This window comes from Halorussus salinus, from assembly GCF_004765815.2.
In the GTDB taxonomy this organism is placed as follows: domain Archaea; phylum Halobacteriota; class Halobacteria; order Halobacteriales; family Haladaptataceae; genus Halorussus; species Halorussus salinus.
The window spans coordinates 1,204,277-1,427,718 of sequence record NZ_ML974127.1; the positions used below are offsets into that span (position 1 = coordinate 1,204,277).

Sequence of the window (223,442 nt, forward strand, 5' to 3'; positions counted from 1 at the left end):
TCTCTTTCGAAGCATGGTTCATGGACACGGAGAGCGGAAAATTTCTGACGAACAGCGCCGGGAGTTCCTCAAGGCACTGGGTGCCGGTGGAGCGGTCGCGGCCGGAGGAGCGACGCTCGGCGACGTGCGGGACGCGGTCGAGACCGGCGGGGGAACCGAACTCGCGTCCGTCGGCGAGGCGATTCGGAGCGACGTGGCGGGGTCGCTCGACGCCGACCTGCTGGCGGCGGGTCGGGCCGACCTCGCCGGGGCGGCGGCCGACCTGACCGCGGTTCCCGACCGGGGTCTCCCCGGCGCGAACGAGGGGCCGCGCGAGGAGTTCGCCGCAGTCGCCGCGGCGGCCCGACCGACGTACGACCACCTCGGCGAGGTCGGCTTCTTCGAGAGTACGACCGAGCGACTGCCGGAGTTCTCGCCCGAGTACATCGAAGACAGCGTGCGCCGGTTCGTCGTCAGCGACGGACTGGCTGGCACGCTCTCGGACCACAGCTTCTCCGAGCAGGAACTCGTGGACCTGTTGGCGACCGTCGTCGGCCACCGCGAGCGAATCGGCGAGCGCCACTGGGTCGCCACCGACCAACTGCCCCGCGAGCAGATGGAGATGGGCGAACACGTCCCCGCGATGACGAAGGCCGCCGCGGGCGGCGTCCTCCTCTGGTTGGAGGACTTGGACGACCACCTCTGGCGCAACGGCGTCATCCTGACCGACGAGATTCTGGCCGACGCGGCGTGGGACGCCCGCGCGATGGCGGCCGGGTTCGACCTGATGGCCGACGGTGCGCGCCGAATCGCCGAGGAGGACGGGACCGGCGACGACGAACTCGCTGGTCTGCTGTCGTCCGGATTCGCCCTACAGGCCATCGCCCAGAACCTCCTGCCGCGGGACGCCTACTGGGTGACCGAGGAGATGCGCGCCGAGCGAACGAACGACATCGAGGTTCCCAACTGACATGCCCGCCGATATCGACCCCACGACCGAGGAGATCGAACCGGAGGAACGACCCCACTACATCGACACCGGGCCGGAGGCCCGCGGCGAGGACCAACTCGTCCACTTCAACCGTCCGGGCTTCACCACCGAGTTCAGACTCGGCGGCGCGACCGCCGCGTGGCAGGGCCGCGCGCCCTCCCGAATCGAGGGGCAATCGAATCCGACGCTGAACTTGGAAGCCGGGAACACGTACCGAGTCGTCTGGGAGAACGTCGACGGCGCGCCCCACAACTTCGTGATTCAGGACGCCGACGGGAACCGCGTCGTCGGAACCGAGGTGTACTCCTCGCAGGGCGAGATGGTCACGCTGTCGTTTCAGGCCACCGAGGAGATGGACCGGTACATCTGCACCGTCCACCCCAACACGATGGTCGGCGACGTAGAAATCGCGGGCGAGGGTCCCAGCCCCGGCGGCCAGCAGACCGAGCAACTCCAAGAACCGCCGGGACCGGGCGCGACCCAAGAGCCGGTCCCCGAGATGAACGTGACGACCGGAATGTTAGAGGAGGACGACGAGCGCCGCGACTCGTGGCTCACCTACGACAAGGGACTGGGCCAGCGCGGCTACACGCCCGCCGACCAACTCGACGCCGACAACGTCGCCAGCCTCGAACAGAAGTACACCATCCCGACCGACAGCGCGGGCATCGAGACGAACCCCGTCGTCGTCCCGTCGGACCCGCCGGTGATGTACTACACGACCAGCAACCTCGCCGTCGTCGCGGCCAACGCCCGCACCGGCGAGAAGTACTGGCAGTTCAAGTACGCGCTCCCGGAGGACGCCGCGGGCCAGACCGGTCGCAACCGCGGCGTCGCCGTCTGGCAGGACAAGGTGTACTTCGCGACGACCGACTCGTATCTGGTCGCGCTCGACCGGTACACCGGCGAGAAGGAGTGGGAGACGCTGATGCTCACCGACGAGCAACAGCGCGAGATGGACCAGCCGAAACGGATGTCCATTAGCCAAGCGCCCATCGCCTACGACGGGCGGATTCTCGTCGGCATGAGCGGCGACTTCGGGGGCTGGTGTGTCGCCTCGTCGGTCGATGCGGAGTCGGGCGACGTTCGGTGGCAGGTCAACATGGCTCCGAAGGACGCGTGGATAGGGGATAGCTGGCGGTTCGCCAGCAACGCGCCGTGGATGAGTCCCTCCATCGACCCGGAGACGAACAACGTCTTCTACGCGGTGGGCAACCCCTGCCCGATGATGAACGGCATCGTCCGGCCGGGACCGAACAAGCACTCGAACTCCATCGTCGCCATCGACCTCGACTCCGGCGACGTGGAGTGGGCCAGCCAGCAGATTCCCCACGAGCTGTGGGACTACGACAGCCACGCCACTCCGACGGTTTTCGACCTCGAAGTGGACGGCGAGACCCACCGTGCCGTCTCGACCGACCAGAAGGCCGGGTGGACCTACGTCTACGACGCCGAGACCGGGCGGCTCCTCGAACGCACCGCGCCGTGGACCGAGCAGGACCACGAGTGGGCCGACCACTTCCTCGCGCTCCCGCCCCGCGGCGAGGAGAACGCCGGGACCTGCTGGCCGGGCACCATCGGCGCGACCGAGTGGCCGCCGTGCGCCTACGACCCCGACACCGGGCTACGCTACGTCGCGGCGGTGGACGCGGCCCAGCGCGTCTCCTACGACCCCGACTGGGAGTACGAGACGCAGGGCGACATCACGCTCGCGGAGGGCGGGTCGCGACTCGCCTCGGAGGACACCTCCCACTCCGCGTTCGTGCAGGCGGTGGACCCCGCGACCGGCGACCTCGCGTGGCGGACCGAACTCCCGGACGTGAACCCCGAGTGGTCCCACTGGCGCATCTGGCCCGGCGGGACGACCGCGACCGGGGGCGGCGTCCTGTTCGTCCCCTCGTCGGGCGGGCACGTCTACGCGCTCGACACCGAGACCGGCGAGCGCATCTGGAGCGCCGAGACCGACGCCGACCGCATCACCCCCTCGCCGGTGGTTTGGGACGACCCGACCGAGGGCACCCAGTACGTCGCGGTGGCGGCCGACGACGAGATAACGGTCTGGACCTCCGGCGGCTTCGAGGGCTGAGACCTCCGCGAAACCGAACGTCGAGTGCTTCTTTTTCGGGCGGCGGTTGCGAGCGCGGTTCCGACACGAGCGTCGAGTTGACGAAGCTCATTGTCACCGCCACGACCTCGGAATCCCGGCTCGAACCCGACGACCGTTCCGCGCCGGTCGGCGACGACCGTTCCACGCCGATCGCCGACGACTGTTCCGCGCCGGTCGGTTCCGTTGTGCCAGCGTAGTGGCCCGTTCCCGTCGCTACTCCGCCGGACCCGCCCCGCGGCCGAGACGGCCGCCCTCCGGAGGTAAGCCGACTGTAACCCCGTCGGTCCGGTCGTAATCCGCCTGTACTCCGGAACGGTGCCGACCGAGGCTCGGAACCGTCTCGGCCGTTTATCCCCGGCGTCGCTGTACGAAACTACGGGATGAACGACACGACGACACTGATAGCACTGCTGACGGCGCTGCTCCTCGTCGCGGGCGGCGTCGGACTCGGCGCGACCGGTTCGCCGACGGCCGGGACCGCCGATTCTGTCAGACAGGAAACGACGACGAATCAGACCACGATGGACGAGGCGACGACGATGGACGAGGAGACGACGATGCAGGAGACGACACGGACCGCCGCTGGCACGAACGAGACCACCACGGTTCCCGCGGAGGCCCGGAGCGGGGCCACCGACGACGAGACGACCGCCGCTACCGGTGGCGAGACGACCGCCGCCGACAACGAGACGACTACCGCCGGAAACGCGACGCAGACGACGGCGCAGGCTGGCGGGCAACCGGGAGCGACGAACGTGACCGCCCGGAACGTCACGATAGACCGGCTCGTCCTCCGGAACGTGACCCTCCTCGACGCCAGCGTCGGGGACCTGACCGTGGAGAGCGAGTCGGCCGAGAACGTCACGAACCAGACATACAGCGACGTGTCGGTCCAGCGCATCGAGGCCGCGGGCAACGTGACCGACCTGACGCTCACGAACGTCAGCATCAACGACGAGGAGTTGGCGACCGCGCTGGTCGGCGAGTCGGGCCGTCTGCGAATCGAGACGCGAACCGTCATGGGTGAGGCCGTCTTGCAGAACCAGACCGTCGAGGGACTCGAAGTCGGGAGCGCGACGGTCCGCGCGGGCGCGGCCGAGAACGTCTCGGTGAACGCCGACGCCGCGACCGCGAACCAGTCCGAGAGCGGAACCCAGACCGAGGGCCAGCCCGCAATCTCGGCCGAGAGCGCGGTCGTCGGGGGCGCGGACCTCGCGAGCCTGAACGTCTCGGGCGTCTCGACGGGCGAGACCGCCGGAGCGACCGAGACGACCGCTCAAGCGACTCAGACGACCGTGCAGGCGACGGAGACGACCACGCAATCGACTCAGACCACCGCGCAGGCCACTCAGACCACCGCGGAGGGCAACGAGACCACCACGGTTCCCGCGGAGGCCCGGAGCGGAGCCACCGACGACGAGACGACCACGACCGAGAGCGGCGGGGCCTGACGACTCGCGGTCGGCCGCCGTTCCGCCCGAACGATTATCACTCCGACACTCGTGTCTCGTGACGGAAACGATGGGGGAGACACGACGGGAATTTCTTCGAACGACAGGCGTCTCGGCGGTCGGACTGACGGGAGCGGTCGGCGTCACCTCCGGCCAGTTGAGCGGCGTCTCGCTCCTGCTCAACTGGAAGCCAAACGGGCTTCACGTGCCCTACTACGCCGCGAAGGCGCGGGGCTACTACGACGAGCAGGGGGTGAACCTGACCGGAATCGAGTCCGGACAGGGGTCGGACTTCGCGGCCAAGCAGGTCGGACTGGGTAACGCTCCGCTGGCGGTCACCGGCGCGAGCCAGATACTCAACGTCAACTCGCGGGGCCTCGCGCCCCGGTCGGTCGGCGTGATGATGCAACGCAGTCCGGTCGTGGTGTTCACCACCCGCGAGACCTTCGGCGGCGAGTTGACCAGCGCCGACCAACTCGCGGGCAAGACGGTCGGTACCGGCCCCGGCATGGTGCGGATTCTCACGAAACTGCTCCTCGAACAGCGGGGCGTCCTCTCGGAGGTCGAACTCGTGGACACCGGATTCGACACGGTCCAGCAGTTGCTCGGCGGGGAGATAGACGCCGCGGGCGGCGTCTTCGCCGACGCGGTGGTCGCCCGCCGGAAAGCCGAGCAGGTCTCGTCGGTTTCGGTCGCGGAGACGATTCCCTCCTACGGGCACGTCGTCGCCGCGAACGACGAGTTCGCGGCCGAGAATCCCGAGACGGTCCGCGGGTTCCTCAACGCGACCGCTCGGGGCGCGGCGTGGGCGACCGACAATCCTCAGAAAGCGACCGACGAGCTACTCGCGGCCAACCCCGCTCTCTCGGAGACCGCCGAGGTCCAGCGCGCCAAGTGGGTCGAGATGGCCAGCCAGTACGTCCTCTCGGAGTCGGTTCGCCAGCAGGCGTTCGGGTGGAGCGACGGGAAGCCGTGGCAAACGACCTACGAGGCGCTCCGCGGGGCGGAACTCCTCGGGGGCGAGGTGGACCCCGCGTCGGTCTGGACCAACGAGTACCTCGACACCGACTACCGGTACGTCGGGGAGTACGCCGCGCAGGTCACGCCGCCCGAATCGTCTCGGACGGCGACCTCCGGAAGCGAATCGACCGCGACTTCCGGAAACGACCCGACCACGACTTCCGGGAACGAACCGACCACGACCGGTAGCGACTGATGACCGCTTCCGGGTCGCGCGCGTCCGCAGTCGGCGCGCGCGCCGGGCCGCCGCTGGTCGTCGCCCTCCTCGGACTGGTCGCGTGGTGGGCCGCCGCCCGGACCGCCGCAGTGCCGGACGTTATCTTCCCGACGCCGTTCGACGTGGGCGCGGCGCTCGCGGCCCACTGGCCCGCGCTCGTCGGCGCGGCGGGCGTCACGGCCGCCACGGCGGGCCTCGGAATCGTCGGGGGCGCGCTCGTCGGCGTCCTGTTGGCGATGGCGATGACCGCCTCCGAGACGACTCGCGCGGTCGTCCGGCCCTACGTCGTCGCGCTCCGGGTCGTCCCGGTCGTCGCGGTCGCGCCCCTCCTCTTCCGCTGGTTCGGCGACGGGGTTCCGGCGCGGGCGCTCCTCGCGGGGACGCTGGCGGTCTTCCCGGTGACGATAGCGACTCATCAAGGGTTGTCGGCGACGCCCGAGGAGTACCTCTCGCTAGCGCGGTCGGTCGGCGCGTCCCCGACCGCCCGGTTCGTCCGCGTCCGCCTCCCGGCGGCCGCGCCCGACGCGTTCGCAGGCCTGAAAATCGCGGCCGCCGCGGGGGTCGTCGGCGCGGTCGTCGCGGAGTTCCTGACGCTGAAGGCGGGCATCGGCTACCGGGTCTTCCGGGCCTCGACGCGACTCCAGACCGCCCGGATGGTCGCGGCGCTCCTCGTGCTGGCGGCGCTCGGTGTGACGTTCTACCTCCTGCCCGCGCTGGTCGAGCGCAGGGTCGATTGGGGGTGAGGCGGGTCGATTAGGCTGGGAGGTCGGCGAACCGAGGTCGGTCACTCGGTCGTCCGACTGGCCCTCCGTCCGGGCGGTCAGTCGTCCGAACGAACTTCCTTTCGCCCGGTCAGTTTCTCGGGCACGAGGCGATACTGCCGGAACGAGATGTCGTCCGGCGGGTCCTCGAACACGTCTACCTTCGGGATGTCCACGGCCCACATCCCCTGCACCGCGGCCGAGTCGTAGTCCATGTCGGTCACGTCTTCCAGTTTCCCCGCGGCGACGACGCTCCGCCACCCGTCGTCGGTCCGGGCGTGCGTGACGAAGCTGACGGGATTCTCGACCACTTCCGTTTTCGCGCTGTCGTCGGGGAACGCGAGTCTGAAGTAGAAGCTTCCGGCGTCGTAGCCGTAGGAGACCGGCAACGAGAACGGCGGTTCGTCGTTCTCGGTCGAAAACGAGAGCGTCCCCGTACCGCCGTTACCGAGGAAGTCGTCGCGCTCCTCGTCGCTCAGTTGCACCCACCGTAGCCCTTCCATGTGGCAGGCCACGACGCCGCGGTGGAAAACCGCTCTGGTCGAAATACCATCCGGAGTACTATTTTTGCGCTACCACGAGAGGCGACTCTCGGCCGCCGCGACCGCGCCGTAGACCGCCATCCCCTCCGCGAAGAGGACGACGACGGCCGCCAGCACCGCGTCGGTCTGGACGTTCTCCGCGCCGACGAGGACCAGATACCCCAACCCGGCGTCGGTCAGAATCCACTCGGCGACGACCGCGCCGACGACCGCGAGCGCGGCCGACTGCTTCAGGCCCCCGAAGACGGCGGGAAGCGCGGCCGGGACCCGAACGCGGAGGAACGTCTCGACCGGTCCCGCATCGACCGACCGGAGGAGGTCGAGGTACTCGTCGGGCGTCTCCCGGAGACCGGCGGTCGAACTCACGAACGTCGGGAAGAACGAGACGAGCGCGACGAACGTCACCGCGGTCCCCGCGCCGGTGCCTAAATAGACGAGCAGGAGCGGCGCGACCGCGATTTTCGGGAGGACGCGCAACGTGACGAGGTAGGGCGCGAGCGCCCGCCGGAGGAGCGTCGAGTGGACGACGACCCCGGCCGCGAGAAAGCCCCCGAGGACGCCGACCGCACCCCCGGCGAGGACGGTTTCGAGCGTGACACCGGCGTTCCGGAGATAGAGGCCCGGCCGCGCGAGCAGTCGGTCGCCGACCGCGACGGGCGAGGGGAGGAGATACGGCGGCGCGTCCAGCAGGGCGACGACGCCCCACCACGCGAGGAGGCCGACGGCCAGCGCACCGGCGGGGAGCGAGACCTGCGCGGCAGGAACGCGGTCGGCGTAGCTCATGCAGTGAGTGTCACCGGCGTTGGTCCCGCCGGAGTTCGTACCCCTCGTGGAGCGCGGTTCGGACGCGCGCGACCTGCTCCTGAAACGCGGTCGTGCCGTACACCGATTCGTCGCGGGGCCGGGGCAGGTCCACGTCGAAGACGCCCGCTATCTCGCCGGGGGCGTCGCTCATCACGACGCACCTGTCGGCGAGGAAGACCGCCTCGGGGACGCTGTGGGTCACGAACAGGACGGTCTTTCGCTGTTCGCGCCAGACGCGCCGGACCTCGACGCCCATCTCCTCGCGGGTGAGTTCGTCGAGTTCGCCGAACGGTTCGTCCATCAGGAGGACCGAGGCCCCGAGGTGGAGCGCCCGCGCGATGGCGACGCGCTGGCGCATCCCGCCGGAGAGTTCGGCGGGGCGAGCGTCGGCGAACCCCGCGAGACCGACCGTCTCCAGCAGGTCGCGCGCCCGGTCGCGGTCGGGCGACTTCCCGGCCAGTTTCCGGAGGAAGACGACGTTTTCGAGCGCGGACTTCCACGGGAGCAGGGCGTGGCGCTGGAAGACGACTCCGAACTCGCCCGCCGCTCTGGCGCGGTCGGGCGACTCGCCGCCGACGCTGACGGTGCCAGCGGTCGGGGCTTGGAGGCCGCCGACCGCCCGGAGCATGGTCGTCTTCCCGCACCCCGAGGGACCGATGACCGTGACGAACTCGCCCTCCTCGACTCGGAGGTCCACGTCGGCGAGCGCGCGGACCTCCTCGAAATCGACGGTCACGCCGTCGAGTCGGATGGCGGTCTCGGGCGACTCGCCCGACTCGCTCGACTGGTCGGTCTCCCCCGACTCCTCGGTCTCGCCGTGCCGGTGGCTCTCGCGTCCCGATTCCGCCGTCGCTCGCGCGCCGGGTTCGTCTCCCCCCATCGAGTTCGTGGAACGTAACGGTCCGGAGCCATAGGTGGCTTACGCCCGACTGACTCCGAAAAGTCGTCCGCCGGACCCCGAGCGACGACCGCTGCGACCCCGACGACCGCGCCTCGGTCGCGCTCGGCGGGTCAGTCGAGTTCTCGATTCGGCGACGCCAGAATGTCGAGACCGCGACTGTAGTACCATACCGGGTCGCTCTCGGGCGCGTCGAAGCCGTTGGCGCGGAACAGCGTGTTCGTCCCTACGTCGGCGCTCGCCTCCCGGAGCGTCCACGGGTCGTGGCGGATGTCGGCGTAGCGAATCGCGCCGCCGGGGGCCTCGGTGTAGAAGCGATACCGCTCGGTCAGGAAATGCGCGAGGGTGTCGGGGTCGGGACGGAACTCCTCGCCGGTCGGTCCGTAGGTCGCGCGGAACGCGACCGGCCGCGCGCCGGGATGGCGGCGGCGACTCTCGAAGCGGACCTCGCCGTCCGCGACCGACCAGTCGATGTCGGCGCGGTAGTACGGCAGGTGGTGGAGCAGGCGCGCGCCGAGGACGCTCGCCAGTCCCACGCCCGGCAGACCGTCGGCGTCGAGGCTGAAGAAGTAGACGCCGGGCGTCCGGTCGGTGAACGCTTCGTTCCCGTCGGACTTCCGGTCGGCGGCGGTTCGGTTGCTGGCGTCTCGACTTCCCTCGGGCCGGACGTACGTCCGGAGGTTGAGTTCCGGTAGTGTCACGCCGAATCCCGACGGCATTCGCCGCGGGCGCACGTCCACGTTGACGTACGGCACGACCGACAGCCACGCAGTAGCGTCGTAGGTATCCACCGCGAGGGCGTCGGGAAGGTGCGGTTCCACGACCTCGGGCGCGACCGGCCAGTTGGCGAACAGCAGGTGTCGCCAGCCCATGTGCAACTCGAACATGGCGGGGTTATCTCCGCTCGACCGTCGAATTTCGAGACCCCGTTCCCGACCGCGATTCGACGCCGGACCGCGGTTCGACGCCCGCCTCGACTTCGAGGCGACGCTCGACCGCCTCGGCGACGCCGTAGGCGACCCACCCGGTCGCCGCCGCGGCGGTTCCCGCGCCGATGCCCGCGAGGAGTCCCGCCCGCCGGTCGCGGCCGCGCGACCCGAGGAGGTACGCGACGGCGAAGGAACTGCACCAACTCAGGAGGGCGCTCGCTCGTCTGCTCATAGCTGAACGTAGGGGAGCGCGGACAAAAGGGTACTCCTCGGTCAGAGAGCAGTGTGGTCGAGGTCGTGCCGGGGCGATTTCCGGCGTCACATCGGGGGGTTCGACCCCGACGAACCGGGTCGAACGAGCGTCGATAGCGTCCGTAAAGGTGACTATAGGATTAAGAAGACATTATTTTTATTTCCTAGAAGGTCGTGGACCTGTCTCTCAACCGCTTACTCCGAGAAGTCAGCAAGCGCGGGCTCGAACTCCCGGAACCCGTAGTAGGTTATCAGCACCGCGCCGAGACCCGTCACGACGAGGAGGCCCTGCACGACGACCCCCAGTAGCGGAATCCGGCCGAGGAGGTCCGCGGCGACGACGAAGATGGCGACGCCTGCGGCCGCGGCGCGGTCCGGGCGGTCGATGGGGAGCGCCCGGCCGACCAGATAGCCGTAGACGACGTAAGCGTAAGCGACCGAGAGCAGGCCGACCGCGAGACCGAACAGGCTCACCGGGACGAGAATCAGCGTGAATGCCATGAACACGAACAGCGCGAGCGCGGTCGCGCCGGTGAACGCGCCGACGACGCCGCTGACGACCGAATGATGGACCACCGAGTCGGCGACGTTAGCCAACAGCGCCGGGCGACGGCGTGCGAGCAGGCCGCCGACGAGCGCGAGACCGAGCGCCTGCACCGCGAGAAAGCCCAGTTGCGTCGCCAGCGACCGCTCCTGCTGGACGAACTCGACCGTCGAGCGTGACCCGAGGGCGGCACCCTCGGCGACCGCGGCGTCCCCGGCAATCGTCCGGAGTTCGCCCGAGACGGCCGCTCCGTCGGCTATCGAGACGTTCCCCGCAGTTGTACTACGTCGCCCTCGACGGTCCCCGCGACGCGAAGGTCGCCCCCAGCGACGTAGACCACGCCCGAGACCGTCTCGTTCGCCGGGACCGTGACGGTTCCGCCGCCGACGACGAGGACCTCCTCGATTTCCGTGACCTCGCGGTCGCCGTCGAAGACGACTTCCATCTGCTCGACGTTCCGGCCGCTGGCGGTCAACAGGAGGACGACGACCACGAGGAGGGGCAGGACTTCGAGCGGGTCGGCCATCAGCGGTTCACCTCCGTGCCGTCCGCGCCGTCCGCTCGCTCAGGGTGGGCGGCCGCCACCTCGCCGTCCGAGTCCCACGCGGCCGCGACCAGTCGCCGGAGGTACAGCGCCGCGACGAGACCGGCGAACAGCAACAGCGCCAGCGCGTTCACGACGTTGAGGTGCGACAGCAGCGTCACGTCGCTACTCTCAAACGAGAGGGCGACCGCCGTACTCAGGAACGTCGCCAGCCAGCCCGCGAGTCCCACCCCGATTGCGGTGTGGGTCCCGACAGTCTCGGGCGTCGAGAGGTCGGGCCAGAGCGCGAAGTTGAGTGTCGTGTAGAAACTCACCGCCACCGCGTACACTGCCGAGTTTATCGGCGACGACGGCCCGCCAGCGACGCCGGGAAACCACGCCGCCAGTCGCACGTCGGTCGTGTAGAACAGGTGTGTCAGCGAGAACAGGCCGAACACCCACAGAAAGAGCCAGTTGCGGTCGAAGTTCGTGTAGAGGACCCCGGCGACGAGCGCCCCCAAAACGTGGACCACCCCGAGCGCGAGGTGGTCCGAAAAGTCGGGCGACTGCCACGCGCTCTGGACGAACGTCGGCGTCTCGACGATTCGGAGGAAGCCCAGACTGTCCACGAAGAACACGCCGAACATCAGGACGACCGGCCCCCAGAAGGCGAAGCTCCGTGTCGAAACCGGCGCGGTCTGGCCGTCGGACCGGCAGAACCGCCCGACGCCGAACGCTCGCTGTTCGTGCTGGTCGGCGAGCGCCCCGACGAGACGGTTCGCCGCGCCGACGCGCCCCGAAGCCAGTACCCCGAGACCGACCACGGCGGGAGCCATCGCCGCGACCATCACGGCGCTGAACGTCTCGATGCGCCAGTCGAGCGGATAGACGTTCGCCGCGAAGTACGCCGCCGCCGTAATCGCGGCCGCGACGTACCCCCTGTCCTCGACCGGCACGAAGTCGATAGTCATCCCGAACGTCACCGGAATTCCGACGCCGAGTCCGACCGACGCCAACAGAATCCACGCGCCGAACGCGGGTACGTTCCCGACGAACGGCGCGACCAGCGTCAGGAGAAACTGGACGAGGAGGACCCCGAACAACAGGCGGAACTTGACCCACAGGTTCCGGCTCCACCCTCGCCGGTCCATCGTTACCCCGGTCGCGACGGCGACGACGAGCGTCAGGAGCGCGAGGGCGGCCATCCACGTCGAGACCTGCCGCTCGGTCATCCCGACGAGTCGCGTCCCGAGGTCGAGCAACCCCAACTGGACGAACGTCACGTTGTAGTAGTACCCCGCCGCCAGCAGACCGACGAGGAGTACGTAGCCCAGCAGGGTCGCCCACTCGCGCTCGCGGACGAAGCCGAACAGTCGCATCGACTCCTAAGACGACGGTCTCAGCCTTCAATCCTCGCGTCGGGTCGCTCCTCGGTTGAACGACGGAGGCGTCGAATCCGCAGTATTTTCTATAGCGACATACGATTTGTTACTGGTTTTTACTTCCGCTCTGCTACCGAGAAGCCTTTAACATCTACGCGGCTACGACGTACTACAGAATGCCATCTATCCAGTCGACGCTCGGCGACGAGGAGGGGATCGCCGAGGAGTTGGCCGAGAGCCAACGCCAAATCTCCATCGCCGAGTTCTTCGAGAAGAACAAACACATGCTCGGGTTCGACAGCGGTGCCCGAGCGCTCGTGACGGCGGTGAAGGAGGCGGTGGACAACGCCCTCGACGCCACCGAGGAGGCTGGTATCAAGCCCGACATCTACGTCGAAATCGACGACTCGGGTGACTACTACACCCTCGTCGTCGAGGACAACGGGCCGGGCATCACCAAAGAGCAACTCCCCAAGGTGTTCGGGAAGTTACTCTACGGCTCACGGTTCCACGCCCGAGAACAATCGTTGACTCCCGACCAGCGATTGCTGGTACGGCGGAACGGCGAACTCGATTTCGTTCCCATCGGGGTGCTCTGTGACGCCTACCTCCCGCAGGAGGGGGCAGAAACGGCTCCGATTCCGGACGAGATAGAGGCCCCGGCGTTCAACCGTGAAACGCACGAGATGACGTGGGAGCCAGTTACGCACGCCATCCGACACGAGACGGACGAACGAACCTACGAAATTACGACGGAAAAGGGTCGAGCAGTCGAGGTTACTGGAAACCATAGCCTGTTCAGCGTCACGGCAGAAGGTGAGACGAAGGAAGTGAGTGCCGGAGAGTTGGAAGCAGGTGATACGGTTCTGACACCTCGAACCCTCCCCGGCTTCGAAGAGACCGTTTCGGAGGTGAACCTCCTAAACCACTTGACCATCGACCAACTCGAAGACCGGCGAGTGTACGTCTACGGATTCGACGAGGAGACGCTAGCCGAACTCCGGTCGGGAGAAACGATCCGTCGCAAGCCCTCGGAGGACAGCAGTCGAAAGCGGTACTACTACCGGTACGATGGCGTCGAAATCCTTCGAGACAGTTTAGAGCAGAATTACGTCGAGAAAGGGTATCTACCAGCCGAGAAGGTGGTAGAACTCGGCTGGGAAGAGAAAGCCGCCGACTGTGAACTTCGAACGTACCAAGTCGGCGGCGAGGAGACCGGGATGCCAGTCACGGTTCCGCTGTCGAAGTCGTTCGTGGAACTGGTAGCCCACTACATCTCCGAGGGACACACCGACGACCGTCAGATCGGCTTTACTTTCGGGTCCCACGAGTCGAACCTCATCGAGACGACCGAGCGGGCTATCGCAAAGGTCGGCTGTTCGACCACGACGGTTGACCGGAAGCGAAACTCGACGCGAGTGAAAGCCTTCGGCTCACCGCTGGCGATGTTCCTCAAGAACGTCTGTGGCGACACTGCTCGAACCAAGCGAATTCCGGACTTCGTGTTCGAGGCGGATAGCGAGTATCAGCGGCAGTTCATCGCCGCGCTGTATCAGGGAGACGGGTCGGATTCACATCCGAGCAACGAACTTTCCCACACTACGACGAGCGAGACGCTAGCTCGACAACTTTCGGTCCTCTGGAACATGCAGGGGGTGCTGGCGAGTACAGAGACCGTCGAGAACGCCAGCGGGTACGCCGACGACTCGGCGACTACGTATCGAACGAAGGTCTACGGTGAGGATGTCGAAATCAGCGACGTTTTCGAGGCAGAAATCGCGTCTGGAGAACAGCAGTACAAGCGAATCCCGACATCGTTGCTAGAGGACCTTCGAGTTGGGCACGTCGGGAGTAAGACGGTGCCGGACACTATCCCCGGTCTGCTCGTCGGTGTCGGCGTCGGATCGAAAATCAAGCACGCGGAAGTGTACCAGACACTTATCGAGGACGCGATAGCAGGCGAGTACGTCGAGAAACCCCGGTACGTTCACAATTTACAGGAGATGGGGCTTCTCGACGACGACCACCGTCCGACCGAGAAGTTGGCCGACCTCTGGGAGAGCATTCAGAACCTGCACGGACTCACGGACACCGACATGTGTCTGCTCCGAGTCGAGAACGTCGAGGAGACCGAACCACCGGAGTACGTCTACGATATATCGGTTCCCGGTGCGACCGGACGCGACGAGAATTTCGTCGTCGCCAACGATGGAGCGCTCAGCGTCAAGAATAGCCGCGGTCAGCAAGGAATCGGGATTTCGGCGGCTGTCCTCTACTCCCAGTTGACTTCCGGCAAACCGGCCAAGATTACGAGCAAGACCGAGGCCGGGTCCGAGCAGTACTTCGAACTCATCATCGACACCGACGAGAACGAACCGGAAATCAAAGACGAGTCGGACTCGCCGCCCGCGGGCAAGCACGTCAACGACACCCACGGGACACGCATCGAGTTGGAGATGGAGGGCAACATGCGCGCCCGCCAGCAACTCCAGCGCTACATCAAGCACACCGCGGTCGTGAACCCTCACGCCCGCATCGAGTACCGCGAGCCGGGCATGGACGAGCCACAGCAGTTCCAGCGCGCCGACGGCGCGGAACTCCCCGCCGAGACCGAGGAGATTCGCCCGCACCCCCACGGCGTCGAGTTGGGGACCGTCCTGAAGATGCTCGCCAGCACGGATTCGCACAGCGTCTCGGGGTTCGTCCAAGAGGAGTTCACCCGTGTCGGCCGGAAGACCGCCGACTCCATCCTCGACAACTTCCGGGACCGCCACTTCGGCCGCGAGGCCGCGTGGCAACCCCCTCAGGCTCACGAGAAGTCGGACCTCGCACGCGCGGTGGCGAACGCGGTCTCGAACAAGAGCAAGGACGCGACCGCCGCCTTCGGCGACGAAGTGGCCGAAGCAGTCACCGGCCGCAACCGCGTCGCCTACAGCGAACTGGTCGAAATCGTCGCCGAGACCGCGGATTCGGTCGGCGAAGAGTACGACGAGACGTTCGGCGATACGGTACAGGAAAACGCAGTCGAAGCCGCGTGGGAGCGACTCACCGGCGACCGCACGAGCGACCTCTACCAACTCGTGGACAAGGCAACCAGCACGCGCAAGGACGACGAGACGGTCCACGGTCTCGCCGAGCGCCTCGCCAAGCGGTTCGAGAAAGGTCGGGAGCGAGACCGAGCGACCCACGACGAACTGCGCGAGTACGTGGACAAGGCCGCCGACCAGACCGAGGAGTACGACGACGCGACTATCGGCGACACCGCCCGCGAGAACGTCGTGATGGAGGTCTGGAACACGATGGTCACGGTCCCCGACGCGGTGCCGAAGGTCAACGACTTCGTGGACGACCGCGACATGTCCAGCGACCTGCTGGAGGCGATGACCGCGACCGACATCATCTCGCCGCCGACCAACTGCCTGTCGCCCATCACCGACGAACTCGTGGAGGCCGGACTCCGCAAGGAGTTCGACGCGGACTTCTACGCCGCCTCGACCCGCGACGCCGACGTTCACGGCGGCGACCCATTCATCGTGGAGGCCGGAATCGCCTACGGCGGCGAGCTAGACGAGGAGGGCAAGGCCGAGGTCCTGCGGTTCGCCAACCGCGTCCCGCTGGTCTACCAGCGAGGAGCCTGCGCGACGACCGACGTGGTGAAGTCCATCGGCTGGCGCAACTACAACCTCAGCCAACCGGGCGGTTCGGGCATCCCGACCGGCCCGGCGGTCGTCATGGTCCACGTCGCCTCGACCAACGTCCCGTTCACCAGCGAGTCGAAGGACGCAATCGCCAACGTTCCCGCGATAGAAGACGAAATCGAGTTGGCGATTCGAGAGGCCGCCCGCGAACTCAAATCCTATCTCAACAAGCGCAAGTCCCTCCAGAAGCGCAAGAAGAAGCAGAACGTCATCGCCTCCATCCTGCCGGAGATGGCCGAGAAGTTGGCCGACGTGACCGGCCAGAGCGAACCGCAGTACGAGGATGCACTGGCCCGCATCATGAACAACGTCCTCGTGGAGCGCGAAGTCGAAGATGAGAAGATTCGGCTAATCGTAGAGAACAATAGTGGGACGAATGTAAATCCTCGACTGAGAGATCTTATAGAAACTGAGCCCCAGAACCTCTCAGACGGTGCTAGAAAATCTGGAAACGATGAAGAAGGGTGGCTGATTGACTGGTCGCCAACAGTTGAAAGCGGTGGCGAAGCAGTTCTCACCTTCGAAATCGCTGAGAACGTATCGTTTGGTAAAGTAAAAGTTGAGGGGATTGAGAACCCCAAACTGACTAACAATACAGAGCCATGAGCGCAGACAACGAAGCCGAAGCCCAAGAGAAACTCATCGACCTCGCCGCGGAGTTCTACGACCAGTTCGAGCGGGGCGACATCCCCGAGATGTCGGTCCCGACCCGGACCAAGAGCAACATCGTCTTCGACGAGGACGAGAACGTCTGGGTGTACGGCGACCGCGAGAGCACCCGGAGCGCCAACAGCGTCAGGGGCGCTCGTAAACTGCTGAAGGCGATATACACTATCGACTTCCTCTCCGAGCAGTTGCAGGAAGACCGGTCGTCCACCCTCCGTGAACTCTACTACCTCAGCGAGAGCTGGGACGTGAACGAAGCGCAGTTCTCCTCACAGGACGAGTCGAACCAGTTGGTCGAGGACCTCGAAATCGTCTCGGAGGTCACCCGCGAGGACTTCCACATGCGCCCCGAGGAGTCCGGCGCGACCATCATGGGACCGCTCCACCTCCGCGAGCAGACCCGTCGCGGGGAACGCGAGATTCACTGTCAGGAGGACGTTGGCGAGGGCGGCTACCAGATTCCGAACAACCCCGACACCATCGAGTTTCTGGACCACGACGCCGACTTCGTCCTCTGTGTGGAGACCGGTGGCATGCGCGACCGACTGGTCGAGAACGGCTTCGATGAGCAGTACAACACCATCATCGTCCACCTCAAGGGCCAACCGGCCCGCGCCACCCGGCGCATCACCAAGCGCCTCCACGACGAACTCGACCTACCGGTCGGGGTGTTCGCCGACGGCGACCCGTGGTCGTATCGCATCTTCAGTTCGGTGGCGTACGGGTCCATCAAGTCGGCCCACCTCAGCGAGTACCTCGCCACGCCGGAAGCCCAGTACATCGGCATCCAGCCCGAAGACATCGTGGAGTACGACCTGCCGACCGACCCCCTGAGCGACTCGGACATCAACGCCCTCGAATCCGAACTGGAGGACCCGCGCTTCCAGACCGACTACTGGGAGGAGCAGATAGAGATTCAGTTAGACATCGAGAAGAAGTCCGAACAGCAGTCGCTGGCGTCTCACGGGCTGGATTTCGTCACGGAGACTTACCTGCCCGAGCGGCTCGACGCGATGGGCATTCTGTAGTCAGACGAACTCCCGGTTTTTCTCCCGGCGTTCGTTGCTTCTCTCCTCGTCACCGATGCGCTCGCGGACGAACGGGTCGCCGTTCGCACAGGCACGACAGTAGGTGTTTTCGCCCTCGTTGCACGTCTCGACCGGGATTCCGGCGACGTATCGCTTCTCGGCGAAGCTGCGTCGGACCCCGGTTCCGACCGGGCGGGCGCAGGCCGAGCAGGGACGGGTCGGCTCCTCGACGACGCGCTCGTCGGTCGTACGACGGCGGCCGAACGTCGTCGGCGACTCGAACCCCGGCGCGAGTTGCGTACTGAGCGGAATCGACGCGAGCGCCGCGAGGAGACACGCGCCAGCGATGAGCGTCGGGACGAGCGACGACGTGACCAACAACAAGAGCAGTGCGACCAGCGCGAGCGAGAACCCGAGCGTCAGCCCCGCGGCTACGCCGACCGCCGACTTGAGCGTCCATCCCGACGGCCGCTCGCCCGAGCGGTGTTCAGTCCCGTCGGCGTGCAACTCGACGCGCTCGGCACCGGGCGAGTAGCTGTACCACGCGTACAGCAGGTTCCCGGCCGGAGTGGTCGCCAGCAACAGGAGCGCGTGAATCCACGGCGACCCGAGCGTGCGATCTACCATCACCACTCGGTCGCCGTCGTCGCGTTTCACGTCCCAGCCCTCGACCGCGTAGCGTTCGACACGCTGGCGGAGGTCGGGGTTGGAGACGGCCGGGCCGCCCGACGACGAGTGCGTCTCCGAGACGAACTCCTTGGCCGTCTCGGTCGCAAATCGCGCGGCGCGTTCGGTGCCGGACGCTCGGTCGTCCACTCTCCCGCGGTTCCGGTGGTCGTCGCGCACGGCGGTCCCACACTGCGAGCAGAAGGCGTCGCCGGGCGACAGCGACGACCCGCACTGCGAGCAGAAGTTGGGCGTACTGGGAGAACTCACATGCTAACTTGTTGGAGAGCAAGTAAGTAGATTACGTTGGGTTTCCAAGGCGAGAAATCGGAAGCGAACTGTAATCGCCCTCCCGACCCGGCCGAGTCCTCCGAGAGAGACGGTACTACTCGAACCCCGATATAAAATAATCCGGTCATAAAAATATAAAATATCCCTCTTGTTTAGATATAATTGCACATGTCGAGAGATGAATCAAAAATGGATCGTCGTAGTGTTCTCAAGAGCATCGGGACTGGCGCGGCGCTACTGAGCGCAACGGGCATCAGTTCCGCCGCGGAGCGGTCTACCATCGACCTCGATACGAAAGCGGAGCTGGTCGGTCGGTACGAGGCCGATTCCCTGACCGACGAGACCGTCGAGTCTCACCTCCAGTCGGAACTGGACTTCCTCGCCGCGGAGGGCGTCGTCGACGAGGCGACCCTCGACCGCCTCCCCACCAACACCCACATCGAGGAGCGCGAGGGACTCAGAGCCGACGAGGACCGAGAAGGGTTCGCCATCACTGCTGTCGAGGGAGAGGGAGACCCTACGGCTCACGTCGCCGTCAAGTTCACGGACGGCGAGGACGACATCGCCCTGTACTCCCAGCCCGAGCGCGACGAGAGCTACGCCATCGTGCAGGACAGCTCCGGCGAGAAGGCGATATACAAGGCCTCTTCAGGTCGCGTGTTCGACAGCGGCTGCGACGGAAATTGCAAGTGCGGCGAGGAGTGCAACATGTACCACCAGAAGTACGAGATTCACACCCTCTGCTGTTACGACGACCACGGGTACGGATGTACTATCGAGGACAAGGAGTGCATCTGTCAGTGCTTCTAGTCGTAGCGACGCCACGACGGTAGTTGCCGACGCGCTTGCTGACAAATATTGCTAATTTGGCGGAACAGCGGCGGGGGAGCGACCCGCCGACGAACTTCTCGCTGGCCGCCAGTAAACGTATCTCGGAGAACGTCGTAGCGCGCTCGATGGCACTCAGCGCACGCAACCGACTCGCGGGAACCGTGACATCGCTCGACACCGAGGGCCTGATGGCGGAAGTCGTCGTGGAGACCGACGACGGAACCGAGGTCACGTCGATTATCACCAGCAACTCCGCGGACCGACTCGGCTTGGAGGAGGGCGCGAACGTGAACGCGGTCGTCAAAGCGACCGACGTGATGATAGAGCGCGAGTAGCGAGGGCGACGGAGCGGGAGGCCGAACCGTCGGTACTCGCGGCCGGACCGCTCACTCCCGGCCGAACCAACTGTCGAGTACCGCTTCGGCGGCCTCGTCCTGCGACCGGACGTGTTCGCGCTCGGGGTCGCTCCGGTAGTCGAGCGGCCGGAGGTCGCCGACCGCCACGCGCTCGGCGTCGAGTCGCGCGGCCGCGGCGACCTGCTCGTCGTCCAGCGCGAACGGGTGACCGCCTTCCGCGCGGGCCTCGCGGTCCACTAGCGTCTGGGTGTCTTCGAGGACGGCGAGGCCCTCCTCGGTCCAGCAGTCGTGACAGCACCGGAACCGGAGGGTGCCGCTGTAGTCGCCGACCGCGGTGGGCGCGAGGCCGCCGTCCATCGCCGCGCCCCAGACGAGACCGAGCGATTCGACCGTGACGTAGCGGTCGTCGTCGCTCCCGCAGGCGGCGCAGACTGTCGGTTCGTCGGCGTAGGGCCAGTCGTCGGGGACCTCCATGTCCGGAACGTGGAAATGGACCGACAAATACGTACTCCTTCCGGCGTGCGGAACCCCCTCGCTCCGTCACCGGAGGAGGACGGCCAGTCCCGCGAGCGTCCAGCCGACCAACCCGAGGCCGTAGAATAGCAGTTTGCCCCGGAGCGCCACGTCGGCACTCGACCCCGGTAGCAGTTCCATCCCCTCGCTCACGCCGCCGATGTCGGCCTCCTCGGCCGCGCCGACGCCGGAGGCTGGTGCGGCCCCGGCCTCGCCTGCGCCTAACACGACGAGGAGAACCCCGGCTCCGGCGAGCAGGAGCAGGGTGAGACCCGAACTGAACGCGACGTAGGCGACGCCGACCGTCGCCGCCGCGGCGACGAGGGTGTAGCGAACCACGGGCGCGAGGAGAGCGTTCCAGTCCATACCCGAGAGTTGTCAGGCAGGAACAAAAATATGGAGGGTCGAACCGGAACCGCGTCCGAACCTACGCGAGGGCCAGTTCGAGACCGGTCCGCCCGCGGAGCCACCGCTCGACCGCCGCCAGCAGGAGGTAGCCCGCGACGTACAGCGGCGCGAACAGGAAGACGAAGGTGAATCCGGGAGTGTCGCCCTGTCCGCTCCCGATGGGCGGGTACTCGATGAGGACGTGCCAGAACAGCAGGACTCCGGCCATCAGCGCGACCGGACTCCGGACCCGGTAACGGACGCGGAGCGCAATCGGCACGCCGACGGCACCGACCGCTCCGGCGAGCGCACCGCCAATCGTCAGCCAGAGCGGCGTCGAGAGAGCGATTTCCGAGGACGGGCGGAGGCTCCACGCGAGGAGGGCGGCGGCGTAGAGCGCGCTCGCGAGTCCACCGAGGAGGGCGGCGCGTCGCCAGCGTCGGGGCGAGAACATCTTCGAATCGAGCGACGCGGGCGGCGAAAATAGTTCTTCGGGAGACTACTCGTCCAGCACCACGGGCACGCCGCGCGTGGCCACGTCCGCCGCGAACGCGCCCGAGTCGGTCTCTAGCGCCTCGAAGGTGTTGTAGTGAATCGGCAACACGAGGTCGGGGTCCATCCGTTCCGCGAGGTCGGCGGCCTCCTCGCGGTCCATCGTGAACGACCCGCCGATTGGCGGGCAGAACAGCGACACGTCGAGTTCCGCGTGGCCCGGCAGGGCGTCGGAGTCACCGGGCCAGAAGACGGTCACGTCCTCGGCGTTCCGGCCGGGGAGCGTGAGGTGGTAGCCGACGCCGAAGCCCTCGGGGTGGAAGGGTTCGCCGCTCGAATCGGTGTGGGGACCGTCGGGTTCGTTGTAGCCCGCGACCGACCGGACGATGACCTCGCCGAACAGTCGGTCGTCCTCCTCGTCTACCTTCACCACGTCGTAGGGCAGTTCGTCGAAGTCCTCCACGTCGCGGTCGATTTTGGGCGGGTAGACCGCTTCGTAGACGACCAGCGTGGCCTCGTCGCCAGCGACGCGCCGAATCCCGTCCGAATCGTAGTGGTGGTCGTGGGTCACGAGGACCAAATCGCCGTCCTCGGGCCGGTAGTCGCGCGCCTCGGGGTGGCCGACGCTCGGCGAGTCGGGCCGCCACTCGCCGGTCAGGGTGCCGTACCGGCCGGGGTCCACGTAGACGACCGTTCCGTCGGGCGATTCGAGTCGCAGGCCAGCGTAACCGAGCCAGTCCACGGTGAGTCCGTCGTGTCGAATCGTCATGCGCTCGAATTGGAGCGCGCGAGTCAAAACGGTTCGGCCTCGGGACGAGTTCGGCGTCGCTCAATTGGCGCGCCGGAACGCCCGGAGCGTGTCGCGCTTGGTCGCGCGCGACTCGACTTCGCCGAAGCCCAGTTCGGTGAAAATCCGGTTCCAGTTGCGGTAGTACAGCGGGAACTCCTCTCTGACGTAGTTGACCCCGCGCCGGGCTTGCTCCTCGATGTCCTCGGGGACTTCTCCGTCGCCGCGGGACTCCTCGTCGGTGCGAGACTTCCCGTCGCCACGGGACTCCCCCTCGCCGTGAGACCGGCGGTCGTGCGCTTCCGCCGGGTCGCCGTCGCGGTCCTCGTTCTCCACCGTGACGAGCGCGTCGTCGGTGATGCGGGCCAGTTCACCGAAGACCGCCTCGTCGTCGGGATGGATGTGCTGGAGCGTCTCGACCGAGAAGACGGCGTCGAACCGGCGGTCGGGGAACTCCGGGGCGACCTCCTCGATGGCACCGTGATGGAAGGTGCCGGTCTCGGCGAGGTCCGGGTAGGCGTCGGCCATCACGTCGAAGGCCTCGTCGTTGATTTCGACGCCGTGGAGGTCCTCGAAGCCGTGTTCGCGGAGGTGTGCGAGGTGACGGCCCGAACTGCACCCCAGTTCGAGGACCGCCGCGTCCGACCCGACGAACGAGTCCAGTAGGTCCAGAATCATCTCGCTCGTCTCGTTGGGACCGTAGTAGGCGTAGTAGCTCGGCGAGTACTCGCCCGACCGCTCCGCCCACCGTTTTCGGACTTCGTCAGAATTCACTACTGTCGGGACGCGCCGCTGGCGTAAAGTCCCACCGGCTTCCGGACGGCTCGCGGGGCGGCGGAACGCTCGTCGGCGCTCCTCGCGCCAGCGGTCTTTTCCGACTCGCCGCCGAATCTCGGGCAGAATGGTCGTCTCGACGCTGGTTCCGGTCGGCGTCTTTCTGGTCGGGGTCGCGCTAGTGGTCTGGAGCGTCGAGGAGTTCGTCGAACACGTCGCCGAGGCCGCGGTGAATCTGGGCGTCTCGACGTTCCTGCTGACGGTCGTCCTCGCCGGGACCGACCTCGAAAACGCCGTGTTGGGAATCGCGGCCGCCGCGGGCGACCTGCCGGACGTGGCGCTCGGCACCGTCTTCGGCGAAGCCCTCTTCGTCCTCGGTGCGGCGGTCGGACTCGCGGGGCTGGCGGTCCCCTTCGAGGAGTCCACGCCCCGCGAATATCTCGCGCTGACCGCGCTTTCGCCCGCGCTTCTGGCCCTGCTGTCGGCCGACGGGCGACTCTCCCGACTCGACGGCGGGGTCCTGCTGGTCGCGTTCGCGCCGCTCCTCTGGGCGGTGTATCGGTTGGAGTCGTCGCGCTCGACGCGCTTTTTGGAAGCGGAGGACGCCGAGGAGCTAGAAGCGGAGACGACCGGCGAGCGGTCGGGAGGAGGCGACGGGCGCGACGCCGACGCCATCGACGCCGCCGATACCTCCGACGCCGCCGAGGGGGACTGGGACGAAAACGAGGACGGGGACGAGCGCGAACTGGCCGACATCGGTCTCGTCGTGCTGGCCGTCGTCGGGATGACCGCGGGGTCCCAACTGGCCGTGTCGGGTGCCCGCGACCTGCTGGCCGCGTTCGACCTCGTGGGACTGGCGTTCGGCGCGACGGTGATGAGCTTCATCGCCAGTTTGGAGGAGTTGCTCCTCACGGTCGAACCGATTCGGGAGGGTCGGCCCGCGGTCGGCATCGGCAACGTCGTCGGGAGCGTGCTGTTCTTCGTCACCGCGAACGCGGGCGCGATTGCACTCGTTCGGCCGCTGGACCTCACGACGGCCGTGTTCGCGGTCCACTGGCCCTTCTTCCTCGGGGCGCTGGCGCTCGTGGTGGCGTTTCTCGTCCGCGGTTCGGTCGGCCGGGCGGAGGGCGCGCTCTTGCTCGCGGTGTACGCGGGCTACTGGGCCGCGAACTACCTGCGCTGACCATCGGCGCGCCACGCCGACGGCTCCGAGGAGTCACCTCCGCGAGTCGTCAGCCTCGGCGTCCCGCGAGTCGTCGGCCTCGGCGTCGTCCGACCGGACCGTCTCGACCGGAATCCCCCGCTCGCGGAAGGCCGATTCGGCGCGCTCGAACTCCTCGTCGGCGTACGACAGCAGGCCGGAGGGCATCATCACGTACCGCTCTCTCACCCCACCGCCACGCCAGTAGCGGACGACGAACCGCGGCCGGGTCAGCCAGTCGTCGCCCTCGACGGCGGCGACCGACTCCACGTCGTGGAGCGGGATGCGGTCGGCCGACCCGACGCCCCGGCGGCGGTTGACCGCGCGCCCGGCGACCAGCAGAGTCGCGACCGCGAGCGCGCCGACCGCCGCCGCTCGCCAGTCCCCGTCGCGGAGGGTTCGGACGGCGGCGACCGCGAGCGCGCCGTAGAGACCGAGGTAGCCAGCGAGGAGAACCCTGTTGCCCTCCCAGTAGCGTCTGGCCTGCAGGTAGAGGCCCGACTCCACGCGGAGTTCGTCGTCGGTCAGCACGCACCGGCCGCGCTTGGTTCGGAACGTCGTCACGGAAGGCTCCTCGGGCGGATTTGGGCGCGTCGGCGGAAGAATTTACTGCCGCTTTCGAGGAGTCCCTACTGCTGGTCGGCCAGTCGCTCGACGCGCGCCAGCGAGTCGGCACTCTCGGGGTCCTTGTCGTCGCGCACGCCGAGGAACCGCGGGAAGCGCAGGGCGTAGCCCGACGAGTAGGTCGGCGACGCCTGTATCTCCTCGTAGCCCACCTCGAAGACCACTTCGGGGGCGATTTCGACCTCCTGTCCGTCCTGTCTCCGGACGTGGGGTTCCAGCAGTTCGGTCAGGTCCGCGAGTTCGTCGTCGGTGATGCCGGTGGCGACCTTGCCGAGCGTCTCGAACTCCTCGCCCTCCTCGACGCGGGCCGAGACGAGGAACGTCCCCAAGAAACTCGCCCGGCGACCCTCGCCCCACTCCGCGCCCGTGACCACGAGGTCAAGCGTCTCCACGTCCGGTTTTCGCTTGAGCCAGTTCTTCCCGCGGCGACCCGGTGAGTACGTCGAGTCGGGGTTCTTCAGCATGATGCCCTCGTGGCCCGAGTCGAGAGCCTCGGCTTCGATGTCGGCTATCTCGTCGGGGTCGTCGGTGACCCACAACGACGAGACCGCAGACTCCCCGGAACCGGCCTCGCCCTCCGGGTCGAACACCGATTGCAGTCGGTCGTGGCGCTCGGGCAGGGGCGTCCGAAGCAGGTCGTCGCCGTCGGCGTGCAGGCAGTCGAACGCGAACAGGTCGAGTTCGACCTCCTCGCGGGCGCGGGCCACGTCGTGCTTCCGGCGGAAGCGCCGCAGGACCTCCTGAAACGGCAGGGGGTCGCCCTCCTCGGTGGCGACGACCTCGCCGTCGATGATGGCCGGGGCGTCCAGAGTGGCTTCGACGTACTCGGCGATTTCGGGGAGCGGGTCGGTCACGTCCTCCATGTTCCGCGAGAAGATAGCGACCTCGCGGGCGTCGTCTCCGGTGTCCCACGCCAGTCCGTCGGGGTCGTAGTGAATCTGAACGCGCGCGCCGTCGTACTTCCACTCGACGGCGGCCTCGTCCCAGTCGTCCAGCGCGTCGGCGACGCTCCCGGCCTGCGCGAGCATCGCTTGGACGGGGCGGCCGAGTTCGAGGTCCATCGCCGCGAGTCCGGACTCGCCCTCGTCGCGGGCGACGCGGGCGACCTCCCCGTAGTCGTTCGACACTTGGAGCGCGCGCGCTACCTCCTCGACGGGCACCTCGAAGGCGTCGGCGGTCGCGTCCCGGACGGTGCCCTCGCCGACGCCGATGCGCATCTCCGAAAGGACGAGGCGGGCGAGATAGCGCGCTTCGGTCGAACTCGCGCGGTTGAACAGCGCGAACAGCACGTCTATCTTCTTATCCTGACTCCCCGACCCCTCGGCGGCCGCGAGCGCGTCAAGTTCCGCGGCGACCTCCGCGACGGTGAGGTCGTTCGCGGACCCGTTCGCTCCGCCGCCGGACTCACCGCCCGCGCCGCCGGTGAACGCGCCGAGACCCTGCTGGCCCCCGAAGTCGTAGCTCGCGGCGACTTCGCCGATGTCGCCGAGGTCCGCGAGGAGGCCCTCCACGTCGTCGGCCGAGACGTTGGTCCCGGCGGCCCGCGCGATGGCCTCGTAGCAGTAGTTCGGGCCGATGTCGAGCGTCCGCGAGGACCACGCCGGGAAGACCCGGCCTTGCACGAACCGGGCCAGCACGGGGAGGTCGTCGCCAGCGTCGGCGAACAGGTGCGTGACCTGCTCGGTAATCTCTGTGTCGGCACTTCGCTCCTCGATTTCGGCGGCGGTGTCGGCGAACTCCCCGAATTCCATCGTCCGTGCGTAGTTTGCGGGTGGGATTAAGGGGTTCGACTCTCGATTCGTGGTGGTGTTTCGGTCGAGGGATTGTGGTGGGGTTCGGATTCGGAAACGGCAGTCGAGTCGGGAAGTGCGAGGGCGAGAGCGAACGAGAAGTTAGCTGCTTCGGACTCGTGCAACGGAGTCATCGTGACCGTACAGCACTGCGACCGCGAACCGCGCTATCGCCGACGCCGATCATACCGCACGGCACCGCCCCGCGACCGCGAGCCTCACGCCTCCCCAACCTCGGCGGCCGCGGACGCGGCCGCCATCCCTCGCGCGGTTGGCGAGTCGCCGGACGGCGACTCGCCAGCGCGCGCCGACCGCAGGCGGGAGACAATCCTCTGCCATAGTTTCGAAAGGGGAAATAAACTTCTAACGTAGGAATATATTGCCTACAAGTGGGGCTATCTCTCACTCCTCGACGGCCAACTCCTCGTCGTCCAGCGCGTCGTCCATGGCGCGGACGAGCGCCCGGCCCTTCGCGAGGGTCTCCTCGTACTCCGATTCGGGGTCCGAGTCGTGGACGATGCCCGCGCCGACGCGCAGGTAGTACTCGTCTCCAGCCCGGACCAGCGTCCGGATGGTCATGTTCAGCGTCGCGCGCTCGTCGAACCCGACGACGCCGATGGCTCCGGTGTAGGGGCCGCGCCGGGTCGATTCGAGTTCGTCGATTATCTCCATCGTCCGGGGTTTCGGGGCACCCGTGATGGTTCCGCCGGGGAACACCGCGGCGATGGCGTCCGCGACGGATGCGTCGTCGCGGCGCGTTCCGACCACCTTCGAGACGGTGTGCATCACCTCGGAGTAGCGGTCGATGCGCCGGTACTCCGAGACCTCGACCGACCCGAACTCGCAGACCTTCCCGAGGTCGTTGCGCTCCAAATCGACCAGCATCGCGTGTTCGGCGTGTTCCTTCTCGCTGTCGAGGAGTTCCCGCTCCAGTCGTCGGTCCCCCGCGGGTGTCTCCCCGCGGGGTCGCGTCCCGGCGATGGGTTCGGTCACGAGGCGGTCACCCGCGCAGTCTATCAGGAGTTCCGGACTGGCGCTGACCAAATCGACGCCGGGGAACTCCACCAGCGCGGAGTAGGGCGCGGGGTTGACCCGCCGGAGCGCCGCGAACGCCGCGACGGGGTGGACCGCCGCGGGCGCGACGAGTCGTTGAGAGATATTCGCTTGAAACGTGTCGCCGTCCCGGACGTACGCCTTCGTCCGGCGCACCCGCTCGGCGTACTCGTCGGGGCCGACCTCGTTGCGGAACGTCGCCGTCTCGGCGTCCGCGGGCGGAGCCTCGATTTCCCGGTCGCCCTCGCAGGCCGAGCGCGCGAGGGAACGAGCGCGCTCGACGGCCCGGTCGTAGATTCGCGAGCAGTCGTCCCCGCTCCGCTCGTCCCGCGGCGACACCCGCGGACAGCAGGTCACGCGCAACTCGGTCCGCTCGTCGTCGGGTCGGGTCTCGCCTCCGCCCCGCGGTTCGCGCCACGCCGCCACGCGGTCGTAGACGCCCAACTGGAGTCTCGGGAGGTCGCGGTCGTCGGTCGTCGTCTCCGGCAGGTCCTCCAACTCGCGGGCGAGGTCGTACGAGAACCACCCGAACGCGCCGCAGGGGTAGGGCACGTCGCAGTCCCCGCGAACGAGTGCTTCCCCGCCGAGGAGGTCGTCCAACGCCGCGAACCCCTCTGGCGTCCCGTCGGTCGCGTCGGTCCGAACCCACCGCTCGGGGTCGGTGGCGAAGTAGCCCCACCCGTCCTGCCCGCCGGTGGTTTCGAGGTAGACGCCGTCGGCTCCGGTCGCTTCGCTTCCGGCGACGCCGCCCTCGTCGTCGCGCGCTCGCCGGTAGGCGTCGTAAGGGTCGCTCACCGTCGTCCGGACCTCGACCGGGATTCGGGCCGGGGCGTCGAGCGAGGCGGCGAGGCGGCGGAACTCCTCGGGGGAGGTGACCGTTCGAATCGTCACGGGGGAGAGTACCGTGGCGGCGGTTATCTGGCTTCGGGTTCGTGGCGACGCTCGGTCCGACCGGCGGCTCGGCGATTCGTTTCAGGTGAACCATCGACACCATTATGTCGGTCTGGGCCATTGTTTCGCACGCTCCGCATTTCACAAGCGTGGTGGCTGATGGTGCGGAGTACGGGCCCTCAGGGTCCGTTTTGGAGCGACTGTCCTCCGGCGGCGACGCATCTATTCGACGGTCAGCCGGTAGTTTCACTTTCACTACGGAACGTACTCGGTCGAGCGACCGTATTTTCGAGTCAAGCGTCCGCTTTCGCCCGGTTAGTCGCTCTAGACCGAACGGCGGTTTTAATTTCACTTTCACTCCGGTGTAGGCGAACGTCTTTACTACGATGACGACAACGCACGAACGGCGTGAGTTCACGCCTTCGGACCATCAGCCACCACGAATCCCGGCACCCGCCGGACGCGGAGCGACGCGCCGGACAGATTCCGGTCAGTGATTCCGCGGCTCTTTCCGGCGATTGCGGTCAGTCCTCGAAGTCGTCGGAATTGTCGCATCGCAACATCGAGATGCAGTCTCTGACCTCGTTGAGTTCGTCTTGTATCTCGTTCGTGCGCTCAATGTTCTCCTCCAAGAAGTCCATCATCCCTTGGTCGAATCGGTTGCTTCCCCCTTCGAGGAGGTTCTGTAGCTCTTCCAGTTCGTCTTCGTTCGCCCGAGCGTGGTCGAGCGCGGTCTCGACCCGCTCGTCTATCGGGTCGATCTCGTCTTCGACAGTCTGTTCGACGTACGACTTCGTGGCGAGTCCGGCGGAGCGGCGGGCGGCCCAGTAGAGGAATCCCCCGATGGTACTCAGGACGGCGGCGCTCGTGCCGAATAGCTCCACGACGGAACGGAGAGAGTCCATCCTTCGAACCGTAGCAGACGGATAGTACATACTCGTTTTCCGCCGAAACTTACTCGTAGGTCGTCCGCGCCAACACCGCGGGTTCCGCGTCCGACGACTCGCCGCGCTCGAATCGCCGGAGCGAGATTCGACCGCGAACTGCTTGAGCGCGCTCCTCGAAGTCGGGAATCGCGTCGTACAACTCCTCGGCCTCGCCCCGGTCGGCGTAGCGAATCGACGCACCGACCGCGGGTCGTGCGAGGCCCGCCGAATCGACGTACGCCCGGTAGCCCTCCGCCATCACGCCGGACGCGCTCGGACCGGGCAACTCGTCGCGTAGCTCCTCGGCGAGCGTGCGGTTCTCGACTTCGAAGACGAACTCGACCGCAAACGTCGTACGAGGCCGCGCCGTCTCGCGGGTCGGCGACCCCGTAGCGTCTGTGTTCGACATACGTCCGAAAACGCGCCGCGTCTATTATACTGGTTTTCACACGGTGAAAAACGCGCTACTCGTCGCTACATCGTTCGTTTCCGGAAAAAGAATGCGGTGGCGTTACTTCGAACCGGTCGGCGAGGCGGGCGTTCAGACCCGGCCCTTCTCGCCGTCGAGACCGTCCTGCACGATGTCGTCGAGGACGTTCATCCCCTCGGGGGTGACAACCGCGTCGGCGTCCTCGTCCACGTCGAGGGTGCTTCCCTCCTCTTTCATTCGATTCCGATACTTCCGGACCGCCCAGACCGAGCAGTTGGCCTTCTTCGAGATGGCCCGATTGCCGAAGAACGGCGCGCAGGCCATGATGACGACCTTCTGCCAGTCTCGTAGCTGTTTGTTGGGCATGCGTGGTGGCTGATGGATTTGGGGTGTGGCGACGCGCGGTCGAAGTCGGTGGCCTCCTCGTTCGGAGGGACGACCCCGACCGCACCGCCGCCACGGGTCGGTTCGCTAACGGTACGGGACGAGCGTCCGGAACGAGTCCAACGATGCTCGCCCGTCGGCATCACTTTCAACGAGCTGTTGATAGATAAAAGTATTGAACTGAAAACTATTATATTGGACACTGTGTAGGTGAATTAACCGTCTGCCTCGAAGTGAAAGTGAAGATTGACTCGCTCAGCGATAAAGTAGATGTTCGGGACTTCGAGACGGAACGAGCAAAAAAGGAAGACCGAGCTACAGCACGCGACGCATCTGCACGCTGTAGTGGTAGCCGCCGGTCGAACCGTCCTCGTGGGCCTCGACCACGCGGACCTCCTCGCCCGCGCTGGCGTAGGCGTCTACGTCCGCGCTCGCGCCGTCGTTGACGGTCGTATCGACGCCGATGCTGTCTCCTCGGCCCGCGCGCCCGACCGTCGGCATCATGTTGTCGAGCGTCGCGGCGTCGGCGATTCCCGCGTCGATGCTGATGCCCGACGTGTCGCCGCTCCCGTCGGCCGTGACGTGGACGCCCTCGACGTACCAGATTTCGCCGTCGGGGACGGTCACGGAGACGAGGGTGTCGTCGGTGCCGTTCAAACTGTGTCTGTTAGCGATGCTCTCGTCAGATTTGGTGGTGTCGTGAGTTGGCATCTACTTGGAGGAGTCCGCCTGTTCGACGCGCTTCTGGTACCGCTCCTGTACTCGTTGAGCCAGTTCGTGGTCGTCCCCGAGGTCGGGCGTCCGTTCCTTCGCCTCGGGTTCCGACGCGACGCCGGTCCCCTCGACTTCCGCGAGCGCCTTCGCGGCGGCCTCTTCGTTTTCGGGCTCCCACTCGATTTCGTGACCGGAGTTGGATTTTCGTTTGTACATAGTTAGTTAACCACGAAGCCGCCGATATGGACTCCTCGATAGTCATCACCATTCGATTGGACGCGATCACCGCCGACAAGGACCGTTTCAAAAGGCCGTCCATCTGCCACATCTTTCCTATTTATTCCAGCGTTATTTGGAGAGTCTTGTTTTAGTGTGACTTTCCAAACTTCACCACTTGGGACCGTAGTAGACTCGCCACCAGCTAAAACGATACTGATCGGCTCGTTATTAATGTCTGCTTGAACCATGATTTATGCCTCAATGAAGTCGTACGCTAACGCCTGTCTTCGTGCCTCTGCCTCGGTAAACCGCTCGTGATGCGCATCGCTCGCCGCATCTACGTCGGTCCCATGCTGTAACGGATACCCACTGAACGAATCCTTCTCGCTCAGATTCGCCAGTGCCGAGATAGCCGTATTAGCGATTCCGTCGAGAATCACCCGTGCGTCGTTAATCTCGGCGTCCGTAACCCCGGACGCGCTCGCGGGAACCTCCACGATTGCCAACAGCACGCTCTCCGAGGGAATCGAGGGCGCTTTCGGCGTACTGCTCGCGGTCCCGGTCACGCTCCTCGCACCCGAGGAGTCCGCGACCACGAGGTCGTAGCGCGGCTTCTCGGCGTGGGGAGCGTCGAGGCTCACCGTCTGGTCGCTAATCGAGTGGTCGGTGCCGTCGATGACGACCGTGCCGCTCGCCACTTGGACGCTCGCGTCCTGCGTGCCGCCATCGGAGACATCGCAACCGCTCTCGACCTGCGTGCCGCCTTCGAGGGCGTCGCGGACGAGCGCGTTGAAGTCGTTGGCGAACGGGAAGTCGCCGTCCGTGTGTTCTCTCATGTGTTCACCACCGTCTCGCTGAGTCGATACTCCACCTCGAAGTCTGAGGTCTTGCGAATCCCGCTGTGGGTGATGCGGGCCTGCAGGTCGCCGTCGGCGTCGAAGGTGCCGACCTCGGTCAGCTCCGCGCCCACGTCGTCGTAGTTCGCGTCGCTGGTCGAGAGGGTAATCTCGAACACCGTCTCGCCGGTTCCGGCGTCGGCCTCCGCGACCGATTTGCGGGCCGATTCGACCTCGTTTTCGAGCGAACTGTTCGTCTTCGTCGGGTCCGTCGTGCCGGTCCCGACGCCGATTTCCGCGACCTCGGATTGGATGAAGTCGCGGATGGCGTCGCGTCCGGCGTTCGTGATTTTTCCTGTCATGTTCTGTTTGCGTCTCGTCGTCCGTCGCTGTTCACGCGATCTCCTCGCGCGGGCCGCGCTGGTCGCCCCACAGGCCGCCACTGGCCTGCGGAGATTCTGAATAGCGCATTCCGTCGAACCACATTTCCGTCGTTCCGCCGCCGCCCCACGAGTCGCCGTAGCCCGCGAGGTAGATGGTCGATACGTCGATTCCTTCGGCCATCTCGACGGTAGCAGTCCACTCGTAATCGTGTTCCGTGTACGAGAAGGTCGCTGTCGCAGTCGAGGGTGTCTCGTCCCAGTCGAACGAAACGTCGACGTGGACCCACTCTGCGTAGCTGTCACCTGAATCGATCTCTGTCGTCGCACCGTCGAGAACAAACTGCGGGTTGTCGGTCGCAGTCCCGAGTTCCCAGTTTCCGTCCGAGTTCTGGAACCGGACGCCGCCACCGTTCTGATTGAACTTTGGCTCCCAGTAGTAGTAGTCGAAGCCATCAATTCGAGTCCCGGTCGGATTCAACTCCTTCGAGGCGGCCGTCGCGCTGGTGCTACTGAGTTTCCCGGCTTGAGTTCCGTCGTAAGCGTGGCTTGAGTCCTGGGACAGTCTCCAACCGGACCAGTCACCAACTCCGTCTTCGAATGCTTCAAATCGTGTCGAGACTGGCTCCTGCGCGGACAATTGGGGGTCGCCCCAACCGCCCTTCAGGTCGCCGAACAGGAGTTGGTCGTCCGGCACGGCGCGCTTGTAGGCGGTCAGGTTGAGTTCGACGCCGACCTGCTCGGCGAGGTCCACGATTTGGGTGATGGTGGCCTCCTCGTCGGCGGCCCGCGAGTCGATGCGCGAGACCTCTTGGCTGAGGCCGACGAGCGTGTCCAACACGCCGTCGGAGTTCTCCGCGAGCTTGATTTCCGTGCGGTCCTCTCGCCACTGGTAGGTGATCTCGGCGACTCGGAAGTCCCGATTGACGCCCTGCTCCGGCACGACGACGCTGGTCACGTCGCCGGGAGTCACGCCGAACGCGCCCCACGTCTGCAGGGTGCCCGTCAGGACCGCGCTCCGGTCGTTCAGAATCTGGCGGGCCTTCTGCTCGGCGGTCGTCGCGTCGGCGATCTCGGGGTAGGTCTTGGTCTCGCCGACGACGACCGGCGTCTCGCGGCCGAGTTCGTCGGCGAGTTCCTGCTGGCTGGCGCGGTCCTGCACGGACACCGCGCCGGTGTCCTGCTCCTCGCCGTAGTAGAGCGTGACCTTGTTGACCTCTCGCTTGCCGTCCTCCGAGAAGTTCGCCTCGTCGTAGGCTCCCGCGGGGAAGTTCCGAGGAGCTTCGTTGGCGGCCGAGTCGCGCGGTCGGAAGAAGAACACGCCCTCGTCGGTCGCGCCGAAGTCCTCGCCAGCGGACTTCGCGGCGAGTTCCGCGACCACCTCGTCGAGGCGCTCGCCCTTCCAGTCCCGACCGACCGGCTCGTCGTTGACGACTTCGACCTCGGCTCCGTCCGCCCAGTCGAGCGGCGTCAGGTCGGTTATCAGGAGCTTCAGGACGCTCTCGATGCCGTCGCCGTCGAAGGCGCGGAACACCTGTCGCTTCCGGAGCCAAAAGTCGTGCGACAGGATTTCCAGCGTCGTCGCGTCCTGCTCGGTCGTGGTGTTGATGACGAACCCGCCGAACCGCTGGCGGAACTGTTCGCCGTCCCGGCGCACGTCCAACTCGACCGGCGTCGGTTGGGGGTACTCCTCGGCTTTCGCTCCGTCCGGGTCGTCGAGAACCGCCGTCGCCTGCCGCGCGAACCGGTTGTAGGCGTCGGTCACTTCCACGTCGAGGAGCGCGTCGTCCGCGACGCCGTCGTTGACGCGCCGGAGTCGCCACTCGACGCCCATCAGCGGGGCACCCCCACGACGAACTGCACCGAGTACTCGAACCGCGAGAGACCGCCTTGCGACGGCGGTTCGATGGAGGCGATTTGGACGGCGGGGTAGACGCCGCTCTCGATGTCCACCTCCGCGGTCGATTCGGCGGTGTACTCGTCGCTCCCTTCGTAGAGGTAGAACGGACCGCCGACCTGCGTCGCGTAGTGGACCAACCGATTGACCTGCTGGCGGGCCGTCGCGGGCGCAGCGCCGACCATCGACTCCACGTCGGCGCGGTGGGCGTCGGGCAGTCGGTCCGACTCCTCGAAGACGCCCTGAATCGAGAGTTCGTGGCTGTACTGTCGGTTGTCGCGGGCCACGGTCGGCCGGTCGGTCGCGCGCTCGGCCGTGAAGAGGTCGTTGTCGAAGCTCGGCTGGACCTCGAAGTTCGGCGCGAAGTAGGCCACGACCTCGTTCGGGGCGCTCTCGCGTGGCTTTTCGAGCCTGACTTCGGTGTGGTCGGCCATCTACGACCTCCTCCCGAAGCGTTGGGCGAACTCGTCGGCGACGCCTTCGGCGGTCTTCTCGGCGTTGGCGCGGGCGGTGCTTCCGCCGCGCATCTGGACCGCACCGGCCTCGACGGTGACGTTGACGTTCGTCCGCGCACCGCTCGCGGCCGCGGACTGAAGACCGAACGAAGCTCCTCGATGGGGTGAGACGACGCCCGAAAGCTGACTCGCTTCACGCGCCATTCCCCGCGAGAAGTGGTCCACGAGGTCAGACCCCCAGCGCTGGGCCATCCGGTCGTTCTCCACGCGGTCGAACGAGATAGCGCCCTGCACCGTGTTCTTGAGGTCGTTTACCTTCCGGCGGAACTGGCCTATCTTGTCGTCGATGCCGGAGACGAACTCCGAGATGAGGTCTTTACCCCAACGCCACGCGGACTCGGCGAAGGCACCGAGCGTGCCGGTTACCTTCTGTTTCAGTTTGTCCAGCCGCTTCGTGAGTGCCTTCGTCTTCGCCTTCAGTCCGGCGACGAACTTCTTCACGAGGTCCTTCGCCCACGTGAGCGCGGACTCGGTGAGACTCTTTAGCGCCTTTTTCACTTTCGCTGCGAGTCCGGCGACCTTCTTTTTCGTCTCCGTGACGAACGTCCGGACAGCGCCAAGCGCGGAGTTCCAGACCCGTTTCAGCTTTCGAACGCCAGTTCTAACGACGTTCGTAATGGCCGTGAGGGCCTTCGCTATCACGTTCTTGGCGAACGTAAACGCGGTCTGTGCCGCCGTCACGAGGAGGTTCAGGGTTCGCTTCCAGAACGCCAGCGTGAACGTCAAGTAGCCGATGACGAGGGATTTGATGGCACCGAAGACGGCTCTGACGCCGGTCTTGAGCGCCTCCCCCGCGGCCTTCCAGACTCGGGGCAGGAAGCTGGTGAACGTCTCCCAAAACGACTTGACGAAGGCGATGGTTCCTGTGATGAAGTTCTTCAGCCAGTTGAACACCTGCTTGGCGATTGTCCGTATGCCGAACAGATTGTTCTTCCAGACTGCGTACAGGATCGCGACGATGGCGATTACCGCCAGCACCGGACCGAGGAGTCCGCCGAGGACCGCCGCGACGCCGCCGAGCGCACTGGCGACCGTCGTGGCCGCGGTCGTCACCAGCACGAGGCCCGAGACGAGGGCGAACGCGATGCCGACGAAGTCTTTGACCGGTCCCGGCATCGACTGGAAGGTCTTGACTGCGGACTTGATACCGTCGGCGAGCAGTCGGAAGGCCGGAACGAGCGACGAACCGAGCGTCTCGGCGAGTCCGTCGAGCGTCTTGTTGATACGAGTAACCTGCTTTTCGAGCTTCGGCGAGTTCTTGATTATTCGCTTCCAGACGCCGACCAGCTTTTTGCTGACCGACGTCATCGCTTGGCTCTGGGCCTGCGACGGTGCCGTCAATCGGTTCTGAGCCCGCTTGCTCGCTCGACCCGCCCGCCGCGCGTACTTCTGGACCGTGCTGTTCACGCCGCTCATCGCTTATCCCCGTCTTCCTGCGGTTCCGCGCTGTCGCTGGGCCTGTTTCTGCTCTTTCTGTTTCGCTTTCTGCTTGCCCTCCAACACCGCGAGATGAGCCGCATGCTCCCGAGCGGGGAGGAGACGCGGGTCGGCAGGGCACCCGTAGGCGTCCCAGAAGGCCGCGTCTTCGAGGACGCGCCGTTCGAAGACCGTCTCTGGTTCGACACGCTTCCCCTCACCCCATCGCTTGAAACCCGTCGCGCTCCTCGACGGAGAGGGTACTCATGTCCTCGACGAGGTCTACGAGTTCGTCTTGGACACCCGGTGGAAGCGCGTCGAGGTGGTCCTCGCGTTGCGGCTTGAACCCCTCGGGACCCGAGACGATGCCGTACTTCAGCATCGTGCGTCGAATCGCGCCGGTATCGACCTCGACCTGTGCGTCGCGTCGCCCGTTCCGTTCGACGCTGGCGGCCTGCTGTTCGACCTCGTCGCGCTCCTCGCGCGAGAGGCCCCGGAGCGTGAACTCCGCGACGCCCATCTCGGGGACCTCGACGCCGACCGTCCGGCGCTGTTCGAGCTGGCGCTCGAACCCGCTGGCGGCCTCGTCCCACGAGAGAGTCTCGTCGGCGTCCCGCGATTCGTCTGGCGATTTCCCGGACGGTACCTCGTCGGTCTTGTCGGTTGCGTGGTGGCTCATGGTGCGTTATGCGGGGGTTCGGAATTCGATTTCGGTGTCGCGGGGTGCGAGACCAATCTCCGCCTCGACGGTGCCCTCGCCCGCTTTCGGGACGGGGGCGCTCGTGACGGTACAGTCCTTCAGGCGAATGTACATCGCGTCCTGAACCGTGGACGCGCCGGGGTTGCGGAAGAACGGAATTTCCACGTCCACGGGCGCGTCGTCCTCGGCAGCGCGCTGGTAGAGGTCGGTGTCGGTGACGTTGACCGTGATGCTCATGTCGTACTTCTCGGCGGCGGTGGTCTCGGCGACGGCGTGGGCCTCGCGGCCGTCGCCCTGATGCTGGGCCTCCAGACCGTTGTCCCACGAGAGGTCTATGCCCGAGACGGTCGCCAGCGTGTCAACGGTCGAGCCCTGCTGGTCGCTCAGGGTCACGTCACCTTTCATCCAGAAGCGGTAGGGACTCCGGCCACTCGGGACCGAGAGGTCGGTCGCGTTGTCGGCCGCGTCGTCGTACTGTCGTTTCGCCGCCAGCACCGAGAGGGTCGCCGACAGCGCCTCGCCCTGCTCGGCTTCGAGTTGGAGGCTGGCCTTGCTCCCGACGAACCACTCCTTGAGGTCGAGGTCCTCCTGACAGTGTTCGACCGTCATCGTCGGGAGTCGGTCGCTCTCGGTCACGAGGTACCGCTCGTACTCGTCGCCCGAGTCGGCGGTCCCGTCGGGGTCTTTGCTCTGCTGGGTTTTCTCCCCGAGCGCGACCTCGAAGGGCGCGTTGTGGTCGAGGACCGCGAAGGGAATCTCGAACTCGTACTCCTTCGCGTTCGGCGCGTTGACGTGCGGGCCGCGTCGCCCGCCGCCGGTCGCCATCGGCGTCACTTCGTTCGGGTTCGGAACTTCGACGTCGTCCGTGACGAGGCCGAAGTAGCTGTCGGTCGCACTCGCTTTCGAGTACGCCGCGTCTTCGATACCGTAACTCACCTGTCCGTTGTTGGCTTGGGCGTATCGCATGGGTTCTCCGGGGCCGGTCGCCGCGGTCGGCGACTCGGCACCCGACTCACCCTACGTCCCGGTCTATTTATATGAGGTTTCGAGGTACGGAAAATGAAGGGTTCCAAAACCCGTTAATATGCTACCCGAACCGAGTACGGTTGTACCGCGATGTGCCGAAAACCCATTAATACGACCGGGAGCCAACCTGAAAGCGACGGAGCACAGCCGACCGCCGACTCGGGCCAGCAGGCCCCTGCCTCCGGGGCGACACGCCGGACGACCCCCGGAGGTTGCCACGACTCGTCAGCCACCGCCATCGCCGACGCCCTCTTCGAGGTAGTCGAGGAGGACCATCGCATCTGCTCGAACTGCTTCGCGGTGGTGCGGGAGGCCGACGAGGTGTGGAATCGCACGGCGGCCGACCGCGACTGTGTCTCCGAACGGTCCCTGCCGACCGACCGCACGACCGAGGCGGTCGCGCCGGTCGGCCACAGTTCGATACGCCGACCTCGGCGCGTCTGCGAGTGCGGCGCGACCGACCACCGGACCCGGCTCCGGTGCGTCTCGAAGTCCGCGGCGGTCGAACGCGCCGCGAACCTCTCGACCGCGGTCGAGACACTCCGCGAGGAGTACCGTGAGGCCGACAATCCGACGCTCCGGTCGCGCGCCGAGCGGTGGGCCCACGACGCCGACGCGCTCCAGTACGCCGTTGGCGAGTTCAAGTCCCGGCCCGCCTTGCAGGACCACGACGACGCCGCTATCTACCGGCGAGCGCTCGCCGTCGCGCTCCGCCGCGCCGACTCCCGCTGACGCACCCTCCGAGATTTCGCTTCGCCGGAGAGCGCGGCGTCGGGCATCGACTTCCGACCGACCCGCCGACTCGATTTTCGACACACATGCCAACAGGAACCACGACGCGAATCGCGTATCTGCACGAACCGACCGACGACTACATGGGTAGCCCCACCGACACCGACTACAAGACGCCCGGTCTCGACTGCGTGGTCGAGGAGATCGGTCTCGACAACGCGCTCCGCCGGATGCGGACGCCGGGCGACGCCGAGACGACCGCGGCGCTCGCCGGGAACTTCTCCGGCGCGATTACGGTCTCCTTTACGCTCGCCAATCCGTGGTGGAAGAACCACGTCTTCGGTGGGCCGCCGACCGCGAACGGCGAGTCCAGCGCGCCCTACGCCTACGACTGGTCCGTCGCTCCCGGCGAGGTCCAGAGTTCGCGCTGGTACACCGGCATCGACTACAGCGAGGTGACCGCCGAGCGCGTCCTCAAGGGCGTCGTCTTCAGCGACATGCAGGTGAATCTGACGGCGGGCGAGCCGGTCGAAGTGACCCTGACCGGGTTCTACGGCGACGAGGAGACCAACGCGACGCTCACGCCCGGTTCCCAGCCCAGCGAGCAGGCGACCCCGCTCCGGTTCCACGGCGGGTCGCTCTCGATTCCGGACTCCTCGACCGTCAACCGCGTGCAGTCGGCCAGCCTCTCGATGAAGACCGGCGCGCGGCCCCAGACCGACACGAGCCGCCACCCCGTCGCGGCCGTGATGGGCGCGGTCGAGACCACGCTGAACGTCCGGGATGTCGTGACCGATACCGACCAGCTCGAACTCGCGTACGGCGGTAGCTCGGCCCCCGAAACCGCGGTCGATGGTGCGAGTGCCGCGACGCTCGACCTCTCGTCCCCGGACGCGACCGGCTTGACTTACGACCTCTCGGGCGTGACGCCCGACACCTACTCGTGGGAGCAGTGGGGCGACCTCGACGCCGACGCCATCGAGAACACGACCTACGTGGTCAACAGCGTCACCGCGACCGCCGAGTCCGACCAAAGTGAGGCGCGGTAACGTGACCCGAAATCCGGTTCGAATCGACATCGCCGAGGAGATCGACCGACTCGACGAACGGCTCGACGAACTGGCCGCGACCGCCGCCGAGGCGGACGAGGAGTCGGTCGAACACGAGGAGGCCGTGATGGAAGCGACCCGAATCGAGGGGCAGTTCCTCCCCGGTCTCCGGTGGGCCAGCGACGAGTTCGCGGACGCGACGGTCCGCGTCGGCGGTTTGACGACCGGCGAACGCGGCCGCGTCCTCGACCGGGTGCAGGCCGCCCAGCGCCAGCAGGTCGGCTTCGACCCCGGCGACGGCGCGCCCGAGGGACTGGCCACGCCGTTCTGGTGCGCGGCGGGCCTCGAAGACGCGCCGTTCCTCGACGGCCACGACTTCGAGGCGAAGGTCTGGGCGGTCCGGGACCTCCCGCCGCAGTTCACCGCGTGGCTGGAGCATCGCATCGACGACCTGACGACGCTCGACCACGACGCGGGAAACTCGTTCGCCGAGCGGGTCGAGGCAAAGCAGCGCCGGAGCGGGCGCGACTCCAGTACGCCAGAGCAGTCCTGATGTACCGGGGCCACGACCCGCGCGAGGTTCGAGACTATGCGTCTCGGGACCTCGAACTGTTCATGGCCGCGCTCCCGGTGATTCGGGAGAAGGAAGCGACGGGAGGTGTGAGCGATGGGCCTGTTCGATGAGTTCGGTCTCGGGGACGACGAGAAGAAAAAGCAGAAGCGGAGAAAGACCCAGCAAGGACAGAAGAATCAGGCGATTCCCGGCTTCTTCCAGACGATTGAGAACAGTGCTGTAAATCAGGCTAAAACCTACGTTGCCGAACCGACGAAACCCTACAAAGCCGCCAATCAGATAGGACAGAAACTTACTGGCGGGGCCTCGAAAATCGACCTCCCCAAAACGGACTTCGGATACTCGAATGCAGAGAAACAACTGAGTTTACACGACTGGAAAGGCGTCTACAAAAATGCCAAGCCAACGGTGCGGAAACACGCTCTACGCGGGAGAGCAGCGCTAGACCTCGCGGTAAACGAAGGTAGTTCAGTGCTAGCCGAGCGAAACCTGAAACCACCAAAGTTCGAGACGCCGAAAGTGACCGTTCCAGATGTGACGGTACCGGGCGGTAAGAAGACAGCGAGTGGTCTGGCTTCACGACTACTCAAGGGTAGCGATGGGAGTACCCGTCGAGGAATCGGTAAGGCCGCCACGAAGTACGGGAAGGGCGCATTGTCAACGGTCGGAAAGTACGGCGACGACGTTGCGAAAAAGCTCGGAGGACCCGTCGATTTGCTGTTCTGGGGAGCGGAGATGAACAGCATCAACCGGAAGCGAAATCGAGGGAAGCTCTCGAAACGACAAGCCAACGTTCGCCGAGCGAGAGCGACCGGTGGACTCGTCGGCGGCGTTGCCGGAGCCGCGCTCGGTTCTGCTTTGGGACCGGCGGGAAGCGTCGTCGGTGGGGTCGTCGGTGAAGCCGCCGGTCGTTACATCGGTGGTCTGGCCGGAAAGCACCTCTTCGGTTCGGGGAAAAAGCGCTCCTCGCTTCGTCCGTCACCACCCATCAAGAACACCTCGATGTCGAACGCGAGACGGCGGTCGAACCGACCGGCCAACGCCACGTTCTCGCCACCGCCGAGTTCGCGCGGTAACAGCAGTATCAACATCACCGAGGTCGCGCGGAACAGCACGACGCCCCCGGACCCCGACCGCCCACCGCGAACCAACCGCGCGAAGGCCAACAAGCAGAACCGCCAGCGCGAGCGAGTCGTGGAGAAGCGCGTCGAACGGCGTCCCGTGGAGACCCACGACGTAGACCGCAAAATCGAGGAGGCCAAGCAAGACGCGGTCCGCGAGATGGAACGGCGGCTCGGCCCGCGGCCGACGCCGTTCTGAGGTCGGCGCGGTCGGCTATCGACTCGGCGGGACTCCTCGGTCGGGTATCGGCTGAGGGTCCCGAGCGAGCCATCGACCGGCGGTCTGACGGCCGGGTATCGGCCACCAGTCCGCGACGGCCCGGCGGCCGACTATCGGCCGCCGGGCCGGGCGCTCCGGCCAGTGACCGAGGAGGCTATCTCCTCGGTCGCTACGACGGTTGGAAACGATACAGGGTGATATCGGCAATATTTATATTGTCTAAAGAATTCTCTATCGTCTCAAAAGACGCCTAAACGTGTCCGAATCCGGGGCGACATCGCCTCACGTCGGGCACGTCCCACGAACCGGACCTCCTCGACGCGACGCACAGCCAGCGAGACAGCCATTTTTCGTACGCCCTGCCGCGAGGCGGGCGAGTTCGATTTCAGACATGACCGGAAACACAGTCAACGGAGCGAAACTGACGGTACCGAACGTAGACGTAAACGGCGACGGCGAAATGGAGACGGGCGTCTTCGTGATGCGCGACGTGGAGATCGACTTCAGCGTCCGCACGGAGTTCGCCGTCGGCGGACGAGGAGGCGAAGCCAACACCGCCATCTCAGAGTTGGTTGGCGACGGCGAGTCCACTCGGAAGGGCATCCACCTCGATGCGGGGACCGGCGACCACGTCGTGGACATCTCCTTCTCGGGGTGGCGCGGGTCCGACGGCCAGTGGGGCGACACCGGCGACCCGACGGAACTCACGCCGAGCGACGCGACCGGCGAGGAGCCCGTCACCCAGATGCAGATGCTTGACCGGTACCTCTCGGTCGGCGAGGTCGATAGCACCAACCCGGCCGAACTGGAGGTCGGCCAGTACACCTCCGACGGCGTCTGGGACACCCCCGCGCTCGGCGTGGACCACCTCGATGTGGTGGTGAAAGGCCCGGAGAACGCCTACGCGACCGACCGCCCCTCGACGTACGACGGCACCATCACCTGCGTCGAGACGACCGACCTCTCGCGTCCGCTCGACGCGACGCGACGCAACGACTACTGAGCGTTCGATTTACCGATGACGGAAAGAGACCTCTACACCCTCACGATTCCGGCGGACAGCCAGACGAGTACCGGGACGAAAGCGCGGCGAAACACCAGTAAACGGGGACTCCTCGGCGGGGACACGGGTACCGTCGAGTCGCTCTCGACCGCGCCAGACCAACGCACCCTCCGCGGGCAGTTCCGCGGCCGGGACGCCGAACCGATGGCCGCCGAACTCGCGGAACTCTTCGAGGCCAGCGAGTTCGAGGCGGTGGCCTACTCCGCGGCCGAGTCGGCCCCGACGGCTTCGACGCCCGCCGACGGTTACTATACACCCGAAACCCTCGACGTGCGCCGACTCGACCCGCGAGCGGAGGGCGTCGTCGCCTTCGACGGCGCGATGACCCGCGTCGGCACGCGCGACTCCCACCGGCGCGCGGTCGAGACCGCCGTAGCGCAGGTCGAGAACGACTTCGGCAACGAGCAGACCGCACACGTCGGGATACCGAGCGCCGCGACCGACGTGCGCTGGTTCGACCCCGAGACGACCGCGACGGAACCTCCGGACGACGAGTTCGTGGAGACTCGCGCGGGCGAACACGGGAGCGTAGACGTGTACGACCTGCACGCGAGTAGCCTCTCGCTGGACGACCCGACGCTGGTCTACGACCTCCCCTACGTTGAGGAGGGCAAGACCGACCCGACCGTCTGGGACGACCGCGGCGCGAACTCGAAGTTCGACGAGGAGGGACTCCTCCAGTGGCAGCGCGCGTTCGTGACCGACCACGGGTTCGTCGGCAATCCCGTCTTGGACAACGGTCTCGTGCGGGTGCGATTGGACGAGAAGGCCGGTCTGAGCGTAGTCGAGTGGGAAGACGAGGACGCTTTGTGGGCGACGGTCGAGGTCGGTACGAGCGAGTGGTCGCTCTCGACGGCCACCGTGACTCGAATCGGACCTGCTCGAGTTGAGGCGCAGTGTCGATTCACGAAGAGCGGTCACGCCCGGAGTCCGTTCGCTCTCGACGTGCGACTTCCGCGCGGTTTCGAACGGCCGCAGTTGCTAGTCGCTGAGAGCGAGGAGCCGCCGACGCCGAGCGGATTGCAAACCCTGCTGAAGGCAACCGCTAATCAACAGGACTACAGTTCTCAGGTAGAGCAGGGACTGGTCGGTTGTGGAGAGGTGGCAAACTGATGACGTTGACGGTGTTAGAGGATTTCGAGTCGTCGCTGACAGACTGGAGCGGAGACGTGCAGCGGAAGACAAAATACGCACGAAGTGGAGCGTGTTCGGCGAAGAATAACGGCGACGAGGCCACCTTTACGCCATCAGAACTTGGAGTCGGAATTCAACCGAAACGAATCAAGGCGTGGTACTACGAGAAAAGTAGCAACACGGGTGGCGGAATTGCGGTCTACAATTCGAACGGAAACTACGAGGTTCGGGCAGGAACGACGAACCCGCAGTATAGTTCCGACCCGGAAAATATCGCTGGGGAAGGCGCGTACGGTGAGTGGATTGGAGTCGAATTCGACTTCGACTGGACTGCTGGTGAAGTGACCATCCGGTTCTACCGGTCTGGGAGCGCCGATATGTCAAAGACAATGAGTATGGCGGACGGTGGCGTTGATGTCGCAGAACTACGCCTCGACGGATATTACAACAATTCTAAAGACGTGACGAATATTTGGTGGGACGATATCGCGTACGAGGCGAGTTCACCCGCCGCCCCATCAGACTGCACTACATCATTATCAGATAACGATATCACGCTCTCTTGGATCGACAACAGCGTCAACGAATCAGGATTCCGAATCGAACGAAAGCGAGACGGTGGGTCGTTCAGCGAAATCACAACGGTCGGTGCTAACACAACTACATACACCGACAACGATCTCGCAGACGGCGAAACCTATGTTTATCGCGTCCAAGCCACCCACGCGTCGGCAAACCCATCGAATTACTCGAACGAAGCATCGGCGACGACAGCGCTTTCGGCTCCCACAGCAGTCGCCCAAACAGTGAACTCTCCGACTTCGATTACTGTCTCTTTCGAGGACACTACTGATAACGAAATTCACTACCGCATTGAAAAATGTGCCGACGATGGGTCGTGGACGTACGTCACCGACCTTACGCCGGACGACACTAGTCACCAGTTCACCGTTGCCAAGTCTGCCGACACGATTCAGTCGCGGGTACGCGCAGAAAGTGCTGACACGATTTCAGATTGGACAAAGAGCGCAACGATCTCGACGGACGGCTCGGAGCTGTCTGCAACCACAGCCAGCGACTCCCGAATCGACCTATCATGGGATGGAAAGCAGGACGCCGAGGAATACCATCTCTATCGTGCGGAGTCCGTGAGCGGTAGTCTTGACGACTACCAACGCGTTGCAACCGTCACATCAGGAACGACTACGTATTCGGACACTAACTTGGAGAACGGAGAGCAATATTATTATCGGATCACACCGGTCTACGATGGAATCGAGGATGCTCCGAGTGAAGATGCTACGGCGACGACGACGGTTCCCGCGCCATCGGTGGACACGGTCGCTACACCTGCTGCTGACGAAGTCGTACTAGAGTACTCGCTGGCGGATGACTCGACGGACGGGACCGTCGAAATTTTGCGGTCGACTGATGGTACTATCGGGTCGTCTGTCGCGTCCATCTCTGACCTCTCTCAGATCAGTTACACGGACACGAGCGTTCTTGACGGGGAAAAATATCATTACACTATCCGTCGGAAGACCGACCACGCGTTTGCAGACTCTGGTCAGACAGCGGTCATGACTGTCCTCCCCGCCCCGACCAGTCTCGCTGTCAATGCCGTCGACAGCGACCAAGCCGATGTCTCTTGGACCACCAATCACGACTACGGCAACCAGCGCGTCGAACTGAAACCGACCGACGACTCGACGTGGACGAACGACTCCGGCGAACTCTCGAAGTCCACTGAGTCGTACACGACCAGCGACCTTCTCGACGGCGAGGAGTACGACCTGCGCGTCGTCGCGTACACCGAACACGCCGAGACGGAGGACCAGTAATGCCCGTCAGATTCACTACCGAACTCCCCGACGCGAGCATCGACACGCTCGACGACAGCACCGAGGACGAAATCACGGTCGAGTGGACCGACGTAATCGACTACGGCCAATACGAAATCGAGTACAGGCAGTCGAGCGCGTCGGCGTGGCTCGACGGCCCGACCGTGAGCCAGTCCACGACGACCGCGACCGTTACCGGTCTCGAAGATGGCGAGGAGTACGAGTTCCGTCTCCGGACGACGACCGAACACGTCACCGGCTCGTGGGCGACCGCGAACGTCGTCACGGACTTCCCGGCCCCGACGACGCCCACCGCAACCCTCTCCGAGAGCGCGCCGAAGACGACCATCGACCTCTCGTGGGGCGACGTTTCCGACAACGAGGACGGCTTCCGGGTCCTCCGGAGTCGGGAGTTCGACTACGGCTGGGGACCGTTCCAGCAGGTCGCCGACCTCTCCGTGAACGCCACGAGCCATACCGACGACACCTGCTCGCCGAGCAACACGTACCGGTACAAAATCGAGGCGTACACCGAGGACGGCAGTAGCCGGAGCGCCGCGACCGAAAGCGTCACCACCGACGCCAGCGGCGAGCCGCGAACTCGAACCGATGCGAACGGGTGGACCGTCGAGGTCGAACACGAGAGCGGTCGGACGCTCCGACCGAGGCTCCTCGATAATCCGACGTTCCGGCCCGCGCTGAACGACTACCCCCGAATCGAGATTCCGGTGCCCCGCGACGAGAAGTGGCAGTCGGAGGGCTTCGAGGAGGCGACCCTCTCCGTCTGGCAGGATGGCCGTATCCTGCCAATCGACACGCTGGTCGAGGTCCGCGTCGAGGACGACCGTGCGGTCTTGGTCGGCCGGGGCGGGTCGGAACTCGGTCAACGTGTCCAGACGGAGTACGACAACACCGAGGCGCACGTCGCGGCCAGAGAACTGGTCCAGCAGGAGACTGGTTATACGCCGAACGTAGACGACCCGTCGTCGGGCATCACCGAGACGAGGATGCAGTCTGGCGCGACCACTCAGGAGTTCGAGGATAGCATATCACCGGACGCTACCGACCCGTATCACGTCACAGATGGGAGGGTCGAAACGCTCCAAACGTGCTATCTCGGAAATTGGGGCGACTGGGATTGGGAGGTGGGTAGTTACAGGACTGGCTCGGACTGGAACGCGACGAGTGACCGAAAAGACGACGTAGCCGAGGTGTTCGCTCTCGACGCGCACTATGCGTCCGTCGAGTTCTCGTTTACGCCCGAATACGACGTGCCAGCGGGGTCGGTCCAGCCGTTCGTGCGCTGGGGGAATCCTGACGGAATAATCACCGACGGTCACGAGTTGTCGGTCGTGTTCGACGGAACTGACGTTCCCGAGACCGAGCTACTTCACTTCGCGGATGGATTCGGATTGGCAGAGCAATGGAAGTGGTTCGAGTTTCCCGAGCCGCGTTATGGACTGACAGCCGGAGAGACGTACACACTTCGCATCAGTATCGATGTGGGATCGAAAGAAGAACTTGGCAATGACGATCCTCACGTAGATGTCCTCGGTTGCCGTGACGCCCGATTCGAGTACACCGACGACAATAGCGTAGACGAGAACCACGCTCTCTCCGGTCCGGAGACGTATCCCGACGCTCAAGAAGTCGAATTCTCGGCGGTATCGTCGGTCTTCAACGTAACCGGCGGGAGAATCGAGGGGACCTGGACCGACACGTCGAACGGCCAGTCGGTCGCGTTGAGCAACGACGACGGAACCAACTGGACTGCCGGCTCCAACACCACCACTTTCGGGACGAAGTTCGCTGACTCTGGTTCGTCTATCGCGTGGCGAACGACCCTCGGTCGGCACGGGACACAGAGCGGCGTGACTCCGACGACCGGATTCAAACCACAGGCAATCGAGTCGTTCACCCTCTACGCCGACCTCGAAGACACGCCGGTCCTCGACGGACAGACGTACGACGGGGCGCTCGCGGACGTACTGAAACAGATCGCGGACTACGGCAACTTCGTCTGGGAACTGCAACGCGACCAGCAGAAGGGCTGGTCTATCGAGTGGACCCAACCCGGCCAGCGGACCGCCGAGTCCGACGAAGGCATTGCAGACTACTCGGTGTCGAAGTCGGTCGAAAAAGCCTACGAGAAGGTCGTCGTCAAGGGTGCGGCTCAACCGATTCGTGCCGAGGAGTTCACCGCGGACCACGGACAGTGGACCGGCCTCGACCACCGGCAACTCGTCCCGGCGACCGAAATCGTCCGGAATCCGAGCGACGGAACGACCTACGAACTCGGCAACGACTACGAACTTGACCGCTCGAAGGGTCGCGTGAAGACCCTCTCCAGCGGAGGGATGTCCGACGGGACGACCTACGAGATAGACTATCGCTACAAAACCGAAGGTAGCTACACCTCGAAAGACGCCGACAGCGACCCCGACACGCTGGTCAAGACGATAGCGAACGTCACGTCGAACCGCGGGTGCGAACAGGCCGCGCTCTACCTCGTCCAGCGGCTACAGAATCCCGTGTGGAACGCGAGTGTGACGCTCCCGAAGGCGGCGGCCGGGCGCTCGCTCGTGGATGACCTCGCGTTGGAGGACTTGCCGACGAACGGCAACGGGATGGAGATACGCTCGCTCGAACAGACTCCCCGACAGGTGACGTTAGAACTCGGGAGCCGGAAGTCCGTCAGCGACCTCGTGAGCGACCTGAACAGTCGGGTCAACAGCGTCGCCGACCGGGTGTAAGTCGGAGGTCCGAAGGGCGGACTGCGAGCGAGCAGTCCCCGCTCCGGGCGCTACTCCTTCAGATGTAGGTTGTTCACTTGCGCGCCGAAGTTGGCGAACGCCGGGTCCACGATGTCGGGGATGTACCCCCCGAACTTCGCGGTGTTGAGCGGCCAGCGGAACTTCGCGTAGTCGCGCAGGATGTAGGGCATGTCGAGGTAGATCTTCTCGACGGCCCGCGCTGTCGTCCTGTTGCGCTCCTCGGCGTCCATCGTCGTCCGGGCCTGCGCGAGGAGGTCGTCGGAACTCCCGCCGTAGAGTCCGTACGCGGTCGAGTTGTACATGAACGAGTCCGAGTTTCCGTCAGTCGAGTGGTCGTCGGCGTTGTCGCTGTGGAAGAAGGAGTAGGCCGAACTGCCGAACGGACCGGTGCCGCCCCAGCCCATCGGGTACATGTCGAAGTCCTCCTGATAGTAGACTCTGGAGGTCATCGTGTTGAACGACAGGGCCTGAGTCTTCACCGGGATGCCGACCGACTTCAGGTTGTTCACCCACCGCTCGATGGCCTTGGCCTCTTTCGGACCCTGCTTGGGCGGGTCGATGAACATCGTGATGGCGTCGCCGTCCATCGTCTGCGGGATGGTCTGGCCGTCGACGCGAAGCTCTCGGTCCGCGCCGTCGTGGTCGCGCAGGACCTGCGACTGGACCGGGCCGAACGAGTAGTCGTACTTCGATTCGGACTGGCTCGCGCTCACCCCCGAGAGGCTACCGGGGTAGTCCTTGCCGACGTAGGTCCCCGACGACCCGTCCACGACGGTGCCCTCGGTCAGGAACGTCCGGACGCCCTCGACGTTCGGCGTCGGTCCCTCGTTCGCCGACCGGAAGTCGAAGGCGTTGGTCGCGGGATGGGTCAGCATCTGGTCCTCGCCAGCGAACTGGAAGTCCGGTCGGGGCTTGGGATAGCCGTTCGACTGCACGAAGTCGCCCTTCCAGACGTAGCCGTTCATCAGGCGCTGGACCCAGAAGTAGTCGTCGTACATGAACGCGACCGCCTGCCGGAACGCCACGTCGTCGAGCGGTTTGCGCCGCAGGTTGAACGCGTAGTACGAGAATCCGCTGTCGGTCCCGTTGACGAGGCTCATCCCGTCGTTCTGTTTCACCTGCGGAATCTGGGCGGTCTTCATGCTCCCGTAGTGGGTGTCGATGTTCCCTTGCAGGAACGCGTTGGTCATCGCCGTCTCGCTCCCGAACACCTTGTAGTTCACTCGGTCGATGAAGGGGCCGCCAGCCCGGAGTTGGTCGTGGTTCTGCTTCCACTCCAGCGTGCTGAGGGTGTCGTAGTAGTACTCGTTGTCGAAGACGACCTGCATCGAGGTCGCGGGTTCGAACTGGGTGAGTCGTCCCGGACCGAGTCCGACCGGCCCGTTGTCCGGGTTGGCCGCCATCGGGTCGTACTGCTGGTAGTCCTTGCCCTCCCACTTGTGCTGTGGCAACAGCGGAATCTGTAGCTGTTCGGACGCCCAGACGCCGACCGGTTGGCTCAGCTTCAGGTGGAAGTCCCAGTCGTCGCGCGAGGACTCCTCGATGGACTCCATCGGCGACACCGCCGCGGCGTAGTTGCCCGGCTGGTTCTCCATGTAGTAGCGATACGTGAACAGCACGTCCTCGGCGGTGAACTCCTCGCCGTCGTTCCACGTCAGCCCCTCCCGCACGTCGAAGTACACGTCGGGTTGGGCGTTCTGGCCCGAGGTGTTCTCGACGGTCCAGTCGGTGAAGACGTTCGGTCGGACCTCGCTGGTCACGGGGTCCAAGGTGGTGCCCGCCTCGTACACCCTATCGACCGCGACCGACGAGTAGACCGACCCGAGCGTGAGGATGTTCGGCGTATCCGGCTTGGCGCTCATCCCGTAGACCAGCGTCCCGCCGGTCGGCACGTCGCCCCCCGACTGGCCGCCCTCGGACTGGCCCTCCTCGGTGGTCGTCTCCTGTGATTCCTGTCTATCGCCCAATTCCCTCGCCGCGCTCGGTCCCGCCAGCGACACCGCGACGGCTCCCGCCCCACTCGCCTTCAGGAATCTGCGTCGAGTCTCCGTGTGTTTCTCTGCGTCGGTATGCCTTCCCGGCATAAAACAAATGGACAATAATGATAGTTGTAAGGTTACTGGTTAGAACGGCTCTCTCGGGAGTTTGGATGAGTCTCGTTTCGTGACAGAGAAATGGTAGCCGAGGATTCGAGGTGAGTGGTGAGTCGGGGCCTCCTCAATTACGAAATGACTCGGGTGCGAGAGCGCGGTGCTGTGCGAGTGGGATGATTTGTTCGAGACTGAAACTACCTCCGCTGTTCGGTTCACGCCGGGTACGGTTCGGGCGAGTTCGTCAGTCGAGGAGACTCCTCTGTCAGATGCAGAATTGGCGAAAAACGGGGTTGCCAGAGTCGAAGCGCCGAGCGCGAAAAATCGGGAAAGCGCGAATCTACGTGTTGACTTCGGATTCGCCGATGACCGCCGTCTTGTCACTACCAGATGCGTGCCAAATGACCTTCACAGTGTCTCCGTTGGCGAAGGTGCTACTGTTGATAGTGAGGGTGTCACCGGCAGTAATGTCACTGCTTGGGAAGCTACTGTTAACGCTTCCACTGTTATCTACGAGTTTTCCATTACCGTAGACATTCTGTCCACCGACAGAAACGTTCACTTGGTCAGCAGTAACGGCGTCACCGCCGTCGTGAACCACATCTACTGTGATATTACCACCGTTCTCACTGTAATCGAACGTGAACGTCGCGCTCGGACTCGCCTGACTCACACGGTCACCGAGGCCGAGGACGAACGTTCCGATGACGGCCGCCAGAATCACCGTAATCGCCACCATCAGGATGACGCCGATGACCGGCGAAACGGCGTCTTCGTCACTGAATAGGTTTTTGAGATTCATTCTCAGAGCGACACCTCGGACTCGCCGATGACTGCCGTTTTGTCGCTACCAGAGGCAGACCAGATGACTTTTACAGTGTCACCGTCGTCAATCTGGTTGTTATCCTCTTGGATGTTGAGCGTATCGCCAGCGGTGATTTTGTCTGCACTCCAACTGCCAGAGTTAGATAAATCGACGAAATCACCATCGGCGGCGTATCCGTTTGTACCGTTCCATGCGAGATTGCTCGCAATTTGAACGGTGAGTTGGTCGGTGTTGACGCCGTCACCGCCATCGTGAGTAATGTTCACGTAATCACCGTTGGTGGCACCAGTGGTACCGTAATTAAAGCTAAACTGTGCGTTCGGACTCGCTTGACTCACTCGGTCACCGAGACCGAGGACGAACGTTCCGATGACGGCCGCCAGAATCACCGTAATCGCCACCATCAGGATGACGCCGATGACGGGACTGACCGCGCCGTCGTCTTCGAAGAGTGCTTTGAGGTTCATGTTTCGTATGTCTCCGTTTTCCGGCACGTTATCATCCGTGAGAAGTGGCCACATCCTTTATTGTACCGACAACGTATGGGACAGTTGTCGGCGGGGGACCGCCAAAGCCGCCCCGGACCGGCACTTCTCGTCAAATGACACGTGCTTAGTTCCGACGTTCGTAGTCCCCCTATATAAATACTTGCTTACTTGAAAACAGAATTATAGGCACTGATACTTCGTGTAATATTACACTGACAGCTCCCGTATAAGTGCGGCGTTTCGGAAACGCTCAGATTTAAGACTTCTCGCTCGAACGTAACGACCAGATGAGCCAGCAAGTCACTCCGGAGACGCTTCGGTCCGCGCTTCAGTCGCTGGCCGCCCGGCTCGGCAAGACGCCGACCGTGGTGGACATGCACGAGGAGGGCGCGTATCCGCCGGAGCGGTATCAGGAGGTCTTCGGGGGTTGGAACGAGGCGCTGGAGGACGCCGGGTTGGACCCCGACGAGATGGGGAGCAAGCGCATCCCCGACCGGGAACTGCTGGCCGAACTCCAGCGGCTCTACACCGAACTGGGCGAACCCCCGACCCAGCGCGACATGACCGAGCGCGGCGAGTACTCGAACCGAACCTACCAGCTCCGGTTCGGCAGTTGGTCGAACGCGCTCCGGGAGGCGATGCTCGACACCAACGACGGCATCTCCGAGCGGGAACTCCTCGCGGAGATAGAGCGCCTCGCCGACGAACTCGGGCGCGCACCCAAGGCCGCCGAGATGGACGACCGCGGCCAGTACGCCCCCGTGACCTACCACCGACGCTTCGGGTCGTGGCGACGGGCGCTGACCGAGGCGGACTTGGACGGCGTCTCCGACGACCGCACCGGCGACTGAGTTTCTCGTTCTACTGGCCGCTTCCGAACTCCTCGTAGGAGATGGACCCTCGGTTCACGATGGCCTGTTCGGAGGGCACGGCACCGTCCGGCGGGTCGCCCTCCACGTCGCCGGGTTCGCCGCAGACGATTCGCGCTATCATCCCGAGCGTCTTGTGCGGGATGCAGAAGTAGTCGTAGGTGCCCTGCACCTCGAAGGTGTAGCTGAACGTCGCGCCCTGCTCGGCGAGGATGCCGCTGTTCCACGGTTCCGCGTCGTTCGGGATGCGGGTGACCTCCGCGCCGCCGTTCCCTTCGGCGTAGGCCGTCGAGGAGTGCGCGCCCGCTTCGTTGACCCACTCGACGGTGGTCCCCGGTTCCACGAACAGGCCGATGGGGTCGAAGTAGTACTCGCTCCCCTCGGTTATCATCGCGACCTGCGACGTGCCGCCGCCCTGCGCACCGCCCCCGGCAGTGGTCGCGGTCCCGCCCTCACCGCCCGCTCCCTCCTCGGTCGTCCCACCCGTCGTCGTCCCGTCCGCCGTCGTCTCGCCCGCGTCGGTCTCTTGACCGCCCCCGGTCGGCGCGGAACACCCTGCGAGACCCGCGAGTCCACCCACCGAGAGCGCGCTCCCCCACTTGACGAACGCTCGTCGTTTCATAGCGTTGGTACTACGGATTCGACGGGCAAAACGGGTTCGGCCAGCGCGAGGGTCGCGGACGGCTCGGCGGGGAGTTCGACTCTACTATCGAATATCGACGGCGAACCGCCTCACCGAATCTCGACGGCAAACTGCCTCACCGAATCTCGACGGCGAACCGCCTCACCGAATCTCGACGGCAAACTGCCTCACCGAACTTCGATGGTGACCGCGCCGCGCTCGCGGTCCGCGCGCTCGACCAGTCGGTCGATGCGCTCGTCCATCTCGGGGTGGGTCGAGAGGAGCCGCGTCAACTCCTCGCGCTCCTCACTGTGGACGCGAAGCGGCGAGGAGAGTTCGAGTCGCGGTTCCGTCGCGCGTTTTATTTTCTGGAGGGCACGGGCGAGCGCGAGCGGGTCGCCCGTGACCGCGGCCGCGCGGTCGTCGGCCGCGTACTCGCGCCTGCGGGAGTGCGCGAGCATGACGAGCGTGAGCGCGACGAACCCGACCATCACGACCTGTCCGACGCGGTTGCGGAGCGACGAGACCGGCGCGAGCGCGTCGGCGGGCGGTCGCCCCCGGAACCAGTCGAGCGCGCGGCGCAGGCCCGACCCGACGAGGACGACGGGAAGCGCGACGAGGACCGCGACCCAGACCAGCGACTGCCCGGTGCTGTAGGCCAGCGTCTGCACGAGGCTGTCCTTGCTTTCGAGGTGCGCGAGTTCGTGAGCCAGCAGGGCTTCGAGTTCGTCGGCCGACAGCAGGAAGAACACCGACCGGTCGAGGACCACCACGCCGTCCCGAACCCCGCCCAGCGCCATCGCGTTCGGCGCGCCCATCCGGCCGACGACGAGTCGCGGGCGGGAAACGTCCATCTCCTCGGCGAGGAGGTCGAGTCGGCGATGTAGCTCCGGCGCACGCGCTCGCGGGAGGTCGGTCGCCTCGACCCGCGAGAGGAGTCCCGCCGTGCCGAATCGGTAGCTCAGGTAGCCCAACAGGACGGTCAGGCCGGTCGTCCAGAGGACGACTTCCAGCAGGTCGGCGCGGGCGAGCCAGACGAGCGCCAGTAGCCGGTAGCCGAGGTACGCGACGGTCGCGTAGACGACCAGCACGACGAGACCGACGAGTGCCATCAGGACGCGGAGGCCGACGCGACGCATGCGTGGCGCTTCGGCCGGTAGGGGCAAGGAGATGACGGTCTCGGCGGTCCGGCGGGACTGACAGAAGGCAAAGCTATTGTATCGTGGTCGCCCGTATTTCGATATAATGACTACCGAGCAGCGCGAGCGGGGGTTCGACCACGCGTCGGTCGAACCCAAGTGGCAACGCGAGTGGGACGACGCCGACGTGTTCCGAATCCCGGACAGCGCCGAGGACCCCGAGTACGTGCTGGCGATGTTCCCCTACACCTCCGGGAACCTCCACATGGGCCACGTCCGCAACTACACCATCACCGACGCCTACGCCCGCTTCGAGCGCCTCCGCGGCGAGAACGTCCTGCACCCGATGGGGTGGGACTCGTTCGGCCTGCCCGCCGAGAACGCCGCCGAGGAGCGCGACACCAACCCCCGCGACTGGACGCTCGACTGCATCGACTCGATGAAAGAACAGCTCAAAGCGATGGGCTTTGGCTACGACTGGGAGCGCGAGGTCACGACCTGCGACCCCGACTACTACCGGTGGAACCAGTGGCTGTTCAAGCGGTTCCGCGACGAGGAGTTGGTGGAGCGCCAGAGCGCCGAACTGAACTGGTGTCCCTCCTGCGAGACCGTGCTGGCCGACGAACAGGTCGAGGAAGGCCCCGAGGGTGCCGAGATTTGCTGGCGGTGTGACACCCCCATCGAACAGCGCGAGATGGACCAGTGGTTCTTCACCATCACCGACTACGCCGACGAACTGCTGGAGTCGCTGGAGCAACTGGACGACTGGCCCGCCAACGTCCGGGAGATGCAGCGCAACTGGATCGGCCGCCAAGAGGGCGACAGCGTGGCCTTCGAGATTCCGGGCTACGGCGACGTGGACATCTTCACGACGCGACTCGACACCATCCACGGCGCGACGTTCTTCTCGCTGGCCCCCGGCCACCCCGTCGCGCAGGAAATCGCCGAGGAGAACGAGGAAGTCGCCGAGTACATCCACGAGGCCGAACACGCGGACGAGGACGACCTCGACGTGACCTCGGGCGTCTTCACCGGCGAGTACGCGGTCAACCCCGCGACCGGCGACGAGATTCCCGTCTACGTCGCCGACTACGTGCTGACCGACGTGGGCACCGGCGCGCTGTACGCCGTGCCCGGCCACGACGACCGGGACCACGAGTTCGCCGAGGCCCACGACATCCCCATCGAGCAGGTCGTGAAACCGGCCCCGGACGCCGAGACCGACCCCGAGGAGGTTGACGTACAAGAGGAGGCCTACACGCCCGACGGGGTGCTGGTCAACAGCGGCGAGTACGACGGCCTGACCAGCGAGGAGGCCCGCGAGCGGTTCGTCGATGAGTTCGACGGCGACCACCGCACCGAGTACAAACTCCGGGACTGGGGCATCTCGCGCCAGCGGTACTGGGGCACGCCCATCCCGATGATTCGCTGTGACGACTGCGGCCACGTCCCGGTGCCCGACGAGGACCTGCCGGTCGAACTGCCCGAGTTCGTCCACACGACGGGGAACCCGCTGGACGCCGCCGACGAGTGGAAGCGCGTCGAGTGCCCCGACTGCGGCGGCGACGCGGTGCGCGAGACCGACACGATGGACACCTTCGTTGACTCGTCGTGGTACTTCCTGCGGTACGTCTCGCCGGACCTCGAAGACGCACCCTTCGACACCGAGCGCGCGAGCGACTGGATGCCGGTGGACCAGTACGTCGGCGGCATCGAACACGCCGTGATGCACCTGCTGTACGCCCGGTTCTTCACGAAGGTCGTGGACGACATCGACCTGCTGGAGGGCGTCCGCGAGCCGTTCACCGACCTGACGAATCAGGGGATGGTGCTGGGTGCGGACGGAAACAAGATGTCCAAGAGCAAGGGCAACGGCGTCTCGCCCCAGCGCATCATCGACGAGTACGGTGCCGACACCGCCCGCCTGTTCATCATGGAGGCGGCCCAACCGGAGAAGGAGTTCGCGTGGAGCGAGGAGGGCGTCCACTCCGCCCACAACTTCCTTCAGAACGTCTACCGACTGGCCGACGAGTTCGCCCGAGGCGAGGTCACGGCGAGCGCGAGCGACGACTCGGCGAGCGAGAGCGACGCCGCAGTCGCCGACTACGTGTCACGGGAAATCGACGCGACGGTCGCCACCGCGACCGACGAGTTCGAGGAGTTCCGGTTCAACCACGCGCTCCAAGCGGTCCGCGAGCAGATTTCGCTCCTGCGGCGCTACCGGGAGTACACCACGCCCGACGAAGCGACCTTCGAGCGCGGACTGGTGACGGCCGTGAAGCTCCTCGCGCCGGTCGCGCCCCACCTCGCCGAGGAGGTCTGGGAGCGACTGGGCCGGGACGGACTGGTCGCCGAGGCCGACTGGCCCGCCGCCGACGCGCCCGAGAACTACGATGTGGAGCGCCGCCTCGTGGAGAACACCCGCGAGGACGTGCGCGACATCGTGGACACCGTGGGCATCGAGGACCCCGAGACCGTCACGCTCGCGGTCGCCCCCGAGTGGAAGCACCGCGCCCACGAGGTCGCCGCGAACGCCGACGGCAACGTCGTCGGGACGGTCATGGGCGACGAGCAGTTGCGCGAGGTCGGCGAGGAGGCCGCCGACTTCGCCAAGGACCTCGCCGCGCGCTCCGAGGCGCTGGACGAGCAACTGTCGCCCGAGCGCGAGCGCGCCGCCCTCGAACGCGCCGCGTGGCTGTTGGAACGGGAGTTCGGAGCCAGCGTGGTCGTCCAGAGTGCCGACGAAGCCGACGACCGACTGGCGAGCAAGGCCGAACCGGGTCGGCCCGCAATCGACATCGAAGAGTAGTCGAGTCGCGCGTTCTCTTTCGTCTCTTTCTGCGGTGATAGCCGACCGACGACGGGCAGACGCTCGGTTCGACTCCTCGGTCCGGCGCGTGCGGCGCGGGCCTCGTGCCCGCGCCCATTCGCGCGAGGGACGACTGAACGAGTCCCCGAAGGGGACGGAGTGAGGGAGGAGGTTGGGGAGGTGTGAGGCACACGCTCGACGCCACAGTCCACCAGCAGACGCTTGGCTCCGCAGACTATCAGGCGGATAAAGGGGCCGCCCGCTCGCGGGCCGTAGGGCCGTGGTCGCCTCAGCGACCGCTCTCCGAAGTGAACGAAGTGAACGGAGGAGATGTCGCTGAGCGACCGCGAGCGGGCGGGGGCTTTCGGGGTGTTCTTCTGGACGGTCTCGGCGGTGGTTCAGTCGGGGCGAACTGCGGTTCGAGGAGACGAACATCCGCGACTCGAACTCCAACACCACTGAGTACCAAGCTTCTTTACGACTCGCTAAAACTTCGAGTCATGGACCAACCCACCGCGACCCAGCGTTGCGAGCGCGTCCTCGACGCGGTTAGCTCGGCGGTCGTCGCCGACGAGGAGTTCCTCGAAACCGTCCTCACCGGCATCCTCGCCCGCGGGCACGTCCTGCTGGAAGACGTGCCGGGGACGGGCAAGACCCTGACCGCGCGGTCGTTCGCCGACGCGCTCGGCCTCTCCTTTTCGCGCATCCAGTTCACGCCCGACCTGCTTCCGGCCGACATCACAGGGTCGAACGTCTACGACGAGGGGACCGGCGAGTTCGAGTTCTCGCCCGGCCCGGTCTTCGCCAACGTCGTCCTCGCCGACGAGATAAACCGCGCGCCGCCCAAGACTCAGGCCGCGCTACTGGAGGCGATGGGCGAGGGGCAGGTCACGGTGGACGGGACGACTCACGACCTCCCGACGCCGTTCTTCGTGCTGGCCACGCAGAACCCCGTCGAGCAGGAGGGCACCTTCGGCCTGCCGGAGGCCCAGCGGGACCGCTTCATCGTCAAGACGACGATGGGGTATCCGGAGTTCGAGGGCGAGCGCGAGCTGGTGGACCGGCGCGCGGACCGGACCGCCAAGGCTCCGAGCGTCGGGTCGGTCGTGGAGGGCCGGGAGGTCGCGGCCATCCAGCGCGTCCTCGAATCGGTCCGCGTGGACGGGAAGCTTCGGGACTACGTGGTCGCGCTCGGCCGCGCGACCAGAGCGGACGACCGGGTGGCGGTGGGCGTCTCTCCTCGGGGCATCCAGCGACTCTTCGAGGCGGCCCGCGCCAGCGCGGTCGTCTCGGGCCGGGACTACGTGGTCCCCGACGACGTGAAGCGCGTCGCCGAACCGACGTTCGCCCACCGCCTCGTGCTGACAGACGAGGCGAGCGTCCGCGGCACGGACCCGAGCGCGATAGTCGCTGACGTGCTGGACCGCGTGGAGGTCCCGGCCGTGAAGTCGGCACGATAAGGTCCCGTCCGTGAAGTCTGCGCGCTGAGGGTCACGAGGAGGTCCCTTGATTCGCTCCCCGAACGTCATCGGGAGCGTTCCCGGCCCGCGACAATCGCCCGAGGAGCCTTGCCCCCGCGACCGAATCGCCCCGGCATGGTCGAGAAGGCGAGACGCGCGCCGGTCGGAGACGACGAACCGGACGCCGAGAGGGACTTCGGAGCAGACGAGGAGAACGCCGACCGCGAGTGGGAGATTCTGGCCCGCGAGGAGGCCGACTCGCAACCGCGCTACGTCGGCACCGTCCGGGCCGAGGACGCCGAGGCCGCTCACGAGGAGGCCACCCGACTGTTCTGCTGGTACGACCACGAGATCTTGGTCTGCCCCGCGAGCGCGATTCGGCGGTTCTCGGCGGACGCGGTGGCGTCGTCGGAAGGCGAATCCGCGGCGGCGGTGCCGGAGTCGGGGACCGAAGGCCGGACGCACGAGCTATAATTTACTGTCTTTACTGTTGGTTTAGTTGTGTTATCCGTGAGTGTAGATATGTCTCGGGTGCCGGAATCTGACTGACCGACTCTCCGGACCTGTTCGTGCCGTCTCCTCTGGAACCGTTCGTGCCGTCTTCTCTGGAACTGCAACCGAATTGCACCGTGACCGCGACAGCAACGGCGACTGCGACAGCAACGGCGACTGCGACAGCAACGCCGACTGCGACAGCAACGGCGACCGCTATTATCGCCGACTCCTCGGAGTCACCACAACCGCGACTGCACTGCAACCGCGACCGCCCTGCACAGCACCGCGACCGCCCTGCACAGCACCGCGACCGCGCGGCCCCGCGACCGCACCGTAACCGCGCCCCCGTACCTCCCCGCTTGCTCGGGCACGAGGCCCTCGCGGCGCGTCCTGTCGTCGTCGGAGATGCGCGCTCTCGGTCCCGTCGCCCCGGCGTGCGGTCCAAAATTTAAGCCACCACCGGTCCACGGTAGCGTATGACGCATGACTGTTCGTTCCTCTCGGACCTCGACCTCTCCGGCGAGGTCTCCTTCGGCGACTCGGTGCGCGAGAGCCACGCCGCGGACTTCGGCGCGGAGGAGCGCGGCGAGGGCGTCGTCCCCGACGCCGTGGTCTGGCCCGAATCGACCGCCGACGTGGCGGCCGTCCTCCCGGCGGCCGACGAGCGCGGGGTGCCCGTCACGCCCTACGCCGCCGGGACGAGTCTGGAGGGCAACGCCGTGCCCGCCCACCGCGGCGTCAGCCTCGACCTCTCGCGGATGGACGCCGTGCTGGACGTTCGCCCCGACGACTTCCAAATCGACGTGGAACCGGGATTACTGGGCGCGCAGGTGGACGAAGCGGTCGCCGAAGAAGGACTGTTCTTCCCGCCGTTGCCCTCCTCGGGCGACATCTCGACCGTCGGCGGGATGATAGCCAACGACGCCTCGGGGATGAAGACGGTCAAGTACGGCGAGATTTCCGACTGGGTGCTGGCGCTGGAGGTCGTTCTGGCCGACGGCTCCGTGATTACGACCGGGAGCAGGGCCGCGAAGACCTCCAGCGGCTACAACCTCACGGACCTGTTCGTCGGGAGCGAGGGCACCCTCGGCGTCGTCACGCGCGCGACGCTCGAACTCGCTGGCCGACCCGAACAGATTCGGGGCGCTCGCGCGCTGTTCCCGTCGCTGGACGACGCCGCCGAGGCGGTCTTCGACGCCGTGCGCTCGGGCGTGGACGTGGCGACCATCGAACTCGTGGACGCCGATTCGGCGCGGATGGCCAACGCCTACACCGGCACCGACTTGCCCGACGTACCGATGGTCTTCCTCGAATTCCACGCGAACCACGGCGTCGAGCGCGAAATCGAGTTCTGCGAACGACTCTTCGCGGACCACGACTGCCAGCGGTTCGAGACGGCCGCGGACGACGACGCGATGGACGACCTCTGGCGGGCGCGCAAGGACCTCGCGTACGCCATCCAGTTGTGGGACCCCGACCTGACCGCGCTCCACCCCGGCGACGTGACCGTGCCCATCAGCGCGTACCCCGAGATGGTCCGGTTCGTCAAGTCGCTCGCCGACGACCGGGACCTGCTGGTCCCCTGCTTCGGCCACGCGGGCGACGGCAACCTCCACTACTCCGTGCTGGTGGACGAGGAGAACGACGCCGAAGTCGAGCGCGCTCACGACCTCTACGCCGCCACCGTCGAGAAGGCCATCGACCTCGGGGGCACCGCGACGGGCGAACACGGCGTCGGTCTCGGCAAGCGCGAGTTCCTCGAAAGCGAACACGGTCCCGAGAGCGTCGAGGCGATGCGCCGCCTGAAGCGCGCGTTCGACCCCCGAGACACCCTGAATCCGGGGAAGATATTCCCCGAGACGGTAGACGGCGAGCGGGTGCGACTCGGCGAATCCGACTGAGCGCGATTCGTTCGGCGTCGAAGCGAGTACACTTATCACTCGCCTGCCACTCGCTTTTCGTATGACCGCCGACCTCGTTCCGACCCGCGACGTTCGCCGCGAGAACCTGACCGGCACGCTGTTCGCCGGACTGGGCCGCGGCCCGCACCCCGGCGTCCTCGTCGTCCACGGGTCGGGCGGTGGCGGCGGCTACGAACGACGCTACGCCCGCCGACTCGCCCACCACGGCTACACCGCTTTCTGCGTCGAGTACTTCGACGCTCCCGGCCGCCCCGACGCGCTGGACCGCATCCCGCTGTCGTACTTTGGCCGGGCCGTCGAGTGGCTCCTCGGCCAGTCGGAAACCGACGGCCAACGGGTCGGCGCGGTCGGCTTCTCGCGCGGCGGCGAGGCCGCGATGCTGACCGGCGCGCACTTCGAGGGCGTCGGCGCGGTCGTCGCCTACTCCGCCAGCGGCTACGCGTTCCCCGCGCCGACGTGGATGCCCGGCGTCGAGGTCGAAGGTCCGGCGTGGACGCGCGACGGCGACCCGGTGCCCTACCTCCCGGTGGACGAACTCGTCGAGGAGGAACAGGACGGCTTCGAGGACGTGGTGGAGAACGAGGACGTGGACGCCTCAACCTCCGCGGTGGCGAACGCGACCGACGAGCAACGCCGCCGAGCGACGATTCCGGTCGAGCGAATCGACGGCCCGGTCCTGCTCGTCTCGGGCGGCGAGGACGCCATCTGGCCCTCTGCGGACCTCTCGCGGGTCGCCACCGACCGCCTCGACGCCAGCGACCACTCGTGGCGCTACGACCTCCTCGTCCATCCGGACGCGGGACACGCGATTCGGACGCCCTACCGGTCCGGCGGCGGGAGCGCCCCCGAGGAGGCTTCCGCCGCCGGGCCGGACCCCGACGCCGACCACCGACTCGGCGGGACCCGCCGAGCGAACGCCCGCGCCGCGGCCGAGGCGTGGCGGGTCGCCCTCGACTACCTCCGGCGGGGACTCCGGAGCGACGAGGAGTCGTAGGACCGCTTCGTGACTCCCCGCTACCGGTCCCGCTTTCGGACGGCGCGCCACAGGACTGCCGCCAGTAGCACCGCGCCAGCGACCCCCGCCGCGGCGGGACCGACGGCGTGGCGCTCGGTCGCGTCGCGGTACTCGGCCGGGACCTCCTCGGCCCGCTCCATCCGGAGGTACTGGTCGCTCCCGGCTGTCCGAATCAACTCCTCTTGCCACGCCGGGAACGCGTCGGGGACCGCCGCGGGGGCCACCAACCGCGGGCGCTCGGCGCGGTAGGCGGTGCCGCCGTAGACGACGACGCACTCGTCGGCCGCCCGGACGTTCCGGTACCAGTCCACGTCGGTCCCGTAGGGCAGTGGCACGACGACCCGGTCGCCGACCTCGCTCACGAGGACCGGCGTGTCGTACCGTGCGCCGGACCGCCGCCCGACGTGGCGCACGATGCCGTAGGGCGAGAACCGCCGCCCCGCGAACCGCATCGTGAAGGGATTCAGCAGTCGCTTGTTGAAGCCTCGAACGCGGTCTTGGACTTGACGGTAGCGTGAACGCTGTTTACTCGTTGCCCCCATAGCTCGGTTCGAAACGGCGACGAGCGACTTAGTTGTTGGTCGGTCGTCGGTTCGTCGAGTCGGCCGAACGCCAGCCTACGCCGTCACCTCCGGGAAGAACTCGCCGTGGAAGCCGAAGGGAATGTGGTGGGGCACCTCGGCGCGGGCCAGTTCCTCGAAGGACTCGCCGTCGAGGACGACGAGGAGGGACTCCTCGCGCTCGGCGTCGAGGACCGGCGCGAGGAGGACCCCGCGGTCCTCCGGGCGGGCGTCGTCGCTCGCGCTCTCGTCTGTCTCCCCGTCGCCAGCGCCCTCATCGACCGGTTTCGGCACGAAAATCGGCTCTCCGGCGTAGTGGCCGTCGGCCCACCACTCGGTCGCCGCGCCGGTCTCGACGTTCACCTTGACGAGTCCGTTCTGGCCCTCGCGTCGGGTCGCCTGTCCGTAGGCGTAGCGGTACTGCTCGGTCCGGACTGCCGGGGAGGTTCGCGGGAGTTCCGTGCCGGTGTAGAGGTTTCGGCGGGTGACGTTCGCGTTCGAGTCGCCGCCCTCCTCGACGGGGACCCGGAACCTCGCCAACTCGCCGTCGGCCGCATCGAGTTCCGGCCCGGAGTCGGGCGTAGCCTCCTCGTCCGGCTCGGTCTTCGCGTCACCGTCGTTCTCCTCGCCTTCGACCGCGCCCATGAACAGGTTCGAGACGATGCTGGCGTCGTCGTAGGCCACGAGGTCCACGACCAACTCGTCGCCCGACTCGAAGGCGTTGACCGTGTGGAAGAAGAAAAAGGGTTTCACGCGGCGCTCGACCGCGAGGTCCCCCGTCTCGCGCTCGAAGGCGAGGAATCGCGTGCCGCGCTCGGGCTTCCACCGGAACTTGTCGATGAACCCGCCCGTGCCCGGCAGGAGAAAGCGCATCGGGTTCGTGACGAACGGCGGTTCGATTAGCACGGCGTACCGCGGCGTGAGCGCGAAGCTGTGGAGGTACGCGGGCCGCTCGACTTCGAGGGAAGCGATGGGGATTCGCTGGGCGAGCGCGCCCTCGGCGGGCGGGTCGTCCGGAACGCGGTAGAGGTGATACCGGTTCGTCCGCCCGAATTTCGTCGCGTAGCCGACCGTCTCGCCGCGCCGGTCGTCGCGCTGGAAGTGTGCAGTCGTGTGGTGGACGGTCATGTCGTCGCCGTACGCGAGGTCCCCTCTCGCTTCGAGGCTTTCGGGGTCGAACCGGACTCTCCGGGGCGTCTCGGTCAGCGCGACGTACTCGCCGCCGACGCGGGCGACGTTGACGTTCGCGTTGTCGGTCGGGTCGCCGACGAACGACTTCAACTGGTCGAGGTAGCTCCCCGAGGTGGCGAACTGGCTGGTGAGTCGGCCCTCCTCGATGGCCTCCCGGTAGGCGTCGGTCCGGAGGAACCGATTCGAGTAGGTGACGCCGTTCTGGCCCTCCTCGAACCGAAATTTGTGGAGCATCGCCAGTCCGTCGAACCAGTGTTCGACGCGCTCGCCCCCGACCTCGAACTTGCCGGGGCCGTTGCGGACCAGCGACCCCGAGAGCCACGCCGGAATCTCGCCCTCGACGGGGAGCGCGAGGTCGTCGTGTTCGGCGTCGAGCGACCGGAATCCGGGGCTGTAGGCTGGCATTCGTCTCTCACATGGAACTCCTCCGCGAAAACCGTGGTGGTCGATAGCACGGCGCGAGTAAGAGAGACCGACTGTCCGGTCTCGCCGTCTCACGCCTCCCGGTGACGGTCCACGGACTTGACCCACGGCCCGGAGACCAGCAACCCGTCGCCGTCGAGGAGCAGTCCGCTTCCTCGGCGGTACCTCGGATACCACCCGCACTGGTCTTCCCACGTCTTCTCCGCGACGCGGAACCGGTCGCGGCGCTCGCCCGACGCGGCGTCGAAGGCGCGGACGTACCCCCGCTGGTCGAAGACGTAGACCAGCGACCCGTTCGAGGCCGCGTCGGCGATTCCGGGGGCGTCCTCGGCGTCGCCGTCCTGCTCGCCAGCGATACGCCAGCGCTCGTCGCCCGACGAGCGCGAGAAGGCGACGAAAGCTCCTCGGTCGGTCCCGACGAAGAAGGTCTCGGCGTCGCGTTCGGTGGCGCTGACGGTACCGGAAATCGAAGCGGTCCATCGTTCGGCCCCCGAGTCGGGCGCGAGCGCGGCGACGTTCCCGTCGTCGCTGGCGACGTGGACCGCCGACTCGTCGGCGAACGCGTCCTGCCAGATTCGCTCGCCGACCGCAGTCCGCCACCGTCGGCGTCCGTCCTCGACCGCGAGTCCGTAGACGCTCCCGGCCTCGGTCCCCGCGACCACGGTGTCGCCGACGACCTTCGGGCCGGTCCAGACCATCCCGTCCACCTCGGTCGCCCAGTCCTCGTCGCCGGTCTCGGCGTCGAGCGCGACGACGCGGTGGGTGAAGGCGTCGCTGTTCGGGTCCACGTCGGCCTCCTCGGAGTGAGAGATACCGACGAGCAAGCGTCCGTCGGTTTTCGCCGGTTGGCCCCACGCGCCGCCGCCGTAGGACTCGCGTCCGCCAGCGTCGTACTGCCACTCGACGCGGCCGGTGCGCTGGTCGAGCGCGTACACGTAGTCCGCGCCGGTGCCGAAGTAGACGCTCCCGTCGGCCACCAGCGGGACCCCGGCCCCGCCGCCGGTCACGGTGAACACCCAGTTCGGGCCGCCGTCGAACCCTCGGAGCGAGACGACGCGCGCCAGCATGTCACCGCTCGTCGCGCCGTGGTTCTCCGCGGCGTAGACCGCGTACTCGCCGACGACGGGGCGTGACCAACGCTCGCCGTCGAACGTCCAGTACGGTTCCCTGCGGTCGAGACACCGGTTCTCCTCGAACCACCAGTAGCCGCCGACGCCGACCGCCGCGGTGCCGAGTCCGCCGAGGAGTTGGCGGCGACTGAACTCCCTCATTCGGCGAAAAAGATTACTCTGCCGTCATAAGTCTTCTACTCTCGGTCGGAGCGGTCACTCACAGCCGAGCTTTCGGGTAATCGCCCCGTTCTCGGTGACCGTGAACTCCAATCGAATCCGGCCGCCCTGCTCGGTGCAGTCTTCGGCCAGCGACCCGACTCGGCCGTCGGAGAGGTCGGCTTTCCCAGTCGCGTTCCCGGCGCGAACGTAGACGACGTACTCGCCGTGAGTACCGTTCAGCGCGGCGGCGTCGAGCGTCGCGGCGTCGAGTTCGTCACCCGCCGAGCGAGCGTCGAGGAGGAACTCGTCCCAGCGGACGACCGACTCGTTCTCGACGACGAGGAGCGAGACCATCCGGTCGGTCGTGTCGTGGTTCTCGACGCGTATCTCTTCGAGCGCCGGTGGCCGCGAGTCGTCGGTTCCGGGCGCGAGCGCGGCCGAACAGCCAGCGAGGCCGACGAGGAGGGCCAGACAGAGCCACGCGGCGGCGCGTCGGGATGAGGAGGGACCCGTGTGCGGGGACATCGGGCGAGGAATATCACCGGCCGAGTAAGTCGTTTCCGGAGTCGGGATTTTCGGTCGTCGCTTCCGAGACCGAGCCGTCAGCGCCGTCAGTCGTGAACCAACACGTCCAGCACGTCGGGACCGTCTCGCTCCAACGCGGCTTCGAGCGCCGACTCGATTTCGTCCGGTTCCGGGACCAGACGCCCGCGAGCGCCGTGGCTCTTGGCGTTGGCCGGGATGTCCACTGGCGGGTCGAAGTCCATGCCGACGAACTCGTGGTCCTCCTCGTCGCCGCCGAGGAGGTCCAGTGTGTTGTCCTTCAGGATGCGGTAGTTGCGGTTGTCGGGAATCACCACCGTCAGATCGACCTCCTCGCGCGCCGCCGAGTAGAGCGTCTGGGGGTAGTAGAGGTACGAGCCGTCCCCGATAAATCCAATTACGTCGCGGGGGTCGTCGGTCTGTGACTCCGCGATGGCCGCGCCGACCGAGGCCGGAAGGCCGTATCCCAGTCCGCCGCCCTTGTTCGAGACGTACTGCTCGGGTTCGAGGTCCCAGCGGGTCAGCATCGCGTACTTGGCGGTGACGCCCTCGTCCACGATGTAGGCCTCGGGAGCCACGTCTTCCATCGCGTCCACGAGTTCGGCCTTCGAGGCGCGGGGGTCGTCGGCCGTGTCCTCGCCCATCTCGGCCATCCGGCTCTCGACCATGTTCTTGACCATCTCCACGCGGTCGAGGCGCTCCTCGCGGTCGGTCGCGGTGAGTCGCTTGCGCAGGGTCTCGGCGAGGTCCCGGAGAACGCGGCCGGGGTCGCCGACGACCGCGGCGTCCGCTGGCTGGTTCTTGCCGACCTGCCACGCGTCGTCGCTGACGTGGACGCAGGTCGTGTCCTCCGAGACGAGCGGGCGCTCGTGGCGGGTCAGCGTCGTGTTGGTCGAACAGCCGACGAAGACGAGGTTGTCCGCGCCCAGCAGGGTCGCCGCGAGGTCCTCGTCCGGCGGAACGTACGACACCCACTGGTCGTGGTCGGTCGGGAAATCGACCTCGCAGGCCAGAATCTCGCCGTGGACGCGCGCGCCGGTCGCTTCGGCGAACTCGACTGCGGCCGCCACGGCGTCCGCCCCCGAGCGCGCCACGCCGTCGCCGACGATGAGCGCAACGTCCTCGCTCGGGTCCGCGAGCAGGTCGGCGGCGCGCTCGATTTGGGCGGGGTCTCCTCGGCCCGCGTCGGGAATCTCGCCCAGTCGCTCGGGGTCGGCGTCGGTCTCGGCCATCATCACGTCGAGGGGGAGCGCGAGGAAGACCGGACCGGTCGGCGGCGTGAGCGCGACGCGGAACGCCCGGCGGAGCATCGACGGGAGCGCGGATACGTCCCCTACCTCGGCGCTCCACTTGGCGAACTCGTCGGCCATGTCCACGAGGTCGCCCGAGAGGATTGGCTCCTCGTGGCGGAAGTCGGTGCTGTGGTTCCCGGCGGTGACGACCAGCGGCGCGCCCGCCACGCTCGCACCGTAGAGGTTGCCCAGTCCGTGCGCCAGTCCCGGCGCGACGTGGAGGTTCACGACGCCGACCGGCGTCACCGAGTCGTCGTGGTGGGAGTGGTATCGGCGCGTGCTGGCGTACCCCGCGGCCATCCCGACCGCCACGTCTTCGTGGAGTCCGAGAACGTATTCGAGGTCGCTGTCGCCCAGCGCCGACATGACGGGCAGTTCCGTCGTGCCGGGGTTGCCGAAGACGTGCGTGACGCCGTACTGGTCCAGCGCGTCCACGAACAGGTCGGCTCCCGTGTATTCGTCGGTCATATCGGTGCTTCGTGGGTGTGTGTGAAAGAAGTTGGTCTCCGGAGGTGTGCTTCAGATTCGTGTCGGTCTCCTCGACGCGCTACTCGACCGAATTCGGCGCGTGCTGGCGTCTGCGCGAACGGATGTGAGCGCACGGCTCGTCGGACGCGGTTTGTCCGACGGTGCGACCTCCGTGTCGCGCCAATCGCGCGAGGGACGAGTAGCGCAGGCCGAAGGCCGAGCAACGCAGGCGGTTGGGGAGGCGTGAGGGCCGAGTTGTGCGGTTGCGGTCTGATAGGAGTCGGCAGTAGCTAGCTACTGCGTCTTTTCTTCGAGAACACGCTAGCTACTGCCGACTCACAGGAGTCACTGCACAGCACCGCAACCGCGCCCCGAACCTCCCCGCGTGCGTCTGCGCTCGCACAGCACCGCGAGTGCGAGCGCAGACGCGGCGCGTCCTGTTGTTCGTGGAGTCAGTCCATCCTGTTGTTCGTGAAGTCCGGCGCATCCCGTGGTCTGTCCAATCGAGTGCGTTGCGTGATTCGTCCAGTCGAGTGCATCCCGAGGAGACGACCGACCACGCCTCCTGTCAACAAACGTCGCCTTCCACTAGTCTTTTTACCTGTCTGCGCACAGGTTGCATCCAAGACTTCGCCTCGCCCCGCGGAACCAACGCCAGCCGACCGCTCTCATCACATGCCAGACACGCCGCGCTCCCTGTTGCCCGACGACGAACAGTCCCGCGACCGACTCCGCGCCGCGCTCGTGGCCTGTTGCGTTCTCGCGGTTCTCCTCGCGGGCACGCTCGTCCCCGCGGTCTCGGGCGCGGGACTCGGGAGTTCACCGCTCGGGTCGGTCCTCCCGCAACCGGGCGTCAACCCCTACGGAGGCTCCCAAGGGACCGGCGGTGCCGCGAGCGGCAGCGGCGGTCTCGGCGCGCTCAACCCCGGCCAGCGAACCGGGGTGGGCGGGTCGCTCGCGGCCGAGAACGCGTCGAGCGCCTTCCGGTCCCAGAACGCCGAGACTCACTTCCGAGTCCAGAGTTCGGTGCCGTCCTACTGGCGGACCGGCGCGTACGACACCTACACCGGGTCGGGGTGGGAGTCGTCGGGCGAGCGCCGACGCTACGACGGCCCGATTCGCGGCGATGGAATCCGAGGCCGAGAGGTCCGGTATCGCGTGACCCTCCAGCGGTCGGCGACCGCGTTACCGAGCGTCTGGCGCGCGAACTCGCTCCGGACCGGCGAGGCGGGCGACCTCTACGTCACCGACGCGCGGGCCTTCCGGACGGGCAGTCCAGTCTCGCCCGGCACGACCTACACCGGTGTCAGTCACCTGCCCGCCCGCGACCCGACCGTCCTGCGCGCCGCGGGGCGGGACTACCCCGGCGAGGTCGAACGCCGGTACACCGACCTGCCCGGCGACACTGACCGTCGAATCGGCGAGTTCACGGACGAACTGACCGCGGACTCGACTTCGGCCTACGAGGAGGCCCGGCGCATCGAGTCGTGGCTCGAATCGAACAAGGACTACTCGCTGAACGTCTCGGAACCCGCGGGCGAGGACGTGGCCTCGCAGTTCGTCTTCGACATGGAGTCGGGCTACTGCGAGTACTTCGCCACCTCGATGACCGTGATGTTGCGCTCCCAAGACATCCCCGCCCGGTACGTCGTGGGCTACTCGACGGGCCAGTCGGTCGGCGAGAACACCTACGAGGTCCGCGGGATGAACGCCCACGCGTGGGTCGAGGCGTACTTCCCCGACGTTGGGTGGGTCCGGTTCGACCCGACACCGGGGAGCGAGCGCCTCGCGACCGAGCGGCAGGCGTTGGCCAACCAGACCGACGCGAGTCCGAGCGACTACTCGCCGACCGAGACCGGCAGTCCCGGCGAGCGGTTCTCCGCGAACGAGTCGAACGCGACGAACGGCGGGGACACCACCGCGACCACGGGAGCGCCCGGCGAGTCGGGCACCGCGACTTCGAGCGGCGAGACGCCGGACGACGAGACGCCCGACCAGACCCCGCCGGACAGCCGGACCCCCACGGCTTCGACGCCGACCGACGGCGCGGGTGCCACGACCGACGGAACCGCCGAGGGCGAGCGACCCGGTTCGACGACCGACGGGACGACCCGAGGAGACCCGACCACCCGACCCGAGCAGACCACGCAAGCCGAGGAGACGACCCGAACCGACGCCACCGGCCGGTACGCCGTCAGAATCAATCGTACGCCGGTCCCCGGCGCGACGGTGGAAGTGACGGTCACGGACGACGGGGACTCCGCAATCGGCGTCCCGGTCGCGTTCAACGGGAAGCAAGTGGGTCGGACCGACACCGAAGGCACCGTGACCGGCCGCGTCCCCTACGCCGAGAATCTGCGGATAGCCGTCGGAGAGCGGGCCGACGACGACCCGACGCGACTCGCCGGACCGCCCGCGTCGGTCTCCGACGCGGTGCTGTCGCTCGCGGACCCGCCGCCGCGCTCGTTCGCTGACGTGCCGACACGCTCGCTCACGGACCCGCCGCCGCGCTCGTCGTCCTCGCCGTCGCGCGCCGTCGCTCTCGCGGCCGACAACGAGACCAACGGCACCGAGTACGCGCTGGCGACGAACGCCTCGCTCGCGGTGTCGGGCGACGTGGCGACGGGAAGCGAGGTCGTCGTGACCGCGACCGTCGAGGGCGTGCCGGTCCGGAACGCCGAGGTGCGCCTCGGCGACGAGGAGGTCGGCACCACGAACCGGAAGGGCCGACTCCGGGTCGAACTTCCCCAATCGCCGGGCAACGTCACGCTCGCGGTCTCTCGCGGGTCGGTCTCGGGCGAGCGCACGCTCTCGCTCCCGCGACTGGAACTCGCCGCCGAACCCCAGTTCCCGCTCGCGCTCCCCGGCACCCAAATCGAGGTCAGCGCGACGTACGGCGGGGAACCGCTGACGAACGCCACGGTCGCGGTCGCTGGGACCCGGAAATCGACCGGCATCGACGGCGCGGCGACGGCTTCGCTCCCGCTCCAGCGGCAGGCCGAGGTCGTCGTCACCGCCGAGGGCCAGACCCGCCGGGCGACCGTCTCGGGACTGCTGGTCAACCTCGCGGGAGTTCTGGGCGGCGTCGCGCTCGTCGTCGGCGGTCTCGCGTTCGCGGGCTACCGCCGAGGAGTGACGCCGCGAACCCTCGCCGGTGCGCTCGCCCGAGCGATGGGGGCGATTCCCGGCCTCGCGCTCGCGGCGCTGTTCGGCGCGGCCGACCGCCTCGCGTGGGCCATCGAGACTGTCGCCGACGCCCTCCGGGACCTCGCGGCGGGCAGGACGACCGTCTCGGAACTCCTCGGGCGACTGCGGGCGTGGCTCCGCGAGCGCACGGGGAATCTGCGTCTCGGGTCCGTGCGGTCGCTCGGCGGCGGGTCGGCGACCGGGACCGGCGAGTCCGGCCCCGACGACGCCGAGGAGGCCGACTCCTACCGCACTCTCAGGGAGGCGTGGGCGACGTTCCTCCGCGTCGTCTCGGTCCGGCGGCCCGGAGCCTCGACGCCCGGCGAGTTGGCTGACCACGCGGTCCGCGAGGACGGCCTGCCGCCCGGCGCGGTCGCCACCTTGCGCGACGCCTTCCGGGACGTGGAGTACGGCGCGCGCTCGCCGACCGACAGGCTGGCCCGCGTCGAGGAGGCCGCCGACGCCATCGAGCGCGCGGCCCGCGAGGAGGGCGAGCGCGACGGCTCGGGCGCGTCCGGTCCGGACGCGCCCGACGCGGGTCCGGGAGGTGACGACTGATGCGCGCTCGACTCGTCGGCGGTCTCGGCGCGCTGGCGACTCTGCTGGCGGCCGCGGTCCTCGTCGCGCCCGGTCTCACCGACCCGCTGACGGCGGCGCTGTCGGTCGTCGAGTCCCGAGACCCGCGGCGACTCCTGTTGCTCCTCGGACTCGCCGTCGGAACCTACGCGGCGTGGACCGCCCGCGGGACCTCTTCCGAGCGCGCGCCGACCGAGGGTCCGGCCGCCAGATTCGCGGGCGGCGACCGCCCCGAGCGCGCGAGCGCGGCCGACCGCACCCGGACCGGCGAAGCCTTCGACGCGCGGGTCGAGGCGGCCTGTGCGGGCGACGAGCGCGCACTCCGGGCAGTCGAGTCGAATCTCGCGGACGCCGCCGCGAGCGCCTACGCCCGCCGGGCCGACTGCCCGCCCGACGAGGCCGAGTCGGCAGTCGCCACCGGCGCGTGGACAGAGGAGCGGACCGCCGCGGCACTCCTCGGCGACGAGTCGGGTCCGCACTTCTCGCTGGTCGCTCGCCTGCGGGCGTGGCTGGACCCGGCCGCCGAGCGACGGCGGCGCGTCGAGCGCACCGTCGAAGCGGTCGGGCGCGTGTTGGACGACGAGCGAGACGCGGGCGACGGTCTCGCGGGCGGGAGCCTCGCCGCGGACGAACGCGCCGGAACCGAACCCGGCGCGTCCGGCGCGGGAGGTGACGCGTGACCCGAACTCGCGTCCCGCGGTGGCGCGGCGCGCTGGCCGGGACGCTCCTGTTGACGACGCTGGGCCTGCTGTACGCCGAGGCGCGACTGTTCGCGGCCGCCGCGATTCCGCTGGCCTACGTCGCCGTCGGCGCGCTGTCGTCGCTGTCGGGCGCGTCGGAACCCGAGATAGAGCGCGCCCTCGCGCCGAGCAGTCCGCCGCCGGGCGGCGAGGTCGAGGTGACGCTGACGGTGCGCAATTTGGGCGAGTCGGCGCTCGCGGACGTGCGCGTCGTGGACGGCGTGCCCGACGAACTGGTGGTGAGTTCGGGGTCACCGCGGGCGGCGTTCGCGCTCCGGCCCGGCGAAGAGCGGACGCTCTCGTACTCGGTCGTCGCCAAGCGCGGCGAGTACGAGTTCGGCGACCCCGCGGTCCGAGCGCGGACGACCAGCGCGACCGACCGGGTGACGACCGCGGTCGAAGCGTCGGGCGAGACGACCCTCTCGTGTACGCGGTCGGTCGCGGACCCGCCGTTCGGGCGGGCCTCGCCGCGCCGGGTCGGGACCCACACCACCGACTCGGGCGGCGAGGGAATCGAGTTCCACTCGACGCGCGAGTACCGACCGGGCGACCCCATCAGTCGCATCGACTGGCGGCGCTTCGCCAAGTCGGGCGAGTTGACCACGGTCCGGTTCCGCGAGGAGCGCGCGGCCAGAACCGTCGTCGTGGTTGACGCCCGGCCGGTCGCCCGGACGACGCCGAGCGCGGCCTACCCCAACGGCGCGGCGCTGGCGACCTACGCCGGAGAACGACTCTACGACGCGCTGACCGGCGCTGGCGTGGCGACGAGCGTCACCGCGGTCGGTCTCGACGCCGACGACGTGACCGGCGACTTCCCGGCCGACGACCTGCCGTGGGCCGACGCCGACGGGCCGGGGAGCGCGCGCCTCGTCTTCGACGCGGCGGGGCGGGCGGCCGACCGCGACGACTCCGGTCACGTCCCGACCGACGGAACCGACCCGCTCGACCGTCCGGCGGTGACGGCTTCCGGCGGCGACTCGGCTAGCGGGGCGGATGCCGGGCCGAGTCGAGTCGCCGCGACCGCGGATGGAGGCCACCCGACGGGCGGCCAGCCAGCCGAGTCGCCGGGCGACGCGACGACGCGGCGACTCCTCGCGCGCCTGCCCGCCGACGCGCAGGTCGTCCTCGTCTCGCCCGTGGCCGACGACTGGCCGCGGTCGCTCGCCGAATCGCTGTCCGCGCGCGGCCACGACCTCGTGGTGTTGAGTCCCGACGTAGCGGGCGATTCGACCGGCGAATCCGCCCAGTCGGGGAGCGCGACCGGCGACTCGCCCGGCCGGGCGGTCGCCGCGACGCGCCGCGCGATGCGGCTCTGGGACCTCCGGACCGCCGGGGCGACGACGGTCGATTGGGACGTGGACGACCCGCTCGGTATCGCGCTCGAACGCTCGCTGCGGAGGCTCCTCTGACCATGATAGACGAACACGACGACCCGACGGACCTCTCGGAGACGAACTGGACGCCGACGACGGCGAGCAGTGCGGTCGTGCTACTCGGTACCGCGGGCGGTGTCGCGGCCCTGACCGCGACGGTCGGAGTCGTGAAGGGCGCGCTCGCGGCCGCGGCGGGTGCGGTCTGTCTCGCGGCGGCGCTCTGGTTGCTGACGTGGGACGACTGGCGCGTGCCCGCGAGGCTGGCGGCGAGCCTCTTGGTCGTCCCGGCGGGCGCGGCGATAGCGGCGGGCGTCGGCTACGAGACGCTGGTCGCGTTCGCGCGGTCGTTTCCCGCGTCGTCACCGACGCGGGTGGTCGGCGAGAGCCTCCGGATTCTGGGCGTGCTGGCGGTTCTGGTGGGAAGTACGGTCGCCGTACTCGGCGCGGCCGCGTCGGTGCGGAGCGTCGCCACCTCGCGGAGTCTCTCGCAACTCCTCGACGCGGCGAACCGCGTGACGGTCCCGCCGCTGTTGCTGTCGCTCGCGCTCGGCGGCCACGCGGTCCTGACGAACTTCGACGTTGGGTTGGCCGGAATCGTCGGCGATTTCGTGAGCGAGGCGACCGAGTGGCTGCTCGCGCCCTCGGGCGACGGGATTCACCTGTTGTCGTTCGTCCTGCTCGCGGTGGCGGCGACGCTCGCCAGCTATCTCGCGGTCCGCGACCTGCCGACCGAGGAGCTAGCGGGCGAGGCGGCGATAGCCGACGTGCGGGTCGCCGACATCGCGGCGGGGCTTCGGCGCACGCTCGGCCGCCTCGCCGGTGTCGGCTTGCTCGCGCTCCCGGTCGCGTTCCTCGTCGAGGCCGCGGCTTCGGTGTCGGCCGGTCCGGCGGTCCCGCCCGAGTCGGTCCGGTCGGGTCTCCTCGTCGTCACCGGCTCGGCGGGCCTCCGAAGCCTGCTGTGGTGGGTCGCGCTCGTCGCGGGCGCGCTGGCGGCCGTCGCGGCGCTGGTCCGACGCTCGTCGCGGGCGGAGACCGACGAGCTACTGGTCGGCTACGCGCCGTTCCTCGCCGGACTGACCGTCGTCGCGGGGGTCCGGGTCGCCCACCGCCCGCTGTTGGACGCGCTGGTCGGGTTCGTCGCCGGGCGACTCGACGCGCCGCTCGCGGGGCAGTTCCGGGACCTCTCGGGGAGCGTCGTGACCTTCTACGGGAGCGAGACGGTCGTCCTCGGGTTGACCGCGGGACTCCTCTTGCTCGCGGTGGCGGGCGTCTTCGCGCTCTGGGTCGCGTTCGCGGTCGGGTTCGTCACCGACCGGGTGGCCGGTCCGGCGCTCGCGGGCGGCGGCCTGTTCGTCGCCGCGGCGTTCGCCGGGACCGTGAGCGCCCCGACGTGGCTGGTGTTCGGGTCGCTGGTCGCCGCGTTGGTGGTTTGGGACGCCGGGGAGTTCGCGGCGACGCTCGGCTCGGAGGTCGGCCGCCGCGCGCCGACCCGGCGCGTCGAGTTACTCCACGCGCTCGGCGCGCTCGCGGTCGGGACCTGCGGGGCGCTCGCGGCCGGTGCGCTCGCGTGGGGCCTGCCCGCCGGGGGCAGAGGCGAGACGGGCGGCCTGTCGGTCGCGCTGTTGGCCGCCGTCGCTGGCGTGGTCCTGTTGGTGACGGCGCTACGGTGATTTCACCGTGCTAAAAGAGGTTTACAGATTGCTCGAAGAACTGCGGAGTTCGTTCCGCTCGGCGAGACCGTTCAGTCCGAGGTCGCGGACTGGTCGGAAGTAGCTTCCTCCGCGTCGGCGGGCGAATCGGCGGCCGCCGGTTCTTTCGCCGAGGAGTCCCACCGCGTTCCGGCCCGCTCGTGAAGCGTCATCTCGACGGGGTTCTTCGGCCGGGCGGTGATGCTCGGCCGGAGGTCGAGCGCAGGCGAGGAGACCAGTTCCAAGTGGTACTCCTGTAGAATCGTCGCCAGCACGAGGCGGGCCTCCAGCAGGGCGAACCGGTCGCCGATACAGCGCCGCGGCCCCGCCGCGAACGGGAAGTAGGCGAGTCGCGGTAGATTCTGCTCGAAGTCGTCGGTCCATCGCTCCGGTCTGAACGCCATCGGGTCGTCGTACCACCGCGGGTCGCGGTGGACGACGTGCTGGCTCATGCTCACCGTTACGCCCGACGGAATCCGGTAGTCGCCCACGCGGTCGTCTTCGACCGGTTCGCGGACGATGCCCGGTACCGGCGGGTAGAGGCGCATCGACTCCTTGACGACTCGTTCGAGGTAGGGCAGGTCGCCCAAGTCCATCATCGTCGGGCGGTCGCCGCCGAGTTCGCGGTCCAGTTCGGCGACTAACTTGCGCTCGACCTCGCCATTCTGGGCCAGCAGGAAGAACGTGAACGTCAGCGCCAGCGCGGTCGTCTCGTGGCCCGCCAGCAGGAGCGTCATCACCTCGTCGCGGACCTGTTGGTCGGTCATCCCCTCGCCTTCCTCGTCGCGCGCGGCCAACAGCATCGACACCACGTCGTCCTCCGTGGGGTTGCGCTTGCGCTCGGCGATGATTTCGGCGACCACGCTGTCCAGCGTCTCGACGGCCCGCTCGAACTTCCGGCGACTCGGCGTCGGTATCTCCTCGGGCAGGAGGTCGGTCAGCGAGAACTCGGCTCCGGCCATCACCGTCTCCAGCGCCTCGCCGACCGTCTCGGACTCCTCGCGCAGGTCCACGCCGAACAGCGCCCGACCCACGATGTCGAGGGTCAGCGCGGTCATCTCCGAGTGAACGTCCCGAATCTCGCCGTCGCGCCACTTCGCGGTCGCGCGCTCGGTCGCATCGACCATCATCTCGGCGTACGTCGAGATACGGTCGGGGTGAAACGAGGGTTCGATGAGGTGGCGCTGTCGCCGCCAGAACTCGCCCTCGCTGTTGAGGATGCCGTTGCCGGTCACGGGACCGAGCGTCTCCTGAAACGCCTCGCCCTTGACGTAGTTCTGGTTGTTCTGCACGAGGACGCGTTCGATGTGGTCGGGGTCCGCGAGGTGGTACATCCACCCGCCGGGAAGCTTCCACCGCACCACGTCGCCGTACTCTCGGTGCATCCGACGCTCGAAGTCGAACGGGTCGCGGGCGTACTCGGGCAGACTCCCCACCACGGGGAGGCCGTCGGGACCCGGCGGCGTTCGTGCGGGCGCTCGCTTCGTCATGACTCCGGTTAGGCCGTCCAGACCCAAGTAGACCGCGTTAGAAACGTGCTACAACCGCGACGTTGTTTCTCCGAAATACGATAGCTTCGGTTCGGTCCGAACCGACGGCGACCGACTCCGCGAACTCCGACTCGACAGTCACCACAAAACTCATGCCATCGGTCCGACAATCCCCGCCGATGCCCTCCCAACACGATACCCACGGAGACGACGGCTGTCCGAAGTGCGGTCACACCGAGACCGACGTGGGGACCATCTCCACGACTGGCGGCGGTCTCTCGAAGATGTTCGACATCCAGACCAACGAGTTTCAGGTCGTCTCGTGTCTGAACTGCGGCTACTCCGAACTGTATCGGGACACCGGTTCGACGGGAAGCGACATCGTGGACGTGTTCCTCGGCTGAGACGCCGCGACGGTCCGCGCCACCATCCCCGAGTTCACCATGACCGAAATCGCAATCCTGCTGTTCTTTCTGCTCGTGAGCGTCGGCGGCGGCCTCCTGTTGTGGAAGGCGGTGGACGCCGAGAAACACCAGCGCCGGACGATGGACCGCGAGTCGGCCGAGCGCGCGGCGCGTCGAGACACCGAGGAGCGAGCGACCGCCCGCGAGTCCGCCGAACGCGCGGCCGAACGCGACACCGACGAACGCACGACGTGGCGCGACACCGCAGAAGGCCGGGCCGGACGCGACGAGGACGACGACGAGCGCCGCGGATTCTGACGACCCTCACTCCGCGTCACCGTCGTCCGCGCCGCGGCAGACCGCCGCGGACTTTCCTTCGACCGAAATCGGGTCGCCGTCGAGTCGGTACCGGAAGGTGTACGACGCGCTCCCGCCCGAGGCGTGCAGGACCGCGATAGCTCCTCGTCGTTCGTCGCCGCCGCAGTCGGCCGCGTCGATTCCGTCGGGGAACGCGAACGGCGCGTAGGTCGTCTCGAACGGGGCGACTTCGCCGGGCGACACCACGAGGTCGCTTCTGGACGGCGAGAGCGGGCGGTTCGGGCCGACACCGACGACGCCGGGGCCGAGGTCGAACGACGACCGGTCGAACGAATCGCTCTGCACGTCCACCGCCGGGTTCGGCACGTCGCCGGAGATACCGACGAAGCGGACGAGGAGGGGCGCGTCGCCCTGATTCGCGACCGCGAATCGGGCGCGACCGTCGGGGAGCGCGTCCACGCCGTCCACGTAGCCGTGGACTCGCTCCGGTATCCAGCGGGTCGTCCGGCCGTCGGGGGTCTCGGCGCGCACGTGGAGCGACCGGCCGACGTAGGTCTCCATCCGGTCGGGAAACACGACGCGGAAGCGCGCCTCGCCCGGCGGACGGTCCACCGTCGCGTACTCCTCGCCGGTCGCCGAATTGTAGAGGACGGCCCGCTCCACGTCGGCGTCGTCGCGGAACTCCACGACGAGGTGCGGGCCTTCGAATCGGTGGCTCTCGAACACCGCGGATTCGGTCGGCGGGTCGGCAACGAAGGGGAGCGAGTCGGTGCATCCGGCAGTCAGGAGGGCGGTGCCGGTCGCGAGCGCGCGGAGGAGCGGGCGGCGGTTCATGACGGTGGCCAGTCGCGCTCGGGGTAAGTAACCTCGGGGTCACTCCTCGCTGTACTCCTGCCGGAGGACGAACGGCCCGATGGCGAGGGTGTGCTTGGCGACCACGACGATGCGCAGGATGTAGGTCAGGAAGATGAGGAACGGCGCGAGCGTGAGCGTGAACGCCGCACCGACGACCCACGTGACGATTGGGATGCCGAGCGTAGCGCCGCCGAACGTCTTCGCGCCGACGAACGCGAGCATCGTCCCCGCCACCGTGAGCGCCGGGACCGCGGCGTAGAGGATGTACCGCGAGAGGTCGATGAGTTCCCACTGGAAGTAGAGCGTCTTGATGTGTTCGCGCGCCGGGCCGAACATCGTCAGGGCGGTCTCCAACTGCTGGAACGCCTCCTGCTGGTCGTCGTCCAGACTCTCGTCGAACTCGTCGGTCAGGCGCTCGATCTGGTATATCTTCCACGAGTAGTTGTAGTCGAGCGCGGCGTTCAGGACCCCGAACGTTCCGAACTGCGCGCTTTCGAGCTTTTCGAGCGCCTTGTCCGCGTTGTTCCGAAGGCTGTCCAGCAGTTCCCCGACCTGCTGGCGCAACTCGTCGGCGTCGCTGTCGGCGAGTTCCGCCTCCAGCGCGTCGGCCCGGCGCTTGTTCACGTTCAGCAGTTGCCCGAGGAACGCCGCGGGGTCGGCCTCCGGGGCCTCCTCGAACAGTTCGGTCGCGTAGGTCCGGAAGTCCATTGCGTCGCTCATCCGCTGGCGCTGGTCGCCCAGCGGCCCGTTCTCCTGAGAGATGACGAGTTGGCTGATGGTGACGACCAGCGTGGTCCCGGTAACGACGGTGCCGATCATGGTCGAGAACATCGTCTCGACGGTGTCCGCGGACCGAATCGTGGTCTGCAACGACGGGAACGCGACCGTGCTGACGAGGAGGAACGTCGCGAAGATGCCCCCAGCGACCACGCCCGCCGCGGCGAGTCGGTTCCCGTCCAGCAGGAACCACTCCGCGGGGCGGTTCAAGTCGATGCGGTCGGCGAGCGTGTTGGGCGAGCGGATTTCGTCTCCCTCGCCGGACTCACTCATCGTCGTCCTCCGGGGTCGTCTCGCTTCGGTCCGCGGCGTCGGTCGCGTTCTCCTCGGCGTCCGCGGTCGCGGGTCTTCGGAAGACGAGGAGCTTGGTCCCGCCGCCCACGTAGTCGATGGTCTCGTCGAGTTCCCACCCTTCGGCGGCCATCTCGTCGAGGAGTCCGCTCGGGTCCCGGACCTCCTTCTTCGAGGGTTCTCGGGGCGGCTGGACGACGCGATACTCCCAGCGAGTCGTCGTGTCGGCGGTCATCGAGGAATACGACGAGCGTGAGCGGGCTAAGGGTGACGGCCCGGAGTGCAGTCCGCACGACCCGGCCGCGGCCCGGTCTCGGGGGCCACGGACCGCTACGAGCCGAGACCTCGCTCGCCGACTACCCATCGAAGGCCGACGAACGCGACCAGCGAGACGGCCAGATAGGCGACGACCGAGAGGTGCGTGATACGGGTCGGACTCCCGATGGCGAGCTTCGCCACCGCGTTGGCGGGCGACTCCGGCAGGAGGTAGGTCGAACTGAACACGACCAGCACGCCCATCGAGAAGAGGAACTGGGCCTGCTTGCGCTCGCGGAACGCCAGCGCCGCGGTCGCGCCCATCGTGACCACGCCGACCGCGAAGCCGGTCACGAGGAGCAGAATTTCCAGCGGATTCGCTATCTGCGTCCCGCGGAACGACAACAGCGCCAGCCACGCGCCCGCCTGCACCGGCGCGAGGACCCCCATCGCCAGTAGCTTCCCGTCCACGATGTCGGTCGCGGTCAGGGGCGTCACCCGGAGGAGTTCGAGGGTCCCGCGGTCGTACTCCTCGGCGATGGCGTCCACCGCGATGGAGCCGCTGACGAACACCGGCAGAAAAGTCAGCAGGGGCACCAACACGGTGTAGGTGAACCCGAAGTAGGGGCTGGACGAGGCGTCGGGCGGGAGTTCGACCGGTTGGCGCTCCAAGCTGGAACTGAGCCGGTCGCGCTCGTGGCGCTCGAACGCCTCCAGCACGCCCTTGATTTGGGTCACGACGAGCGTGGTCCGGACGTTGCCGTCGGGCGCTATCGCCCGGACCTGCGCCCTGCCGTCGGCGGTCCGCGACACCGCGAGGACGGCGTGAATCTCACCCCTGTCGAACGCGCGCATCGCGGCCGCCTCCTCGCCGTACTCGACCGCGCGCCAGCCGTCGCGCTCCTCGATTATCGGCGCGAGGTCGTCGCCAGCCTCGCCGGTCACGCCGAACTCCACGACGAAGCCGTTCGAGACCGAACCGGGGTCGTACAGCGAGACCAGTCCGACGGCGAGGAACGACGAGAACGCCGCGACGAACAACTGGATGAGGATGGCCAGCACGATGGTCTTCTCGCTCCGGAGCGACGCCAACTCGCGCTTGGCGACCGTGAGGCGCTTACCCAAGGATACTCACCACCGTTAGGTTGTAGACCGCGTGAAGGAGCGTCGCCGCGACCAGCGTCCCGGCGTACCAGTTGCGGTCTCTGGTCGCTCCGGCGGCGGTCATCGTCGCCGTGACGGTGTGGAGCGCCAGCGGCGTGAGGAACAGCGCGACCAGCGCCAGCGGCGAGGTCTCGATGCCCAAGCCCGTCACGGTGCCGAAGGCGGCGCGGCCGAGGTCCAAGTTCGGCAACCCGACCAACTGGGCGACCGCGGTCGCCTTCTCGCCGAGGAAGAAGCCCAGTCCCGAGAGGAACCCCAGAATCGCGGCCGACCGGAACGTCCGCTCGAACCGGGAGTGGGCGAACCCGGCGTAGACGTGGACCGACTTGGCGACCTCCTCGACCAACGCGATGGCGACCAGCAGGACCGGCATCGACAGCGAGAGCGGGAGCGCGAACAGGAGCGCGACCACCAGCAACTCGCCGACGAAGACGAACGGAATCGAGAGCGCGCTGACCTTCGCGATGGAGCGCCGCCCCGAAATCTGTCCGTCGAGCGCGTCGAGGAACTTCAGCGGGACCGGCCGCTGGGTGAACATGTCCTCCTCGCGGTAGACGCCCGCGCCGAGCGCGAACAGCGCGCCAGCAGAGAGGTAGAGCGGTCCCGTCGAGAAGGCGTACTCGCCGAGCGAGAAGGCGGTCCCGCGGAGGGCCTTCACGACGAGCGTCAGCGGCGAAATCGCCGCGACCGGATGAACGTTGGTGAAGATGGCGGGGACGAACGCGTAGGAGGTTAGGAACACCGAGAGCGTGACCGTGACGAAGGTCAACTCCTTGAACGACCGGGCGAACATCCCGCCGACGAACGCCGACGAGAGGAACAGCAAGGCGATGGGGACCACCGCCGAGACCGACTTCGCCGCGGTGGAGGCGACCGACAGCGCGCCGTCGGCCGCAGGGGTCAGGACCGCGATGCCGACCGCCGTGACCGAGGCGATGGCGACCATCCCCGCGAAGTACGGCAGGGTCTTGCCCGCGATGATGTCGCCGCGCGAGACCGGCGAGACCAACAGGAGTTCGCCGCGCTCGTTGACGCGCTCGTCCAGAATCGTGGAGGCGTAGGCCTGAATCACGAAGTTCATCGGCAGGACGAACGCGAACGCCAACACCAGCGACTCGAAGGGGAACGGCGGCGCGATGTCCGCGGGGGTGCCTCCTCGGGCGTTGCCCCCGAACAGCGACCCGCCGCCGCCACCGACCGAGGGCGCGCCGAGGGCACCGTCGTTCGCGTCTCCGCTCTCCCCACCCGCACCCGACCCCGCCGAGGAGGTCCCGGACCCGCCGTCGCCGCTGGAACCGTCACCGCCGCCCGAGCTACCGCCGAGGCGCTTCTCGCCAGCGCGGGTCGTCCGGGTCTCCGGGCCGCCCGACCCGCCGACTTGGAGACCGCTCTGCTCCTCGTAGCGGACCGAGACCGAGACCGGAAACGCGGCGGCCGTGTCCGATTCGTCGGCCATCAGGCGGTCGTTGTACCGCGAGACCGACTTCCGGAACTCCGAGAGGGCGGCGGTACCCTTGTCGGTCGCGTCGGCCCGAATCTGGCCGGAGGCGCAGTTCGGCGTGGACTCGGCGCAGACCAGCACGTCCGACCCCTCGTCCCTCGGCGCGACCGCGACGAAGGTCGGGTCGTTCGTCACCACGTCGTGGTACGGACTGTCCGACGAGACGCCGACGCGGTAGATGCCGTCGTTCAGGGTGACGCCCTCGCTGGCGACCAGCGGGGTGAGCGCGCCCACTGCGAGGAGGACGACGAGACCGACCGCGACCGTCCGGCGGTCGAGTTGCCCGACGTTCTTCGAGACTTCCCAGCGCGCGATGCGGAGGGTCTTGCGCAACTTCACGGTCGGCCCTCCACGTCGGGGGAGTCGTCGGCGAGGTCGAGGAAGATGTCTTCGAGGCTCGGGGTGTGGGTCTCGATGTCGGCGACCTCGCCGCCAGCCTGTTCGGCGAGTTCGCGGGTCTCCTCGACGGCGTCCATGCTCTCGACGGTGCGCCGGAAGCGGCCGTTCTCCGTCACGGCGTCGGGGACCTCGACGGTCGTGTAGACGCGGTACTCGGTCCGGCCGTGTTCCTCGCGGATGGTCTCGACGCTCCCGCGGGCGACGATGCGGCCGTCGTTCATCACCGCCACGCGGTCGCAGATGCTCTCGACGTGAAAGAGGTTGTGCGCGCTGAACACGACCGTCTTGCCCGACTCGGCCAACTCGCGGGTGAACTCGATGATGTAGTTCGTGGTGAGGGGGTCGAGTCCGCTCGCGGGTTCGTCGTATATCAGCACGTCGGGGTCGTTGACCAGCGAGCGCGCGATGGCGACCTTCCGGGTCATCCCCTTCGACATGTCGCCGATTTTGCGGTCGCGGTGGTCGAGTTCGAGGCGGTCCAAGGTGTCGTGGATGCGCGACTCGGCCGCCTCGCTCGGCACGTCGTAGAGGTCCGCGAAGAACCGCAGGTAGGAGACGGCGGTCATGTCCTCGTAGAGGGGCGACTCCTCGGGGAGGAAACCGAGGCGCGTTCGCATCTCGGGGTCTTGGGCGTCGTAGCCAGCCACGGTGGCCGACCCCGAAGTCGGTTCGACCAGTCCGGAGAGCATCTTCAGCGTCGTGGTCTTGCCCGCGCCGTTGGGGCCGATGACGCCGAACACCTCGCCCTCGGGAACCGAGAAGCTACTGCCCTCGACGGCGGTGAATCCGCCGTACTCCTTCCGCAGATTCTCGACTTCTATCATCTGACAGTCGGGTGTGTTCGCCGGGGGAACTTGATTTTGTGGTGTGTGCAGGCGACATTTTCGTTTAAGTGCTTCTGGCGACAAGGGATAGATACGAGGGAAGACGGCCTCGTTCTGCCGAACGCTACTTCGACCAGCCGCAGGTTCGACTTCCGACCGAACTCCGATTCGATTCCGATTCGACCGAACGACTATTCTACGAGACGCCAGTCTTTACGTCGCCTCGGGGCGTCGTCCCGACGATGACGTGGAATCGCCGCGACCTGCTCTCGGCGGCCGCGACCGCCGGAACCGCGGCGTTCGCGGGGTGTTCCGGCGGCGGGCGCGACGGCCGCGAGGAGACCACCACTCCCGACGAGACCGGAACGCCGCAACTCCGAGTGCCCGACCGCACGCTCGTCGGCCGACCCGCCGAGGTCCGACTCGCCGGATTCCCCCCGAAAACCGAGGTCGCGTTCGACGCGAGCGCGACCGACTCGCGGGGCGTCGAATTCGCGGCCTCGTGGTCGCTCCGGACCGACGACGAGGGCGCGGCGTCGCTCGCCGGGCGGGTCTCCTCGAAGCCGACCGGCGCGGCCGGGTCGAGCGACTGGACCGCGATGGGACGTGGGTTCGAGTCGCCCGACGACCCGGCCGTCGAGATGCTCCTCGGGCGAGTCTCGCCGCGGGAGGGCGCGTCGCCGACGCCGAGTCACTTTCTCCTCGGCGAGGAGGGCGCAGTGGACGTGACGCTCACCGCGAGCGTCGGGGGCGAGCGCCGGGCCTCGGCGACCACCACCCGCGTCGCCACCGACGCGGAGGTGTCGCGCCAGCGGGTCGAGGAGTCGGACCTCGTGGCGTGGCTCTACGAACCCCCGGATGCGGGGTCGGGCCGGGAGAGCGACGACGAGTCCCGGAGCGACGACCCGACCCCGGCCGTCGTCACGCTCCACGGCTCGCACGCGCTGGTGCCCCACGCGCTGAGTCGGACGCTGGCGAGTCACGGCTACGCCACGCTCGCGCTCCAGTACGCCGGGGCCGAGGGGTTGCCGGAGTCGGTCGCGGACGTGCCGGTCGAGTACTTCCGGCGCGCGACGCACTGGCTGACCGACCGCGGGGGCGTCGCCGACGAGCGCGTCGGCTACGTCGGTATCTCGCGGGGCGTCGAAGCGGCGTTGCTGGCGGGCGCGCAGTTCGAGGGCCGGACGGCGGTCGTCGGCTTCAGCGGCGGAGGCGTCTTCGGGCCGAGCGTGAACGCCACTGCGACCGCCTACACCGACTGGGCTTCGGCGTGGACCGAGGAGGGCGAACCCCTCGCGGACGCCGCGGCGGTCCGGACCGTCTTCTCCGCGGCGCGCGACGCCGGAGACGAGTGCGAGACGGTCGCCTGCGTCCCCGAGAAAGTGGCGGAGTGGGTCGGCGAGTCGGTGCAGGAGCGCGCCGTGATTCCGGCCGAGGAGGTCGACGGACCGATTCTCCTGCTCGCTGGGACCGACGACGCGACGTGGCCCGCCGGGGCGCTGTCGTCGCTGGCCATCGACCGACTGAACCGGCGCGGCCACGACGCGCCGTACCGACTCCGCGCCTACGATGGCGCGGGCCACGTCTTCGGCCTGCCGTACCGCGACTACACCGGCGAGGCGACGGGACCGCAGTACGGCGGGTCGCCCTCGGCGAACGCGGCCGCGGCGGCGAACTCGTGGCCGGTGGTGCTTCGGTATCTCCGGGCGGGACTGCGGGAGTAGTCGGACTCGCTCCTCCATTTCGGATTTCGTTTAAGTGCTTCTGGCGACAAGGGATAGATACGAGGGAAGACGGCCTCGTTCTACCGAACGCTACTCCGCCAGACGGTAGTCTCTCGTTTCGGTGAGAGTGGACGGAAAATCGCTGTCGCCGTCGCTACGTCGGTCTCCGTTTAAGTTCTTCTAGCGACAACGGGTAGATACGAGGAAGATTCGCTCGCGTTTTTGCGCTTTCTGCGTACTCACGTTCCGTAGCAATCTCTCCGCGAGTCCCGTCCGGTCTCCCCGGAGTCGCTACTCCTCGTGAGCCTCGTCTGCCCGGCGAGCGTCGAGGCTCGGCAGGTTCGGGTCGCGGTGGGGGTTCCGACCGTAGACCGCCTCTCCGAGTTGCTGGTCGTCGAGTTGGTCTTTCAGCGTGCGCCGGAGTCGGTTGAGGCTGGTCACGTCGAGACCGTGTTTCTCCACGAGGTCCGAGAACTGCTGTTCGTCGGTGATGGAGCGGAACTGGTCGTAGAGGTCGCCGAGGCGCTCGGGCGGGAGTTGGCCGATCCACTCGTCGTCGTGGAGTCCGAGGTAGTGTTCGCGCTCGCGGTCCACGACGTGGCGGATGACGACCAGCGCGACCTTCGGAATCGCGCGCTGGCTCCCGAACGCGGTCAAGTCGAGGTCCGACATGATGCCGACCACGCGGTCGCGCTGCCACGGCGTCAGCGAGAGGTCGTTACAGAGCGCGTGGGAGATGCGGAGTTTGTCGAGGCGGTGCATCCGCGCGCTGTGGCCCGCCATCGCCGAGTGGCGCTCCTCGTGCATCCGGCGGACGCTCTCGGAGAGGTCGGCGTCGGGCGATTCGGCGCGCCCGATTTGGGTCGCGCTCGGCGTGACTGGTCCCCACTGGCGGACCGTCTGGTCGCGCTGGAGGTCCGCACGAGCGACCGCCCCGTCTCCGGGACGCTGGCTGAGCGGTCGGTCGGCGTCTCGGTCGTCGTTCGTCCCCGACTGCCACGTCGGCAGCGAGTCCGTCCACCCCTCGGTCATCACTCGGCCGTACTCGGCGGGGATAGTTCAAAGATGCGCCTCTCGGAAGCGTGACAGGACGCATGGCTAGTCGAAATCGACTTCTACAGAACGAGGCCGTCTTCCCTCGTATCTATCCCTTGTCGCCAGAAGCACTTAAAGAGAGCAGAGTGCTGACGCATCGAGTGCGGTCGGTCGCGCACGACCGCGCTCGCCGTCGTCCTACTCGCCGTCGTAGAACTCCGCGCGCAGGTCGTCGTCGTCCAGCGTCCCCGCGGTGTCCGAGAGTTGGGTGCGGAGGTCCGCTAGCTCCTCGGTGAGTTGCGCGTACTCGTCGTTGGCGTCGAGTTCCTCCGGACTCTTCTTCGTCTCCAAGGCGGCCTTCTTGTTCGCCAGCGAGAGGAACCGCTGCATCTGGCTGTCGTAGGTCGAGCGTTTCAGCAGGGTCTCGACCGTTTCGAGGAGTTCGTCGGCCTCCGAGACCGGCTTTTCGAGGTAGGCGTCGAAGCCGAGTTCGAGGATGTCGAAGTCGGGTTCGACCGCCGAGACCAGCGCCACCCGGCAGTTGAGTCCCTGTTCGTGAATCCGAGCCAGTACGTCCTCCCCCGAGAGGTTCGGCATTCGGCGGTCGAGGAGGACCACGTCTACCTCCTCGTCCAGCTTTTCGAGGGCTTCGGACCCGCTGTAGGCCGTGCGGACGTTGTAGTCGTCTTCCAGCCACTGGGCGTAGGCGTCGGTTATCGGCTGCTCGTCGTCGACGATCAGCACTGTAGCGTCGTTGGGCATACTTACGATGTCGCTCGCGCTCTGTGATGAGTCACTCATACTCCCTCGATGTTAAACTGGCGTCTCGCGGCGAGTTCGACGGCTCGCCGACACGATTCGTCGGTCGGTCGTTCGGTCGCCGATAGCGTCGGGTCATCCGTCGGTGGTCTCCTGTTCGAACGGCGATTTGGCGGTTTCGGGTTCGTAGCCGCTCAGGAAGACGAGGTTGCCCCGGCCGACCTGTACGCGGGTGATGAGACCCTTCTCCTCCATCTTCGATAGCTTCCGGCTGACCGTGGACTTCGACCAGTCGGTCTCCTCGGTCACGTCGGCCTGTTTCATCCGGCCGCCGTAGCGCGTCAGCAGTTCGCGGATGCGGTCCTCGTCGGTCAGCATTGCCTCCTCGGGGAACTGCTCGACTTCGGACTCGCGCACCGACTGGTCGTCCGAGGAGTTCGACTCGACGGTCTCGCTCCCGGCCGACGGTGACTCGGCGGCGTCGGCGGGTCCGGTGCCATCGAGGTCGTCCGACCCCGAAAACAGATTCGACACCGAGTTCAGCACCGACGAGAACAGGCCGTCTCCGGCGTCGGGCACCGATACGTCGGTGTCGTGGGACTGGACGTGGTCGCTGGTCGCGCTCCGGTCGCCGTAGGTCTCCGCGACCGACCACTCCCGGCCGTCGTCGCCCACCTCGACTACGGCGTCGAACAGCGTCTTCAGCGTGTTGATGGTCTCCTCGTCGTGGATGTCCGGGTCCATGTGGTAGAACCCGATGGCGTCGGCCGCCTGCACGCGGTGGGTGAGGATGTGGAGGTACCGGAACGCCGTGTCGAAATCGACGTACTCCAAGAGGACCGTCAGCGTCTGGACCGACACGAGCGTCTGATTGCCGTTGCCCTCCCATCGCGTCAACTGTTCGCTCAGGGGCGCGATGATGTCCATCGGTTGGTTCGGGTCCACCCGCGCGACCGACACGTTCGGCGGGGCCTCGGTTCCGTCGGGTCCCTCGTCGGTCTCGACCGTGTTGGCGTGGATGAACGCCAGTTCCGCCGGGAGGTCGCCGACGTTCGTCTGCCAGTCCGAAATCCACGTCTCCGGCGGCGGCGTGTAGGTCACCGCCGCGACGTTCGCCCGCGCCGGGTCCGTCGTCGAGGCCAGCAGTTCGAGACACGCGCGATTCCCCGTGGGCGTCAACGGTGCCAGTAGGAGGACGTTCGAAGACTCGTTCAGTTGCCGCTTGTCCGATGTGTCGATATTCATTCGTTGTGAGTCATGGTTCGTTGTTTCCGACCCCGTCGTGGGAGACACCCCGAAGCATCGTGAGTCGGAGAGGGCTACGCCGCCCTAGATATTAAGGAGTTTGCCATCGAGTGAAATGCCGAACTCGCTCCCACCGCGGTTCTTTGTTTCTATGTGTATAAACATAGCCCGGAGGTAAAATCCCCCGGTATGACGGGTAACGGTGTTTAAACCAGCGCCCCACTACGGAGACGCAGCGCCACCGACTCCGAGAGACTGAAACCGGTGGCTTCCGAAGGGCGAGCCATGCAAGCAGTGCTTCTGGCCGCGGGCGAGGGGACCAGAATCCGACCGCTGTCGGCGTCGCTCCCGAAACCGATGCTCCCGGTCGCCGACCGACCGCTGGTCGCCCACGCCGCGGATGCCGCGGTAGACGCTGGCGCGGACGAACTCGTCGTCGTGGTCGGCTACGAGGCCGAGGAGGTCCGGGGGTACTTCGGCGACGAGTACCGCGGCGTGCCGGTCCGCTACGCGGTCCAAAGCGAACGGGCCGGGACCGCCGACGCGGTCCGGGCCGCGCGCGAACTCCTCGACGGCGCGTTCGCGGTGCTGAACGGCGACAACCTCTACGACCCCGACGCGGTGGCCGACCTCTTCGCGTCGGGTCCCGCCGTCGCCGCGGTCCGCGTCGAGGAGCCTTCGAACTACGGCGTCCTCTCCGCGGAGGAGGGCGTCGTCACCGACATCGTGGAGAAGCCCGCGGACCCGCCGACGAATCTGGCCAACGCGGGAGCCTACGTCTTCCCCGCGGCGGCCCGCGAGTGGCTGGACGTGCCCGAGAGCGAGCGCGGCGAACACGAGATTACCGACGTGGTGGCCCGCGCTATCGAGGAGTACGACGTGGGCTACGCCGCGATGGACCGCTGGCTCGACGTGGGGCGGCCGTGGGAACTGCTGGAAGCCAACGAGTGGAAACTCGGCGAGTTGGACCGCGACGTGCGCGGCGAGGTCCACGACGAGGCCGACCTCCGCGGCCCGGTCGTGGTCGAGGAGGGCGCAACCATCGACGCGGGCGTCGTTATCGAGGGTCCCGCGCTGGTGCGCTCGGGCGCGAGCGTCGGGCCGAACGCCTACGTGAGAGGAGCGACCCTCCTCGGCGAGGAGGCCCACGTCGGCCACAGCGTCGAAATCAAGAACAGCGTCGTCGGCGCGGGCACCCACGTCGCGCACCTGAGCTACGTCGGCGACAGCGTGCTGGGCCGGGACGTGAACTTCGGCGCGGGCACGAACGTCGCCAATCTGCGCCACGACGGCGAGGCGGTCCGCCACACCGTCAAGGGCGAGCGCGTCTTGACCGGCCGCCGGAAGTTCGGCGTCGTGGTCGGCGACGACGCCAAGACGGCCATCGACACGAGCCTGAACGCGGGCGTGACCCTCTCGGAGGGCGCGACGACGACGCCCGGCGAAGTCGTGACGCGAGACAAGTAGAATCGACCTGCGACCGTTCAATTACTCTTTGGCTCGAATTTTACCCTCTTGCCCGGCGCGTGCTGGCGCGAGTTCATCTCGCGCCAAGCCGCGCGAGGGATGAGCAACGCAGGTCGAAGACCGAGTAGCGCAGTCGGTTGGGGAGGCGTGTGGCTGTCGCGGTGCGGTTGCGGTGCGGCAAACTCCTGTGTATCGGCATCAGTGCGGTTCGCGGCTGTGGTCGCGGTACTATTGCGGTTCGCGGTCGTGGATGCTGTGCGGTCGCTCGTCAAAATGTCGAGCGTAATTCGCAACCCGAGGAGTCCGCTTCCGTGCTTCCTCCCGAAAAAGACGTGTCCAAAAACCCCGCTCACCGACTCACTTTGGCCGTGTGCCACGCGTTCGCCGCCAACGCCTCGAACGCCTCTTTCCCCGCCTCCGAAAGCGGATACTCACCGTGGTAGGGGTCGGGGTCCCCCTCCACGCCCGTCACGCTCCGAATCGCGTCGGCCAGCGACTCGTAGTTGTCGCCAACGATGTCCTGCACGAGGACGGGCATCCCGGCGCGCTCGCAGAGTTCGCGCGCGGCCTCGCGGCCGACGTAGACGCACTCCTCGCGGCCGTCCACGAGGACGAGCGCGAAGGGCGTCTCGCCGAACTGCGCTTCGAGGAGCCGTCGGGCTGGCTCGTCGTCCCACGCGATAGCGCCGACGCCGTCCAGTCGCCGGAGCGCAGTGGCCGCCGCCGAGCAGAACGGGCACTCGCCGTCGTAGACGAGAACTGCGTGGTAGTCGGTCATAGCCGTCCGTACGGCCGCTGGCGGTAAAACGGCGGTGGCGAGGCCGACGAGCGACGCCCGGAATGGCGATTCGACGCGCGTTCAGCGCGGTGAAGTCGTGCGTCCGGGCGGCGAACGCTCGTCACCGCTTCGACCGGCCCGGCGGCTTGTCGTGTTCCGCGCGGTGGTCCAGCATCTCGTCGTACTGGCAGGCCCGAATCCGGAGGTCCGACCGGGGCTTGGCGGTACAGGGGAGGATGAGGTCGGCCTCCTCGTCCTCGTCGTAGTACCGGCGAGCGTCCGATTGGTCCACCTCGCCGTCGAGCAGTTTCGCGGCGCAGGTGGTACACCACCCCTGCTGGCAGTCGGCGGGGAGCCAGACGCCCTCGCTCCGCGCGGCCGAGAGGAGGTATTCGGTCTCGGGAACCTCGATTTCGACGGTCTCCCCGGCCTGCTCGATATCGGCCTCCTCGGGGACCTCGATTTCGACGGTGTGGCTACTCACGGTCGGGATTACGGGCCAGCGGGGATGAACGTGACGGCTACGAATCTCCTGACGAGCGGGGTTTCGGGGCGGGAGCAGTCCGGAACCGACTACCGGAATCGTCGTATCGAACGCCTCGAAAGCCCCCGCCCACTCGTGTGACCGCGAGCTGGCGGCCCCTTTCAGTCCACCCGGACGGGTAGTCTCGTCAATCGAGCGTCTACCGTGGCGGTCGGTCAGTCGAGCGTCTGCCGGTGGCTCGCGTCGTGAGCAGTTCGTCGGGAGAAAGCGTCGCCGGGCCGGTCCCGGTGGTCCGCGTCACCGAGCGCGCGCCGGTCGCCCGAGTCGTCGGAATCGGTCGCGAGTCGCTACGCCGAGTCGTTGAACCGCCGGTTGGTCGAGAGCGGCGCGTCGCCGGGTTCCCCGCGGACGAAGTGGCCCGCCGGGTTGATTTCGCCGTCGCGCTCCATGCTGAGGAGTTCCACGAACCACGCCTCGTGTTCGATCTCCTCCTGCAAGATGCGACTCGCCATGTCGTAGGTCCGCGGGTCCTTGCCTTGGGTCATGTCGCAGATTTCGCTCCACGTCCGGATGGCGCATCGCTCGGCCTCCAACAGCACTTCGAGGACGCTCTCGGCGTCGAGTTGCTCGATGTTGTCCGGTGCGTCACCGCCCATCGGCACCGGCAACTCGGCGTGCGGGCACGACGCTCGCTCCATGAACGTCCCGATGTCGTTCGGGAGCGACCCGCCGAGTTCGTAGACGCGCGGCGCGACCAACTCGAAGTGCGCGCGGTCTTCGAGGCGCGCGTCCTCCGCTATCTCCTTGTAATCCTCGTGGCCCGCGAGGTGCATCCGGAGGTTGGTGTAGTAGTAGTACGTCGAGAACTCCGCGCCGATGGCGTCGATGAGCCGTTCGCGAAGCTCCTCGGGTTCGAGGCCGCGCTCGCGTAGCGACTCCATCCCCACTCGCATACTGGTATCGCCCGGTTCGTACTCGCCTGCGCCGTGTCGTCGGTCGTCGTCTGCCATTATGTTCTCCCCCGCAAGCAACGACGGCTTTCGGACCCTTAACAATTCTTCCCAGATTACGAACATCGTTTCGAGTTCCCGGAATCGAAGTAACCGACGAGCCGAGGAGACGACGCCCTCCACTTTCGCTCCGCGGCGAAAGGGGTTAGGGACCCCGACCCTATCGCCGACTCGTGGACGAGACCATCGACTGGCTCCGGGGCCGACCGTACTACGACGGGCAGGTGGAAGCCCACCGGACCCTCCTCGGCAGGGACGGCGACTTCGCGGATATCGACCTCGAAGGCCGACTGGAGAGCGCGCTCGAATCGCGGGGCATCGACCGCCTCTACCGCCACCAAGTCGAGGCCGTCGAGGAGGTCCGCCGAGGCGGGAACGTCGTCGTCGCCACCCCGACCGCGAGCGGCAAGAGCCTCGCGTACACGGTCCCGGCCTTCGAGCGCGCGATGGACCACGGCGGGCGCACCCTCTACGTCGCGCCCCAGAACGCGCTCATCAACGACCAAGACGAGACCCTCTCGGGCCTCGCCCGCGACTTGGGCTTCGGCAGTCGCGTCTCCGTCGAGCAGTACACCGGTCGCCTGAGCAAGTCCGAGAAGCGCGACGTGCGGGACCGCCGACCCACCGTCGTCCTGACGAATCCCGATATGCTCCACTACGCGCTCCTGCCGCACGCACACCGCCTTTGGGACTGGTTCTTCAAGGGACTCGAAACGGTCGTGCTGGACGAAGTTCACGAGTACCGCGGCGTCTTCGGGAGCCACGTCGCGCTCGTCCTGCGCCGACTCCGGCGCATCTGCGACCGGTTCGACGCCGACCCGGAGTTCGTCTGCTGTTCGGCGACCATCGGCAACCCCGTCGAACACGCCGCGGGCGTGACCGGGACCCCCGAATCGTCGTTTCGGCTGATAGACGAGGACGTGAGCGACACCGGGCCGACCCACTGGGTGCTGTGGAACCCGCCGGAGTACGAGACCCCGCAGGCCGGGACCTCGGGCCAGCGCCGGTCGAACCACGCCGAGACCAAGCGCCTGTTCGCCGACCTCGTGTCGAAGGACTACCAGACGCTCACCTTCACTCGCGCTCGGCAGGCCGCCGAGCAGTGGGCGATGGAGAGCGCGAAGGCGCTCCGCGAGCGCGGCCGAGGAGACCTCGCGCCCGACGTGACGGCGTATCAGGCCGCGCTGGGCGACGACCGGCGGAAGGAAATCGAGGAGGGCCTGCAGAGCGGCGAGGTCCGTGGCGTCTGGAGTACCAACGCTTTGGAACTCGGCGTGGACATCGGCGGTCTCGACGCGGTACTGCTCGACGGCTACCCCGGCACGCGGATGGCGGCGTTCCAGCAGGCCGGGCGCGCGGGCCGGGGGACCGACCCGAGTCTCGTCGCGCTCGTCGCTGGCGAGGACCAGTTGGACCAGTACCTGATGGCCAACCCCGACGAGTTCTTCGCAGGGGACCCCGAGCGGGCGGTCGTCAACCCCGCGAACGACCAACTCCTGCCCGACCACGTGCTGTCGGCGGCCCGCGAAACGTGGCTCTCGCCCGAGGACCGCGAGTACTTCGGCGAGGAGTTCCCCGACCTCGTGAACCGCCTCGAACGCGAGGGCCTGCTCGACCAGCGCATCACCGACGACGGCCTGCGCTGGACCTACGACGGCGACGGCAGTCCCCAACACGAGATGAGTCTGCGCTCCATCGACGACCGCGAGGTCAATTTGCTCGACAGGCGAAACGGCGACACCATCGCCAGCCTCCCCTTCGAGGACGCGCTGACCGACGCCCACCCCGGCGCTATCTACCACCATCAGGGCCAGTCCTACGAGGTCGTGGACTTGGATCTGAACAAGGAAGTCGCGGAACTCTCCCCGACGTGGGCCGACTACCACACCAAGGTCCTCCACGAGAAAGAGATCACCGTCGAGGAGGACATCCGCGAGAAGCGCCTCGAAACCCGCGAGGAGGTCCCGGTCCGGTTCGCCGAGGTGACGATGCGCAAGCAGATTACCGGCTTCGAGCGCCGGGACCGCTCGGGCGAGACGCTGGCCCGCGAGTCGCTGGACCTCCCGGAAGTCTCGCTCCGGACCAAGGCGCTGTACTTCACGGTGCCCCGCGAAGTCGAGCGCGCGATGCGCGAGCGGGGCGACTTCGCGGGCGGCATCCACGCCGCCGAACACGGCATGATTTCGCTCTTTCCGCTCGAACTGCTCTGCGACCGCGGCGACATCGGCGGCCTCTCGACACCGATGCACCCACACACCGGGAAGAGTACCATCTTCATCTACGACGGCTACCCCGGCGGCGTCGGACTGGTCCGAGAGGGCTACGAGACTGTCGCGGACCTGATGAGCCAAACCGCCGCGATGATAGGGGCCTGCGACTGCGAGTCGGCGGGCGGGTGTCCCGCCTGCGTCCAGTCGCCCCACTGCGGGAACGCCAACGACCCGCTGGACAAGGAACGGGCACGGTTCCTGTTGGAGAAACTGACCGACGGCGATTCCGATGAGACGGAGTAGTCGGGGACCGACCGTGGTCGTAGCTCGTTGCCCCCAAAATAAAAATATATACGATATAACTAGAAACGTGAGTCCGTGTCTTCGAAACTTAGTATTAGACGTTCGTTGAGTTACGGAGTCGATAAACTCGCCACGCGCGGCGGGGCGACTCTCGTCGCCGCGTACGTACTCTTCCAAGTCGTCACGCAGGTCGTCTTTCAATCGCTGTTCATCGAGGCGTTCGACAGCGTCCTCGACAGCGGCCAACTGTCACAATCGTATCCGCTCGCCCTCGAACTACCGATGACCGTCAGTGCCGTGTTCACTGCCGCGCTCGTCCTCGCCGGTACCGCCCTCGGAATAGTCGCGATGCGCGCGCTGTACGCGGACATCGACGCCGTGCCGACCGCAGACCACACCCGTCGGCTCGCGCGGACCGTCGGCGTCGTACTCGTCGTCGGCATCCTCGTGTTCGTAGCGACGTTCGTCGGCTTCGTCTTCTTGGTCCTCCCCGGACTCTTCCTCGCGGTCAGCTTCGTGTTCGCCGCCCTCGTGGCCGCCGTCGAGGACGCCGGAGTCGGAGCCTCGTTCAAACGGAGCTGGGAACTCGCGTCCGGCAACCGCCTCCGTCTGTTCGCCCTCGGCGTCGTCGTCGCTATCGCTTCCGGAATCGTCGGTGCCGTCGGAGGCCTGTTCGGAGTCGTCGATCCGCTCGTCGGGGCGCTTCTGACCGGAGCCACCACCGGCCTCGCCTCGGTGTTCAACGCCGCGGCACTCGTCGGTGCGTATCGTCAACTCGTGAACGAAGACGGTGTCGCCGCGTCCGCCGCGGCGTAGATTATCGGGCGTGAGAAGCGGACCACAAAATTAAGTCACCCCCTTCACAATTCTCGACCGATATGGACGAGGACCTCGACGCAGTCCGAGAGCGCAAGAAGCGCGCGCTCGCACAGGAGAAGGGCCTCGGTGCGCCAGCCTCGCCGGTCTACGTCGATGGCTCGCAGAACTTCGACCGGACGGTGACCGCTCACGAAGTCGTGTTGGTCCACTACTACGCCGACGGCGGCGCGGGCCAGCGGCTCCACCCCGTCGTGGAGTCGGTCGCGCGCGAGACGTTCGCGGCGGTGGCGAAAGTCAACGTCGTCCACCACCAGAAGTTGGCCTTGGAGCGGGGCGTCGAGGCGACGCCCGCCTTCGAGGTGTACGCCGACGGCGAGTGCCAAGAGCGCGTCCGAGGGCACGTCGAGAAAGACGAACTGGTGGAGTTGGTCGGCGAGCACACGTCGTTTTGAATCCGACCGAATCGGCCTCGGCTTCCTCGATCTACCCGCGACAGCCGCGGCTCCATCGAGTTCTCACTTCCGACCGAAACTCCTTTTAGGCCAGCCTAATTCAGATTAGGTTAGCCTAAACCATGCCCGACTCCCTCGACGCCATCCGCCGCGAAATCGCCGACCTCGCCGCCGAGGAGGGCGATTTCTACGTCGCGTGTGCCGACACGGACGAGCGCCCCGCGCCGCTCTCGGGCCGCCGGTTCCCCACCGAGGAGGCGGCCTCCTCGGCGGCGGCCCTCGCGCGCTCGTATCGCGAACTCCTGCGCGAGTCCGACCCGAACCTCCCCGAGCGTCGCCTCTCGGTGTACGAGCGGGCCGACGACCCCCCGACGGCGGTCTCGACCCGCAAGCGCACCGAGGAGACCCGCGAGAACGGCCTGCCCCGGACCTCGCGGTCGGTGACGCTCTCGGGCGATTGTGAGTCCGAGTGGCTCCGGATGGACAACGCGCCGCTGGTCCACGTCCGGAGCGACGGCGAACCGCTCCCCGACGACGCGGTAGAGCGCCAACTCGAATCGAAGCTATGACCGACCAGTTCCCGACGAGAGGCGTGGAGGCGTCGCTCGACCGCCGGACGCCCGCGGCGATGGAGCGCGCGGCCAGCGAGCGCGACCGCATCGAGGAGAAGGTCGCGGCGTTCGGCGAGTTCCGCGAGCGGGTCGCGGACGTGCCGACCGACGCGAGCGGCCGCGGCAGTCGGAGCGCACAGTCGGGCCGGTCGGCCGGGGGCGCGCTGGCGGTGGGGACGACCGCGAGCAGTTCGACCGACAGCGCGGCGACGGTCCGCGAGGCGTTCGGCGAGACGGTCCTGCCCTACGCCGACGCCGACTCGATGCAGGAGGCGATGGCCGACGAACTGTCGCCGGAACTGACCGCGGCGCTCTCGCCCGCGGCGGGCGGATTCTCGACGGGCCTGAAGCGCCAACTGGTCTCGCGCGCCGACCAGCGCCGCAAGGAGTGTCGCCTGCTTGCCGACGGTATCGAGGGCGAGCGCGAGCGCGTTCGGGAGATTGCGGACGAACTGGACCGAATGCTCGACTGGCTCGCCACCGCCGACGAGACGCCGCTCCTCCAACTGGGTTTCGAGGAGCTACGGGCGCGCCACGACCGACTCGCCGAGTTCCGCGAGACCTGCGACCGACTGGCGGCCGAGCGACAGGCCGCGATTCGAGAGACCCGAAACGACGGTCTGACCGGGATTCGGGAGGCCGAACTGATAGACCACCTCTACGGCGAGTTCGGCGACGACCATCCCGTGTTGGCCGACCTCGCGGAACTCGACGCGCTACTGGCCGACTGCCAGCGCGCGGTCCGGAAGCACCTCAGCGCGCGCGTCTGACTCTTCTATCAGTTTTCCGGCCGATGCCGATTCCGAAACTGCTTACTCGGTCGGTTGAGGGCTGGCCACCGAGTCCCTATGACAGACTCCCTCGAACACCTCCGCCAGCGGATAACCGACTTGACCGAGCCGGACGGCGATTTCGCCGTCGTCTGTCCGCTCTCGGGTAAGTGCCCGGTCCCCGTCCGCGGCGAGTCGTTCCCCGACGCAACCGCCGCCGAGGAGGCCGTGGACCTCGTGGTCGAGTACCGGAAACTCCTCCGGGAAGTGGACCCCTACCTCGAAAATATCCCCATCGTGGCTATCGAGCGAACCGCCGCGCCGCTCGCGCTCGACGCGCGGGAGCGGAGCGAGCGCGCAGGCGACGGCGCGAGCGGAACCGAGCGCGCGAGCGGGGCGTCCGGCCGTCGGCGTCCCGCCGCCCGGTCGGTCTCGCGGTCGGTGACGCTCTCGGGCGACGGCGACGCCGAGTGGCTCCGGATGGACGACGCGCCGGTCGTCCACGTCCGGCGCGACGGCGAACTGCTGGACGACGAGACGGTCTCCCGGCAACTCCGGGCCGCGTTTCGGTGAGAACTCCTCGGCTCTCCTCCGAGGACTACCCCGCCTCGCGTATCTCGCGGCGCAGTTCCGGAATCAGGTCGAACTCCCGGTCGGCGTCTCCGAGGACCAACAGCGCGTGGTACCGCAGGTAGGTCCGAATCGGCACGAAGACCACCGCGAGGACGGCGACCAGAAGCACGACGTACGCCAGCACGACGAGCGCGAGGAGGGCCACCGCGACCGGACTCGCCGCAACCGCGTCGAGGCCGCCGAACAGCGTGACGCCGACGACGCCGACGACCGCGACGGGAGCGACCAGTAGCGCACCGACGATGCCCCCGATTACGGAGGCGACCAGTCCCGCCGCGAGCGCGAGACCGACACGGACGAGCGCGTAGACGCCGAACTGCTTCCACTCGCGGGTCAGCGTCGGCCAGAAGCGCCGCCAGCCAGCGAGGACGCCGACGTTCTTCAGAATCATCACCGGGACGACGAAGTTGGCCGTGAAGGCGTCTATCGCGGCGACCAGAATCCCGAGGAGAACGACCAGCGGAATCGACGCCACGAGGAGACCCACCGAGAGGTCGAGAGCGCCGGTTGCGAGTCCGACGACGCTCGCCACCAGTAGGAGCGCAGGGACGGTGACGAGCAGTCCGAGGACGACCCGGAAGCCGAACAGTCGGAGCGCGCGGCCGAAGTGCTGGCCCGCGTAGTCCCGAATTCGGACGTGTTGGCGGCGCAGACTCTCCACGAAGACGAACTCCATCACGGCCCCGACGAGGACGTAGAGCAGGCCGACGACGAGGCCGACCGCGACCACGCCCAGCAGTATCGGGACGACCTCGCCGAACTCGGCCGGAACGTCGAGTTCGCCCGGTCCGGGAGCCATCCCCGGTCCGTCGGCGGGACTCCCCGTCGAACCCCCGACGCTGGCCGACGGGCCGCCACCGCCGCCGCTCCCGAGGAAGAAGACCACGACGGCGAGTTTGAGCCACTGGCGGGCGTCGAGCGGAGTGAGCAGGGATTTCGTGGCGTCGAGCGCGTCGTCCAGCGCCGCCACAGCGTACCACGACATGCGCCGGACTACGACACCGACCGAGAAAACTGTCGGGGGAAAAACGGGTGTATCTCAGACCGAGGCCGCGTCGCCCAACCCGCCGTCGATGAGTTGGATGAGGACCGCCGCGATACCGGTCTTCGACGACCAGATGGCGGTCTCCTCCTCTAGCTCGGGGTCGTCGCGTCGGTCCCTGACGCTCAGGAGGACCGTCTCGGCGTCCACGACCACGACGCGGCCCACGGGGTCGTCGCCGTGGGGGTGGTCGGCCGGGAGTTGCATCACCGTCACGTCGCTGTCGGCGAACAGTTCGCCGAGCGCGGGGTCGCCGACCAACAGGACCTCGACGCCCGCGTCGGCCCGCTCGCGCAGGAGGTCGGCGAGGTCGTCGGTCAGACCGCGGGCGTCCCGGCCCACGCCGAAGACGACGCGGCGCTCGGCCTCGTCGATGAGTTGCTCGACTCGGCCGTCGATGCTGGTCCGCCCGTGGACCGTCCAGATGTCCTCTCGCTCCTCGTCGCCCTCGCCGCGCTGCCTCCGGGCGGCTTCGAGGTAGTCGAAGGCCCGCTCTTGGGTGCGCTCGAACTCGCCGCGGAGGTGCGACTGCGCGGCGTCGAGGCTGACGGGCCGGTACTGGATGGGCTTGGACTGTTGGACCTCCACGAGACCGCGGTCTTGCAGCGACTCGGCCGCGCCGTAGACCTGCGAGCGGGGCACGTCGGTCGCCCGATGCACGTCGCGGGCGGTCCCCGTGCCGAGTCGCTGGAGCGCGGCGAACACCTTGGCCTCGTAGTTCGAGAGGCCGAGGTCTTCGAGCGCGTCGATGGCGTCGTCTTCGTCCATCAGTCCTCGCTCACCTCCGTCCCCGCGCTCTGGGTGACCGCCGAACTCGGGTCCGCGGCGGTGGCCTCGCCCGGCCCGAGGTAGCGCGTCCACAGCACCAGCAGACTCGGGAGGACGAGGACGCTGGCGAGGAACGCGTAGACGATGGTCAGTCCGGTGATGATGCCGAACTGCTGGAGCGCGGGCAGGATGGCGAACGCGAGGACGCCGAACCCGCCGACCGTGGTCGCCGCGCTACCGAGGAGCGCGCCGCCGGTCCCGGTGACGCTCTCGCGCATGGCGGCCCAGATGGTGTCGCGCCGCCCGAGTTCCATCGTGTAGCGCTCGCTGAGGTGGATGCTGTAGGCCACCCCGAGACCGACCGTGAGGCTCGTAATCATCCCCGTCAGGACGTTGAACGGCATCCCCAGCAGGTACATCGTCCCGAGAATCCACGAGACGCTGAACGCCACCGGGAGCAGGGTGATGGCTCCCAAGGTGGCGCTCCCGTGAGCGATGCGGTAGGCTATCATCAGGAACGCGAACGTCGCGCCCAGCGTGATGAGCAGGCTCTGGATGACCGTATCGAGCAACTGCTTCTGGACGATTTCGAAGACGATGGGTTGGCCCGTCGCGGTCGCGGTCAGGCCGTCGCCGTTCACGTTCGCGGCGATGTCGCGCATCTCGGTCGTGACCGTCGAGGAGGACGCGCCCCCTTTCACGGAGACGACCATGCGCGCGGCCTCGTACTCCCCGTCTTGGCGGACGAGGACGCCCTTCGCCTCTTGGGGCGCGACGGCGAACAGTTCGTCGAAAACCTGCTCAACGTTCTGCTCGGGCACGCCGTCACCGTCGGTGTCGGCGGCCGCGAGCGTCGCGTTGAACGACTCGTTCTGCGCGGCCGCGCGCTCCATCACCGAGAGCGGACTCCGAATCTGTGGCTCGCCGTTCGAGAGGACGACCACGACCTCCTCCTTCCCGGCCGCGGTGTCTTTCGCCCGCTGTAGCTTTTCGAGCGCGTCCGGCGTCGCCACGTCGCCCTCTACGAGAATTTGGGCCTGCGAATCCTGTCGCAGGAAATTGTCGTTGACGTATTCGAGGTTCGCCTTCGCGGTGTAGGTGCCGGGCGCGAACGGTTCGGGCAGGTCCTTCATCCAGTCGGCCGGGTCCTCCGCGAGGAAGTCCGTCTGCGAGAAGCTGGTATCGACCTGCGTCGCGCCGTACGCGCCGCCAGCCGAGAGGACCAGCGTCAGCGCGATGACGACGAAGGGAGCCTTCCGGGCGGCGACCGACCCGACCGAGAGCAGCGAGCCGAGCGCGCCGCCGCCGGTCCCGAACGCCCGCTTCTTGCGGTCGAAGCCGCGGGCTTCGAGGAGACCGTCGATTTCGACTTTCAGCGCGGGAATCAGGCCGCCGAAGACGACCAGCGCCGCGAGGATGCCGACCGAACTCACGATACCGAAGTCCTGAATCGGCGGCAGGGGGCTGACGAGGTTCGACATGAAGCCGATGACCGTCGTCGCGGTCACCCAGACGAGCGCCACGCCGACGCTCGCGAGCGCGACCGACATGCCCTCCCGGACGCTCTCGCCGTCGTGTTCCTCGCGCTCCTCGCGGTGGCGCATGAACACGTGGATGGCGTAGTCGATGGAGAGGCCGATGAGCAGGACCGGCACCGCGATGAAGATCTGGTTGAACGTGATGTCGAACCAGCCCATGAAGCCGAACGTCCAGACGAGGACCGCGACGATGCCGAACACGCCCAACAGGATGTCCAGCAGGTCACGGTAGGCGATTATCAGCGTCAGGACGACGAACAGCAGGGCCATCGGGCCGACGATGGCGATGCTGTCTGCCATCGACTGGTTGGTCTCCTCGCTGATGATGCCCGACCCGAACACCAACACCTCGCGGTCGAGGTCCTGTTTTGCGATCTGCTGCATCGCGGTCTGGGACTCGACGATGGTGTCGGAGGCCATGCTCTGGACCGACTGCCCGCCCTGTTGCTGGAACACGACGAGCATCGTCGCGTCGGCCTCGGTGCTACCGGGCTCGTAGGAAGTCGGCATGAACGCGAACGCCTGACTCGACGGGCCGGAACCGCCCTCGCTCAGGACGGTGCCGACCGCCGACTCCACCTCGGAGTCGTTCATCGACTCCAACTGGGCGACCTGCTCGGAGAGGGTCGGTGCGGACGCGTTTTGCAACTGCTGGCGCTGTTCCTGCAACTGCTGGCCCTCCTCGGCGAGTTGCTGGCCGCGCTCGCGCAGGTCGGCCCCGCGCTGTTGGAGCTGTCGGAACTCGTCGGCCAACACGCCCTGCGTGCCCAGTTGGTACACTTGCCCGAACTGCGACCGAATCTCGCCCGCGCGCTGGCGGTAGGTGGACTGGTTGATGTCGCCCTGCTGGAACGAAGCGTTGAGTCGGTCGAGTCGCTGCTGGAGGCCCCGAACCTGCTCGAAGGCCCGTACGTACGTCGCCGACTGGTTCGCGCTCAGGTTCCCGGTCGCGGCGGTCCGGACCTGCCGGAGTCGCGTCTCCAACTGCTCGGACCGCTGGCTGTACGTGGAGTCGTTGAGTTGGCCCTGCTGGTACGACGCGTTGAGGCGGTCGTAGCGGGCCTGCAACTCGCGAGTCCGGTTCAGCGTCGTACTCAGTCGCGCGGCGGTCCGGTTGAGTTGCCGACTCCGCTCTCGAAGCTCGGTCCGCGACTCGTTGAGCGCCTGCGTGCGCTCTCGGAGTTTCGCGCCCTGCTTGCGGAGTTCCGTCGCCTGCTCCTGTCGGATGGCGACCGTGGCGACGATGTTGGCGACGCCGGTCGTCGGCGTCCCGTTCACCAGCGTCCGGTTGACGGTGGCGTTGCTCCGCAACGCCTGCTGGAGTCGCAGGCTCTCGATGAGCGCCCCTTTCGAGAGGACGTTGCCCTCCTCGTCGCGGACGATGAGTTGGACCGTCGTCTGATTCTCGTCGCCCGACGAGAAGTTGGAGTTGATGTAGTCCAACTTCTCTGCGGCCGTGCTGTCGCTCTGGAACTGGTCGAGCGACGACGACTGGTCCACCATTGGCGCGCCCGCCCCGACCAGCACGGTCAGCACGAGGAGGACGGCGATAATCGGACGGCTGTACTCCGTGACGGCGGCGAAGAGGTCGCTGGCGTTCACGGGCGACCCCTCCGCGCGACGGTTCGTCGTTGCATGTCTGGCACTGTTGTTAGTAGCCTACTAACAGCGCGAGCATAAACCCACGGGATTCGGAGTCGTCGGCCGGAAGCGACGAGCTAGAAGACTCGATTCACGCCGATAGTCGAGTTCGTCGGAATCGGCTACGTCCGAACGTCGCGGTCGGCGAACTCGTGGACCAGTTTCGAAAAGAGCGACGGGAACTCGCGCTCGTCACCGACGACGAGACGGTCGTCGGGATGGTCACCCCGACGGACGCCTTCGAGACGACGGGTGAACTCGAAGACCCCTTCGACGACGGTCGAGCGCCCGACGCGACCGCCTGAGACTGGGATGACCGCCCGAGACCGAGGAGAATCGCGTGGCCGGTTAGCCCTGCACCGTGCCGGTGGCGAGGTCTTTCAACTTCCCTTCGACCGTGTAGCTCGGCGTCTCGACTTCGATGGTCGAGTCCGGGCCGACCTCGTGGAACTTGAGGTGGAGTTCGTAGCTCCCGGCGTCGGAGATGTCGGTCGATTCCATCTGTCCGCTCGGGCGGTGGCGAGCCCACGCGTTCTCGCCCGCGAGCGAGGCCTCGGCCTCGCCGCTGATGACCCAGCTCTTGGGCTTGCTGGTCACGTTACTGCCCCGCATCGGGTAGCCCTTGTCGTGCCAGTCCCAGAAGCCTTCGTCGATGACGTAGACGTTCTCGTAGCCCGCGTTGATGAGTTGTGACGCGCGGATGGACGAGAGGTGGTGGGGACAGCCACAGTAACAGACGATGAGGTCGTCCTTGGGCCAGTCCATCACGGGGTCGTTGTTGGCGCGTCGCTTCTCGGAGGCCTGACTCAGCACCGCGCCGTAGATGTGGGACTTCCCGTAGGACTTCTTCCCGCGGGCGTCGGCGATGCGGGCCTCGCCGCGCTTGTACCAGTAGTGAACCACGTCGATGGGTGCCAGCGGCACCTGCACCCCGTTTTCCTCGACCGTGTCGAACGACGAGGTGTCGATGCTTCGCTCGGCCGGTTGGTCGTCGAACGCGGGCGGGTAGCCGTCGGTGTCGCCGTCGGTCGGCGTCGCCGATAGCTTCGCACCGCTCCCCCCGCCGCCGCCGAGACATCCGGCAGTTGCCGAGAGCGCCGCCACGCTACTGGTCAAGAAGGTTCGTCGTTTCATCTGTGCGTACTCTTAGCAAATGACGAGATATTAATTTTACCGTATCGGTATACGGAGTTAGAACGCGGAAAATTAGTCCAGCGGGTCGGCGAACGTATGTCCCCTTCCGGACGCTGCGGCGGGTCGTCAACCGGACTACTCGACCGAGATGGCCCGGTCACAGAGGTCCCGGAATCGGCCGAACGTCTCGTCGGTGACGGCCTCCCGAACCGTACAGTAGGCACCGCGGGCCTGCTTCTCGCGGGCGTTCGAGACCACCGAGTCGAACAGTCGAAACACCTGCTCCTCGCGGCCGTACATCAGCAGGACGTTCACGTTGTCCACGACGACCCACCCGCCGCGCGTGACGTACTCCATCGCCTTCGAGAGTCGGATGCTGATACCGGTCAGGTCGCTGGGGTCTACCGGGTCGGTCGTCCAGAGCGGACCGGCATACTCGGTCGGCGACCCCGTGACCGGGACGACGCCGACCTTCTCGGGGTCGCCCCCGCGGCGTTCGACCAGCGACTCGACCTTGCCCGGCGCGGCCGTGGCCGAGACGACCAGCAGATTCTCGAACGCGTCGTCCGGCAGGGTGGTCAGCGGCGACCCCATCGAGGGCACCGACACCAGCGCCTGCTCGCCGGGGTCTACCCGGATGGGGCCGTCAGTCGTCCCCGGCACTCTCGAACCCTCCGGTGGCGTCGTCGGGGTCGTCGTCGGGGGTACCGTCCCCGGTCGGTCGCCCGACTTCGTGGCCGTCGAGGCGCAGGAACGGCCGGGCGAACTGCCAGACGCCAGCGGCCGCCAGCACCGACGCCACGAAGTCGAACGCCGACGAGACCAACGACATCCCGAGCGGTACCGACGCGACGTACGACACCGTCAACGAGAGGAACGCTCCGCCGAGGAGCAACAGTCCTCGCGTGTGGGCGACGTTCCGAGCGTACGCGACCACGGGGTAGACGAGGAGCGCACTCGTGAGGACCAGCATCGTCGTCTGGGCGACGAAGACGAACGAATTGAGGTCACTCATCCCGGTCATAGCTTCCTCCGTTCGGTGAGCAAGACGAGGACGTGCGCCGCCGACACGAGCGCGGCCATCGTCGCCACCGCCGACACGACGAGTTCGTAGAGGGGCGGCACCGACACCCCGAGGGCCGCGTTCGCGTTCAACCCGACGTACGCGAGCAGGACCACCGGAATCGGTCGCAACACCGACCCGAAGGGCGCTCCTCGGAATCCGCGGGCCGCGACGACCGCCAGCGGAAACGTCCCCGCGAGTACGAGTATCGTCGCCAGCGCGAGTACGCGTTCGACTACCATTCGCCCCCGGATTTTCGCTCCCGGATTAAATAACCCGCCGGTGCCCCCGCAGCGACTGTCGTGACTGAGATTTGGCATACCGAACCGAAGAAAAATAACGGACGATTCCTAAGCGACTGATAGATGGATTCGGAACTGGAAAAACTGGTAGATGCCCTCGAAAGTTCTGTCGGTGATAGCCTGCGTGGCGTCTTTTACGGCGACTTCCGCCATCGGGAGTACTCGATAGCGTACGCGTCTGAGTCGGCCACAGACGACTACTCGGCCGACCAGATCGGCGAGATCGTAGACGACGTAGTATTCGAAAAGTTACATAGCGGCCGGAAAGACGACCTCCACGAACCGCTCGGGGACTACACCGCTTCGGTCGAAGTGTTCGAGGAGGGCGTCAACGTCATCCTGCTGGGCTACGACGACGTGCCGACTATCTTCGTCGGGATGGACGGCGACGTGGCGAACCTCACCCCCGCCCTCGAAGCGGTCCGAGACGTACTCGAATAGCGGTCCGAGACGTACTGAAATAGCAGGTCGAGACGTGCCGAAATAGCGGTTCGGGACGTGCTGGCGGTGGAACTACCTACTCGTCGCCACGGTCTTCCCACTCGTGATCCAAGACGCCGAAGTACCGCATATCGACGTACTCGCCGCCGGTGAACGCCTCGTCTCGGTGGACGCCCTCCTCCTCGAACCCCAACTTCTCCCAGATGCGGGCCGACGCCGGGTTGGTGGCGAGGACCCGCGCCATCACGCGGTGCATCCGGAGTTCGCGGAAGGCGAAGTCGGTCAGCAGGCGCGAGGCCTCGGTGCCGTACCCCTCGCCGTGGTACTCGGGCGCGAGCCACAGGCCGAGTTCGCAGTGGCCCGACCGCTGGTCGATGTCGTGAAGTCCGACGACGCCAGTCATCTCGCCGTCGGCACAGACCGCGAGGTTCACGTCCTCCTGATTCGAGATTCGCTCCTCGAAGTACTCCCGTTCCTGTTCGGCGTTGATGGGAAAGGCGGTCGTCAGACCCTCACGGACCGCGGGGTCGTTGATGGTGTCGCGCATGAACTCAACGTCGTCCTCCTCGACGGTTCGGAGGGTGACGGTCTCTCCTCGGAGGAACACTGCGCCGGGCATACTCGTCGGTATTCGAGGAGAGACCATAACGGATGGGGTAGTGCGGTAGCGGTTGGCACAGCGGGCAGATTCCGACTCGGCGCACGAATCGCTTTAGGCCTCCGCGACGAACGACGAGCCATGCGCACGGCAGTCCTGAGCGAACCGGGCGAACTCGCGGTCGAGGAGCGCCCCGACCCCGACCCGGCACCCGACGAGGTGCTGGTCGCGGTCGGCGAGGTCGGCATCTGCGGGTCGGACCTCCACTACTACGAACACGGCCGAATCGGCGACTACGTGGTCGAAGACCCCTTGATTTTGGGGCACGAGAGCGCGGGCGAGGTGGTCGCGGTCGGCGACGAGGTGTCCGGCCTCGAATCCGGGGATAGGGTGGCGCTCGAACCGGGCGTCCCCTGCCGCCGCTGTGCCCACTGCAAGCGCGGCGAGTACAACCTCTGTCCCGACGTGACCTTCATGGCGACGCCGCCGGACGACGGCGCGTTCGCCGAGTACGTCGCGTGGCCCGCCGACTTCGCCTACCGACTTCCACCCGACGTATCGACCCGCGAGGGCGCGCTCTGCGAACCGCTCAGTGTCGGCGTCCACGTCGCGCGCCGCGGCGACATCGGCGTCGGCGACTCGGTGCTGATTACCGGCGCGGGACCCATCGGCCTGCTGGCGATGGAGGCCGCTCGTGCCGCCGGAGCGACCCGAATCTTCGTGTCCGACGTGGTGGAGAGCAAACTTGACCGGGCCGAGGAGCGCGGCGCGGACGCGACCATCGACCCCCGCGAGGAGGACCTCGGCGAAGCGGTCGCTCGGCACACCGGCGGCGAAGGTGTCGATGTCGTCGTGGAAGCCTCCGGCGCGGAGTCGGCAATCGCTGGGTCGCTCGACGCGGTGCGGCGCGGGGGCACCGTCGTCTTCGTCGGTCTCGCCGACGAAGCCGAGGTGCCCCTCGACGTACTGGACATCGTAGACAACGAACTCGACGTTCGCGGGTCGTTTCGCTACCGGAACACCTACCCCGCGGCCATCGACCTGCTGGCCGACGGCGAGGTGGACGTGGAAGGCATCGTGGACTTCGAGATGGGTCTCGGGGAGGTAGACGCCGCGTTCCGGCGCGCGATGGACCCCGAGACGGTGAAAGGGATGGTGACGATAGAAGAGTAGGTACTCGTCTGCCTACTCGGCGTCGTCTTCGTCGCCCGACGAACCGCCGTCACCGACCGCATCGGTCTCGCCGTCGCCGACGATGGCCTCCACGTCGGCGTGGTCGTGGAGGAGTTCGGCCATCGTCTCGACCGTCTCGGCGTCGCGCGTGCGACCGCTCCGAATCACGTCCTCGGCGCGCTCGACGGTCGTCAGCGTGTCCGACTGGACCAGTAGGACCGGTACGCCCTTCTCCTCGGCCTTGCCGATGACCGCGCCCGGCGGGCGGTAGCCCCCGGTCAGGATGAGACACTTCACGCCCGGCGCTTCCAGCGCGACGCGCTGGAGGTCGGGGCGGTCCCCGCCGGTGATGAGCGCGGCGTCCTTCGTCCGACGGAGGTGTCGCAGGGCCGAGTCGCCCGACATCGCGCCGACGAGGAACCGCTCCACGAAGGCGTCGCCCGGCGCGCTGTTCAACTGCTCGGCCGATAGCTCCTCGGCGAGTCCGTCCACGGTCACGCCAGCGAGTTTCTGCTCGCGCGGGACGACCCCCAGTACGGGGACTCCTCGGCCTTCGAGGAAGGGGACGACTTCGGTGTCGAGGCCGTCGAAGTTGCCCTCTTGGACGGCGTTGAACAGGACGCCGAGGAGTCGGTCGTCGCCGCCCGACCGCACGTCCTCGGCGGCGGCGGCCAGCACGTCGTCCACGTCGCCAGCCTGCGAGTACTTCGAGAGGAGCAGGACCTCGGCGTCCAGCAGGTCGGCGACTTCGGGGTCGGTCAGGCCCACGATGCCGCCCGTGGTGAGTTTCCCGCCGCCCTCGATTATCATCAGGTCCTTCTCCTCGGCCAGACTGTCGAAGCTCTCGCGGACCTGCTCGCGGAGTTCGTCGGGGTCCTCGCGGCCCTTGATGGCCTGCTCGATGAAGGTGGGCGAGTAGACGACCGGTTCGAGGTCGTGCATCTCGGCGTCCAAGCCGAGGAGTTCCCGCGCCAGCATCGGGTCCTCGTCTAAGGTCTTGCCGACGTTGCTCTGGAGTCGGGTTCCCTTGGGTTTCATGTAGCCGACCGAGAGGCCGCGCTCGGCGGCCAACTCGGCCAGCGCGAGCGCGACCGCGGTCTTGCCTGTACTCTCTTCGGTCGCGGTTACGAGTATCGTTTTCATGATTCGGTAATCCTCATAGTTCGTCGGTGTCCACGGTCAGTCGCACGTCCACGGCCTGCACGCCGTCGGGTCCCGCGACGAGGGGGTTCACGTCGAGTTCCAGAATCGCGGGGAAGTCGGTCACGAGTTGCGAGAGGCGCTGGAGGCTCTCCACGATGGCCTCGCGGTCGGCGGGGTCCCGACCCCGCGCCCCGCGCAGGAGCGGTGCCGACCGAATCCCCTCGACCATCTCTCCGGCCTCGCGCTCGCTCACGGGCGCGACGCGGGTCTCGGTGTCCTCCAGAATCTCCACGAAGATGCCCCCGAGTCCGAACAGCAGGAGCGGGCCGAACTGCGGGTCGCGGTTCATCCCGATGATGGTCTCGGTGCCCGAGTCGAGGTCCACCATCTCCTGCACTTGGACGCCAAGAATCTCGGCGTCGGGTTGGTAGTTCCGGGCGCGAGTCACGAGGTCCTCGTAGGCGTCGTACACGTCCTCGGGCGCGACGCCGACCTTCACGCCGCCGATGTCGGACTTGTGCAGGATGTCCGGAGAGACGATTTTCATCACCACGTCGCCCGCGATGTCTTGGGCGGCGGCGACGGCCTCCTCGGGGTCCTCGGCGATGGTGCCCTCGGGCGTCGGAATCCCGTAGGCGTCCAGCAGGTCCATCGCCTCCACGCCGAGGCGGTTGTCGCCGCGCTCCTCGGCGCGGGCGAGGATGTCCTCGGCGCGTTCGCGGTCCACGTCGAACTCCGCTGGCTCGTCGTAGTCGCGCTGGCTGATGGTCCGGTAGCGCGAGAGCGCGTCGAGGCTCCGGACCGCGCGGGCCGGGTCGAAGTAGTTCGGGATGCCGCCCTCGCGCAGTTTCTCCTTGGCGGACTCGGTGCGCTCGCCGCCCATCAGGACGGCGGCGACCGGCTTGCCGTGTTCGGCCTGTAGGTCGGTGATGGACTCGGCGAGGTCGTCGAAGTCGATGACGGCCGTGGGTGCAGACAGGACCACCGCACACCCGACGTTCTCGTCGGCCAAGGCGATGTCGAGGGCCTCCTCGAATCGCTCGATGTCGGCGTCCCCGATGGCGTCGATTGGGTTGTAGATGTTGGCCTCCTCGGGCATCGCCTCGGAGAGTTCGGCCAAGGTCTCGTCGGTGAACGACGCCAGTGAGAGGTTCGAGTCGCCCACCGCGTCGGTGGTCATGACGCCGGGACCGCCCGCGTTCGTCACGATGGCCACGTCGTCGGACTCGGGAAGCGGTTGGCCCGACAGAATCTGAGCGAAGTCGAACAGCTCTTGGACGTTCTCGACGCGGAGGACCCCGGCCTGCTCCAGTCCGGCCTCGTAGGCCTGCTCGCTCCCCGCGAGCGTACCAGTGTGCGACGAGACGGCCTGCGCGCCCGCCTCGGTGCGTCCGGATTTCACCATCACGATGGGCGTGTCGTCGGTCGTCTCGCGCGCGGCGTCGATGAACTCCTCGCCGTTCTCGACGCCCTCCAAGTAGCCCAAGATAACGTCGGTGTCGGGGTCGTCGCCCCACGCGTCCACGAAGTCTGTCTCGTCTAACACGGCCTTGTTGCCCAGCGACACCACGTCCTTGAAGCCGATGCCCTCGTCGTTGGCCCAGTCGAGGACCGCGGTGATGAACGCGCCCGACTGGCTCATGAAGGAGATAGAACCCGAGAGCGCGTTTTCGGGGCCGAAGGTGGCGTTGAGTCCGGTCGGCGTACTCATCACGCCGAGGCTGTTCGGGCCGACGAGGTTGAGGTCGTACTGCTGGGCGACCTCGGTCAGTTCCTGCTCCCGACTCGCGCCCTCGCTCCCGGTCTCGCCGAACCCGGCGGTGATGACCACCACGTTGCGCACGTCGGCCTCGCCGCACTGGCGGACCGCATCGACGGCAATCGACGGCGGCACGACGATGACGGCGAGGTTCAGTTCACCCGGTACGGAGTCCACGTCGGGGTAGCAGTCCAACCCCAGCACGTCGTCGTAGTTGGGGTTCACCGGAACGGTCTCGCCCGCGAAGTCGGCCTGCAAGTTCTGCGTAATCGCACGACCGATGGACCCGTCGCTCTCGGTCGCGCCGATTACGGCGACTCGCTCGGGCGCGAACAGTCCCGACAACCCTCCTGTATTCTCGTCCACGCCCGAAAGTTGGCCCGATTCGCGCTTAAAAGTGGTGTCCCGTTTCATCGCGGCGGGAATCGACGAGTACAACCGCGACCTACTCGGTCACAATCGACGCCATCCGGCGTGAAACTGAGATTATTTACTCACATCCGAAATCAAAAATCCGGAGTACAGCCCCCGAGGAGCGCGTAAATGGTGCATAATTATACGTCCGGGTACTCTGTCTCCACTCGATGTCAGAATCCGGGAAGACAGTTCGGTCGCTGGAGACAGCACTCCCCGACCCTGTCGAAGCGGGCAACGTACTCTACGACCCGTCGCTGGACCGACTCCGCGAGTTCTCCTCGCATCTGGAAACGACCACCGAGTTCGGGTCGCCGTCGTACGTCAGCGACGAGCGGTCGCGCAACGCCGACCGGACGAAGAACGCCGTGGACGACGAGTTCGGCCCGGCCGACTACGCGCGCGTCGAGGAGGCCGTCGAAGCCGCCAGCGAGCGCGAGATGGTCTGCGTGGACCGCCGGATGGGCCGCCACCCCGACCACTCGTACGTCTGTCGGCTCCTCGTCACGAAGGAGTACGCTCGCATCGCGCTGGCGTGGTCGAAGCTCTTCGAGCCGGTCGAGAGCGGCGACGCCGACGGCGCGGACGCCGCGCCGGACCCGGACTTCGTGACGGTACAAGTGCCCGACGCCGACGAGACCGCCATCCGCGTCCTGCCCGACGAGGGCGTCACCGCGGTCCTCGGGAGCGACTACACCGGCGAGGCCAAGAAGTCGTTCCTCCGACTGTTCATGTACTACGCGAAACAGCAGGGCGGCCTCGGTCTCCACGCCGGGAGCAAGCGCGTGCGCTTGCGAGACGACGCAGGCGACTTGAAGGAAGTCGGCCAAGCGTTCCTCGGCCTGTCGGCGACCGGCAAGTCCACCCTGACCGCCCACGGCCTCTGGCTCGACGAGGAATTGGGCGAGGAGGCCACGATGCTCCAAGACGACGTGTGCGCGCTCCGCCCGGACGGAGCCATCGCCGGGAGCGAGGGCAACGGGCTCTACGTCAAGACCATCGGACTCGACGCCGACGAGCAACCCGCGATGCACGACGCCGTGACCGACGAGTCGGCGGTCTTGGAGAACGTGGACGTGGCCGACGACGGGACGGTCGATTTCGACAGCGACCGCCACACCTCGAACGGGCGCGCGGTCATCGAGCGCGAGCAGTTGTCGTCGGCGGGCGAGGACATCGACCTCGACGGCGTAGACCAGATTTTCTTCATCACCCGCAACCCCGTGATGCCGCCGGTCGCCAAACTGACCCCCGAGGAGGCCGCCGCGGCGTTCATGCTCGGCGAGTCGGTCCAGACCAGCGCGGGCGACCCCTCGAAGGCGGGCGAGTCCATCCGCGTCGTCGGGACCAACCCGTTCATCGTCGGGTCGAAGGGCGAGGAGGGCAACCGCTTCCGGGACCTCGTGGCCGACCTCGACGTGGACTGCTTCGTCCTCAACACCGGGGACCTCGGCGGCCGCGACGTGGGCGTCGAGGAGTCCGTGACGCTACTGCGGGAAATCGCCCGCGGGACCGTCGAGTGGACCGACGACGAGGCGACGGGCATGACGGTCCCGAGCGAGGTGCCGGGGATGGACGTGTCCGAGTACGACGCGGCCGCGAACGTCGCAAATCTGGACGAGAAACTGGCGAAACTCCGGACCGAGCGCCGCACCCACCTCCGCACCTTCGAGGAGTTGGACGACGACATCGAGGACGCGGTGTACTGACTTCGGCTGCCCCGTTTCCGTCGGAACGCGCCCTCAGCCGAATTAGTTTCTGTCGGATAAATCCAAATCCAAATCCGTGTCGAAGAAGATGCTGGAGATGGCGTTTTCCCGGACGTACACGAACGCTCCGTTGGTAATTCTATCGGTGATTCGACCATCTTCCCGGCGGATAGTCTGTGGATACACCAGCAGTAAGTCCCGCATGTCGTTGGTCGTCCCGATAGCTCCGAGGTAGCCCTGGATTTCGTCGCCAGCGTCGGTATTAACGCGGACTTCGATAGGTTCCTCCGCGTTTCTCGCTTTCTTCATGAGGTAGTTCCACGTCGGTTCCGGAATATCCTTGCTGAGTTCCCTGATGTTTCGATTTCGGACGACCGTGCCGGACACGACGCCGAGACCGCTAGCGACGAGCAAAAGTAACGGAAACGCGACAGCGAGCGATTCTATCGTCAGAACCACGTTCGGCCAAACCAGACGCGATTGTGTAATAGACGTGAGAGTCGTATAGAGGAAGTAGAGAACCGAGATCGAGACCCCGCTCCCCAAGAGACTCCAGAGTGTCTTCTCGAACCGTTTGAGCGGAATCGTGACGTGTCCGATGAGTCGAGCGGTCGCGTAGGCGACGTACCCCGGAACGAGACTCAAGAAGACTACGATGACCTGTACGGTCGGCGCGGTCACAGCCATAAAAGAATGCTCAATCGTCCGCTTCGGCCTTTTCTTCTTCAGTCTGCTCGTCTGCTTCTTCCCGTGGGTCGGAATCCGGGGTATCAGAAACGTACAATCGGGCGACGAAATCGGAAATCCCGTTCGAGTAATGTAACATCCCGTTACACTATACTAGCCCGACATAGTATAAATATTATCCCAATTTAAATTAATAAGTCTAGGTGGGCCGGTTCAGTGTGATTTCCGCGAGCAGGTGTCCACGCCCAACAGCGCGTAGAGGCCGCAAAACTGCGTGGCGGCGTTGAACAGGAGCGCCGCGCCCGCCACGATTCCGACGATGCCGAGACCGCTGTAACCGAGGAGCATCCCGCCGCCCGCCAGCGCGAGCAACGCGACCCCGAGGACTGCGCGAGCGATTCTGTCCCACTTGCCGACGTTGCGCGTGAGTGGCATACCTCCGTCTCGGGACCGGAGACAGTTAACTCTACGTCGGACCGAAGCGCCGAGCGCCGGTTCGCGGCGGTCATTCGTCCGCCGACTCGTGCGCTCGCCGGACTGACCGCGCTAACTCCTCGCGGTCAGTCGTCCGCCGACTCGTGTGCTCGCCGGACTGACCGCGCTAGCTCCTCGCGGTCGGGCGCGAACGTCAGATGCGACTCGCAGTCGCAGTCCGACGCCCCGAGACCGGCGACCGATTCGGTCGCGCCGTCGCCCTCCTCGACTTCTCGGCTGACCTCGCACTCCACATCCGCGCTCGCTGTTTTCACCACGTCCGCGATTCGACTCGCCGGGTGGCCCAGTAGGTAATCGACGTGCCAGTGGCGCGCGTCGCGCTCCCCGGCGGCGAGTTCGCGGTGGCGCTCGACGCGGGCGAACCCGCCGGTCCCGAACGCGCTCCCGGTGTAGGCGTACCACCCCGCGGACAGGTCGCGCTCGCCCGCCGCGCCGAACGCGACGCTGGCCGGGGCGTCGAGTTCTACGAGCAAGGTATAGGTTCCTTTCGACATTGTCTGTCTATTCTCTAGCAACTAGCAGTCACTTTAGAGGTGCGAGACGACCAGTCCGACCGCGATGGCGAGCATCGTGACGCCGTTCAGCGCGACCGACTGCTTGTGGTACTGGGCGAAGGCGTCGTCGCCAGCCTCCTCCATCTTCGGGATGAGGACCTGCCGCGCGTAGAGGTTCAGCGCCACGCCGACCAGCGGGAGCGCCGCGAGGAGAACCCCGTCGTAGGGGCCAACGCCGTGGACCAGTGCCGCGGCGAACGCGACGAAACCCAGCGCCGTCCCGAACGAGTAGTACTTCGGGAAGATGGCGTTGACGACTCGTCCGGCGTCGTCGCCCAACACGTCGAAGGTCGTCGGCGCGCCGACGAACGAGAAGAAGACGATGCTCCCGAGCCAGACGCCGAGGCTCGCGTCCAGTAGGGTGGCGAGCGCAGTTTCGAGGAGACCCATGCGCGAGGCTTTGGACGCGCGGAAAATCAAGGATTCGGAAGCGGTGGCGGTTTCGGAAAACCGAACCTCGGCGAGTCGGAGCGGCCGAGAGTCGCATCAGTCCCGGTGTGCGGCCCTCGACGCGAGGAGCAAGAAGGCGACGACCCCGACTTGCGACACGACGATGGGAGCGGTCGTGGCGTCACCGTGACCGAAGTGGTCGGCGAGCGCCAGCGGACTCACGCTCAGGCCAAACAGGCCGACCGCGTAGCCGAGTCTGTCCGCTCGCTCCTCGAACTGTAGGCTCCGCCCGAACAACGAGAGGTCGAACGCGGCGTAGAAGTACGCGGCCCCGAAGTACACCGCCGCGAGTCCCAGCGCGACGAACCAGTCGGCGACGAGAAACAGGTGCGTCCCGACGCCGACCAGCGACCCGCAGAGCGCGGCGAGCGGGAGCGACCGGTCCATGTCGGCAGTACCGAGCGTCGTCGGAAAGGCTTACCGGTCGTTTCGCCGGTCCGTCGCGCGACCGGTCACTCCGCCACGTCCGCGACCTCCGCGTCGGACAACTCCCGAAGCGTCTCCGGGTCGATGGGGAAGACCGCTTCCGGGGTCCCCGCGGCGGCCCACACCGTCTCGAACTCCGTCAGCGTCCGGTCGAGATACACCGGCACGTCGGCGTCGTGGCAGAACGGCGGCACGCCGCCGATGGACCACCCGAGCGCGGCCTTGATTTCCCCGGCGTCGGCCATCGCCACGTCGCTCTCCGTGAGGTCGAGAAGCCCCGCGAGTTTCGCCTCGCTCACGCGGTTCGCGCCGCTGGTCACGACCACGACGAGTCGGTCGTCGGCCCGCATGGCGATGCTACTGGCTATCTGGGCCACGTCGCAGCCGACGGCCTCGGCGGCGTCCGCGGCGGTCTTGGTCCCCTCGGGGAACTCCTCCACGTCCACCTCGAATCCGTACTCGCGTGCGGCGCGGTCGGCGAACTCCTCGGCTCGCTCGTGCATGGCCGTGAGTTGTGATGCCACGGGTCAAATATCTCCGGGTCGAGGTGAGACTCGCTCTCGGAGCGGATTCGGGTCCGAATCCGGGACAGCCCGGACGACCGCTACGCCCGCCGGTTTCGTTCGGGACTCCCGCGGCGTCGGCTCACCCGCCGACTCCGGCCTCGTCGGTTCCCGGCGCGGACTCGACGCCCGCAATCGCGGCGTACACCCCGCCGAGCAGGACGCCGTAGACCAGATGCGCCACGCCGAGGACGACCGGGAACGTGAACTCGCCGACCAGTCCCGGAATCGGGAGGAGCGGCACCGGTAACTCCGTCGCACCGACCGCGTTCAGACCGACCGGGAGCAGGAACCCGCCGGTGAACACGCCGAGCGCCGCGCCGTAGCCCAGTCCGAGGCCGACGAGTTCGGTCGCCGTCGTCGTGTACTCGGCCAGTAGCGGTCGGGAGACCACCGCGACGAAGACTAGCGCGAAGACGACGCTGTTGAACAGGTGCGCGACCCACCCCGCGAGAACCGTCGGGTAGCCGTAGAGCGCGCCGACCAGCGCCATCGTGCCCGCGCCGAACTGGACGACCAGTCCCATCCCCACTCCGGCGACGAGTCCGGCGACGACGCCGCCGCCCCACGTTCTGAGCCACCGCGGCCGCGCTACGGTCGATGCTGTCGGTTCTGCTGTCATCGTCCTCCGGACCGACTCTCGACGCGCAGCGATTTAGATGCTTGCTAACGTTTCACAATACCGTCGAATCGGTCGGCGTGCGACGAACGCGCGGTCGTCAGTCGGTCCCCGACTCGCTCCCCGACGAGGGCGATTCGTTGCCCGACGAAGCCGATTCACTCCTCGGTGAGGACGACTCGCTCCCGTCGGCCCCGGCCCCCGAATCGCCCGCCGAGAGTCCGCGGAGCGCGACCACCGCGGCCGCGCCGACAGCGACTAATCCGCCCGCGACGGCGAACGCGACGCCGTAGCCGAAGTTAGCGGCCCAGCCGCCGAGCAGACCGCCGACGCCGCCCGCCGCGGCCACCAGCGCGGCGTGGACGCCCAGCGCCTCCCCGCGGACCGACGGCGGAGCGAACCGCGTCACCAGTCCGGTTCCCGTGACGGCGATGACCGCCCACGTCACCCCGAGGAGGGCGAAGACGACCCCGCTCGCGGTCAGGCCGACCACGCCCGCCGCGGTGCCGACGACTGCGACCGCGGGGAAGGCCGCGGCCCTGACGCCGAGCGCGCCGCTCTGGAACAGTCGGGCGTCGAAGCGGTCGCTCAACTCCCCGACAGCGCCGTAGCACAGCGCCGACGCGAGACTCGTCGCGAGGTAGAGACCGAAGGTGGCGTCGCCGCCGTAGCCCGCCGTCGAGAGGTACGCCGGGAGCGGTGCCCAGAACGCGGCGAACCCGGTCGAGAACAGCGCGACCGCGAGGAAGTACGCCGTCAAGCGCGGCGTGAACCGCGCGAGGAGCCGTCGGGGGCGAATCCCGAGCGTCGTCCAGTAGAGCCGATTCGGCGTGAACGGGAACGTCGCGGTCTTGGCGTTGCGCCGACTCCGCGAGAGGAGTCGGGCGATTCGTCTGCGCTCGCTCCGCCCGAGTTCGGTCGCCGCCGCCGGGACCGACGGCACCCACCTCGCGGCCGCCGCCGCCGAGACCGCCGCGAGCGCCCCGCAGACCGCGAACAGCCAGCGACGGGCCGCGAGCGGCGAGGCGAACACCGGCGCGAGGACGCCGAGCCAGACGGTGCCGAGGACCAGACCGCCCGCCCAGCCGTACCCCTGATACGTGTTCAGTTCGGCGATGCGGCGCGACCACGCCGACTCCGGCGCGTCGGCCACGACCAGCAGAGTCAACACCGGGCCGCCCGCGGCGGAGACGAACCAGAGGAGGGCGTTGAGCGCGAGGACCGCGTTCACCGACTCGACCAGCGGAATCGCGCCGAGCGAGGCCGCGACGCCGACCAGACTCCCGACGACGACCGCTCGGCGGTTCGCGGTCCGGTCGGCCACCCGACCCCACAGGAGCGCGCCGGGCGTGCCCAACAGCGCCGCGCTTGCCGCGAGCAGGCCGAGCGCCACGGGGTCGCCCCCCAATGCGACGACGTACAGCGGAACGAGAAGCGAGGCCGCGCCGAGCGCGACCGACCCGAGTCCCCACGCGTACAGCCAACGGAGTTCCATCGGAAAAATCCACGAAAGCCCGTCACGTAAAACCCCGGAATCAGGCGGATTCGGCGCTGTCGTCCCGGAGCGCGGCGACGGTCGTGAAGATGTCGTCCATCCACGCGTCCAAGTCGTAGGCGGTCACGAGTTGGCGCATCTGGCGCATCCGGTTGCGCCGTTCTTGGGGCGAGTCGGTTATCGTCCGGTGGATGGTGTCGGCGAACTCCTCGGTTGCGTAGGGGTTGATGGTGTAGGCGTAGTCGCCCAGCGTCTCGTCCACGCCCGCGAAGTCCGAGAGGACCAGCGCGCCCTCGTTGTCCAGTTGGGCCGCGACGTACTCCTCGGCGACGAGGTTCATCCCGTCCCGGACCGAACTCACCAGCGCGAGGTCGGCGTGCCGGTAGAGACCGTACAGCGCCGCCGCCGGAAGCATCTCGGTGACGCTGACCACGGGCTTCCAGTCGTCGGTCCCGAACCGCTCGTTGACGCGCTCGGCGACTGCCGAGACCTCTCGCTGTAGCTCCTGATACGCCGGAATCTCGCTTCGGCTCTCGCTTGCCTTCTGGACGTAGACGAACTCGCCGCGGTACTCCGGATGCTCGTCGAGGAAGTACTCGATGGCGCGGATGCGCTCGGGGATGCCCTTCGTGTAGTCGAGGCGGTCCACGCCGACGGCGACGACGGCGTCGTCGGCGATGGCGCGCTCCTCGCGGAACTCGTCCCAGAACCGGTCTGCCTCGTCACTCCCCGCCAATCGCTCGATGCGCTCGGCGTCCACGCCCATCGGGAACGGTTTGACGAGCGTCGGCGAGTCGCCCCGGTGGACCACGCCAGCGTCCCAGTCCACCACCGCGTCGTCGAAGCAGGCTTGGACGCCTTCGAGGAACTGCGCGCAGAACCGGCCGACGTGGAAGCCCAGCAGGTCGTTGGCCAGCAATCCCTCCATCAGTTGCTCGCTCTGCGGACAGACCCGAAAGTCGTCCCACGTCGGCCACGGGATGTGCCAGAAGTGCGCCAGCGTCACGTCGTCGCCGCGCCGGTCCCGGACCATCTTCGGCGCGAGACCGAAGTGGTAGTCCTGAAACCAGACCAGCGACCCCGACTCGGCCTCCCGACTCGCCGCCTCGGCGAACCGCTCGTTGACCTCGCGGTAGCGGTGCCAGAATCGGGGTTCGTAGGTGATGCGCCCGCGGTCGCTGTGACAGAGCGGCCACAGCACTTGGTTGCTGTAGCCGTAGTAGTACTCCTCTATCTCGTCGTCGTCCAACCAGATTCGCTTGAGGGTGTAGGAGGGGTCCTCGGGCGGGACGCGAACGCGGTCCTCGTCGTCCACGACCTCGCGGTCGGCGTCGCCGTCGCCCCACGCTATCCACGTCCCGGACGCCCGTTGCATCACGGGGTCGAGACCCGCGGTGAGGCCGCCGACGGGCCGGTCCACGACTATCTCGTCGCCGTCGTAGGAGTGGCTGTAGGGTTCCCGGTTCGAGACGACGAGGAGGCCCTCAGTCGGGGCCGCGCCGCCGCCCTCGTCGTCGGTCGGTCGCTCGTCCGTCGATTGCCGGTCGGTCGCTCGGTCGTCGCTCGATTGGTCGCCTGTCATGTCGAAAAGTCGGAGGTTGCGAGTCGGGGGTTCGAGGCCGGTCCGGCCGCGGTCGGTGAGCGCATGGACGTACAGCAACGACGTACAGCGTCTTTTCGTTTTGGGTGCGAAAGCCGGGACTTCGGCCGATTCTCGCCCGCCCGTCCGTTGGCAACCTCGGGGCGTCCTCACTCCCGGAACCGCCGGACCTCCTCGCGCGTCGGTAACGCCGTCATCGCGCCCGGCGCGGTAGTCGTGACCGCCGCCACCGCGTTGGCGAACCCGAGGAGGTCCGAGAGCGAGAGGTCGGTCGGGTCCGCTCGCCCGCTCGCTCGCTCGCCGGTTCCGGTGGCGAACGCGGCCAGCGCCCCGGCGGTGAAGGCGTCGCCCGCGCCGGTGGTGTCTTCGACCGACTCGACCTCGTAGCCGCCGTGGGAGGCCGCGCCGGACCCCCACGGGGCCGCGTCGGTCGAGCGGGCGAACGCCCCCGCGTCGCCGAGCGTCAGCAGGACGGTGTGGGGTCCGGCGTCTGAGACCGCCGCGGCGAGGTCTTCGGGCGATTCGCCGGAGAATCCGGCCGCGTCGAGGTCTTCCGGCGTAGCCTTCACCACGTCGGCGTACCGGAGCATCTCGCGGACCTCCTCGGCGAACTCGTCGTCGGAGTCCCACAACTCCGGGCGGGCGTTCGGGTCGAAGACCACGGTGCAGTCGCGCTCGGTCGCGCGCTCTGCGAGGTCGAGCGTAGCCGCGCGGCCGGGGTCGGCCGCCAGCATCACGCCGCCGACGTAGACCCACGACACCGAGTCCAACGCCTCGTCGGGAACCCCGCCGGGTTCGACGCGCGTGTCGGCGGTTCCGTCGCGGTAGAAGGTGAACGCGCGGTCGGCGTCGGCGTCGTGGCTGACGAACGCCAGCGCGGTCTTGGCGTCGGAATCGCGCTCGACGAACCGGTCGGGGACGCCGAACGACGCTAGCGTCTCCGCGAGGAGGTCGCCGAAGGGGTCCTCGCCCACGCGAGTCCAGAACCACGGGGAGGCGTCGAGTCGCGCCAGCGCGACCGCGACGTTGGCGGGCGCGCCGCCAGCGCGCCGCGAGAAGTTCTCGACGCCCGCGAGCGGGCCGGGGCTGTCGGGCAGGAAGTCTATCAGGGCTTCGCCAGCGACGAGGAGTTCGGGGTCGGAGTCGGTCATGCGTTCGACCATTCGGCGGCGCGCCGAAAAGGATTCGTCGGTGGCAATCGTCGCCGACGCCCCGACCGCGAACGAGGCCGCCAGCTATCGACGCGCGAACTGTTACAGCCACGGAGACGCGAACTGTCACCGACCACCGAATCGCGTATCTTCGCAGACCACGGGATGCGCCGCGTCTGCGCTCGCGCAGAACTGCGCGAGCGCAGATGCACGCGGGGAGGTTCGGGGCGCGGTGCTGTGCGGTTCGCGGTTGCGGTGCTGTGCAGTTGTGGTCGCGGTGCGGTTGCGGTAACTCCTTTTTGTCGGCGACAGTGCAGTTCGCGGTCGCGGTGCAGTTCGCGTCGCAGTAGTTCCGCTGTTCAAGACTGCAACTGACGTTCTCGACTCGTCAGACGCTCCCGACCGGTTCGATTACTTTTCGAAGCGCCCGAGAACGTCGTCCAGATACTCCTTGCTCACGCCGATGTAGCCGTACTCCAGCGTGAACACCTCCAACGAGAGCGTCCCCGCCCAGTCGTCGGGGAGCGCGCCCAGTACCTCCTCGAAGTCGATGGTGCCCGAGCCGAACGGCAAATGTTCGTCTTGGGCCTTCCGGGTGTCGTTGAGGTGAAAGTGCGAGATGCGGTCGGCGTGGCGGGCCACGAACTCCGCCATCTCGGCCGAGTCGAGTCCGTCCACGCGAGCGTGGCCCGTGTCGAGGGTCATCGCGGCCTCGGTGTCGGCGAGGAGGTCCGGGAAGTTGCCGGTCGAGAAGGCTCCTCGGGGGATGTTCTCGAAGCAGACCTCGAACTCGTCGGGCGTTTCGGCGTCCACCTCGCGCACCGAATCGAGGAGTATCTCCCGGAGGTCGGCGTCGTCCCACGCGGGACCCCACGCCTTCGAGGAGGCGTGGGCGACGCCCTTCTCCGCGCCCATCTCGGCGGCGGTCTCGCTCGCGGCGACGAGTTCCCGAATCGCGCCCTCGCGGACGTGTTCGTAGGTCGAACCGATGTCGAGCGCGAACGGGAGGTGGACCAGCAGGTCGAGGTCCCGGTCGGCGGCCGCCTCGCGGACCGCCGCGGGGTCGAGGCGCTGGCGCTCGTGGTCGCCGTCCATCAGCAGTTCCACGAAGTCGAACTCCAACTCGGCGGCCACGTCGAAGGCCGTCTCGTAGTCCATCCCGAGTTGGGTGACGAAGCCGGTTCGCTCGTTCATGGCGGAGCGACGACCGCCGGACGGTAGTGGTTTTCGGGGCGCGAGCGAGCGTCGCGGACGAGGCGAGACGCCGCGAGGTCCGCGGACTCTCCGACTGTGAGCCGTGGGTTCTCGAACTCCGGCCCGTGGACTCTTGGGGACTCGCGGCCTCACTACCAGAGGAGATGACGGGGGACTCTTCGCCAGCACCGCGCGGGGACTCGGCCGAGGCCGGGGGAGAATCGGAACCCGACGAGAGCGGCGGCGACGGCGTGACTCGCCGGGCGTTCGTCCGCACGAGCGGCGCGGCCGCGGGGATGGGCGCGAGCGCCCTCCTCGCCGACGACGCCGCGGCCCAGACACAGACCTACCGGTTCGGCGGCGAGGTGGCGGCGTGGCAGGGTCGCGCACCGGCCGCAATCGAGGGGCAGTCGAACCCGACCGTCGAGTTGGAGGCGGGCCGAGAGTACGAGTTCTGGTTCGAGAACCTCGACGGCCAACCGCACAACATCGTGATTCAGGACGCCGACGGGAACGCCATCGTCGAGAGCGAACTCGTCTCCGAGGAGGGCGCGACCGCCTCGGTGACGTTCACCGCGACGCCAGCGATGACCACCTACATCTGTACGGTCCACCCGACCACGATGGTCGGCGACCTGACCGTGACCGGGCAGGCGGAGGGCGGCGGCGAGAGCGGCGGCCTCTTCGGCACGCTCCCGTTCGGCGCGCTGGTCGTCCTCGGCGTCATCGCGCTGGCGCTCGTCTCGCCGGTGCTGTTCGCGCTGTTCCTCTTCTCGCGCGGCGGCAGCGGCGGGGACGAAACGACGACCAGAACGTAGTCAAGCGGTCGTTTCCCGACTTCAAGCCGCGACGACCGCGTGGGGCGTTATTGTCCCTCGGCACGGAGACGAGGGCATGAAAACCACCGCCCTGCTGGTGGTCGGACTGGTGGTCACGGCGGGCCTCCTCCCCGCGGTCGGCCCGCCCGGAAGCGGACCGACTGCCGAAAGCGGACTGGACACCGAAAGCGGACCGGCCGTCGGAAGCGGACCGACCGCCGGAAGTGGACTGACCGCTGGAATCGGGCCGACCGCCGGAATCGGGCCGACCGCCGGACTCGGCTCGGCGGTCGCACGCGCCCAAGACGAGGGCACGGTCGTCGGTCGCCCGAACCTCGAACTCTCGGCGACCGAGAACCGATTCGGACCGGGCGAGCAGGCCGTCTTCGAGGTGTTCGTCTCGAACAACGGCGACCTCGACCGCGGCGGTCCCTCCGAGTTCGAGGAGCGCGTCACGACCGCGCGGAACGTCCGACTGGACATCGACGAGGAGAGACTACCGGACGAACTCGCGGGCGAGCTACAGGTCGAGACCGGCGAGGTCTTCGCCGGGAGCGTCCCGGAGGGCGTCTCGGGACCCTTCGGGTTCAACGTCGAGATTTCCGAGTCCGTCGAACCCGGAACCTACGAGATTCCGGTCGAAGTGACCTACGACTACACCAGTTTCGTGCGCTACGGGCCGAACCGCGCGCCGGAGTACGGCGACAACCAGCGAACCCAGACCGCCTACTTCGAGGTCGTCGTCGAGGACCGCCCGCAGTTCGACGTTCGCGCGCAGAACCTCACCCCGATAACGGCGGGCGACACCGCGACCTACCGACTCGAAGTCACGAACGAGGGAACATCGCCCGCGACCGACGCTCGCGTCCAGTTGTCGGTCGCCAACTCCTCGGTCTTCTTCGGCGGGGGAGACAACCCCCAACAGCAGACCAGCGTCTTCTTCCGGCGTATCGACCCCGGCGAGACCGAGACGTTCACCGTCTCGGTCGGTGCGAGTCAGGACACCGCGCCCGGCACGTACCTCGCCGACGCCTCGGTCTCGTACACGAACCCCCGAGGAGTCCGCGAGCGGTCCAGACCGCTCACGTTCGGGGTCGCCGTCGGGGGTGAGCAGACCTTCGCGGTCAGGGATGTCTTCAGCACGCTCCGGGTCGGCGAGACCGGCGTGGTCAGCGGCCGCCTCGTCAACACCGGCGAGACCAACGTCTCGGAGGCGGTGGTCGTCGTCGGTGGCGACAACCCCAACTTCCGGCCCCGCGAGACCGAGTTCGCGGTCGGGGACCTCGCGGCGGGCGAGTCGGCCAACTTCTCGTTCCGCATCGACACCGCGAACGGGACCGACGCCGGGCCGCGGCGCATCCCGTTCCGAGTCCAGTACCGCAACGCCGAGGGCGACCAGCGGACCAGCGACCCCATCGACGTGCCGGTCGCGGTCGCGCGCGAGCAGACCTTCGACGTGGCCGCGACCGCCTCCGGACTGCTGGCGGGCGACAGGGGGACCGTCTCGGGGACCGTCGTCAACACGGGCGAGACCAACGTCTCGGACGCGGTGGTCGTCCTCCAGACGCAGGACTCGGGACTCCAACCGATAGAACGCGAGTTCGCGGTCGGGGACCTCCCGCCCAACGCGTCGGCGAACTTCGCGTTCGAGGTGGCGGTGCCCAACGAGTCGAACCCCGGCGTCCGGCCCGTCTCGTTCCGGATTCGCTACCGGAACGCCGACAACGAGATTCGCTACTCCGAATCGTTCGACGCCGCGGTGTCGGTCGCGGGCGAGCGCACCTTCGCGGTCCGGGACGTGAGCGCCGACATACAGGTCGCCGACTCGGGGACGGTTTCGGGGACGGTCGTCAACACCGCCGACGTGCCGGTCTCGAACGCGGTGGTCGTCTTCGGCGGCGGTTCGGGCCTCGTCCCCCGCGAGCAGGAGGTCGCGGTCGGCGACCTCGACCCCGGCGAGGAGACCGCCTTCCAGTTCACCGTGGACGTGCCCAACACCTCCGACCCCGGCCCCCGACAGGCGACGTTCTTCGTGCGCTACCGGAACCGGAACGGCGACCTGCGACTCAGCGAGGGTCTCGACGCTCGCGTCGTCGTCGGCGACGAACAGACCTTCGGCGTCGAGAACGTCACGGGCACGCTCCGGGTGGGCGAGACCGGCGAAATCGCCGGACAGGTCACGAACCGAGGAGCGCGCGCGGTCTCGAACGCGGTCCTCGTCCTCCAGACGAACAACCCGAATCTGGACGCCCGCGAGACCGAGTACGCGCTCGGTCGCCTCGGCCCGAACGAGTCGGTCCCCTTCGAGTACACTATCGACGTGAACGGCGAGGCCGAACCCGGCCCGCGGCAGGTCAGTTACCGCGTGCGCTACCGGAACCGCGACGGCGACCTGCGGGTCAGCGACGCGATAGACGCCCGTATCGCGGTCGCCCCCGAGCGCGACGAGTTCCGGGTCGAACCGGTCAACGCGTCGCTCCCGGTCGGCGGTTCCGAGGTCATCGAGGTCCGGGTGACCAACACCGCCAACCAGACGCTCCGGGACGTGGAGGCGAAACTGTTCGCCAGCGACCCCCTGTCCAGCGACAACGACGAGGCGTTCGTCTCCCGACTCGACGCGGGCGAGTCCACGACCATGAAATTCCGGGTCGCCGCGGCGGGCGGGTCGATTCCGAAGGTCTACCCCGTCTCGGTCGATTTCACCTACGAGGACGCGCGCGGCGACACGGTACTCTCCGACACCTACCGCGTGCCGGTCGAAGTGACCGAGCGCCAGCGCCGCGGACTGGGCCTCCCGACCGGCGGCATCTCGCCGATACTGGTCGGTCTCGGCGTCGCGGTGGTCCTGCTGGGCGCGCTGGTCTGGTGGAAACAGGAGGCCATCGCGCGACTCCTCCCGTGAGCGCGGAGCGGGTCGGGAGCCGCGACCCACTGGGAGCGTCGCCCCGCCGCGGCCGCCACGAACTTCTTGAGCGGGCGCGTCGATAGACTGGTCGAATGGGCGACCGGAATCGGCGACGACACCGCGCACAGACCGCGCTCGTAGTGGGGGCCGCGCTCCTCGGACTCCTCGCCGTGTTCGCGGTGTTCACGGTGTCCGGGGTGTTCGCGGCCGGGACCGCGACGCCGGGCGACCGACAGGATTCGGCGGTCGGTCACTCCTCGGCGGTCGGTCAGTTCCCGACGGGTAGCCACTCCTCGACGGTCGCCGACCGCGGCCAGCAGACCACCACCGACGCCGACGGGAGCGGCGACAATGGGAGCGACGCCAGCGAGACCGACGACAACGTGAACGACACCAACGCGACTGACGCCGACGCGACCGACACCGCCGACCCGACCGCCCCGACGTTCGACGCCACGGTCTTCCGGGATATCGCGGGACAGGTCGCGGTCGAGGACGGAGCCGTGGCGGTCCGCGGGACCGCGACCGGGACCGACGAGGTGCTGGTCGCGCTGTTCGACCGCCGAGGGCGGGTCGCCACCGAACTCGTCCCGGTGGACGACGACGGCGCGTTCGAGGAGGACGACCTCGAACTCGTCACCGACGACGGGACGCCGCTGGCCGAGGGGCGAGTCGTGGCGACGGTCCTCGCCGCCGGGCGGGACGAGGAGGTCGGCGACGGCGAGGTCGGGAACGCGAGTCGCGCCGACCTCCGAGCGTTCGAGGCCGCGTTCCGCGAGACGGTCGGCCAGCGGTCGGGCGGCCGCCCCATCTCGCGGACCCAACGGCAGTTGGTCGAACTCTACTACGACCAGACCGTCGAGGACTCGGGGAGCGACGACCTCCTGCTGGCCGAGGAGTTCGTCTACACCGACGCGCGCACGAGCATCCAACAGGTCGTCGCCCAGTCGGCGGCGAACGCGACGGGAAGCGTCGAGTCGATTCGCGTCGGCGACACCGTGGTCGTCCGCGGCCTGACGAACCTCCGACCGGACGACAACACGATTTTCGTCGAGGTGGTCGGCGGACCGAGCGCCGCGGCCTTCGACTTCGCGGCGACCGACTCGTGGGACACCGACGGCGTCTGGGAGGTTCGACTGGACTCCTCGGGCGTCGAACCGGGCGTCTACACCGTCGAAGCCGACGACGGCGCGTCGAGCGACAGCGTTCGCGTGCGAATCCTCCCGCGAGCGGCGAACGAGTCCCGGACTGCGACCCGGAACGCGAGTACCGCGGGTCCGCGGGCGGTCACGAGCGAGTCGTCCGTGGGCGGCCGCGAGTGAGTCGTCCGCGAGCGGTCCGCCACTGTCGCCGGATTTTGCCGGTTTCTCGGTCTCGACGAGTCGTTCGGCGGGTAACGAACGTTTGCGAGTAGACTACGCGTTGTTACCGTCGATAGCCCGCAACTAACTCGCCCTCGGGGGGTCCGAGAGGCCACAATCGCCGGATAACGCCATATAAGAGAGCGTCAGCATCATGTCCGAGGAGTCCGGCGACAGTCTCGTCCCGAGAACGACGTACCAGTTGAGATACCCTAACTCCTCTACTGTCGTATAGTTTCTCCGGCGACAGCTTCGTCGGGTTCATCGCCGTCGAAAAGCGGCGTAACACCGCGTTCTATGCCGGGGTTCGCTCTCGTCGCGCAGTGAAGCGGGTAGTTCGTTCGTTACGAGGTATGACCGTCTTCCGATACTACTGTCTGCCTATCCGGAGTGGTGGCGCAGGATATTCTCGGCCTATGTGAGTAACTCAAGATACGGGACCGGTACTCACCACATTCCGGACGGTATTAGCCAATACTTACCGGCGGCCGCCGAAAACGGTCTTCGCTCTTTAAGAAGAAATCGGGCGTCTCGCTATTCGAGGTGAAAGCCGGAAACCGGCAGGGGTGTGAAACAGAGAGATTGGCAAATTCACGACACCGGAATGGGGGAACGTAGAACGAACAGCGATTGGGGTTTCCGAACTCCGAACGACAAGACAAAATGAGAATTCCGACACGAATATCGAGAGAGAAAACGAGCGCCATCGTACTTTCGGCACTGCTGGTGCTGTCGATGGTCGCAGGCGTCACGGCCGCGGCCGACGTGCAGCGTGGCGGCGACCAAGCCACGTTCAATCCCGGCGTCGGCGGACCGAACGACGTTGTCGTCTCCGAGCAGAAACCGGTCGTCTTCCAAGGTGAAGACGACGTAGATTTCGTCGGAGAGAACGGACAGGACATCAACCCGTCGAACCTCATCGGCGTCTCGGGTAACGCGGAAGGCATTCCGCTCGAATCGCCGATTCCCGAGGACCAAGAACTCGGTCAGTACGCCGTCGACGGCCGCGCCGCGAACATCGGCGTGACCGTCCAGACGCCGCGCGTGACCGACCTCGAAGTCTTCAACGAGCGAGGCGTCGACGTGGAAGGCTCGACCGTCCAAGAGGACGAAACGCTCCTCATCAGCGGCGAGTGGAACTTCCAGCGCGCCGAAGACCTCTCGCTGGAAGTCAGCGACGAGGACGGCAACGAGATCACCGGCGACGTGCTCACGCAGGTCGAGGACCTCTCGCAGGCCCAACTCGACCGACTACAGGGCCCGTACGCCGAGAACCCCGACCTCATCGAGAACCCCGGCCAGCGCGGTACCGAGACCGGCATCGAGTACCTGCAAGGGCTGGGTCAGCTCAACGAGACCGAGGGTCAGCCTACGCAGGACCTCGAAGCCGCCTACTGGGCTATCGACCTGAGCGACCAGAACGCGGGCGACTACACCATCACCGTCGAGGGGTGGGACAACCTCGACTTCGGCGCGGCCACGCGCTCGACCACCATCTCGGTGACCGGTGACGAGAACGTCGTCCTCGACCTCGAAAACGACGACGCGACGCGCGGTCAGAACGTCCGGTACACCGTCCGGGGTTCGACCGCTGGCGCGACCCACATCGTCACCATCGAGGACACCGACTTCCGGAACAACCAAGTCGACGAGCGCGTCTTCCGCGACGTGGAGGACGTGATCGACCGCGGTAGCCTCGACACCAACGACGACGGCGAGGCCGACCTCGCGTGGGCGCAGATCGAAGTGGACGACGACACCGGACTCGGCGTCGGCCAGATAGACACCACGTACCTCGACGACACGAGCGTGGACGTGAACCTGTACGAGTCCGACCAGAACCTCTCGGACATCGCCGACGACCTCGGCGACACCGAGGACGACTTCTCGCTGGACATCAGCGAGGGCGAACTCAACATCGACAGTCCCGCGGGCACCTACATCGCCGGTCAGGAAGTCGACGTGCGGGGCACCGCCGCGCCCGGCGTGGACGACGTGGCAGTGTACGTCCGCGACCAAGGCGACTGGGAACTCGTGGACATCAACGAGGACGGCGAGTTCAGCCAGCAGGACCTCATCAGCGTCGACGCCGACGGCGAGTGGGAGGAGCGCGACGTGACCCTCTCGCAAGCTAACGACATCCTGAGCATCCCCGGCCGCTACCGCTTGGGCGTCGTCGAGGCAGTGGACGTGACTCAGAACGGCGACATCGCCGAGACGCTGACGACCTCCGAGTTCAGCAGCGCGACCAGCGAACAGACCTCCATCATCGTCACCGAGCCGACGCTCGGCGGCGGGTCGTCGCTGGCCGCGGCCTTCGGAGGCACTTCACCGATGGCACTCCAGAACCAACAGCAAAACGACACGGAGGGCGAGGACGCGACCTACGTCTTCCAGACGTACAACCAGCAAGTCGCCGTCGAGGACGGCACCGTCGAGGTCACGGGCGTCGCGCCCGGTCTCGACGAGGTCCTCGTCGTGATGATCGACTCGCGGGGCCGGACCGTCACCGAGACGGTCAGCGTCGACGACAACGACATCTTCGAGGAGGACGACATCGAACTCGTCACCCGCGAGGGACGCCAGCTCAATGAGGGCCAGATTCGGGGCATGGTCATCGGCCTCGGCCGGGACACCGTCGTCGGTGACGGCGTCCTGCCGGGCGTTGACGACGCCGACATCGCCGGACTCGAATCGTGGATCGCGACCTTCGGGACCGGACTGACCCAAGAGCAGGTCAGCGAACGCATCACCGACGAGACGACCGACGAAGCCGGTAGCGACGACCTGACGCTGATGCAGACGTTCCGCTACGCCGACGCCGCGACCTCCGTCTCGGCCATCGTGCCGCAAGGAGAGGCGGAGGGCGAGCCGACGCCCAGTCTCCGGACCGACGTTCAGCCCATCGAAGTCGGGCAGGAAATCCTCGTCCGGGGCGTGACGAACCGGCGGCCCGACGACAACACCATCACCGTCGAGGTTATCGACGGCCCGAGCGCCGCCGAGTTCGACTCGGCCGCGACCGACGAGTGGGGCCGCACGGGCGTCTGGTCGGTCAACCTGAGCGCCCAGAACGTCGAACCCGGCACCTACACGCTCGAAGTGGACGACGGTGACAACACCGACATCGTCCAGTTCGAGGTCGTGGAAGCCGGTGCTGGCCAGCAGGACGGCCAGCAAGACGACCAGCAGAACGAGACGACGACGACCACGACCGCAGCGAACGAAACCGACGCAGGAGGCAACGAGACCACGACGACCACGACAGAGGGAAATGAGACCACCGCGGCGGGGAACGAGACGACCCAAGTAGCCAACGAGACGGACGCCGCCGCGGGTAACCAAACCCAAGAAGAGGCACAGGCCGGAAACACGCTCGAAATCCAGAGCGAGGGAGAGACGCTGAACTACAGCATCTCCTTCGCCGGAACGGTCGAAGCAGTCGAGAATCAGACCGAGGAGACCGACGAGATTCAGGACTCGACCGTGACCGGACAGGTCGGTGACGGCGACGACGCCGACGCCTACCAGTTCGTCGGTCGCGTGACCGACGTGTCCGCCGAGGGCGACCTGAACAACGCGACGTTCCTCCTCGACGGCGAGGAGGTCTCGCCCGGCGACCTCCCGGACGCGACCGCCGAGAACTCCTCGATGGTCGCTCCGGCGGTCGTCCCGGTAGTCGCCGACGCGTCGGCCTGACCCGGCGACTCCTCGGCCAGCATTCGACCGACCTTCGACGCGACTTTTTTCGCTACTCGATGTCGCCGCGAGTGGCGACGCTACTCCACCTTGCCGCGAGCGGCCGCGCCGTCCGACGAGTCCCGACCGGATGCCTCCGACTCGCCCGCCGCGTCGGCGCGGGAGCCTGCGCCCGTGAGTCGCGCCCAGACGACCAGCACCGAGGGCAGGACGAGTACCGACGCGATGTAGGAGTAGACGACGCTCAGTGCGGTGAGGAGGCCGAACTGTCCGATGGCGGGGAACACCGCGAGGACGAGGACGCCGATGCCGAAGACGGTCGTGAGCATGCTTCCCGTCAGCGCGCCGCCGGTCCCGGTGATAGTCCGCCGGAGCGCGACGAGGGGGTCGCGGTCCGCCACCGACGCGCCCTGCTCTTCCAGCTCGTCGGTGAACCGATGAACGACGTGGACCGAGTAGTCGATGCCGAGACCGATGGTGATAGCTAGCACGGTCGCGGTGAAGGCGTTGAGCGAGATGCCGACCAACCGCATCGTGGCCGCGAGCGCCGCGACGGTGACGACGATTGGCACGAGGTTGGCGACGCCGAGCGTCGGCCTGCCGACGAGAATCCCGTAGACCACCACGAGGAATATCGCGGTGCCAGCGAGCGCGACCGCGAGGCTGACGATGGCCGACTCGAAGATGAGGTCCGCGATGGCCTGAAAGACGACGATGTTGCCCGTCGCGGTCGCCTCGAAGCGGTAGCGGTCCGCGACCCGGCGGGCGTCGGCCGTGACCTCGGCGTCGGGCGCGTCGGCCTCGACCGAGTAGACGACGCGGGCGCTCCGGCGGTCCTCGGTGAGGTACTGGCGCGCGAGGGCCTCGTACTGGGAGTCGAATACGGCGTCGTAGATGGTGGCGAGGTCGTCGTCCGGAATCCCGTTGCCGTCGCGGTCGTTGCGCGCGACGAGGCGGGCGAACTCGGGGTCCGTGGCCGCGAGCGACTGGATGACCGTGACGATACTCCGTTCGCTCGCGCGGCCGTCCTCCACGACGAAGCTGTCCGGCGGGTCCGCGCCCGCCCGGTGGATGCTTTCGAGCGCGGTGTCGCGGGTCATCGGCCCCTCGACGTAGATTACCACCTCCTCGTCCTCGCCGGTCTCGAAGTTGTCTTCGAGGAAGTTGATGTCCCGCGTGACGGTGTACTCGCTCGGCCGGAACGGTTCGGGGAGCGCGAGGAGGTAGTCGGGGGTCTGTTCGGGCGGCAGGAACTCCTCTTGGGTGAAGGAGGTGTCCACGCCGGTCGCGTAGCCCGTCGCGCCAGCGGTGAGGAGGGCGGTGAGCAGGAGGAAGACGACGGGCGCGCGCCGGGCGATGCCGACGCCGCCGGTCAGCGCGCGCCCGAGCGACGACTCCTCGGAGCCGAGCGGCGTCTGGCTGAACGTCGGGATGGGGTACGTCTCGCGCGAGTAGTCGAGCAGGACCTTCGCGGCGGGCAGGAACACGCCGAAGATGAGCGCGGTGAAGACGATGCCGACGGACGCGACCACGCCGAAGTCCCGGATGGGAATCAGTTGGCTCGTCAGGTTCGACGCGAAGCCGATGACCGAGGTGGTCGTGACGATGAAGAAGGCCACCAGCAGTTGGTCGGTCGCGGTCCGCATCGAGTCGGCGACGCCGAAGCCTTCGACGCGCTCCTCGCGGTAGCGGTTGACCGCGTGGATGCCGAAGTCGATGCCGACCGCAAGTAGGAGGGGCGGGACCGCGATGAGAATCTGGTTGAACGGAATGGACGCCCAGCCCATGAAGCCGAACGTCCAGACGATTGCCATCACGAGCGCGACGATACCGAGCAGGAGGTCCGCGAGGTCCCGGTAGGCGACGACGAGGAAGAGGACGATGAGGACCGCCGCGGCGGGCACGACGACGAGCAGAGTGTCGCCGATGACCGACCCGAACTCGGCGTCGATGATGCCCGCGCCGAAGACGCGCACGTCGCCACCGGCCGAGGCGGTAATCGACTGCATCTCGCGCTGGATGGGCGTGAGCGGGTTCGACCCGGCGGCCTGCTCGTCTTCGGCGAGTTCGGGAATCGCGTGTTCGACGACGGTAATCGACGACGAGGCCCGCGCGGACTGCGGATTGAAGTCCTCGCTGAGGAGCGTCCGGAACGAGGGGTTGTCGCGGGCGGCCCGCCGGACCGCGGCGTCGATGCGGGCGGGCGAGGCGCGTTCGACCGCCCGGCGTTGCTCCTCGGGCGTGGTCGCTTCGGGGTCCAAGGTCTGGGCGACGATGCTCGCGGGACCGGTCGCGCCGATTACGCGAAGCTCCTCGCGCTCGGCGATGCGCTCCTGAATCGTGAGCATCCGGACGAGGCCCCGCTTCGAGAGGACGTTCTCGCCGGTGTGGATGAGTTGGGTCGTCGCGGTGCCCGCGCCGAAGGGCGGTTCGAACTCGCGGTTCACCGCGTCTAACGCCGTCTGCTCGGGCACGTCCTCGGCGAAGCTCTCGGTCCCGGCCTCCGTCGAGACCTGCGTCGCGCCGACCGCGAAGACGGCGGTCGCGACGAGGAAGACGGCGACGATTCTGCCCGGCCGGTTCACGATGCGGTCGTCCAGCCAGTCGATGACGCGCTGGTAGTCGAGTGCCACGGTGAGTCCCCGTTCCCCGTTCGCTCGTCTGCCGCGGTGTCACCGCGGCGGAGTACAGAGCGAGTAGCACGCCGAACCGCAAATACCCGGTGGTCAACTCGACGCGTGCGTTTCGATAACGGTAGCGCCACCCCGTGCGGCAGAATCGCCTCGCTGACGTTGCGCGTAGTTGGCAGGCGCGTGACGACAGCGCTTTTTGTTTCGACTCCGGCAGTCGGGAACGTGATAGTCGAGTCGCTGTTCGCCGTCGCCGGAGTCGGGTCGATACTTCTCAGCGGACTGTTCTACTCACGATACGCGCGCACCGAGGGCGAACGAGCGCGACTGAATCGAAACTTCGCGTTCGGGACGGCGACTTCCGGTTGCTACCTCGTCGGCGAGTGGACGCTCCCGCTGGTCGGCTACGAGGGCGTCCTCCGGACCTACGAGGTCTTTCCGCTCTTCGGAACTGTAGTCGGCGTGTCGTTCGTCCTCTCGGTCGCTCGGGAGAGAGTGAACCGCTGAGGAGTCCGCGGTTCGGCGACGGCAGTCTCCTCCGACGAGGAGTCGATACGCGAGCAGTTCGCCACTGGTTTCGGGACGACCCATCCGACCGATGAGAAACAAATATACGCGCTTAAGCAATCTATAGGCACCTCAAACACTGGTCGAGGATTATCAAAAGAACCGGCGGACGCTCCAGTACAGCCCCGACAGCAGATTCGCTATCTCCGCAATCGGCGAGAAGCCCGCGTCGGGGTTCTCGGCGCGCGCGAACTCCTCGGCCAGCGTCTCGGGCGTGACGTGACGCAGGTCGCCGGTGTGCGCGCGGCGCTCCTCGGCGTCAGTGACGCGGAGCAGTGCGATTTCGTCGCTCGCGCCGACGACGCGGTAGACGGGGCCGCCGCTCTCGCCGGGGTCGTCCGCGCTGGCGTCGTTCGAGTCGCCGCGCACCGGTCGGTAGTGGTCGCCGACTTCGACCATTCGTGCGCCCGACTATTCCGTCGAGAACCGAATAGGTAGCGGAAATTCGGACGAGACGCGCGCGCGAAGTGCCGTCGCGGTGTTGTGCTGTGCGATTGCAGGGCGGTACGGTTGCGGTGCTGTGCGGTTTGCGGTGGCGGGGCGGTTGCGGTGCTGTGCGGTTTGCGGTGGCGGGGCGGTTGCGGTGCGGCTACCGGAGGCGAGGAGTGCGGTCGGGCTAGCGCGACGACCGCGAACGAGGAGAGAGCGCGGCGCTCCGCGCCGCGCGACGCGACGAGCGAGCGGACCAAGGGAGGACCAACGGGACGACCGCCGTGTTTTTCATGAACGTTTTGCAAGGGCGGCGCGTTCATGCGCCGCCCGCAGCAAAAGGTTCAGAGGTAGCCTTTCACGCTCGCGTGGACGCCCATCGACTCGAACGTCTCTTCGAGGGCGTCCAAGACGACCGCGAGGTCCTGCTGGAGGTCGTACTCGCGGTACTTGCCGCCCGCCGACCCCTCGTTAATTTCCGTGACGTTGAGGATGCCGAGCATCGCGAGGTCGTCCAGATGCTCGCGGAGCCAGCGCGCCGTGAGCGAGTCCTTGCCCGCGGCGTCCGCCAAGGATTTGTACCGGGTGTAAATCTCGCGGGAGCGGGCGGGCGTGTCGCTCTCGGCTTCCAGCGTGGCGAGGGCGTAGACGACGAGGCGTTCGTGGTCGTTGAGGTCCGCGATGCCGCGGGCGACCTGCTCGCGTTCGAGGAGTTGCCGCCCGCGCCGGACGTGCTGTTCGGTGACCTCCTCGTCGTTCTGCTCGCGGGCGAGGTCGCCCGCTTTCAGGAGCAAGTCGAGGGCCTTGCGGGCGTCGCCGGACTCTTGGGCACCGAACGCGGCGCACAGCGGCACCACGTCGTCGGTCAGCACGTCGTCTTTGAACGCGACGTTCTTGCGCTGTTCGAGGACCGCGCGGAGTTCGTTGGCGTCGTACGTCGAGAAGGAGATGGCGCGCTCGCAGAGTGACGAGCGTACTTTCGGCGAGAGGGAGTCCCGAAAGGTGAGGTCGTTGCTGATGCCGATGAGTCCGATGCGGGCCTCGGTCAGATTCTCGTTCTCGCGGGCGCGGGAGAGTTGGTAGAGGATGGAGTCGTCCTTGAGGTGGTCGATTTCGTCCAGTACGATGAGGATGATGCCGCCCGCGTCGTCCAACTCCTGCCACATGATGTCGTAGACCTGCGACCGGGAGTAGCCGGTCTCGCTGATGTGGTTCGAGGGCGGTCGCATCGTGTTGACGAGGTTGCTGGCGACTCGGTAGGAGGAGTTCAGGCCGTCGCAGTTGATTATCTCGGTGCGAACGTCCAAGTCCTCGTACTCCTCGGCGTTGTCCTCTAGCTTGTTCAGGAGAAATCTGGTCGCGGCGGTCTTGCCGACGCCAGCCTTGCCGTAGAGAAAGATGTTGTCGGGTTGCTCGCCGTAGATGGCCGGTTGGAGCGCGCCGTGGTACTCCTCCAGTTCGTCGTCGCGTCCGACCAGCGTGTCGGGCGTGTAATCGTCCAACAGCGCCTCTCGATTGGTGTATGGAGAGTATTCCCTGACGAAATCGAAAGAGCCCATGGTACTCGTGGCCGAGTAGTGGGTCGGCCTTCAACTTGTCGAAACCACCCGTTCCGCTGATTCCGCTGATTCATCTGAACGAGTTACTTAAGAAACACCCCCACCCCATCGTTCCGCTGAATATCGTGAGAGATGGGGAGGGGAGGGTAGCCGTGGGGAGGCCTCTAGAGATGAAAACCTTCTTGTCCTAGCCATAGAAATAGTATCCGCAAACCAGTCAAAGTAGCCTATTTCGACTATCCACTGTACGAAAGGAACCGAACCGCACTGGCCTCGCGTTCACCCACCCCTACGGTCCCGAGGAGATTCAGAGGAACGACGGGGTGGGGGTATTTATATACCTCGCGGAACAGACGAAACAGCGGAAATGGTGGCTCCGCGTACCACGGTCCGACGTGGCGCACGCCTCGACACATCGAACGCCGAAACTCCCTCGATGGTTACCTGTCGTCCGACCCGACCGAACGCTTTTGTCTGCGGCTTCGCTCTCGCTCCTCGTGGACGACGACGGAACCCGAGAGCGAACAGCGGCCCGCCGAGACGACACCCTCCACGGAGGTCGGCGCGACACCCCCCGAGACGAGTCGCTTCGCGGAGTCCGCGGAGCGGTCTACCTTCCCCAAAAAGACTGGAACGCCTACCAGATGTGGGCGAACTACGAGAACGAGACCATCGAGCGCGAACTGAGCTACGCCGCCCGACTCCGCCTGAACAGCGTCCGGGTTTTCGCGTCCTACGAGTACTGGCGCGAGGAGGGCCCCACCTTCTTCGCCCACGTCGAACACTTCCTGACGACCTGCAAAGAACGAGGTATCCAACCGGTCGTCGCGCTCTTCGAGGCTCCGCCGGAGGCACCGCCGACCGACGGGAATTTGCACGCGACCGACCCGGAGAACGCTTTCGGCGTCCACTCGCCGTCCCGCCCCGAAATCCTCCAACCGCGAAACTGGAGGGGCTACGACCGCTCGCCGATTCACTTCGCGCGGCGCTGGGCACAGGAGTACGCCGAAGACGACCGCCTGCTGGCGACCGAAATCATGAACGAACCCGGCGACGTGCAACCTCGCCGGGATTTCGTACTGGACGCGCTCGAAACCGTCCGAGACGCCGCGCCGGAGGCCACGCTCACGATGGGCACCAAGGACGTGCGCTTCGCCCGCGTCTACGACCGCGACGACGCGCTCGACGCCTACCAGTTCCACATGAACCTCCCAAAGAATCGCGCGGCGGCCCGCGAGTACGTCGGCGACCAGCGCGCGCTCGCCGACGAAATCGCCGCCGAGGTCGCCGGACGCGACGCGCCGAAACCGCTCTGGTGTACCGAGTGGCAACGCACCCTCGAGGAGCCACCGTCCCGATTCGCGCCGAACCTCGCCAGCCTCGCGCCCACCATCCGCGAACTCCACGACGCGGGAACCCTCGACGGCGACTTCTTCTGGAGCCTGATGCTCCGCCCGGCGTACCTCCGAAGGCCCCGCGAGAAGGGTCGCGTCAACGGCCTGTTCCACGAGGAGGGCGCGGTCTACTCCCTCCTCGACGCCGAGACCATCGCCGGGCGGGGACTCGACCTCCCGGACCGCCACGCCTTCCCCGACGCGTGGCGCGCGCATCGGTTTCCGTATCCCCGCGACGCGGAAGTCGCGCAGGTCGACGCCACGGACCGCGACGTGAACGCGGAAGTCGCGCAGACCGACGCCACGGACCGCGACTCGAAGGCGGCCGGACTCGGAACGGGCCGCGAGTCCGATCTTCGGAACTTACGCGAGGCGCTGTCGAAGCGAATCCGACGGACGTTCGGTCTCGACTCCGAGGAGGGCGACGAGTAGTCGGCCGGGAGCGCACCGACGACGAACAGTCACTCCGGAGCGTGCCGACGGCCCGGCGGTCAGTCCCGCTCGTCGTCCTCGCCGGGGAGTCGGCGGACTGCCTTCTCCCACCTGTCCTTGGCGGCCTGTCCGGGGTCGGCGAACGGGTCGTAGGTGATGTCCTCGGGCGTCCCGAGGTGCGTCCCTTCGTCGTCGCCGGTCGCCGTCCGCCAGAGGCCGACCACCGCCGCGACGGCCACCGACCCGAACAGGAACGCCAACGCGACGCTGGCGGTATCGTCGAGCGGAAGCGCCACGAAGACGAGGAGCAACGAGAGCGCGACCAGTTGGAACCCGCAGACGAGGAGTCCGAGCGAGCCGCCAGAAAATTCGATACTCCTCGCCATCTCGCTTTCGAGTAGTCCGACCGCAGACTAATACTTTTTCACGCGATTCCCACACGAATCGCCGAATCGGGTCACTGACGAGCGATTACGCCACCACGACGATAGAAAAGAGACTCCAGCAGAGGAGCGCCGACCCGTCTACAGGACGATGCCTTTCTCGTGGAGCAACTTCTACAGGACGATGCTCTTCTTGCGGACCATCTCCTCGATGGTCGTGTGCAGGCCCTGCCGACCGATGCCCGAGGCCTTGTTCCCGCCGAAGGGGATGTCGCCGAGGCCGTGACTCGGGGCACCGTTGATGCGCACCGCTCCGGCGTCCAGCTCGTCGCTCAACTCCATCGCGCGGTCGTAGTCGCTCGTGAAGACGGCGGCGTCGAGCGCGAGGTCGCCCCGGTTCGCTATCTCGACGGCCTGCTCTTCGTCCTCGAAGGTCGTGACCGCCGCGACCGGACCGAACTGCTCCTCGTGGACGATGCGGGCGTCGTGGGGGACGTTCGCCAGTAGGGTCGGCTCGAAGTGAGCGCCGTCGCGCTCGCCGCCGCGAACGAGGTCCGCACCCTTCTCCACGGCGTCCTCGACTAGCTCCTCGACCCACTCGGCCTGCCCCTCGTTGATGAGCGGCCCCATCGTGGTGTCCTCCTCGAAGAGGTCGCCGGGTTGCCAGCTATCCATCTCGGCTTCCAGCAGGTCAACGATTTCGTCGTGAACCTCCTCGTGAGCCAACACTCGGCTCACCGCGGAACAGCGCTGTCCGGCGTACTTGAACGACCCTTTGGCGCACTGCCCGGCCACGTCGCCCAAATCGGCGTCGGGGAAGACGACCGCGGGCGCGTTCCCGCCCAGTTCCATGTGGAGATTGACCATGCCGCTCTCCTTGGCGACGTGCTTGCCCGCGCCGCTGGAACCGGTCATCGAGATGGCGTTCACGCGCTCGTCGCCCGAGAGAACGTCGCCGATGTCGCTCGCGTTGCCGGAGACGAAATTGAACGCGCCGTCCGGCAGGTCCAACTCCGAGATTACGTCGGCCAGAATCGCGGCGCTGACCGGCGTGTCGCTCGCGGGCTTGAGGATTACCGAGTTCCCGGCGGCCATCGCGGGCGCGACCGACAGCGCGGTGGTCGAGACCGGGTAGTTGTACGGCGTAATCGCCAGCACGGTGCCGATTGGCTCGTGCTTGACGATGGCCTCCCAGCCCTCGTGTCCGGCGGTCGTGCCCTCGCGGAACTCGCCCTTGAGCGAGCGGGCCTCCTCCTTCGCGCGGCGGAACCGCTCGGCGGCGCTCTCGACCTCGCCGCGGGCCGACGAGATTGGCTTGCCCGCCTCGCGGACGATTACCTCCGCGAGTTCCTCCTTGCGCTCGAGCAGGCCCTCGGCGATGGCTTCGAGCCATTCGACGCGCTGGGGGATGGTCGTCTCGCGCAGTTCCGACTGGGCGCGCTGTGCCGCCGCGAGCGCGTCGTCGGCCTGCTCGGGGCTGGCGGCCGCGACCTGCGCGAACGACCCGCCGTCCGCGAGGTCGGTGACTTCGAGCACGTCGTCGGCCTCGTGCCATTCACCGTCGATGTAGAGGCGCTCCCGGCGCTGGAGTGGTTGTTGGGACATACACACCCCTTTGCGCTCCGCGGGTAAAATATTTACTCAAGAGCGGATTAACGACGATTATCGGTGTAGAATTCGCGGCGGCCTCCTCGTCCGTGCCTTTTCGACGGTTCGGTCCGAGGAGGCACCCCACCAGCGGTGACCCCCGACGCTTTTCTCGTCACGCTTCGAGTCGCCGGACGTGACCGAGGAGCAGACCCACACCGAGACCCCAATCCACAGCGAGACCACGACCCGCGCACCACCGCCGACGGTCGCGGCCTGCCAGATGGCGGTCGCGGACCTCGACGTGGCGGCGAACCTCGACGCCGTCTGCGAGCGCGTGACCGACCTCGCTCCGAACGCAGACCTCGCGCTCTTCCCCGAGTACGCCCTGACGGGATTCGTCGGCGACGAGCGAATCCACGACGCCGCGCTCGCGCGCGACGCCCCCGAACTCGGCCGACTGGCCGACCTCGCGGCCGCGACCGACACGGCGCTCCTCGTCGGGTTCGTCGAGGAGGCCGCCGACGAGTCCGGCGGGGGCCGCGAGTACTACAACGCCGCGGCGTACCTCGACCCGCACAGCGACCGCGGCGACGGCGAAGTCGGAGCCGAGACCGGGACCGATGCAGTCGAGACCACCGTCTACCGCAAGCGCCACCTCTGGGGCGACGAGGAGGCCCTCCTCGAACCGGGCGACGAGCGCGTCACGGTCGAGACGCCGGTCGGGACCGCGGCCCTGCTAACCTGCTTCGACCTCAACTTCGTCGGCGAGAGCGCGGCGTTCGCCACTCCGGACGTGGAGGCACTGCTCGTCGTCGGCGCGTGGCCCGCGGCCCACAGCCAGAACTGGAAACTCCTCTTACGCGCCCGCGCGCTCGACGGGGTTCGCTGGGTCGTCGGTGCGGGTCGGACCGGGAAGAAGACCGTGGATGGCTCCAGAGAGGCTGTAGATGGCCCCACCGAGTACGCCGGACGGTCGCGGGTCGTCCGCCCGGACGGGAGCGTGCAGGCGGGCCTGAACCGCGGCGAGCGCGACTTGGTGGCAGACTTGGACCCGACGGTGCTGGCGGAGTGCCGGGAGTTCATTCCGGTTCTGGACGAGTGAGGAACTGTGTCGTCTGCGGACGTGTGCGGTTTGCGGACGTGTGCGGTCTGCGGACGTGTGCGGTTTGCGGACGTGTGCGGTTTGCGGACGAGTATGGTCTACGGAGACTTCTCGTCCTCGGCGACATATCGTCCGTGGAGACCTATCGTCTGCGGAGGTGTCTTTTTACAGATAATCGATACCGGCGACTACCGAACCGAAGCTAGCTACTGCCGACTCCAAGGAGGCCGCACAGCACCGTACCGCGGCCGCGGGCCACACCCTCCCCAACCGATTGCGCTACTCGTTTCACTGCGTTGCTCATCCCTCGCGCGAATGGGCGCGGCGCATGAAACCGCCGCGCCCGCGCGCCAGAGTGAAAAATACGTGTCCTCTCCTTTTCTCCGCTCCTCGATTGAACCTGTGGTACCCAGACCTACCCTGCGAGTAGGCTTAAGCGCCCGCCGGTGGTAGCCGACCCGGAGGTCAATCCACATGAGCCACCAGCGACAGGTACTCCAGCAGGCGGGCACCGTCGAGGAGAACGCCGTCCGCTTCGACACCGAGAAGGCCGAACAGGTTGTCCAAGCTCTGAACCTCGACCTCGCGGCGAGCGTCGTCGCCTCCCACCAACTCCGCAAGCACCGGTGGAGCGTCGCCGGACCCCACTCGCGCGACCTCGGTCGGTTCTTCCGCGAGGCGGCCGCCGAGGCCGACCGCCACGCCGACGCGCTCGCTCGCCGGATTCGGGAAATCGGGGGCGTCCCGTTGAGCAGTCCCGCGACGTTCGAGCGCCACAGTCCGGTCCCCTTCGAGGGCGAAGACGTGTACGACGCCCGAACCTCGCTGGCGAACGACCGCGACGCCTACGGCGACTCCATCGAGCGCGTCAGCAGTCACATCGAACTCGCCGAGAGTCTGGGCGACCACGCGACCGGCCACCTCCTCCGGGGCCACCTCGCGGACCTCGAACGCCGGGCCAGTGCCATCGACGGCCTCCTCGCGGGGGACTCGCTGACCGACCGGTGAACTCGTCCCGAACGTCCGGACCGCGCGGTTTCGAGCGACCACGCCACCGTCGTCCGATTCTCGCTGGTGATACTGTACGAGAAATTTATACCAGCACGGAGACTTCTTCCGAGTAGCGCAGATGGTGTCGAAAGCGTTCTTCACGGGGTCGAAGTATCTCGTCGAGGACAACGACGGCCGTCACGACTACCTGCGACTGAACGGCGAGCGATTTCTCCACGCGCTCGCGACCGCGGGCCAGCGAGTCGTCGCGCTCCCGGTCGACGCCGACGACGAGAAGTCCGCCTACCTGAAGACGCTGGTGGACCTCGACGAGGGCTACTTCGCCGCCCGCGAGTTCGAGGCCGACGCCAGCGGCAAGTATCTGAAACACGACGAGCGCGCCGAGCGTCGTCTTCGAATCCGGACCGCCGAGCGACTCAGCGACCTCGTGGACGACCTCCACGCGGTGCTGTCGGCCCACGACGCGCTCGTGGACGCGGCGGTCGAACACGTCGAGGAGACCGAATCGGGCGACGACCACCGACGGAAGCGCGAGGAGGTCCGGTCGAAACTCCTCGGCTGTACCGACCGCGCGGTCAGCGGCGGGTGGTACGCCACCGTCGAATCATACTACTACAGTCTCAGTCCCGGTGAACTCGTCGCGGAGGACCGCGAGCGCCGCCACCAGCGCATCGAGGGGACCGAGGAGTCCCGCGGCATCCGGGAACTGCTGGGCAAGCCCCACTTCCAGCGACTCGCCGAGCGCGACCTGCGCCGAATCCGGCACGTCAATCGGGAGTCGCCGGGCAACGACGCCCGCGTCTGGAAGCGACTCCTCGACGACTACGACTGGTATCTCGGCCGCGAGCGCGACCGGTCGGTCGCCGCGGGCCGCGCGAGCGAGCCGAAGGGGTAGTCGAGAATCGGCCTCCGGAGCGCGGTCACAGCGCGGCTTCAGAGTGCGGCTTCGGAGCGCGACCTCAGAGCGCGAGCCAGTCGGTCGTGATGTCCGGCTCCGCGAGGTGCCACCGCTGTTCGATTTCCGCGGTGCCGTACCGGACTTCTACTACCGCGTCGAACAGCGCCTCGATGGAATCGACCGTCTCCGAGTCGTACTCGGCGGGGAGGTGGTAGTGGGCCATCCCGTCGAATCGCTCGACGGTCTCGGTCAGTCCCAACAGGAATCGGCGCACGGTTCGCTCGTCGTGGTCGGCCACCAGCGGGACGATAGAGTCGAAACAGAGCCGCAGTTCGGCGGGCGAGAGTCCGCCGGTCTCGGCCTCGAACCGTTCGGCGGTCTCCTCGACGGCAGTGCCGAGGTCCCGGAGGTCGTCGCTCTCGACGGTCGTCCGGGAGAACGAGGCGTCCGACGAGTCCCGCACGCTCGGCGACCGATTCCCGGCCGCGTCGTCGGCGTTTCCGCGTCGAACGTCGGCCGCGCTCCCGTCCCGAACATCGGCCCGGCTTCCACCTCGAACGTCGGCCGCCCAGTCCACGACCGCGGCCGAATCGCTGTACGGTCCCGACTGGACCGACCGCAGTCTCGCGTGGGCGGTCGGCGGTCTCGAATCGGTCGTCACGAACAGCCGATAGCGCGGTCCGGCGCTCGACTCGCCGAGGAGTCGCTCGCAGGCCGCGTCCACTGCGTCGGTACCGACGAGTAACACGTTACACCCGTTCCGCTTGAGGTCTGCCAGCCGATGTCGAAATCGGGCTGTCGCTTCGTGGCTCCCCCTTCGTTCCTCCCCACACATTGATTCACCAATGACGGTAATATCTATAATAAGTGTTTCGGGGTGCCGAAAACGAAGCGTCCGACTCGTCGGCAAGAAACGTGGGTGAGCCGAGGCCTTTCGGGCGCGGCGTTCCGAGGAGGACCCGATGACCGACGACCTCTTCGCTCCGCTGTCGATTCGCGACACGGAGATACGAAACCGCGTGATGGTCTCGCCGATGTGCCAGTACTCCTGCGACCGGGACGGTCTCGCGACCGACTGGCACGAGACGCACCTCGGGAGTCGCGCGACCGGCGGCGCGGGAATCGTGATGACCGAGGCGACCGCGGTCGAACCGCGCGGGCGCATCACGCCCAACGACCTCGGCATCTGGAGCGACGACCACGCCGACGCGCTCGCGCCGGTCGCCGAGTTCGTCGCCGACCGGGGTGCGACCCCCGCCATCCAACTCGCCCACGCGGGTCGGAAGGCCAGCAAGACCTCGCCGTGGGAGGGGAGCGAGCCGCTCGGACCCGACGAGGGCGGGTGGGAGACCGTCGCGCCGAGCGCGGAGCCGTACCCCTTCGCGGCGGCCCACGACGCGAGCGGAGACGACGCCGAACCGCCGGAACCGCCCCGGACCGCACGGATGGACGAGGAGGACATCGAGGCGGTCGTAGACGCCTTCGTCGCGGGGGCCGAGCGCGCGCTCGACGCGGGCTTCGAAATCGCGGAGGTCCACGCCGCCCACGGCTATCTCCTCCACGAGTTCCTCTCGCCCGTGACGAACCGCCGCGACGACGAGTACGGCGGCGACTTCGAGGGCCGGACCCGACTCGTCCGCGAGATTACCGCCGCGGTCCGGGAGGTCTGGCCGGGTGACAAGCCGGTCTTCGTGCGCATCTCGGCGACCGACTGGCTCCCCGACCGCGAGTCGTGGACGGTCGAAGACACCGCCGAACTCGCGCCCCTCCTCGCGGAGGCTGGCGCGGACCTCATCGACGTGAGCGCGGGCGGCATCCACCCCGACCAGCAGGTGCCCGACGGCGGAGCCAACTATCAGGTCCCCTACGCCGAGCGCGTCGGCGAGGAGACCGAGGCGCTTGTCGGCGCGGTCGGCGGCATCTCCGAACCCAAGCAGGCCGACGCGTTGATTCGCAACGACCGCGCGGACCTCGCCATCGTCGGCCGGGAACACCTGCGGGACCCGTACTTCACCCTCCACGCCGCCGACGAGTTGGGCGCGGACGAGCGCGTCGAGTGGCCGATTCAGTACCGGCGCGCGGTCGGGAAGTAGTCTCCGCGCGGCGGTCGGTAACTACTTCTCCTCGGTCGCGCTCTCGGCCAGAACCTTGTGGAGGACGGCGACGACGGCGGCCAGCACGACGAGCAGACCAGCGAACATCCCGAGCAGTCCGATGAGAGCGAGGAGACTGCCGAGGGAAGTGCTGAACACGAACTGACCGAGAAGTATCAGCACCCATCCGCCAGCGAGGACGGCGTAGAGTTTCAGAAACTCGTCTCGCGTGGCGTATTCGAGGGCGTCGCGGGCGGCGACCGTCATACGTCGTGGTGTCACGAAAACGACGAAAGCGTTTCGCTCGCGCGTTGGTCCTGCGAACTCGTCTCACACTAGAGCAAGCTATTTACTCGGCCCGGACGCCTCTCCGGCATGGACTACCGCGAACTTCCGGACGACCGGAAGACGCAGTTTCAGGACTACCTCCACTACGCCTTCAGCGCCGAAGACGGTCCCCAGAGCGACCACGAGACGGACCCCGACGAGCGCGTCGGCGACGAGCGGGCGCTGTTCGACGGCGACGAGATGCTGTGCGTCTGTCGCCACTACTGGTTCCGAGCGCGCGTCCGGGGCCGCTGGTGTGAGATGCCCGGCCTGTCGGCGGTCGCCTCGCCGCCGGAACACCGCCGGGAGGGCAACGTCACCCGACTGCTCGCCGAGTCGCTGGCGGAGTACCGCGACCGCGGCGACTTCCTGACCGCACTGTGGGCGTTCGAGCATCCGTTCTACGAGCGCCACGGCTGGGGGTTGGCGACCAAGTTCACCGAGTACGACTGCGAACCGGACGCGCTCGCGTTCGCCAGAGACTCGCCGCTCGCTGGCGGGACGTTTCGGAAACTGGACCCGGACGACTGGGACCTCCTCGATTCGGTTCACGCGGCGGCCCACGAGAACTACGACCTCGCTATCGACCGGACCGAGGAGTGGTGGCGCGAGAAGATATTCGACAACTGGCGGGGCGACCCCTACGTCTACGGGTGGGCCGACGAGGCGGGCGAGGTCCGCGGGTACGTCGTCTACCACGTCCGCGACGAGGACGAGGGTAAGCGACTGCAAGCCAAGGAGTTGGTGGCCGCCGACCGCGCGGCGCGGACGAACCTCCTGCGCTTTCTGGCCAACCACGACTCGCAGGTCGAGCGCGTGTCGTTCTACGGCCTGAACGAGACGGCCCTCCTCGACGTTGCCCGCGACCCCGGCGACATCGACTGCGAGGTCCACCCCGGTCCGATGGTCCGCATCGTGGACGTGCCGACCGCAATCGAGGCGCTGGACTATCCGCACGACCTCGACGCCGAGTTCACCGTCGCCGTTTCGGACTCGCTGGCCGACTGGAACGACGGGACCTTCCGCGTCGCCGTCGCGGATGGGCGGGCGACCTGCGAACCGACGACGGACGCGGCCGATGCAACCGCGGCGGCCGATGTCACCGACGCGGACGTGACGACCGGCATCGGCGCGCTCTCACAGGTCGTCGTCGGCTACCACTCGGTCGAAGACGCCGAGACGCTGGCCGACCTCGAAATCCGGACGCCCGAAGCCCGCGACGCCCTCACGGCGATGTTCCCCGAGCGCGACGTGTTCCTGCACGAAGGGTTCTGAGAGGGCGGCGCGTAAAGCACATCTGTCGATTTCGTTCCGAAGCGAACTCGACTTTTCTCCTCGGCGCGTGCGAGCGCGACCCGTCAGTGGTCGCGCCCACCGCGCGAGGGCCGAGTAGCGCAGTGGAGCGTAGCGACCGAGCAACGCAGGCGGTTGGGGAGGACGAGGCGCTGTGCGGAGCGGTGCGGTCGCGGTGACTCCTGTTTGTCGCGAGAGATTGCTCTGCTGTCGCAGTTGTGGTGCTGTGTGGCCGCGATCCGAGTTCTATCTCGCTCTCTCAGTATCGAACCAATCCCCATCACCGAACTGAAACCTAACACCGTCGAGACCACGGTTCCCGACCCGTCCTCGAAGCGGCCAAACTCTTTACCACGCGACACGTATCCCCGGCCATGAGAGACGACCGCGACGACCGACGCGACGGCGAGGAGCGCCGCGACGCTGGCGACCGCCGCGACGACCGACGCGACGGCGAGGAGCGCCGCGACGCTGGCGACCGCCGCGACGACCGGGACCCCGAGCAACTGGACGAACGCGTCGAGGAGCTAGAGACGCGCGTCCGGGACCTCCGCGACGAACTGGGCCGCCCGCCGGAGGGACCGCTCGGCCTGCCGCGCCCGCCGACGCCCCGCGAGGTGCTGTCGTTCACCGGCGAGTACGCCATCCCGACCGCCATCGCCATGCTGGAGGCCAACGTCCGGGCGCTGAAGGCGCTCCAGCAGGTCATTCGCCTGTTGGACCCCGAGCGAAGCGTCGTGAGCGAGGAGCGCGACCGCTTGCAGGGCCGGGCGGCCGACGCGAGCAGACTCACGCTCGACCGACTCGAATCGGCGCTCGAAGACGTGGAGACGACGATTCGGGAGAGCGACCTGCCGCGCGAGGACGCCGCGCGGGACCTGCTGGAGGACGCCCGGCGCATCAACCGCGAGATTCGGGACCGCGTGGACCGCGAGGAGAACACCGTAGACGAGGCCCGCCAGCGCGAGCGCGACATCAACCGCGAGCGGTGGGACGACGCGGACCGGCAGGGCGACGACGCGGACCGACGAGCGGAGGACCGAGCGCGCGACGGACGGTCCGGCGGCGACGACCGGTCCGACGACGACTTGGAGGGCGGCACGACCATCGAACTCACCGACGAGAGCGACGAGCGACGCGACGCCGACGACGCCGGGGCCGCCTCGGACGACGCCGAAACCTCGCCGGGCGAGGCGGACGACCGCGCCGAGGTGGACGTGGAGGCCGAACTCGAATCCATCAAAGACGAGATGGAGCGCCGGACGAACGCCGACGGCGCGGGGGCGGCCGCCGGGGACGGGACCGCCGAGGACGCGGCCGACGGCGAGTCGGCGGCTGACGAGGAGTCGAACACCGACACCGACGGAGACGATTCCACGGCCGACTCGGACGACCGGGACGACGCCGACGACGAGTGACTACTCGCCGACGCGCTCGTCGGTGACGGTCTCCTCGGGCCGGATTCTGCGGTAGAGTCGCCGGACGAGCGACGAGTCCGTCTCGGGAGTCCGACCCGCAATCCACGCCGTCGCCGCGCAACCGACGCCGAACGCCAGCATGGCGTAGTTGGCGGCGTCGTTGGTCGCGCGCACGATGTCCAGCGAGTAGAGCGCGGGCGAGACCGGGTAGACCGGCATCACGCCCCACGGGTTGAGGAGGTCCGCGACGAGGTGGACCGCGACCGCGAAGCTCCCGAGGAAGAACGCCCAGAGCGCCCCGCGAGCGGCTTCTCGCCGGGGGCGCGTCCGGAGCGACGACGCGACGGCCAGCACGCAGAGGACCCCGACCGCCACGCCGAACCACACCGTGTGCGTGACGCCACGGTGGACCAGCAACTCGAACTGGCCGTCCAAGTCCGGGAACAGCGAATAGGAGAGGACGATGCCGCCGCCCGAGAGCGCGTCCCGCGCGTAACCGCGCCGCAGCAGGGCGTACCCGACCACCGAGTAGCACGCGAGCGCCAACCCGTAGTGGCCCGGCGGAAACATACTCTCACTCGGCCGTGGATTCAATGTGAAACTACCGATTTTATAACTGTTGGGCGACGAACAGAGTTCGAATCCGGAGATGACACTTTGCTGACCACCGAGGCGTTGATATCGACCCGGCGCGTAGGGGGGTCGATATGCTTCCCACACCGCTGTTCGGCCCCGTTCCGGGCGGGATGGAGATGATGATAATTCTCCTCGTCGCCGTCCTGCTGTTCGGCGCGAACAAACTCCCGAAACTCGCCCGCTCGACCGGGCAGGCGATGGGCGAGTTCAGGAAGGGCCGCGAGGAGATCGAGCGCGAGATTCGGGAATCGGCGGAGGGCGTCGAGCGCGCCGACGACGCCGACGGACTCGAAGACGAGACGGCGAACGTCTGAGCGCCGCGACGACGGTCACGCCGAACTGCCCTCTCGAACAGAAAATCAGTCTGCTTCTGATGGAAGACCTACTCTTTCCGTTCGAGAATACATCTCTAAGACAACTACTTATTGGTCCGAATGCTTCCAGACCAACCCCTCGACGGTGCCGGTCATCACCGTCTCGCCCTCGTCGTTCTCGCAGGTGACGGCCGCCGAGAGGTCGTAGCGGTCCGCACGCTCGGCGACCTCCTCGACGGTCAACTCGCAGGTCACGGTCTCGCCGGTGTAAACAGGTTCGTGGAACTCGAAGTTCATCGAGCGCCCGAGGACCTGCATGTCGCCGCCGATTTTGGTCGGCATCGTCGCCGTGAGGAGGCCGTGGACTAACAGGCGGCCCTCGTCGTCGGGTTCGAGGTGGCGCGACTGCTCGTCGCCGGAGACTGCGGCGAACTGGCGGACCTCCTCGGGCGTGAACGTGCGCTCGAACGTTCGCGTGGTGCCTTCTTCTGGCGCGGTCATTTGCTGTACGTAGCGCCTCCGGCGGGATAAATCTCGTCGCTTCGTCACGCTTATTCGGCCGAGGAGGGCCGCTCCTCGCCGTCCCCACTTGCGTCGCCGCTGGTCGCGCCGGAACCAGATTCGGCCGCGCCGGAACGCGACCGAGGAGCCATCGCCCGGAGGTAGGCAACCCCGAGCGCGAGGCCGACCGCCGAGACGACGCCGAAGAGTGCGATTTCGCCGAGGTCGCCCCCTTGTCCGGTCTGTCGAAGCCGCGCGGCCATCGCGAGGACGGCCAGCCCCAGCGTCGTGAACTTGACCAGCAGGACGCCCGCCAGCACGTACGCCCAGTCGCGCCGTCGCCGGAGCCAGACCGCCGTCAGGAGCGCCGCGGGGAGCAGGACCGCGAGGTCGAGGACGTGAATCACGTTCGTCGGAATCGCGGCGAGTCGGTAGCTCTCGGGGGGTTCACCGCGGAGCGTCGCGGGCACGACCTCCGCGAGCCACCCGGCCGCGAAAAAGAGCGCGATGGCCGCGAGGTAGCCGCTCGTGAGTCGGCGGGGCAATCGTCCTGCGAGTCGGTCGCGCACCGCGCCGGGGTCCGCCCGCAGAATTCCTGCGACGAAGGTGAACAGCGAGAGGCCGAACAGCGCGACGTAGACTAAGAACAACTCGTTGAAGTACAGCATGAGCGCGTAGGAGGCCCACGTGTAGAGCATGTACGCCAGCGCGCCGAGCCAGACGACGTAGCCGCGGAGCGACCCGCGAACGGCGTACCGGAGACCGACCGCCAGCAGGGGGACGCCGAACGCGAGCGTCACCACGTCCTGCCCGTAGAGTTGCGGGAGCGTCACCGCGGCGTCGCGGTAGAGACCCCGCCAGAGGAGTCCGGCGAGCGTCGCGGCCGCCGAGAGGACCAGAATCGCCACGGTCGAAGCGACTTGCCAGCGCGGCGGAGAGACGGAGGAGTGGCTCATACCGATAGCTTCGTTGTCAGAAGATAAATGCTCATTCGCCGGTTCTCCGGCGGCGAGAATCAAGCCAGTTTCATAATTCGTTAAGCCGATGAATTGGCTTCGTCTGAGGGGTATAGCTTATCCTCCACTATTTTCTTTGTTCTTGTATATTTGATATATTGTTAGCACAACGGTAGGAACCGCAGCACCTACTGTCGGTTTATCATAATAATTTGCAACTGAAATCCCAAGCAAAATTGAACCCACTACGATACCCCAAAAGCTAAAGACTAAATGTGAAAATGTCTCACCTAGATCATTCTTAAAACGACGAAACGCACTCCGGTCTTGATAAGGAGATTGTTCAATGACACTAATCTCTTTATCAATTGGATTTTTTTCTATTTCCACTATTTCTTTTCCGAGAACTGTTATCACCTCTCCAAATGTTTTCTTCACGGCTTCCTTTGGGTTCTTAGCACTATCTATTCTGTCTAGATATCGTTTAAGCTGCTCTTTTCTTTCAGTTGATAATAGAGTAGTTTCTGCTCCATCTAGCCATAGTCGTGCTTCAGCTAAATGGGTGGCCGACTCGTCAAGATTTCCACTTTGAAATTCGTCAATTGCTGAAGCAATTTCGTGAAGCGCAATACGCTCCTCACTTAATTCAGATTTGCTAAGGCGACTTTCAGCGATTTGATTAGAAATGAAACCTCCCAAAAATAGTACTACAATTATAATCGCCCACAAATCGTATAGAAAATGATCTTGTATCTCTGTAAAACTACCTCCAACTAGACCAAATATGAGAAACAAAATAATTGAAATTCCAAAGGCTCTACCGGACCATTTACTATAATTTTTCCGCTCTGCATACTCTAATACCCTTCCGTGATCTAATTGATATTTTCGTATAAATTCCTCTTTCTTTCCCATTAAGTAGCCATTATCCTGTTAGGTAAAATGCCTTATGACAAAATGTAGTCTTAGACTATGCTAAAAATGCATTTACAAGCAAATCATACCGATTCAAATCTGTACCCGTCCCACTCCTGACTCTCCTTCTCGCGGATTCCGGCGTCGGGGTCGCGCAGTTGCTCGGCGTAGACGGGCCGCACCTCGTCGCCGATTTCGACCTCGGTCTCGTCGGTCAACTGGCCGATGGCGCGCACCGACTCGCCTTCCACTTCGAACTCCACGATGGCCAGCGAGTTGGGTCGCCGGACGCCCGGAGGAGTCGCCGTGTTCTCCGTCCACGTCACGACCTCGGCGGTTTCGTCGCTCAGGTCTACCTCCTCGGTCTGTGCCTCGCCGCACTCCGGGCAGAGTTCGTGGCCCGGATAGGTCACGTGCCCGTTCGGGCACCGGTATGCAGTCAGACTCATCTCAGGGTTCCTCCAGAATCGTGGTGGTCACGCAGTTGCCGAATCCGCCGACGTTGCAGGCCAGTCCGACCTCGGCCTCGACCTGCCGCGGCCCGGCCTCGCCGAGCAGTTGCTCGTGAATCTCGTAGGCCTGCGCGACGCCGCTCGCGCCGAGCGGGTGGCCCTTCGACTTGAGACCGCCCGAGGTGTTGATGGGTAACTCGCCGTCGCGGTCGGTGACGCCCTCCTCGACGGCCTTCCAGCCCTCGCCCTGCTCGAAGAAGCCGACCGCCTCGCTCTGGAGGAATTCGAGGATGGTGAACATGTCGTGGAGTTCCGCCACGTCCACGTCGTCGGGGTCGCGGTCGGCCATCTCGTAGGCCGTCTCGGAACTCTCGACCGCGCCGCCCATCACGGTCGGGTCGTCGCGCTCGTGGACGACGTGGGTGTCGGTCGCGCCGCCGATTCCCGAGACGACGGTGTACTCGCCCTCGGGGACGTACTCCTCGGCGACGGACTCCGGACAGAACAGCAGGGCCGCGCTTCCGTCCGTGATGGGACAGAAGTCGTAGAGCCGCAGCGGGTCGGCCACGATGGGCGACTCCATCACGGTCTCCAAGTCCACTTCCTTCCGGAACTGGGCGTGGGGGTTGTCGAGTCCGTTCTCGTGGTTCTTCACCGCGACCTTCGCCAGACTCTCGCGGGGCGCGTCGTACTCGTGGAGGTAGCGTCGCGCGGTCAGTCCCGCGAAGCTCGGCAGGGTCACGCCGTGCTTGTACTCGACCGGGTGAGTCAGCGACGCGATAACGTCGGTCGCCTCGGCGGTCGTCTTGTGGGTCATCTTCTCGCCGCCGACCAGCAGGGTCATCTCCGAGGCTCCGGAGGACACCGACTGCCACGCGGCGTAGATGCCCGCGCCGCCCGAGGCGCTGGTCTGGTCCACGCGCTGGGTGTAGGCGGGCATCGCGCCGAGGTCGTGGGCCAGCGCGTTCGGCGCGCCGGTCTGGCCCTCGAACTCGCCGCTGGCCATGTTCGAGACGTACAGGTGGTCTACCTCGTCGGGAGCCACGTCCGCGTCCGCGAGGCACTCGCGTCCGGCCTGCGCGAGCAACTCGCGCAGCCACGCGTCGCGCTCCCCGAACTCGGTCATCGAGGCTCCGACGATTGCGACTCGGTCCATGCCTGCCAGAATGCGCAGGAGGGCTTTATAACTCGGGGATGGCGCAGGAGAGATTTCGCCGAGGAGATAGCCGGTCGGTCGCCGCAGTCGGCGCGGCCGCGCAGTTCTGCGCGGCCCCTACAGGCGCGTCCGTCGATAGATTCAACCGCTCCGGCGAAAAACCGACGAGACGAACCCGTGACGACGAGCGCCCCCGAACGAATCACCGTCGAACTCACCCTCTACGCCACCTACCGCGAGTCGGTCGGGCAAAAATCGCTGACCCGCGACCTCCCCGCCGACGCCACCCTCGCGGACCTGCTGGCCGACCTCGCCGACGAGTACCCGGACCTCGACGGCCGACTCACCGACGAGGGCGACCTCCGCCCGCAGGTCGCGGTCCTCCGGAACGGGAGCGAGCGCGCCGACCTCGACACCCGACTCGAAGACGGCGACGAGTTGAGCGTCACCTCGCCGGTCCACGGCGGCTAGCGCGTCGGTCGGTCGCGTCGGTCCGTCGCGCCGGTCACCCCCTAATCCGCACCCACCGCGCCCTCGCCGCCGGAAATCCGACTCTCCGGGACCGTGCCGTCGTCGTTCCAGCCCCGCGCCTCGTAGTAGTCGTCCAGCGCCGACTCGAAACTGGGCAGTTCGTAGGGCAGGTCGTCGTCGCTCCGGTCGAAGCCCCGCCGGTTGTTGAAGTGCCGTTCCAGTTCCACGACTCGCGCGCCGACCGCGAGCAGGTCGTCGTAGTCGGCGTCAAAGAGGGCCGCCAGACGCTCCTCGGTCGCGTAGTCGCTGGAGAACGCGCAGACGATACCGCTGTCCTTGAACGCCGCGGCGTTCTCCGACCGGACGAGGAACTCGGCCTTGCCGTCCAAGCCTTCCGGGTCGAGTTCGCCCGAGTATTCGGCCGACAGAATCTCCGAGTACATGTGGTCGGCACCGCTGTTCGACGTGGCGTACGAGAGGCCCTGTCCGTTGATGGCCCGACCGTCGTGGGCCGCGAATTCCAGACCTTTCGAGGACCAGTTCTCGACGCCCAACTCGTCGTGACAGCGTTCGACGCCCTCCGCGAGCAGGTCGCCGACGCCCTCTCGGTGGGCGATTTTCGGAAGCAGGTCGTGAATCAGGTCGGCGTTGCCGAACTCGTCCTCGCTGGCGAGGTACGCCGAGACGGTGACGCCCGCCGAGATGGTGTCGAGACCGAGTTCGTCACACAAATCGTTGGACTTCATCACGTCCACGATGTCGCCGACGCCCGCGCAACTCCCGAACGACATCACGGTCTCGAACTCCGGGCCTTCGGTTTCGAGACCGGTCTCGTCGTCTCTGGTCGGGAGTTTACAGCCGAAGGCGCACTGCGAGCAGGTGCCGCGCTTGTACTTCTTCTCCTCGACCGCGTCGCCGCCGATGTCCGCTACGTCCTCGAACGACTGCTCGGAGAAGTAGCGCGTCGGGAGCGAGAACTCGTCGTTGATGAACTCCGTGCCGCCGGTGGTTCCCTGTCGCTTCATCGGGTCGTCGGACTGGGCGGCGTCGCGGTGGACCTCCGTCTGTACGTCCGGAATCTCCACGTCAGGTTCGGAGTCGCCGTCGAAGGAGACGCACTTGACGCCCTTCGCGCCCATCACCGCGCCGAGGCCGCCCCGGCCGAACGCGCGGGTGTCGGAGGTCATGATGGACGCGTATCTGACCTCGTTCTCGCCCGCCGGACCGGCGGTCATGAGGTGTTCCGCGCCAAGACCGCGGGCCTCCTCGACGTACTCGCTGGTCTCGGAGACGAGCGCGCCTTCGAGGTCCGGGACCTCCTTGAAGGTCACTCCGTCGTCGGTGACGTGGACGGCGAGGAGTTCGTCGCTCTCGCCGACGAGTTCGACCGCGGCGTGGCCCGTCGCCGCGAAGTTCCGCGAGAGGAACCCGCCCGCGTTGGTCGAGCGAATCCCGTCGGTCAGGGGAGAGATTGCGGTGGCGTTCATCCGCCCGGTGAAACTCATCCGGGAGTGTTGGAGCGGACCGGTCGTGAAGTAGAGTCTGTTCTCGGGGCCGAGCGGGTCGGCGTCGAACGGGGTGCGGTCGTGGGCCAGTTTGGTGGCCACGCCGCGCCCGCCGACGAACGACGACAACACGTCGCCGATGTCGGTCGTCCGGGCCTCGCGCTCACCCACGTCGATGGTCAGTAGGGTTCCCGTCGCGTGGAGCATCGTTCGCGTTCGTGTACGGACTCCAAGAGGTAAATTCGAGGGTTCCGGAAGCCGGTCGGCGACCCCGACTCGTCGGGGGTGACTCCTCCGGCGGGGAAGGCTGAAACGTCCGAGTCCCCTACGTCGAATCATGGGGGAAGACAAAGACATCAGCGACGTGGCGGGGCTTCCGGACGAGTTGGGCATCGACGAGGACTTGGGCCGGGCCGAACAGCGACTCACGGTCCGGACCGAGGAGCGAACCTACGGGAAAGCGATGACCATCGTGGAGGGGTTCGACGACTCGTCGGTGGACCTGAGCGACCTCGCCTCGCAACTCAAGAGCAAGCTGGCGACCGGGGGCACCGTGGACGACGGCCGCATCGAGCTACAGGGGGACCATCGCGAGCGCGCCGCCGACCTGCTCCGCGACGAGGGCTTTCAGGTCGAGGGGTAGGCGCGCGCCCTCCGGTAGCCGGACCTCGGCAGGGAGACCGATGCCGTCGGGGAGTCGGACCTCCTCGGGCACGTAGGGGTCCGAGACGTAGGGATAGAGGTAGCGCGCCCACAGCGAGTCCAGCGGCGTCCGCCAGCCGAGTGCGTGACTCAGCGCGTCGTCCCACGCGACCAACAACCCGAGGAGAAGCGCGCTCTGTGGCACCACGCCGTAGCGCCACCAGCGCGGGCGCATCGCCGCGAGCGTGGCGACGCCGAGCAGGACCAGCACGCCGACCGCGCCGACCGCGGGGTAGTACGGCCACGTCAGCGCGAACGAGAACACCGACAACAGCGTCAGGCCCGCGATGCCCCACGGTCCCGTCTCGTCGTCGGCGTCGTAGAACACCCAACAGACCAACAGTATCAGCAGGACGCCGAGATAGAAGTGGTGCGGTCCGAACACGGCCCCGTCTGGCTCCGCTTCGGAGGGGAAACTCCCGAACACGGGACACGTACGACGAACTAGAATAAATAAATTACCTCTCGGATTTGAATCCTCCCCGCTAGTGACAACTCTCTCCCCGACCCGTACGCTCTTGTCGCCACGGACGCGAGGAGGGGTATGCTCCCGCAAGTTCACGTCGTCGCGACAGGCGGCACCATCGCGAGTACGCCCGACGAGGAGGAGGGGGCCGCGCCGAGTCTGGACGGCGAGGACCTTCTGGTCTCGGTGCCGGACCTCGCCTCCCACGCCGACTTGAGCGTCGAATCCGTCTCGCAGGTACCGGGGTTCGACGTGGATTTCGAGATTATGGCGTCGGTCGCCGACTCCGCCCGCGAGGCCGCCGCCGAAGGCGCGGACGCCGTGGTCGTGACCCACGGCACGGACACGATGGCCGAGACCGCCTACTTCCTCGATTTGACTTGCTCGCTCCCGGTTCCGGTCGTCGTGACCGGCGCACAGCGCCGACTGGACGAACCGAGTTCCGACGCGCCCGCGAACGTGCTGGCGGCGGTGCGCGCGGCGACTCACGAGCGCGTCGCCGAGGGCGTCTTTCTGGCCTTCGACGACGAACTCCACGCCGCCCGCGACGTGCGGAAGGCCCACTCTCACAAACTGGGCGCGTTCTCCTCGCCGAACGACGGCCCGGTCGCCACCCTGACCCGCGCCGGGATTCGTTTCCACCGCGAACCCGGCAGCGAGTCGGTGTCCCTGCCGGTCGCCGAGAGCGACGAATCCGAGTCGGTCGAAGCCCCCGACGCCCGCGTCGAGATGGTCGTCTCCGCCGCTGGAGTCGATGGCGAGCAAGTCGAGCGCGCGGTCGAGTCCGGCGCGGACGGTCTCGTCCTCGCGGGAACCGGCCTCGGCAACGCGACCGGCGACCTCGGCGAGGCCGTCGCGGACGCCATCGACGCGGGTGTGCCGGTCGTCCTCACGTCCAGAACCGGCGCGGGAACCACGGGTGCGGTCTACGGCACCGCGGGCGGCGGGAAGACGATGCAGGACGCGGGTGCGATTCCCGGCGGCGACCTCGCGCCGTGGAAGGCGCGGGTGAAGCTGGCGCTGGCGCTCGATTCGGTAGACGACGACCCGACGACGGTGGCGCGATACTTCACGGAGTCGGAAGCGGTCCCGGTCCGCGATTAGGTTTCGACCGCCGTCACGGAGTCGCGGGCCGCTCCGTTACTCTCCGCCCGTTCGCGTGCGGCCTTCTCGCTCGCCTCCTCGTCGCTCGCCTCCTCGTCTCGCTCCGCGAGCGGGAGCGTGACCGCGAAGACGCTCCCCTCGGGACCGGTCTCGCTCAAATCCACGCTCCCGTCGTAGCGCTCGGTCAGCGTCCGCACGATGTAGAGACCGAGACCGTGGGTCGCGCCGCTGTTGTCGCTCCGCTCGAAGAGGGTCGCTCGCTCGTCGTCGGGAACGCCCGGTCCGTCGTCGGCGACCCGGACCGTGACCGTCTCGTCGTCCCGCTCGGCGACCACCGATATCCGCGGCCGGTCGCCGTCGTCGTGTTCGACGGCGTTTCGGAACAGGTTGCCGAAAACCCGCGGGAGGAGGTCGTCGGCGGCCACGAGCGTCGCGTCCGGAATCGAGGTCTCGACTTCGACCTCGTCGTGGACCTCCGCGATGAGTTGCAGTTCGTCGGTAATCACCTCGCGGAGGTCCACCGGTCGGAGGTCGGCCTCATCTTGGGTCAACTCTATCAACACCTGCACGTCGCGGATGACCCTCGTCATGTCCCGGCCCTGCCGGTGAATCCGTTCGAGGGCGGACTCCGTGGTCTCGTCGAGGTCGCCGTCTTCGAGGAGGACCGACGCGTAGCCGACGATGACGTTCGTGGTGTTCAATACTTCGTGACGCAGGAGTCCGTTGAGGTAGTCGAACCACTGGCGCTGTCCCTCGGCTTCTTCGGCGCGAATCGAGGCCCGCTGGGCTTGGAGTTCGCGCTGGATGGCGCGCGCCTCGACGTACCCGACGAGGAGACCGGCCGAGGCCCCGACGTTCGCCGCCCAGAGTCCCCACGAGAAGCGAAACGGCGTCGTCCCGCCCGCCCACGCCACCATGATGGCGAGGTTGATAGCGAGAAAGAACGAGAGGCCCCCGAGTACCCACCCACCGATGCGAGGGTAGCGCCTCGGCGAGAGGTCGCTCTCCCGGAGCCAGTAGCCGCCGACCGACAGTCCCATGATGAACAGCGCGTAGATGCCGAAATTGACCGCGAAACCCCTCGTGAAACCGAACTGCTCCGGGTAGAAGACGTACTGTCCCACCGCGAAGAGAACGAGAAACCCTCCCCCGAGAGCGACCAGAAGCGACGGTATCCGCTCGCTCGGTGACGACCGAGCGGACTCGAACTTCGGCGACATACCTCCGAGATTCGACTCGTCCGGTATAATCCTTGGTGACTATTCTCACGAACGAGAATCGTTTTCGGCGTCTCAGCCGCTCTCGGTGTTGTCAACCGCCGAACTGGATTCGGCGTCCGACGAGCGTCCGGACGCCGGGAGAGGGCGCTCTCGCGCCCGTTGGCTTCATTCTCCCGAGTTCACTCGCCGAACTTTTCTCGTTCCTCTTCCCGAAGCTCTATCCGGCGAATCTTCCCGCTGGAGGTCGTCGGCAACTCCTCGACGTACTCGATTCTGCGCGGGTACTTGTACGGGGCCGTCTCGGCTTTCATGTACTCCTGCAACCGGTCGGTCAGTTCCTCGCCGCCATCGTAGTCGTCCGCGAGGACGACGTAGGCCTTGACGACGTTGCCCCGCTCGTCGTGGGGGCTGGCGACCGCGGCGGCCTCCGCGACGGCATCGTGGCCCACGAGCGCGTCCTCGACCTCGAAGGGACCGATGCGGTAGCCCGACGAGATGATGATGTCGTCGGCCCGGCCCTCGAAGAAGAAGTAGCCGTCCTCGTCCATCCGGGCGAGGTCGCCGGTTCGGTAGTAGTCGCCGTGGAAGGTCTTCTCGTCCAAGTCGGGCTTCTCGTAGTAGCCGTCGAAGATTGCGGGCGAGTCCACCGGAACCGCAATCTCGCCGGTCTCGCCCGGTTCGACTTCCTCCTCGTCCTGCGTATCGAGCAGGGTCACGTCGATGCCGGGCACGGGCTTGCCCATGCTACCGGGCTTCACGTCGATGCCGGGGTAGTTCGTCACCAGCGCGACCGTCTCGGTCTGACCGTAGCCGTCCCGCGGAGTGACGCCGAAGGCCTCCTCGAACTCCTGAATCGGCTCGCGGTTCAGCGGCTCGCCCGCCGAGACGGCCTCGGTCAGCGCGAGGTCGTAGTCGGCCAACTCCTCGACTTGGGTGAACATCCGGTACTGGGTCGGGACCGCACAGAGCCGCGTCACGCCCTCCTCGTCCATCAAATCGAGGAACGTCTCGGCGTCGAACTCGCCCTCGTAGACGAACTGCGGCGCGCCGGTCGTCAGGGCGACGCCGACGGGACTCCAGAACCACTTCGCCCACCCGGTGCCCGTGGTCGCCCAGAGCAACTCGTCGGAGAAGTCGGTCTCCTGCGTGACGCCCCACCAGTAGGGCGCGTTGATTAGCTCGAAACAGCGGAGCCAGCGGTGGCGGTGGAGAACCGGTTTCGGTTGCCCGGTCGTCCCGCTGGTGTAGTTGATGGACATCGGGTCGTCCGCGCCGAGGTCCGGCCCCTCGTGGTCGGCGTCCCGGCCAGCCACCAACTGCTCGAAGGAGTGCCAATTTTCGTCCGCGAACTCCTCGCCACCGGCGTCCAGCACCACGACGCGCTTCAGGGGCGTCTCGTCCAGAATCGGTTCGACCATTCCGGTCAACTCCTCGTGGACGACGACGGTCTCGGCCTCGCAGTCGTTCGCCCGGAACGCGAGGTCCTTGGGCTTGAGCATGGCCGAGCAGGGGACCAGCAACGCCCCGCGAGCCAGTGCGCCGACCTGCACGGCGAAGGCGTCGGGGTGGCGCGGGAACAGGTGCATCACGCGGTCGCCCCGCCCGACGCCGAGGTCGGCCAACGCGTCGGCGAACCGGTTGGCGTCGTCGCGCACGTCGGCGTAGGTCCGCTCGGCCTCGCCGCCCTCGTCGTCGCGGAACCGGACCGCGAGTCGGTCGCCGAACTCCTCGGCGTGGTCTTCCAGCACTGCCGGAATGTTGTAGTCGTCGGGAATCGCCCACTCGAAGCTCTCGCGTTCGCGCTCGTACTCGACGGACATACTGGGAGGAGTCGGCGGACGAATATTTCATTGTATCGCCGATTCCCGGCGGGCGAAACCGCTCGGCTTCCTCCGGCGTCCGTCGGGGTGGGTCTTCGCTCGTCTCTCAGACTGCCCGCCCGCGCCGCGAGAGGCCGACGAGGAGCGACCCCGCCGCCAGCACGAGGACGGCGACGACCAGCAACACCGAGGTGTACCGGAGCGCGAAAAGGAGGGGCGCGAACAGGATTATCCCGCCGACGAGGATGAGCGCGGCCCCGCCCCAGAGCTGGGTCTTGTCGTCCATGTGACTCGTGGCAACGCCGAGGTACTTAGCTTCGGGTGTCGCCAGCGGTGGTCGTTGTCGCCTCTCGCGCCGTTGTCGCCGTCTCGGCCGTGTCCGGCCACTCCTCGGGGTCGGCCGATAGCCCGAGGAGTTCGGTCTCGGCCGCGGCGTTCGGTCGCTCCTCTCGGTAGCGCCGGACGACCGCGATTCCCCGGTTCGGCGGCGACGAGGCCCGAATCCGCGTCAGCGTGAGCGAACTGTAGACCGCGTTGATGCCCATCCGGGGGTCGTACTGGCGCACGTCGGCGACCACTCGACCGCCGTCCTGCGCGACCGCTTGGGGCCAGAGGTAGTCGAGCGCGTCGAACGACGACCGGACCGCCAGCAGGTACGACCGGTCGAAGTCGGTCGCCCGGACGAACTCCGCGGCGGCCGCTCCGTCGGGCGCGAACGCGCTCGCGGCGTCCGGTCCCGTAATCAGTGCGCCGCCGGGGTCCGGAAGCCCGACGGTCTCGTCGCTCAAGTTACGGCCGCGAACCCGAACCGACTCGAAGCGCACGTCGTTGGGCGGCGCGAACGTCACGACCGGGCGGCCGACCCGCTCGCCGAACGCGAGGTCCGATTCGACCAGCGTGACCTCGGTCCGCGGCGCGTCTGCGACCGGCACGCGGACCAGCAGCGTCGAGACGCCCGACCCGAACCCTGCTCTGTCTCGGTCCCGGACGATGGCGACGACGCGGGGCGGCCATACTGCGCGGTTCACGAACTCGAAGTCGAGGCCGTGGGACGACGACCCGACCTCGGCCTGCACCGCGAGGAGCGCTGTCGTCTCGAAGTCGGTCTCGGCGACGAACTGCCGGACGGTCTCGGCGTCCTGCCCCGCCACGTCGTCGGGGACTGCCGACGCGTCGAGTCGTCCGGCGTCGCTCTCGCGGCCGAGGAGATGTCCGTCGTACCACGGCCCGGCGTCGGTGACGCCCGAATCGAAGGCTGGTGCCCGGTGGGCGAACTCGATTGCGGTCGCACTCGCGGTCCGGTCCGGGAGGGTAGTCTCGGTGGTCCGGTCGTCGGTCGTCGTGGGCGCTGTGCCGGTCGGGAGGCTCTCGGTGGTCGTCCGCGTCGTTCGCGGCGCGGTCTCCTCGCTCCCGGAACACCCGGCGAGCGCGCTGGCGACGCCGAGCAGTCCCGTCCGGAGGAGGGCGCGGCGGGAGGGCGACATACTCGTCGCACCGTTCAGGAGCCTGAAATCTCTTCTCCTCTCGTCTCGGGTCGAGTCGCGCGCTGGTGGAGTCGCCGGACCTCCTCAGACCGGTCGTCCGTCGCCTGCGGTCCCGACGAGGACCGCGCCCCCCGCGAGTCCGAGGACCGCGACTGCGCCCGTCGCCTGCGAGAGGGCATCGAGGCCGCCGATTGCGACCCCGCCGAACAGGACCGCGCCCGCGACGACGAGGAGCGCCACGCCGGTCCAGAGCTGTCGTTCGTCGGTCGCCATACGTACCGGTTCGTCGGCGTTCCGCTTGGCTCCTCTCGCGGACATGTTCGGTTAGTCGTCTTCTTCTCTTCCAAATAATGGTCGTTGTAGCGCTCGAAGTGACCTTGCTCGATCAGCGCGGAGTACCTCAGTGTCCTGCGGATGATTCCGTTCCGGCCCAATCGTCGGGGTTGCTATTCAACGCAATTTCACGTGTGTCGAGGACGGTCTCGTCGGCGTCGACCGTGCGAACGAGCGCGGTACCACTCTCCGGGGGGTTCGAGTCCGGGATTCTGGCGAGCAAGAGGTGAGTGAACTCGGCGTTCAAACCACCTCCGAAGTTCTGTTGACGGACCCGAACCGTGACCTCTCGCTGGTCTTTCTCCAAAGTTCGTGGAAACATGAAGTAGCCACTGTTCGGCATCGTTGCCTGCACGGCCAGAAGGTACGAACTATCGAATGCTGTCTCGTCGATGAACCTCCCGTACGAACTGTCGTCGGGGACGAATCTGCCCGCGACTTCTGCGCTCGTCAGCAAGGCTCCACCGGGGACGGACAGGGCCGGGTTGACCCGTTCGTTCGAGGGACCGACGTTCCTTGACCGGATGATCGTTTCGTCGGTTGGTGAAAACGTTGTCACCCCCCGGATCGGGTCGTCCGTGTACGCTCCGGCGATGTCCACTACGGTAATCTCAAACGTGTCTGTACGGCCTGCCGGGATTCGGACCAGACCCGTCGATATTGCCGACGCTGTACCAGCCCGTTCAGTCTCCTCAATGTAGAAGAGCGCTCGCACTCCGCTCCCACCGCTACTGACGGAATCGAACCTGAGTCGGTAGTTCGGCGATGGAACTGCCGCCTGCACGACCACCAGAACCTCGCTCTCGAACGCTATCGTGGACAGGAATCGGTCGATTCTTTTCCGGTCCTGCTCGGGGACGTCGCTACGAACGTTCGTCAGGTCAAGTTCCTCGGCCTCCACCTCGCTTCGAAGAACCCGAGATGAGTACGAGGATTCGGCGTCCCGTACGCTATCGTCCATCAGCCGCCGTTGATGATTGAACGTCACAGCACGCTCGTCACTGCCTTTCACGGTCGTTTTCCGTTGCGGTTGCTCATTGGTCGTATCCCTTCGCGTGAATCGCTCGGTTGGAGATTTGGTCGCTACTTGTCTTGATTGCGGGGTGTTATCTGTACACCCAGCTAACGCTCCCAAAACACACGGTAATCCTTTCAGTAAAGAGCGTCTCGTGGAGGGCATGTGTTTCCAGTAACTTATTAATTATTTATATTTTATGGCTGGAAAAGACGGTTATGAGCGAGTTAACTCAGTTGAGTCCTACATTGGGTTCGGGTCGCTACTTGTCTGGTTCCACGCGTGATACGCATCAATGAGTTGCCCGCGTTTCGCGGCATCGTCTGGACAAATCGTGTACGTATTCATCTCTTCGAAGATTTGGCGCGAGTCCACGTAGCTGTACTGATCGTTAGATACCATGATGACCCCCGCCGCGGCAGCTTGGGGCGACGCGAAGGATGTCCCACAGAGATGACTGCCGCTAGCATCGGTTGCGGTGTGGTATGCACCGTAGACAGTCGGAGCAGATCCGCTGTTGGCGTAGTAATCACAGTACGAACACTGCGTGTAGTCGAAGTTCGGCGCATAGTCAGACGCACTATCTCGACTGTAATCGTTGCCACTACACGAACCTTGGTCAATGCCACCTACACCGATTGTCAGCCAAGAGCCACCAGGAATGTCGACTTTGTTTTCGTATCCGTCGTTACCAGCCGTAGCGAACGGAAGGTATCCGGCGTTCGTATACGCATCGTGTTCTGCGCAGATTTTCTGAGGGCAGTAGTCCGTACTTCCGGTACTGTCACCGAGATATAGAGCAAGAGAGTTATTTATAACTTCGATGTCGTTTTTTAGCGCATATTCGGTGGCCTGTTTGACATTAGCGATCCGGTCATCGTTGCTCGACTCGTTTGCACGAAGGGGAACAAAGAGATTACTGTGACCTTTATTGGTCCCCAGCATGTACGCGATGGTGTCCGCGACGTGAGTTCCGTGGGAGTACTCGTCTTCGTTCCAAGTTCCGCTCCCCGTAAAGTCCTTAGCAAGATTTTCGTCTATCCCGATATCTGCAGCGTAGCTACTCTCATAGCACGACTTGCTACCGTCGTACCCTGTGTCAATGACCCCGACTCTGACGTTCGAATCTACTGTGTAATCGCTGTCCACAGTGTCAAACGAGAAGTAACTCGTTGACCGTAGTGAATCAACTCCAATTCCGCTATTGCAATCGCTATCTCCACAACCATTGACCCTTGTCCTCCCTTCAATGTTGATAGAGAGTACGAACTCAGCGGCTGCGATTCGGGGTAAGTCACGCCGAGCGACGTTACGAAGGACGACATCTGTCGAACTAAATTCCGGTACGTACCCGATGTCTCCGTACTCTCCGAGAGTAGCTAATTCGTTGCTCGTCGGTTTCCATCCATTAACTGTTCTTCCGTACCTATTAGTTTCGACGGTGGTCGCCTCGCCAATCGTCGTAACCACGAGATCGAATTCCTTTTTCCCCGGATTGCGTCTGAGTTGTTCTGCTAATGCTCTTTGATAGAAGGCCTTCGAATCCGCGCCGTTGTTGTACTGTTCGACGCGTTTCTGAGTCTTCGGTAACTCCGTTGCATGAGTTATGTTCACGTCGCTAGTTGGTTGACCGGACGCTGTGGTGTCGCTACCCGCTTTCTTTTCTTTGACGTCTGCAATTGCGGTGACAGTCCCCGGAGCGATGCTGGCGAGTCCTGCTGAAGTAGCCCATTGCAGGAATCGGCGGCGATTGGCAAGCCCGTCTTTCTGTCGGTGGCTGTCTTTTTTATCAGCCATATCTTATACTATTTTATAACTAAATTAAATTTTTCTATTAATATAAAATATAACAATCTTAAACAACAGAAATATAACTTAATTCGTTGCACACTATCTTCCAAAATGGATAGACAACCTTTTAGGCATACCTAAACTAATGTCGGATAACGAATGAGCGTGACAGGAGACATCTGCGTCGTCGTCCCGACGATTCGGGAGTACGAGTGCATGCGGGCGTACTTCGAGAACGCCCGCGACCACGGCTTCGACTTGGACCGACTCCACGTCCTGCTGGTGACAGAGGACTTCTGTGACACCGACGAGATGCGCGAGATGCTGGCCGACGAGGGCGTCTCGGGCGAAGTCTTCGACGGGACCCGACGCGAGGAGTGGTACGACGACCACGGTATCGCCGAGTACGACCACCTCGTCCCCGCGGCGAGCCACGCCGAGACGAGTTTCGGCCTGCTGTACCTCTGGGCCAACGACTTCGACTACGGCTTCTTCATCGACGACGACACCCTGCCCCACGACGAGTACGACTTCTTCGGCCGCCACATGCGGAACCTCGACTACGAGGGGGAAATCGAGGCGGTCTCCTCGGACGAACAGTGGGTCAACGTCCTCTACCAGAACGTCGAGGAACACGGCCTCTACCCGCGGGGCTACCCCTACGCCGCGATGGACGAGACCGTCGAGACCGACACCGCCGACATCTCGGACGTGGTGGCCTCCCAAGGCCTTTGGACCAACGTGCCGGACCTCGACGCGGTGCGCATCTTGATGGACGGCGACTTGCAGGGACAGGCCCAGACGCGGACGAGTACGGACGACTACGGCGAGGACTTCGTGGCCGCACGGGGCAACTACCTCACGGTCTGCTCGATGAACCTCGCGTTCGAGCGCGAGGTCGTCCCCGCGTTCTACCAGCTTCCGATGGACGACAACCGCTGGGATGTGGGCCGGTTCGACGACATCTGGTCGGGCGTGTTCCTCAAGCGCGCCTGCGACGTGCTGGGCAAGCGCATCTACAACGGCGCGCCGCTCTGTGAACACAACAAGGCCCCGCGTTCGACCTTCGGCGACCTGAACAACGAGGTGCCGGGACTCGAACTCAACGAACACCTCTGGGAGGTCGTAGACGACACCGCCGCGGACGCCGACTCCTACGCTGGCGTCTTCGAGGAGATGGGAACCGAACTCGCCGAGGGCGACTTCGACCAGTACGAAAACGGTGCGTTCTTCAACTACGTGGGCGAATACATGCTCGACTGGCTCGCCGCGCTGGACGAACTCCGGTCGCTCGAAACGACTTCGCTCGTAGCGGACGACTGATAGGAGGTCGCTTCAGTGGCGGTCAAACGGCAAGAAAACCAGTAGTTATAAGGGTTTTAGGCTGGCCTAATCTAGATAGACATGGCTGACAGACGAACGTCCAACCGGCGCCGTTTTCTGGCGCTGAGCGCGGCTGCTGCGACCGGTCTCGCGGGCTGTTCGGGTAGTTCTGACCAAGACACCCAGACGACCCGAGCCACGACGACCGGCAACTCGTCGGACGGCGGGTCCGGCATCGAAACGTTCCAAGGCTCCGGGCCGCTCGCCGAGGACCGGCCGGAACTGTCCGGGACGCGCATGGCGGACCTGCCGGACCTCTCGGGGACGCTCCAAATCTACCTCGGTGGCGGCGAAGGTGGACTCTACCGAGACCTGCTGAACCGGCTCCGCAAGCGGTACTCGGACTTCAATCCGAAAGTCAGGACCGCCCCGACCTCACAGCTCGCCAACACCATCGTCGAGGAGTCGAGCGGCGGTTCGACTCCGGCCGACGTGTTCTGGGCCGTCGATGCGGGGTCACTGGGCTACGTCTCCGAGCAGGGAGTCACCGCGGAACTCCCGAGTCGCGTCACCGACCCGGTTCCGAAGACGTTCCATCCGAACGACCAGTGGGTCGGCGTCGCCGGGCGCGCTCGCGCCATCCCGTACAACACGAACAAGCTCTCGCGCGAGGATATCCCGAACAAGGTGGCGAACTTCACCGAGAGCGACGCGCTCGCCGGGTCGATGGGATGGGCACCGACCTACGGCGCGTTCCAAGCGTTCGTGACCGCGATGCGCATCCTCCGCGGTGAACAGGAGACTAAGCAGTGGCTCCGCGGGATGCTCGACCAGAACGTCACCGAGTACCCCGACGAGTTCCTCACCTCGAACGCGGTCGCCGACGGCGAGATCAGCGCCGGGTTCGCCAACCACTACTACGTCCTGCGGGTGGTCGCCTCCCGACCGGACGCGCCCATCGACCTCGCGTTCACGAAGAACGACGCCGCGTCGCTCATCAACGTCAGCGGCGCACAGATCATGCAGGACTCCGGCAAGCAGGAACTGGCGGCGAACTTCATCTCCCACCTGCTCACGGTCGAGGCGCAAGAGTTCTTCGCGACCACGGCGTACGCCTACCCGATGATTCCGGGCGTGCCGCCGGTCGGCGGACTCCCCACCATCGACGAACTCAACCCGCCGGAACTCGACCTCCAGAAGCTCTCGAACCTCGAACCGACTCTCCGACTGATGCGGGAAGTGGGCGTCCTGTAGCATGTCGGTCGCCGAGCGCGTCGAACGGTTCGCCAAGCGACACGGCGTCGGAGCCGCCGAGGAGGGCGAGTCGCTCCCGGTCGGCGTGACCCTGTTGAGCGCGGGCGTCGCTGTCGCGGTCCTCTCGCCCATCCTCTGGATTCTCCTCCGGGCGGCCGATGTCGGGGTCGAATCGTCGGTCGCACTCCTCGCCCGGTCGTCGATGGTCGAGATACTGCTCAACAGCGTCGCGCTCGTGACGACCGTCACCGTCGCGTGCGTGCTTTTGGGGGTCCCGCTCGCGGTGCTGACCGTCGAGACCGACCTCCCGTTCCGGCGGTTCTGGACGGTCGTCCTCGCGCTTCCGCTGGTCGTCCCGAGCTACATCGGGGCGTTCGCGTTCGTCTCGGCGTTCGGTCCGCGAGGAGTCCTCGCGGACAGACTCGCGCAGGTCGGTATCGAATCGGTCCCCGAAATCTACGGCTTCACCGGGACGGCGCTCGTCCTCACGCTGTACGTCTATCCCTACGTCTTCCTGACGACCCGCGCCGCGCTGTTGTCGTTCGACGGGACACTCGTGGAGGCGGCCCGCACGCTCAACCACTCCCGGCGCGAGGCGTTCCGGGCCATCACGCTCCCCCAGATTTCCCCCGGTATCGCGGGTGGCGCGCTGTTGGTCGCTCTCTACACGCTCTCGGACTTCGGTACCCCGTCCATCATGCACTTCGGCGTGTTCACGCAGGCCATCTACGTCGAGTTCAACACGTTCGGCCGCGACACCGCGGCACTCCTGTCGCTCGAACTGCTGGCGGTGACGGCCGTCATCGTCGCGCTCGAATCCCGTATCGGCGGACAGGGCCAAGAGAGCTACGCCGGGGGCGGCAACCGCACTACGCGGACGCCGCTCGGGCCGTGGAAGATACCCGCGCTCCTGTTCTGTGCCGCCGTCGCGACGCTCGCGCTCGCCGTCCCGCTCGGCGTGCTGTTCATGTGGCTCACGCGGAGCGGGCCGGGGTACGCTGGCGGCGGACTCGCGTTCGAGTGGACCTACGGCTGGAACTCGGTGTACGTCTCCGCGCTGGCCGCCGCGGTCGCCACACTCGCGGCGATTCCCGTGGGGTATCTGGCGGCGCGCTATCGCTCGACGCTGACCTCGCTGTTCGACCGGGCGACGTACGTCGGCTACGCGACGCCCGGCATCGTGCTTGGCATCTCGCTGGTCTACTTCGGGTCGTCGTACGGCCCGACGCCGTACCGCATCGTGCCCCTCCTCGTGTTCGCCTACGTCGTACGGTTCCTCCCGCAAGCGGTCGGGACGACGCGCTCGTCGGTGTTGCAGGTGGACACGAAACTCGTCGAAGCGGCCCGGACGCTCGGGCGAACGCCCGGCGCGGCGTTCCGTCACGTGACCCTGCCGCTCATCGCTCCCGGCGTCGTCGCGGGCGCGGCGCTCGTGTTCCTGACGACGATGAAGGAGCTTCCGGCGACCCTGCTCCTTCGTCCGACAGGTTTTGAAACCCTCGTCACGTACATCTGGAGCGTACAGGACGCAGGCTACTACGGACGGGCCGCGGTTCCGGCGCTCGTCCTCGTCGGCGTGTCCGCGCTCTCGATGCTGGTCCTGCTCAAACAGGACGGCAGCCTCGTCCGGCAGGAAGGAGAGAACGATGGCTAGGCGAACTCGACGCGACGACAGCGATACGATGGACGGAACGCACCACCACTCGACGGCGACCGCACCGCCCCGCGAGACCGACGGCGAGGAGACCGACCACGAGGCCGTCCTCGAACTCGACGGCGTGGTCAAGGAGTACGCCGCCGAGACCGCGGTGGACTCGCTGTCGCTGTCGGTCCGGGAAGGGGAACTCCTCACGCTCTTGGGTCCCTCGGGCTGTGGCAAGACCACGACCCTCCGGATGATGGCCGGACTCGAACGCCCCGACGACGGCGAGGTCCGTCTCCGCGGTGATGTCGTCGCCGACGCGTCCGGCTCGGTCGAACCCGAGAACCGCGACGTGGGACTCGTCTTTCAGGACTTCGCGCTCTTTCCCCACCTCACGGTCTTCGAGAACGTCGCGTTCGGACTCACCGACGCCGACGAGAAGGAGACCGAACGCCGGGTCTCGGAACTACTGAACCTCGTGGATTTGGCTGGCCACCGCGACGCCACGCCCGACGAGCTTTCGGGCGGCCAGCAACAGCGGGTCGCCCTCGCGCGGTCGCTCGCGCCCGAACCGGAGATTCTACTGTTGGACGAACCCTTCTCGAATCTCGACGTTCGCCTGCGCGTCGAGATGCGCGAGGAGGTCCGCCAGATTCTCAAGGAGGCGGGGGTCACGGCCGTCTCGGTCACGCACGACCAAGAGGAGGCCCTCTCTATCTCCGACCGCGTGGCCGTGATGTGCGACGGGGAGGTCGAGCAGGTCGGCCGCCCCGAGAGCGTCTTCGAGCATCCCGAGTCGCGGTTCGTCGCTTCCTTCCTCGGGCAGGCCGGGTTCCTCTCGGCGTGGTACGAGGAGGGTACGGTCGTCACGCCCATCGGAAACTTCGCGCCACAGCGGCTCAACGGCCTGACGACCGAGTACGCGGGCACCGACCTCGACGTGCTGGTCCGGCCCGACGACCTCCGGGCGACCGTCGTGGACGAGGGCGAAGCCGACGGCCACATCGTCCACCGCCAGTACACCGGCCCCTCGTTCGTCTACCGGGTGGAACTCGACAACGGCGACCTCGTCCACTGCCAGCACAACCACGTCAAGGAGTTGGACATCGGCAAGCCGGTCCGCGTCGAGTTAGACGCCGACCACACGCTGGCGTGGTACCCGCCCGAAGACGGCGACGAGCAGGTCACCGACCGAGTCTCGTCCGTGCGACCTCGATGAAGCGACGGCGATTCCGCCTCTCGGCGGCCCTGTTAGCGATTCTCGCGGGCGGGGTCGTCCTCCTGACCGCGACCGAACTGTTTCCGTACCACACGACCAACCACGACGAGGGCGTCTACCTCCAGCAGGCCGCGATGCTGTTGGAGGGCCAGTTCTCGCTGTTCCCGCCGGTCCCCGACTCGTTCCGGCCGTGGTTCTTCGTCGAGGACGGCGGCCGACTCTACCCCAAGTACGCGCCGGTTCCGGCCGCGATGTTCGCGGTCGGGGAGCTGTTCGGCGGGTTCCGACTCGCGCTCGCCGGAATCGCGGCCGCGAACGTCGCGCTGACGACCGCGATTGCGGCCGCGGCGTTCGACCGCCGGACCGGTCTCCTCGCGGGGGCGTTCCTGCTCGCGTCGCCACTCTTCCTGATAGACTCGTCGGTGTTCCTGCCCTACGCGCCGACGACGTTCTGGAACCTGCTGTTCGCGTTCGCGTACCTCCGGTCGGCCCGGTTCGAGGGCGACTTCGGGGGCGATGGAAGCGCCCGCCGGAGCCACGGCTACGCCCTCCTCGCGGGACTAGCGGTCGGCGCGGCGTTCTTCGCGCGACCGTACACCGCGGTCCTGTTCGCGGCTCCCTTCATCGTTCACGCGCTCTACTCGCTGTGGGCCGGTCCCTCGGCGACGCGCCTGACGCGCCTCTCGCTGACCGCGCTCGGCGGGCTAGCGGGCGTCGGGGCCGCCTTGGCCTACAACGCCGCGATGACCGGCTCGCCGACGGAGTTTCCCTACGCCGCGTTCGCACCCGAGGACGGTCTCGGGTTCGGCCACCGCGAGATTCTGGGCTACGCGCGCGACTACACCTCGGAACTGGCGCTTCGAGCGAACACCGAGGTCGTCTCGGTGCTGTTCTCCGAGTGGGTCGTCGCCGGGCCGGTCGGGACCCTGCTCGCGGCGGTCGGGGTCGGCGCGTTCCTCCGGCGCGTCGGCCTCCCGCGACTCTCGGACTGGTCGGCCGACCTCACCGACGCGCAGGCCACGGCGGCACTCGCGGCGCTGTTCGTCTCGATACTCGCCGGGAACGTCTACTTCTGGGGTAACCTGAACATCCTCGGGTCGCTCGCGGACCCCGCCGACGGACTCATCGACACGCTCGGGCCGTACTACCACTTCGACCTCCTACTGCCGACCGCGGCGTTCGCGGCCCACGGCGCGCTACTCGGGTTCGACCGCGTTCGCGCGCTCGCGGCCGAGCGTACCGGCTCGGCCCGGCGCACCCGAGGAGTCGCCGCGGGCGTCGCGCTCGTCGGCACAGTGCTTCTCGCGGGGACGACGGTGGGACTCCTCGGGCCGGTCGTCGCCGACCACGCCGAGACGACCGCCGCGTACGACGAGGCCTACCAGCCATTCGAGGAGCGTCAACTCGACGAGTCGGTGGTCTTCCTCCCGACGCCGTACGGTGACTGGCTCAACCATCCGTTCCAGCATCTCCGCAACGACCCTCGATTCGACGGTGAGCGCGTCTACGCGGTCTCGGACGGTCCCGACGATTTAGCGGTCGTGTCGGCGTTCCCGAATCGGACCTACTACCGGTACGTCTATCGGGGCGAGTGGACGCCGTTCCTCGGCGAGTCCGTCGAGCCAGCGATTCACCGTGTCCGAGCGGTTCGGGGCGACTCCGTGACGCTGAACGCGACGCTCGCGGTGCCCGACTACGCCGAGAGCGCGTCGGTGCGCGTCTCGACGGGCGACGACGTGGGCTACTACGCCGTGAACGGGACGCCCGCGAACCTGTCGCTCCGGCTTCGAGTGGCCGACGGGAGCGCCCGCGTCGCCGGTCCCGGCGTCGCGCCGGTCGGCGAGAACGCGACCGTCCCGGTCGCCAGCGACGAGGAAATCGTCGTGCAGGTGTTCGTCAGCGAGGCCACCGGCGGGTTCTCCTACCGACTCGAACTCCCGATCCGACGCGCCGACGGCGAGGTCCGCGCGCTGACGCCCTACCGCGAGGTCTGTTTCCTCCTCGACAACTGCAACGGCGAGGCGGCCTACGTCGCGGGCGCGGTGCCGGACGGCGTTCGGATGGAGACCTCGCTCCGAGCAGACGGGTCGGGCGCGGTCGCAGACGGCAACGCGACTGCTCGGAGTTCGCCGGATGGACCGCACGACTCCGACGGTCGAGACACAGCCCGAAAGCCAGTCCGCGCAGAATCCGTAGACGAATGACTCTCCCCGACGACCTCCCGCGGACCGACGAGACAATCCCGCTCGCGCCCGCCGAGTTCGAGACCGTCCGCGAGAACGTCGAATCGGGCGCGGACCGCTGGGTCGGCGCGCTGGTCCGGGACGCGAGCGGCCGCGTCGTCTTCGTCCGGAATCGCTGGAGCGACGGCTGGGTACTGCCCGGCGGCGACGTGGAACCGGGCGAGTCGCTCCGCGAGGCGGTCGGCCGCGAGGTCAGCGAGGAGACCGGTCTCGACGCGACCGTCGAGCGACCGCTGGCGGTGGTCGAACAGACGTTCGTCGCCGACGAGTCCGGGTCCGAGGGCTGTGGCGCGTTCGCCGACCCGACTCGTCCGGACGCGGCCGTCGCTACCGGACCCACAGTTTCGGGCGAGTTCGTCGTCTTCGAGGCGCGGACCGACGACCCCGAACTCGGTGACGACCTCGGGCGCGACGCCGACGAGATAGCCGACGCCGCGTGGTTCGACGCGGTGCCCGACGAGTGCGAACACCGGTCGCTCGTGACGCGATACTGGTAGCGGAGCGACTGAGACAGGAAGATAATTGTTTTAGAATCCTTCTCCTGTTTTTACTGTCGGAAGATGTAGCTCAGAGTTGGCTCGGCCTTGGCAGGCTACCCGGACTGGCGGTCCCCGGCCGTCGCCGGGCAACCGCGCGAAGCGTCCGGGCGGGAGTCGTCCCGGCATCGGCCGTAAATCTTCGGCCGGTGGTCTGCTGGAAGAGTCACCCCGGAGCGCGAAAACCGGGCTACCGCTCTTCGAGACACACCTTCACGATGGACTTGGCGATGGCCGCGCCGCCAGCGAAGGGGTCCAGTTTCGTCTCGCCCGCGCGTTCGTCGTACTCGATGGGAATCTCGCGCACGTCGTACCCTCGCATCAGCGGTCGAATCAGTAACTCCGCGGAGAGACCCGTGTTCTCGGTCCAGCGGATGTCCTCGACCACTTCGCGGCGGTACGCCCGCATCCCGGTCGTCGTGTCGTGGACCAATTCGCCCATCAGGAGACTGGCGAGGCCCGCGAAGGCGTAGTTGCCCCACCGGTTGAGGTCGGGCATCTCGTCGGCACCCCAGTAGAGGCGGTCGCCGCTCACCACGTCGTAGCCCCGGTTTATCCAGTCGAGAAATTCGGGCAGTTGCTCCATCGGGTACGTGTCGTCGCAGTCGGTCGTCACGACCACCGGGCGGTCGGGGGTCAGAATCGCTTCGCGCACCGCGACACCGTAGCCCTGCGGTCGCTGTTCGATTACGGTCGCGCCCTTCTCGCGGGCGATTTCGGGCGTCCGGTCCGACGACCCGTCCACGCAGACGACCTCCGCGCGGCCGTCGGTCACTTCCTCGATGTCGTCCAGCACTGAGGCGATGGCGGCCTCCTCGTTGTAGGTTCCCATGACGACGCTCACGTCGTCGAGGGTGTACTCGGAATCCGCGAGTCGGGCGTCCTCCTCGCCAGAGCTTCCCGCTCCGGCTCTATCCGTGTTCATGCTATCCGTCGCTTGTCGCGGGCCGTATTTGTACTTTTAGGTTCGCCAAAAAAGCTCGCTCACTCGGAAATACATTCACCGCGTCAGCGAGATCTCAGCGGTGGTCGTCCAACTCGTCGGCCCGCTCTCGAATCTCGCCGAGCGCGCGCTCCTGCTGGTCGCGACTGAACCCGCCGGACTCGGCGTGTCGGCCGCCGTACTGCCACGACGGAATCGCGTCCCAGACCGTCCCGTCGGACTCCTCGTCGCCGTCGCCGGACGCCCCGCGGGACCGAAGCCAGCCGAGCAGTCGTGTGAACATACGATCACGTTCGGATTCCAACAACATAACTATTCGTCTCGCTCGACACATCGCTCTCGGGGTCGCTTCACTCGCCCCCGAACTCCGGCAGTCGTTCGTCGTACCCCGCTTCGCGGGCCCGCGCGACGAGCGACCGAATCGTCTCGTTCTTCGCCTCGGTGTACGCACCCACGTCCTCGGGATGCTCGGCGACGGCCGCGCGCTTGGCCTCCTCGTACTCCGCGCGCGCCTCGGGGTCGTCCCGCAGGAATTCGCGGAAAATCAGTTGCTCGCGCCACGTCTCGGCGCTCCGGGGCTGGAGGTGGACGACGACGGACTCCGCGTCGGCGTCGGTTCGCGAACAGACTATCCAGTCGGGGTCGTCGCGCTGGCGGTCGTACCCCGCCGCGACGAGCGCGTCCGCGACTTCGCGCGCGGCCTCGTACTCCTCGAAGACGGCCACCACGTCCACGACGGGCTTGGCCGGAAGCTCCTCGACTGCGGTGCTACCGACGTGGTAGACGCCCAGTAACTCCGTTCCGGCGGCGTCCCGGATTCGGTCACGCACCTGAACGAACCGCTCGTGCCACGCCGGGTCGTCGGCGACGAGGTAGAGTCCGGACACGCTCTCCTTAGCGGAGTCGCGTAGGAGTGTCTTGTCCCCGCCGAGGAGTCCCGACCGACTGTCTCGTCCCGCCAACCACTCAATTCCATATAGCGAGAAACAGTTTACGAGTAGCGTTCGAGACGCCACTGCAGTCGGCACCCCAATATATTTTCTATATTACATTTCAGCACTCCCCGAAAATCGGCGACTCGGCTCGGCCAGACTCGACTGCCGTCGATCGGCGACCGTCCTTCTTCCTCCTCGGCTACAGACCCACGTTCGATCTGCTCGTCGCCTGCCGACCCAGATACTCCGGCGGCACGGTGGACGACGAGTAGACGGTCGGGCGTCGGAGCCGCCAGCAAGCCCCGTCTTCCTCGCCGACGCTCGGCGCGACCGGACGCGACCCGCGACCGGCCAGTCGTCGGTCTCCTCGGGAGTAGTCCGGATTCGTCGCTCCTCGGAGACGCAGACGAAGATTGACCGTCGGCGTTCGCCCGCGAATGATTCAACGAGCTTACGTCTGAAAGTAGATTTATTGTAAAAGCGTAATATTACGTACCCGGTGACGATGAAACTCGGGAATCGGTCTATCAGTCCGGTGGTGGGGGTCGCATTGTTAGTCGTCGTGGTGGTCGCGCTCGCGGTCGTCATGTTGGCGGCGGTCAGCGGCGTCCAGTTGTCCGGGACCGCGCCACAGGCCGCGACGACCATCGGGTTCGAGGCTACCTTCGACCAACAGACCGGGAGGACCGACCAGTACATGCTCCTGCACCACGAGGGCGGCGAGACCATCGACCCCCAGAACCTGAAGGTCGTCGTCCGCGCGGGCGACCAGCGAGTCGTGAACCCCGACGTGGAGACCAGCGGCGACCTCTCGGGCGGTGGCGAGGCGACGTTCAACCTCACCGACGCCGACCTCTGCTCGTCGGCGGCCGACGAAGCGACCGTGGACATCTACCACGAACCTACCGGGAAACCGCTCGCCGAGGAGACCATCCGAATCGAGCGAAACGCCTCCTTCGACGTGGTGGACAACGCGGTCAAGTCCGACACGCCCTACGAGGCGACGGTGACGATTCCGGGAAGCGGGTACGCGACGCTCGAAAGCCACGACGGGACCGACTACTACCTCTACTGGCCCATCGAGTCGCGCATCGTCGTCTCGGGACCCAGCACCGCACGCACCCTGACGCCGTTCCCCGACGGCGACCCGAACGACGCGCTCACCGACACCGCGGCCGACGACATCAACAACCCCGTCCACTCGTTCCCGATGACCTACGAGACCGACCGCATCCCGCCGGAGGCCAGCGTCACCGTCGAGATGAAGTCGTACGTCTTCGGCGGCGACGACTCGAAGATCATCGGCGAAGGCTCGACGCGCTCGTACTCGGGTACTCAGTACGAGGAGGCCCACCTCCCCTTGGACAACCCCGAGCGCGTCGTCGATAGTAGCGACCCGAACGAGGAGAACGTCGAGATTCTTCGCGACGGCGACAGCGTGCCGACGTGGGGCCAGTCGAGCCCTCATCAGGACGACTTACGGGACCTCCTCCAGCACAGAATCGACGCGAGCGGGAACCTCGATCTCTCGGAAAACGAGTTCGTCGCCGTCTACGAACTGAACGAGGACGCGACCAGCGGCGACTTCAACGACGTGGTGGCCATCATCGAACTCGACCCGAGTCCGACCTACGACGAGACCGACGAGGGACACACCCTCGCCTGCGGGAACTGAGTTCGCCCGAATCTCCGCCGGGGTCAGCACGATGAACGCCGGGACGGTCTCCACTCATTCGGAGTGGGACCGTCTCACTCGTGACGAGTTAGTGTTCGAAAATATCTATTTCTGGGGTGAGTGTGACAAGGAAATGTCGTTACTGGATGGCCATCTTCGACCCGTGACCCCGAGGGTCGAAGCCCGGAGAACGGCCTCGCAGAGCGAGACTATTTTGCCGACGCTCCTCGCAAAATCCCGATAGAAATCTCGACCGAAAGATGGTGTTGGATGTGCGTCGGGGAGACGAATATTAGAGATTCGAGAGTAGTACTACGAACCCGAATTAGTGGTCATAGGCTCGAAAATAACCATCTATTCGGCGCGATTAGAGTAGCCTACACTCAGAAATAAGGTTGTTTATTTCCGAGTCAGGGGTACTTTGATTACGGTGGGGTGAGTCGCCCCGAACATGGCCAGCGACGGGGAAGTCGATACGACTCGCAAATCCGTCAAGACGTTCGTGCCCGCGTATCAGAAAGCCGAGTGGAAGCGACACGCCGACGAACTCGACATGAGCCAGAGCGAGTTCGTCAGGACGATGGTGCAGGCCGGGCGGAGCGACTTCGACATCGAATCCATCGGGGCGTCGGCGTCCGAGGAGAACGCCGACCACGGGAACGCCGACGCGACCGGCGCGGATGACACCGGGGCGACCGACGTACCCGAGGAGCGCGCCGCCGACGCGACCAGCGGCGACGAGTTAGACGAACACGTCCTCTCGGTCCTCTCGGCGTCCGACCACCTCTCGTGGGACGAACTACTGGACGAACTCACGGACAGCATCGAGGACCGACTGGAGGAGACCCTCCAACACCTCCAGCGGGACAACCGCGTCCAGTACAGCGGTCGTCACGGTGGCTACACGCTCGTTGCGGAGGACGATGGCGACTGAACAGGGAGCCCAAGACGGGCAAATCGGCGACCCGATAGCCTACTTCCTGCAGGATATGGTCTACCACGGGAAGAAAGAGCGAACCCGCGACGCCTACGAGCGCGTCCTCCGGGAGTTCGAGGAGTTTCTCCGGACGCCGAGCGAGAACCCGATGGGCGTCGAGAAGTCGGTCGGCGAGGCGACCCGCCGGGACTGCATGGCGTGGATTCACGCGCTCCGCGGCCGGGCAGCCGAGAGTACCATCGCCACGTACGCCTCCTACCTTCACCGGTTCTACGCCTACATGAATCAGGTCGGGGAGTTCGACGCGAACCCGATGGCGCTCGTGGTCGAGGAGATGGACGAGCGCATCGACACGAACCCGACCCGACGCGACATCTCGGTCGAAGCGATGCGCTCGTTCGTCGCCAGCGTGACCCACCCGCTCGACCGAGCTATCGTCGTCACGCTCCTGAAGACGGGGATGCGCGCAGGTGAACTCTGCAACCTCGACCTGCGGGACCTGTCGCTGGCCGACCGCGACCGCGCGACGCGCCCGCAACTCGACGGGAAGCCCGACTCGTTGTACGTCCCGCCCGAACCGAGCGTCGGCGAGTCGTACAACGGCGAGGAGCGCACCGCCTCGAACAAGCGCAAGCGCCGGACCGTAATCCCCATCGACGGCGAGTTGCGACGGACGTTGAAACGCTGGCTCGCGGTCCGGCCCGACCCCATCTCGGCCGCCGACCCTCTCTTCGTCACGACGCGGGAGAACTGGGGTCAGCGAGTGACGCCCAAAATCGTCCACCACGTCGTCACGAACCACGCCGAGGACCACGGCTGGCACCGGCGGGGCGGCGACGCCGCGGAGAACGTGACGCCACACTACTTCCGGCACTTCTTCACGACCCACCTCCGAGACCGGACCGGCGACCGGGGCATCGTGAAGTACCTCCGCGGCGACGTGGCCGAGGACATCATCGACACCTACACGCACAACTGGGGCGACAGAGTCCGAGAAGTCTACGAGGAGAACATCTACGAACTCCGTCGAGCCGTACGCCCTTCATAAACCATAGTTCGATATATCAAGTCTGCCCCACTCGATACCGGCGTCACCCGGTCACCCACCTACGTCGGTCCGGGGCGTGTTCTTCTCGATGGTCGAACTGTCTCCTCAAATAAATTTCAAAGATTTCTAGATAAGATTTATATCCTACTATTTCCATATTGTTTCTATGGGTAAGAAAACAAGCCCAAACTCCGAGCAGGATGTAACGAACGGACGCCGTAACTTCCTCCGCAAGACCGCGGCGTTCGGTGTCGGTGCGGCGTCGGTCTCGTCGCTCGTCCGGTCCTCGAACGTCGTGCGCGCTGACCGTAGTACTCCCTACGACGGAAACCAAGCAGACCCGGTATACGCCGACGGTGAACTCATCGCGGAGGTCCACTCGTCGGTCACCGGGCCGAAGCAGATCGAAAGCACCATCGACAACGTCAACATCGGCGTCGGGTTCCCGTTTACCACTCAGCAGTATCAAGACAGTTTCACCGTCTACGCGAACAACCTCCAAGTCGAGGTCGATAGCGTCAGTACGCCCGGTAGCTACGACCTCAAGAACGTCTCGACGCACCGTCAGGGGAGCAACAGCAACTGGGAAGACGAAGTCGATTCCATCCTCAAGTACGCGTTCAACGCGGCTTGGTCGGTCGGAACGAGCGTCTCACCGCTTCCCGCTCCTAGCCCCTACGAACTGATAATGAACGACAGCGGGACGAACGTAGACGACAGTTTCAACCAGAACAACTTCACCGCCAAGTACGGGAAGGTCCAATCGGGCGGCGTCGGCCTGAAGTACGAGACCGACTTCTACGTCAACAACGGCGACGTGCCGACCGGCACGTGGGACTTCGAGGTCACCTGCCGCGCCGACTTCGGATTCACCAACGTCTGCTGGTCGCCCTCCTGTGAGAACGGGTTCAACAAGCTCGCCGACGTGAGCCAGACCCACGACGTGAGCATCGAAGTCGTGGACCCCTAACCCACTCGTAGCCGAGTCGAACGTCGACGGCCTCCCTTGCCGTCGCCACTCACCACTTCGTGACGAAAATAGCGCGTCGGTGTCAGTAGATCGCCATCTCGGTCTCGGTCTCGGCGCGTGCGAACAGCTCCTTGACCTCTTCGGCGACAGCGCCGCTCTCTTCGTAGTTCTCCATCAGGACCGTCTCGCTCGGGAACAACTCCTCGCCGACGACCAGTCCGTGTTCGCGGGCGGTCGAACCGGTCACGGTCAGGTAGACGCCCGCGCCGGTCTCGGCGATGGCGGCCTCCTCTTCCTCGTCCTCGTCGGGGTACGCGAAGTCGAAGCTCTCGCTGTTGCGCGTGCCGACGACCGCCTCCACGAGGCGTTCGTAGCGCGGCGAGATGCAGAGTTCGCCCTCGTAGTCGTGCAGGAACTCGCGGGTCGGCCGGTCGCCCTGCCCGAGGAGTTCGGGGGTCGCCATCAGCGTGTGATACACGGTGTCGCCCATCCCCGCGACGACGCGAACGTCGGTGTCGTGGGGGTCGATGCGGGCGTTCACGTCCGCGATGCGCGTGAGCGGGTCCGGGCGCAGTTCCACGACCTCCTCCAACACGAGGTCGGCGCTGTCGAAGCCCAACGCGAAGTCGTGCTTGCGGAGCGACCGGAACGGCTCCTCGCGGCCGACCAGTCGGAGCGTCACGTCGCCGACGGGCACGTCCACGCTGTCGAAGACGATGCGACGGGGCTTGCCCGCCCGGTCGTCGCGCAGGAGCGTGAAGTCCGGCCTCGTCTCGTCGTCGAGATGGCTGTACTCGGCGAGTCGGTCGTAGGCGTCCCGTTCGGGCGTCTGGTTGCCTTTCGTGACGGCCTTCTCGTAGCGGAGCGTCGAGATGATTTCGTCGGCGACGCCCTCGGCGTCGGCCTCGTCGGCGACTCGCTGGAGGACCGCCTCCAGCGGCCGCCCCTTGCGCGGCACCGCGACGGCAATCGTGTCGGTCATTGTTCGCACAATAGAGAACCGGGAGTAAACCCGTTGCGCTTCGTGCAGAAGGGTATCGGGGGTCACTCGCTGGTGTCGCCGATGAGGGTGGAGGTCACTCGCTGGCGACGCCGGAGAACTCGAAGCGCGCGCCGCCCGACTCGCTCTCGCCGACGCGGATGCGCCAGTCGTGGGCCTCCGCGATGCGCCGGACGATGGCGAGTCCGAAGCCGGTCCCCTCCGAGTGGGTCGAGTACCCGCCCTCGAAGACGAGTTCGCGGTCCTCGGCCGGGATGCCCGGCCCGTCGTCGGCGACGAAGAACCCGCCGTCGCTCGCACCGACGACGACCGTCTCGCCGCCGTGTTCCGCGGCGTTCCGGAACAGGTTCTCGAAGAGCGCGCGGAGTCGCCGGTCGTCCGAGAGGATTCGGCGGTCGGTCTCGACCCGGAGGTTCATCTCGGGGGTCTCGACGGTTCCCCACGCCTCCTCGGCGACGACGTGCAGGCTGACCAGCGAGGGGTCGTCTACCATCTCGCCGCGCCGCGAGAGCGCCAGCACCTCGTCCACCAGTCGCTCCATCCGACCGTGGGCGCGCTCGACCGCCTCGAAGTGTTCCTCCTTGCCGGTCTCGCGGGCGAGTTCGAGGTGGCCCTGCGCGACGTTCATCGGGTTCCGGAGGTCGTGGGAGACGATGCTGGCGAACTCGTCCAGTCGGTTGCGCTGTTCGGCGAGTTGGTCGGTGCGCCGTTGGAGTCGGCCGTGGTAGACGCCCAGCAAGCCGCCGCCCAGCGTCCCCACGGCGACCTTCGTCAGCACGACCGACGCGGGTTGGAGCATCCGCCGACCCTCGACCGACTGAAGAAGCGAAATCCAACCCGAGAGCAAGCCCATGACCACGCCCCCGGCGAGGCTCCAGAGGAAGACGACGCCGACGAACTCCGCGGCGAACCCGGTCGTCCGAAGCCAGACGCCGAGCGCGACGACGAATAGCGAGAGCGCGATGGGGATGGCGAATCGGACGAACTGCGTGGAGAACAGTTCGTCGCCGACGGAGAAGTAACTCGCCGAGACGGCGAGCAAGCCACCGCCGAGTCCGGCGACGGACCACCGTCTGAGCGCCACGGCGTACCGGGACACTGCCGACGCGTCTACCCGAGGGAACATACACGTAGCCGTAGATTAGTTTCCGAACACGTCGCTGATGCGGTCGCGCCACTCTTGGATGCCTTCTATCTCGTCGCGGATGTCCGCGATGTCGGCCTCGACGCTCTCGACGCGCGAGGTGAGGTTCTCTTCCAGCGCGTCGAGGTCAGACGACAGCGAGGAGACCTCCTGTGAGACCGCCTCCACCTCGTCGGCCACGTCGTCTACCTCGTCCAGTCGCTCGCGGACGCCCCGGAGTTCGTCGGAGACGGTTTCGAGTTCCTCGCTCACCGAGGTCACGTCCTCGGTGTTCGCGCCCACGAGGTCCTCCAGTTCGTGCAGTTGCGCTTCGAGGGTCTCGACCTCCTCGCCGAAGTCGCCCGCGTCTTCGAGTTCGGCTTCGAGGGCTTCGACCTCCTCGCGGAGGCCGTCGAGTGCTTCGATGTCCTCTTCGAGCGCCTCCAACTCTTCTACGTCCTCCCGAAGCGTCTCCAGTTCGTCTACGTCGCCGCGCAGCGACTCCAACTCGTCTACGTCCTCGCGCAGGCGCTCGATTTCGGCGACCTCCTCGCGCAAGTCGTCGAGTGCGCCCATCTCGCTCTCGATGTCGTCCACGTCCTCGCCGAGGTCGGTCAGGTCCTCCCCGAGTTCGTCTACGTCTCCCTCGACCGCCGTCACGTCGGCTTCGATGTCGTCCACGTCCTCGCGGAAGTCGGCCTTGAACTCCCGGAGGTCGCTCCGCAGGTCGCTCTCGACATCCCGGAGGTCGCTTTCTACGCGGTCTACGTCCTCCTCGACGCTATCGAGGTCCGACGAGACTTCCACGAGGTCTTCGTCCACGCTCTCGACGCGCTCGTCGGTAGCGTCGGCGTCGGCCCGGATGGCCTGTACTTCGTCCTCGAAGGCCCGCACGTCGGCCCGAATCTGGGCGATGTCCTCCTCGAAGTCGCCGAAGATGTCCTCGGCGACGCCGTTCTCGTCGATGAACGCTTCGAGCGCCTCGGTGTACGCCGAGAGGTCTTCGACGCGCGACTGGAGGTGGCGGATTCGGACGTTGGTACTCTCGGGAGTGGCCACGTCCAACTCGCGCTGGATGGCTTTCATGTCGTCGTCGGAGACCTCCCCGGCGCGAATCTCGTCGGCGAGCGCGGCCGCGACGCTCCCCGGACTCGGCGGCGACGGTTCGGCCGCCGCGGTCTCGTCTGCGGGTTCGGTCTCGTCCGCAAGTTCGGTCTCGTCCGCCACGTCGTCAGTGTCGGTCGGCGTCGCTTCCTCGTCGTCGTCGGTGTCTAACTCGTCCACGGTCTCCTCGTCGTCGGTCGTCTCTTCGTCGGTCGCGTCCTCGTCGCCGAGGTCCGACTGGTCGTCCGCGGGGTCGTCGTCGGTCGGTTCCGGCGCGTTCTCGTCGGTCACCGTCTCGTCGGCGACCTCCTCCGATTCCGGTTCGAGGAAACTCCCGTCGTCCGACTCTTCGAGGGTCTCCTCGCCGACCGCGAGCGGGTCGTCCTCGTCACTGCTCGCCAGTGGGTCGTCCTCCTCGCCGCCCGCCAGCGGGTCGTCGTCCACGGCGTCCGCCTCGGCGAGGGGGTCGTCCTCACCGTCGTCGGCCGCGAGGGGATCGTCCTCACCGTCGTCGGCCGCGAGGGGGTCTTCGTCGTCCAGTCCGAGGTCCTCCTCGCCAGCCACCACGTCGCGGACGAGTTGGCTGTCCTCCTCGGAGACGATGTCGGTGATGGTGTTGCCGTCCGGCCCGCCGACCTCGCCGTCGAGGTCCGGCCCGCCCGCGGTCTCGTCGTCTGCGTCGTCGTCGGTCTCGCCCACCGGTTCGGCGGTCGGCCCGTCGGCGGTGCCCGAGTCGATGCCGACCGGCGCGACCTCCTCGATGGTTGGCGCGCCGAGGAACGTCGCGGGGTCGTCGTCGTCGGCGAGTCGGACGCCGTAGACGGTGACTAACTCCTCGCCGGGGTCTAACTCGCGCTCGAACTGGACGCGGTGGTCCTTGTACGCGGTCCAGTTGTCGTTCTCGTAGTCCGGGTGGAACCCCACGTTGTCCATCGGGAACTCCTCGGGGATGTCGTCGGCGAGCCGTAGCGTCGCGCGCTCGTCCCGTTCCGAGCGAACGACGAACTTGATAGCGGGGACTGCGAACTCCTCGCCCTCGAAGGACTTCTCCACGACGACGCCGCTCTCGCTCGCCGTCACCACCTCGGTCATGCTGTCACTCATACGGTTCACATCCCACAATGGGCATATAAATCACACGCCGCGACCGGTGAAATTCCGGGGCTGGCGTGGGCGGGGTGTACCTATTTGACTACGCGGGTGGTACCGACGACCATGCTACTCGCAGGAACCTACGACGGCGTCTATCGAGCCGACGGACCGCGCTTCGATTCGCCCGAACGGGTACTCGACTCGGGGCGGGTTATGCGCGTCCGCCAGTTCGAGGAGTGGAACGGCGCGTTCGCCACCACGAAGTCGGGGCTGTACCGCTCGACGGACGGCGGCGACTCGTGGACGAATCTGGACGTGCCCCGCGAGGAGGTCTACTCCGTCCTCGGCGACCCCGCGGGTGAACGTCTCTACGCGGGCACGCATCCCGCGCACCTCTACGTCTCCGAAGACGACGGAGAGACGTGGCGGGAGCTATCGGGCTTTCAGGACCTTCCCTCGCGCGACCAGTGGCACACGCCGCGCCACCGCGACGAGGCCCACGTCCGGAGTCTGGGCGCACACCCCGACTCCCCCGAGCGCGTCGTCGCTGGCGTCGAAGTCGGCGGCGTCCACGTCAGCGACGACCGCGGCGAGACGTGGACCGAACGGCGCTCGGGTGTCCACGACGACGTACACCACGTCCTCGTGCGCGGGCCGGACCACTACGTCGCCTCGTGTGGCGGCGGACTCTACCGGACCCGCGACGCGGGCGAGAGTTGGGTGCGCCTCGACGACGGACTCGACCACACGTACTTCCGCGAAGCGTTCGCCCACGACGGCACGCTCTACGCCGCGGCCGCGCGCTCGTCGCCCGGAACGTGGAGCGGCGAGCGCGGCGCGGACGCCGCGCTCTTCGAGTCCGAGAACGACGGCGACACCCTCGACCCGGTGGCGTATCCGGGTTCCCCCGAGGAGGTCGTCCTCTCGTGGACCGCCGACGACGGCCACGTCGTCGCGGGCACGAACGACGGCGGCGTCGTCTTCCGGTCGTCGGGCGAGTGGGTCGAGGGTGGGCGGATGCCCGCGGGCGTGGCGTCGCTCTGCTGGCTGTAGCCGTCGCTCCGCGAGCCGTCACCCTGCTCGGAGAGTCGAACTCCCCGTCGCGGACCTGCGGGTCTCCTCGTGGAATTTCGAGAAGTGCCCGGTCGGGCGGGGCGGGATTTTATATACTCCAACGAGAAAACATATGATATGGCTGAAATTAGCGTCCCGTTCCGAGGGACGAGCGATACGTGGTCGTACGCTCTCGCGGGCGGCGGTATCTCGCTCCTGCTCGGCACGGTCAGTTACTGGCAGACCGGCGTCGAGTTGGCACTCCTCCCGATACTCGTCGGTGGGGTCGTCGCGGGATACCTGCAACAGCGTCGTCTCGGCGAGCGCGACAACGCGGGCTTCGTGGCCGGTGTCCTCGGCGCACTTCCGGTGCTGTGGGTCGTGTACGGCGTCGTCACGACTGCGTTCGGACTGTCGAACCCCCTCTGGTTCTCCGTCGTGTTCGTCTCGATGGCCGTCGGCGCTACGGTCGTCGTCCTCGGACTCTCCGGTTGTATCGGCTCCGTCGGTGCGAGACTCGGTGGTCGGTTGGCGGCGTAGCCGTTCGAGTTCGTCCCGAAGAACAGTCCCGAGACCGCGACGGCGCTCCGATTCGCTCGAAACCGCCGCGTTCAGATGTCCACGCGGTCGCCGATTTCTACGATGTCCAACTGTCGGGGGTACTCGAAGCTCCGGGCGTGGTCGTGGAGCGCGGTCGGGTCGGCGGTCAGGCCCTTCCACATGTCCCAGTGGCTCGGCAGGAACCGGTCGAACCGGAGGTCGCTGGCTGCTTCGACCGCCTGATTCTCGTCGTTGTACCAGCGAGTGCGCTTCGGTTCGCGGGTCTCCTTGTCCGGAATCTGCCCGACGCTCCCGAACGCCAGCACGCCGAGGTCGATGTCGTACTCGTCGCCGATTCGGGCGAACTCGTCGCTGGGCTTGGTGTCGCCGCCGTGGAAGAAAGTCCGGCCGTCGTACTCCACGACGTAGCTAACCGGATGGGTCGCGTCGGGGTCGTGGGCCGGTTCGACCGAGACGGTGAACGCGCCGACCTCGAAGCTGTCGCCCTCCGCGACTTCTTCGAGTTGGCCTTCGTCCACGTCCCACTCGTCGGTCCAGTTCTCGTCGTCGCGGGCGACCGCGAGGCTGTCGTCGGGCGCGTAGAAGGTCGCCCCGGTCGATTCGAGGAGTGGCGCTTGGCTCGGCCCGTGGACGTGGTCGGTGTGTTCGTGGGTGGCTAAAACCGCATCGACCTCCTCAACGTCCGCGGGGTCGAAGGGCACCGGCACCATCCGAATCGTGCGCGGCGGGTCGCCCACCCCGAGGTACGGGTCGATGTAGAGGGTCGTCTCCTCGGCCTTCAGGACGAAGCCGTTACAGCCGAGATACCAGACCGCGATGCCGTCCGGGTCGGCGTCTTCGACCGCACGCGGGAGCCAGTCTCCCCAGTCGCTGTGGATTGCCATGTCGCTCAGTGGGCCACAAAAAGAGGTAAGTGTTGTTCTTCGCGGCGACGCGCGGTCCGAGTCGGACGACCCCGGCTCGGCGGTCGCCGACTACAGGCTCCGGAGGCGAACGTAATCGTCGTCTATTTCGGCGATGCGGTCGGGTTCGACCGAGTAGGCGTCGTCGTCGTGGCCCTCCCAGCCGAGTCGGGTCTTGACGCGCTGTGCGAGTCCGGGGTTCGGGTCCACGTACAGCAGGTTCGCGTCCTCGTCTACCTCGGTGACGACGCCGACCTTCTCGTCGTTGGCGTCCATCACGTCCTTGCCCACGTCGTCGTCGTCCAGCGTGACCAGTTCGTCGTCGGCCATCGTCTCGTCGTCCAGCGTCTCCTCGCTCGCGCCCGCGACGCTCTCGTCGTGGCTCGGCTCGTCGCCCATCGTGGTCCCGCTCTCGGCCGCGGTGGTCTCGTCGGTTGTCGCGGGTTCGTCCGTCGTCGCGGTCGCGGTTGCGCTCTCGTCGGTTGTCGTCGCCGACTCGTCGGTCGCCGTGGTCGTCCCGGTCTCCGAGCCGGTGGTGACGCCCGCCGCGGCGGTCTCGTCGCGGTCTATCGCCACGCCCTCGACGCTGGTTCGCTCACCCTCGACGGTCTCGTCCATCGCGTCTGAGCCGACGAGCATCGACTCCACGAGGACCGACTCGACGGTCTCGCTACTCACGAGTTCCTCGTCGGTGAACTCGAAGACGAGTCGCTTGCGGTCCACGATTTCGTCCTCCACGATGCGGCGCTCGTAGAGGTGGGTCTCGACGACGCCCTCGTCGGTGAACTCGCTCTCGACGTGGCCGCCCTCGATGACATCCTCGGTCGCTATCCGGCCGCCGAGGAGGTCGCTTTCGAGGACGTTGCGCTGGACGCCTTCGAGGTCCACCCGGCTCTCCATCGTGTCCGACTCCAGCGTCTCGGTCTCCTCTACGTCGTGGTCCACGACCCGGCTCTCGACGGTCTTGCGCTCGATTATCTCGCGCGTGACCTCGCGGGTCTCGTCTACGTCCACGACCACGATTTCGCGCTCGGTCACGTCGATTCGGTCCACGTCGTCCTCCCACGCGCCGCTCTCGCTGTCCTCGACGATAGCGATGCGCTCGTCCGACTCCTCCTCGTCCTCGATGTGCATCCCGACGATTTCTCGCCGCACGAGTTCGGTGTCGATGACCTCGTCGCGGACGATTTCGCTCCCCACGACCTCGCTCTCGATGGTCTCGGTCTCCCGGACCGTCTTCTCGATGACCTTCGTCTCGGTGATTTCGGTCTCAACGGTCTCGCCCTCTAGCAGGGCTTGTTCGACCTCCTCGTCTTCGAGCGTGGCGCGCTCGATGGCCTCGGTCCGGTCCACGAACTCGAACTGCTCGCGGCCCTCGCTCGGCCGGTCGCCGTGTCTGACCAGCGCGAGTTCGTTGTCTTCGAGGTGGTCGTGGAACTCGTCCCAGTCGGTCTCCTCGACGCTCTCGTCGGACTCGTCGTCGGGGTAGTGGACGTACGGCTCTCGCTCGCCCGACTCGCTCGTTCGGTAGGCGGGCTTCGAGCCGCTCTCCTCTATCCACGTCCGAATCGTCTCTCGGTCCGTCGTTACGTTCGTCTCGTCGTCGCGGTCTACGTCCGTGTCAGTTGTCCTGTCGTCTGCCATAGTTCCCCACCGTGAACACGGTCGGGACCAGCGAACTTAGGTCTCGTTGCCAGATTTCGAAAACGAAGCCCCAGACTAGTCTTTCGGGCGAAAATCGTTCGCTTCGACCGGACGGAAGACGGCCGGAAAAACAGTCTCTCAGTCTTCGCAACAACCGCTCGCTTGGTCGCCGAAGTCCACGGCCAGCGGCTCCGAGATGGCCTTGTTGAGCGACTCCATCTTCTGTTCGAGTGCCTCTTGGGCTTGGAGGTACTCGTCCATCACCGGCAGGGAGTGCAGTTCCTGCTGGGTCTCGCGAACCTTCTGCACGTCCTCTTGGGTCGCCTCGCCGGTCTGGCGCGCGAGCATGAACTCTTGGCGAATCTGCTCGAACTCTTGGACCTTCTCTTGGGCTTCGTCGTCCTGCTCGACGGCCTCCTTGGTCTCCTCGAATCGCTGGTACTCGGGCGTCTGGGTGATGGCTTCACCGAGCTGTCCCGCAAGCTCCTCGACGCGCGAGAGTTCCGTCGCGTCGCCGTCGGCCTCGGTTTCGATGCTCATGTACGCATGGGTTGGGACCGCGGAGTTTTCAACTTGCCGGATGCTCGCGCGATTGCTGGCGATTCGGGGGTGACGGAGCGAACGAACGCGCGAGTGAGACGACCCGCGCGAGAACACCGTGCTTAAACGGCCGCGGAGACAAACAGGTTCCAATGAGCCAAGACAGCGAGTACAGCGAGGGAGACCTCCGAAACACGGGGATGTCGCTGAAGCACGACCGGGAGTGGGACTACGAACTCGACCGCATCGTGGAGGCGGTCGAGGAGCGCGACGCCACCAAGGTCGGCCTTCAGTTCCCCGAGGGGCTGAAGCGCCGCGGCCCGAAAGTCGCCGACGACATCCGCGCGCTGGTCCCCGACGAGGTGACCGTGATGATTTCGGGCCAGCCCTGTTACGGCGCGTGCGACCTCGACACCTTCCTGATGAAACGGACCGACGTGTTCGTCCACTTCGGCCACTCGCCGATGAAGAACACGGACAAGGTCATCTACGTCCCGCTGTTCTCGAACGTGGACGTGTTCCCCATCATGGACGAATCGCTCGAAGAGCTTCCGGACCCCGAGGAAACGGAAGAATCCCCGAGCGTCGGTCTCGTCACGACCGCCCAGCACATGAACCGCTTCGAGGAGATGAAGTCGTGGCTCGACGAGCGCGGCTTCGACGTGAAGACGCGGCGCGGCGACGACCGACTCACCCACGAGGGGCAGGTGTTGGGATGCAACTACGCCAGCGCCGACATCGACGCCGACCACGTGCTGTACGTCGGCGGCGGGAAGTTCCATCCGCTCGGACTGGCGATGGAGCATCCCGACAAGACGGTCGTCATCGCCGACCCCGTGAACAACGTCGTCACCGTCGCCGATACCGAGAAGTTCCTCAAGCAACGCTATGCCTCGGTCCACAAGGCGATGGACGCCGAGAAGTGGGGCGTCATCTTCTGCACCAAAATCGGGCAGGGCCGCTGGGAGCAGGCCGAGGAGATACTGGAGGACAACGACGACGCCTACCTCATCACGATGGACGAGGTGACGCCCGACCGCCTCCGGAACTTCGACATGGACGCGTTCGTGAATACGGGATGCCCCAGAATCACGACCGACGACGGCCCGCAGTTCCACAAGCCGATGCTCACGCCCGGCGAGTACGAAATCGCCGTGGGCAACAAACCCCTCGAAGACCTCTCGTTCGACACGTTCCACGGCACGTGGTAAGATAGCCTCGTTCCGCTTTTCTCTCCGGGCGCGATTCGCGCTCGAACTCAGAAGTTCGAGACGACTTCCGCCATACAGCCGTCGCCCGGTTCGTGGTACGAGAAGTGGTCGGACACGTAATCGACGTTGTGGTCGTCGTAGTTCGCGGGAGGAGTGCCTTCACAGCCCTCCTCGCCGACCGCCGAATCGAACTCGCCGGTGGAGTAGGCCCAGTTCAGCACGCTGTCGTCGGACTTCCAGTAGTTGTCCACCGACTTGGCGGCGGCCGCGATGTCGTCGCCGTACTCGCCGCCGACCGCCACCGCGTCGTTGTCCGTCGCGGCACCGAGGAGCGTCGCCGACTCCACGAAGTCCGACTTGCCGAGACCGTTGAGCGCCCGGAGCGTCGCGGGGACGACCCGGCCGCCCATCGAGTGACCGACGAGTCGGATGCGCGCGCCGGTCTCCGCGCGGTAGTCGGTCAGGAAGTTGGCCAACTTCTTGCCGTTGCGCTCGGCGATGTCGGTCGTGGGCCACCAGTTGTCGGTGCTGGTGTCCGAGTCGTAGCTGAAGCCGACGACGGGGTGGTCGTAGCCGTTGTTCCGGAGCGACCGCTTCACCGTGGCGAAGTGGTCCGGGGCGTCCTCGGGCGCGACGCGCCAGCCGTGGACCGAGACGAGGATTTCGTCGGGGTTCGCCGACCCGTAGCCGGGGATGTCCCCGGCGGTGTCGTAGTCCCACTCGGTGTGGCCGTCGGTCAACTGGTCGCCGTACCACCAGTGGATGTCGAAGTGCCCGCGGGTCGTCGCGCGCGGGAAGTCCGCGGCACCGGTGATACTGCCGTCGTCGCCCTCGAAGGCCGACGCCGACCCGACGAACCCGCCGAGGGCGACGGTTCCGGCTACTGCTCGGAGGACTCCTCGGCGACCGACGCGACCGGACGTGTCTGCGTGAGATTCTGACGAACTCATATTTCGGGCTTCGACTGCGATACATTAAATTTAATCGTTAGGTATCTAACGTTCTCGGGATTCGACGCCGACGCAGACGAGCTGGTTCGACCCTTGATATTACCGACGCGCATCTACCGAACCTTTTTGTATGAGCAATAGGTATGTGTTGGTAACGATGAGCGCCACTCGCTCCCCGAACGTCCGCACCGCTATCGAACGCTGTCGCGTCGAAGACGCCACGCCCGTCAGCCTCGACGCGGACGCGCTTCCGACCGCGCGCGAGGAGCTTCGCGACCTCAAGCGCGAACTCGACGCCGACGACCTCGTTGCCGCCCGCGTCGTCGTTGACGCCTGCTTCGGCGAGGACTGCTCGTTCGCCACTCAAGACGAGGCCGACCGCGTGCGCGAGTACGTGCGCGCCGCGGCGTTCCTCGGAGCCAGTACGGTCACCGTCGAGTTCGACAGCGTGGGCGACGAGTCGAAGGTTCGACCCGCGCTCGCCGCTGTCGCCGAGCGCGCCAGCCGCGAGGGCGTCACCCTCGACGTGGCCGGTCCTATCACGCTCGATTGAGGACTTCTTGGACATATTCTCCTTTCGTAAAGACGTGTCTCAATTTACTAGAGCAGTATATAGATTTGTCACCGGCGTACGCTCGGTAACATCGACTACCGGCAGACGCTCGGCAACACGAACCACTGTTTGGGTGGACTGAAAGGGGCCGCGCGCTCGCGGGCCGGAGGCCCGTGGTCGTCTCAGCGACCCTTCTCCGGAGTGAACGAAGTGAACGGCGGGGCTGTCGCGGGGCGCCCGCGCGCGCGCGGGGGCTTTCTGAACCGTCTTCGCTACGACCTCGGCGACAGGTGTGCCAATCGGGGCTAGAAAAATCGAATCCGAATGCTCACTTACGCCGAACGACTCCACCCACACATGGACAAGGCCGCCTTGGAGCGCCGACTCTCGCGGGTCGAGGAGTTCGCGGACCCGCGCCTCGACTTCGAGCAGTACCCCACGCCCGCGGACCTCGCGGCCCACCTCGTCCACCTCGCCAGCGTGCAGGGCGACCTCGCTGGGGCGACCGTCGTGGACTTGGGCACCGGCACCGGGATGCTCGCGCTCGGCGCGGCGTTCTGCGACCCGGCCCGCGTGCTGGCGCTCGACCGCGACCCCGCGGCCCTCGCGCAGGCCCGCGAGAACGAGCGCCGGGTCGCGGGCGACGAGGGCGCGAGCGCGACGGCCACGGGCGCGTCCGCGACCCGAGTCGAGTGGCTCCTCGGCGACGCGACGCGCGCGCCGCTCTGCCTCTCGGACGCGCCGGACGGTCCCGGCGCGTCCACCGACTCCACCGACGCGCCCGGCGACTGCTCGCCGGTCACGGTCCTGATGAACCCGCCGTTCGGCGCGCAGGCGGGCAACGAACACGCCGACCGCGCGTTTCTGGCGACCGCGAGCGACCTCGCGGGCGTCTCCTACTCGATTCACAACGCCGGGAGCCGGGAGTTCGTCGAGGCGTTCGCGGCCGACGAGGGCGGCGAGGTGACGCACGCCTTCCGCGCGGAACTCGAACTCCCGCGGCGGTTCGACCACCAGACCAGCGAGCGCGAGGTGCTGGACGCCGAGGTGTTCCGCGTCGAGTGGCGATAACCGAACATTTTCCCGCGGGCGTTCGTGTCGGCGAGCATGGACGATACCCTCGAAACGAGAGTCCGATTCGTCGGCGCTGGCCTCCAAACGTCGCTGTTCGGACTCGGAGTGCTAGAGTACAGTTCCGCCGGGTTCGCGCTGGTTCTCCTCGGGACGCTCGTCACGCTCTGGGGGGTCGTCTGACGGGAACCAGAAGGCGATTTACCGATACTTCTCGCGGGTCGCTATCTGGACGCGAGTGCCGTTCACGGCCGCGAACAGCGTCCGTTGCTGGCGCTCGATTCGGACGGGACCGAGCCGCACCGTCTCGTTGTGCGCGGGCATCTGGGCGATTCTGTGCGACGAGTTGTCGTTCATCAGTTGGAGGTAGAAGGTTCCGTTCGCCGGTTCGATTCGGAGCGACCGGTTCGCCAGCGTCGCCCCCGCAATAGCGGGTCCCGAGGCGAAGGCGTGGGTCCACTCGTCGTCGTCCGGGCCGCGGAGCCAGACCTGATACGCCGTCCGGCCGTTTGCCGCCGACCAGCCGCGGCGTTTGACCTGCACGTCCTCGGCCCACCCGACCCCGCCGACGCGGACGCTCGTCCGGCCAGCGAACGCGAGCCGACCCTTCGAGGCCGATTGCGCCCATATCTCGCGGTCGTCGTTGACCACGATGACGCCGCTGGTCGTCACGTCGGTCGTCTCGCCGAACATCGACACATCGATTGCCGAGACCTTCTGGTTCTGGACGCCTTCGGCGTAGGTCACGTCGTAGCCCCGAACCTCTATCGCGGGGCCGTCGCCGGGAATGCTGGCGTCGCCGACCGTGGTGAGGTTGACCGGGACCGCAACGCCGACCATGACCGCCAGCGGGAGCAGGAGCGCGAGCAAGCCGACCTGCTGGCGCGACACGTCGCCGAACAGGGGCCTGCGGTCGGCCGTCGCCGCGACGGTGGTCACGACCGCGAGCGCGACGACGAAGACGACGCCCCACCCGCGGTAGAGGACGTAGGTACTCTCGCCGCGGTACCACCAGAGCGCCCACAGTGTCATCGACATCCCGAGGAGGACCCCGCCGGTCCAGAGTCGGAGCGCGCCGACGCGCTCGCGTCGCCGGTAGAGGACCGCCACCCCGAGCAGAATCCCGAGCAACAGGCCGAGGACGTGGCCCTGCACCGCGATGCCGAACCACCACGGGTCGCCGAAGCGCCGCGAGGCCGACCCGACGACGGTGGGGTCGCGCAGTGCGCGGTACGTGGTCCGAATCGCCTCTTGGCCCGTCACCGCGACGACGGTCATCAGGGGGTACCGGACCAGCGCGAACCCGACGAACGCGAACGCGACGCCCGAGAAGCCGATGATGGGACCCCACGCGAAGATGCTGGTCGCCAGTCCGACGAGCGCGACGCCCGCCGGGAAGACGACGAACGCCCGAACCCACGGGTTCGAGGTCCGCGAGAAGAAGGGGTTCTCGCCGCGCTTCGACGGGAAGTGCCCGAAGAAGTACTCCGCCAGCGGCGCGACCGCCAGCGTCGTCGTGAGGTTGCCGACGAGGTGGCCCGGCCCGGTGTGGGAGAACGGCGCGAGGAGCCACCCGGTCGGGTAGAGGTACGACCACGACGAGAACGGGAGCGTCACGGGGTTGCGCCAGTTGCTCGCGCCCCCTTGAACGAACAGGTACACCGCCAACACGCCCACCACCGAGACGAGCGTGCCCCACGGCACCCCCAGCAGGAACCGCGAGCGCAGACGGCGACCCCACTCGCCCGCCGGGGCGTCAAGTCGCCGGACCAGCGCGAGCGACAGCGCCACGGCGACCGGAATCGCGACCTGCGCTGGCGCGGGCAACCACGGGGGCAACTGAACCATACTGCGTGTTTTTGTCCAGCACGATATAAATGGGTGGCTGGATTCGACGGGCCGCGAGTCGCCCGCCTCGGAGCTGACAGCCGAGCATAGTTATTAAAACTTAAACTTTTAGAGCCACGAAAATATCGCGTGTACGACGTACGAGTCGATTCCGAATCGGACACCCTGTACCTCACGCTAGATGGCAAACTGTCGGACGACGAGATGAAAGCCGCACGCGACGACGTAGTCGAAGCTCTCGGGAAACTGCCCGAGGGCTTCGATATGATAAACGATATCTCGACGTTCTCGCCGCCGTCGCCCGACGCGGCCCAACCCATCAAGGACGCCCAACAGAAGATTCTGGACAACGATGTCGGCACCGTCGTCCGCGTCGTCACCGACGACACGAGTACGGTGGTCCGGCGCGCCTTCGAGCGCCGCTCGGAGGACGTGGGCTACGAGGGCGAGACCGCCGAGTCGGTCGAGGAGGCCGAACGACTCCTCGGTCTGGCCTGAGCGGGCGGGTCGCCCGAGGCGAACGCTCCCCACGGCCGCCGAGAACGTGCTTCCGTAATGTTGAAACGCACAAAGCCAGAACTGAGGGGTATGGAACTACGGGTTGCCGAGAAGGCCGACGACGAACTCTCTATCGAAATCGCCGGGGAGGACCACACGTTCATGAACGTGCTGAAAGGCACCCTCCTCGAACACGAGGGCGTCGCGGCCGCGACGTACGACATGAACCCCGAGCAGTCGGGCGGACAGACCGAACCCATCCTGACCATCAAGACCGAGGGCGGCACCGACCCCCTCGACGCGCTGGAGGACGCTACCGGCGACATCAAGGACAAAACCGCGGCCTTCCGCGACGCCTACGAGAGCGCGGTCTGAGGCTCTTTTCGTCGTTCGCGCCGTTCGTTTCGTTCGTTCCGACGGCGACGCCGGATTTCGAGTGTGAGCGCGAGCCGCCGTCAGACGCCGAATAAGCCGGACTTAACTGCCGTAATCCGGCACAGAACCCCGAAACGGTCGCGGCCGTTTATTGGCGCAGTCGGAAAACGCTTGGTCGCATGAGAACACGCGCAGTAGTTTTAGCGACACTCGTACTGCTCGCCGGGACCTCCTCGGCGCTCGCGGCGACGCCGAACGCGCACGACGCCAGCGCCGCGACCGCCGACGCCGCCGGGGCGGCCGATGGCTCCTCGGCGGTTCAAGACGACGCGGCCAACCAGAGCTACCAGTACCAAAATCTCACGATAGAGAACCTCACGATGACGAACGTCTCGGTCCAGCAGGCCGTGCTGAACGAGACGGAACTCGACCGAGGAGTCAACGGAACCCAGTCGCTGGGCACCGCCAGCGCGACGAACCTGACCGTGGTGAACGCCTCGTTCGAGGACGTGACCCTGCTGAACGTCACCATCCGGAACCAGACCGTCGCCGAGCAGTTGTTCGGCGAGACGCCGCCCGAGAGCGAGAACGCGACCGTCGAGAACGCGACGCTCTCGGAGACCGGCATCGAGACGCTGTTCGTCGAGACCGGTAGCCTCGGTAGCGCGGAGGTCAACAACGTCCGGACGGCCTTCTCGCCCGGCGGCGTCGGCGCGGGCGACCCCGTCGAGGGCCAGCCGACCGTCGAAGTCGAGAACATGACCGTCGGGAGCGCGACCCTCGACAGCATCGAAGCCGACGAAGTGAGCATCGAGAACGCCTCGGCCGGAATCGGCCTCGTCGGCGGCGGCGGCCTCGGCGGGATGGGGAGCGAGACCACGACCGCGGGCGACGCCGCTGGCAACGAGACCGGCACCACGACCGCCGCACTCGCGGCCATCGAGAAGTAACGTTTCGAGGAGACCGACTGCGGTCCGTCGTCCGCCGAAACGAATCCGCGGTCGGCAACTCGTTTTTCGCGACGCGCAGTAGAAATCCGACGACCCACGACCTGACTGGCGGGTCGTCGAAAGGGTCGTTTGGAAATCGACGCTCCGAGCGGTGGGACGGTCCTCAGACCGTGGAGTCACCGCTACCGCACGGGCGGCAGTACCAAGCGAACGTGCTGAATCCGAACATCGTCTGTCACCTCCGTTTCGCTATCTCGGACATTTAACTCAAAATTATTTCTTTAGAGTTTTAACAAGTTCACAGAGAAATCAAATTCGAACCGGCACGTCGCGCTCGTCCAGATACTCCTTGACCTCCCGAATCGAGTACTCGCCGAAGTGGAAGATGGAGGCGGCGAGTCCGGCGTCCGCGCCAGCCTCCGTGAAAACCTCGTACATGTCCTCGGGACCGCCACAGCCCGAGGAGGCGATGACCGGCGTGTCCACGGCGTCACAGACCGCCTTGGTCAGCGGGATGTCGTAGCCGTCCTTGGTGCCGTCGGCGTCGATGGAGTTGACGAACAACTCGCCAGCGCCGCGCTCCTCGGCCTCCGCGGCCCACTCCACCACGTCGAGGTCGGTGCCCTCGCGGCCGCCCTTGACGGTACACTCGAACCAGCAGGACTCGCCGTCCACTTGGACGTAGTGTTCGCCCTCCTCGTCGTAGCGCCGCTCGGCGTCCACGGAGATGACGATGCACTGGCTTCCGAAGGCATCGGCACCCTCGGTGATGAGGTCGGGGTTCGCTATCGCGCCGGAGTTGATAGAGACCTTGTCGGCCCCCGCGCGCAGGGTTTCCTTGATGTCGGCTTTCGTCCGGATGCCGCCGCCGACCGTGAGCGGGATGAAAATCTCGTCGGCCACGTCCTCGACGACGTTGAGCATCGTCTCGCGCCCGTCGGCGCTCGCGGTGATATCGAGGAAGACGAACTCGTCGGCTCCGGCCTCGTTGTACCGGCGGGCCATCTCCACCGGGTCGCCGGTGTATTCGAGGTCCTCGAAGTTGACGCCGGTGTAGACCGCGGGGTTCCCGTCGTCGTCCAAGTCCACGTCGATGCACGGGATGATGCGCTTGGTGAGAGTCATTTCGTTAGTCGTGACTTCGGACGAGGGCGGTTTCACGGTTTCGACTGCGGCAGGTGGTTGAAGCGGAGGGAGGGCAGTTTCCGCTCGAAGGACCGTTCACTCTGGCGCGCGCTGGCGCGGCCTCGTGCCGCGCCATCGGCGCGTGAGGGCCGAGTAGCGCAGTGGAGTGAAGCGACCGAGGCTTGCGAGACGCGACTTGTCTCGCTGATCTGCGAACGTCGTTCGCAGACAACGCAGACGGCTGGGGAGGCGTGAGGTCCGCGGTCGCGGTGTCGTGCGGTATGATAGGCGTCGGCAACAACTCGCCGTGCGGTTGCGGTGCCGTCTGCTGTGCGGGCGCGGTAAACTTCTCAGCGTCGGCGATAGCTCGTTCCGACTCAACTCCCCCGCTTTCACGAAACTCGAAATCCATCTCACGCTAACCCACACACTCGAATCCAAAGTTTCAGGACTCCGCCACCCGAATTCCCGCCATGACCTGCAAGATGGTGATTCTCGCTGTCCGAGACGACGAGGAGTTCACCCACGACGAGTGCATCGACTACATGCACGAGGAGCACGCGCCTCTCGTCAACGACCTGCCGAACCTGCAGCGGTACACCTCCTCGCTCCCGGCGAATCCCGAGTACGTGGACTACGACTACATCGCCCAACTCCGCTTCGAGGGTCCCGAGGAGATGGACGAAGCGTTCTCCTCGGAACAGGGCCAGACGGTGCAGGACGACGCGGCGTCGTTCCTCGACATGGAAGCCTCCGAGATGATTTCGACGGTCGGCGAGACGGTCCACTTCGAGGCCGAGTAGGTCGGGATGGTAGCCTGTTTCGTGGAGTAGAGGGATTCGAGAAAGCGGGGCGGAGAGGGGCTGACTGCAGGCTCGAACTTTGTTGGACCGAAAACAGGGAGAAGCTAGCGTCAGGCTTGAGCAAAGGAGTCTCCCGCAACCGCACCGCTACGGCGAGCCTCCCGCCTCCCCAACCGCTTGCGGTCCTCGGCCATAGGCCTGCGGTCCTCAGCCCTCGCACGACGATAGCGCGCCACGAGGGCGCGCCTGCGCGCGCCGGACCGAAATTTCCGTATCGCGCTAATCGACCGATTCCTCACTCCAGTTCGTACACCCGCGCCTCGTAGGGGCGCAACTCGAACGAGCGCGGGCCTTCCGCGTCCACCGCGTAGTTGTGCAGGACGCACTCGGCGTCGTCGTATTGGACGCTCCGCGGGAGCGAGAACGTCGGCGTGCCGTCGCCGAAGTTCAGCACCGCGAGGAGTCGCTCGTCGCCGAGGGTCCGCAGGTAGGCGTAGATGTCGGGGTCGTCCGGCAGGAGGAGTTCGTAGTCGCCGTAGACCGCCACGGGCGTCGATTTCCGGTACTCGATGAGTTCCCGGTAGTAGTTCCAGATGGAGTCCGCGCGGGCGGTCGCGTCCGCGACGTTCACCGCGTCGTGGTTCGGGTTCACCGGAATCCACGGCTCGCCTTCCGTGAATCCGGCGTTCTCCTCGTCGGACCACTGTATCGGCGTCCGGGCGTTGTCCCGGCTCCGGTAGCTGACGACCTCCAGAATCTCGTCCATCGGCCAGCCCTCCTGCTTCTTGCGATTCACGAAGTTCTGCGCGCTCACGTCCTGCACCTGCGATTCGCGCTCGAAGGGGAAGTTCGTCATGCCGATTTCGTCGCCCTGATAGACGTACGGCGTCCCGCGGAGCGTAAAGAGCATCGTCGCCAGCATCTTGGCCGACTCGATGCGGTAGAGGCCGTCGTCGCCGAACCGCGAGACGATGCGCGGCCAGTCGTGGTTGCCCAGATAGGCGCTGTTCCAGCCCTCGCCCTGTAGGCCGTTCTGCCACTTCGTCAGCACTTGCTTGAACTCGGGAAGCGGGAACTCGCCGACGGTCCAGCGGTCGCCGCTCTCGCCGTAGTCGAGCGTGACGTGTTCGAAGTGAAACACCATGTTCAGGCCGTCGCCGTCCGGGCCGAGGTACTGCTGGGCCTGCTCGACCGTCGCGCCGGGCATCTCGCCGACCGTCATCACGTCCCGGCCCGAAAGCACCTCGTCGTACATCTCGGAGATGAACTCGTGGGCGCGCGGCCCGGTCATGAAGTGTTCCGCGCCGGTCCACCCCGAGTCGGGGTCGCCGTCCGGCAGGCCCTCGGCCTTCGACACGAGGTCGATTACGTCCATCCGGAAGCCGTCGATACCCTTGTCGAGCCACCAGCGCATCATCTCGTAGACGCGCTCCCGAACCTCCGGATTCTCCCAGTTCAGGTCGGGTTGCTTCTCGTCGAAGAGGTGGAGGTAGTACTGCTCGGTCTCGTCGTCGTAGCTCCACGCCGACCCGCCGAACGCCGACTCCCAGTTGTTCGGCGGTCGGCCCTTCCCGCCCGGCCCGTCGCCCCGGCCGTCGCGCCAGATGTAGAAGTCCCGGAACTCGCTGTCCCGCGATTCTCGGGACTGCCGGAACCACTCGTGTTCGTCGGACGTGTGGTTGACCACGAGGTCCATGATGAGCCGAATGTCCCGGTCGTGCAGGCCCTCTAACACGCGGTCGAAGTCGTCCATCGTCCCGAACTCGTCCATGATGTCGCGGTAGTCCCGGATGTCGTAGCCGTTGTCCGCGTTCGGCGAGTCGTAGACCGGGTTCAGCCATACCACGTCCACCCCGAGCGCGTCGAGGTAGTCCAGTTTGGCTTCGACGCCCCGCAGGTCGCCCACGCCGTCGCCGTCCGAGTCGAAGAAGCTCCGGGGGTAAATCTGGTAGACGACGGCCTCCTTCCACCACTCGCGGCTCTCGGTCAGGTGGTCGAACGCGGGATGCTCCTCGGCGGGTCCGTCGAAGTCTACGCGCTCCTCGTCGGGGGTAGCGTCCGGGAAATCCATACACTCCACATCAACGAACTCCGGCGGCTTAGGTTTGGTTGCGCTTAAGTAGCAGGACCCGGAAGTTGCGCGCATGGACGACCACGACGACAACGCTGACCACACGGACCACGGCCACGACGTAGAGGGTCTCGACCGAGTTACCTCGCCGATGCAGGAGTTCTCGATGTCGCAGGTCGGCATCGGCTTCGCCGTCCTCGCGGTCGGTCTCGTCGTCGCGTTCGCGATTCCGCTCCTCGCGGCGTAACGACTGCTCCCCGCGTAACCGTCGCTCTCCTCCGTCAGCGTTCGCCGGTCAGTACGAGGTAGAATCCGGCGACGAAGCAGACGATGCTGAGAGTCACGAGTGCCGACGGTGATGCGACACCGCTACTCGCCGCCGTGTTCGCGTACACCTGTATCGTTAACCCGGCGAGCAAGGCGAGATACCCCGCTTTCGCTACAGTCGGCGTCTCGTTCCACCGCCACGCGAACACTGCGGCGGCCGACACTAAGAGTACTACCGCGAGTATCGTTTGCCATGTCACGAGGACCATACGAAGGACACTCCAGTATCGAGACTAACGAGTTTAAAATACAAAAGGTTAGCGAGGGAACCGAATTAGCACAAGGGGGCTGGACCGGTACACGGGTCACAGAGGAACCCGAGTTTCGGAGCGGAGATGATGGTCCCGATGCAGGTCGCACACGTCTGGAAGTTCCGGAACGCCCCGCACAGACTGCAGGCGGTGACGATGCCTGCGTACGCCCGAGCCAGCCGGTACCAACAGTTGAGATTCGGGAGACACGGACCACACGGCAAGAGTTGTTCCGTCCCGACATCACCCGACGACCGAAGTTCTTCTTCGGCTTCCCGGAGGATGCGCCGGTACTCCGCAGTCGTAAGCGTCTCCTCGGTCGTGACGACTTCGCCCTCTTCGACGCGTGACACCCGGATTATCGCTTTCGCGGTTCCTTCACCCGTGTCTACGTACGTGATTTCCCGGTATATCGGCGGTAAGTCGTCACGGCCCGACCAGAGGAGAAACGCGTCGGTTCTCTCGCCCTCGTCCTCACGCTTGTACTTGAACGGAATGTCCACGGTCCTGTAAGACGTCCCCGACACAATCGTCCGAAGCGCCTTCGCGTCTCCGACTCGTGGAGTTACGTCGGGTCCCGTGGCCTCTCGAAGTAGCGACTGGACATCCGCATCCGAGAGGGCCGCGCCGATTGCACGACCGCGGTCTCCTCGCGTGAGCTTCTCGATGGTCCAGTCACGGCCGTTTTCGGCTCCGGAGACCGATCCCGACACCGCACCGACGGAGGTCAGAAACGACGCTGCAGTAGCGGAAGTCTTCAGGAATCGACGCCGGTTCGGCGTCCTCGCCGAATCGGATCGCCGGTAGTCGTCTCGGTCGGTACTGTCGGTCGAATCGCTTGCCGATTGTTTCGGATGTGGTTCACCACTCATTTTCCTTCCCCAAAAGAAAATTAAGTACATCTAATAATAAAATAGTTTCTTCAGTATAATTATAATTTATATAATTACATTCGCATGTAGGTCGGACGCCGCCTCTTCTGCGACGACTGACACGCTCGCGTTCGTCCCCGAAACGCTCGCGCTCCGGACGAACGACTCGGTTCCGGCGAGCAGGACGACCGTCTCGTCGCTCGTCCGGACCGTCCGGAAAGTCACCTCGCCGTCGCGCCACGTCGTCGCCGAGTCGGTCGGCGACCGATTCGCCGACCCGTTCGCTCGCGCGTCGAGGTATCGGTCCATCGCCCCCGCGAACTCGTCGGCCTCGCTCGGCGAGTCCCACCGCGTCGCCCAGACGAAGCTCCGGGTGCCCTCGTCGTCGGCGACCGGGACGAGGCGGTCGGTGCCCCAACCGGCCGCGGCGTCGGCCGCCCGCGTCTGGTTCAACTCCGTTCCGACCGCGATGCGGGTGAACAGTTCCCCGTAGGTGTCGCTCCCGCCACGTGTCCGATTCGCACCCGGTTCGACCGACAGCGAGAGCGACAGCGGCGTCTCGGACCCGTCGGTGTCGTTGTGGAGAATCTGTTCGGTGGTCCGAGGCGGGTCGTCGTACACCGCCGAGACGTTGCGCGGCGAGTCGAACCGGTGGTCGAGGTAGCGACTGCCGAAGTAGTAGCGTGCGATGCTGTACTTGACGCTCGCGGGTGCCGACCGGTAGCGTTCGGTCGTGGTAATCGACGCCCAGTCGCCCGCCAGATACCGCCGGTCGTAGGCGTCGGCGACGAACACCGCCGCGCCCTCCACGACGCTGGCGTAAGTCAGGACGGTGTCGCGCGTCGGCGTCCGGTCCACGTCGAGGGCGAACTGGAGCCGCGCGAACGCGCGCTGGCGGAACTGGACGGTGTGGACGAACTCGTGGGCGAGCGTGCGTTCGAGCGCCCGCTCGTCCGCGGCGGTCGCCACGCGCTCGTTGACGACGACCGACTGGGCCGACGGCACGTAGGCCGCGACCGAGACTCCCTCCTCGCTGTCGTCCGTCCCGTCGTCGGAGGCCTCGTCGTCGGTGGTCTCGTCGTCAGCGGCCTCGTCGCTGGTATCCTCGCCGTCGGACTGCCCGCCTGCGTCACCACCGTCTCCTCCGATTCCCATCACGCCCGCGAAACTCCGCGCGCTGGACTCGCTTCCGGCGGTTGGCGGACCGCCGGTGTCGCTCCGAATCTCGGCGGGGGACTTGACCACGAGGAGGGTCGGCGGCGCGACCTCGGCCCCGAGGAGGCCCGTCGTCCGGGCGAAGACCTCCTCGTGGGCGACCGGGAGCGACCCGCCGCTGACGGGGATGTCGCGGTCCGCGACGGCCGACCGGTTCTCCTCGGCGGCCTCCTCGTCGGTCGAGGTCCCGACGCCAGCGTCGGTCGTGACGCCAGCGTCGGACTCGCCGGACGCGACGGTCGTCTGCTGTGCGGTCGGCGCGGCACAGCCTGCCAGCAGGAGACAGAGGGCGCAGGCGATGGCAATCCGTGACACGTTTCAGTCGCGGGACCGCCGAAGCAAAGCGTTTGGGGTGAGAGTCGGCGTGCGTGGAGTGAGGTACGAGAGCCAGCGTGCTTTGACCGTAGGGTGTCGTCTGTGTATTGCGAGATATGATTTACAACTGGTCGAGGGAGTATTCAGTACGATATCTACGCGTTCGCGGGACGAGGGTGAGATGGACGGTAAACGAGTGCTAGGCTTGAACACTGGAGTCTACCGCGACTGCCCTGCACTGCCTCGCACAGCGACCGCGGGCCTCAACCCTCCCCAACCGCCTGCGTCGTCTGCGAACGGAGTTCGCGGACTCCTCGGCCCTCGCGCGGTAGGGCGCGACCCGCAAGCGGTCGCGCCTGCACGCGCCGGACGGAAAATCGGTGTCGCTCTCGAAATCAAAATCCGACGAGAGTGACAGCGACGGCGACCCGTCAGTCCAGTTCGCGCGCCAACACGTCGCGGAGGTCGGCGATTTCGGCGGCGTCGTAGGTCAGCGACTCGTCGGCGACCGTCAGGTCGAGGTCGCCCGAGGAGTCCGCCGCGCCGAGTTCGGCGACCGGCGCGACGCCGTCGAACTCCTCGCGGACGGCCTCGGGGTCGGTCGTGGCGACGACGGCGCGACCGGGCGTCTCGGCGAACAGGGCTTCGAGCGAGGCGAGGTCGGCCGAGAGACCGGCCTCGTCGGTGACCATCTCGGCGAGCGCGACCGCGAGGCCGCCGTGGCTCACGTCGTGGACCGCCGCGGTCTCGTCGCGGTCGGCGACCTCGGCCACCGTCTCCACGACCTCGCGGGGGTTCTCCGGAAGCAGGGGGAAGCGGTCGCTCCCGCCGAACTGCGCGAGGAGTTGCGAACCGCCGAGTCGGTCGCCGCCCGAGTCGCCGACGACCAGCAGGGTCGCCCCGCTCGCGTCGCCCGAGAGCGCGGCGGGCGGTGCGTCGTAGCCCTCCTTCGTCCCGGTCATCGCCAGCGTGGGCGTCGGCGGGATGGGACCCGAGGGCGAATCGTTGTACAGCGAGACGTTCCCGCCGACGACGGGCGCGTCGAGCGCGGCGCACATGTCGGCCAGTCCGTCAACGATACCTCGGAAGCCGCCGTACACGTCCGGTTTCTCGGGGTTGCCGCCGTTCAGGCAGTCCACTGCGGCGAGGGGCGTCGCGCCCTTCGCGGCGAGGTTCGTCGCGTTCTCCAAGGCGACTGCGCGCGCTCCCTCGTAGGGCGCGGCGGTCGTCCAGTTGGGGTCCGCGCCCGACGAGACGGCCAGTCCTTTCTCGGCTTCGCGGAGTGCCAACACCGCGGCGTCGTCGCCCGGTCCCGTCGCGGTCCGGACCTGCACCTCGTGGTCGTACTGGCGGTAGACCCACCGCTTGCTCGCGGTGTTGGGGTGGCCGACGACCTCCTCGAACGCTTCCCCGAGGTCGAAGTCGGGCAGGTCGCGCTCGGGTTGGGTCGGCTCCGTCGAATCGAGGTCGTTCATCGGCGCGCCGTCGCCGAGGAACTCCGCATCGACATCGACCACGACCTCGCCCTCGAAGGTGCAGACGTAGTTGCCTTCGGTCACGTCGCCGATGACCGAACAGCCCAAGTCGTACCGTTGGGCGACCTCGCGGACCGCATCGACGTTCTCGGGCCGGACCTCGTAGCACATCCGCTCTTGGGATTCGGCGAGCAGGATTTCGAGCGCGTTCATGTTCGGTTCGCGCTGGTGGACATCCTCCAAGCGAATCTCCGCGCCGAGACCGCCCTTGGCGACCATCTCGCTGGACGCACCGCCGAGTCCGGCCGCGCCGAGGTCGCGGGCCGCCTCGACCAGTTCGCGGTCCAGCAGGGCCTCGCTGGCCTCGACCAGCAGTTTCTCCGTGTAGGGGTCGCCGACCTGCACCGCGGGGCGGTCCTCGGTCTCGGCGTCCTCCGAGAGGTCCTCGCTGGCGAAACTCGCGCCGCCCAGTCCGTCGCGGCCGGTCGCGTTCCCGACCAGCATCAGTTTGTTGCCGGGTTCCTTCGCGTCGGCGGTGACGAGGCGCTCGTCGTCCAGCAGGCCCACGCAGGCCACGTTCACGAGCGGGTTACCCTCGTAGTCGTCGTGGAACGCCGTACTCCCCGCGACCGTGGGGACGCCGATGGAGTTCCCGTAGTCGCTGATGCCTTCCACGACGCCCTCCAGCAGATAGCGGGAGTGTTCGCGGTCGAACTCCCCGAAGTACAGCGAGTCGGCCAGCGCGATGGGGTAGGCCCCCATCGAGAGCGTGTCGCGGACGATGCCGCCGACGCCAGTGGCCGCGCCGTCGTACGGGTCCACGAACGAGGGGTGGTTGTGGCTCTCGATACCCATCGTGATGTGCGTTCCATCGGCGACTTCCACGACCGCGGCGTCGTCGCCCGGTCCGACGACGACCTCCTCGGCCTCGGAGTCGAAGGCCGACAGGAGCGGTCGAGACGACCGATACGCGCAGTGTTCGCTCCAGAGGTTCTCGAACAGCGCCGCCTCCGCGGGCGTCGGCTCGCGGTCGAGTTCGGCGACGACGAGTTCCCGGTCTTGCTCGGCGAGACTCATTCACCTGTCTGTACAGACACGGCGAATTAATGCCTTTCCATGTGCAGGTGCGTGCATACATCTAGGCATAGTGCCGTCGTTTACCTCGACAACCGTCGCCAACTCACCGTGGACGCGACCGTAGCGCTGACCGGACAGTCGCGTGCCACTCCGGTACCTCGGACACGTTCCCCCGATTTCGACCGTTTTCGATTCCCTATCTACGACAACCGAACGATGGCTCTCACTCTTAGCGTCTTAGACGCGACGCATAAACCATATTACGATATATAAAACAGCCCTTGGACTGCCGACTCGTCTCCTCTCCCGATTGTCCCGGAGAAGCACTCTCACTCGAAACGCGAGGCTCCCGACTCGTCACGACGTTGCGTCCGCCGCAACGTGAAGTCCGATTCCGAGGAGCGACCGACTCCGTACCGAGGCGCTTTTGCCGCCCGCCTGCGAACCCCCGCCCGTGCTATCGGTCGAGCTTCACACCCACTCGTCGCTCTCGTACGACGGCCGGGACCCGGTCGACCTCCTGTTGGAGCAGGCCGCCGCGGTCGGTCTGGACGCGCTGGCAGTCACGGACCACGACGAACTCGCGGCCAGCCTCGAAGCGGTCGAGAAAGCCGAGGAGTACGGTCTCGTCGGCATTCCGGGCATGGAGGTCAGTTCGGCGGCGGGCCACGTCCTCGCGCTCGGCATCTCCGAACGCGTCCCCGCGGGCCTGTCGTTCTCCGAGACGCTCGACCGAATTCGCGAGCAGGGCGGCGTCGCCGTCGTGCCCCACCCGTTCCAGAAGTCCCGGAGCGGTGTGATGGCCAACATCACGGAGGCCGAACTCGCCGAGGCCGACGCCGTCGAGGTGTACAACTCCCGACTGCTGACCGGCCGAGGCAACCGGAAGGCCCGGCGGTTCGCCGAGCGCCACGACCTGCCACAGACCGCCGGGAGCGACGCTCACATCAGCGAGATGGTCGGGCAAGCGGTCACGCGAATCGACGCCGACGAGCGGAGCGCCGCGGCCATCTTGGAGGCCATCGCCGACGGCCGAACGACCGTCGAAGGCAAGCGCACCCCGTGGCACGTCAGCTTCCGGCAGGCCGCGGGCGGCGCGAAACGCCGAGTGAAGAACCGACTCGGGGAACTCCTCTGATGGCCGACCCGACCGGCTCGGGGGCGGATTCGGCGGACTCGGCCGACTCGGAGGCCGACGCCGAGATGCGCGGCGCGTCGGCCGAGCGCGTGGCGCAGGCTGTCACCGACCGTGAGGCGCTGTTCGACTCGCAGGGGTTCGCCGGTCGTCTGCCGGACGGCCTCCTCGTCCGGGACGTGTTGGGCCGACAGCCGATTTTCGTGGAGCGCAGTGACGACGCGGAAGCGAACTGGTCGTTCGCGCCCGGCGACCTCGACGACCCCGAGCCGATTCCCGCGGGGCACGTCTTCGACCCTGAACGACGAGCCACGGAGCGAGCGTTCTCGCTTCCCGACCCCGAGTACGCCGCGGACGAGCGCGAAGCGGTCCGGACGCTCGGGAGTGCGCTCCGGGAGAGTCTGGCGTCGGTCGGAACCGCATCGACCGCACCCGACGACCTCGCGGTCGCGTTCTCGGGCGGCGTCGATTCGGCTGTCGTGGCCAGCGCCGTCGACGCGCCGCTGTACGTCGTCGGCTTTCCGGAGAGTCACGACGTGGAGGCGGCCCGGCGCGCGGCGCGACTGATGAGCCGCGAGGAGGACCTGCGAGTCGTCGAGTTGTCGCCAGCGGACGTGGAGCGGGCGGTCCCCGAGGTGGCCCGCGCCACCGGGCGGACCAACGCGATGGACGTACAAATCGCGCTCCCGCTCTCTCTGGCGGCCGAGGAGGCCGCCCGCGACGGGTTCGACCGGCTCGCGGTCGGACAGGGGGCCGACGAGCTGTTCGGCGGGTACGCGAAGGTCGCCCGCGCGCCAGAGGACCCTCGCGTCGAGGCCGAGACGGTCCGCGGGGCGGCCCGCGAGGTCATCGGGACGCTCCCCGACCAGTTGGAGCGGGACGTGCTGGCGCTCCGCGCGGCGGGCGTCGAACCGGTCGCGCCGCTACTGGACGACCGAGTAGTCCGGGCCGCGCTCGCGCTACCGGGCGAGTCGCTGGTCGATTCGCGCGGCGAGCGCAAGAAGGCGTTCCGACTGGCCGCCCGCGAGTTCGTCCCCGACGGCGTGGCGTTCCGCGAGAAGAAGGCGGTCCAGTACGGGAGTCTGGTCGCCCGCGAGTTGGACCGACTCGCCCGGCAGGCCGGGTTCAAGCGCCGGATGGACGACCACGTCTCGGCGTACGTCGAATCGCGCCTCGCGGAGGACAGTTAGTACTCGTCGGCTAGCGCGGCGAGAGCCGCGCCCACCGATTCGTCGGCCGAAAACGAGAGGCGCTGGCGCTCGTTGTCGATGACGATGGTGACGGTCGCTCGGTCGGAACCGCCGCTGACCGCGCCGCCCGCGGCGAGGAGCAACACCGACAGCGCGACGAGTCCGGCACCGTTGGTCAGGTCCCGCGTGGCGGCGACGACGCCGACCACCAGACAGAGGCCGCCGCAGGCCCGGAACGCCACCGAGAGGTCCATCCCGCCGCCCGCGGGGTCGGTCTCGACCGCCCGGACGTGGTTGTAGCCGATGGATGTCGTCTCGTCGCCGGTCGCGAAGACGATTCGTCGGTCGGTCGCCGCGAAGTGGGTCGTCGCGTCGGGAAGCACCTGCCACTGGTTGGCCCAGTGGACGTTCCCGGCGGTCCACGAGCGGCGGACCTCCTCGCTCGCTTCCAGTTCCGCCTCGATGGCCGCGGGGAGGTCGCGCCCGCCCTCCTCGACGCCGACTTCGCCGACGCTCATGTAAGCGGTCGTTCAAAACCGCGGTTAATTAACTTTCCTACTTGGTAAAATGACACGTCTATTTGAAGCGGCGACGAGCGATTACGACGACCGCGCTTCGACCGCATCTATCGCTTCGAGGCCCAACTGCTGGACTTCGGTCGAAAGCTCCTCGAACGACCGGAGGTCGTCCGGACCGAACCACTCCCACTCGTCGGCGTCGGCCTCGTCGTCGCTCGCGGGGTCGATGGCTCGGAACTCGACCTCGCCGAAGTAGACGTGGTCCACGTGCTGGTGGCCCACTTCACCGCCGGGGTACACGTCGATGTCGAACAGCATCACGTGTTCGGCGGGCGCGAGTTCCCGGCCCGCGGCGGCCTCGACGCTCGTCTCGGGTTCCAGCAGGGTCACGTCGAGACCGGTCTCCTCGCAGACCTCGCGGCGGGCGGCCTCGCGGGGGAGTTCGTCGCGGTCCAAGTGGCCACCGGGCGCGAGCCACATGTCGAGTCGGTCGTGGTGGTGGAGCGCGACCGCGCCGTCGTTGACGACGTAGACGGTCGCGGTGAAGTGGCGGGTGGTCTCCATGCGCGAGCCAACGAATCAGCGGCGGTTGGGCGTTGCGGTCGCACTCGGGACGATGCGGTCACGCTCGGGACGATGCGGTCACGCTCGGGGCGATGCGGTCGCACTCGGGTGGTGCGACTGCACTCGGACCTCACGACTGCGATTGGACGTGCGGTTCGGCGGTCGATGCGATGGTCGAGGCGCAACTCGGGACCGACTCGTACGACCGCGACTTGGCCGTCAAAAACAGAGTCTCAGGGCGCGATAGCGTCTTCTTTCGCTTCCAGCAGTTCGTGGTAGCGGTTGCGAATCGTGACTTCACTGATGTCGGATACGTCGCTGACCTCGCTCTGAGTCACCTTCTCGTTGCTGAGGAGGGCGGCGGCGTACACCGCGGCGGCCGCCAGTCCGACCGGCGACTTGCCGCTGTGGATGCCCTTCTCGGTCGCGGTGTCCAGCAGGTCGCGGGCGCGGCGCTCGACCTCGTCGCTGACGCCGAGGTCCGAGACGAACCGCGGGACGTAGCTCTTGGGGTCTGCGGGCTGGATTTCGAGGTTGAGTTCCCGGACGACGTAGCGGTAGGTCCGAGCGATTTCGTCCTTCTCGACGCGCGAGACGCCGCTGATTTCGTCCAGACTCCGCGGCGTTCCGGCCTGCCGCGCGGCGGCGTAGAGCGCGCTGGTGGCGACCCCCTCGATGGAGCGGCCGGGCAGGAGGTCCTCGTCCAAGGCCCGGCGGTAGATGACCGAGGCGGTCTCTCGAACGTTGTCCGGGAGACCGAGCGCGGAGGCCATGCGGTCAATCTCGCCGAGCGCCTGCTTGAGGTTGCGCTCCTTGGAGTCGCGGGTGCGGAACCGCTCGTTCCACTTGCGCAGGCGTTGCATCTTCTCGCGCTGGCGGCTCCCGAGGGAGTTGCCGTAGGCGTCTTTGTCCTGCCAGCCGATGTTGGTCGAGAGACCCTTGTCGTGCATCGTGTTCGTCGTCGGCGCGCCGACGCGGGACTTCTGGTCTTTCTCCTTGGCGTCGAACGCGCGCCACTCCGGACCGGGGTCTATCTGGTCCTCGTCGACGACGAGTCCGCACTCCGCACAGACCGTCTCGCCGCGCTCGTCGTCGGTGACGAGGTTCCCGCCGCACTCGGGACACTTGGTCTGTTCGCGCTCGGTCTCGGTCTCGTCGGTGGTTCGCTCGTCGGTGTGGGTTCGGGTTCGTGTTTCGGTCATGGTGGAATTTGATGGAGAGAGCTAGCAATAGGTAGGTCGGTCGGCCGCAGACGGGACGGTGGATACCGGGGTCAGAAGACGTTCCCTAGTTGTGCCCGTTTCTACTTAAAGACTGTGGCAACGCGCGATTTCACCGATACCCGTCTCCGACGCATCTTCGCGGGTTTCGACGGTCCAGACGCGTGTCTCGGGTTCGCATATCGACCCCCGAATTCGGCAATCTTTAATACTACCTTCGAGGGGCCGGTATCGAAACCCTTACCGCTGGCCCGCGGGACTTGACGTGTATGAGCGACACGTCTGCCGGGTCCGAGGAGTCCGCGCCCGGTCCGGAGGAGGTCCGTCACGTCGCCGACCTCGCGCGCGTCGGCCTCGACGACGACGAGGTCGAGCGGTTCACCGACCAGTTCGCGGACATCCTCGACTACTTCGAGACGCTGGACGAGGTGCCCGAGGTCGAACGCGACGCCGACCTCGTGAACGTCATGCGCGAGGACGAGGTGCGCGACTCCCTCTCGCAGGACGAGGCGCTGGCCAACGCATCGGAGACCGAGGACGGCTACTTCAAGGGACCGAACGTCTCGTAATCCCAATCATGAGCGCAGACTACAACGTATTCATCACCGAGGAGACCATCGAGGGAGCGGACGACGGCCTCCTCGCCGACAGCACCGTCGCGGTCAAGGACAACATCAGCACCGAGGGCGTGCGCACGACCTGCGGGTCGGAGATGCTGGACGACTACGTGCCGCCCTACGACGCGACCGTGGTCGAGAAGTTGAAGGACGCTGGCGCGACCATCGTCGGCAAGGCCAACATGGACGAGTTCGGCATGGGTTCGACCACCGAGACCTCCGCCTACGGCGCGGCCGAGAACCCCGCGGCACCCGGCCACGTCCCCGGCGGTTCGTCGGGCGGGAGCGCGGCCGCGGTCGCGGCGGGCGAAGCGGACGTGGCCCTCGGGAGCGACACCGGCGGCTCCATCCGCAATCCGGCCGCCTTCTGTGGCGTCGTCGGCATCAAGCCGACCTACGGGCTGGTCTCGCGCTACGGACTGGTCGCCTACGCCAACAGCCTCGAACAGATCGGCCCGCTCGCGCCCACCGTCGAGGAGGCCGCCGAACTCCTCGACGTTATCAGCGGTCCGGACGGGAACGACGCCACGACCCGCGACGAGGGCGACGGCTCGGACTACGCCAGCGCCGCCACGGGCGAGGTCGAGGGCACGACCGTCGGCGTCCCCACGGAACTCGTGGAGGGTGCCGACGAGGGCGTCCGCGAGCGGTTCGAGGCCGCGCTGGACGACCTCCGCGAGCAGGGCGCGACCGTCGAGGAAGTGTCTCTTCCCTCGGTCGAACACGCCGTGGAAGCGTACTACGTCATCGCGATGTCGGAGGCCTCCTCGAACCTCGCGCGCTTCGACGGCGTTCGCTACGGCCACTCGGGCGGCTTCGACGGCAACTGGAACGAGACGTTCTCGAAGGCCCGCGAGGAGGGCTTCGGCGAGGAGGTCAAGCGCCGCATTCTCCTCGGAACGTACGCCCTCTCGGCGGGCTACCACGACAAGTACTACAAGCAGGCACAGGACGCTCGGGCGTGGGTCAAGCAGGACTTCGACGAGGCGTTCGAGTCGGTGGACGTGCTGGCCAGTCCGACCATGCCGACCCCGCCCTTCGAGGTCGGCGAGAGCTTAGAGGACCCGCTCCAGATGTACCTCGCGGACGCCAACACGGTGCCGGTGAACCTCGCGGACCTGCCCGCCATCTCGGTGCCCGCGGGCGAGGTCGATGATGGGCTTCCCGTGGGGATTCAGTTCATCGGCCCGGCGTTCGGCGAGGCGGAGATTATCCGGGTCGGCAGTGCAGTGGAGAATTAAGTATACGGATTCTCTTTCGTCGCGAGCCGTGTGATTCCGTCGACTGTGTCGAAATCCGCGTCGAAGCTGTAGACGTACTCGATTCCTAATCGGCGCATGTACGCGACGGTCGTCGCGTCGCCGAACGAGAGGCCGTCGTAGCGCTCGAACAGTTCGATAGCCCGACGAAAGTCCTCGTCGGTTGCCTGAACCGTCTCGAATCCGGCAGATTCGTCCAACCGGCGATACGTATCGGAGGCGAGTCCGGTTCCGAGACGTTTGTCGAGAAGATTTAGAAGCTCTAGAACGACGTAGTTGGTCACTCGTCCGGTCGGAAGTACTCCGTGGTCGATGCCGCGCACGATGTTTCTCGCTCGCTCGTGGCGTCGCTCGTCACGCTCGTCCCAGAAGTCCAACAGCACGACGCTGTCCACGACTGCGGCTGGCATCAGTCGAGATGCTCCCGTTCGTCCCCCGCCAAATCGTGCGCTTCAAGCGAATCCACGCCTAAATCGACCGGTTCGGCGTCGTCGAACGCGCCGTATCGCTGTCGGACGACCTCGACCCGCAGGTCGCTTTCGTCGGTCGTCTCCCATCGGAGTTTGTCGCCGGGCCGGATATCCAGTCGGTCCCGAAGGTCCGGCGGGAGCGTCACGGAGTATTCGTCGCCGACGGTCGTCTCGCTTCGTTCGGTCGCCATACTCGACAGTTGTGCGTGATTACTGATAAACTTCGGGCGGCACGGCAGTCGTTGAGAAAGAACGATTATAAAAAGGCGGATTATCGGCTAACAATGTCTTCCATCAGATTTTTAACCCAAAATCTCGAAATAGCAGACGATATGGGCACGTCAAGTTCCGAGGCGACTTCAGAGAAAGTCGTTCGCAACCCCGAAAAAGACGACATCGAGGTCGATTTGGAGTTTTACGACGAGACGATGGAAGGTATCGAGGGCGTCTCGATGCCCGACCCGGACGAAAACGAGTAGTCGCTACTCATACAACGATACGCCGTCTGCAATCTGCTTGAGCCGTTTTTTGGAGTATCGCTGTCGGTACTCTTTTTCGATTTTGGCGGTTATCGACTCGTAAGCGGTGTCGCTTGCCTTGATAGCACTCCGAAGGTACACTAAGTCACCTTTTGACCAGTCCGGAAAGTAATCGGTAAAAGGAGCGTGTGGGTGACTCCAATCTCCTCGGTCTTTGAGTCGCGGGACCGGAATCACGAGGTCGTTTACGTTTCTTTCGTAGTTGACACCAATCGGACCGTTGTGTTGCATGCAGTTCCGGACTGCGAGGAGTTCCGGGACGGTGTTGACCGGAGCGAACTGGGATGCCGGAAGAAACGGGTCGCAGGTCTTGGCGAACTCCCAAAGAGCGTGTATCGTGTTGACGTAGGCGTAGACCTCCCACTGTGCCTCGAAGATGCGGAGGTGTTTGGTCGGGTCGGCGTTCAGAAAGTACACCGTCTCGTCCGTACTTCCGATACGCTTGATTTTGCCGATGCACTCGCTACGCCGAGATTTCAGGCTCAGCTTCAACGCTTCCAACTCGACGAGTTCCCGCGCGGCTTCCTGTACCGTCCCCATGCCCGCAAAAATGTAATAGCTATTTAACTACGTTCCGGAATGGATGCGGCGAATCGAGTGGCGAACCGCTGACTCCCGGTAGCGAAACCAGCGAGCGCGACAAACCGCCGTTTCCGACCGCGACGACCACAGACATTAGTCACTCCTCGTTGCCGTGCCTCCATGAGCGACCCCGCAGAGCAGACGCCCGAGCCTTCGCCACCGCCGGACCCCGAGAAAGAAGGCGTCCATCCCGAGGAGGGCGAGACGACCGACGAGGCCACCGTCCACGAGGGCGGCGTCGAGTTGGAGCGCACCATCGGTCTCGGCGGCGGTATCGCCATCGGCGTCGGGACGATGGTGGGCGCGGGCATCTTCGTCTTCCCCGGTCTCGCGGCGGGCGAGGCCGGACCCGCCGCGGCGCTCTCCTTTGCCATCGGGGCCGTCATCGCCCTGCTGGTCGCCCTGCCGACCTCCGAGTTGGCGACCGCGATGCCCCGGAGCGGCGGGGGCTACTACTTCATCTCGCGGGGGATGGGCGCGGCGTTCGGCGCGGTCGTCGGCCTGAGCCTCTGGTTGGGGCTGGTCTTCGCGTCGGCGTTCTACCTCGTCGGCTTCGGCCAGTACGCGGTGGCCGCGCTGGCCGAGGTCGGCGTCTCGTTCGGCGGCGTCGGCCCGGTGACGCCGCTGGCGCTCCTGTTCGGCGTCCTGCTCACGGGCATCAGCCTGACCGGGACCGAGAACGCAGCGAAGTTCCAGAACGCGGTCGTCGCCCTGCTGGTGGTCCTCCTCGTCGCGTTCCTCGGGTTCGGCGTCCTCGACGCCGTGGGGGTGTTCGGGAGCGAGTCGGCACCCGAACAGTTCCTCCCCTACGGCTCGTTCCCGGTGTTGACGACCGCCGCGCTGGTGTTCACGTCGTATCTGGGCTTCGCGCAGGTGGCGACCGTCGCTGGCGAGATACAATCGCCGTCTCGGAACCTCCCGCTGGCGATGGTCGGGTCGGTGTTGGCGGTCGGCACGCTCTACGTCGCGACCATCTTCGTGGCGACGAGCGCGCTCGGAAGCGCCCGACTCGCCACGCTCGGCGAGACCGCAATCGTCGCGGTGGCGCGCGAGTTGCTCGGAAACGTCGGTGCTATCGCCATCCTGCTGGCGGGCTTGCTGGCGACCTTGTCGAGCGCGAACGCCTCGATTCTGAGTTCGTCGCGGGCGCTCTACGCGCTGAGTCGGGACGCGCTCGTCCCGCGGCGCGCGAGCGAGGTCAACCTCCGGTGGGGGACGCCCCATGTCGCGCTCGTGCTGGCTGGCGGGCCGGTCGTTCTCCTCGTCGCGCTGGGTCGAGTCGAGGTGCTGGCGGAGGTGGCGTCGTTCCTCCACCTCGTGATGTACGGGCTGACCTGCGTCGCGCTCGTCCGCCTGCGGCGTTCGCGGCCGGAGTGGTACGACCCATCGTTTACCGTGCCGGGCTACCCCGCAGTTCCGGTGCTGGGCGCGCTCGCCAGTTTCGGACTGGTCGCGTTCATGCAACCGCTCTCGCAGGTCGTCGGCGTCAGTATCATGGTCGGGGCGGCCGTATGGTATCGCCTGTACGCCGACGACGTGCAGTTGCGAGGAGCCCTATGACAGCGACAATCCCCGACCGACCCAAGGTGCTGGTCCCGCTCGCGGTTCTCGACGGCGAGAGCCTCGCGCCCGCGCTCGTGGAAGCACTCTCGACCGTGCCGGTCGAGTTGGTCGGCTACCACGCCGTGCCCGAGCAGACCCCGCCGGGACAGGCCCGGATGCAGTTCGAGGAGCGCATGGAGACGGAACTCGCCGACCTCGCGGTGACGTTCGAGGAGATGGGCGGCACCGTCGAGACGCGCATCGTCTTCACCCACGAACCCGAGCAGACCTTCGAGCGCGTCGCGGTCGAGGAGGGCTGTGACGCCGTTCTCCTGAACAACCCGGCGACGAAGGTCGAGGAGATACTGGTCCCGCTCCGGAGCGAGATAAACGTCGAGCGAATCGTCGCGCTGGTCGCCAGCGTTCTGGGCGCGACCGACGCGACCGCGACGCTCTATCACGTCGCGGCCCCCGACGACGAGGCGGGCCGGGAGACGGGTCAACGACTCGTGGATGCGGCGACCGAATCGCTGGCCGAGGCGAGCGTCGCACCCGAGCGCATCGACCGGGAGATAGCCGTCTCGGAGACGCCGATAAAGACACTCGCGGCGGCGGCCGGGGAGTACGACCTCGTGGTGATGGGCGAGAGCAAGCCCTCGGTCCGGGAACTGTTCTTCGGCGAGGTGTCCGAGCAGGTCGCGTCCCAGTCGGTGACGCCCGCGCTGGTGGTGCGGCGACTGCCCGCGCTGGAGACGAAATCTGAGAAGTCGGAGGAGTCGGGCCAGTCGAGAGAGTCAGAGAAGTCGGGAGAAGCGGAGTCGGAGACCGAATCGCGGCCGGAGTGACTACTCGCTGTACGCGAGGTTCATGATCCACTGCGAGAAAGCGTCGCTCTCGGCGTCAACCTCCTCCTCGCCGATGAACGGCGAGAGCATGTCGCCCGCCATGAGGAGCGAGAAGTCGAGGTCGCGGGCGGCGGGCGTGATGAGGTAGGTGTTGTGGCCCTCGTAGACGGTCTCCTCGCGCTGGACGAGACCCTTCTCGTACAGCGATTCGACGATGCGACTCCCCTTCCGGGAGTCCACGTCGAGTTGCTTCCAGAAGTCGCTCTGGTGGATGCCGCCGGACTCCCGGACGAGTTCGAGACCCGCGCGCTCCGCGTCGGTGAGGTCCTCCTCGGATACTGCCATACAGGGTACACGGTCCCCGAGCGGTTTAAAAGTGACCGTCTGGCTCGCTCGCGGACCTCGCCAGTCGTTCCGCCCTCGCCGGTCGCGCTATCGGTCCGCTCGCTCGACGGCGACCTCCTCGTAATCCGTCTCGCAGGGCTTGCCGTCGGCGAACCAGTAGCGACCCGCGCCGTCGGCGTCGATGGCGACCAGCGAGGAGGACCGGGTGCCGTAGTCGTCGGCGTGAACGCAGGCCCCGAGGTCGTGGTCTCGCAAGACCGCCTTCGCGCGCTCGAACCAGCCCTCGGAACCCATCTCCGAGACGGACTCTCGCCCGTCGTCGGCGGTTACGCCGTCGCTCGGCGTGTCGGGGTGGACCGCATCGCGGATGCGTCTGGCCTTCGGCGCGGCCCCGTTGTACCCCTCGTTGACGACGACGTGGACGCCGGGGTCGAAGTGGGTGGTCCGGAGGACGCCGTCCCACTCCAACAATCCGGCCTCGTCGCGGTCGGCGACGACGAGGTTGAACCCGGCGTACTCGCGGTCGGCGAGTTCGTTCTTGACGTAGGAACTCGCGGCGCTCGCCGACTCGCGGGCCAACGCGTCCCGGACGAGGAGGCCCCGCGAACGCTCGCCCTCGATATCAGCGCGCCGGTTCGTGACGGCGACGAACAGGCCCGCGTCGTTGTAGCCGATCCACGTCCCTCCGGCCTCGTCGTCCCGCGGGGCCACGACGCGAGGCTTTTCGTCCAAGACGCCGGGCGGCCGGGACGGGCGGCCGAGCGCCTCGTCGCGGTTCGCCGCCGCGGCTATCGGGGCGTCGCCGAACACCTGCCACGCGAGGATGAGGGTACACACGAGATGTGGTACGGTCTCGCACGGCTAAAGTCTCGCGGCCTTCGTGGAGTGCGAGAATCCCGAAACGACGACTCTCGGGTTCGACTTTCGGATACCACGTTCACCTCGGCGCGTGCTGGCGCGACCCTCGTGGTCGCGCCGCTGCGCGCGAGGGATGAGGACCGCAACGGAGTGAGGACCGCAATCGGTTGGGGAGGAGGAGGTGCGGTTTGTTGTGCGGTATGATTGGAGTCGGCAGTAGCTAGCTTCTGTTCGACAAACACCACATTTCCGACCCCGAGATAGACAGCGACCATCACTGCGACAGCGACGACGACAGCAACAGCGACCGCTCCTATCGCCGACAACAAGGAGTCACCGCAACCGCCCAGCACCGCGACAACCACCGCGACCGCGCCCCCGGACCTCCCCGCTTGCTCGGGCACGAGGCCCTCGCGGCGCGTCCTGTCGAACGTGTCGTCGAGTTCGTCCTGTCGAACGTGTCGTCGAGTTCGTCCTGTCGAACGTGTCGTCGAGTTCGTCCTGTCGAAGGTGTCACCGAGCGCGTCCGGTGGTCAGCCAAATTCCCCTACGTAGTTTGGGAGCTACGAATCGCCCGACTCTCGAAGTCGCTCCCGGACCGCTTCGCGCTCGACAGTCCCGGAAGCAGTCCGGGGCAGGTCGTCGGCGAACGCGACCGTCCGGGGGCGCTTGTAGCCCGCCAGTCGCTCCCGGCAATGGGCGTCGAGGGCGGCGGTCGAGAGGCCCGAATCGGTCCCCGTCTCCACGCCGTCCTCCGGAACTACCAGCGCGCTCACGCGCTCGCCCCACTCGTCGTCGGCCAGTCCGACGACCGCGGCGTCCCGGACCTCGGAATGGTCGCGCAGGACTTCGACCACCTCGCCGGGGTGGACGTTCTCCCCGCCGGTGACGATGCGGTCCTCGCGCCGGTTCAGCACCCAGACGCGGCCCTCCTCGTCGCGGTATCCAACGTCGCCGGTGTGGAGACCGTACTCGCCGAACGCCGCCTCGGTCGCCGCCGGGTCGCCGTAGTAGCCCCGCATGACGGTCGGCCCGGAGACGACGAGTTCGCCGGTCTCGCCCGCCGGAAGCGGGGTTCGCTCGTTTTCGCCGCTCTCCTCGTTTCCTCCGTCGTTCGCGTTCGCTCCATCGCTCCCGTCCTCCTCGCCGACGACGGTCACGTCGGTCCACAGGAGGGGCCGACCGACCGTCCCCCGATGCGCGAACGCCTCGCGGGGGCGAGCGGTCGCAATCTGAGAAGCGGTCTCGGTCATGCCGTAGGTCGGGTGGACCGGCACGCCGCGGCGCTGGCACCGCGAGAGGAGTTCGTCGGGGGTCGGCGCGCCCCCCAACAGGACGAACCGGAGCGAGTTCGACAGCGACTCGCGCGCGTCGAGCATCCGCCGGAGCATCGTCGGCACGAGCGAGACGCCCGTGACGCCGTGTCGGGCCATCGCGTCGGCGGCGTCTGCGGCGTCGAAACCCTCCTGCAAGACGACCGTGGTCCCGTAGAGCGCCGACCGGAGGACGACCGACAGCCCGCCCATGTGGTACATCGAGAGACAGAGGAGCCACTTGTCGTCGGGCGTCACGCCGAGTCGGAACGCCGAGGAGGTCGCGCTCGCCAGAAAGTTACCCATCGACAGTTCGACGGCCTTCGGGTCGCCCGTCGTCCCGGAGGTGAACAGCATCGCTTGGGTGTCGGTACGGGACCACGACGCCGGGTCGAAGTCGGCGGGAGGTCGTTCCCGCAGGGCCGCCACCTCGTCCGCGTCGGGCGAATCGACCGACGCGACCGGAACATCCGAAATTGCCGCGGCGTCGGCTTCGGTCATCTCCTCGCAGACCAGCAGGTTCAGGTCGGCCGTCTCGGCCTGCCGAGCCAGTTCCGGTCGGGCGAGGCGCGCGTTCAGCGGGACCAGCACCGCGCCGAGGCGCATCGCGGCGTGGACCAGTCGGACGAACGCGGTCCGCGTCTCCATCAGGACGCCGAGGTGGTCGCCCGCTCGAACGCCGAGCGCGGCGAGTCGGCCCGCGGTCTCGCCGACCGCCGAATCCAACTCGGCGTAGGTCCACGTTCCCCCGTCGGTCGCTCCGTCCGCTTCGATTAGCGCGGTCTCCTCGGGTGAGGTCCGCGCGCGGTCGGCCAGCCAGTCCTGCATTGTTCCATCGTGCGTGTCGGTAGCTCTCTCGTCAGTCATGGTGTCCCCACGTGTCCGCGGTGCCGTTGCCCTCGCCCTGCGGGACGACTGCCCGGCCGTCCGCGACTGGGGCGATGTCCGGGCCGAGGTCCGACTCCAGTAGCTTCCGCGTGGCGAGTCCGCAGGCCGCAACGTCCGGTATCGCGGCCGCGACGTGGACCGCGGCGGTCCGGGCGACCGCGCCGTCGATGGTGGTCGTCACGACCGGTTCGATTCCCTCCTCGCGGGCGCGAGCCGCCAGTGCGCTGGCCTCTCGCGGGCCGCCGAGCGCCATCGGCTTCAGGATTACCGCGTCGGGGTTCGCGTCGAGCGCGTCGGAAAACTCGACCTCGGCGAGCGTCTCGTCCAGCGCGACCGGTCCCGACAGCGCGGCGAGGCCCGCGATGTCGGTCGCGGGCAGGGGTTGCTCGACGTACGCGAGGAGGTCGCCAACTGCGTCGAGGAACTGCTGGGCCTGCTGGCGGGTCCACGCGGCGTTCGCATCGGCCCGGAGTTCGACCTCGGGGAGCGCGTCGGCCACGGCCTCGATTCGCGCCACGTCGGCGGACAACTGGCGCGCGCCGACCTTGATTTTGAGACAGTCGAAACCCGCGTTCGCGGCTTGTCGGGCCTCCGCGACCGTCTCGTCGGCGGATGCGTCGCCGACCGTCGCGTTGACCGGGACGCTCTTGGCCGGGTTCTCCGAGCCGAGGTAGCGGTAGAGGGGCACGCGCTGGCGCGAGGCCCGCAGGTCCGCGAGCGCGAGGTCGAGCGCGTGGCGCGCGGCCGGGGTCGAGTCGAGATTTTCGAGGAGGTCGTCGGGCTCCTCGCCGCCGTCGATGGCGTCGCTCGCGGTTTCACCGCTCGCGTTCGAGGCGGGAAGCACCTCGCTAACCTCCGCGAGGACCGACTCACACTCGTCGTAGTGTTCGGTCCAGCCCGGAAGCGGCGTGGCCTCGCCGACCCCGACCGCGCCGTCGTCGGCTTCCAGTCTGAGGAGGAGACCGTCCCGGCGCTCGACGGTGCCCCGAGCGGTTTCGAGGGGGTCGGCGAGCGGGAGCGAGAAGGGGCGGATGTCGGCCCTCATAGAGCGAGACCCACCGCGAACAGGAGCGAGTGGGCGGCGAGGAGTTTCCCGGTCCGTTCTAGCGCGGGATTCAGCACCTCACCCGACGAGTCGGTGAGCATCGTCCGCGCGATGATGGCGGCGTAGGGAACCGTCACCAGCGGGAGGAGGACCGCCGGGGAGTAGCCCCGCGCGAGCCAGAACCAGACGGGTACGACGTACGACAGCGCGAGCAGGCCGACGAACTCGGCCCGACTCGCGGTGTAGCCGACGAGGACCGCGAGGGTCTTCTTGCCCGCCTCGCGGTCGGTTTCGAGGTCCCGGACGTTGTTCACGACGAGGATGTTCGTGGAGATAGCCGCGACCGGGAGGCTGGCGACGAACGCCGCGAGGGTGACGGTTCCCTCGGGGATACCCATCGGGAAGGCCCCGGCGAGTTTGCTCGCGGCTTGCACGTAGTAGGTACCCATCACGGCGACGACGCCGAAGAAGACGAAGACGAACAGGTCGCCGAGACCGTGCGAGCCGAGGGGGTAGGGACCCCCGGCGTAGGCGATGCCGGAGACGACGCTGGCGAGGCCGATGACGAGAATCGGCAGGCCGCCGACGTAGACGAGGTAGACGCCGACGAGGACGGCCAGCGCGAACGTGGCGTACATCGCGCGCTTGACCGACTCGGGGGCGATGAGTCCGGACTGAGTGACCCGCGTGAACCCCTCGCGCTCGTCGGTGTCCACGCCCTTCACGGCGTCGTAGTAGTCGTTGGCGAAGTTGGTGCCGATTTGGATGAGTGCCGCGCCGACGAACGCCGCCAGCGCCGGGAGCGGGGCGAAGACGCTCTCGTGGACCGCCAGCCCGACGCCGACGAAGATGGGGGCCGCGGCCGCCGGGAGCGTGTGGGGCCGAGCGGCCATCAGCCACGCCTCGCGCCGGGAGTGTTCGGTAGCCATGTCGCTCATTGACGGGAGTTACGGCGAGCGAACAATAGCATCTGCGGTTTCGACGGAGCCGAGGCTGGCGAATCGAAGGTGTCCGGAGAACCGCTCTTCGCTCGTATCTACTCCTTGTCGCCAGAATCACTTAAAGAGACGCAGCGAGACGGCGACGCGCCGGTGACGCTTCAGTCGTCGCCCGCCGCCCGAAACTCGCGGGCCGCCTCGCGCAGTCGCTCGGAGATGCCGGGTACCTCCTCGGGCGAGACCTCGCCCGACGACTCGATGTCGGCGAGGGACTTCGGGAACTCCCGGAGCGAGTAGTGAACGTCGATGCCCGCGTTCGCGCCCTCGCCCATCGCCACCGGAATCTGGTTGTGACCCGGCGTGAGGTCGCCGACAGCGTAGACGCCTTCGACGCTGGTCTCGCCGGCGTCGCCGACCGCGACGGTGCCGTCGTCGTTGCGCTCACAGCCGAGTTGGTCCACGAGGTCGGCGTTGTAGTTCGACCCGTACATCGGGAAGCCGCCGCGGTACTCGCGGAACGCGCCGTCCTCGAACTCGAAGCCCTCCAGCCAGCCGTCGTCGCGCTTCTCCATTCGGGCGATTTCTTCGGTCACGATTTCGACGGGGTGGGCGCGCAACTGGCGGTCGGTCTCGTCGCTCCACTCGGGGTCGTCGCCGCGCAACAGCAGGTCCACCTCGTCGGTGAAGTTGAGCATAATCATCGCGACGTGAGCGGCCGACTCGCCGGTTCCCATCACGAAGACGGGTTCGTCCACGAACAGGTAGGCGTCGCAGTGGAGACACCAGTGAAGCCCCCGGCCGGTCGGCGGGAGCGGCGGGTCGGGGCGCTCGTCGGTGAACCCCGTCGCCAACACCACCTTCTCCGCGGTAAATTCGGCATCGCCGGTCGAAAGCCGGAACCGACCGTCGTCGGTCTCCTCGACCGACTCCACGAAGTCCCGGACGTAGTCGGCCCCGTAGTCCCGAACCTGCTCGCGGGCGGTTTCGAGGAGTTCGTTGCCCGAGACCTCCTCGGTGATGCCGATGACGTTGTGGGTCTCGGTCATCATCGCGGCGCGGCCGCCGCCGCGGTTGACGACCACGGTGTCGTGGCTCAGCCGCGTCGTGTAGAGCGCGGTCGTGAGACCGGCCGGTCCGCCCCCGACGACCGCGACTTCGTACTCGCGAAGGTCCTCTGTCATCGGTCGGAAGTTCGGTCCTGAGCGTCTTAAGTCGGCGGGCGAGGACGAGGTCGGTCAGAAGCGACGCCGGGGGTCGAAGTCGCCGAGAAGTTCGCTCAGCAGTCCACGACCCAGTTACAACAGAGACACAGCTTCGGACAGTCGGACCGACAGTACGACATGCAACAGTCGGCGTTCGGGTCGCCGACGACATCCTCGATGTCGCCGTCGATGTCGCCGACGCGGTAATCGACGCGCTCGCCGTCTTCCCACGTCGAGATGTACGAGTCGTCGTCCAACTCCTCGACGCTCAGGTCGCCAGCTTTCTCGACTTCGGTCTCCGACGCGGTGGCCGCGGCCGACGCGCCGAACGCGACTGCGCTACTCGAAGCGATACCTCGAAGGACTTGTCTTCGTCTCATCACGCAATATAGTACCGAACAGAGAACTATTAAATTTTCTAATTCTATAAAGATAAATAATGTCGTCGGAGTTCAGTAGTGCCAGTCGAACTGCTCGAAGTCGGGGTCTCGACCCTCCACGAACGCGTCGCGCCCTTCTTGGGCCTCGTCAGTCATGTACGCCAGTCGGGTCGCCTCCCCGGCGAACACCTGCTGGCCGACCATCCCGTCGTCGGTCGCGTTGAAGGCGTACTTCAACATTCGCATCGCGGTCGGACTCTTCTCGTTCATGGTCTCCGCCCAGTCGAGTGCGACCTCCTCCAGTTCGTCGTGGGCCACGACTTCGTTGACCATCCCCATGTCGGCGGCCTCCTCGGCGTCGTAGTTCTTCCCGAGGAAGAAGATTTCCCGCGCCTTCTTCTGGCCGACCTGCTTGGCGAGGTAGGCCGACCCGAACCCGCCGTCGAACGAGGCCACGTCGGGGTCGGTCTGCTTGAACAGCGCGTGTTCCTCGCTGGCGATGGTCATGTCGCAGACGACGTGGAGGCTG

Annotated in this window: 215 protein-coding genes (1 of these 215 cut by a window edge); 88 read left to right on the top strand and 127 right to left on the bottom strand. The window is 66.7% G+C overall.

All coding sequences use genetic code 11. The features are described from left to right. Positions 1-13 precede the first annotated feature (13 nt). From EPL00_RS06135 to EPL00_RS06155, 5 genes are all read left to right on the top strand, one after another. Positions 14-949: a twin-arginine translocation signal domain-containing protein gene (locus tag EPL00_RS06135; RefSeq protein WP_135851338.1), complete on the top strand. Its 936-nt coding sequence runs from the start codon at positions 14-16 to the stop codon at positions 947-949. A gap of 1 nt (position 950) precedes the next feature. Then, positions 951-3,056 (top strand): outer membrane protein assembly factor BamB family protein, encoded by a 2,106-nt coding sequence (locus tag EPL00_RS06140; protein WP_135851337.1) that lies wholly within the window; start codon positions 951-953, stop codon positions 3,054-3,056. A gap of 401 nt (positions 3,057-3,457) precedes the next feature. After that, a complete protein-coding gene (locus tag EPL00_RS06145) occupies positions 3,458-4,528 on the top strand; it encodes a hypothetical protein (protein ID WP_135851336.1) in 1,071 nt (356 codons plus the stop codon). A 70-nt stretch (positions 4,529-4,598) separates the two neighbouring features. Further along, the gene (locus EPL00_RS06150; protein WP_135851335.1) at positions 4,599-5,744 is read left to right on the top strand and encodes an ABC transporter substrate-binding protein; all 1,146 of its coding nucleotides are present in this window, start codon (positions 4,599-4,601) and stop codon (positions 5,742-5,744) included. Then, entirely contained in the window at positions 5,744-6,508 is a 765-nt protein-coding gene (locus EPL00_RS06155; protein WP_135851334.1) for an ABC transporter permease, read from the top strand. Before EPL00_RS06150 ends, EPL00_RS06155 begins: the two co-directional genes overlap by 1 nt. A 77-nt stretch (positions 6,509-6,585) precedes the next feature. On the opposite strand, the gene EPL00_RS06160 is transcribed toward EPL00_RS06155, so the two are convergent. From EPL00_RS06160 to EPL00_RS06185, 6 genes are all read right to left on the bottom strand, one after another. After that, complete coding sequence (locus tag EPL00_RS06160) at positions 6,586-7,029, bottom strand: pyridoxamine 5'-phosphate oxidase family protein (protein ID WP_135851333.1); 444 nt, start codon at positions 7,027-7,029, stop codon at positions 6,586-6,588. A gap of 69 nt (positions 7,030-7,098) precedes the next feature. After that, the gene (locus EPL00_RS06165) at positions 7,099-7,851 is read right to left on the bottom strand and encodes an ABC transporter permease (RefSeq protein WP_135851332.1); all 753 of its coding nucleotides are present in this window, start codon (positions 7,849-7,851) and stop codon (positions 7,099-7,101) included. A gap of 10 nt (positions 7,852-7,861) precedes the next feature. Next, positions 7,862-8,752 (bottom strand): ABC transporter ATP-binding protein, encoded by an 891-nt coding sequence (locus EPL00_RS06170; RefSeq protein ID WP_135851331.1) that lies wholly within the window; start codon positions 8,750-8,752, stop codon positions 7,862-7,864. 131 nt (positions 8,753-8,883) lie between these two features. Further along, a complete protein-coding gene (locus tag EPL00_RS06175; RefSeq protein ID WP_135852448.1) occupies positions 8,884-9,642 on the bottom strand; it encodes a YqjF family protein in 759 nt (252 codons plus the stop codon). 22 nt (positions 9,643-9,664) lie between these two features. Continuing rightward, positions 9,665-9,931, bottom strand: a complete 267-nt coding sequence (locus EPL00_RS06180; protein ID WP_135851330.1) for a hypothetical protein — start codon at positions 9,929-9,931, stop codon at positions 9,665-9,667. A gap of 215 nt (positions 9,932-10,146) precedes the next feature. Further along, positions 10,147-10,527: a hypothetical protein gene (locus tag EPL00_RS06185; protein WP_135851329.1), complete on the bottom strand. Its 381-nt coding sequence runs from the start codon at positions 10,525-10,527 to the stop codon at positions 10,147-10,149. On the opposite strand from EPL00_RS06185, the gene EPL00_RS06190 reads away from it, so the two are divergent. Then, positions 10,516-10,674: a hypothetical protein gene (locus EPL00_RS06190; protein ID WP_162224160.1), complete on the top strand. Its 159-nt coding sequence runs from the start codon at positions 10,516-10,518 to the stop codon at positions 10,672-10,674. The two genes, EPL00_RS06185 and EPL00_RS06190, sit on opposite strands and share 12 nt — an antisense overlap. Positions 10,675-10,751: 77 nt before the next feature. On the opposite strand, the gene EPL00_RS06195 is transcribed toward EPL00_RS06190, so the two are convergent. Together EPL00_RS06195 and EPL00_RS06200 are read right to left on the bottom strand one after the other, a co-directional pair. Further along, positions 10,752-11,021: a hypothetical protein gene (locus EPL00_RS06195; protein ID WP_135851328.1), complete on the bottom strand. Its 270-nt coding sequence runs from the start codon at positions 11,019-11,021 to the stop codon at positions 10,752-10,754. Continuing rightward, positions 11,021-12,397, bottom strand: coding sequence for an MFS transporter (locus EPL00_RS06200; protein ID WP_135851327.1), 1,377 nt, complete (start codon positions 12,395-12,397; stop codon positions 11,021-11,023). The genes EPL00_RS06195 and EPL00_RS06200 overlap by 1 nt, the downstream gene beginning before the upstream one ends. A gap of 179 nt (positions 12,398-12,576) precedes the next feature. Here EPL00_RS06200 and EPL00_RS06205 point away from each other — a divergent pair, with 179 nt between their 5' ends. Both EPL00_RS06205 and EPL00_RS06210 read left to right on the top strand, forming a co-directional pair. Beyond that, positions 12,577-16,704, top strand: a complete 4,128-nt coding sequence (locus tag EPL00_RS06205; protein ID WP_135851326.1) for a DNA topoisomerase VI subunit B — start codon at positions 12,577-12,579, stop codon at positions 16,702-16,704. Next, entirely contained in the window at positions 16,701-17,792 is a 1,092-nt protein-coding gene (locus EPL00_RS06210; protein WP_135851325.1) for a DNA topoisomerase IV subunit A, read from the top strand. The genes EPL00_RS06205 and EPL00_RS06210 overlap by 4 nt, the downstream gene beginning before the upstream one ends. Here EPL00_RS06210 and EPL00_RS06215 read toward each other — a convergent pair whose 3' ends face one another. Next, positions 17,793-18,728 carry a zinc ribbon domain-containing protein gene (locus EPL00_RS06215; RefSeq protein WP_135851324.1) on the bottom strand — a complete coding sequence of 312 codons (936 nt, stop codon included), beginning with the start codon at positions 18,726-18,728 and terminating at the stop codon, positions 17,793-17,795. 210 nt (positions 18,729-18,938) lie between these two features. Here EPL00_RS06215 and EPL00_RS06220 point away from each other — a divergent pair, with 210 nt between their 5' ends. Together EPL00_RS06220 and EPL00_RS06225 are read left to right on the top strand one after the other, a co-directional pair. Then, positions 18,939-19,559, top strand: a complete 621-nt coding sequence (locus EPL00_RS06220) for a hypothetical protein (protein ID WP_135851323.1) — start codon at positions 18,939-18,941, stop codon at positions 19,557-19,559. A gap of 146 nt (positions 19,560-19,705) precedes the next feature. Further along, positions 19,706-19,915, top strand: coding sequence for a TOBE domain-containing protein (locus EPL00_RS06225; protein WP_135851322.1), 210 nt, complete (start codon positions 19,706-19,708; stop codon positions 19,913-19,915). Between the two features lie 51 nt (positions 19,916-19,966). Here the strand turns inward: EPL00_RS06225 and EPL00_RS06230 are convergent, their stop codons facing one another. From EPL00_RS06230 to EPL00_RS06250, 5 genes are all read right to left on the bottom strand, one after another. After that, on the bottom strand, positions 19,967-20,410 hold the full coding sequence (locus EPL00_RS06230) for a hypothetical protein (protein WP_135851321.1): 444 nt from the start codon (positions 20,408-20,410) through the stop codon (positions 19,967-19,969). A 66-nt stretch (positions 20,411-20,476) separates the two neighbouring features. Further along, positions 20,477-20,815, bottom strand: a complete 339-nt coding sequence (locus EPL00_RS06235; RefSeq protein ID WP_135851320.1) for a hypothetical protein — start codon at positions 20,813-20,815, stop codon at positions 20,477-20,479. Positions 20,816-20,876: 61 nt separating this feature from the next. Beyond that, entirely contained in the window at positions 20,877-21,290 is a 414-nt protein-coding gene (locus EPL00_RS06240; RefSeq protein ID WP_135851319.1) for a hypothetical protein, read from the bottom strand. Between the two features lie 45 nt (positions 21,291-21,335). Next, entirely contained in the window at positions 21,336-22,097 is a 762-nt protein-coding gene (locus EPL00_RS06245; protein WP_135851318.1) for an MBL fold metallo-hydrolase, read from the bottom strand. A gap of 60 nt (positions 22,098-22,157) precedes the next feature. Further along, complete coding sequence (locus EPL00_RS06250; protein ID WP_135851317.1) at positions 22,158-22,889, bottom strand: class I SAM-dependent methyltransferase; 732 nt, start codon at positions 22,887-22,889, stop codon at positions 22,158-22,160. 127 nt (positions 22,890-23,016) lie between these two features. Between EPL00_RS06250 and EPL00_RS06255 the strand changes: the two genes are divergently transcribed. After that, positions 23,017-24,072, top strand: coding sequence for a sodium:calcium antiporter (locus EPL00_RS06255; protein ID WP_135851316.1), 1,056 nt, complete (start codon positions 23,017-23,019; stop codon positions 24,070-24,072). 33 nt (positions 24,073-24,105) lie between these two features. Here the strand turns inward: EPL00_RS06255 and EPL00_RS06260 are convergent, their stop codons facing one another. From EPL00_RS06260 to EPL00_RS06335, 16 genes are all read right to left on the bottom strand, one after another. Beyond that, on the bottom strand, positions 24,106-24,654 hold the full coding sequence (locus EPL00_RS06260) for a hypothetical protein (RefSeq protein WP_135851315.1): 549 nt from the start codon (positions 24,652-24,654) through the stop codon (positions 24,106-24,108). Between the two features lie 65 nt (positions 24,655-24,719). After that, positions 24,720-26,465, bottom strand: coding sequence for an ATP-dependent DNA ligase LigA (gene ligA, locus EPL00_RS06265; protein WP_135851314.1), 1,746 nt, complete (start codon positions 26,463-26,465; stop codon positions 24,720-24,722). 441 nt (positions 26,466-26,906) lie between these two features. After that, positions 26,907-28,475, bottom strand: coding sequence for an anthranilate synthase component I family protein (locus EPL00_RS06270; RefSeq protein WP_394352077.1), 1,569 nt, complete (start codon positions 28,473-28,475; stop codon positions 26,907-26,909). A 497-nt stretch (positions 28,476-28,972) separates the two neighbouring features. Beyond that, positions 28,973-29,353, bottom strand: coding sequence for a hypothetical protein (locus tag EPL00_RS06275; protein WP_135851312.1), 381 nt, complete (start codon positions 29,351-29,353; stop codon positions 28,973-28,975). Positions 29,354-29,402: 49 nt separating this feature from the next. After that, positions 29,403-29,783 carry a hypothetical protein gene (locus tag EPL00_RS06280; protein WP_135851311.1) on the bottom strand — a complete coding sequence of 127 codons (381 nt, stop codon included), beginning with the start codon at positions 29,781-29,783 and terminating at the stop codon, positions 29,403-29,405. Positions 29,784-29,915: 132 nt separating this feature from the next. After that, positions 29,916-30,170 carry a hypothetical protein gene (locus EPL00_RS06285; protein WP_135851310.1) on the bottom strand — a complete coding sequence of 85 codons (255 nt, stop codon included), beginning with the start codon at positions 30,168-30,170 and terminating at the stop codon, positions 29,916-29,918. Positions 30,171-30,503: 333 nt separating this feature from the next. Continuing rightward, positions 30,504-30,899 carry a hypothetical protein gene (locus EPL00_RS06290; RefSeq protein ID WP_135851309.1) on the bottom strand — a complete coding sequence of 132 codons (396 nt, stop codon included), beginning with the start codon at positions 30,897-30,899 and terminating at the stop codon, positions 30,504-30,506. Then, positions 30,900-31,118, bottom strand: a complete 219-nt coding sequence (locus tag EPL00_RS06295; RefSeq protein WP_135851308.1) for a hypothetical protein — start codon at positions 31,116-31,118, stop codon at positions 30,900-30,902. It abuts the gene before it with no gap. Between the two features lie 2 nt (positions 31,119-31,120). Beyond that, positions 31,121-31,369: a hypothetical protein gene (locus EPL00_RS06300; protein ID WP_162224161.1), complete on the bottom strand. Its 249-nt coding sequence runs from the start codon at positions 31,367-31,369 to the stop codon at positions 31,121-31,123. A 3-nt stretch (positions 31,370-31,372) separates the two neighbouring features. Beyond that, positions 31,373-31,957, bottom strand: coding sequence for a hypothetical protein (locus EPL00_RS06305; RefSeq protein ID WP_135851307.1), 585 nt, complete (start codon positions 31,955-31,957; stop codon positions 31,373-31,375). Then, on the bottom strand, positions 31,954-32,319 hold the full coding sequence (locus tag EPL00_RS06310) for a hypothetical protein (protein WP_135851306.1): 366 nt from the start codon (positions 32,317-32,319) through the stop codon (positions 31,954-31,956). Before EPL00_RS06310 ends, EPL00_RS06305 begins: the two co-directional genes overlap by 4 nt. 31 nt (positions 32,320-32,350) lie before the next feature. Beyond that, complete coding sequence (locus EPL00_RS06315) at positions 32,351-34,171, bottom strand: hypothetical protein (protein ID WP_135851305.1); 1,821 nt, start codon at positions 34,169-34,171, stop codon at positions 32,351-32,353. Next, entirely contained in the window at positions 34,171-34,668 is a 498-nt protein-coding gene (locus EPL00_RS06320) for a hypothetical protein (RefSeq protein ID WP_135851304.1), read from the bottom strand. The genes EPL00_RS06315 and EPL00_RS06320 overlap by 1 nt, the downstream gene beginning before the upstream one ends. After that, positions 34,669-36,165, bottom strand: a complete 1,497-nt coding sequence (locus EPL00_RS06325; protein WP_135851303.1) for a phage tail protein — start codon at positions 36,163-36,165, stop codon at positions 34,669-34,671. Positions 36,166-36,382: 217 nt separating this feature from the next. Next, positions 36,383-36,844 carry a hypothetical protein gene (locus EPL00_RS06330; RefSeq protein ID WP_135851302.1) on the bottom strand — a complete coding sequence of 154 codons (462 nt, stop codon included), beginning with the start codon at positions 36,842-36,844 and terminating at the stop codon, positions 36,383-36,385. A 6-nt stretch (positions 36,845-36,850) separates the two neighbouring features. After that, positions 36,851-37,831 carry a phage tail tube protein gene (locus tag EPL00_RS06335; protein WP_135851301.1) on the bottom strand — a complete coding sequence of 327 codons (981 nt, stop codon included), beginning with the start codon at positions 37,829-37,831 and terminating at the stop codon, positions 36,851-36,853. Positions 37,832-37,981: 150 nt separating this feature from the next. On the opposite strand from EPL00_RS06335, the gene EPL00_RS06340 reads away from it, so the two are divergent. The 8 genes from EPL00_RS06340 (at position 37,982) to EPL00_RS06375 (ending at position 48,378) form a co-directional block, all read left to right on the top strand. Then, complete coding sequence (locus tag EPL00_RS06340) at positions 37,982-38,623, top strand: hypothetical protein (protein ID WP_135851300.1); 642 nt, start codon at positions 37,982-37,984, stop codon at positions 38,621-38,623. A gap of 86 nt (positions 38,624-38,709) precedes the next feature. Continuing rightward, on the top strand, positions 38,710-39,672 hold the full coding sequence (locus EPL00_RS06345; RefSeq protein WP_135851299.1) for a phage tail tube protein: 963 nt from the start codon (positions 38,710-38,712) through the stop codon (positions 39,670-39,672). 1 nt (position 39,673) lies between these two features. Next, complete coding sequence (locus EPL00_RS06350) at positions 39,674-40,225, top strand: hypothetical protein (RefSeq protein WP_135851298.1); 552 nt, start codon at positions 39,674-39,676, stop codon at positions 40,223-40,225. A gap of 114 nt (positions 40,226-40,339) precedes the next feature. Further along, positions 40,340-41,566 carry a hypothetical protein gene (locus EPL00_RS06355; protein WP_162224162.1) on the top strand — a complete coding sequence of 409 codons (1,227 nt, stop codon included), beginning with the start codon at positions 40,340-40,342 and terminating at the stop codon, positions 41,564-41,566. Between the two features lie 412 nt (positions 41,567-41,978). After that, positions 41,979-42,590 carry a hypothetical protein gene (locus EPL00_RS06360; protein WP_135851296.1) on the top strand — a complete coding sequence of 204 codons (612 nt, stop codon included), beginning with the start codon at positions 41,979-41,981 and terminating at the stop codon, positions 42,588-42,590. Positions 42,591-42,605: 15 nt separating this feature from the next. After that, positions 42,606-43,763, top strand: a complete 1,158-nt coding sequence (locus tag EPL00_RS06365; protein WP_135851295.1) for a hypothetical protein — start codon at positions 42,606-42,608, stop codon at positions 43,761-43,763. After that, the gene (locus EPL00_RS06370; RefSeq protein ID WP_135851294.1) at positions 43,763-45,625 is read left to right on the top strand and encodes a fibronectin type III domain-containing protein; all 1,863 of its coding nucleotides are present in this window, start codon (positions 43,763-43,765) and stop codon (positions 45,623-45,625) included. The genes EPL00_RS06365 and EPL00_RS06370 overlap by 1 nt, the downstream gene beginning before the upstream one ends. After that, positions 45,625-48,378: a fibronectin type III domain-containing protein gene (locus EPL00_RS06375; protein ID WP_135851293.1), complete on the top strand. Its 2,754-nt coding sequence runs from the start codon at positions 45,625-45,627 to the stop codon at positions 48,376-48,378. The genes EPL00_RS06370 and EPL00_RS06375 overlap by 1 nt, the downstream gene beginning before the upstream one ends. 50 nt (positions 48,379-48,428) lie before the next feature. Here EPL00_RS06375 and EPL00_RS06380 read toward each other — a convergent pair whose 3' ends face one another. From EPL00_RS06380 to EPL00_RS06390, 3 genes are all read right to left on the bottom strand, one after another. Continuing rightward, a complete protein-coding gene (locus tag EPL00_RS06380; RefSeq protein WP_238398135.1) occupies positions 48,429-50,483 on the bottom strand; it encodes an ABC transporter substrate-binding protein in 2,055 nt (684 codons plus the stop codon). Between the two features lie 346 nt (positions 50,484-50,829). Then, positions 50,830-51,291, bottom strand: coding sequence for a type IV pilin domain-containing protein (locus tag EPL00_RS06385; protein WP_135851292.1), 462 nt, complete (start codon positions 51,289-51,291; stop codon positions 50,830-50,832). A gap of 2 nt (positions 51,292-51,293) precedes the next feature. Next, positions 51,294-51,782: a type IV pilin domain-containing protein gene (locus EPL00_RS06390; protein WP_135851291.1), complete on the bottom strand. Its 489-nt coding sequence runs from the start codon at positions 51,780-51,782 to the stop codon at positions 51,294-51,296. A 308-nt stretch (positions 51,783-52,090) separates the two neighbouring features. Between EPL00_RS06390 and EPL00_RS06395 the strand changes: the two genes are divergently transcribed. Next, a complete protein-coding gene (locus EPL00_RS06395; RefSeq protein WP_135851290.1) occupies positions 52,091-52,654 on the top strand; it encodes a homing endonuclease associated repeat-containing protein in 564 nt (187 codons plus the stop codon). Between the two features lie 10 nt (positions 52,655-52,664). Here EPL00_RS06395 and EPL00_RS06400 read toward each other — a convergent pair whose 3' ends face one another. Both EPL00_RS06400 and EPL00_RS06405 read right to left on the bottom strand, forming a co-directional pair. After that, a complete protein-coding gene (locus tag EPL00_RS06400) occupies positions 52,665-53,294 on the bottom strand; it encodes a plastocyanin/azurin family copper-binding protein (RefSeq protein ID WP_135851289.1) in 630 nt (209 codons plus the stop codon). 188 nt (positions 53,295-53,482) lie between these two features. Continuing rightward, the gene (locus EPL00_RS06405) at positions 53,483-54,433 is read right to left on the bottom strand and encodes a M48 family metallopeptidase (protein WP_238398136.1); all 951 of its coding nucleotides are present in this window, start codon (positions 54,431-54,433) and stop codon (positions 53,483-53,485) included. A 106-nt stretch (positions 54,434-54,539) separates the two neighbouring features. Here EPL00_RS06405 and leuS point away from each other — a divergent pair, with 106 nt between their 5' ends. The 6 genes from leuS (at position 54,540) to EPL00_RS06430 (ending at position 62,113) form a co-directional block, all read left to right on the top strand. Next, positions 54,540-57,242, top strand: a complete 2,703-nt coding sequence (gene leuS / locus EPL00_RS06410; protein WP_135851288.1) for a leucine--tRNA ligase — start codon at positions 54,540-54,542, stop codon at positions 57,240-57,242. A 330-nt stretch (positions 57,243-57,572) separates the two neighbouring features. Then, positions 57,573-57,704, top strand: coding sequence for a hypothetical protein (locus EPL00_RS24005; protein WP_274380986.1), 132 nt, complete (start codon positions 57,573-57,575; stop codon positions 57,702-57,704). 38 nt (positions 57,705-57,742) lie between these two features. After that, positions 57,743-58,702 carry an AAA family ATPase gene (locus EPL00_RS06415; RefSeq protein ID WP_135851287.1) on the top strand — a complete coding sequence of 320 codons (960 nt, stop codon included), beginning with the start codon at positions 57,743-57,745 and terminating at the stop codon, positions 58,700-58,702. 135 nt (positions 58,703-58,837) lie between these two features. Beyond that, the gene (locus tag EPL00_RS06420; RefSeq protein WP_135851286.1) at positions 58,838-59,176 is read left to right on the top strand and encodes an Htur_1727 family rSAM-partnered candidate RiPP; all 339 of its coding nucleotides are present in this window, start codon (positions 58,838-58,840) and stop codon (positions 59,174-59,176) included. 497 nt (positions 59,177-59,673) lie between these two features. Beyond that, complete coding sequence (locus tag EPL00_RS06425; protein ID WP_135851285.1) at positions 59,674-61,098, top strand: FAD-binding oxidoreductase; 1,425 nt, start codon at positions 59,674-59,676, stop codon at positions 61,096-61,098. Positions 61,099-61,159: 61 nt separating this feature from the next. Beyond that, entirely contained in the window at positions 61,160-62,113 is a 954-nt protein-coding gene (locus EPL00_RS06430; RefSeq protein WP_135851284.1) for an alpha/beta fold hydrolase, read from the top strand. A gap of 20 nt (positions 62,114-62,133) precedes the next feature. Here EPL00_RS06430 and EPL00_RS06435 read toward each other — a convergent pair whose 3' ends face one another. From EPL00_RS06435 to EPL00_RS06455, 5 genes are all read right to left on the bottom strand, one after another. Then, positions 62,134-62,676 (bottom strand): nitroreductase family deazaflavin-dependent oxidoreductase, encoded by a 543-nt coding sequence (locus tag EPL00_RS06435; RefSeq protein ID WP_135851283.1) that lies wholly within the window; start codon positions 62,674-62,676, stop codon positions 62,134-62,136. Between the two features lie 75 nt (positions 62,677-62,751). Further along, the gene (locus tag EPL00_RS06440; protein WP_135851282.1) at positions 62,752-64,290 is read right to left on the bottom strand and encodes a carotenoid oxygenase family protein; all 1,539 of its coding nucleotides are present in this window, start codon (positions 64,288-64,290) and stop codon (positions 62,752-62,754) included. Positions 64,291-64,379: 89 nt separating this feature from the next. Then, positions 64,380-65,579, bottom strand: a complete 1,200-nt coding sequence (locus EPL00_RS06445; RefSeq protein ID WP_135851281.1) for an outer membrane protein assembly factor BamB family protein — start codon at positions 65,577-65,579, stop codon at positions 64,380-64,382. Between the two features lie 54 nt (positions 65,580-65,633). Next, complete coding sequence (locus EPL00_RS06450; protein ID WP_135851280.1) at positions 65,634-66,104, bottom strand: hypothetical protein; 471 nt, start codon at positions 66,102-66,104, stop codon at positions 65,634-65,636. 86 nt (positions 66,105-66,190) lie between these two features. Further along, positions 66,191-67,882, bottom strand: a complete 1,692-nt coding sequence (locus EPL00_RS06455; RefSeq protein ID WP_135851279.1) for a thiamine pyrophosphate-binding protein — start codon at positions 67,880-67,882, stop codon at positions 66,191-66,193. 675 nt (positions 67,883-68,557) lie between these two features. Between EPL00_RS06455 and EPL00_RS06460 the strand changes: the two genes are divergently transcribed. From EPL00_RS06460 to EPL00_RS06475, 4 genes are read left to right on the top strand one after another with little or no spacing between them, the layout of a single operon-like run. Beyond that, positions 68,558-71,626, top strand: a complete 3,069-nt coding sequence (locus EPL00_RS06460; protein WP_135851278.1) for a transglutaminase domain-containing protein — start codon at positions 68,558-68,560, stop codon at positions 71,624-71,626. Continuing rightward, positions 71,626-72,324 carry a DUF7269 family protein gene (locus EPL00_RS06465; RefSeq protein ID WP_135851277.1) on the top strand — a complete coding sequence of 233 codons (699 nt, stop codon included), beginning with the start codon at positions 71,626-71,628 and terminating at the stop codon, positions 72,322-72,324. Before EPL00_RS06460 ends, EPL00_RS06465 begins: the two co-directional genes overlap by 1 nt. Next, positions 72,321-73,793 (top strand): DUF58 domain-containing protein, encoded by a 1,473-nt coding sequence (locus EPL00_RS06470; protein WP_135851276.1) that lies wholly within the window; start codon positions 72,321-72,323, stop codon positions 73,791-73,793. Before EPL00_RS06465 ends, EPL00_RS06470 begins: the two co-directional genes overlap by 4 nt. 2 nt (positions 73,794-73,795) lie before the next feature. Further along, on the top strand, positions 73,796-75,427 hold the full coding sequence (locus EPL00_RS06475) for a DUF7519 family protein (protein ID WP_135851275.1): 1,632 nt from the start codon (positions 73,796-73,798) through the stop codon (positions 75,425-75,427). Positions 75,428-75,498: 71 nt separating this feature from the next. Here the strand turns inward: EPL00_RS06475 and EPL00_RS06480 are convergent, their stop codons facing one another. Continuing rightward, a complete protein-coding gene (locus EPL00_RS06480) occupies positions 75,499-76,935 on the bottom strand; it encodes a cytochrome P450 (RefSeq protein ID WP_135851274.1) in 1,437 nt (478 codons plus the stop codon). Between the two features lie 179 nt (positions 76,936-77,114). Here EPL00_RS06480 and EPL00_RS06485 point away from each other — a divergent pair, with 179 nt between their 5' ends. Both EPL00_RS06485 and EPL00_RS06490 read left to right on the top strand, forming a co-directional pair. Then, the gene (locus EPL00_RS06485) at positions 77,115-77,339 is read left to right on the top strand and encodes a zinc ribbon domain-containing protein (protein ID WP_135851273.1); all 225 of its coding nucleotides are present in this window, start codon (positions 77,115-77,117) and stop codon (positions 77,337-77,339) included. A gap of 39 nt (positions 77,340-77,378) precedes the next feature. After that, positions 77,379-77,657: a hypothetical protein gene (locus EPL00_RS06490; protein ID WP_135851272.1), complete on the top strand. Its 279-nt coding sequence runs from the start codon at positions 77,379-77,381 to the stop codon at positions 77,655-77,657. A 6-nt stretch (positions 77,658-77,663) separates the two neighbouring features. On the opposite strand, the gene EPL00_RS06495 is transcribed toward EPL00_RS06490, so the two are convergent. The 6 genes from EPL00_RS06495 to EPL00_RS06520 all read right to left on the bottom strand — a co-directional run bounded on the left by EPL00_RS06495 (position 77,664) and on the right by EPL00_RS06520 (position 83,723). After that, a complete protein-coding gene (locus EPL00_RS06495) occupies positions 77,664-78,491 on the bottom strand; it encodes a hypothetical protein (RefSeq protein WP_135851271.1) in 828 nt (275 codons plus the stop codon). 39 nt (positions 78,492-78,530) lie between these two features. Then, complete coding sequence (locus EPL00_RS06500) at positions 78,531-79,562, bottom strand: hypothetical protein (RefSeq protein ID WP_135851270.1); 1,032 nt, start codon at positions 79,560-79,562, stop codon at positions 78,531-78,533. Next, entirely contained in the window at positions 79,555-79,815 is a 261-nt protein-coding gene (locus EPL00_RS06505; protein ID WP_135851269.1) for a DUF4177 domain-containing protein, read from the bottom strand. Before EPL00_RS06505 ends, EPL00_RS06500 begins: the two co-directional genes overlap by 8 nt. Positions 79,816-79,910: 95 nt before the next feature. Beyond that, positions 79,911-80,960 carry an ABC transporter permease gene (locus EPL00_RS06510; protein WP_135851268.1) on the bottom strand — a complete coding sequence of 350 codons (1,050 nt, stop codon included), beginning with the start codon at positions 80,958-80,960 and terminating at the stop codon, positions 79,911-79,913. Next, on the bottom strand, positions 80,953-82,839 hold the full coding sequence (locus EPL00_RS06515; RefSeq protein ID WP_135851267.1) for an ABC transporter permease subunit: 1,887 nt from the start codon (positions 82,837-82,839) through the stop codon (positions 80,953-80,955). The genes EPL00_RS06510 and EPL00_RS06515 overlap by 8 nt, the downstream gene beginning before the upstream one ends. Further along, positions 82,836-83,723, bottom strand: a complete 888-nt coding sequence (locus tag EPL00_RS06520; protein WP_135851266.1) for an ABC transporter ATP-binding protein — start codon at positions 83,721-83,723, stop codon at positions 82,836-82,838. Before EPL00_RS06520 ends, EPL00_RS06515 begins: the two co-directional genes overlap by 4 nt. Positions 83,724-83,965: 242 nt before the next feature. On the opposite strand from EPL00_RS06520, the gene EPL00_RS06525 reads away from it, so the two are divergent. Further along, positions 83,966-85,447, top strand: a complete 1,482-nt coding sequence (locus EPL00_RS06525; protein WP_135851265.1) for an acyl-CoA thioester hydrolase/BAAT C-terminal domain-containing protein — start codon at positions 83,966-83,968, stop codon at positions 85,445-85,447. A 291-nt stretch (positions 85,448-85,738) separates the two neighbouring features. Here EPL00_RS06525 and EPL00_RS06530 read toward each other — a convergent pair whose 3' ends face one another. The 3 genes from EPL00_RS06530 to EPL00_RS06540 all read right to left on the bottom strand — a co-directional run bounded on the left by EPL00_RS06530 (position 85,739) and on the right by EPL00_RS06540 (position 88,486). Next, complete coding sequence (locus tag EPL00_RS06530; RefSeq protein WP_135851264.1) at positions 85,739-86,479, bottom strand: DNA-directed RNA polymerase subunit epsilon; 741 nt, start codon at positions 86,477-86,479, stop codon at positions 85,739-85,741. Between the two features lie 201 nt (positions 86,480-86,680). After that, entirely contained in the window at positions 86,681-87,283 is a 603-nt protein-coding gene (locus EPL00_RS06535; RefSeq protein ID WP_238398137.1) for a HalX domain-containing protein, read from the bottom strand. Between the two features lie 93 nt (positions 87,284-87,376). Further along, positions 87,377-88,486, bottom strand: a complete 1,110-nt coding sequence (locus EPL00_RS06540) for a helix-turn-helix transcriptional regulator (protein WP_135851263.1) — start codon at positions 88,484-88,486, stop codon at positions 87,377-87,379. Between the two features lie 285 nt (positions 88,487-88,771). Between EPL00_RS06540 and glmU the strand changes: the two genes are divergently transcribed. Next, positions 88,772-89,953 (top strand): bifunctional sugar-1-phosphate nucleotidylyltransferase/acetyltransferase, encoded by a 1,182-nt coding sequence (gene glmU, locus EPL00_RS06545; RefSeq protein WP_135851262.1) that lies wholly within the window; start codon positions 88,772-88,774, stop codon positions 89,951-89,953. 349 nt (positions 89,954-90,302) lie between these two features. Here the strand turns inward: glmU and EPL00_RS06550 are convergent, their stop codons facing one another. The 3 genes from EPL00_RS06550 to dps form a co-directional block, all read right to left on the bottom strand. Further along, the gene (locus tag EPL00_RS06550) at positions 90,303-90,731 is read right to left on the bottom strand and encodes a DCC1-like thiol-disulfide oxidoreductase family protein (protein WP_135851261.1); all 429 of its coding nucleotides are present in this window, start codon (positions 90,729-90,731) and stop codon (positions 90,303-90,305) included. Positions 90,732-90,852: 121 nt separating this feature from the next. After that, on the bottom strand, positions 90,853-91,215 hold the full coding sequence (locus EPL00_RS06555) for a 2Fe-2S iron-sulfur cluster-binding protein (RefSeq protein ID WP_135851260.1): 363 nt from the start codon (positions 91,213-91,215) through the stop codon (positions 90,853-90,855). Between the two features lie 347 nt (positions 91,216-91,562). Further along, positions 91,563-92,225, bottom strand: coding sequence for a DNA protection during starvation protein (gene dps, locus EPL00_RS06560; RefSeq protein WP_135851259.1), 663 nt, complete (start codon positions 92,223-92,225; stop codon positions 91,563-91,565). Between the two features lie 173 nt (positions 92,226-92,398). Here dps and EPL00_RS06565 point away from each other — a divergent pair, with 173 nt between their 5' ends. The 6 genes from EPL00_RS06565 to EPL00_RS06590 all read left to right on the top strand — a co-directional run bounded on the left by EPL00_RS06565 (position 92,399) and on the right by EPL00_RS06590 (position 97,963). Further along, the gene (locus tag EPL00_RS06565; RefSeq protein WP_135851258.1) at positions 92,399-94,738 is read left to right on the top strand and encodes a DEAD/DEAH box helicase; all 2,340 of its coding nucleotides are present in this window, start codon (positions 92,399-92,401) and stop codon (positions 94,736-94,738) included. A gap of 105 nt (positions 94,739-94,843) precedes the next feature. Beyond that, a complete protein-coding gene (locus EPL00_RS06570; RefSeq protein WP_202932549.1) occupies positions 94,844-95,554 on the top strand; it encodes a hypothetical protein in 711 nt (236 codons plus the stop codon). Positions 95,555-95,616: 62 nt separating this feature from the next. Beyond that, positions 95,617-96,009: a thioredoxin family protein gene (locus tag EPL00_RS06575; protein ID WP_135851256.1), complete on the top strand. Its 393-nt coding sequence runs from the start codon at positions 95,617-95,619 to the stop codon at positions 96,007-96,009. Positions 96,010-96,131: 122 nt separating this feature from the next. Continuing rightward, positions 96,132-96,578 (top strand): DUF7552 domain-containing protein, encoded by a 447-nt coding sequence (locus EPL00_RS06580; protein WP_135851255.1) that lies wholly within the window; start codon positions 96,132-96,134, stop codon positions 96,576-96,578. Beyond that, positions 96,575-97,390, top strand: a complete 816-nt coding sequence (locus tag EPL00_RS06585; protein ID WP_135851254.1) for a DUF7260 family protein — start codon at positions 96,575-96,577, stop codon at positions 97,388-97,390. The genes EPL00_RS06580 and EPL00_RS06585 overlap by 4 nt, the downstream gene beginning before the upstream one ends. 78 nt (positions 97,391-97,468) lie before the next feature. After that, entirely contained in the window at positions 97,469-97,963 is a 495-nt protein-coding gene (locus EPL00_RS06590) for a DUF7552 domain-containing protein (RefSeq protein ID WP_135851253.1), read from the top strand. A gap of 25 nt (positions 97,964-97,988) precedes the next feature. Here EPL00_RS06590 and EPL00_RS06595 read toward each other — a convergent pair whose 3' ends face one another. The 3 genes from EPL00_RS06595 to EPL00_RS06605 are packed head-to-tail and all read right to left on the bottom strand — an operon-like array spanning position 97,989 to position 102,973. Beyond that, a complete protein-coding gene (locus EPL00_RS06595; protein ID WP_135851252.1) occupies positions 97,989-99,008 on the bottom strand; it encodes a DUF7544 domain-containing protein in 1,020 nt (339 codons plus the stop codon). A gap of 54 nt (positions 99,009-99,062) precedes the next feature. Further along, the gene (locus tag EPL00_RS06600; protein WP_135851251.1) at positions 99,063-99,833 is read right to left on the bottom strand and encodes a TrmB family transcriptional regulator; all 771 of its coding nucleotides are present in this window, start codon (positions 99,831-99,833) and stop codon (positions 99,063-99,065) included. Continuing rightward, on the bottom strand, positions 99,833-102,973 hold the full coding sequence (locus tag EPL00_RS06605) for an MMPL family transporter (RefSeq protein ID WP_202932550.1): 3,141 nt from the start codon (positions 102,971-102,973) through the stop codon (positions 99,833-99,835). Before EPL00_RS06605 ends, EPL00_RS06600 begins: the two co-directional genes overlap by 1 nt. A gap of 191 nt (positions 102,974-103,164) precedes the next feature. Between EPL00_RS06605 and EPL00_RS06610 the strand changes: the two genes are divergently transcribed. Next, on the top strand, positions 103,165-103,317 hold the full coding sequence (locus tag EPL00_RS06610; protein ID WP_162224163.1) for a hypothetical protein: 153 nt from the start codon (positions 103,165-103,167) through the stop codon (positions 103,315-103,317). A 43-nt stretch (positions 103,318-103,360) separates the two neighbouring features. On the opposite strand, the gene EPL00_RS06615 is transcribed toward EPL00_RS06610, so the two are convergent. The 4 genes from EPL00_RS06615 to EPL00_RS06630 form a co-directional block, all read right to left on the bottom strand. Further along, positions 103,361-104,146: a rhodanese-like domain-containing protein gene (locus EPL00_RS06615; protein ID WP_135851250.1), complete on the bottom strand. Its 786-nt coding sequence runs from the start codon at positions 104,144-104,146 to the stop codon at positions 103,361-103,363. 135 nt (positions 104,147-104,281) lie between these two features. Next, on the bottom strand, positions 104,282-104,809 hold the full coding sequence (locus tag EPL00_RS06620; protein ID WP_135851249.1) for a DUF7504 family protein: 528 nt from the start codon (positions 104,807-104,809) through the stop codon (positions 104,282-104,284). Continuing rightward, complete coding sequence (locus EPL00_RS06625; RefSeq protein WP_162224164.1) at positions 104,793-105,170, bottom strand: hypothetical protein; 378 nt, start codon at positions 105,168-105,170, stop codon at positions 104,793-104,795. The genes EPL00_RS06620 and EPL00_RS06625 overlap by 17 nt, the downstream gene beginning before the upstream one ends. Beyond that, positions 105,167-105,451, bottom strand: coding sequence for a hypothetical protein (locus EPL00_RS06630; protein WP_135851247.1), 285 nt, complete (start codon positions 105,449-105,451; stop codon positions 105,167-105,169). Before EPL00_RS06630 ends, EPL00_RS06625 begins: the two co-directional genes overlap by 4 nt. A gap of 123 nt (positions 105,452-105,574) precedes the next feature. Here EPL00_RS06630 and EPL00_RS06635 point away from each other — a divergent pair, with 123 nt between their 5' ends. After that, positions 105,575-105,952, top strand: a complete 378-nt coding sequence (locus EPL00_RS06635) for a hypothetical protein (protein ID WP_135851246.1) — start codon at positions 105,575-105,577, stop codon at positions 105,950-105,952. A gap of 76 nt (positions 105,953-106,028) precedes the next feature. On the opposite strand, the gene EPL00_RS06640 is transcribed toward EPL00_RS06635, so the two are convergent. Beyond that, on the bottom strand, positions 106,029-106,571 hold the full coding sequence (locus EPL00_RS06640; RefSeq protein ID WP_135851245.1) for a GNAT family N-acetyltransferase: 543 nt from the start codon (positions 106,569-106,571) through the stop codon (positions 106,029-106,031). A 120-nt stretch (positions 106,572-106,691) separates the two neighbouring features. Here EPL00_RS06640 and EPL00_RS06645 point away from each other — a divergent pair, with 120 nt between their 5' ends. Then, the gene (locus EPL00_RS06645) at positions 106,692-107,723 is read left to right on the top strand and encodes an NAD(P)-dependent alcohol dehydrogenase (protein WP_135851244.1); all 1,032 of its coding nucleotides are present in this window, start codon (positions 106,692-106,694) and stop codon (positions 107,721-107,723) included. Positions 107,724-107,735: 12 nt separating this feature from the next. Here the strand turns inward: EPL00_RS06645 and EPL00_RS06650 are convergent, their stop codons facing one another. Next, entirely contained in the window at positions 107,736-108,866 is a 1,131-nt protein-coding gene (locus tag EPL00_RS06650) for a phosphotransacetylase family protein (protein ID WP_135851243.1), read from the bottom strand. Between the two features lie 13 nt (positions 108,867-108,879). After that, positions 108,880-110,991 carry an acetate--CoA ligase alpha subunit gene (gene acs / locus EPL00_RS06655; protein WP_238398138.1) on the bottom strand — a complete coding sequence of 704 codons (2,112 nt, stop codon included), beginning with the start codon at positions 110,989-110,991 and terminating at the stop codon, positions 108,880-108,882. 218 nt (positions 110,992-111,209) lie between these two features. Between acs and EPL00_RS06660 the strand changes: the two genes are divergently transcribed. After that, positions 111,210-112,748, top strand: coding sequence for a phosphoenolpyruvate carboxykinase (ATP) (locus tag EPL00_RS06660; RefSeq protein WP_135851241.1), 1,539 nt, complete (start codon positions 111,210-111,212; stop codon positions 112,746-112,748). 42 nt (positions 112,749-112,790) lie between these two features. On the opposite strand, the gene EPL00_RS06665 is transcribed toward EPL00_RS06660, so the two are convergent. From EPL00_RS06665 to EPL00_RS06715, 11 genes are all read right to left on the bottom strand, one after another. Continuing rightward, positions 112,791-113,435 carry a DUF6338 family protein gene (locus EPL00_RS06665; protein WP_135851240.1) on the bottom strand — a complete coding sequence of 215 codons (645 nt, stop codon included), beginning with the start codon at positions 113,433-113,435 and terminating at the stop codon, positions 112,791-112,793. Between the two features lie 213 nt (positions 113,436-113,648). Beyond that, complete coding sequence (locus EPL00_RS06670; RefSeq protein WP_135851239.1) at positions 113,649-113,870, bottom strand: YgaP family membrane protein; 222 nt, start codon at positions 113,868-113,870, stop codon at positions 113,649-113,651. Positions 113,871-113,995: 125 nt separating this feature from the next. Next, positions 113,996-114,424 carry a GIY-YIG nuclease family protein gene (locus EPL00_RS06675; protein WP_135851238.1) on the bottom strand — a complete coding sequence of 143 codons (429 nt, stop codon included), beginning with the start codon at positions 114,422-114,424 and terminating at the stop codon, positions 113,996-113,998. A 33-nt stretch (positions 114,425-114,457) separates the two neighbouring features. Beyond that, positions 114,458-114,874, bottom strand: coding sequence for a DUF4149 domain-containing protein (locus EPL00_RS06680; RefSeq protein ID WP_135851237.1), 417 nt, complete (start codon positions 114,872-114,874; stop codon positions 114,458-114,460). Positions 114,875-114,970: 96 nt separating this feature from the next. Continuing rightward, positions 114,971-115,321: a hypothetical protein gene (locus EPL00_RS06685; RefSeq protein ID WP_135851236.1), complete on the bottom strand. Its 351-nt coding sequence runs from the start codon at positions 115,319-115,321 to the stop codon at positions 114,971-114,973. A 65-nt stretch (positions 115,322-115,386) separates the two neighbouring features. Continuing rightward, positions 115,387-115,863, bottom strand: coding sequence for a YbaK/EbsC family protein (locus EPL00_RS06690; RefSeq protein ID WP_135851235.1), 477 nt, complete (start codon positions 115,861-115,863; stop codon positions 115,387-115,389). Between the two features lie 142 nt (positions 115,864-116,005). Beyond that, on the bottom strand, positions 116,006-116,545 hold the full coding sequence (locus EPL00_RS06695; RefSeq protein WP_135851234.1) for a hypothetical protein: 540 nt from the start codon (positions 116,543-116,545) through the stop codon (positions 116,006-116,008). A 97-nt stretch (positions 116,546-116,642) separates the two neighbouring features. Beyond that, positions 116,643-118,037: an MFS transporter gene (locus EPL00_RS06700; protein ID WP_135851233.1), complete on the bottom strand. Its 1,395-nt coding sequence runs from the start codon at positions 118,035-118,037 to the stop codon at positions 116,643-116,645. A gap of 40 nt (positions 118,038-118,077) precedes the next feature. After that, entirely contained in the window at positions 118,078-119,619 is a 1,542-nt protein-coding gene (locus EPL00_RS06705; protein WP_135851232.1) for an alpha,alpha-trehalose-phosphate synthase (UDP-forming), read from the bottom strand. 167 nt (positions 119,620-119,786) lie between these two features. After that, positions 119,787-120,788 (bottom strand): carbohydrate kinase family protein, encoded by a 1,002-nt coding sequence (locus EPL00_RS06710; RefSeq protein ID WP_135851231.1) that lies wholly within the window; start codon positions 120,786-120,788, stop codon positions 119,787-119,789. Positions 120,789-121,199: 411 nt separating this feature from the next. Further along, complete coding sequence (locus EPL00_RS06715) at positions 121,200-121,982, bottom strand: sugar phosphate isomerase/epimerase family protein (RefSeq protein ID WP_135851230.1); 783 nt, start codon at positions 121,980-121,982, stop codon at positions 121,200-121,202. A gap of 26 nt (positions 121,983-122,008) precedes the next feature. On the opposite strand from EPL00_RS06715, the gene EPL00_RS06720 reads away from it, so the two are divergent. The 4 genes from EPL00_RS06720 (at position 122,009) to EPL00_RS06735 (ending at position 130,765) form a co-directional block, all read left to right on the top strand. Continuing rightward, positions 122,009-122,800 carry a cupredoxin domain-containing protein gene (locus EPL00_RS06720; RefSeq protein WP_238398139.1) on the top strand — a complete coding sequence of 264 codons (792 nt, stop codon included), beginning with the start codon at positions 122,009-122,011 and terminating at the stop codon, positions 122,798-122,800. A gap of 76 nt (positions 122,801-122,876) precedes the next feature. After that, positions 122,877-125,702, top strand: coding sequence for a COG1361 S-layer family protein (locus EPL00_RS06725; protein ID WP_135851229.1), 2,826 nt, complete (start codon positions 122,877-122,879; stop codon positions 125,700-125,702). A gap of 95 nt (positions 125,703-125,797) precedes the next feature. Beyond that, on the top strand, positions 125,798-127,027 hold the full coding sequence (locus tag EPL00_RS06730) for a hypothetical protein (protein ID WP_135851228.1): 1,230 nt from the start codon (positions 125,798-125,800) through the stop codon (positions 127,025-127,027). A 702-nt stretch (positions 127,028-127,729) separates the two neighbouring features. Continuing rightward, positions 127,730-130,765 carry a hypothetical protein gene (locus tag EPL00_RS06735; protein WP_135851227.1) on the top strand — a complete coding sequence of 1,012 codons (3,036 nt, stop codon included), beginning with the start codon at positions 127,730-127,732 and terminating at the stop codon, positions 130,763-130,765. Positions 130,766-130,845: 80 nt separating this feature from the next. On the opposite strand, the gene EPL00_RS06740 is transcribed toward EPL00_RS06735, so the two are convergent. Beyond that, positions 130,846-133,398, bottom strand: coding sequence for an efflux RND transporter permease subunit (locus tag EPL00_RS06740; RefSeq protein WP_135851226.1), 2,553 nt, complete (start codon positions 133,396-133,398; stop codon positions 130,846-130,848). 222 nt (positions 133,399-133,620) lie between these two features. On the opposite strand from EPL00_RS06740, the gene EPL00_RS06745 reads away from it, so the two are divergent. Next, positions 133,621-133,902, top strand: a complete 282-nt coding sequence (locus tag EPL00_RS06745) for a hypothetical protein (RefSeq protein WP_135851225.1) — start codon at positions 133,621-133,623, stop codon at positions 133,900-133,902. A 153-nt stretch (positions 133,903-134,055) separates the two neighbouring features. Here EPL00_RS06745 and EPL00_RS06750 read toward each other — a convergent pair whose 3' ends face one another. Both EPL00_RS06750 and EPL00_RS06755 read right to left on the bottom strand, forming a co-directional pair. Beyond that, positions 134,056-134,361 (bottom strand): hypothetical protein, encoded by a 306-nt coding sequence (locus EPL00_RS06750; protein WP_135851224.1) that lies wholly within the window; start codon positions 134,359-134,361, stop codon positions 134,056-134,058. Positions 134,362-134,735: 374 nt separating this feature from the next. Beyond that, positions 134,736-135,950, bottom strand: coding sequence for a Cdc6/Cdc18 family protein (locus EPL00_RS06755; protein ID WP_135851223.1), 1,215 nt, complete (start codon positions 135,948-135,950; stop codon positions 134,736-134,738). Between the two features lie 497 nt (positions 135,951-136,447). Here EPL00_RS06755 and EPL00_RS06760 point away from each other — a divergent pair, with 497 nt between their 5' ends. Next, a complete protein-coding gene (locus EPL00_RS06760; RefSeq protein ID WP_135851222.1) occupies positions 136,448-137,776 on the top strand; it encodes a cellulase family glycosylhydrolase in 1,329 nt (442 codons plus the stop codon). 59 nt (positions 137,777-137,835) lie between these two features. Here the strand turns inward: EPL00_RS06760 and EPL00_RS06765 are convergent, their stop codons facing one another. Together EPL00_RS06765 and EPL00_RS06770 are read right to left on the bottom strand one after the other, a co-directional pair. Next, on the bottom strand, positions 137,836-138,162 hold the full coding sequence (locus tag EPL00_RS06765; protein ID WP_135851221.1) for a sodium/proton-translocating pyrophosphatase: 327 nt from the start codon (positions 138,160-138,162) through the stop codon (positions 137,836-137,838). Between the two features lie 171 nt (positions 138,163-138,333). Then, positions 138,334-139,764, bottom strand: coding sequence for an aldehyde dehydrogenase family protein (locus EPL00_RS06770; protein ID WP_135851220.1), 1,431 nt, complete (start codon positions 139,762-139,764; stop codon positions 138,334-138,336). A 211-nt stretch (positions 139,765-139,975) separates the two neighbouring features. On the opposite strand from EPL00_RS06770, the gene EPL00_RS06775 reads away from it, so the two are divergent. From EPL00_RS06775 to EPL00_RS06785, 3 genes are all read left to right on the top strand, one after another. Beyond that, positions 139,976-140,851 (top strand): carbon-nitrogen hydrolase family protein, encoded by an 876-nt coding sequence (locus EPL00_RS06775; RefSeq protein ID WP_368407940.1) that lies wholly within the window; start codon positions 139,976-139,978, stop codon positions 140,849-140,851. A gap of 474 nt (positions 140,852-141,325) precedes the next feature. After that, complete coding sequence (dpsA, locus tag EPL00_RS06780; RefSeq protein WP_135851219.1) at positions 141,326-141,859, top strand: DNA starvation/stationary phase protection protein DpsA; 534 nt, start codon at positions 141,326-141,328, stop codon at positions 141,857-141,859. A gap of 121 nt (positions 141,860-141,980) precedes the next feature. Further along, positions 141,981-142,757 (top strand): hypothetical protein, encoded by a 777-nt coding sequence (locus tag EPL00_RS06785; protein ID WP_135851218.1) that lies wholly within the window; start codon positions 141,981-141,983, stop codon positions 142,755-142,757. 64 nt (positions 142,758-142,821) lie between these two features. On the opposite strand, the gene EPL00_RS06790 is transcribed toward EPL00_RS06785, so the two are convergent. Further along, positions 142,822-143,508 carry a DUF7504 family protein gene (locus EPL00_RS06790; protein ID WP_135851217.1) on the bottom strand — a complete coding sequence of 229 codons (687 nt, stop codon included), beginning with the start codon at positions 143,506-143,508 and terminating at the stop codon, positions 142,822-142,824. A gap of 214 nt (positions 143,509-143,722) precedes the next feature. On the opposite strand from EPL00_RS06790, the gene EPL00_RS06795 reads away from it, so the two are divergent. Next, on the top strand, positions 143,723-144,853 hold the full coding sequence (locus EPL00_RS06795; protein WP_135851216.1) for an NADH:flavin oxidoreductase/NADH oxidase: 1,131 nt from the start codon (positions 143,723-143,725) through the stop codon (positions 144,851-144,853). A 21-nt stretch (positions 144,854-144,874) separates the two neighbouring features. Here EPL00_RS06795 and EPL00_RS06800 read toward each other — a convergent pair whose 3' ends face one another. Then, positions 144,875-145,120: a hypothetical protein gene (locus tag EPL00_RS06800; protein WP_135851215.1), complete on the bottom strand. Its 246-nt coding sequence runs from the start codon at positions 145,118-145,120 to the stop codon at positions 144,875-144,877. Between the two features lie 108 nt (positions 145,121-145,228). Between EPL00_RS06800 and EPL00_RS06805 the strand changes: the two genes are divergently transcribed. Together EPL00_RS06805 and EPL00_RS06810 are read left to right on the top strand one after the other, a co-directional pair. Next, positions 145,229-146,455 (top strand): GNAT family N-acetyltransferase, encoded by a 1,227-nt coding sequence (locus tag EPL00_RS06805; protein WP_135851214.1) that lies wholly within the window; start codon positions 145,229-145,231, stop codon positions 146,453-146,455. A 392-nt stretch (positions 146,456-146,847) separates the two neighbouring features. After that, positions 146,848-147,891 (top strand): DUF7547 family protein, encoded by a 1,044-nt coding sequence (locus EPL00_RS06810; protein WP_135851213.1) that lies wholly within the window; start codon positions 146,848-146,850, stop codon positions 147,889-147,891. On the opposite strand, the gene EPL00_RS06815 is transcribed toward EPL00_RS06810, so the two are convergent. After that, positions 147,892-148,461: a metal-dependent hydrolase gene (locus EPL00_RS06815; RefSeq protein WP_135851212.1), complete on the bottom strand. Its 570-nt coding sequence runs from the start codon at positions 148,459-148,461 to the stop codon at positions 147,892-147,894. A 137-nt stretch (positions 148,462-148,598) separates the two neighbouring features. On the opposite strand from EPL00_RS06815, the gene EPL00_RS06820 reads away from it, so the two are divergent. Beyond that, positions 148,599-148,841 (top strand): Sec-independent protein translocase subunit TatA/TatB, encoded by a 243-nt coding sequence (locus tag EPL00_RS06820; protein ID WP_135851211.1) that lies wholly within the window; start codon positions 148,599-148,601, stop codon positions 148,839-148,841. Between the two features lie 108 nt (positions 148,842-148,949). Here the strand turns inward: EPL00_RS06820 and EPL00_RS06825 are convergent, their stop codons facing one another. The 5 genes from EPL00_RS06825 to EPL00_RS06845 form a co-directional block, all read right to left on the bottom strand. Further along, complete coding sequence (locus tag EPL00_RS06825; protein WP_135851210.1) at positions 148,950-149,342, bottom strand: MaoC/PaaZ C-terminal domain-containing protein; 393 nt, start codon at positions 149,340-149,342, stop codon at positions 148,950-148,952. Between the two features lie 50 nt (positions 149,343-149,392). Beyond that, positions 149,393-150,298 (bottom strand): hypothetical protein, encoded by a 906-nt coding sequence (locus EPL00_RS06830; RefSeq protein ID WP_202932551.1) that lies wholly within the window; start codon positions 150,296-150,298, stop codon positions 149,393-149,395. Between the two features lie 117 nt (positions 150,299-150,415). Continuing rightward, on the bottom strand, positions 150,416-151,213 hold the full coding sequence (locus EPL00_RS06835; RefSeq protein WP_135851209.1) for a YrzE family protein: 798 nt from the start codon (positions 151,211-151,213) through the stop codon (positions 150,416-150,418). A gap of 83 nt (positions 151,214-151,296) precedes the next feature. Next, on the bottom strand, positions 151,297-151,662 hold the full coding sequence (locus EPL00_RS06840; protein WP_135851208.1) for a Zn-ribbon domain-containing OB-fold protein: 366 nt from the start codon (positions 151,660-151,662) through the stop codon (positions 151,297-151,299). A gap of 1 nt (position 151,663) precedes the next feature. Further along, complete coding sequence (locus EPL00_RS06845) at positions 151,664-152,821, bottom strand: thiolase family protein (RefSeq protein WP_135851207.1); 1,158 nt, start codon at positions 152,819-152,821, stop codon at positions 151,664-151,666. 177 nt (positions 152,822-152,998) lie between these two features. Between EPL00_RS06845 and EPL00_RS06850 the strand changes: the two genes are divergently transcribed. Beyond that, positions 152,999-153,292, top strand: coding sequence for a ubiquitin-like small modifier protein 1 (locus EPL00_RS06850; RefSeq protein ID WP_238398141.1), 294 nt, complete (start codon positions 152,999-153,001; stop codon positions 153,290-153,292). Positions 153,293-153,333: 41 nt separating this feature from the next. On the opposite strand, the gene EPL00_RS06855 is transcribed toward EPL00_RS06850, so the two are convergent. Next, on the bottom strand, positions 153,334-155,004 hold the full coding sequence (locus EPL00_RS06855) for an aldehyde ferredoxin oxidoreductase family protein (protein WP_135851206.1): 1,671 nt from the start codon (positions 155,002-155,004) through the stop codon (positions 153,334-153,336). Between the two features lie 130 nt (positions 155,005-155,134). Here EPL00_RS06855 and yciH point away from each other — a divergent pair, with 130 nt between their 5' ends. Further along, a complete protein-coding gene (gene yciH / locus EPL00_RS06860) occupies positions 155,135-155,440 on the top strand; it encodes a translation initiation factor (RefSeq protein ID WP_135851205.1) in 306 nt (101 codons plus the stop codon). Here the strand turns inward: yciH and EPL00_RS06865 are convergent. Then, positions 155,372-155,926 carry a hypothetical protein gene (locus EPL00_RS06865; RefSeq protein WP_202932552.1) on the bottom strand — a complete coding sequence of 185 codons (555 nt, stop codon included), beginning with the start codon at positions 155,924-155,926 and terminating at the stop codon, positions 155,372-155,374. The genes yciH and EPL00_RS06865 overlap by 69 nt on opposite strands. Positions 155,927-156,043: 117 nt before the next feature. Between EPL00_RS06865 and EPL00_RS06870 the strand changes: the two genes are divergently transcribed. After that, on the top strand, positions 156,044-157,069 hold the full coding sequence (locus tag EPL00_RS06870; protein ID WP_135851204.1) for an asparaginase: 1,026 nt from the start codon (positions 156,044-156,046) through the stop codon (positions 157,067-157,069). Here EPL00_RS06870 and EPL00_RS06875 read toward each other — a convergent pair. The 7 genes from EPL00_RS06875 to EPL00_RS06905 all read right to left on the bottom strand — a co-directional run bounded on the left by EPL00_RS06875 (position 157,066) and on the right by EPL00_RS06905 (position 164,738). Further along, complete coding sequence (locus EPL00_RS06875) at positions 157,066-158,289, bottom strand: sensor histidine kinase (RefSeq protein ID WP_135851203.1); 1,224 nt, start codon at positions 158,287-158,289, stop codon at positions 157,066-157,068. The genes EPL00_RS06870 and EPL00_RS06875 overlap by 4 nt on opposite strands. A gap of 179 nt (positions 158,290-158,468) precedes the next feature. Beyond that, a complete protein-coding gene (locus EPL00_RS06880; protein WP_135851202.1) occupies positions 158,469-160,109 on the bottom strand; it encodes an acyl-CoA synthetase in 1,641 nt (546 codons plus the stop codon). A 106-nt stretch (positions 160,110-160,215) separates the two neighbouring features. Beyond that, positions 160,216-160,395: a hypothetical protein gene (locus EPL00_RS06885; RefSeq protein WP_135851201.1), complete on the bottom strand. Its 180-nt coding sequence runs from the start codon at positions 160,393-160,395 to the stop codon at positions 160,216-160,218. A 25-nt stretch (positions 160,396-160,420) separates the two neighbouring features. Continuing rightward, a complete protein-coding gene (locus tag EPL00_RS06890) occupies positions 160,421-161,593 on the bottom strand; it encodes a hypothetical protein (RefSeq protein WP_135851200.1) in 1,173 nt (390 codons plus the stop codon). An 84-nt stretch (positions 161,594-161,677) separates the two neighbouring features. Further along, a complete protein-coding gene (locus EPL00_RS06895) occupies positions 161,678-161,911 on the bottom strand; it encodes a hypothetical protein (RefSeq protein WP_238398142.1) in 234 nt (77 codons plus the stop codon). 82 nt (positions 161,912-161,993) lie between these two features. Beyond that, a complete protein-coding gene (locus tag EPL00_RS06900; RefSeq protein ID WP_162224165.1) occupies positions 161,994-162,938 on the bottom strand; it encodes a hypothetical protein in 945 nt (314 codons plus the stop codon). Between the two features lie 246 nt (positions 162,939-163,184). After that, positions 163,185-164,738 (bottom strand): S8/S53 family peptidase, encoded by a 1,554-nt coding sequence (locus EPL00_RS06905; RefSeq protein WP_135851198.1) that lies wholly within the window; start codon positions 164,736-164,738, stop codon positions 163,185-163,187. Positions 164,739-164,897: 159 nt separating this feature from the next. Here EPL00_RS06905 and EPL00_RS06910 point away from each other — a divergent pair, with 159 nt between their 5' ends. The 6 genes from EPL00_RS06910 to EPL00_RS06935 all read left to right on the top strand — a co-directional run bounded on the left by EPL00_RS06910 (position 164,898) and on the right by EPL00_RS06935 (position 172,910). Then, positions 164,898-166,055 (top strand): alpha-1 4-glucan-protein synthase, encoded by a 1,158-nt coding sequence (locus EPL00_RS06910; RefSeq protein WP_135852439.1) that lies wholly within the window; start codon positions 164,898-164,900, stop codon positions 166,053-166,055. 81 nt (positions 166,056-166,136) lie between these two features. Next, on the top strand, positions 166,137-167,309 hold the full coding sequence (locus tag EPL00_RS06915; protein WP_135851197.1) for an extracellular solute-binding protein: 1,173 nt from the start codon (positions 166,137-166,139) through the stop codon (positions 167,307-167,309). A 1-nt stretch (position 167,310) separates the two neighbouring features. Continuing rightward, a complete protein-coding gene (locus EPL00_RS06920) occupies positions 167,311-168,963 on the top strand; it encodes an ABC transporter permease (RefSeq protein WP_135851196.1) in 1,653 nt (550 codons plus the stop codon). Further along, positions 168,956-170,170, top strand: coding sequence for an ABC transporter ATP-binding protein (locus tag EPL00_RS06925; protein ID WP_238398143.1), 1,215 nt, complete (start codon positions 168,956-168,958; stop codon positions 170,168-170,170). The genes EPL00_RS06920 and EPL00_RS06925 overlap by 8 nt, the downstream gene beginning before the upstream one ends. After that, the gene (locus EPL00_RS06930) at positions 170,167-172,374 is read left to right on the top strand and encodes a DUF7846 domain-containing protein (protein WP_238398144.1); all 2,208 of its coding nucleotides are present in this window, start codon (positions 170,167-170,169) and stop codon (positions 172,372-172,374) included. Before EPL00_RS06925 ends, EPL00_RS06930 begins: the two co-directional genes overlap by 4 nt. After that, the gene (locus EPL00_RS06935) at positions 172,371-172,910 is read left to right on the top strand and encodes an NUDIX hydrolase (protein ID WP_135851195.1); all 540 of its coding nucleotides are present in this window, start codon (positions 172,371-172,373) and stop codon (positions 172,908-172,910) included. The genes EPL00_RS06930 and EPL00_RS06935 overlap by 4 nt, the downstream gene beginning before the upstream one ends. 229 nt (positions 172,911-173,139) lie before the next feature. Here the strand turns inward: EPL00_RS06935 and EPL00_RS06940 are convergent, their stop codons facing one another. From EPL00_RS06940 to EPL00_RS06950, 3 genes are all read right to left on the bottom strand, one after another. Further along, positions 173,140-173,874, bottom strand: coding sequence for a dolichyl-phosphate hexose transferase (locus EPL00_RS06940; RefSeq protein ID WP_135851194.1), 735 nt, complete (start codon positions 173,872-173,874; stop codon positions 173,140-173,142). A 94-nt stretch (positions 173,875-173,968) separates the two neighbouring features. After that, entirely contained in the window at positions 173,969-174,175 is a 207-nt protein-coding gene (locus EPL00_RS06945) for a hypothetical protein (RefSeq protein ID WP_202932553.1), read from the bottom strand. Positions 174,176-174,242: 67 nt separating this feature from the next. Beyond that, complete coding sequence (locus tag EPL00_RS06950) at positions 174,243-174,779, bottom strand: GrpB family protein (protein WP_162224166.1); 537 nt, start codon at positions 174,777-174,779, stop codon at positions 174,243-174,245. A gap of 553 nt (positions 174,780-175,332) precedes the next feature. On the opposite strand from EPL00_RS06950, the gene EPL00_RS06955 reads away from it, so the two are divergent. From EPL00_RS06955 to EPL00_RS06970, 4 genes are all read left to right on the top strand, one after another. Further along, a complete protein-coding gene (locus EPL00_RS06955; RefSeq protein WP_238398155.1) occupies positions 175,333-176,502 on the top strand; it encodes a type IV pilin domain-containing protein in 1,170 nt (389 codons plus the stop codon). A 451-nt stretch (positions 176,503-176,953) separates the two neighbouring features. Then, positions 176,954-177,436: a DUF5805 domain-containing protein gene (locus EPL00_RS06960; RefSeq protein WP_135851190.1), complete on the top strand. Its 483-nt coding sequence runs from the start codon at positions 176,954-176,956 to the stop codon at positions 177,434-177,436. Continuing rightward, on the top strand, positions 177,426-178,487 hold the full coding sequence (locus tag EPL00_RS06965) for a tyrosine-type recombinase/integrase (RefSeq protein ID WP_135851189.1): 1,062 nt from the start codon (positions 177,426-177,428) through the stop codon (positions 178,485-178,487). Before EPL00_RS06960 ends, EPL00_RS06965 begins: the two co-directional genes overlap by 11 nt. Positions 178,488-178,653: 166 nt before the next feature. Next, the gene (locus tag EPL00_RS06970) at positions 178,654-179,457 is read left to right on the top strand and encodes a hypothetical protein (RefSeq protein ID WP_135851188.1); all 804 of its coding nucleotides are present in this window, start codon (positions 178,654-178,656) and stop codon (positions 179,455-179,457) included. A gap of 82 nt (positions 179,458-179,539) precedes the next feature. On the opposite strand, the gene EPL00_RS06975 is transcribed toward EPL00_RS06970, so the two are convergent. From EPL00_RS06975 to EPL00_RS06985, 3 genes are all read right to left on the bottom strand, one after another. Beyond that, the gene (locus EPL00_RS06975; RefSeq protein ID WP_135851187.1) at positions 179,540-180,439 is read right to left on the bottom strand and encodes a type 2 periplasmic-binding domain-containing protein; all 900 of its coding nucleotides are present in this window, start codon (positions 180,437-180,439) and stop codon (positions 179,540-179,542) included. Positions 180,440-180,533: 94 nt separating this feature from the next. Further along, positions 180,534-181,556 (bottom strand): sensor histidine kinase, encoded by a 1,023-nt coding sequence (locus EPL00_RS06980; protein WP_202932554.1) that lies wholly within the window; start codon positions 181,554-181,556, stop codon positions 180,534-180,536. A gap of 42 nt (positions 181,557-181,598) precedes the next feature. After that, positions 181,599-183,788, bottom strand: coding sequence for an AAA family ATPase (locus tag EPL00_RS06985; RefSeq protein WP_135851185.1), 2,190 nt, complete (start codon positions 183,786-183,788; stop codon positions 181,599-181,601). Positions 183,789-183,899: 111 nt separating this feature from the next. Between EPL00_RS06985 and EPL00_RS06990 the strand changes: the two genes are divergently transcribed. After that, positions 183,900-184,829 carry a WD40/YVTN/BNR-like repeat-containing protein gene (locus EPL00_RS06990; protein WP_135851184.1) on the top strand — a complete coding sequence of 310 codons (930 nt, stop codon included), beginning with the start codon at positions 183,900-183,902 and terminating at the stop codon, positions 184,827-184,829. 138 nt (positions 184,830-184,967) lie between these two features. Next, entirely contained in the window at positions 184,968-185,369 is a 402-nt protein-coding gene (locus EPL00_RS06995; protein WP_135851183.1) for a DUF5518 domain-containing protein, read from the top strand. A 71-nt stretch (positions 185,370-185,440) separates the two neighbouring features. Here the strand turns inward: EPL00_RS06995 and EPL00_RS07000 are convergent, their stop codons facing one another. The 3 genes from EPL00_RS07000 to EPL00_RS07010 all read right to left on the bottom strand — a co-directional run bounded on the left by EPL00_RS07000 (position 185,441) and on the right by EPL00_RS07010 (position 188,476). Beyond that, positions 185,441-186,274, bottom strand: a complete 834-nt coding sequence (locus EPL00_RS07000) for an MBL fold metallo-hydrolase (RefSeq protein ID WP_135851182.1) — start codon at positions 186,272-186,274, stop codon at positions 185,441-185,443. A 90-nt stretch (positions 186,275-186,364) separates the two neighbouring features. Then, entirely contained in the window at positions 186,365-187,936 is a 1,572-nt protein-coding gene (locus tag EPL00_RS23770; RefSeq protein WP_135851181.1) for a hypothetical protein, read from the bottom strand. A gap of 138 nt (positions 187,937-188,074) precedes the next feature. Then, positions 188,075-188,476 (bottom strand): YlbF/YmcA family competence regulator, encoded by a 402-nt coding sequence (locus EPL00_RS07010; RefSeq protein WP_135851180.1) that lies wholly within the window; start codon positions 188,474-188,476, stop codon positions 188,075-188,077. A gap of 152 nt (positions 188,477-188,628) precedes the next feature. On the opposite strand from EPL00_RS07010, the gene dph2 reads away from it, so the two are divergent. Further along, complete coding sequence (gene dph2, locus EPL00_RS07015; RefSeq protein WP_135851179.1) at positions 188,629-189,687, top strand: diphthamide biosynthesis enzyme Dph2; 1,059 nt, start codon at positions 188,629-188,631, stop codon at positions 189,685-189,687. 47 nt (positions 189,688-189,734) lie between these two features. Here dph2 and EPL00_RS07020 read toward each other — a convergent pair whose 3' ends face one another. Continuing rightward, positions 189,735-190,637: an esterase/lipase family protein gene (locus EPL00_RS07020; protein WP_135851178.1), complete on the bottom strand. Its 903-nt coding sequence runs from the start codon at positions 190,635-190,637 to the stop codon at positions 189,735-189,737. A 157-nt stretch (positions 190,638-190,794) separates the two neighbouring features. Between EPL00_RS07020 and EPL00_RS07025 the strand changes: the two genes are divergently transcribed. The 3 genes from EPL00_RS07025 (at position 190,795) to EPL00_RS07035 (ending at position 192,444) form a co-directional block, all read left to right on the top strand. Further along, complete coding sequence (locus tag EPL00_RS07025; RefSeq protein WP_135851177.1) at positions 190,795-191,190, top strand: hypothetical protein; 396 nt, start codon at positions 190,795-190,797, stop codon at positions 191,188-191,190. A gap of 357 nt (positions 191,191-191,547) precedes the next feature. Next, positions 191,548-192,261, top strand: a complete 714-nt coding sequence (locus EPL00_RS07030; protein WP_135851176.1) for an METTL5 family protein — start codon at positions 191,548-191,550, stop codon at positions 192,259-192,261. A 36-nt stretch (positions 192,262-192,297) separates the two neighbouring features. Continuing rightward, positions 192,298-192,444 carry a hypothetical protein gene (locus EPL00_RS07035; RefSeq protein ID WP_162224167.1) on the top strand — a complete coding sequence of 49 codons (147 nt, stop codon included), beginning with the start codon at positions 192,298-192,300 and terminating at the stop codon, positions 192,442-192,444. 18 nt (positions 192,445-192,462) lie between these two features. Here the strand turns inward: EPL00_RS07035 and EPL00_RS07040 are convergent, their stop codons facing one another. After that, positions 192,463-194,109, bottom strand: coding sequence for a rhomboid family intramembrane serine protease (locus tag EPL00_RS07040; RefSeq protein WP_135851175.1), 1,647 nt, complete (start codon positions 194,107-194,109; stop codon positions 192,463-192,465). Positions 194,110-194,238: 129 nt separating this feature from the next. Here EPL00_RS07040 and EPL00_RS07045 point away from each other — a divergent pair, with 129 nt between their 5' ends. The 3 genes from EPL00_RS07045 to EPL00_RS07055 all read left to right on the top strand — a co-directional run bounded on the left by EPL00_RS07045 (position 194,239) and on the right by EPL00_RS07055 (position 195,932). Then, positions 194,239-194,607, top strand: a complete 369-nt coding sequence (locus EPL00_RS07045) for a hypothetical protein (RefSeq protein WP_135851174.1) — start codon at positions 194,239-194,241, stop codon at positions 194,605-194,607. 90 nt (positions 194,608-194,697) lie between these two features. Further along, positions 194,698-194,982 carry a DNA-directed RNA polymerase subunit L gene (locus tag EPL00_RS07050; RefSeq protein ID WP_135851173.1) on the top strand — a complete coding sequence of 95 codons (285 nt, stop codon included), beginning with the start codon at positions 194,698-194,700 and terminating at the stop codon, positions 194,980-194,982. Between the two features lie 179 nt (positions 194,983-195,161). Continuing rightward, on the top strand, positions 195,162-195,932 hold the full coding sequence (locus EPL00_RS07055; protein ID WP_135851172.1) for a hypothetical protein: 771 nt from the start codon (positions 195,162-195,164) through the stop codon (positions 195,930-195,932). A 309-nt stretch (positions 195,933-196,241) separates the two neighbouring features. Here the strand turns inward: EPL00_RS07055 and hisF are convergent, their stop codons facing one another. After that, positions 196,242-197,057, bottom strand: coding sequence for an imidazole glycerol phosphate synthase subunit HisF (gene hisF, locus EPL00_RS07060; protein ID WP_135851171.1), 816 nt, complete (start codon positions 197,055-197,057; stop codon positions 196,242-196,244). A 473-nt stretch (positions 197,058-197,530) separates the two neighbouring features. Between hisF and EPL00_RS07065 the strand changes: the two genes are divergently transcribed. After that, complete coding sequence (locus EPL00_RS07065; protein ID WP_135851170.1) at positions 197,531-197,860, top strand: EthD domain-containing protein; 330 nt, start codon at positions 197,531-197,533, stop codon at positions 197,858-197,860. Between the two features lie 295 nt (positions 197,861-198,155). On the opposite strand, the gene EPL00_RS07070 is transcribed toward EPL00_RS07065, so the two are convergent. Then, the gene (locus EPL00_RS07070) at positions 198,156-199,850 is read right to left on the bottom strand and encodes a glycoside hydrolase family 13 protein (RefSeq protein ID WP_238398156.1); all 1,695 of its coding nucleotides are present in this window, start codon (positions 199,848-199,850) and stop codon (positions 198,156-198,158) included. 154 nt (positions 199,851-200,004) lie between these two features. Between EPL00_RS07070 and EPL00_RS23470 the strand changes: the two genes are divergently transcribed. Further along, a complete protein-coding gene (locus EPL00_RS23470) occupies positions 200,005-200,178 on the top strand; it encodes a DUF7550 family protein (protein WP_202932555.1) in 174 nt (57 codons plus the stop codon). A 34-nt stretch (positions 200,179-200,212) separates the two neighbouring features. On the opposite strand, the gene EPL00_RS07075 is transcribed toward EPL00_RS23470, so the two are convergent. The 4 genes from EPL00_RS07075 to purL all read right to left on the bottom strand — a co-directional run bounded on the left by EPL00_RS07075 (position 200,213) and on the right by purL (position 205,463). After that, positions 200,213-200,467, bottom strand: a complete 255-nt coding sequence (locus EPL00_RS07075; RefSeq protein WP_135851168.1) for a hypothetical protein — start codon at positions 200,465-200,467, stop codon at positions 200,213-200,215. A 65-nt stretch (positions 200,468-200,532) separates the two neighbouring features. Next, the gene (locus EPL00_RS07080) at positions 200,533-201,411 is read right to left on the bottom strand and encodes a hypothetical protein (protein WP_135851167.1); all 879 of its coding nucleotides are present in this window, start codon (positions 201,409-201,411) and stop codon (positions 200,533-200,535) included. Positions 201,412-201,447: 36 nt separating this feature from the next. Next, positions 201,448-202,911, bottom strand: a complete 1,464-nt coding sequence (locus tag EPL00_RS07085) for a hypothetical protein (protein WP_135851166.1) — start codon at positions 202,909-202,911, stop codon at positions 201,448-201,450. A 431-nt stretch (positions 202,912-203,342) separates the two neighbouring features. Further along, the gene (purL, locus tag EPL00_RS07090; protein WP_135851165.1) at positions 203,343-205,463 is read right to left on the bottom strand and encodes a phosphoribosylformylglycinamidine synthase subunit PurL; all 2,121 of its coding nucleotides are present in this window, start codon (positions 205,461-205,463) and stop codon (positions 203,343-203,345) included. A 454-nt stretch (positions 205,464-205,917) separates the two neighbouring features. Here purL and EPL00_RS07095 point away from each other — a divergent pair, with 454 nt between their 5' ends. Together EPL00_RS07095 and EPL00_RS07100 are read left to right on the top strand one after the other, a co-directional pair. Beyond that, positions 205,918-206,601, top strand: coding sequence for a PHP domain-containing protein (locus EPL00_RS07095; protein WP_135851164.1), 684 nt, complete (start codon positions 205,918-205,920; stop codon positions 206,599-206,601). A 65-nt stretch (positions 206,602-206,666) separates the two neighbouring features. Continuing rightward, complete coding sequence (locus EPL00_RS07100; RefSeq protein WP_135852437.1) at positions 206,667-207,788, top strand: asparagine synthase C-terminal domain-containing protein; 1,122 nt, start codon at positions 206,667-206,669, stop codon at positions 207,786-207,788. Here EPL00_RS07100 and EPL00_RS07105 read toward each other — a convergent pair. The 3 genes from EPL00_RS07105 to EPL00_RS07115 all read right to left on the bottom strand — a co-directional run bounded on the left by EPL00_RS07105 (position 207,785) and on the right by EPL00_RS07115 (position 210,072). Beyond that, entirely contained in the window at positions 207,785-208,306 is a 522-nt protein-coding gene (locus EPL00_RS07105) for a hypothetical protein (RefSeq protein WP_135851163.1), read from the bottom strand. The genes EPL00_RS07100 and EPL00_RS07105 overlap by 4 nt on opposite strands. Before the next feature lie 81 nt (positions 208,307-208,387). Further along, a complete protein-coding gene (locus EPL00_RS07110; RefSeq protein ID WP_135851162.1) occupies positions 208,388-208,870 on the bottom strand; it encodes an NUDIX hydrolase in 483 nt (160 codons plus the stop codon). A 233-nt stretch (positions 208,871-209,103) separates the two neighbouring features. Next, positions 209,104-210,072, bottom strand: coding sequence for a transcription initiation factor IIB (locus EPL00_RS07115; protein WP_135851161.1), 969 nt, complete (start codon positions 210,070-210,072; stop codon positions 209,104-209,106). Between the two features lie 287 nt (positions 210,073-210,359). On the opposite strand from EPL00_RS07115, the gene gatC reads away from it, so the two are divergent. Both gatC and gatA read left to right on the top strand, forming a co-directional pair. Further along, the gene (gene gatC, locus EPL00_RS07120; RefSeq protein ID WP_135851160.1) at positions 210,360-210,659 is read left to right on the top strand and encodes an Asp-tRNA(Asn)/Glu-tRNA(Gln) amidotransferase subunit GatC; all 300 of its coding nucleotides are present in this window, start codon (positions 210,360-210,362) and stop codon (positions 210,657-210,659) included. Between the two features lie 8 nt (positions 210,660-210,667). Next, positions 210,668-211,948 (top strand): Asp-tRNA(Asn)/Glu-tRNA(Gln) amidotransferase subunit GatA, encoded by a 1,281-nt coding sequence (gene gatA / locus EPL00_RS07125; RefSeq protein ID WP_135851159.1) that lies wholly within the window; start codon positions 210,668-210,670, stop codon positions 211,946-211,948. Here the strand turns inward: gatA and EPL00_RS07130 are convergent. Then, on the bottom strand, positions 211,945-212,376 hold the full coding sequence (locus EPL00_RS07130; protein ID WP_135851158.1) for a type II toxin-antitoxin system VapC family toxin: 432 nt from the start codon (positions 212,374-212,376) through the stop codon (positions 211,945-211,947). The genes gatA and EPL00_RS07130 overlap by 4 nt on opposite strands. Next, complete coding sequence (locus EPL00_RS07135) at positions 212,376-212,627, bottom strand: AbrB/MazE/SpoVT family DNA-binding domain-containing protein (protein WP_135851157.1); 252 nt, start codon at positions 212,625-212,627, stop codon at positions 212,376-212,378. The genes EPL00_RS07130 and EPL00_RS07135 overlap by 1 nt, the downstream gene beginning before the upstream one ends. Positions 212,628-212,768: 141 nt before the next feature. Between EPL00_RS07135 and EPL00_RS07140 the strand changes: the two genes are divergently transcribed. Then, positions 212,769-212,915 carry a hypothetical protein gene (locus EPL00_RS07140; RefSeq protein ID WP_162224168.1) on the top strand — a complete coding sequence of 49 codons (147 nt, stop codon included), beginning with the start codon at positions 212,769-212,771 and terminating at the stop codon, positions 212,913-212,915. A gap of 3 nt (positions 212,916-212,918) precedes the next feature. Here the strand turns inward: EPL00_RS07140 and EPL00_RS07145 are convergent, their stop codons facing one another. After that, positions 212,919-213,515: a hypothetical protein gene (locus EPL00_RS07145; protein WP_135851156.1), complete on the bottom strand. Its 597-nt coding sequence runs from the start codon at positions 213,513-213,515 to the stop codon at positions 212,919-212,921. Positions 213,516-213,677: 162 nt separating this feature from the next. Here EPL00_RS07145 and EPL00_RS07150 point away from each other — a divergent pair, with 162 nt between their 5' ends. After that, positions 213,678-215,117: an APC family permease gene (locus EPL00_RS07150; RefSeq protein WP_135851155.1), complete on the top strand. Its 1,440-nt coding sequence runs from the start codon at positions 213,678-213,680 to the stop codon at positions 215,115-215,117. Beyond that, a complete protein-coding gene (locus tag EPL00_RS07155; RefSeq protein WP_135851154.1) occupies positions 215,114-215,944 on the top strand; it encodes a universal stress protein in 831 nt (276 codons plus the stop codon). The genes EPL00_RS07150 and EPL00_RS07155 overlap by 4 nt, the downstream gene beginning before the upstream one ends. Here the strand turns inward: EPL00_RS07155 and EPL00_RS07160 are convergent, their stop codons facing one another. From EPL00_RS07160 to EPL00_RS07195, 8 genes are all read right to left on the bottom strand, one after another. After that, a complete protein-coding gene (locus EPL00_RS07160; RefSeq protein WP_135851153.1) occupies positions 215,945-216,289 on the bottom strand; it encodes a helix-turn-helix transcriptional regulator in 345 nt (114 codons plus the stop codon). A gap of 87 nt (positions 216,290-216,376) precedes the next feature. After that, entirely contained in the window at positions 216,377-217,126 is a 750-nt protein-coding gene (locus EPL00_RS07165) for an NRDE family protein (protein ID WP_135851152.1), read from the bottom strand. Between the two features lie 584 nt (positions 217,127-217,710). Beyond that, a complete protein-coding gene (menE, locus tag EPL00_RS07170) occupies positions 217,711-219,288 on the bottom strand; it encodes an o-succinylbenzoate--CoA ligase (protein WP_135852436.1) in 1,578 nt (525 codons plus the stop codon). A 31-nt stretch (positions 219,289-219,319) separates the two neighbouring features. Continuing rightward, a complete protein-coding gene (gene menC, locus EPL00_RS07175; RefSeq protein WP_135851151.1) occupies positions 219,320-220,393 on the bottom strand; it encodes an o-succinylbenzoate synthase in 1,074 nt (357 codons plus the stop codon). Further along, positions 220,390-221,322, bottom strand: coding sequence for a 1,4-dihydroxy-2-naphthoate polyprenyltransferase (locus tag EPL00_RS07180; RefSeq protein ID WP_135852435.1), 933 nt, complete (start codon positions 221,320-221,322; stop codon positions 220,390-220,392). Before EPL00_RS07180 ends, menC begins: the two co-directional genes overlap by 4 nt. Before the next feature lie 170 nt (positions 221,323-221,492). Continuing rightward, a complete protein-coding gene (locus EPL00_RS07185; RefSeq protein WP_135851150.1) occupies positions 221,493-222,512 on the bottom strand; it encodes an NAD(P)/FAD-dependent oxidoreductase in 1,020 nt (339 codons plus the stop codon). 95 nt (positions 222,513-222,607) lie between these two features. Continuing rightward, on the bottom strand, positions 222,608-222,913 hold the full coding sequence (locus tag EPL00_RS07190) for a hypothetical protein (RefSeq protein WP_135851149.1): 306 nt from the start codon (positions 222,911-222,913) through the stop codon (positions 222,608-222,610). 72 nt (positions 222,914-222,985) lie between these two features. Continuing rightward, a protein-coding gene (locus EPL00_RS07195) for a 1,4-dihydroxy-2-naphthoyl-CoA synthase (protein ID WP_135851148.1) crosses the window boundary here: on the bottom strand, positions 222,986-223,442 show its 3' portion. 443 nt of this gene lie beyond the right edge of the window; only the last 457 of its 900 coding nucleotides appear in the window; its start codon lies off the right edge, out of view — the gene reads right to left on this strand; it ends in the stop codon at positions 222,986-222,988.

What these genes read in the sequence shown, in the direction of transcription:
- EPL00_RS06615 (WP_135851250.1), bottom strand. Translation starts at nt 104,146, where the DNA reads ATGAAACGACGAACCTTCTTGACCAGTAGCGTGGCGGCGCTCTCGGCA.
- leuS (WP_135851288.1), top strand. Translation starts at nt 54,540, where the DNA reads ATGACTACCGAGCAGCGCGAGCGGGGGTTCGACCACGCGTCGGTCGAA.
- EPL00_RS06650 (WP_135851243.1), bottom strand. Translation starts at nt 108,866, where the DNA reads ATGAAAACGATACTCGTAACCGCGACCGAAGAGAGTACAGGCAAGACC.
- EPL00_RS06310 (WP_135851306.1), bottom strand. Translation starts at nt 32,319, where the DNA reads ATGACAGGAAAAATCACGAACGCCGGACGCGACGCCATCCGCGACTTC.
- yciH (WP_135851205.1), top strand. Translation starts at nt 155,135, where the DNA reads ATGGGGGAAGACAAAGACATCAGCGACGTGGCGGGGCTTCCGGACGAG.
- EPL00_RS07035 (WP_162224167.1), top strand. Translation starts at nt 192,298, where the DNA reads ATGGACGATACCCTCGAAACGAGAGTCCGATTCGTCGGCGCTGGCCTC.
- EPL00_RS06290 (WP_135851309.1), bottom strand. Translation starts at nt 30,899, where the DNA reads ATGCCAACTCACGACACCACCAAATCTGACGAGAGCATCGCTAACAGA.
- EPL00_RS06240 (WP_135851319.1), bottom strand. Translation starts at nt 21,290, where the DNA reads ATGTTCTCGCCCCGACGCTGGCGACGCGCCGCCCTCCTCGGTGGACTC.
- EPL00_RS06875 (WP_135851203.1), bottom strand. Translation starts at nt 158,289, where the DNA reads ATGTCGCCGAAGTTCGAGTCCGCTCGGTCGTCACCGAGCGAGCGGATA.
- EPL00_RS07055 (WP_135851172.1), top strand. Translation starts at nt 195,162, where the DNA reads ATGAGAACACGCGCAGTAGTTTTAGCGACACTCGTACTGCTCGCCGGG.
- EPL00_RS06205 (WP_135851326.1), top strand. Translation starts at nt 12,577, where the DNA reads ATGCCATCTATCCAGTCGACGCTCGGCGACGAGGAGGGGATCGCCGAG.
- EPL00_RS06475 (WP_135851275.1), top strand. Translation starts at nt 73,796, where the DNA reads ATGATAGACGAACACGACGACCCGACGGACCTCTCGGAGACGAACTGG.
- EPL00_RS06920 (WP_135851196.1), top strand. Translation starts at nt 167,311, where the DNA reads ATGTCGGTCGCCGAGCGCGTCGAACGGTTCGCCAAGCGACACGGCGTC.
- EPL00_RS06675 (WP_135851238.1), bottom strand. Translation starts at nt 114,424, where the DNA reads ATGTCGAAAGGAACCTATACCTTGCTCGTAGAACTCGACGCCCCGGCC.
- EPL00_RS06485 (WP_135851273.1), top strand. Translation starts at nt 77,115, where the DNA reads ATGCCCTCCCAACACGATACCCACGGAGACGACGGCTGTCCGAAGTGC.
- EPL00_RS06415 (WP_135851287.1), top strand. Translation starts at nt 57,743, where the DNA reads ATGGACCAACCCACCGCGACCCAGCGTTGCGAGCGCGTCCTCGACGCG.
- EPL00_RS06685 (WP_135851236.1), bottom strand. Translation starts at nt 115,321, where the DNA reads ATGGACCGGTCGCTCCCGCTCGCCGCGCTCTGCGGGTCGCTGGTCGGC.
- EPL00_RS06135 (WP_135851338.1), top strand. Translation starts at nt 14, where the DNA reads ATGGTTCATGGACACGGAGAGCGGAAAATTTCTGACGAACAGCGCCGG.
- EPL00_RS07080 (WP_135851167.1), bottom strand. Translation starts at nt 201,411, where the DNA reads ATGTACTTAATTTTCTTTTGGGGAAGGAAAATGAGTGGTGAACCACAT.
- EPL00_RS06465 (WP_135851277.1), top strand. Translation starts at nt 71,626, where the DNA reads ATGCGCGCTCGACTCGTCGGCGGTCTCGGCGCGCTGGCGACTCTGCTG.
- EPL00_RS06340 (WP_135851300.1), top strand. Translation starts at nt 37,982, where the DNA reads ATGTGCCGAAAACCCATTAATACGACCGGGAGCCAACCTGAAAGCGAC.
- EPL00_RS07140 (WP_162224168.1), top strand. Translation starts at nt 212,769, where the DNA reads ATGGGCACGTCAAGTTCCGAGGCGACTTCAGAGAAAGTCGTTCGCAAC.
- EPL00_RS06825 (WP_135851210.1), bottom strand. Translation starts at nt 149,342, where the DNA reads ATGACCGCGCCAGAAGAAGGCACCACGCGAACGTTCGAGCGCACGTTC.
- EPL00_RS06300 (WP_162224161.1), bottom strand. Translation starts at nt 31,369, where the DNA reads ATGGTTCAAGCAGACATTAATAACGAGCCGATCAGTATCGTTTTAGCT.
- EPL00_RS06725 (WP_135851229.1), top strand. Translation starts at nt 122,877, where the DNA reads ATGAAAACCACCGCCCTGCTGGTGGTCGGACTGGTGGTCACGGCGGGC.
- EPL00_RS06870 (WP_135851204.1), top strand. Translation starts at nt 156,044, where the DNA reads ATGCTCCCGCAAGTTCACGTCGTCGCGACAGGCGGCACCATCGCGAGT.
- EPL00_RS06255 (WP_135851316.1), top strand. Translation starts at nt 23,017, where the DNA reads ATGGTCGTCTCGACGCTGGTTCCGGTCGGCGTCTTTCTGGTCGGGGTC.
- EPL00_RS06800 (WP_135851215.1), bottom strand. Translation starts at nt 145,120, where the DNA reads ATGACGGTCGCCGCCCGCGACGCCCTCGAATACGCCACGCGAGACGAG.
- EPL00_RS06975 (WP_135851187.1), bottom strand. Translation starts at nt 180,439, where the DNA reads ATGACCGACACGATTGCCGTCGCGGTGCCGCGCAAGGGGCGGCCGCTG.
- EPL00_RS06585 (WP_135851254.1), top strand. Translation starts at nt 96,575, where the DNA reads ATGACCGACCAGTTCCCGACGAGAGGCGTGGAGGCGTCGCTCGACCGC.
- menC (WP_135851151.1), bottom strand. Translation starts at nt 220,393, where the DNA reads ATGAGGGCCGACATCCGCCCCTTCTCGCTCCCGCTCGCCGACCCCCTC.
- EPL00_RS06335 (WP_135851301.1), bottom strand. Translation starts at nt 37,831, where the DNA reads ATGCGATACGCCCAAGCCAACAACGGACAGGTGAGTTACGGTATCGAA.
- EPL00_RS06145 (WP_135851336.1), top strand. Translation starts at nt 3,458, where the DNA reads ATGAACGACACGACGACACTGATAGCACTGCTGACGGCGCTGCTCCTC.
- EPL00_RS06845 (WP_135851207.1), bottom strand. Translation starts at nt 152,821, where the DNA reads ATGGACCGAGTCGCAATCGTCGGAGCCTCGATGACCGAGTTCGGGGAG.
- EPL00_RS06285 (WP_135851310.1), bottom strand. Translation starts at nt 30,170, where the DNA reads ATGCCCAACAAACAGCTACGAGACTGGCAGAAGGTCGTCATCATGGCC.
- EPL00_RS06635 (WP_135851246.1), top strand. Translation starts at nt 105,575, where the DNA reads ATGGATTCGGAACTGGAAAAACTGGTAGATGCCCTCGAAAGTTCTGTC.
- EPL00_RS06880 (WP_135851202.1), bottom strand. Translation starts at nt 160,109, where the DNA reads ATGTCCGTCGAGTACGAGCGCGAACGCGAGAGCTTCGAGTGGGCGATT.
- EPL00_RS06795 (WP_135851216.1), top strand. Translation starts at nt 143,723, where the DNA reads ATGACCGACGACCTCTTCGCTCCGCTGTCGATTCGCGACACGGAGATA.
- EPL00_RS06525 (WP_135851265.1), top strand. Translation starts at nt 83,966, where the DNA reads ATGACGTGGAATCGCCGCGACCTGCTCTCGGCGGCCGCGACCGCCGGA.
- EPL00_RS06750 (WP_135851224.1), bottom strand. Translation starts at nt 134,361, where the DNA reads ATGGTCGAAGTCGGCGACCACTACCGACCGGTGCGCGGCGACTCGAAC.
- EPL00_RS06420 (WP_135851286.1), top strand. Translation starts at nt 58,838, where the DNA reads ATGGTCGAGAAGGCGAGACGCGCGCCGGTCGGAGACGACGAACCGGAC.
- EPL00_RS06355 (WP_162224162.1), top strand. Translation starts at nt 40,340, where the DNA reads ATGGGCCTGTTCGATGAGTTCGGTCTCGGGGACGACGAGAAGAAAAAG.
- EPL00_RS06195 (WP_135851328.1), bottom strand. Translation starts at nt 11,021, where the DNA reads ATGGCCGACCCGCTCGAAGTCCTGCCCCTCCTCGTGGTCGTCGTCCTC.
- EPL00_RS06280 (WP_135851311.1), bottom strand. Translation starts at nt 29,783, where the DNA reads ATGTCGAACACAGACGCTACGGGGTCGCCGACCCGCGAGACGGCGCGG.
- EPL00_RS06930 (WP_238398144.1), top strand. Translation starts at nt 170,167, where the DNA reads ATGAAGCGACGGCGATTCCGCCTCTCGGCGGCCCTGTTAGCGATTCTC.
- EPL00_RS06690 (WP_135851235.1), bottom strand. Translation starts at nt 115,863, where the DNA reads ATGCACGAGCGAGCCGAGGAGTTCGCCGACCGCGCCGCACGCGAGTAC.
- EPL00_RS06390 (WP_135851291.1), bottom strand. Translation starts at nt 51,782, where the DNA reads ATGAACCTCAAAGCACTCTTCGAAGACGACGGCGCGGTCAGTCCCGTC.
- EPL00_RS07115 (WP_135851161.1), bottom strand. Translation starts at nt 210,072, where the DNA reads ATGACCGAAACACGAACCCGAACCCACACCGACGAGCGAACCACCGAC.
- EPL00_RS06715 (WP_135851230.1), bottom strand. Translation starts at nt 121,982, where the DNA reads ATGAACGAGCGAACCGGCTTCGTCACCCAACTCGGGATGGACTACGAG.
- EPL00_RS06180 (WP_135851330.1), bottom strand. Translation starts at nt 9,931, where the DNA reads ATGAGCAGACGAGCGAGCGCCCTCCTGAGTTGGTGCAGTTCCTTCGCC.
- EPL00_RS06645 (WP_135851244.1), top strand. Translation starts at nt 106,692, where the DNA reads ATGCGCACGGCAGTCCTGAGCGAACCGGGCGAACTCGCGGTCGAGGAG.
- EPL00_RS06765 (WP_135851221.1), bottom strand. Translation starts at nt 138,162, where the DNA reads ATGGCGAGGAGTATCGAATTTTCTGGCGGCTCGCTCGGACTCCTCGTC.
- EPL00_RS07065 (WP_135851170.1), top strand. Translation starts at nt 197,531, where the DNA reads ATGACCTGCAAGATGGTGATTCTCGCTGTCCGAGACGACGAGGAGTTC.
- EPL00_RS06755 (WP_135851223.1), bottom strand. Translation starts at nt 135,950, where the DNA reads ATGGGCTCTTTCGATTTCGTCAGGGAATACTCTCCATACACCAATCGA.
- EPL00_RS06660 (WP_135851241.1), top strand. Translation starts at nt 111,210, where the DNA reads ATGTCAGAATCCGGGAAGACAGTTCGGTCGCTGGAGACAGCACTCCCC.
- EPL00_RS06155 (WP_135851334.1), top strand. Translation starts at nt 5,744, where the DNA reads ATGACCGCTTCCGGGTCGCGCGCGTCCGCAGTCGGCGCGCGCGCCGGG.
- EPL00_RS06640 (WP_135851245.1), bottom strand. Translation starts at nt 106,571, where the DNA reads ATGCCCGGCGCAGTGTTCCTCCGAGGAGAGACCGTCACCCTCCGAACC.
- EPL00_RS06505 (WP_135851269.1), bottom strand. Translation starts at nt 79,815, where the DNA reads ATGACCGCCGACACGACGACTCGCTGGGAGTATCGCGTCGTCCAGCCG.
- EPL00_RS06360 (WP_135851296.1), top strand. Translation starts at nt 41,979, where the DNA reads ATGACCGGAAACACAGTCAACGGAGCGAAACTGACGGTACCGAACGTA.
- EPL00_RS06940 (WP_135851194.1), bottom strand. Translation starts at nt 173,874, where the DNA reads ATGAACACGGATAGAGCCGGAGCGGGAAGCTCTGGCGAGGAGGACGCC.
- EPL00_RS06710 (WP_135851231.1), bottom strand. Translation starts at nt 120,788, where the DNA reads ATGACCGACTCCGACCCCGAACTCCTCGTCGCTGGCGAAGCCCTGATA.
- EPL00_RS06245 (WP_135851318.1), bottom strand. Translation starts at nt 22,097, where the DNA reads ATGACGATTCGACACGACGGACTCACCGTGGACTGGCTCGGTTACGCT.
- EPL00_RS07145 (WP_135851156.1), bottom strand. Translation starts at nt 213,515, where the DNA reads ATGGGGACGGTACAGGAAGCCGCGCGGGAACTCGTCGAGTTGGAAGCG.
- EPL00_RS06405 (WP_238398136.1), bottom strand. Translation starts at nt 54,433, where the DNA reads ATGCGTCGCGTCGGCCTCCGCGTCCTGATGGCACTCGTCGGTCTCGTC.
- EPL00_RS06730 (WP_135851228.1), top strand. Translation starts at nt 125,798, where the DNA reads ATGGGCGACCGGAATCGGCGACGACACCGCGCACAGACCGCGCTCGTA.
- EPL00_RS06140 (WP_135851337.1), top strand. Translation starts at nt 951, where the DNA reads ATGCCCGCCGATATCGACCCCACGACCGAGGAGATCGAACCGGAGGAA.
- EPL00_RS06785 (WP_135851218.1), top strand. Translation starts at nt 141,981, where the DNA reads ATGGTGTCGAAAGCGTTCTTCACGGGGTCGAAGTATCTCGTCGAGGAC.
- EPL00_RS06490 (WP_135851272.1), top strand. Translation starts at nt 77,379, where the DNA reads ATGACCGAAATCGCAATCCTGCTGTTCTTTCTGCTCGTGAGCGTCGGC.
- EPL00_RS06890 (WP_135851200.1), bottom strand. Translation starts at nt 161,593, where the DNA reads ATGTCGCCCTCCCGCCGCGCCCTCCTCCGGACGGGACTGCTCGGCGTC.
- EPL00_RS06540 (WP_135851263.1), bottom strand. Translation starts at nt 88,486, where the DNA reads ATGAATATCGACACATCGGACAAGCGGCAACTGAACGAGTCTTCGAAC.
- EPL00_RS06965 (WP_135851189.1), top strand. Translation starts at nt 177,426, where the DNA reads ATGGCGACTGAACAGGGAGCCCAAGACGGGCAAATCGGCGACCCGATA.
- EPL00_RS06985 (WP_135851185.1), bottom strand. Translation starts at nt 183,788, where the DNA reads ATGAGTGACAGCATGACCGAGGTGGTGACGGCGAGCGAGAGCGGCGTC.
- EPL00_RS06905 (WP_135851198.1), bottom strand. Translation starts at nt 164,738, where the DNA reads ATGGCTGATAAAAAAGACAGCCACCGACAGAAAGACGGGCTTGCCAAT.
- EPL00_RS06960 (WP_135851190.1), top strand. Translation starts at nt 176,954, where the DNA reads ATGGCCAGCGACGGGGAAGTCGATACGACTCGCAAATCCGTCAAGACG.
- EPL00_RS06895 (WP_238398142.1), bottom strand. Translation starts at nt 161,911, where the DNA reads ATGTCCGCGAGAGGAGCCAAGCGGAACGCCGACGAACCGGTACGTATG.
- EPL00_RS06460 (WP_135851278.1), top strand. Translation starts at nt 68,558, where the DNA reads ATGCCAGACACGCCGCGCTCCCTGTTGCCCGACGACGAACAGTCCCGC.
- EPL00_RS06325 (WP_135851303.1), bottom strand. Translation starts at nt 36,165, where the DNA reads ATGAGCGGCGTGAACAGCACGGTCCAGAAGTACGCGCGGCGGGCGGGT.
- EPL00_RS06165 (WP_135851332.1), bottom strand. Translation starts at nt 7,851, where the DNA reads ATGAGCTACGCCGACCGCGTTCCTGCCGCGCAGGTCTCGCTCCCCGCC.
- EPL00_RS07010 (WP_135851180.1), bottom strand. Translation starts at nt 188,476, where the DNA reads ATGAGCATCGAAACCGAGGCCGACGGCGACGCGACGGAACTCTCGCGC.
- EPL00_RS06945 (WP_202932553.1), bottom strand. Translation starts at nt 174,175, where the DNA reads ATGTTCACACGACTGCTCGGCTGGCTTCGGTCCCGCGGGGCGTCCGGC.
- EPL00_RS07110 (WP_135851162.1), bottom strand. Translation starts at nt 208,870, where the DNA reads ATGGAGACCACCCGCCACTTCACCGCGACCGTCTACGTCGTCAACGAC.
- EPL00_RS06430 (WP_135851284.1), top strand. Translation starts at nt 61,160, where the DNA reads ATGACCGCCGACCTCGTTCCGACCCGCGACGTTCGCCGCGAGAACCTG.
- EPL00_RS06315 (WP_135851305.1), bottom strand. Translation starts at nt 34,171, where the DNA reads ATGGGCGTCGAGTGGCGACTCCGGCGCGTCAACGACGGCGTCGCGGAC.
- EPL00_RS06990 (WP_135851184.1), top strand. Translation starts at nt 183,900, where the DNA reads ATGCTACTCGCAGGAACCTACGACGGCGTCTATCGAGCCGACGGACCG.
- hisF (WP_135851171.1), bottom strand. Translation starts at nt 197,057, where the DNA reads ATGACTCTCACCAAGCGCATCATCCCGTGCATCGACGTGGACTTGGAC.
- menE (WP_135852436.1), bottom strand. Translation starts at nt 219,288, where the DNA reads ATGCAGGACTGGCTGGCCGACCGCGCGCGGACCTCACCCGAGGAGACC.
- EPL00_RS06700 (WP_135851233.1), bottom strand. Translation starts at nt 118,037, where the DNA reads ATGGAACTCCGTTGGCTGTACGCGTGGGGACTCGGGTCGGTCGCGCTC.
- EPL00_RS07050 (WP_135851173.1), top strand. Translation starts at nt 194,698, where the DNA reads ATGGAACTACGGGTTGCCGAGAAGGCCGACGACGAACTCTCTATCGAA.
- EPL00_RS06190 (WP_162224160.1), top strand. Translation starts at nt 10,516, where the DNA reads ATGATGGACCACCGAGTCGGCGACGTTAGCCAACAGCGCCGGGCGACG.
- EPL00_RS06805 (WP_135851214.1), top strand. Translation starts at nt 145,229, where the DNA reads ATGGACTACCGCGAACTTCCGGACGACCGGAAGACGCAGTTTCAGGAC.
- EPL00_RS07135 (WP_135851157.1), bottom strand. Translation starts at nt 212,627, where the DNA reads ATGGCGACCGAACGAAGCGAGACGACCGTCGGCGACGAATACTCCGTG.
- EPL00_RS06175 (WP_135852448.1), bottom strand. Translation starts at nt 9,642, where the DNA reads ATGGGCTGGCGACACCTGCTGTTCGCCAACTGGCCGGTCGCGCCCGAG.
- EPL00_RS06495 (WP_135851271.1), bottom strand. Translation starts at nt 78,491, where the DNA reads ATGAACCGCCGCCCGCTCCTCCGCGCGCTCGCGACCGGCACCGCCCTC.
- EPL00_RS06395 (WP_135851290.1), top strand. Translation starts at nt 52,091, where the DNA reads ATGAGCCAGCAAGTCACTCCGGAGACGCTTCGGTCCGCGCTTCAGTCG.
- EPL00_RS06925 (WP_238398143.1), top strand. Translation starts at nt 168,956, where the DNA reads ATGGCTAGGCGAACTCGACGCGACGACAGCGATACGATGGACGGAACG.
- EPL00_RS07190 (WP_135851149.1), bottom strand. Translation starts at nt 222,913, where the DNA reads ATGAGACGAAGACAAGTCCTTCGAGGTATCGCTTCGAGTAGCGCAGTC.
- EPL00_RS06160 (WP_135851333.1), bottom strand. Translation starts at nt 7,029, where the DNA reads ATGGAAGGGCTACGGTGGGTGCAACTGAGCGACGAGGAGCGCGACGAC.
- EPL00_RS06345 (WP_135851299.1), top strand. Translation starts at nt 38,710, where the DNA reads ATGCCAACAGGAACCACGACGCGAATCGCGTATCTGCACGAACCGACC.
- EPL00_RS06595 (WP_135851252.1), bottom strand. Translation starts at nt 99,008, where the DNA reads ATGTCGTGGTACGCTGTGGCGGCGCTGGACGACGCGCTCGACGCCACG.
- EPL00_RS06995 (WP_135851183.1), top strand. Translation starts at nt 184,968, where the DNA reads ATGGCTGAAATTAGCGTCCCGTTCCGAGGGACGAGCGATACGTGGTCG.
- EPL00_RS06695 (WP_135851234.1), bottom strand. Translation starts at nt 116,545, where the DNA reads ATGACAGCAGAACCGACAGCATCGACCGTAGCGCGGCCGCGGTGGCTC.
- EPL00_RS06370 (WP_135851294.1), top strand. Translation starts at nt 43,763, where the DNA reads ATGACGTTGACGGTGTTAGAGGATTTCGAGTCGTCGCTGACAGACTGG.
- gatA (WP_135851159.1), top strand. Translation starts at nt 210,668, where the DNA reads ATGAGCGCAGACTACAACGTATTCATCACCGAGGAGACCATCGAGGGA.
- dps (WP_135851259.1), bottom strand. Translation starts at nt 92,225, where the DNA reads ATGGCAGACGACGACCGACGACACGGCGCAGGCGAGTACGAACCGGGC.
- EPL00_RS06210 (WP_135851325.1), top strand. Translation starts at nt 16,701, where the DNA reads ATGAGCGCAGACAACGAAGCCGAAGCCCAAGAGAAACTCATCGACCTC.
- EPL00_RS06970 (WP_135851188.1), top strand. Translation starts at nt 178,654, where the DNA reads ATGGGTAAGAAAACAAGCCCAAACTCCGAGCAGGATGTAACGAACGGA.
- EPL00_RS06855 (WP_135851206.1), bottom strand. Translation starts at nt 155,004, where the DNA reads ATGCTCCACGCGACGGGAACCCTACTGACCATCGACGTGGGTGAGCGC.
- EPL00_RS06445 (WP_135851281.1), bottom strand. Translation starts at nt 65,579, where the DNA reads ATGAGGGAGTTCAGTCGCCGCCAACTCCTCGGCGGACTCGGCACCGCG.
- dph2 (WP_135851179.1), top strand. Translation starts at nt 188,629, where the DNA reads ATGAGCCAAGACAGCGAGTACAGCGAGGGAGACCTCCGAAACACGGGG.
- EPL00_RS07150 (WP_135851155.1), top strand. Translation starts at nt 213,678, where the DNA reads ATGAGCGACCCCGCAGAGCAGACGCCCGAGCCTTCGCCACCGCCGGAC.
- EPL00_RS06575 (WP_135851256.1), top strand. Translation starts at nt 95,617, where the DNA reads ATGGACGAGGACCTCGACGCAGTCCGAGAGCGCAAGAAGCGCGCGCTC.
- EPL00_RS06830 (WP_202932551.1), bottom strand. Translation starts at nt 150,298, where the DNA reads ATGAGCCACTCCTCCGTCTCTCCGCCGCGCTGGCAAGTCGCTTCGACC.
- EPL00_RS06425 (WP_135851285.1), top strand. Translation starts at nt 59,674, where the DNA reads ATGACGCATGACTGTTCGTTCCTCTCGGACCTCGACCTCTCCGGCGAG.
- EPL00_RS06330 (WP_135851302.1), bottom strand. Translation starts at nt 36,844, where the DNA reads ATGAGCCACCACGCAACCGACAAGACCGACGAGGTACCGTCCGGGAAA.
- EPL00_RS07100 (WP_135852437.1), top strand. Translation starts at nt 206,667, where the DNA reads ATGCGCGGCGCGTCGGCCGAGCGCGTGGCGCAGGCTGTCACCGACCGT.
- EPL00_RS06600 (WP_135851251.1), bottom strand. Translation starts at nt 99,833, where the DNA reads ATGGACGAAGACGACGCCATCGACGCGCTCGAAGACCTCGGCCTCTCG.
- EPL00_RS06200 (WP_135851327.1), bottom strand. Translation starts at nt 12,397, where the DNA reads ATGCGACTGTTCGGCTTCGTCCGCGAGCGCGAGTGGGCGACCCTGCTG.
- EPL00_RS06915 (WP_135851197.1), top strand. Translation starts at nt 166,137, where the DNA reads ATGGCTGACAGACGAACGTCCAACCGGCGCCGTTTTCTGGCGCTGAGC.
- EPL00_RS06365 (WP_135851295.1), top strand. Translation starts at nt 42,606, where the DNA reads ATGACGGAAAGAGACCTCTACACCCTCACGATTCCGGCGGACAGCCAG.
- EPL00_RS07030 (WP_135851176.1), top strand. Translation starts at nt 191,548, where the DNA reads ATGGACAAGGCCGCCTTGGAGCGCCGACTCTCGCGGGTCGAGGAGTTC.
- EPL00_RS06375 (WP_135851293.1), top strand. Translation starts at nt 45,625, where the DNA reads ATGCCCGTCAGATTCACTACCGAACTCCCCGACGCGAGCATCGACACG.
- EPL00_RS06305 (WP_135851307.1), bottom strand. Translation starts at nt 31,957, where the DNA reads ATGAGAGAACACACGGACGGCGACTTCCCGTTCGCCAACGACTTCAAC.
- EPL00_RS06385 (WP_135851292.1), bottom strand. Translation starts at nt 51,291, where the DNA reads ATGAATCTCAAAAACCTATTCAGTGACGAAGACGCCGTTTCGCCGGTC.
- EPL00_RS07020 (WP_135851178.1), bottom strand. Translation starts at nt 190,637, where the DNA reads ATGAGTTCGTCAGAATCTCACGCAGACACGTCCGGTCGCGTCGGTCGC.
- EPL00_RS06225 (WP_135851322.1), top strand. Translation starts at nt 19,706, where the DNA reads ATGGCACTCAGCGCACGCAACCGACTCGCGGGAACCGTGACATCGCTC.
- EPL00_RS06705 (WP_135851232.1), bottom strand. Translation starts at nt 119,619, where the DNA reads ATGACAGGCGACCAATCGAGCGACGACCGAGCGACCGACCGGCAATCG.
- EPL00_RS06435 (WP_135851283.1), bottom strand. Translation starts at nt 62,676, where the DNA reads ATGGGGGCAACGAGTAAACAGCGTTCACGCTACCGTCAAGTCCAAGAC.
- EPL00_RS06820 (WP_135851211.1), top strand. Translation starts at nt 148,599, where the DNA reads ATGCTTCCCACACCGCTGTTCGGCCCCGTTCCGGGCGGGATGGAGATG.
- EPL00_RS06400 (WP_135851289.1), bottom strand. Translation starts at nt 53,294, where the DNA reads ATGAAACGACGAGCGTTCGTCAAGTGGGGGAGCGCGCTCTCGGTGGGT.
- EPL00_RS07155 (WP_135851154.1), top strand. Translation starts at nt 215,114, where the DNA reads ATGACAGCGACAATCCCCGACCGACCCAAGGTGCTGGTCCCGCTCGCG.
- EPL00_RS06235 (WP_135851320.1), bottom strand. Translation starts at nt 20,815, where the DNA reads ATGGACTGGAACGCTCTCCTCGCGCCCGTGGTTCGCTACACCCTCGTC.
- EPL00_RS23470 (WP_202932555.1), top strand. Translation starts at nt 200,005, where the DNA reads ATGGACGACCACGACGACAACGCTGACCACACGGACCACGGCCACGAC.
- EPL00_RS06680 (WP_135851237.1), bottom strand. Translation starts at nt 114,874, where the DNA reads ATGGGTCTCCTCGAAACTGCGCTCGCCACCCTACTGGACGCGAGCCTC.
- EPL00_RS07025 (WP_135851177.1), top strand. Translation starts at nt 190,795, where the DNA reads ATGAGCGCCACTCGCTCCCCGAACGTCCGCACCGCTATCGAACGCTGT.
- EPL00_RS06935 (WP_135851195.1), top strand. Translation starts at nt 172,371, where the DNA reads ATGACTCTCCCCGACGACCTCCCGCGGACCGACGAGACAATCCCGCTC.
- EPL00_RS06150 (WP_135851335.1), top strand. Translation starts at nt 4,599, where the DNA reads ATGGGGGAGACACGACGGGAATTTCTTCGAACGACAGGCGTCTCGGCG.
- EPL00_RS07130 (WP_135851158.1), bottom strand. Translation starts at nt 212,376, where the DNA reads ATGCCAGCCGCAGTCGTGGACAGCGTCGTGCTGTTGGACTTCTGGGAC.
- EPL00_RS06320 (WP_135851304.1), bottom strand. Translation starts at nt 34,668, where the DNA reads ATGGCCGACCACACCGAAGTCAGGCTCGAAAAGCCACGCGAGAGCGCC.
- EPL00_RS06840 (WP_135851208.1), bottom strand. Translation starts at nt 151,662, where the DNA reads ATGAGTCTGACTGCATACCGGTGCCCGAACGGGCACGTGACCTATCCG.
- EPL00_RS06170 (WP_135851331.1), bottom strand. Translation starts at nt 8,752, where the DNA reads ATGGGGGGAGACGAACCCGGCGCGCGAGCGACGGCGGAATCGGGACGC.
- EPL00_RS06380 (WP_238398135.1), bottom strand. Translation starts at nt 50,483, where the DNA reads ATGCCGGGAAGGCATACCGACGCAGAGAAACACACGGAGACTCGACGC.
- EPL00_RS06535 (WP_238398137.1), bottom strand. Translation starts at nt 87,283, where the DNA reads ATGAGTGACTCATCACAGAGCGCGAGCGACATCGTAAGTATGCCCAAC.
- EPL00_RS24005 (WP_274380986.1), top strand. Translation starts at nt 57,573, where the DNA reads ATGTCGCTGAGCGACCGCGAGCGGGCGGGGGCTTTCGGGGTGTTCTTC.
- EPL00_RS06440 (WP_135851282.1), bottom strand. Translation starts at nt 64,290, where the DNA reads ATGCCAGCCTACAGCCCCGGATTCCGGTCGCTCGACGCCGAACACGAC.
- EPL00_RS06885 (WP_135851201.1), bottom strand. Translation starts at nt 160,395, where the DNA reads ATGGACGACAAGACCCAGCTCTGGGGCGGGGCCGCGCTCATCCTCGTC.
- ligA (WP_135851314.1), bottom strand. Translation starts at nt 26,465, where the DNA reads ATGGAATTCGGGGAGTTCGCCGACACCGCCGCCGAAATCGAGGAGCGA.
- EPL00_RS06625 (WP_162224164.1), bottom strand. Translation starts at nt 105,170, where the DNA reads ATGACCGGGATGAGTGACCTCAATTCGTTCGTCTTCGTCGCCCAGACG.
- EPL00_RS07075 (WP_135851168.1), bottom strand. Translation starts at nt 200,467, where the DNA reads ATGGTCCTCGTGACATGGCAAACGATACTCGCGGTAGTACTCTTAGTG.
- glmU (WP_135851262.1), top strand. Translation starts at nt 88,772, where the DNA reads ATGCAAGCAGTGCTTCTGGCCGCGGGCGAGGGGACCAGAATCCGACCG.
- EPL00_RS06455 (WP_135851279.1), bottom strand. Translation starts at nt 67,882, where the DNA reads ATGACCGACGAATACACGGGAGCCGACCTGTTCGTGGACGCGCTGGAC.
- EPL00_RS07185 (WP_135851150.1), bottom strand. Translation starts at nt 222,512, where the DNA reads ATGACAGAGGACCTTCGCGAGTACGAAGTCGCGGTCGTCGGGGGCGGA.
- EPL00_RS06220 (WP_135851323.1), top strand. Translation starts at nt 18,939, where the DNA reads ATGGATCGTCGTAGTGTTCTCAAGAGCATCGGGACTGGCGCGGCGCTA.
- EPL00_RS06810 (WP_135851213.1), top strand. Translation starts at nt 146,848, where the DNA reads ATGAGAGACGACCGCGACGACCGACGCGACGGCGAGGAGCGCCGCGAC.
- EPL00_RS06590 (WP_135851253.1), top strand. Translation starts at nt 97,469, where the DNA reads ATGACAGACTCCCTCGAACACCTCCGCCAGCGGATAACCGACTTGACC.
- EPL00_RS06670 (WP_135851239.1), bottom strand. Translation starts at nt 113,870, where the DNA reads ATGCCACTCACGCGCAACGTCGGCAAGTGGGACAGAATCGCTCGCGCA.
- EPL00_RS07000 (WP_135851182.1), bottom strand. Translation starts at nt 186,274, where the DNA reads ATGGCAATCCACAGCGACTGGGGAGACTGGCTCCCGCGTGCGGTCGAA.
- EPL00_RS06480 (WP_135851274.1), bottom strand. Translation starts at nt 76,935, where the DNA reads ATGACGAAGCGAGCGCCCGCACGAACGCCGCCGGGTCCCGACGGCCTC.
- EPL00_RS06630 (WP_135851247.1), bottom strand. Translation starts at nt 105,451, where the DNA reads ATGGTAGTCGAACGCGTACTCGCGCTGGCGACGATACTCGTACTCGCG.
- EPL00_RS07180 (WP_135852435.1), bottom strand. Translation starts at nt 221,322, where the DNA reads ATGGCTACCGAACACTCCCGGCGCGAGGCGTGGCTGATGGCCGCTCGG.
- gatC (WP_135851160.1), top strand. Translation starts at nt 210,360, where the DNA reads ATGAGCGACACGTCTGCCGGGTCCGAGGAGTCCGCGCCCGGTCCGGAG.
- EPL00_RS06665 (WP_135851240.1), bottom strand. Translation starts at nt 113,435, where the DNA reads ATGGCTGTGACCGCGCCGACCGTACAGGTCATCGTAGTCTTCTTGAGT.
- EPL00_RS06550 (WP_135851261.1), bottom strand. Translation starts at nt 90,731, where the DNA reads ATGACCGACTACCACGCAGTTCTCGTCTACGACGGCGAGTGCCCGTTC.
- EPL00_RS06580 (WP_135851255.1), top strand. Translation starts at nt 96,132, where the DNA reads ATGCCCGACTCCCTCGACGCCATCCGCCGCGAAATCGCCGACCTCGCC.
- EPL00_RS23770 (WP_135851181.1), bottom strand. Translation starts at nt 187,936, where the DNA reads ATGGCAGACGACAGGACAACTGACACGGACGTAGACCGCGACGACGAG.
- EPL00_RS06295 (WP_135851308.1), bottom strand. Translation starts at nt 31,118, where the DNA reads ATGTACAAACGAAAATCCAACTCCGGTCACGAAATCGAGTGGGAGCCC.
- EPL00_RS06500 (WP_135851270.1), bottom strand. Translation starts at nt 79,562, where the DNA reads ATGAGTGAGTCCGGCGAGGGAGACGAAATCCGCTCGCCCAACACGCTC.
- EPL00_RS07040 (WP_135851175.1), bottom strand. Translation starts at nt 194,109, where the DNA reads ATGGTTCAGTTGCCCCCGTGGTTGCCCGCGCCAGCGCAGGTCGCGATT.
- EPL00_RS06815 (WP_135851212.1), bottom strand. Translation starts at nt 148,461, where the DNA reads ATGTTTCCGCCGGGCCACTACGGGTTGGCGCTCGCGTGCTACTCGGTG.
- EPL00_RS06530 (WP_135851264.1), bottom strand. Translation starts at nt 86,479, where the DNA reads ATGACCGAGGGGTGGACGGACTCGCTGCCGACGTGGCAGTCGGGGACG.
- EPL00_RS06275 (WP_135851312.1), bottom strand. Translation starts at nt 29,353, where the DNA reads ATGGACTCTCTCCGTTCCGTCGTGGAGCTATTCGGCACGAGCGCCGCC.
- EPL00_RS06230 (WP_135851321.1), bottom strand. Translation starts at nt 20,410, where the DNA reads ATGGAGGTCCCCGACGACTGGCCCTACGCCGACGAACCGACAGTCTGC.
- EPL00_RS07105 (WP_135851163.1), bottom strand. Translation starts at nt 208,306, where the DNA reads ATGAGCGTCGGCGAAGTCGGCGTCGAGGAGGGCGGGCGCGACCTCCCC.
- EPL00_RS06450 (WP_135851280.1), bottom strand. Translation starts at nt 66,104, where the DNA reads ATGTCCCCGCACACGGGTCCCTCCTCATCCCGACGCGCCGCCGCGTGG.
- EPL00_RS06955 (WP_238398155.1), top strand. Translation starts at nt 175,333, where the DNA reads ATGAAACTCGGGAATCGGTCTATCAGTCCGGTGGTGGGGGTCGCATTG.
- EPL00_RS06735 (WP_135851227.1), top strand. Translation starts at nt 127,730, where the DNA reads ATGAGAATTCCGACACGAATATCGAGAGAGAAAACGAGCGCCATCGTA.
- dpsA (WP_135851219.1), top strand. Translation starts at nt 141,326, where the DNA reads ATGAGCCACCAGCGACAGGTACTCCAGCAGGCGGGCACCGTCGAGGAG.
- EPL00_RS06770 (WP_135851220.1), bottom strand. Translation starts at nt 139,764, where the DNA reads ATGTCCCAACAACCACTCCAGCGCCGGGAGCGCCTCTACATCGACGGT.
- EPL00_RS07160 (WP_135851153.1), bottom strand. Translation starts at nt 216,289, where the DNA reads ATGGCAGTATCCGAGGAGGACCTCACCGACGCGGAGCGCGCGGGTCTC.
- EPL00_RS06520 (WP_135851266.1), bottom strand. Translation starts at nt 83,723, where the DNA reads ATGATAGAAGTCGAGAATCTGCGGAAGGAGTACGGCGGATTCACCGCC.
- EPL00_RS06835 (WP_135851209.1), bottom strand. Translation starts at nt 151,213, where the DNA reads ATGGGAAAGAAAGAGGAATTTATACGAAAATATCAATTAGATCACGGA.
- purL (WP_135851165.1), bottom strand. Translation starts at nt 205,463, where the DNA reads ATGAGTCTCGCCGAGCAAGACCGGGAACTCGTCGTCGCCGAACTCGAC.